The organism is Chryseobacterium oryctis (assembly GCF_025971925.1).
GTDB lineage: Bacteria > Bacteroidota > Bacteroidia > Flavobacteriales > Weeksellaceae > Chryseobacterium > Chryseobacterium oryctis.
In genome coordinates this window covers 115,344-321,457 of the sequence record NZ_JAPDHV010000003.1, presented here as the reverse complement: position 1 = coordinate 321,457, position 206,114 = coordinate 115,344, and the positions used below count along the sequence as shown (strand labels likewise).

General features: G+C 32.7%; 171 protein-coding genes, 2 tRNA genes and 1 pseudogene (1 of these 174 only partly in view). 103 read left to right on the top strand and 71 right to left on the bottom strand.

Annotated features, from left to right (window positions below):
- Positions 1–28: 28 nt before the first annotated feature.
- Positions 29–102: transfer RNA gene (locus tag OH806_RS08470), tRNA-Asp, on the top strand.
- A gap of 110 nt (positions 103–212) precedes the next feature.
- Here the strand turns inward: OH806_RS08470 and OH806_RS08465 are convergent.
- Positions 213–1,979, bottom strand: coding sequence for a transcriptional regulator (locus OH806_RS08465; RefSeq protein WP_264743243.1), 1,767 nt, complete (start codon positions 1,977–1,979; stop codon positions 213–215).
- Between the two features lie 272 nt (positions 1,980–2,251).
- On the opposite strand from OH806_RS08465, the gene OH806_RS08460 reads away from it, so the two are divergent.
- The 4 genes from OH806_RS08460 (at position 2,252) to OH806_RS08445 (ending at position 7,275) form a co-directional block, all read left to right on the top strand.
- The gene (locus OH806_RS08460; RefSeq protein WP_264743242.1) at positions 2,252–2,596 is read left to right on the top strand and encodes a hypothetical protein; all 345 of its coding nucleotides are present in this window, start codon (positions 2,252–2,254) and stop codon (positions 2,594–2,596) included.
- Positions 2,596–4,554 (top strand): hypothetical protein, encoded by a 1,959-nt coding sequence (locus tag OH806_RS08455; protein WP_264743241.1) that lies wholly within the window; start codon positions 2,596–2,598, stop codon positions 4,552–4,554. Before OH806_RS08460 ends, OH806_RS08455 begins: the two co-directional genes overlap by 1 nt.
- A 657-nt stretch (positions 4,555–5,211) precedes the next feature.
- Positions 5,212–6,006 (top strand): hypothetical protein, encoded by a 795-nt coding sequence (locus OH806_RS08450; protein WP_264743240.1) that lies wholly within the window; start codon positions 5,212–5,214, stop codon positions 6,004–6,006.
- 228 nt (positions 6,007–6,234) lie between these two features.
- Positions 6,235–7,275 (top strand): L,D-transpeptidase, encoded by a 1,041-nt coding sequence (locus OH806_RS08445; protein WP_264743239.1) that lies wholly within the window; start codon positions 6,235–6,237, stop codon positions 7,273–7,275.
- Here OH806_RS08445 and OH806_RS08440 read toward each other — a convergent pair.
- The 3 genes from OH806_RS08440 to OH806_RS08430 all read right to left on the bottom strand — a co-directional run bounded on the left by OH806_RS08440 (position 7,272) and on the right by OH806_RS08430 (position 9,869).
- The gene (locus OH806_RS08440) at positions 7,272–7,796 is read right to left on the bottom strand and encodes a hypothetical protein (protein ID WP_264743238.1); all 525 of its coding nucleotides are present in this window, start codon (positions 7,794–7,796) and stop codon (positions 7,272–7,274) included. The genes OH806_RS08445 and OH806_RS08440 overlap by 4 nt on opposite strands.
- Positions 7,797–7,800: 4 nt before the next feature.
- Positions 7,801–9,120 (bottom strand): PDZ domain-containing protein, encoded by a 1,320-nt coding sequence (locus OH806_RS08435; RefSeq protein ID WP_264743237.1) that lies wholly within the window; start codon positions 9,118–9,120, stop codon positions 7,801–7,803.
- A gap of 110 nt (positions 9,121–9,230) precedes the next feature.
- The gene (locus OH806_RS08430) at positions 9,231–9,869 is read right to left on the bottom strand and encodes an alpha/beta hydrolase (RefSeq protein ID WP_264743236.1); all 639 of its coding nucleotides are present in this window, start codon (positions 9,867–9,869) and stop codon (positions 9,231–9,233) included.
- Between the two features lie 181 nt (positions 9,870–10,050).
- Between OH806_RS08430 and OH806_RS08425 the strand changes: the two genes are divergently transcribed.
- Positions 10,051–10,503 carry a hypothetical protein gene (locus OH806_RS08425; protein WP_264743235.1) on the top strand — a complete coding sequence of 151 codons (453 nt, stop codon included), beginning with the start codon at positions 10,051–10,053 and terminating at the stop codon, positions 10,501–10,503.
- A 133-nt stretch (positions 10,504–10,636) separates the two neighbouring features.
- Here OH806_RS08425 and tyrS read toward each other — a convergent pair whose 3' ends face one another.
- Entirely contained in the window at positions 10,637–11,932 is a 1,296-nt protein-coding gene (gene tyrS / locus OH806_RS08420; RefSeq protein WP_264743234.1) for a tyrosine--tRNA ligase, read from the bottom strand.
- Positions 11,933–12,061: 129 nt separating this feature from the next.
- Here tyrS and OH806_RS08415 point away from each other — a divergent pair, with 129 nt between their 5' ends.
- Together OH806_RS08415 and lipA are read left to right on the top strand one after the other, a co-directional pair.
- Positions 12,062–12,622 carry an RNA polymerase sigma factor gene (locus OH806_RS08415; protein WP_264743233.1) on the top strand — a complete coding sequence of 187 codons (561 nt, stop codon included), beginning with the start codon at positions 12,062–12,064 and terminating at the stop codon, positions 12,620–12,622.
- A gap of 190 nt (positions 12,623–12,812) precedes the next feature.
- Positions 12,813–13,679 carry a lipoyl synthase gene (gene lipA, locus OH806_RS08410; RefSeq protein WP_264743232.1) on the top strand — a complete coding sequence of 289 codons (867 nt, stop codon included), beginning with the start codon at positions 12,813–12,815 and terminating at the stop codon, positions 13,677–13,679.
- Positions 13,680–13,709: 30 nt separating this feature from the next.
- Here the strand turns inward: lipA and OH806_RS08405 are convergent, their stop codons facing one another.
- Entirely contained in the window at positions 13,710–14,567 is an 858-nt protein-coding gene (locus OH806_RS08405) for an AraC family transcriptional regulator (protein ID WP_264743231.1), read from the bottom strand.
- Positions 14,568–14,736: 169 nt separating this feature from the next.
- Here OH806_RS08405 and OH806_RS08400 point away from each other — a divergent pair, with 169 nt between their 5' ends.
- Complete coding sequence (locus OH806_RS08400; protein WP_264743230.1) at positions 14,737–15,939, top strand: MFS transporter; 1,203 nt, start codon at positions 14,737–14,739, stop codon at positions 15,937–15,939.
- A gap of 106 nt (positions 15,940–16,045) precedes the next feature.
- Positions 16,046–17,251 (top strand): NAD(P)/FAD-dependent oxidoreductase, encoded by a 1,206-nt coding sequence (locus OH806_RS08395; protein WP_264743229.1) that lies wholly within the window; start codon positions 16,046–16,048, stop codon positions 17,249–17,251.
- 69 nt (positions 17,252–17,320) lie between these two features.
- Here the strand turns inward: OH806_RS08395 and OH806_RS08390 are convergent, their stop codons facing one another.
- Together OH806_RS08390 and OH806_RS08385 are read right to left on the bottom strand one after the other, a co-directional pair.
- Entirely contained in the window at positions 17,321–18,499 is a 1,179-nt protein-coding gene (locus tag OH806_RS08390; protein ID WP_264743228.1) for a vWA domain-containing protein, read from the bottom strand.
- 11 nt (positions 18,500–18,510) lie between these two features.
- A complete protein-coding gene (locus OH806_RS08385; protein ID WP_264743227.1) occupies positions 18,511–19,188 on the bottom strand; it encodes an SIMPL domain-containing protein in 678 nt (225 codons plus the stop codon).
- Positions 19,189–19,325: 137 nt separating this feature from the next.
- On the opposite strand from OH806_RS08385, the gene OH806_RS08380 reads away from it, so the two are divergent.
- From OH806_RS08380 to OH806_RS08315, 14 genes are all read left to right on the top strand, one after another.
- A complete protein-coding gene (locus tag OH806_RS08380; protein WP_264743226.1) occupies positions 19,326–21,110 on the top strand; it encodes a tetratricopeptide repeat-containing sensor histidine kinase in 1,785 nt (594 codons plus the stop codon).
- A 63-nt stretch (positions 21,111–21,173) separates the two neighbouring features.
- Positions 21,174–21,908 (top strand): LytR/AlgR family response regulator transcription factor, encoded by a 735-nt coding sequence (locus OH806_RS08375; protein WP_264743225.1) that lies wholly within the window; start codon positions 21,174–21,176, stop codon positions 21,906–21,908.
- Positions 21,909–21,970: 62 nt separating this feature from the next.
- Entirely contained in the window at positions 21,971–23,221 is a 1,251-nt protein-coding gene (locus OH806_RS08370; protein ID WP_264743224.1) for a CinA family nicotinamide mononucleotide deamidase-related protein, read from the top strand.
- Between the two features lie 71 nt (positions 23,222–23,292).
- Positions 23,293–25,347 carry a M13 family metallopeptidase gene (locus OH806_RS08365; protein ID WP_264743223.1) on the top strand — a complete coding sequence of 685 codons (2,055 nt, stop codon included), beginning with the start codon at positions 23,293–23,295 and terminating at the stop codon, positions 25,345–25,347.
- 133 nt (positions 25,348–25,480) lie between these two features.
- Positions 25,481–27,574: a M13 family metallopeptidase gene (locus OH806_RS08360; protein WP_264743222.1), complete on the top strand. Its 2,094-nt coding sequence runs from the start codon at positions 25,481–25,483 to the stop codon at positions 27,572–27,574.
- A gap of 260 nt (positions 27,575–27,834) precedes the next feature.
- Positions 27,835–28,284 (top strand): type VI secretion system contractile sheath small subunit, encoded by a 450-nt coding sequence (locus OH806_RS08355; RefSeq protein ID WP_264743221.1) that lies wholly within the window; start codon positions 27,835–27,837, stop codon positions 28,282–28,284.
- A 22-nt stretch (positions 28,285–28,306) separates the two neighbouring features.
- Positions 28,307–29,668 (top strand): DUF5458 family protein, encoded by a 1,362-nt coding sequence (locus tag OH806_RS08350; protein WP_264743220.1) that lies wholly within the window; start codon positions 28,307–28,309, stop codon positions 29,666–29,668.
- A 127-nt stretch (positions 29,669–29,795) separates the two neighbouring features.
- On the top strand, positions 29,796–30,206 hold the full coding sequence (locus OH806_RS08345) for a hypothetical protein (protein ID WP_264743219.1): 411 nt from the start codon (positions 29,796–29,798) through the stop codon (positions 30,204–30,206).
- A gap of 33 nt (positions 30,207–30,239) precedes the next feature.
- Complete coding sequence (mutY, locus tag OH806_RS08340; RefSeq protein WP_264743218.1) at positions 30,240–31,274, top strand: A/G-specific adenine glycosylase; 1,035 nt, start codon at positions 30,240–30,242, stop codon at positions 31,272–31,274.
- Positions 31,275–31,318: 44 nt separating this feature from the next.
- On the top strand, positions 31,319–31,876 hold the full coding sequence (gldD, locus tag OH806_RS08335; protein ID WP_264743217.1) for a gliding motility lipoprotein GldD: 558 nt from the start codon (positions 31,319–31,321) through the stop codon (positions 31,874–31,876).
- Positions 31,877–31,904: 28 nt separating this feature from the next.
- Positions 31,905–32,828, top strand: coding sequence for a PfkB family carbohydrate kinase (locus tag OH806_RS08330; RefSeq protein ID WP_264743216.1), 924 nt, complete (start codon positions 31,905–31,907; stop codon positions 32,826–32,828).
- An 87-nt stretch (positions 32,829–32,915) separates the two neighbouring features.
- Positions 32,916–34,286 (top strand): peptidylprolyl isomerase, encoded by a 1,371-nt coding sequence (locus OH806_RS08325; RefSeq protein ID WP_264743215.1) that lies wholly within the window; start codon positions 32,916–32,918, stop codon positions 34,284–34,286.
- A 134-nt stretch (positions 34,287–34,420) separates the two neighbouring features.
- Positions 34,421–35,365 carry an NAD(P)H-dependent flavin oxidoreductase gene (locus OH806_RS08320; protein WP_264743474.1) on the top strand — a complete coding sequence of 315 codons (945 nt, stop codon included), beginning with the start codon at positions 34,421–34,423 and terminating at the stop codon, positions 35,363–35,365.
- A 15-nt stretch (positions 35,366–35,380) separates the two neighbouring features.
- Positions 35,381–36,151 carry an alpha/beta fold hydrolase gene (locus tag OH806_RS08315; RefSeq protein ID WP_264743214.1) on the top strand — a complete coding sequence of 257 codons (771 nt, stop codon included), beginning with the start codon at positions 35,381–35,383 and terminating at the stop codon, positions 36,149–36,151.
- A gap of 51 nt (positions 36,152–36,202) precedes the next feature.
- Here OH806_RS08315 and OH806_RS08310 read toward each other — a convergent pair whose 3' ends face one another.
- The gene (locus tag OH806_RS08310) at positions 36,203–36,820 is read right to left on the bottom strand and encodes an HD domain-containing protein (protein ID WP_264743213.1); all 618 of its coding nucleotides are present in this window, start codon (positions 36,818–36,820) and stop codon (positions 36,203–36,205) included.
- A 31-nt stretch (positions 36,821–36,851) separates the two neighbouring features.
- Positions 36,852–37,151 (bottom strand): rhodanese-like domain-containing protein, encoded by a 300-nt coding sequence (locus tag OH806_RS08305; protein WP_264743212.1) that lies wholly within the window; start codon positions 37,149–37,151, stop codon positions 36,852–36,854.
- A 110-nt stretch (positions 37,152–37,261) separates the two neighbouring features.
- Between OH806_RS08305 and queG the strand changes: the two genes are divergently transcribed.
- Both queG and OH806_RS08295 read left to right on the top strand, forming a co-directional pair.
- A complete protein-coding gene (gene queG / locus OH806_RS08300; RefSeq protein WP_264743211.1) occupies positions 37,262–38,221 on the top strand; it encodes a tRNA epoxyqueuosine(34) reductase QueG in 960 nt (319 codons plus the stop codon).
- A 346-nt stretch (positions 38,222–38,567) separates the two neighbouring features.
- Positions 38,568–39,245 (top strand): TIGR02117 family protein, encoded by a 678-nt coding sequence (locus OH806_RS08295; RefSeq protein ID WP_406567617.1) that lies wholly within the window; start codon positions 38,568–38,570, stop codon positions 39,243–39,245.
- A gap of 64 nt (positions 39,246–39,309) precedes the next feature.
- Here the strand turns inward: OH806_RS08295 and OH806_RS08290 are convergent.
- Positions 39,310–39,389, bottom strand: a tRNA-Leu gene (locus OH806_RS08290).
- A gap of 79 nt (positions 39,390–39,468) precedes the next feature.
- Entirely contained in the window at positions 39,469–40,236 is a 768-nt protein-coding gene (locus OH806_RS08285) for an MBL fold metallo-hydrolase (RefSeq protein WP_264743209.1), read from the bottom strand.
- Between the two features lie 54 nt (positions 40,237–40,290).
- Between OH806_RS08285 and OH806_RS08280 the strand changes: the two genes are divergently transcribed.
- Positions 40,291–41,718, top strand: coding sequence for a TonB-dependent receptor (locus OH806_RS08280; RefSeq protein ID WP_264743208.1), 1,428 nt, complete (start codon positions 40,291–40,293; stop codon positions 41,716–41,718).
- Positions 41,719–41,732: 14 nt separating this feature from the next.
- On the top strand, positions 41,733–42,182 hold the full coding sequence (locus OH806_RS08275) for a GAF domain-containing protein (protein WP_264743207.1): 450 nt from the start codon (positions 41,733–41,735) through the stop codon (positions 42,180–42,182).
- A 30-nt stretch (positions 42,183–42,212) separates the two neighbouring features.
- Here the strand turns inward: OH806_RS08275 and OH806_RS08270 are convergent, their stop codons facing one another.
- The 4 genes from OH806_RS08270 to OH806_RS08255 all read right to left on the bottom strand — a co-directional run bounded on the left by OH806_RS08270 (position 42,213) and on the right by OH806_RS08255 (position 46,349).
- On the bottom strand, positions 42,213–42,947 hold the full coding sequence (locus OH806_RS08270) for an ABC transporter substrate-binding protein (protein ID WP_264743206.1): 735 nt from the start codon (positions 42,945–42,947) through the stop codon (positions 42,213–42,215).
- Positions 42,947–44,338 (bottom strand): hypothetical protein, encoded by a 1,392-nt coding sequence (locus OH806_RS08265; RefSeq protein WP_264743205.1) that lies wholly within the window; start codon positions 44,336–44,338, stop codon positions 42,947–42,949. Before OH806_RS08265 ends, OH806_RS08270 begins: the two co-directional genes overlap by 1 nt.
- 11 nt (positions 44,339–44,349) lie before the next feature.
- A complete protein-coding gene (gene mgtE, locus OH806_RS08260) occupies positions 44,350–45,690 on the bottom strand; it encodes a magnesium transporter (protein WP_264743473.1) in 1,341 nt (446 codons plus the stop codon).
- A 110-nt stretch (positions 45,691–45,800) separates the two neighbouring features.
- Positions 45,801–46,349, bottom strand: coding sequence for a pyruvate decarboxylase (locus OH806_RS08255; RefSeq protein WP_264743204.1), 549 nt, complete (start codon positions 46,347–46,349; stop codon positions 45,801–45,803).
- A 173-nt stretch (positions 46,350–46,522) separates the two neighbouring features.
- Here OH806_RS08255 and rpsO point away from each other — a divergent pair, with 173 nt between their 5' ends.
- Positions 46,523–46,792 (top strand): 30S ribosomal protein S15, encoded by a 270-nt coding sequence (rpsO, locus tag OH806_RS08250; RefSeq protein ID WP_264743203.1) that lies wholly within the window; start codon positions 46,523–46,525, stop codon positions 46,790–46,792.
- Positions 46,793–46,853: 61 nt separating this feature from the next.
- Here the strand turns inward: rpsO and OH806_RS08245 are convergent, their stop codons facing one another.
- Complete coding sequence (locus tag OH806_RS08245; protein WP_264743202.1) at positions 46,854–47,213, bottom strand: DUF4260 domain-containing protein; 360 nt, start codon at positions 47,211–47,213, stop codon at positions 46,854–46,856.
- A gap of 273 nt (positions 47,214–47,486) precedes the next feature.
- Between OH806_RS08245 and OH806_RS08240 the strand changes: the two genes are divergently transcribed.
- Together OH806_RS08240 and OH806_RS08235 are read left to right on the top strand one after the other, a co-directional pair.
- Positions 47,487–49,730: a polyribonucleotide nucleotidyltransferase gene (locus OH806_RS08240; protein ID WP_264743201.1), complete on the top strand. Its 2,244-nt coding sequence runs from the start codon at positions 47,487–47,489 to the stop codon at positions 49,728–49,730.
- Between the two features lie 71 nt (positions 49,731–49,801).
- Positions 49,802–50,152 (top strand): hypothetical protein, encoded by a 351-nt coding sequence (locus OH806_RS08235; protein WP_264743200.1) that lies wholly within the window; start codon positions 49,802–49,804, stop codon positions 50,150–50,152.
- Positions 50,153–50,205: 53 nt separating this feature from the next.
- Here OH806_RS08235 and OH806_RS08230 read toward each other — a convergent pair whose 3' ends face one another.
- Together OH806_RS08230 and OH806_RS08225 are read right to left on the bottom strand one after the other, a co-directional pair.
- Complete coding sequence (locus OH806_RS08230; protein ID WP_264743199.1) at positions 50,206–52,644, bottom strand: TonB-dependent receptor; 2,439 nt, start codon at positions 52,642–52,644, stop codon at positions 50,206–50,208.
- Between the two features lie 6 nt (positions 52,645–52,650).
- Complete coding sequence (locus OH806_RS08225) at positions 52,651–53,091, bottom strand: MarR family winged helix-turn-helix transcriptional regulator (RefSeq protein WP_264743198.1); 441 nt, start codon at positions 53,089–53,091, stop codon at positions 52,651–52,653.
- A gap of 400 nt (positions 53,092–53,491) precedes the next feature.
- Here OH806_RS08225 and OH806_RS08220 point away from each other — a divergent pair, with 400 nt between their 5' ends.
- The gene (locus OH806_RS08220) at positions 53,492–53,926 is read left to right on the top strand and encodes a cold shock domain-containing protein (RefSeq protein ID WP_264743197.1); all 435 of its coding nucleotides are present in this window, start codon (positions 53,492–53,494) and stop codon (positions 53,924–53,926) included.
- 53 nt (positions 53,927–53,979) lie between these two features.
- On the opposite strand, the gene OH806_RS08215 is transcribed toward OH806_RS08220, so the two are convergent.
- Genes OH806_RS08215 through OH806_RS08195 form a run of 5 tightly spaced genes read right to left on the bottom strand, consistent with a single transcriptional unit; the run spans position 53,980 to position 58,478 of the window.
- A complete protein-coding gene (locus OH806_RS08215) occupies positions 53,980–55,071 on the bottom strand; it encodes a nucleotidyltransferase domain-containing protein (RefSeq protein ID WP_264743196.1) in 1,092 nt (363 codons plus the stop codon).
- Positions 55,072–55,104: 33 nt separating this feature from the next.
- On the bottom strand, positions 55,105–55,587 hold the full coding sequence (locus tag OH806_RS08210; protein ID WP_264743195.1) for a hypothetical protein: 483 nt from the start codon (positions 55,585–55,587) through the stop codon (positions 55,105–55,107).
- Positions 55,584–56,324 carry an ATP-grasp domain-containing protein gene (locus tag OH806_RS08205; RefSeq protein WP_264743194.1) on the bottom strand — a complete coding sequence of 247 codons (741 nt, stop codon included), beginning with the start codon at positions 56,322–56,324 and terminating at the stop codon, positions 55,584–55,586. Before OH806_RS08205 ends, OH806_RS08210 begins: the two co-directional genes overlap by 4 nt.
- Before the next feature lie 11 nt (positions 56,325–56,335).
- Positions 56,336–57,085: a nucleotidyltransferase domain-containing protein gene (locus OH806_RS08200; protein ID WP_264743193.1), complete on the bottom strand. Its 750-nt coding sequence runs from the start codon at positions 57,083–57,085 to the stop codon at positions 56,336–56,338.
- A gap of 10 nt (positions 57,086–57,095) precedes the next feature.
- Positions 57,096–58,478 (bottom strand): RtcB family protein, encoded by a 1,383-nt coding sequence (locus OH806_RS08195; RefSeq protein WP_264743472.1) that lies wholly within the window; start codon positions 58,476–58,478, stop codon positions 57,096–57,098.
- A 98-nt stretch (positions 58,479–58,576) separates the two neighbouring features.
- Between OH806_RS08195 and OH806_RS08190 the strand changes: the two genes are divergently transcribed.
- The 11 genes from OH806_RS08190 to OH806_RS08140 all read left to right on the top strand — a co-directional run bounded on the left by OH806_RS08190 (position 58,577) and on the right by OH806_RS08140 (position 68,127).
- Positions 58,577–58,909, top strand: a complete 333-nt coding sequence (locus tag OH806_RS08190; protein WP_264743192.1) for a HopJ type III effector protein — start codon at positions 58,577–58,579, stop codon at positions 58,907–58,909.
- Between the two features lie 137 nt (positions 58,910–59,046).
- Complete coding sequence (locus tag OH806_RS08185) at positions 59,047–60,066, top strand: helix-turn-helix transcriptional regulator (protein WP_264743191.1); 1,020 nt, start codon at positions 59,047–59,049, stop codon at positions 60,064–60,066.
- Between the two features lie 51 nt (positions 60,067–60,117).
- Positions 60,118–60,249 (top strand): hypothetical protein, encoded by a 132-nt coding sequence (locus OH806_RS08180; RefSeq protein ID WP_264743190.1) that lies wholly within the window; start codon positions 60,118–60,120, stop codon positions 60,247–60,249.
- Positions 60,250–60,528: 279 nt separating this feature from the next.
- Complete coding sequence (locus OH806_RS08175) at positions 60,529–61,092, top strand: hypothetical protein (protein WP_264743189.1); 564 nt, start codon at positions 60,529–60,531, stop codon at positions 61,090–61,092.
- Positions 61,093–61,208: 116 nt separating this feature from the next.
- Positions 61,209–62,258, top strand: a complete 1,050-nt coding sequence (locus tag OH806_RS08170; protein WP_264743188.1) for a glucokinase — start codon at positions 61,209–61,211, stop codon at positions 62,256–62,258.
- A 143-nt stretch (positions 62,259–62,401) separates the two neighbouring features.
- Positions 62,402–62,968, top strand: a complete 567-nt coding sequence (locus OH806_RS08165) for a YceI family protein (RefSeq protein ID WP_264743187.1) — start codon at positions 62,402–62,404, stop codon at positions 62,966–62,968.
- A gap of 78 nt (positions 62,969–63,046) precedes the next feature.
- Positions 63,047–63,673, top strand: a complete 627-nt coding sequence (locus OH806_RS08160; protein WP_264743186.1) for a YceI family protein — start codon at positions 63,047–63,049, stop codon at positions 63,671–63,673.
- Between the two features lie 125 nt (positions 63,674–63,798).
- Positions 63,799–64,440 carry an alpha/beta hydrolase gene (locus OH806_RS08155; protein ID WP_264743185.1) on the top strand — a complete coding sequence of 214 codons (642 nt, stop codon included), beginning with the start codon at positions 63,799–63,801 and terminating at the stop codon, positions 64,438–64,440.
- 105 nt (positions 64,441–64,545) lie between these two features.
- Positions 64,546–65,892, top strand: coding sequence for an ammonium transporter (locus tag OH806_RS08150; RefSeq protein WP_264743184.1), 1,347 nt, complete (start codon positions 64,546–64,548; stop codon positions 65,890–65,892).
- Between the two features lie 99 nt (positions 65,893–65,991).
- On the top strand, positions 65,992–67,410 hold the full coding sequence (locus OH806_RS08145) for an L-serine ammonia-lyase (RefSeq protein ID WP_264743183.1): 1,419 nt from the start codon (positions 65,992–65,994) through the stop codon (positions 67,408–67,410).
- Between the two features lie 60 nt (positions 67,411–67,470).
- Positions 67,471–68,127: a hypothetical protein gene (locus OH806_RS08140; RefSeq protein WP_264743182.1), complete on the top strand. Its 657-nt coding sequence runs from the start codon at positions 67,471–67,473 to the stop codon at positions 68,125–68,127.
- A 42-nt stretch (positions 68,128–68,169) separates the two neighbouring features.
- Here the strand turns inward: OH806_RS08140 and OH806_RS08135 are convergent, their stop codons facing one another.
- The 8 genes from OH806_RS08135 to OH806_RS08100 all read right to left on the bottom strand — a co-directional run bounded on the left by OH806_RS08135 (position 68,170) and on the right by OH806_RS08100 (position 75,768).
- Positions 68,170–69,015 (bottom strand): prephenate dehydrogenase, encoded by an 846-nt coding sequence (locus OH806_RS08135; protein WP_264743181.1) that lies wholly within the window; start codon positions 69,013–69,015, stop codon positions 68,170–68,172.
- A 210-nt stretch (positions 69,016–69,225) separates the two neighbouring features.
- Positions 69,226–71,502: a cation:proton antiporter gene (locus tag OH806_RS08130; RefSeq protein WP_264743471.1), complete on the bottom strand. Its 2,277-nt coding sequence runs from the start codon at positions 71,500–71,502 to the stop codon at positions 69,226–69,228.
- Positions 71,503–71,653: 151 nt separating this feature from the next.
- Positions 71,654–72,364: a LytR/AlgR family response regulator transcription factor gene (locus OH806_RS08125; RefSeq protein ID WP_264743180.1), complete on the bottom strand. Its 711-nt coding sequence runs from the start codon at positions 72,362–72,364 to the stop codon at positions 71,654–71,656.
- A complete protein-coding gene (locus tag OH806_RS08120; protein WP_264743179.1) occupies positions 72,342–73,112 on the bottom strand; it encodes a histidine kinase in 771 nt (256 codons plus the stop codon). The genes OH806_RS08125 and OH806_RS08120 overlap by 23 nt, the downstream gene beginning before the upstream one ends.
- 8 nt (positions 73,113–73,120) lie before the next feature.
- Positions 73,121–73,492, bottom strand: a complete 372-nt coding sequence (locus OH806_RS08115) for a hypothetical protein (protein WP_264743178.1) — start codon at positions 73,490–73,492, stop codon at positions 73,121–73,123.
- Positions 73,492–74,685: an alanine dehydrogenase gene (locus OH806_RS08110; RefSeq protein WP_264743177.1), complete on the bottom strand. Its 1,194-nt coding sequence runs from the start codon at positions 74,683–74,685 to the stop codon at positions 73,492–73,494. The genes OH806_RS08115 and OH806_RS08110 overlap by 1 nt, the downstream gene beginning before the upstream one ends.
- Positions 74,686–74,755: 70 nt before the next feature.
- Positions 74,756–75,163 carry a tRNA (adenosine(37)-N6)-threonylcarbamoyltransferase complex ATPase subunit type 1 TsaE gene (gene tsaE, locus OH806_RS08105; RefSeq protein WP_264743176.1) on the bottom strand — a complete coding sequence of 136 codons (408 nt, stop codon included), beginning with the start codon at positions 75,161–75,163 and terminating at the stop codon, positions 74,756–74,758.
- The gene (locus OH806_RS08100; RefSeq protein WP_264743175.1) at positions 75,163–75,768 is read right to left on the bottom strand and encodes a transglycosylase domain-containing protein; all 606 of its coding nucleotides are present in this window, start codon (positions 75,766–75,768) and stop codon (positions 75,163–75,165) included. Before OH806_RS08100 ends, tsaE begins: the two co-directional genes overlap by 1 nt.
- Positions 75,769–75,910: 142 nt before the next feature.
- On the opposite strand from OH806_RS08100, the gene dnaG reads away from it, so the two are divergent.
- Both dnaG and clpP read left to right on the top strand, forming a co-directional pair.
- Entirely contained in the window at positions 75,911–77,884 is a 1,974-nt protein-coding gene (gene dnaG, locus OH806_RS08095) for a DNA primase (RefSeq protein WP_264743174.1), read from the top strand.
- A gap of 108 nt (positions 77,885–77,992) precedes the next feature.
- Positions 77,993–78,676 (top strand): ATP-dependent Clp endopeptidase proteolytic subunit ClpP, encoded by a 684-nt coding sequence (gene clpP / locus OH806_RS08090; RefSeq protein WP_264743173.1) that lies wholly within the window; start codon positions 77,993–77,995, stop codon positions 78,674–78,676.
- Between the two features lie 372 nt (positions 78,677–79,048).
- Here clpP and tpiA read toward each other — a convergent pair whose 3' ends face one another.
- From tpiA to OH806_RS08060, 6 genes are all read right to left on the bottom strand, one after another.
- Entirely contained in the window at positions 79,049–79,807 is a 759-nt protein-coding gene (tpiA, locus tag OH806_RS08085; protein ID WP_264743172.1) for a triose-phosphate isomerase, read from the bottom strand.
- Positions 79,808–79,878: 71 nt separating this feature from the next.
- Positions 79,879–80,226 (bottom strand): GxxExxY protein, encoded by a 348-nt coding sequence (locus OH806_RS08080; RefSeq protein ID WP_319804092.1) that lies wholly within the window; start codon positions 80,224–80,226, stop codon positions 79,879–79,881.
- A gap of 72 nt (positions 80,227–80,298) precedes the next feature.
- On the bottom strand, positions 80,299–82,425 hold the full coding sequence (locus OH806_RS08075; protein ID WP_264743171.1) for a S9 family peptidase: 2,127 nt from the start codon (positions 82,423–82,425) through the stop codon (positions 80,299–80,301).
- Positions 82,426–82,446: 21 nt separating this feature from the next.
- Positions 82,447–82,797 carry a tellurite resistance TerB family protein gene (locus OH806_RS08070; protein ID WP_264743170.1) on the bottom strand — a complete coding sequence of 117 codons (351 nt, stop codon included), beginning with the start codon at positions 82,795–82,797 and terminating at the stop codon, positions 82,447–82,449.
- Between the two features lie 36 nt (positions 82,798–82,833).
- Complete coding sequence (locus OH806_RS08065; protein ID WP_264743169.1) at positions 82,834–83,940, bottom strand: BT_3928 family protein; 1,107 nt, start codon at positions 83,938–83,940, stop codon at positions 82,834–82,836.
- A 1-nt stretch (position 83,941) separates the two neighbouring features.
- The gene (locus OH806_RS08060) at positions 83,942–84,508 is read right to left on the bottom strand and encodes a DUF1599 domain-containing protein (RefSeq protein WP_264743168.1); all 567 of its coding nucleotides are present in this window, start codon (positions 84,506–84,508) and stop codon (positions 83,942–83,944) included.
- Between the two features lie 112 nt (positions 84,509–84,620).
- Between OH806_RS08060 and folP the strand changes: the two genes are divergently transcribed.
- A complete protein-coding gene (gene folP, locus OH806_RS08055) occupies positions 84,621–85,466 on the top strand; it encodes a dihydropteroate synthase (RefSeq protein WP_264743167.1) in 846 nt (281 codons plus the stop codon).
- A 97-nt stretch (positions 85,467–85,563) separates the two neighbouring features.
- Here the strand turns inward: folP and OH806_RS08050 are convergent, their stop codons facing one another.
- The 3 genes from OH806_RS08050 to alaS form a co-directional block, all read right to left on the bottom strand.
- Complete coding sequence (locus OH806_RS08050; protein ID WP_264743166.1) at positions 85,564–85,800, bottom strand: hypothetical protein; 237 nt, start codon at positions 85,798–85,800, stop codon at positions 85,564–85,566.
- A 2-nt stretch (positions 85,801–85,802) separates the two neighbouring features.
- The gene (locus tag OH806_RS08045) at positions 85,803–88,007 is read right to left on the bottom strand and encodes a hypothetical protein (protein ID WP_264743165.1); all 2,205 of its coding nucleotides are present in this window, start codon (positions 88,005–88,007) and stop codon (positions 85,803–85,805) included.
- Between the two features lie 190 nt (positions 88,008–88,197).
- Positions 88,198–90,801: an alanine--tRNA ligase gene (gene alaS, locus OH806_RS08040; RefSeq protein WP_264743164.1), complete on the bottom strand. Its 2,604-nt coding sequence runs from the start codon at positions 90,799–90,801 to the stop codon at positions 88,198–88,200.
- A gap of 304 nt (positions 90,802–91,105) precedes the next feature.
- Between alaS and msrB the strand changes: the two genes are divergently transcribed.
- A complete protein-coding gene (gene msrB / locus OH806_RS08035; RefSeq protein ID WP_264743163.1) occupies positions 91,106–92,203 on the top strand; it encodes a peptide-methionine (R)-S-oxide reductase MsrB in 1,098 nt (365 codons plus the stop codon).
- 41 nt (positions 92,204–92,244) lie between these two features.
- Here the strand turns inward: msrB and OH806_RS08030 are convergent, their stop codons facing one another.
- A complete protein-coding gene (locus OH806_RS08030) occupies positions 92,245–93,090 on the bottom strand; it encodes an ABC transporter permease (protein WP_264743162.1) in 846 nt (281 codons plus the stop codon).
- Between the two features lie 2 nt (positions 93,091–93,092).
- Entirely contained in the window at positions 93,093–93,995 is a 903-nt protein-coding gene (locus OH806_RS08025) for an ABC transporter ATP-binding protein (RefSeq protein WP_264743161.1), read from the bottom strand.
- A gap of 115 nt (positions 93,996–94,110) precedes the next feature.
- On the opposite strand from OH806_RS08025, the gene OH806_RS08020 reads away from it, so the two are divergent.
- The 4 genes from OH806_RS08020 (at position 94,111) to OH806_RS08005 (ending at position 98,638) form a co-directional block, all read left to right on the top strand.
- Complete coding sequence (locus OH806_RS08020) at positions 94,111–95,472, top strand: ATP-binding protein (RefSeq protein WP_264743160.1); 1,362 nt, start codon at positions 94,111–94,113, stop codon at positions 95,470–95,472.
- Between the two features lie 41 nt (positions 95,473–95,513).
- Positions 95,514–96,626, top strand: coding sequence for an NAD(P)/FAD-dependent oxidoreductase (locus OH806_RS08015; RefSeq protein ID WP_264743159.1), 1,113 nt, complete (start codon positions 95,514–95,516; stop codon positions 96,624–96,626).
- Between the two features lie 117 nt (positions 96,627–96,743).
- A complete protein-coding gene (gene prfB / locus OH806_RS08010) occupies positions 96,744–97,856 on the top strand; it encodes a peptide chain release factor 2 (RefSeq protein WP_264743158.1) in 1,113 nt (370 codons plus the stop codon).
- A gap of 86 nt (positions 97,857–97,942) precedes the next feature.
- Positions 97,943–98,638 carry a DedA family protein gene (locus tag OH806_RS08005; protein ID WP_264743157.1) on the top strand — a complete coding sequence of 232 codons (696 nt, stop codon included), beginning with the start codon at positions 97,943–97,945 and terminating at the stop codon, positions 98,636–98,638.
- A gap of 34 nt (positions 98,639–98,672) precedes the next feature.
- On the opposite strand, the gene OH806_RS08000 is transcribed toward OH806_RS08005, so the two are convergent.
- Entirely contained in the window at positions 98,673–99,548 is an 876-nt protein-coding gene (locus OH806_RS08000; RefSeq protein WP_264743156.1) for an alpha/beta hydrolase, read from the bottom strand.
- A 189-nt stretch (positions 99,549–99,737) separates the two neighbouring features.
- Here OH806_RS08000 and OH806_RS07995 point away from each other — a divergent pair, with 189 nt between their 5' ends.
- Positions 99,738–100,619: a DUF808 domain-containing protein gene (locus OH806_RS07995; protein ID WP_264743155.1), complete on the top strand. Its 882-nt coding sequence runs from the start codon at positions 99,738–99,740 to the stop codon at positions 100,617–100,619.
- A 76-nt stretch (positions 100,620–100,695) separates the two neighbouring features.
- Positions 100,696–101,613, top strand: a complete 918-nt coding sequence (locus OH806_RS07990) for an acyltransferase family protein (protein ID WP_264743154.1) — start codon at positions 100,696–100,698, stop codon at positions 101,611–101,613.
- Positions 101,614–101,660: 47 nt separating this feature from the next.
- Here OH806_RS07990 and dnaJ read toward each other — a convergent pair whose 3' ends face one another.
- The 5 genes from dnaJ to proS form a co-directional block, all read right to left on the bottom strand.
- Complete coding sequence (dnaJ, locus tag OH806_RS07985; protein ID WP_264743153.1) at positions 101,661–102,779, bottom strand: molecular chaperone DnaJ; 1,119 nt, start codon at positions 102,777–102,779, stop codon at positions 101,661–101,663.
- Between the two features lie 76 nt (positions 102,780–102,855).
- Entirely contained in the window at positions 102,856–103,395 is a 540-nt protein-coding gene (locus tag OH806_RS07980; protein WP_406567616.1) for a nucleotide exchange factor GrpE, read from the bottom strand.
- 73 nt (positions 103,396–103,468) lie between these two features.
- The gene (locus OH806_RS07975; RefSeq protein ID WP_264743151.1) at positions 103,469–104,803 is read right to left on the bottom strand and encodes an Nramp family divalent metal transporter; all 1,335 of its coding nucleotides are present in this window, start codon (positions 104,801–104,803) and stop codon (positions 103,469–103,471) included.
- A gap of 116 nt (positions 104,804–104,919) precedes the next feature.
- On the bottom strand, positions 104,920–106,218 hold the full coding sequence (locus OH806_RS07970) for an OmpA family protein (protein WP_264743150.1): 1,299 nt from the start codon (positions 106,216–106,218) through the stop codon (positions 104,920–104,922).
- 116 nt (positions 106,219–106,334) lie between these two features.
- Entirely contained in the window at positions 106,335–107,810 is a 1,476-nt protein-coding gene (gene proS, locus OH806_RS07965; protein ID WP_264743149.1) for a proline--tRNA ligase, read from the bottom strand.
- A gap of 144 nt (positions 107,811–107,954) precedes the next feature.
- Between proS and OH806_RS07960 the strand changes: the two genes are divergently transcribed.
- Entirely contained in the window at positions 107,955–108,989 is a 1,035-nt protein-coding gene (locus OH806_RS07960) for a prolyl-tRNA synthetase (protein WP_264743148.1), read from the top strand.
- A gap of 35 nt (positions 108,990–109,024) precedes the next feature.
- Positions 109,025–110,437: an OmpP1/FadL family transporter gene (locus OH806_RS07955; protein WP_264743147.1), complete on the top strand. Its 1,413-nt coding sequence runs from the start codon at positions 109,025–109,027 to the stop codon at positions 110,435–110,437.
- 74 nt (positions 110,438–110,511) lie between these two features.
- On the opposite strand, the gene OH806_RS07950 is transcribed toward OH806_RS07955, so the two are convergent.
- Both OH806_RS07950 and OH806_RS07945 read right to left on the bottom strand, forming a co-directional pair.
- Positions 110,512–111,237 (bottom strand): ZIP family metal transporter, encoded by a 726-nt coding sequence (locus OH806_RS07950; RefSeq protein ID WP_264743470.1) that lies wholly within the window; start codon positions 111,235–111,237, stop codon positions 110,512–110,514.
- Positions 111,237–111,965 carry a class I SAM-dependent DNA methyltransferase gene (locus OH806_RS07945; RefSeq protein WP_264743146.1) on the bottom strand — a complete coding sequence of 243 codons (729 nt, stop codon included), beginning with the start codon at positions 111,963–111,965 and terminating at the stop codon, positions 111,237–111,239. The genes OH806_RS07950 and OH806_RS07945 overlap by 1 nt, the downstream gene beginning before the upstream one ends.
- 136 nt (positions 111,966–112,101) lie before the next feature.
- Between OH806_RS07945 and OH806_RS07940 the strand changes: the two genes are divergently transcribed.
- The 3 genes from OH806_RS07940 (at position 112,102) to OH806_RS07930 (ending at position 114,795) form a co-directional block, all read left to right on the top strand.
- Positions 112,102–113,262: a THUMP domain-containing class I SAM-dependent RNA methyltransferase gene (locus OH806_RS07940; protein WP_264743145.1), complete on the top strand. Its 1,161-nt coding sequence runs from the start codon at positions 112,102–112,104 to the stop codon at positions 113,260–113,262.
- Positions 113,263–113,319: 57 nt separating this feature from the next.
- A complete protein-coding gene (locus OH806_RS07935) occupies positions 113,320–113,721 on the top strand; it encodes a branched-chain amino acid ABC transporter substrate-binding protein (RefSeq protein ID WP_264743144.1) in 402 nt (133 codons plus the stop codon).
- Positions 113,722–113,787: 66 nt separating this feature from the next.
- On the top strand, positions 113,788–114,795 hold the full coding sequence (locus tag OH806_RS07930; RefSeq protein WP_264743143.1) for a glycosyltransferase family 2 protein: 1,008 nt from the start codon (positions 113,788–113,790) through the stop codon (positions 114,793–114,795).
- A 45-nt stretch (positions 114,796–114,840) separates the two neighbouring features.
- Here the strand turns inward: OH806_RS07930 and OH806_RS07925 are convergent, their stop codons facing one another.
- Positions 114,841–116,067, bottom strand: coding sequence for an aminotransferase class I/II-fold pyridoxal phosphate-dependent enzyme (locus OH806_RS07925; RefSeq protein ID WP_264743142.1), 1,227 nt, complete (start codon positions 116,065–116,067; stop codon positions 114,841–114,843).
- 145 nt (positions 116,068–116,212) lie between these two features.
- Between OH806_RS07925 and OH806_RS07920 the strand changes: the two genes are divergently transcribed.
- Complete coding sequence (locus tag OH806_RS07920) at positions 116,213–116,671, top strand: Lrp/AsnC family transcriptional regulator (RefSeq protein ID WP_264743141.1); 459 nt, start codon at positions 116,213–116,215, stop codon at positions 116,669–116,671.
- Between the two features lie 3 nt (positions 116,672–116,674).
- On the opposite strand, the pseudogene OH806_RS07915 reads toward OH806_RS07920, so the two are convergent.
- The 3 genes and pseudogenes from OH806_RS07915 to OH806_RS07905 form a co-directional block, all read right to left on the bottom strand.
- Positions 116,675–117,607 (bottom strand): annotated as a pseudogene (locus OH806_RS07915) (bestrophin family protein); the annotation flags it as partial.
- 236 nt (positions 117,608–117,843) lie between these two features.
- A complete protein-coding gene (locus tag OH806_RS07910; protein ID WP_264743139.1) occupies positions 117,844–119,916 on the bottom strand; it encodes an alpha-ketoacid dehydrogenase subunit alpha/beta in 2,073 nt (690 codons plus the stop codon).
- 76 nt (positions 119,917–119,992) lie between these two features.
- Positions 119,993–122,119: a S8 family peptidase gene (locus OH806_RS07905; protein ID WP_264743138.1), complete on the bottom strand. Its 2,127-nt coding sequence runs from the start codon at positions 122,117–122,119 to the stop codon at positions 119,993–119,995.
- A 249-nt stretch (positions 122,120–122,368) separates the two neighbouring features.
- Here OH806_RS07905 and dnaE point away from each other — a divergent pair, with 249 nt between their 5' ends.
- The 5 genes from dnaE to OH806_RS07880 all read left to right on the top strand — a co-directional run bounded on the left by dnaE (position 122,369) and on the right by OH806_RS07880 (position 139,550).
- Positions 122,369–127,039, top strand: coding sequence for a DNA polymerase III subunit alpha (dnaE, locus tag OH806_RS07900; protein ID WP_264743137.1), 4,671 nt, complete (start codon positions 122,369–122,371; stop codon positions 127,037–127,039).
- Positions 127,040–127,322: 283 nt separating this feature from the next.
- Positions 127,323–130,220, top strand: a complete 2,898-nt coding sequence (locus OH806_RS07895; RefSeq protein WP_264743136.1) for a T9SS type A sorting domain-containing protein — start codon at positions 127,323–127,325, stop codon at positions 130,218–130,220.
- A 352-nt stretch (positions 130,221–130,572) separates the two neighbouring features.
- Complete coding sequence (locus tag OH806_RS07890) at positions 130,573–133,002, top strand: fibronectin type III domain-containing protein (protein WP_264743135.1); 2,430 nt, start codon at positions 130,573–130,575, stop codon at positions 133,000–133,002.
- Between the two features lie 503 nt (positions 133,003–133,505).
- Positions 133,506–137,480 (top strand): T9SS type A sorting domain-containing protein, encoded by a 3,975-nt coding sequence (locus tag OH806_RS07885; protein ID WP_264743134.1) that lies wholly within the window; start codon positions 133,506–133,508, stop codon positions 137,478–137,480.
- A gap of 120 nt (positions 137,481–137,600) precedes the next feature.
- Positions 137,601–139,550, top strand: a complete 1,950-nt coding sequence (locus OH806_RS07880; protein WP_264743133.1) for a T9SS type A sorting domain-containing protein — start codon at positions 137,601–137,603, stop codon at positions 139,548–139,550.
- A 341-nt stretch (positions 139,551–139,891) separates the two neighbouring features.
- Here OH806_RS07880 and OH806_RS07875 read toward each other — a convergent pair whose 3' ends face one another.
- Positions 139,892–140,719, bottom strand: a complete 828-nt coding sequence (locus tag OH806_RS07875; RefSeq protein WP_264743132.1) for an ion transporter — start codon at positions 140,717–140,719, stop codon at positions 139,892–139,894.
- Positions 140,720–140,968: 249 nt separating this feature from the next.
- Here OH806_RS07875 and OH806_RS07870 point away from each other — a divergent pair, with 249 nt between their 5' ends.
- From OH806_RS07870 to OH806_RS07860, 3 genes are all read left to right on the top strand, one after another.
- Positions 140,969–141,817, top strand: coding sequence for a hypothetical protein (locus OH806_RS07870; RefSeq protein WP_264743131.1), 849 nt, complete (start codon positions 140,969–140,971; stop codon positions 141,815–141,817).
- A gap of 124 nt (positions 141,818–141,941) precedes the next feature.
- Complete coding sequence (locus OH806_RS07865; protein WP_264743130.1) at positions 141,942–143,039, top strand: Nif3-like dinuclear metal center hexameric protein; 1,098 nt, start codon at positions 141,942–141,944, stop codon at positions 143,037–143,039.
- A 2-nt stretch (positions 143,040–143,041) separates the two neighbouring features.
- Positions 143,042–143,818: a zinc ribbon domain-containing protein gene (locus OH806_RS07860; protein ID WP_264743129.1), complete on the top strand. Its 777-nt coding sequence runs from the start codon at positions 143,042–143,044 to the stop codon at positions 143,816–143,818.
- Positions 143,819–143,944: 126 nt separating this feature from the next.
- Here OH806_RS07860 and OH806_RS07855 read toward each other — a convergent pair whose 3' ends face one another.
- Positions 143,945–145,723, bottom strand: a complete 1,779-nt coding sequence (locus OH806_RS07855; RefSeq protein WP_264743128.1) for an AMP-dependent synthetase/ligase — start codon at positions 145,721–145,723, stop codon at positions 143,945–143,947.
- 251 nt (positions 145,724–145,974) lie between these two features.
- On the opposite strand from OH806_RS07855, the gene OH806_RS07850 reads away from it, so the two are divergent.
- Both OH806_RS07850 and OH806_RS07845 read left to right on the top strand, forming a co-directional pair.
- Complete coding sequence (locus OH806_RS07850; protein ID WP_264743127.1) at positions 145,975–147,114, top strand: acyl-CoA dehydrogenase; 1,140 nt, start codon at positions 145,975–145,977, stop codon at positions 147,112–147,114.
- Positions 147,115–147,134: 20 nt separating this feature from the next.
- Entirely contained in the window at positions 147,135–147,497 is a 363-nt protein-coding gene (locus OH806_RS07845; RefSeq protein WP_264743126.1) for a hypothetical protein, read from the top strand.
- A gap of 182 nt (positions 147,498–147,679) precedes the next feature.
- Here the strand turns inward: OH806_RS07845 and OH806_RS07840 are convergent, their stop codons facing one another.
- On the bottom strand, positions 147,680–148,612 hold the full coding sequence (locus OH806_RS07840) for a DUF4349 domain-containing protein (protein WP_264743125.1): 933 nt from the start codon (positions 148,610–148,612) through the stop codon (positions 147,680–147,682).
- 274 nt (positions 148,613–148,886) lie between these two features.
- Here OH806_RS07840 and OH806_RS07835 point away from each other — a divergent pair, with 274 nt between their 5' ends.
- Both OH806_RS07835 and OH806_RS07830 read left to right on the top strand, forming a co-directional pair.
- Positions 148,887–149,309: a hypothetical protein gene (locus OH806_RS07835; RefSeq protein ID WP_264743124.1), complete on the top strand. Its 423-nt coding sequence runs from the start codon at positions 148,887–148,889 to the stop codon at positions 149,307–149,309.
- Positions 149,310–149,330: 21 nt separating this feature from the next.
- Positions 149,331–151,637 carry a reprolysin-like metallopeptidase gene (locus tag OH806_RS07830; RefSeq protein WP_264743123.1) on the top strand — a complete coding sequence of 769 codons (2,307 nt, stop codon included), beginning with the start codon at positions 149,331–149,333 and terminating at the stop codon, positions 151,635–151,637.
- A gap of 80 nt (positions 151,638–151,717) precedes the next feature.
- Here OH806_RS07830 and OH806_RS07825 read toward each other — a convergent pair whose 3' ends face one another.
- Positions 151,718–153,313: a peptide chain release factor 3 gene (locus tag OH806_RS07825; protein WP_264743122.1), complete on the bottom strand. Its 1,596-nt coding sequence runs from the start codon at positions 153,311–153,313 to the stop codon at positions 151,718–151,720.
- A 359-nt stretch (positions 153,314–153,672) separates the two neighbouring features.
- Between OH806_RS07825 and OH806_RS07820 the strand changes: the two genes are divergently transcribed.
- The 8 genes from OH806_RS07820 (at position 153,673) to OH806_RS07785 (ending at position 166,339) form a co-directional block, all read left to right on the top strand.
- Positions 153,673–154,503, top strand: a complete 831-nt coding sequence (locus OH806_RS07820) for a CPBP family intramembrane glutamic endopeptidase (protein WP_264743121.1) — start codon at positions 153,673–153,675, stop codon at positions 154,501–154,503.
- A 13-nt stretch (positions 154,504–154,516) separates the two neighbouring features.
- Positions 154,517–155,098: an RdgB/HAM1 family non-canonical purine NTP pyrophosphatase gene (gene rdgB, locus OH806_RS07815; protein ID WP_264743120.1), complete on the top strand. Its 582-nt coding sequence runs from the start codon at positions 154,517–154,519 to the stop codon at positions 155,096–155,098.
- 97 nt (positions 155,099–155,195) lie between these two features.
- A complete protein-coding gene (locus tag OH806_RS07810) occupies positions 155,196–156,110 on the top strand; it encodes a ribonuclease Z (protein WP_264743119.1) in 915 nt (304 codons plus the stop codon).
- A 10-nt stretch (positions 156,111–156,120) separates the two neighbouring features.
- A complete protein-coding gene (locus tag OH806_RS07805; RefSeq protein ID WP_264743469.1) occupies positions 156,121–156,885 on the top strand; it encodes a TIGR02757 family protein in 765 nt (254 codons plus the stop codon).
- 6 nt (positions 156,886–156,891) lie between these two features.
- Positions 156,892–157,452: a DUF1003 domain-containing protein gene (locus tag OH806_RS07800; RefSeq protein WP_264743118.1), complete on the top strand. Its 561-nt coding sequence runs from the start codon at positions 156,892–156,894 to the stop codon at positions 157,450–157,452.
- Between the two features lie 244 nt (positions 157,453–157,696).
- A complete protein-coding gene (locus tag OH806_RS07795) occupies positions 157,697–160,072 on the top strand; it encodes a choice-of-anchor L domain-containing protein (RefSeq protein WP_264743117.1) in 2,376 nt (791 codons plus the stop codon).
- A gap of 174 nt (positions 160,073–160,246) precedes the next feature.
- Positions 160,247–163,849, top strand: a complete 3,603-nt coding sequence (locus tag OH806_RS07790) for a choice-of-anchor L domain-containing protein (protein WP_264743116.1) — start codon at positions 160,247–160,249, stop codon at positions 163,847–163,849.
- Positions 163,850–163,969: 120 nt separating this feature from the next.
- Positions 163,970–166,339: a choice-of-anchor L domain-containing protein gene (locus tag OH806_RS07785; RefSeq protein ID WP_264743115.1), complete on the top strand. Its 2,370-nt coding sequence runs from the start codon at positions 163,970–163,972 to the stop codon at positions 166,337–166,339.
- Between the two features lie 66 nt (positions 166,340–166,405).
- Here the strand turns inward: OH806_RS07785 and rsmA are convergent, their stop codons facing one another.
- The gene (gene rsmA / locus OH806_RS07780) at positions 166,406–167,176 is read right to left on the bottom strand and encodes a 16S rRNA (adenine(1518)-N(6)/adenine(1519)-N(6))-dimethyltransferase RsmA (RefSeq protein ID WP_264743114.1); all 771 of its coding nucleotides are present in this window, start codon (positions 167,174–167,176) and stop codon (positions 166,406–166,408) included.
- A gap of 92 nt (positions 167,177–167,268) precedes the next feature.
- On the opposite strand from rsmA, the gene OH806_RS07775 reads away from it, so the two are divergent.
- From OH806_RS07775 to rluF, 5 genes are all read left to right on the top strand, one after another.
- A complete protein-coding gene (locus OH806_RS07775; protein WP_264743113.1) occupies positions 167,269–168,168 on the top strand; it encodes a cell division protein FtsX in 900 nt (299 codons plus the stop codon).
- A 2-nt stretch (positions 168,169–168,170) separates the two neighbouring features.
- Positions 168,171–168,470 carry a DUF3098 domain-containing protein gene (locus OH806_RS07770; protein WP_264743112.1) on the top strand — a complete coding sequence of 100 codons (300 nt, stop codon included), beginning with the start codon at positions 168,171–168,173 and terminating at the stop codon, positions 168,468–168,470.
- A gap of 99 nt (positions 168,471–168,569) precedes the next feature.
- The gene (locus tag OH806_RS07765; protein ID WP_264743111.1) at positions 168,570–169,388 is read left to right on the top strand and encodes an undecaprenyl-diphosphate phosphatase; all 819 of its coding nucleotides are present in this window, start codon (positions 168,570–168,572) and stop codon (positions 169,386–169,388) included.
- Between the two features lie 39 nt (positions 169,389–169,427).
- Positions 169,428–170,126: a tRNA pseudouridine(55) synthase TruB gene (truB, locus tag OH806_RS07760; protein ID WP_264743110.1), complete on the top strand. Its 699-nt coding sequence runs from the start codon at positions 169,428–169,430 to the stop codon at positions 170,124–170,126.
- Positions 170,127–170,173: 47 nt separating this feature from the next.
- On the top strand, positions 170,174–170,896 hold the full coding sequence (rluF, locus tag OH806_RS07755) for a 23S rRNA pseudouridine(2604) synthase RluF (protein ID WP_264743109.1): 723 nt from the start codon (positions 170,174–170,176) through the stop codon (positions 170,894–170,896).
- 2 nt (positions 170,897–170,898) lie between these two features.
- Here the strand turns inward: rluF and OH806_RS07750 are convergent, their stop codons facing one another.
- Positions 170,899–172,200, bottom strand: coding sequence for a helix-hairpin-helix domain-containing protein (locus tag OH806_RS07750; RefSeq protein ID WP_264743108.1), 1,302 nt, complete (start codon positions 172,198–172,200; stop codon positions 170,899–170,901).
- Between the two features lie 132 nt (positions 172,201–172,332).
- Entirely contained in the window at positions 172,333–172,677 is a 345-nt protein-coding gene (locus tag OH806_RS07745; protein WP_264743107.1) for a MerR family transcriptional regulator, read from the bottom strand.
- A gap of 146 nt (positions 172,678–172,823) precedes the next feature.
- Here OH806_RS07745 and OH806_RS16600 point away from each other — a divergent pair, with 146 nt between their 5' ends.
- From OH806_RS16600 to OH806_RS07720, 5 genes are all read left to right on the top strand, one after another.
- Positions 172,824–173,063 carry a DsbA family protein gene (locus OH806_RS16600; RefSeq protein ID WP_406567605.1) on the top strand — a complete coding sequence of 80 codons (240 nt, stop codon included), beginning with the start codon at positions 172,824–172,826 and terminating at the stop codon, positions 173,061–173,063.
- Between the two features lie 955 nt (positions 173,064–174,018).
- Positions 174,019–175,806 (top strand): 30S ribosomal protein S1, encoded by a 1,788-nt coding sequence (gene rpsA, locus OH806_RS07735; RefSeq protein ID WP_264743106.1) that lies wholly within the window; start codon positions 174,019–174,021, stop codon positions 175,804–175,806.
- Between the two features lie 266 nt (positions 175,807–176,072).
- The gene (locus tag OH806_RS07730; RefSeq protein ID WP_264743105.1) at positions 176,073–178,670 is read left to right on the top strand and encodes a T9SS-dependent M36 family metallopeptidase; all 2,598 of its coding nucleotides are present in this window, start codon (positions 176,073–176,075) and stop codon (positions 178,668–178,670) included.
- A gap of 121 nt (positions 178,671–178,791) precedes the next feature.
- Positions 178,792–179,775 carry an EamA family transporter gene (locus tag OH806_RS07725; protein ID WP_264743104.1) on the top strand — a complete coding sequence of 328 codons (984 nt, stop codon included), beginning with the start codon at positions 178,792–178,794 and terminating at the stop codon, positions 179,773–179,775.
- 76 nt (positions 179,776–179,851) lie between these two features.
- Positions 179,852–180,844: an alpha/beta fold hydrolase gene (locus OH806_RS07720; RefSeq protein WP_264743103.1), complete on the top strand. Its 993-nt coding sequence runs from the start codon at positions 179,852–179,854 to the stop codon at positions 180,842–180,844.
- 68 nt (positions 180,845–180,912) lie between these two features.
- Here the strand turns inward: OH806_RS07720 and rplS are convergent, their stop codons facing one another.
- Positions 180,913–181,269, bottom strand: coding sequence for a 50S ribosomal protein L19 (rplS, locus tag OH806_RS07715; RefSeq protein ID WP_264743102.1), 357 nt, complete (start codon positions 181,267–181,269; stop codon positions 180,913–180,915).
- Between the two features lie 330 nt (positions 181,270–181,599).
- Between rplS and OH806_RS07710 the strand changes: the two genes are divergently transcribed.
- The 5 genes from OH806_RS07710 (at position 181,600) to gcvP (ending at position 187,310) form a co-directional block, all read left to right on the top strand.
- Positions 181,600–182,178, top strand: a complete 579-nt coding sequence (locus OH806_RS07710) for an RNA polymerase sigma factor (protein ID WP_264743101.1) — start codon at positions 181,600–181,602, stop codon at positions 182,176–182,178.
- 13 nt (positions 182,179–182,191) lie between these two features.
- On the top strand, positions 182,192–182,533 hold the full coding sequence (locus tag OH806_RS07705; protein ID WP_264743100.1) for a hypothetical protein: 342 nt from the start codon (positions 182,192–182,194) through the stop codon (positions 182,531–182,533).
- A gap of 85 nt (positions 182,534–182,618) precedes the next feature.
- Entirely contained in the window at positions 182,619–182,876 is a 258-nt protein-coding gene (locus OH806_RS07700; RefSeq protein ID WP_264743099.1) for a hypothetical protein, read from the top strand.
- Between the two features lie 395 nt (positions 182,877–183,271).
- Positions 183,272–183,916 (top strand): DnaJ domain-containing protein, encoded by a 645-nt coding sequence (locus OH806_RS07695; protein WP_264743098.1) that lies wholly within the window; start codon positions 183,272–183,274, stop codon positions 183,914–183,916.
- A 535-nt stretch (positions 183,917–184,451) separates the two neighbouring features.
- Positions 184,452–187,310 (top strand): aminomethyl-transferring glycine dehydrogenase, encoded by a 2,859-nt coding sequence (gene gcvP / locus OH806_RS07690; RefSeq protein ID WP_264743097.1) that lies wholly within the window; start codon positions 184,452–184,454, stop codon positions 187,308–187,310.
- 110 nt (positions 187,311–187,420) lie between these two features.
- On the opposite strand, the gene OH806_RS07685 is transcribed toward gcvP, so the two are convergent.
- The 5 genes from OH806_RS07685 to OH806_RS07665 form a co-directional block, all read right to left on the bottom strand.
- Entirely contained in the window at positions 187,421–187,864 is a 444-nt protein-coding gene (locus OH806_RS07685) for a hypothetical protein (RefSeq protein WP_264743096.1), read from the bottom strand.
- Between the two features lie 226 nt (positions 187,865–188,090).
- Positions 188,091–188,906 carry a hypothetical protein gene (locus OH806_RS07680; RefSeq protein ID WP_264743095.1) on the bottom strand — a complete coding sequence of 272 codons (816 nt, stop codon included), beginning with the start codon at positions 188,904–188,906 and terminating at the stop codon, positions 188,091–188,093.
- 213 nt (positions 188,907–189,119) lie between these two features.
- A complete protein-coding gene (locus OH806_RS07675) occupies positions 189,120–190,223 on the bottom strand; it encodes a hypothetical protein (RefSeq protein ID WP_264743094.1) in 1,104 nt (367 codons plus the stop codon).
- A gap of 180 nt (positions 190,224–190,403) precedes the next feature.
- Complete coding sequence (locus OH806_RS07670) at positions 190,404–191,138, bottom strand: AAA family ATPase (protein ID WP_264743093.1); 735 nt, start codon at positions 191,136–191,138, stop codon at positions 190,404–190,406.
- Positions 191,139–191,178: 40 nt separating this feature from the next.
- Entirely contained in the window at positions 191,179–191,679 is a 501-nt protein-coding gene (locus OH806_RS07665) for a MepB family protein (RefSeq protein WP_264743092.1), read from the bottom strand.
- A gap of 775 nt (positions 191,680–192,454) precedes the next feature.
- Between OH806_RS07665 and OH806_RS07660 the strand changes: the two genes are divergently transcribed.
- The 3 genes from OH806_RS07660 to OH806_RS07650 all read left to right on the top strand — a co-directional run bounded on the left by OH806_RS07660 (position 192,455) and on the right by OH806_RS07650 (position 195,389).
- Positions 192,455–192,790, top strand: coding sequence for a DMT family transporter (locus tag OH806_RS07660; protein WP_264743091.1), 336 nt, complete (start codon positions 192,455–192,457; stop codon positions 192,788–192,790).
- Between the two features lie 87 nt (positions 192,791–192,877).
- On the top strand, positions 192,878–194,233 hold the full coding sequence (locus tag OH806_RS07655; protein ID WP_264743468.1) for a deoxyguanosinetriphosphate triphosphohydrolase: 1,356 nt from the start codon (positions 192,878–192,880) through the stop codon (positions 194,231–194,233).
- A 220-nt stretch (positions 194,234–194,453) separates the two neighbouring features.
- Positions 194,454–195,389, top strand: coding sequence for an SPFH domain-containing protein (locus tag OH806_RS07650; protein ID WP_264743090.1), 936 nt, complete (start codon positions 194,454–194,456; stop codon positions 195,387–195,389).
- 37 nt (positions 195,390–195,426) lie between these two features.
- Here the strand turns inward: OH806_RS07650 and OH806_RS07645 are convergent, their stop codons facing one another.
- Positions 195,427–195,765 carry a DUF4377 domain-containing protein gene (locus OH806_RS07645; protein WP_264743089.1) on the bottom strand — a complete coding sequence of 113 codons (339 nt, stop codon included), beginning with the start codon at positions 195,763–195,765 and terminating at the stop codon, positions 195,427–195,429.
- Positions 195,766–195,903: 138 nt separating this feature from the next.
- On the opposite strand from OH806_RS07645, the gene OH806_RS07640 reads away from it, so the two are divergent.
- The 3 genes from OH806_RS07640 (at position 195,904) to OH806_RS07630 (ending at position 198,972) form a co-directional block, all read left to right on the top strand.
- Positions 195,904–197,925, top strand: coding sequence for a hypothetical protein (locus OH806_RS07640; protein WP_264743088.1), 2,022 nt, complete (start codon positions 195,904–195,906; stop codon positions 197,923–197,925).
- Between the two features lie 104 nt (positions 197,926–198,029).
- On the top strand, positions 198,030–198,482 hold the full coding sequence (locus OH806_RS07635; protein ID WP_264743087.1) for a lipocalin-like domain-containing protein: 453 nt from the start codon (positions 198,030–198,032) through the stop codon (positions 198,480–198,482).
- Between the two features lie 19 nt (positions 198,483–198,501).
- Positions 198,502–198,972 (top strand): hypothetical protein, encoded by a 471-nt coding sequence (locus tag OH806_RS07630; RefSeq protein ID WP_264743086.1) that lies wholly within the window; start codon positions 198,502–198,504, stop codon positions 198,970–198,972.
- A gap of 28 nt (positions 198,973–199,000) precedes the next feature.
- Here OH806_RS07630 and OH806_RS07625 read toward each other — a convergent pair whose 3' ends face one another.
- Positions 199,001–199,330 carry a DUF962 domain-containing protein gene (locus tag OH806_RS07625; protein WP_264743085.1) on the bottom strand — a complete coding sequence of 110 codons (330 nt, stop codon included), beginning with the start codon at positions 199,328–199,330 and terminating at the stop codon, positions 199,001–199,003.
- Between the two features lie 114 nt (positions 199,331–199,444).
- Entirely contained in the window at positions 199,445–201,121 is a 1,677-nt protein-coding gene (locus tag OH806_RS07620) for an APC family permease (RefSeq protein WP_264743084.1), read from the bottom strand.
- A 252-nt stretch (positions 201,122–201,373) separates the two neighbouring features.
- On the opposite strand from OH806_RS07620, the gene OH806_RS07615 reads away from it, so the two are divergent.
- The 3 genes in view from OH806_RS07615 to OH806_RS07605 are tightly spaced (at most 31 nt apart) and all read left to right on the top strand, a layout consistent with a single transcriptional unit that may run on beyond the window.
- Complete coding sequence (locus tag OH806_RS07615; protein WP_264743083.1) at positions 201,374–204,337, top strand: tetratricopeptide repeat protein; 2,964 nt, start codon at positions 201,374–201,376, stop codon at positions 204,335–204,337.
- Between the two features lie 6 nt (positions 204,338–204,343).
- On the top strand, positions 204,344–204,832 hold the full coding sequence (locus tag OH806_RS07610) for a hypothetical protein (RefSeq protein ID WP_264743082.1): 489 nt from the start codon (positions 204,344–204,346) through the stop codon (positions 204,830–204,832).
- A 31-nt stretch (positions 204,833–204,863) separates the two neighbouring features.
- On the top strand, positions 204,864–206,114 hold the 5' portion of the coding sequence (locus tag OH806_RS07605; RefSeq protein WP_264743081.1) for a TonB-dependent receptor. The gene runs 516 nt beyond the window's last position; the window shows 1,251 of its 1,767 coding nt (coding positions 1–1,251); the start codon lies at positions 204,864–204,866; its stop codon lies off the right edge, out of view.

The following is a 206,114-nucleotide window of genomic DNA, read 5'->3' as shown; positions in this document are numbered from 1 at the left end:
GAAGTTTTCTCAATTTCTTTAAAAAATTGATCCGGTAGTTCAGCTGGTTAGAATGCCGCCCTGTCACGGCGGAGGTCGCGGGTTCGAGTCCCGTCCGGATCGCAACTGATAAATCAGAATAATAAAAGCAGTAAAATATTAGTTTTACTGCTTTTTGCTTTATGTATTTCTATTATATCTTCTCAAGAATACTATTTTTGATAGATTGAAAATTATACATCCAAACTTCGAATAAAGTCATATAGGTCATCTTCTTTTTTTAAACCAAGTTTTTGCTTTAATCTGTATTTTGTTACTCTTACAGTTTTAGGGTCTACTTTTAAAATATTTGAAATCTGAAAATTATTCATATTGAGATTGATGTATGCACAATACTTTAAATCTTGATTAGTAAGCTTACTTTTGGATAACTCCTGGAGTCGTTTAAAAAAATTAGGATGAATTTGCTGTATTATATTTTGAAGGTCGTTGAAATCGTTATCTGCTAACTGATCTTCCTTTAGTATTTTTTTTAGATTAGGGTCATCGTTTTCTATAACTTCTTTCAGTTCATTCAAAATAGCACTTTTATAATTGAGTTGAAGTGATGTAGCAAGTGCTTGTTTTTGTAATTGTTCCTGCTGTAAAGCTAATAGTTCTTGTTCAGTTTTTAGACGTGATTTTTCTTCTTTTTCTAATTGTAAGATAAGTTCTGTTTCTTTTTTTTCAGCCTCAAGTAAACTTGTTCTTTGTTTACTTAATTTATGTTTATATTGTAAAATAAAAAACATACAAATAATCCCCAAAAAAGCTATCAGGCTAATCATCAGGTAAATAATTTTTTGTTTTATGTGTACCTCATTCTTTTCTTTCAACTCTTTTATATGCTTATCTTTTTGTTCAGTTTTATAAAATATTTCTAAGGCTTTAGTGTTATTGCTGAATCTTTTTTCAGTGTCTTCTTTGATTAGATTTTTTGCTTCTCTTTCAAACTCTAATGCTTTCTCATACTGATTCAAGTTTTGATATATTTTTGATAAATTATCGAGAAGTATAAGTTTATGAGTTGTAAAAATATCCTTATTGTTCTTTATTAAATGATATGCTTTGCTGTAATATTTTTCCGCTATAAGTGTTTGACCTGCTTTTTCATAGGCAGAACCGATATTGATATAAATGAGAGCATTCATATCTTTAAAGCTATTGTCTTTTCCACTTATGCTTAAGCATTTGTTGTAAAGTTCCAGACATTTTTTATAACTATAGGGAATTTTGTTTTCTAATAAATGTCCGTAATTCATATAATATGCAGCCAACGTCCTTTTTTGTGCTTCTGTATCTTTTATGTTTAAAGCATATTTATAAGAGTTCTGGTAGTTGATATTGGCAGAATCTAAATACTTTTTATCGTTTGTTATAGTAAATTTTTTTTTATAAAAAATTCCGATATTGTTGTAAGTAATGCTGATGAGAAGGTTGTTTTTAGATTTTATTGCATGGTAATTCGCTTTAAAATAACTATTTCGAGTATCCTTTTCTAAAGGATTTTTAACCAGATACCTATTCAAATGATAATAGAGTTGTGAAAGAACAAAATTTTCGTTATTGTACTTACTAAATGTATTGATGCTATTATTGATTGACTTTATAAACAAATCATTTTTATTTAAATTCAGATAATATTTGGCATATCCAAACTGTACATAAGCTTCGTCTAATGGTTCTTTAGTCAACATCGAAAGTTTTTTTGCATTCTCTAGAGCTTTAGCTTTTTTTATTTCATTATCTGAGTATGCCTCTGTTAAATATACATAACCGATAATTTTTTTTGAAAGATTGCTTGATGTGAGGAAGTTTGAATTAATAATAGATATTGCTTTTTCAGGATTCTTATTATACAGATAGGTGTATACAGATTGCTGGTCGAAATCTAAATCACTTTGTGAAAAACAAATTTTTGAAAGGAGAAGTAAAACCAAAAAATAAATTTTCTTTTTCATAATCTTGTCAAACAGCTAAAAATTGATTTTAATTCTCTAATTTATGAATTATATTTAAAGTTGCTTCTTAAAATATAATGGTTGACATAGTTTAGGGTTTGTTTAAATACCTGATAATCAAATTGTTGTTTTTTTGTATATAGATTGTATACTCTTTGAAAACCACCTGTATATTCATTGTAATTTCATTTTTTTTTTTGTGTTCCTTATTTTAAGAATGTTTGTAGACCAAAGATTACAACTCATTAAATTTTAAACAAATGAAAAAAAAAATGATTGCGAATTGCTTTGCGTCCGGTTTTAATCATTCCCGGTGGGGAAGGAAGACTGGAATAAACAAAGCACCCTGTTACACATCAGATGCAAAAGAAGCATTGGATGTAAGATTTAAAAATGTAGGTGTATCTCCCGGATTTACGACTCTACAGAACAATGCGATTGCCGTTTTCTCTGAGAAATACGGTTTGTTGACATTTCACACAAATGAATGGCTTTTTAATAATTACAGAACTTCAGGCAATAGCTTCAAACAAAAGCATCGCAGTATTGGTTCTTTAGCCTTGATTACTAGCGAAATATTTGTTGATTCAGCTTATGATTTTAAAAGAAACAAATGATGAAAAAGATTTTATTTTTATTTTTATTACAAATTGGTGCTATTTGTTTAGCACAGGTTGGTGTAGGTACGCCTAATCCGAATTCTAAATCGATATTAGATGTAATGTCTACAACAAAAGGCGTACTTATGCCAAGAATGTCCCAAGTTCAAAGAGATTCCATTGTTTTAGATAAAAGTGATGTAAATGTTGATGGACTTTTGGTTTATAATACAGATACAGGATGCTATAATTATTGGAATAATGCACAAGGTAAATGGAAAGGACTAGGACCTGCAGAGTGTGAACCATTAATTTTTGCAGACTTTACAATAGATTGTAATCAGTTCCCTGCAGCAGATACCAATACTTACTCAGCAGGAAGTTCAGTGGCAGGGAATACTATTAATGTCAGCGTAAATGTATACGAAGCAGGGCCATATTATATTACTATTACGTCTAATAATGGAGTTTCTTATTCCGCAACAGGAACTTTTACTACCACTGGTTTACAAACCGTAACGGTGGCAAATGCAACGGGTGCACCTTCTTCTTTGCCCATTAATTTTGCAGTAAAAATTAATGGTATTACTTTATGTCGCTATACTAAAGATGGAACAGGAGGGTTCTCTTATAATTATAATTGTTCTGCAGCGAAAGTTTCTCCAGCTATGGTACAGGGAATTTATGGCTCAGGTACTGTAAGAGTTCCGATAACGATAACAGGAACAGGAAATATTCCGCCAATTTATCAAACAATTAATGGGGTGACTTATAGTTTTGCTGGTCTTACAGGTGCTACATCTGCAGTTCAGGAAATTGTTATTGCTTATAGTGGTACGCCTGGAACTAGTAGTTCTACATTACCTATCAATAATTCTAATGGTACTGTATGTAATATAGAAATATCTACTAATCGTGTTAATGCTACATATACCTGCACCAGAAGTGCTACTGTATTTGGTGATTATGTGGCGTTAACAAAATTAGATCCAAGTAAAAACTATATTGAAGCAGAACTAAATGTTACTACTCCGGGTTATGTTAATATTAGTACAGAAGATAAGAACGGAATGGTATTTACATTCAATGATAATGTTACCAATACAGGTGTGGTAAAGGTTAAACTATTACCGGGAAATTCAACTACTAAATTATTGGGAGTAGGAATAGATGCTACAGGAAGTACGCCAAATACATCAGAGGAAGTGTCGAAAGGAGCGAAAGGAGATAATGATCAGGTGGGAGAGTATAGTATCAGAAATGAAATTACAAAAGAGAATTTATGTACAGCAACTATAGGTGTTACGCCTCTTTGGGTGGCGGGAAAACCATTGGAAATGCAGTCTAGTGGAGATAATGCTAGTAGTTTTTATTGGTTAAAGAATGGAGCTAAGTTTGCTACCGATGGAAAAATGAAGGATAGAATGCCTACTGATGGAAGAATAGTCGTTGACTTTGTTAATTTAAGGAACTTTGGATTGAGTTTGACTGCGACATTCTGGGGAGCATACATTAAGAATGTTTCAGGAGCAAATATTGATCAGTATAAATTCAAAGCGAATGGTACAGCTGACGCAAATGTATATGATTATGCAGGTCTCAATTTAGCGAATGGTGCAAGACTGGGTTCAATGGATCCTTATTTGAAAAGTTTCAATGACGATCCTACTCCTAATTCTCTAGGAAGTGGTGCTCACGGAGCTGGTTTTGAAGGTCTTATTCCGCCGTTTAACTTTGAAGAGTCAACTAATACCGGTTTGAATATAAGAATAGGTAATTATTGGTACAAATATAGACTAATGTGGATTTCTGTTCCTGAAAGTAGTCAGCATCTTGGTGTGCAGACAACTACACATCTTGTGCTATATGGTATTTATGAAAATGAGCCTATAGATATTTATGATGAAGGGATTCATTATTGGCCGACAGGAGGAGCATCAGCTGAAATAAAAAATCCTAAATCTTATTGGCCATAAGTAAGTAGGTGTAACCTAATAAGTGTTAGATTTTTAAGTAGGAAGAGGTTGTCTTTTTTTGAGACAGCCTCTTTTCTTTTATTCATAATCAAATATTGAATGGTTATTAGAAGGTCTTTACTGAAAGTGGGAACTTTAAATTATCTTGAATTTAATATGTGAAATACAACTTTTAGATAAATTAAAATTTAATTAAAATTATAGAATTGTAGTGATATTGATTTTTTTTCTAATAATAATGATTTATCTTTGAAAAAATATTTAATTAGTGAGTCGGAAGGATTATTTTATTTCTTTTTCTTCAACTTTATTTACAATAACTCACTGAACGCTTTTCGGAAGTCTTGCAACTATTTAGATAATTTATGTAAAAAGCATAATTGAAAATAATTATTGCTTATTCGAGCTTTAATCTGGAGTTTGTTATTGCATTACCTATAATTGAATAGGAAGGGATATAGGTCTGTTTTAAAATTTATTCTAAATAAGGGATTTTTTTAAAATTTTACTTTGAATAATTTCTTTTCCAAAAAAAGGATTGGGCTATTGATAGTAAAAATAATAATGATGTATGAGTATGTGTTTGTTTGTTAGGCTTTTGTATTTTGGATTGTTTTTTATGAATTAAAATATTATAAACTTAAAATTTATGTTATTATGAAAATGAAATTTTTATTGGGAAGTACATTATTTTTTTCTAATTTATTTTATTCGCAAAGTGTTGGAATAAATACTAAAGTTCCAATCGTCACTTTAGATGTTGAAGGAAGCCCATCCGATATAACTAAAACAGATGGTTTTATTGCACCAAGACTAACTGGCGATCAACTTAAAGCTAAAAAAGGAAATTATAATGCTTCACATGAAGGGGTTATTTTATATATTACAAGTCCTGTGACAACACCGGATGCATCAACAAGTTATGTGAACAATCCCGGATATTATGTTTTTAATGGTTCATTGTGGACTCCACTATCACATACAAGTCTTACTTCAGATGCTTCAAGATATATAGGAGGAGTTGTTGGTGTGGTTTATAATTCTAATACTGAAGGTATTCTGGGTGTATCAAAGCTTATAGGAGAAGCATTAGATACTCCTTATACAATAGGTACCATTCCTGTTACCAATATGACTTCTAAGATTGGGGGGATTTCTTTTGCTGAAGGAGGAGGATACAAGGTGTCAAATCCGGCTCCGGGTTTATTTGATATTAAACTTGATACGCCATTTTCGGAAATTTATGGAGTGACAGTTAATATTATAGATACGTACGGGCCTTCAGTGGGTAATAAGCAGCAGCCTACAACCACAACTCCTGGGTCGGCGCTTAAAACAAATGATAATGCACAAATATCTTATTTTGATAAATCAACTATTAGGATTAAAACTGGAGATAGTTTTGGAGCACTTTCAAATAGATCTTTTTCTTTTATAATCCTTGGTAAGTAATTTAATCAAGCAAATAATATTATACTAAATCAACTTTTTTCAATTAAAAATTATGATGTATTTTAGGAGCTATTATTTGAAAATTAGAATGTAAAAATGTTCTTTTTTGTAGTAAAATTTACTTTAGGATTACCGTTTTTTTACGGTATTTTTCAATGAAGTTTTGCATATTCAATTTTAGGTCTGATATTTGTATTGCGTAGCAAAACTAATCGTCCGAATTTATTTATGAAAAACACTTTTGCAAAAAGAATATTTTTATATACTTTTTTTACTGCTTTCTTTTTAGTGTCATGCAAAAAAGAGATTGAAAAAATAGGAGACACCATAAAAGATACAGCGGCTTCAATATCAGAAGAACCTATTGCGGAAAAAGATACAATCATCAAAAAAGATTCTATAGTAGAAAAAGAATCTCTGCCTCCTGCAATGCAGGAAACAGGTTTTTACAATGCATTTATACTACCAAAAGATAAAAAGCTTAGAGATTCTATATATGCTGAATTTAGCAAGAAATATAATGAAAAAGAACGCTATGCAATTTTAGCTTTAAATAGATTAGACTCCAAAAGTAGATGGAATGCGGATACGTTAGTCGTTCCGGCAAAAATAGATACTACATTGATGTCTTATTCACCATTTCCTTTGCAGGTTGATATTTTGAGCGGAGTAAAAAAGTTTGTGATTTTTTCATATCCTATTCAGGCGTATGGAGTATATTCAAACGGAAGTTTGGTGAAATGGGGACCAACAAGTATGGGTAAAAAAACAGCACAGACAACCAGAGGACTTACTTTTGCTAATTGGAAGAAAAAATTGGCCATTTCTACTGTAAGTACAGAATGGAAGTTACCATATAATGTTAATATTCATAATTTAGGCGGAATAGGATGGCATCAATATGATCTTCCGGGGTATCCTGCATCACATTCTTGTTTGAGATTATTAATGAAAGATGCCCAATGGTTATATTCTTATGCAGATACTTGGATTTTGAATCCCGGAGGTGCAACTACAAAAGCAAAAGGGACACCTGTAATGGTTTTTGGTGATTATAAGTGGGGTAAAAGGAAGCCGTGGAGAAATCTATTAGAAGATCCTAATGCGAATAATATTTCTCTTGAAGAAATGAATAAATTACTTGAACCTAATATTGATAAAATGTTGAAGGAACAGGCAAACAGAGAAAGGGTAGTAGATTCTATTCAGGCAGCAAAAGCAAATTCTGCAGCGATTCTGGCAGAAAAATCAGATGTACCGGCCAATTAAACTTTCTTTTCAAATTGTAAGGTAGATTCTTCTGCAAATTTTCTTAGTTTTTGCATTTCCTCTTTGCTTTTATATTGTCCAAATCTGGCTGCTGCATATGTTAAAGTGATACAAATCAGCATACCAAAAGAAGCAGATAAAGACCAAGGAAATTCTTGGCTGTTGATTTGTTTTTCTACATAATACATCGTAAAGAAAGTCATCCACAAAATTGAAAATAAGAAATAAAGGAACATAAAAAACGTCCAGACAGCAGAGCTGGGACCAAAAACACCTCGTATTGCTGTATGCCCATCTTCTGTTTCTATTCTTAATGATAATCTTGGTTTCCAATAATTATCATATTGTGATTCTACCTGAATTGTTGCCATTTCTTTATTGATGTTTCCTGAGAACTCATTTTGATGTTCCGCAAGGTATTTTTTTAGATTTTCGGCATATTCGTCTTTCGAAAGATGAGTAAACATTTTAAATCTGGGTCTACTTCTTATTTTGTCTAAAGTTGTTTCTTCCGTATTCATAATTTTATTCTTGATAAGGAATAGGATCTTCTAATATAAACCTGAACGTAAGTTTTTCAGTTTTTCTTTGTATAACCATTTCGATTGTTCTGCCTTCAGAGGACTTCATCATTTCCATTATTTTTTCTAAAGTCATATCTGCAGTATTGTTTCCATTAATTGAAAGTAGTCTGTCATTTTGCTTCAAACCTGCAAAATAAGCCGGTGAATCTTTTCTTACTCCAGCGATTGCAAAAATGGGCTTTAAAACAAATTTATATTGAAGGTTGCTGTTATAAGCCTCGATACCGTTTGTTGGTTTAGTGCTTATATTTACTTTGTCCTGAGACCATTCCATCCCGTCTTGTTTGAAATCAAGACCACTCATGTTAAAGTGAAAAGGGTCATCAAAGTTTTTGTTTTTCTTTAAATAAAGTTTTTGATTTTTATAATCAAAAACAGTGGTGAAACGACGCATAATTTCTCCTCCAATTGAACCTTTTCTATTTTCCACCAAATTTACATGCTGAATGGAAAATTCGTCAGGCATAGCTGTAAGCGGTTTTTCGAATTTAAAATCACCTAAATAAAAATTGTGAATTCTGCTTCTTTTTCCAAAAATATCACCATTGAATCCTCTTCCGAGAAAGTCTTCAATATTTGGACGATTGTAAACGAAATCTTTGATTAAAGCAGGAAATAGCCAAATTGGGTCACTGTTTCCTAAATCTATTAATAATTTAGAGCTTTTCTTCTCATTTGTCATTTCAACATCACCATAAATATAAGGCTTATTTTTTTCAATAGTGATAGAGAATTCATTAAATTTTCTGATCTTCTTTTTAAAAAAGTCCTCATCATTGTAGATTGTTATTTTTTTAGCGGCATAATCAACAGAAATAGGATGGTTTTTAAAAAAATGATAGCCAATTACTCCATTTACAGGAATTCCGACATGAGAAGATATGTTAAATTGTTGATCTACGATGATGAAAACCGTCATCGAGTAATTGGTAAAGTTATTCCCGGCTTTTCCAATATTATTGTCAGATCTATATCCGTCAATACTTAAATCTCCTCCTAAACCTGAAAATTTTATCTTTTCAACATTGTCGAGCTTTATCTCTTTATTTTCTAAGCTGAAAAGTAATGTCTCTGCGACGCCTGTATCAAGTAAAAATGTTAAATCAACTCCATTGATATTAATTGGAATGAAAATAAGATTATTAATGAGCTTAAAGGGAATCGTTGTTTTTTTTGCCTCTTTTATTTCAAAAGAATTTTGAGCATTAATTGAAATGCTGAAAAACAAGATTATTAGAGATATTAAGTATTTGGTTTTCATTTACTGAATTTACATAAATAATCTTATTTGAAATAAAAAAAACATTCTCAAATTTGAGAATGTTTGTATTTTTTTAAGTGTTTTTTATAAAACGGTGTGTTTTCCTTAATTTATTTTGAGAAAAAGTCCATTAAGTCAATGTAATTTTTTTGATTTACACCATGACCGCTCATATATTCTCTGAATGTGAAAAAACATCCTAAATCATATAATAAATCTGCTGCTTTTCGTCCCCAATCCAACGGAATAATGGCATCGTCAGTTCCATGAGAAACAAAAAATCTAAGATGTTCAAGTTTTTTCTTTTCTTTTACAATTCCGTCTAAAATTTTTTCTTCAGGATATGAGCTTAAACAAGCTACAAGATTGAACATTTCAGGATACTTTAAAGCTAAAGAATAGCATAAGATTCCTCCTTGGCTAAAACCGCAAAGATGGGTTTTACCGTCTGTAAGTCCATAATGATTCACAATCTTTAAAATATTTTCTAAAACAGCATTTAAAGATTCTTTTGCCTGTGGAATATCTATGAAATTTTCAGGACTGTTAAAATCTATATCATACCAGGAAAAACCTTCAAACTGTGTGGTTCTGGGTGCTCTGAAACTTACTATAATCCAATCATTAGGAAGTGTTTCCCTGAAACTGAAAAGGTCTTGTTCATTACTTCCGTATCCGTGAAGCATAAAAAGAATAGGTGTGCTTGATGTAATATTTTCGGGTTCTCGAACGATGTAGTCTAAATTCATAGAGCAAAGATAATTAATAAATTAAATCTAAAAACAGAATCTTGAATATGTCTGACTAAGCATATTTTCTTTTTGATGATTTGATATTGCTTGGAAATCTTTGTTGGAAAATTTTCAAGAAAGTTATTTTTATATTGATAAAAAACCTATATTTGAAACATAAAAAAATCTATTTGGAGAAATGAAGCAATTTTACAACTTAAAAAGTTTACTTAGACTTTCCTCTTTATTTGTCGTATTATTTTCTGTAATAACTGTTGTTAATTCTTGTAAAAAAGATGATGATGAGGAGGATCTGCAACATCTTGTGCAATTTGAAGCAAAAATAATTGATGGCGGACCGGCATCTCCTCCTCCAACGGAATTTAGTGCTTTCAAAACTGTTGTTACTCAGGTAGGAACTGCTCAGCAGAATATTTTTAATCCGACAGGTTTTAATTGGAAAAGCGATGAGTTTTTTGTAAATGAAAGTCAGTCTCAGTTAAATTTTTCAGCTAATGCTAATCTTTTGCATTCTGATTCAAAATTAATGGTGACTATTTGGATTGATGGTGAAGTTGCAAAATCTGATACAATTGTAGGTGCAGGAGCTAATCAGGTTGCAAGTGTTTATCACAGTTTCTTAGAATTATAGAAAACTAAAGAAAATTAAATATAAACCTTCTCGTTTTTGAGAAGGTTTTTTATTTTTACAAAATTGTAAATTAAAAAGTAAAAAAGGCAACGAGATATATCCCGTTGCTTTTTTATATGTGGTATTTTGAATATTATATTGCTTTTACAATAAAGTAATTTTTCTTTCCTTTTTGTAGTAATAAGAATTTACCATCGATAAGATCGTTCTCACTAGCTGTATAAGTGTCATTTACTTTTTGTTTGTTTATAGAGATTGAATTTCCTTTCAATTCTCTTGTCGCTTCACTTTTAGACTTTAAAAATCCAGATTTTTCTGAAAGTAAATCAACGATATTAACGCCTAAAACATCAGCTTTAGTTAGTTCTTTTTGCGGAACACCTTCAAAAACCTCTAAGAATGTTTCTTCGTTCAGACTTACCAAATCTTCTGCGGTAGAACGACCGAAAAGAATTTCAGAAGCCTTCAAGGCTTTTTCGTATTCTTCCTTACCATGAACCCAAACTGTAACCTCTTCAGCTAATTTTTTCTGGAGTTTTCTTTCGTGTGGAGCTGTTTTATGCTCTTCAATTAAAGTTTCAATTTCCTCTTTTGGTAAGAAAGTATAGAATTTAATGAATCTTTCTGCGTCTTCGTCAGTTGCGTTCAGCCAAAATTGGTAGAATTTATATGGTGAAGTTTTCTTTTTATCCAGCCAATAGTTTTCTCCGCTTTCTGATTTTCCAAATTTTGAACCGTCAGCTTTGGTAATCAAAGGAACAGTTAAAGCAAATGCTTCTCCCTGAGCTTTTCTACGAATCAATTCTGTACCTGTTGTGATATTCCCCCATTGGTCAGAGCCTCCCATTTGAAGCTTAACATTATTATTCAGGTATAAATGCAAAAAGTCATAACCTTGAATTAATTGATAAGTGAATTCCGTAAAACTCATTCCATCTGCCCCAGATTCTCCTGAGAATCTCTTTTTTACAGAGTCTTTTGCCATCATGTAGTTTACAGTAATGTTTTTCCCAACATTTTTAGCAAAATCAAGGAAAGATATGTTCTTCATCCAATCATAATTGTTAACCAATTCTGCTTTGTTGGTTTCATCGCCTTCAAAATTTAAAAATCTTGAAAGTTGATTTTTTAAACAATCAACATAGTGCAGAAGAGTTTCTTCATCTAAAAGATTTCTTTCTGTAGACTTTCCTGAAGGGTCGCCAATCATTCCTGTAGCTCCACCTACCAAAGCAATTGGCTTATGACCATGTTGCTGAAAGTGAGCTAAAATCTTTATCTGAATAAGACTTCCGATATGTAAAGAATCTGCAGTTGGATCAAAACCGATATAGGCAGTTGTCATTTCCTTATTCAGTTGTTCATCCGTTCCAGGCATCATATCGGCAAATAGACCGCGCCATTTCAGTTCTTCAATAAAAGAGTTCATTATTTTTTGCTTTAATTTAATGTGCAAAGATAGTAAATTCGTGATTATAAAGACGGAAAACAGAATAATCGGGGTTTTATTATCAGATAGCTTTTTAATTTTGATCTAAATCAGTTATATTTGTTCATGATGGATGACAAACAATTATTTCTTCTTATCGGTAAAGCAAAAGATAAAGATCAAAAAGCGCAGACAAAGCTTATTAATATCTTTTGGGTAGACGTGTTTTCGTTTGTAATGAAAAAAGTAGGAAATGAAAATGATGCAGATGAAATTACGGTGAATGTTTTTTCCAAAGTTTTGTCTAAGTTGGATATGTATGACCCGCACTTTCAGTTTAAAACCTGGATTCTCACCATTGCTCAGAATACCATAATTGATTTTTGGAGAAAAAAAACTCGTGAAAGTCAAGATCCTACCGAAAATTTAGATGAAGTTAAAAATCAATATGCAAAATCTCCAGAAGAACTGATGATTTCTGAAGAAGAGCAGAAGAAAATCATCAAAACAATCGAATCTTTGGATGCTAATTATCAGGATATTATCAAATTACGTTTCTTCGAAGAAAAAAGTATCAAAGAGATTGCTGAGGAATTGGGGATTTCTGTAGCCAATACCAAAGTTCGTGTGATGAGGGCAAAAAAAGTTTTAGCAGAATTACTGAAAAATAATGAATTTGACGATAATTGATACAGTGTTTTTTGATATCGTATTTGTTTGGATGTAAGTTGGTGCTAAATTTTATCATGTGTTATGAATTATGTAATTTAACATAAGATTTAATATATAACGATTTCGGAATTATGTGTTTTATCAATCAAAACTCTTTGATTGTTTCGATAAAAAAATCCTTAACTTTGGAACTCAATTTGAGAAATAAATGGAAAATTTAGTTCAGGATACTACCGTTCAGAAACCTAAATGGATTCGTGTAAAACTTCCTACAGGAAAGAATTACAGAGAATTAAGAACATTGGTAGATAAATATAAATTAAATACAATTTGCCAAAGTGGGAGTTGCCCGAATATGGGCGAATGTTGGGGAGAAGGAACGGCAACATTCATGATTTTGGGTAATATTTGTACGAGAAGTTGTGGATTTTGCGGGGTAAAAACAGGAAAACCACTTGATGTAAATTGGGATGAGCCTGAAAAAGTAGCGCGTTCTATTAAATTAATGAAAATAAAACATGCTGTTCTTACTTCTGTTGACCGTGATGATTTGAAGGATATGGGGTCTATTCTTTGGGCTGAAACCGTAAATGCGGTAAGAAGAATTTCGCCAGGAACTACGATGGAAACTTTGATTCCTGATTTTCAGGGGATAACAAAACATATTGATAGATTGGTAGATGTTGCTCCCGAAGTAATCTCTCACAATATGGAAACGGTAAAACGTTTGACAAGAGAAGTGAGAATTCAGGCTAAATATGAAAGAAGTCTTGAGGTTTTAAGATATTTGAAAGAAGCCGGACAAAGAAGAACAAAAACTGGAGTTATGCTTGGTTTAGGCGAAACTAAAGATGAGGTTTTCCAAACTATTGAAGATATCAGAAATGCAAACGTAGATGTTATCACACTTGGGCAATATTTACAACCAACCAAAAAGCATCTTCCTGTAAAAAGATTCATTACACCTGAAGAGTTTGAAGAATTAGGAGATTTCGCAAGAAGTTTAGGATTCAGACACGTTGAAAGCTCACCTTTGGTAAGGAGTTCTTATCATGCAGAAAAACACATTCATTAATACAATCGCTCCATTTTGGAGCGATTTTTTTTATATCAATTCTTCTCTTTTAAAATACCTTTTTTTAAACTCTGAAGGAGTTTGCCCTAGATGTTGTTTGAATAATTTATTAAAATAAGAAAGGCTTTCAAAACCCACCTGAAAACAGACGTCAGTTACCGAATAATCTTTCAATAAAAATATTTGTGCCTGATTGATTCGGTAATTGTTTACAAAATCAGTGAAAGTCATATTCGTTTGTTTTTTGAAATATCTGCAAAAAGCCGGAGTACTTAGGTTTACAATTTTTGCAATTTCATTTACATTCGGTTTTTTATCATAGTTTTCGTTGATGTAATCGTATATAGTTCCCATTCTGATTTTATCGTTCAGGAACCATTTTATTCGTGTATCTTCATCATTTAGCTCTTTCACTTCAACCGAATTGGCAAGAATTTGCAAAATTTCAATTAAACCAATCAAAGAATCGAAAGAGTTTTTATCCTTAATAAAATTGAGTTTTTCTACCGCCAGTTTTTTTGTTTCTCCTGAAAATGATAGCCCTAAATATGAACGTTCTAAAAGCTTTTTAATATCATTAAATTCAGGAGTCGAAAGAATTAGGTCTTGAAGAAAATCCTCTTTCATCTGAAGAACAAGTTGTTTACATTCGGTTTGAATACCATAATCAAAATTGAGATGAGGTACATTTGAACCAATTAGCAGTAAGTCACTATCTGTAAATCCTGAGATATTTTTTCCGACATGGCGGATTCCTTTTGAAGTTTTTACATATACCAATTCTATTTCAGGGTGATAATGCCAGAAAAAACAATTTTTTAATGAAGGAGAAAAAAGTTTGAAAGACTTTTCTTTTTCAAATTCAATGATTTCTTTCTGGATTTTCATTTGGTGCTATTTTGATTATTTAATGATTTAAAATTACATAAAAATGTTAATATAGAGCAATTTTTTATCATTCACGTTGAAGTATAAGTGACTATTTCTATCGAATTTTGCAAACTCAAGTGAAATAGTTGATTAGTCTTCTTAAAAAATAATTTAAAAAAGACGTAAAATGGGAATGATAGATAAAAGAATAATACCTTTAGCGATAGGTGGATTGGGAATTGGTACTACAGAATTTACAGTAATGGGGCTGCTTCCAGATATAGCAAAAACTTTACAAATTACCATTCCGGAAGCAGGACATTTGATTTCTGCCTATGCTTTAGGAGTAGTGGTCGGAGCTCCAATTTTAATAGGATATTCCGTTAAATTTCCGCCCAAAAAAGTCTTAATGGTGTTGATGATGATTTTTACTTTGTTTAACGGGTTATCGGCTATTGCACCAGATTATACAACGATGTTAATCATAAGGTTTTTGTCGGGTTTACCTCATGGTGCCTTTTTCGGTGTGGGAACGGTGGTTGCATCACGAATGGCAGGAAAAGGTAAGGAGGCGCTTTATATTTCCTTAATGTTTACGGGGCTTACGGTTGCCAATCTTGCAATGGTTCCTTTGGTGACTTATATTGGACACACTTTCCATTGGCGATGGTATTTTGCCATTGTTGCAGCGATTGGTTTATTGGCGTTATTATTTCTGAAAATTTGGCTTCCGAAAATGGAAACCAATCAGGAAGCCCACTTTTTGGAAGAACTAAAATTTCTCAAAAAAAGACAATCTTGGTTGGTATTAATGATTACAGCAATAGGATTTGGAGGGCTTTTCACATGGTTCAGTTATATAACACCATTAATGACTGTTATTGCAGGAGTAAAAGAAAGCCAAATGGCTTATGTAATGATTCTTGCAGGAGCAGGAATGGTTGTTGGGAATTTAGGCGGAGGTATTTTATCTGATAAATTAGGGCCCGAGAAAACTTGTGCTTTGCTACTTTTCTTAATGATGAGTTCATTAGGATGTGTTTTTTTTCTATCTGAATATCAAAGTGTGGCTTTTGTTTTGACGTTTATTTGCGGAGCTTTATCAATGTCTGTTGCAGCACCGATTAATATCATGATGATGAAAGCCGCTCCTAAAAGTGAAATGATGGCAGCAGCATTTATGCAGGCGGCTTTTAATATAGCTAATGCAATGGGGGCTTTTTTAGGGGGAATTCCTTTAGAATATGGGTATTCATTCAATTATCCGTCTTTAGTTGGAGTAGGAATGACTTTTATAGGTCTTATTATCGCTTTGAGGTATAAATACTTATACAGTTTACAAACAGAAGAAGAGGAACTACCGATAGACTGTGTTTCATGTGATAAATAATATAAAAGAGAAATTATTTCTCATTTCTTTTTATTTGGTATTATAATATTAACTAAAAAATGTTGTATGGTTCGTATTTTTTTCTATTTTAGTTTAAAATATTAATATGAATCTTAAATCTAATGAACCTTTTTGGCTTTTGAAAAATGGTCTTATTGAATCTTATCCATCACTGAAATCAAATGAAGAATGTGATGTTTTAGTAATTGGAGCCGGAATTACTGGTAGTTTAATTGCTCATCAAATGATTGAGGATGGCTATAAAACGATTGTAATAGATAAAAGAGAACTTTGTAACGGAAGTACCTCAGCAACAACCTCAATGTTACAATATGAAATAGATGTTCCGCTTTTTGAGTTAATTGATAAAATTGGAGAAAAGGGAGCTGTAGAAAGCTATAAAGCCTGTTCGGATTCTATTGATGTTCTTGAAAAACTTACTAAAAAGACCAAATCTAAAGCAGGTTTTAAAAGGAAAAAATCACTGTATTTTGCTTCTAAAAAGAAAGATGTTAACTGGCTGAAAAACGAATTTAAGGCAAGGAAGAAGGCCGGATTTCCTGTTTCTTGGTTAGAGCCTGAGGATATTAAGCAGAAATTTGAATTCGAGAATACATTTGGAGCAATTCTGTCAGATCAGGGAGCGAGTATTGATGCTTTTCAGTTTGCACATGAGTTGTTTACTCTCAACGTAAAGAAAGGTCTACGAATTTTTGATAAAACTGAAATGGTGAAGGTGGAATATTTCAAAGGCTTTAATATTGCGACTTTAGAAAGTGGCCATACAATTAAGACTAAAAAAATAATTTATTGTATTGGATACGAAAGTAAGGAATTAATTAAAGAAGATTTTGTTGATTTAAAAAGTACTTATGCTGTTGTATCTGAAATTGATGATGAAAAATTTAAAAATATTACCAATACTTTAGTATGGAATACGGATGAACCTTACATCTACATGAGAACTACAGATGATGGAAGGTTACTCATTGGTGGAGGTGATGAAGATTTTTCAGATCCTAAGAAAAGAGATCAGCTTTTAGATAAAAAAGAGAAAGAAATTTTAAAAGTTTTAAAGAAAATTAAACCTGATTATCATTTTTACACAGATTTTGTTTGGGCTGGTGTTTTTGGAGAAACTAAAGATGGGCTTCCATATATTGGGGAGCATGAAAAATTTAAAAACTCTTATTTTGTATTAGGTTTTGGCGGAAACGGAATTACATTTTCTGTAGTTGGGATGGAAATGGCTTCTCAATTTATGAAAGGAAAAAAGCATTTACTATCAAAATATTTTAAGTTTGGAAGATAAATTTCGGGGGTTCGGCTTTGCCGAACCCCCGAAAGCTAAAAAACGCCTCAATTTGGAGGCGTTTTTTTATTATGAACTATATCCATTTTTCTTTGCCAGTTCTAGGACAGATTTTTCAATGGCTTTTCCAAGATCATCAGAGTCAGAACTTCCTTTTTTTCTCATTTCGGAGTCGATATAATCCTGACGTTTTTTAGATAATTCTTCAATTTCTTTTTGAATTTTTTCTCGTTCAGAGGCTTTTTGTGCTATGATTTTTTGTATTTCAACATTGGTTTTTCCTTTTAATTCAGAAGGCAACTCTTCCTGTTTTATGTTTGAAATATAGCTTTTGTCTTTTTCTGCTTTATCTACCAAATCCCAATGGTCATTTTTATAAGCGTTCTTTTTAGATTTTGCTACTGTTCTTTCAACCGCATTTGATACGGATTGGATTTCCGCATTTTTATCCTGTGCTGTTTGTTTGTTTTTGTATTCTGCACCTCGATTTCCGTAATAAATATAAGTGTCATTAAGTTTGGCATTGCATTCGGAAATTTTGATATCGTACGGAGTTTCAATGTACATCACTTTTCTGTTGCTGTCTATGTTGAAATATTTTCCGTCACCAATTGTTGCTCCGTTTTGCCAATATGTTTCGATGCCCTCTCTTCTGTCACCACAAAAAATAGTATTGGTATAAATATTTTTACTTTTTGCTTTAGAAATAACTTCTTTGTAATTGATTTTTCCTTGGTCGAAAGATTCGTTTCCTGCGATATAAATCAGCTTCATGCTTTTTTCATTATCATCCCAATTCAGATTCATCGATGCATCTCGGATGACTGCTCCACAATATTCGCTACCTCCGTTTGTTCTTAAAGCAAACAATTTCTCGGAAACTAAATCCAAATCCTGTGTGAGAGGAGTGACCTGGCGAATGTAGTTTTCATCTTTAATTCCGTCATTTCCGTATTCATAAAGAGCAATTTCTATTTGAGGTACTTTTCCGTTGTACTTCAAAGTGGTTAATGTATTTACGATATTCCAAAGTCTGGATTTTGCTTGGTCAATTAACCCGTCCATACTGTTGGAAGTATCTAAAAGAAGAGCAACCTGAATTTTATTTTCTTTGCTTACACTTCCGGAAGGTTCGTTCTGAACGATATTTTTTTCGATTGAGGATTGGGTGCAACCAATTGATGTACCTTGTACATTTAAAAAAGCTGTAACTCCTAATGTTAATGCTAAAATTTTAATAGTTGTCATGATTGTTGTGTTTAAAGGATTTCGTATTTTGTTTTGATGCTGTATTTCAACTTAATATTTTCAATGTTTTCGAAAGAATAATCTACTGTAGAATCTGCCGCTTCTAGCTGAATATTGCTCATTTGTGCTGTTTTATAAGCAACAGGAATGATAGAGTCACTCATATAATCTTCAACTTCAATAATTTCCATCGGATTTCCTGTTTTCTTGCCAATACTTTCTAATAGATAATCTGCCTTTTCTTTCGCCGCTTTCAATGCATTAATTTTTACGGTTTTTCTAAAATCTGCGATTTTTGTGTTTTTTACTTCCGAAATGTTCAGATTGGTAACCCATTTTTGGTTGAGGTCTTCAAATAGTTTACTGACATTGGTTTTTGCACTTACTTTAAATTCAAAACTTTTTGTGAATCTTGTCGTTTTTGAATATAAATTCTGATACATAGATTTGAATTTAATGTCTTCATTTTTTACTCCACCATTTTTAAGTGTTTCAAATAATTTTTTCTCGTTGTTGGCCAAATCGTTTTTATTGTCTGCTTTTATTCCGATACTAAAGATGATTTCATCGGGTTCTACTTCCATTTCAGCAACTCCTGTTACTTCAATTGCATTTTTCTTGATTTCCTGAGCATTCATAAAACTTCCAATACTCAATAATCCTACTAATAAAAAGTGTTTCAATCTCATAATTTCCTGTTTTTAATTTTAAATTTCTACAGTAAAATTATTGAGATTCAGTATTGGAATTTTGAAGACTTGGTGAAATGGAGGTTTCACTTGGTGAATAGTTTTTTGTAATTTATATATATGTATATCTTTGTTTTATGAAAATGTTTCAGCTTTTTATCGTCTTTCTATTTTTTGTTTTGGGAAATCATCTGTATTCTCAGGAAAATGATGTTGTGAAAGAAGTGAAAGTTCAGAGCAAGAAGCTAAAGAAGGCGGTTGATACAAGAAATATTTCGGCACAGGCAGATTCTTATTATAATATTGGTGAAACTTTTTTCAACGATGGAAATTTTGCAAAAAGTGAAGAATATTTCATAAGGGCAAAAAATATCTATGAAAAACTGAATGACAAACCTAATATTGAAAAAACGACCAGAAGGTTAGCACAATCGCAGGAAAAGCAAAATAAAATAACACCTGCAATCAGTAATTATAACAGAGCGGCAGAAGTTAGCTATTCAAAAAGTAAGGCTGTAAATTCTAATGATGCAACAAGACTTTCTACCAATTCTCAAGACGTGAAAGCTGAGGCTATTCAGAGTAATATCCAAATAAGCGAAAAAGAAAATGACAAAGCGGAATTAGCGGAAAATTATAGCCAAATGGCAGAAGTGAATATTCAGCAGAATAATATTCCGAAAGCAGAAGAAAATTTGACTAATGCCTATAAAATCTCCAAAAAAGAAGCTCCTCAACAGGCTTTAGAAATCAACAAGAAACTGACAGATTTTTATGTTGAAAATAAGAAATTTGATAAAGCCATTGAAGCTAAAAAAACGGTTTTAGAAGAAGAATTTGTAAAGAAAAATTCGCAAAAACAAGTTGAGCAGATTCAGGAGCTTGCAGATATTTATATTCGAAAAAATGATACGGAAGAAGCTATTGATTTATTGAAAAAATCATACAAGATAGCTCTTGAAAAAGGACATACACTAGAAGCTCAGAAAAGCGTAAAAAAATTAGACAGTCTTTACAATGTTTCTGAAAATACGAATGCTTCGGTGCAGTTGTATCGTGATTTTTTGGGAAAATTACCCGATTTGGTTTCAAAAGACAGAAGTTTGGTAGATAACAAGATTCTTGAAGAAACAGAACAAAGAATTGCCCAATTAGAAAAAGAAAGAGAGCTGAAAGATGAGCTTATCAGAAAGAAAAATATCTTTAATTATGGCTTAATTGGAGCTTTACTTTTGTTGATTGTGTTCATTTATATCATTTTCAGGACATTGAAAAAGGTTCAGGTTAAGAATAAAAAAATTGCGTTGCAGTCACTTCGTCGCGAGATGAATCCGCATTTTATTTTTAATAGTTTGAATAGTGTCAATCATTTTATTGCAACCAATAATGAACTCGAAGCCAATCAGTACCTTACTAAATTTTCAAAATTAATGCGCGGCGTCATGGAAAACTCTACAGAAGATTTTATTCCTTTTCAGCAGGAACTAGATTTGCTTCAGAATTATTTGGCGTTGGAGAAAACACGTTTTGCAGATAAATTCGATTTTAATATTGAGGTTGATGAAAGTTTAAATACGCAAAATTTGAAAGTTCCCGGAATGTTGGTACAGCCATTTTTGGAAAATGCGATTTGGCATGGTCTACGGTATAGAACCGAAAAAGGATTTTTGAAATTGAGTTTTGAGAAAGAAAATCAGAATTTAAAAATCATCATCGAAGATAACGGGATCGGTATTGAAGAAAGTAAAAAACAAAAAACCGAGTATCAAAAAGCACGTGAAGGTCGCGGAATGAAAAATACGTTGGAAAGAATTGAGCTTTTGAACGATTTATACAACCAGAATATTCAATGTAAAATCACAGATAAAAAAGATAAACAGGGAGTTTCTGTTAAAATTATATACAAACTGATTGATAAATAAAAGATTAATAGCAAATTTTAACGACCTGCAAACTAAAAGCTGTTATCTAACACCTGAAAAAATATGAAATTAAAAGCTGTAATTGTAGACGATGAGGTGATTGCAAGAGATGTTTTAAGAAATTATCTCACAAAATATTGTCCACAAGTTGAGATTCTTGGAGAAGCGGAAAATATAAAAGAAGCGGTTCCGTTAATTGCCGAAAAGCAACCACAATTAGTATTTTTAGATGTTGAAATGCCTTTCGGGAATGCCTTTGATGTGCTGGAAGCTACAAAAGATTTTTCTTATGAAACCATTTTTATTACGGCATTTTCACAATATTCTTTACAGGCTTTAAATAAATCTGCTAGTTATTATATTTTAAAACCTATTGATATACAGGAGCTTATTTTGGCGGTGAACAAAGTTGCAGAAAGTTTAGAAAGAAAAGAAGAACTTAATAGAAATAAAATTCTTCTTGAAAATCTGAAATTAAAGCCGGAAAAACAACAACTTATCCTTCCTACTTTGCAGGGTTTTGATGTAGTGAAAACCGAAGATATTGTAAGGCTTCAGGCTGATGGAAACTTTACTCAGGTTTATCTTACGGATGGCTCAAAGAAAATGGTTTGCAGGTTTTTAAAGCATTTCGACGATTTGTTAGAAAATCCTTTTGTAAGAGTTCATCGTTCACATATTATCAATACCACTTTTGTTAAATCTTATCATAAAAGTGGTACAGTCACCCTTTCAGACACTACAGAAATTGAGGTTTCGGGTAGTTTTAAAGATGGTTTTCTTAATGTTTTTTCGTAAAACGATTTTTATTGATGAAAATTTTCCGTCATTTGTAGAAGATTTTTTTCTCAAAAATTAATATGAAAAATGCTGTTCTTATCACCATTGGTGACGAAATCCTTTCAGGTAATACTATTGATACCAATTCTAATTTTATTGCGACTGAACTTAAAAATATCGGAATAAAAGTTTCTCAGATTTTTACTATTTCAGATGAAATTGATACCATAAAAGAAGCTATTCAATCAGCTTTTGAAATTGGAGATTTAATTATCACAACAGGAGGTTTAGGTCCTACAAGAGATGATAAAACTAAGAAAGCGATTGCAGAGTTTTTTGATGATGAAATTGCTTTGGATGAGGCTACGTTCAATCATCTTAAAACGTATATGGAGAAACGAGGTCGTTTGGAAATTCTTGAAAGAAACCGAGAACAGGCTTTTGTTCCTACAAAATCGAAAGTTTTTCAAAATTTTTTCGGAACAGCTCCTTGTATGATGATGGAGCAGAGTGGGAAATTGTTATTCAGTCTTCCTGGAGTTCCGTATGAGGTAAAACCGTTGATAAAAGACCAGATTATTCCTTATTTACAGGAGAGATTTAGTTTAAGCTATATTTCTACAAGAATAGTTTCTGTTGTTGGGATTCCTGAAAGTATTTTAGCAGACACTATTGAAAATTGGGAACTCTCTTTACCAAAAAATTTAACTTTATCTTATCTTCCGATAGGAACTCGTGTGAAATTGAGAATCACTGCAACTGGTGATAATGAGGAGGTTTTGCAACAACAGCTTGAAGATGAAATTCAGAAATTGCTTCCGTTGATAAAAGATAATGTGATAGCAACTTCAGAAGATAAAATTGAAAAAATTCTAGCAGAAATTCTTACGGAAAGAAAATTGACGATTTCTACAGCAGAAAGCTGTACAGGAGGAGAATTAGCAAAAATGATTACTTCAGTTTCCGGAAGTTCAAAATACTTTTTAGGAGGAGTTGTAACGTATGCTACAGAAAAAAAGATTGATATTTTAAAGGTTAAAAAAGAAACTATTGATGAATTTACTGTTGTAAGCGAACAAGTTGCATCTGAAATGGCTGAAGGATGTCAGAAATTATTTGGTACAAATATTTCCTTATCGACAACCGGTGTTGCTGGTCCCGGAAAAGGAGAGGATGGAAAAGATGTGGGAACTGTTTTCTATAGTATAAGAGTTAATGATGAAACGGTAACATCCAAATTGTATATGCCACATCTTGATAGACTCGATTTCATGAACTTTGTTTCTCAAAAAATTCTTCAGGATCTTGTAAGTATTTTAGTCTCGAGATAAATTTTTAATTTTTGTAGTTTAGCGTAACATATTGCGAAAATAATAGACATATAGTATAAATTTTTAGTATAATGAAAAAATTAACACTTTCCTTATTTTTATTAGCAGGAGTTTGTTCACAAACGATAAATGCTCAGGCTAATGCAACAAAAACGGCTGTTGCTGGAACGGATAAAGGTCTTGACCTTAGCTTGATGGACAAATCTGTGCGTCCGCAAGATGATTTTTATAACTATGTGAGTGGAACTTGGATGAAGACGGCTAAAATCCCTTCTGATAAACCTACTTGGGGAAGTTTTAATAAATTGGCTGAGGATACGGATAACAACTCTATGACGATTTTAAACTCTCTTCTGAAAGATAAGTTTGCTGAAGGAAGCGAGGGTAAAAAAATTCAGGATTTGTATGTTTCATACATGAATATGAAGAAGAGAAATGTAGATGGAATTAAGCCTATTCAAGCCAATATCAATAAAATTGATGCGATAAAAAATCTTGCAGATCTTCAGGATTATTTTGTTTCTGTAACTAAAGATGGAGAAAATGCTTTCTATGGATGGGGTATTGATGCAGATTTAAAAGATTCTAAGATGAATGCAGTTTATTTAGGTAATGCAACATTAGGTCTTGGAAGAGATTATTACCAAAAAGTAAACGAAAAAAATACGGAGGCTATTGCCGAATATACAAAGTATGTAGCTTCAATGTTAAAAGAATTAGGTTATAAAAATGCTGATGCCACAGCAAAAGCTATTGTTGATTATGAAAAAAGCATAGCAAATACATACCTGACAAACGAGCAGATTCGTGATGCGACGCTTCAATATAATCCTCAAACGATGGCAGAGCTTTCTGCTTTGGTTAAAAATGTAGATATTCCTGTTTATCTTAAAAAAGTTGGGGTAAATACAGATAAGGTAATTATAGGAGAACTAGAATATTATAAAAACTTTGATAAGTTAGTAAGTGCTAAAAATCTTCCTGTAATTAAAGATTATTTGAAGTTTCACATGATCAGTGGAAGTGCATCTTATCTAAGTGAAAAATTAGGCGACATGAAATTTGCTTTTTATGGCAAATATCTGAAAGGTCAACAAGAGCAAAGAGCACTTAATAAAAGAGGTTTTGAGCTTATTAACGGAACTTTGGGTGAAGCATTCGGAAAATTATATGTTGAAAAATATTTCCCTGCAGAATCAAAAGCTCAGATGGTTGAGTTGATTGATTATTTGAAGAAAAGTTTTGCAGTTCATATCAATGGTCTGACTTGGATGTCATCTACTACAAAGGAAAAAGCAATGGAAAAGTTAAATAAATTTGCTGTAAAAGTTGCTTATCCTGATACTTGGAAAGATTATTCTAAATTAGAAATTGTTCCTGAAGCTAAAGGAGGAGATTTATATTCTAATCTTAGAAATATTACAGAATGGCAATACAATAAAGATTTAGATAAAGTAGGAAAGCCTGTTGATAAGTCTGAATGGTTGATGACACCACAAATGGTAAATGCATATTATAATCCTGTAAACAACGAAATCGTTTTCCCTGCCGCAATTCTTCAACCACCTTTCTTCAATCCACAAGCTGATGCAGCTGTAAATTTTGGAGGAATTGGTGCTGTTATCGGTCACGAAATGAGCCACGGGTTTGATGATTCTGGTTCTCAATTTGATGCAGACGGAAACTTGGTAGACTGGTGGACTGCAGAAGATAAAGAAAACTTTGAAAAAGCAACAAAAGCTCTTGCTGCTCAATATGATAAATATGAACCGGTAAAAGGAACTTTTGTAAACGGGACTTTCACAAACGGAGAAAATATTGCAGATTTGGGAGGTGTAAGCATTGCTTATGATGCACTTCAAATGTATTTGAAAGATAAAGGAAATCCAGGGTCAATCAGCGGTTATACGCAGGATCAGAGATTTTTCATGAGCTGGGCTACAGTTTGGAGAACTTTGTCAAGTGAGAAATATATGATTAATCAGGTGAAAACAGACCCTCACTCTCCGGGGTATTTTAGAAGTTTTGGTCCGCTTATTAATGTTGATGCATTTTACAAAGCATTTGATGTAAAACAAGGGGATAAATTGTACAAAGCTCCTAAAGACAGAATCAAAATTTGGTAATAATATTTTAAATCGTTCAGAAATGAACGGTTTTTTTATTGAAAAACCTAGAAACTGATTTAGTTAAGTTGAAATTGATTTAACATAAATTCGTATATTTGGTAAGTTTGTATACAATCAAAAATAATCTTTAATGAAAAAGCTGAATATTGGGATACTTGCCTTTTCTGGTTTAGTATTTTTAAACTCTTGTGGAGCAACAAAAACTGCGGACACTACTCAAAAACCGGAACCTACAATTGCTGTAGATCCAGTAAAAAAAGAAGTAAAAGAAGAGGGAATCAATTTATCTTATATGGATAAAAGTGTTCGTCCTCAAGATGATTTTTTTAGCTATGTTAACGGAAATTGGGTAAAAACAACTCAGATTCCTTCTGATAAAGCAAGTTGGGGTTCTTTCAATGCTTTGAGAGAAAATGTAGATGATGCATCTTTGGATATTTTAAACAAAATTTTATCCGAAACTTATCCTGCAGGTTCTGAAGGACAGAAAATTCAGAATTTGTATGCATCTTTTATGGATACAGCAAAGAGAAATGCTGAAGGTTTGGCTCCTATAAAGGCTGATTTAGCAAAAATTGATGGCATTAAAAATATTGGTGAACTTCAAAAATATCTTTTAGAGGCAACAAAATTAGGAGACAATTCTTTCTATGGATGGAGAGTAGGAGCCGATTTGAAGAACTCTAAAATGAATGCTGTATATCTTGGCGGTCCCGACCTTGGTTTAGGAAGAGATTATTACCAGAAAGTAAACGAAGCCAATACTAAAACATTAGCTGAATATCAGGCTTATGTTGGAAAATTATTTGGTGTTTTAGGATATAAAAACTCTGATGCTGCTGCAAAAAATGTAGTTGATTTTGAAAAGCAATTGGCAAACTATTTATTAACTCTTGAGCAAAATAGAGATGCTAATTTAAGATATAATCCTAAAACAGTAGCAGAACTGCCGACTTTGGTTAAAAATGTAGATCTTGCAAAATACCTCAAAGATGCAGGTGTAACTACAGATAGGGTGATTATTGGAGAACTGAAGTATTATCAAAATATGGATTCTTTCCTTACTCAGAAAAATCTTCCTTTATTGAAAGACTATCTGAAATATCATTTAATCAATGGTAATGCGAGTAATTTAGATGAAAATTTAGAGCAAATCAGATTCGATTTCTATTCTAAATATCTTCAAGGTCAAAAAGAGCAACGTCCTATGAATAAAAGAGGGCTTTCACTTGTAAATAGTGTTCTTGGCGAGGCTTTCGGGAAATTATATGTTGAAAAATATTTCACTCCTGAATCAAAAGCTCAGATGGAGATGTATATTGACTACATTTTAAAATCATTCAAACAGCATATTAATGATATGGATTGGATGTCTCCTGAAACAAAAGTGAAAGCTCAGGAAAAATTATCGAAATTCTCTGTAAAAATTGCTTATCCGGATAAATGGAAAGATTATAGTAATTTAAAAGTTGAATCTCCAAAAGCTGGTGCGACTTTATATTCAAACCTTCAAAATGTTTCAGCTTGGCATTATCAAAGAAGTTTAGACAAAGTAGGAAAGCCTGTTGATAAGACAGAGTGGGGAATGACTCCACAAACTGTAAACGCTTATTACAGTGGTTCTAATAATGAAATTGTTTTCCCTGCTGCAATTCTCCAGCCACCTTTCTATAATCCGAAAGCAGATGCTGCGGTTAATTTTGGAGGGATTGGTGCAGTTATCGGACACGAGATTTCTCACGGATTTGATGACAGTGGTTCAAGATTCGATGGAGATGGGAATTTAAATAATTGGTGGACAGACGCGGATCGCAAAAACTTTGATGCTAAAGTTGCTCAGTTGGCAGCTCAATACAGTGCTTATGAACCGGTAAAAGGTAGTTTCGTAAACGGAAAGTTCACAAGTGGTGAAAATATTGGAGATCTTGGTGGTGTAGCCGTTGCTTATGATGCACTTCAAATGTACTTAAAAGATAAAGGAAATCCGGGATTGATTAGTGGATTTACACAAGATCAGAGATTCTTTATGAGCTGGGCAACAGTATGGAGAACAAAATCTACGGATCAGTATATGATTAATCAGGTGAAAACAGACCCACACTCTCCAGGTGTTTTTAGAGCATTCGGGCCATTGGTAAATCAGGATTCTTTCATTAAAGCATTTGATATTAAACCGGGAGATAAAATGTATAAAGCTCCTCAGGACAGAATAAAAATTTGGTAAAATAATACCAAAAAATTGTTAGAAAAGAAAAGCGTATCAGAAATGATGCGCTTTTTTATTTGTTTTTCCAATGTTGGTGATATTTTTTAATAACGGTTTTTGATTGATGTTTAGTATGTTAAATTAAATATTTCAAGAAAAATCTTAACAAAATTTTGTATGTGGCAGTTTTTTTTTAAATTTAAACACTGGATTGGGAATTTTTTTGATTCAGACAAACCCAGTTCGCACCAAAACAAAAATCTCAAAATAATAATAATATGGCAATGTTTAATTATGGTGTTGGCGGAAACGAAGTGAAAGTAGACGCTAATGAAGCTATTCAGGACATACAGGAAAACAAGTCACTGATTGTGAGCCAACTTACAACAGAGGAATCTTACACACCTGAAATTGTAACAGGATTAAAGACTGTGGATGATGTTTTCAAACATTTTCAACCTTCTGTAGCTGTACAGCATGAAACAGAAGATGGTAATGTAGTAGAAGAAGAATTCCGTTTTCAGAATCTTGCAGACTTCACTCCCAAAAATCTTACTCAGAAATCAGATTATTTGCAACAGCTTAGCATGGAACAGGAGCAATACAACAAAATTGTCCGTCAGCTAAAAACAAATAAAATTCTGCGTAATATGCTGGAAAATGAGCAGTCCAGAGCTGCTTTCGTAGAAGTATTGAAAGAAGTGGCACAAGAACTTGAAAAAAAATAATCTTAAGACTTTACATTAAATCATGGATAGTAAATTACAGGCAGCTGAAAATCAGCAGCAAGGGCAACAGCAGCATACAGGGAAGCCAAAAGGTAATCCGCTTGCTGAGCTTAATAAAATAGGTGGTTTTGGTTTTGTTGAATCTGTTGTAGATGGCATTGCCAATATGAACCCGACAAGAAAAGCAAGAAAAGAAATCTTCCTCAACGATAATAACAAATCAGACGAAAGAAAAGAACTTCTTCAAAAAATAAACCTTTGGGTAAGCCTTTTAGAGCAAAATGAATCTGCTGATAAAATGGCTGACATATGCAAAAATAAAGCACAACAGGCAGAACAGAATCTTAAAAGCAATCTTAAAAATACATTAGACGCAGTTCGTCAGTTAGAAACTAACTATAGAACGGTAGCGCAGTTTTACAAAAATACAGAGCTTGACAAAGTAGATAATGTAAGCATTGTAAATGCAAGTTTGGAGCAGGTTTCTGACTTAGATAATCCACTTTTTATTGATGCAATTGCAGAGGAATTCAAAAGTTATTATGATAGATTAGATCTTAGAGATAACTATTCTATTCTTGCAATTCCGGGGTATTTAGGTTCAAATAAAGTTATTGAAAAATGGGCGAAAATCTGTAACGAAAACAAAGTAATGATGGTTACAGACTTTGCAAACCTTGATAAACCGGATGATGTTGTAGATTTATTCCACTCAGCGAATCTTACAGGTGGTGAACTTCATAGAAGTAACGTAATCATGACGTGTAATTGGCTTGTAGGTCGTGGAAAAGCAGAAGAAGTAGGAGAAGAAGAAAACGTAGAACTTCCACCTTCAACTTCATTGGCAGGTAAAATTCATAAAACTTTGATGTCTCAGGTTGCTGCAGGTAAAAAACACGGTAATATTAACGAGGTAGATGCCGTAAAATTCGAATTAAAGAAAAGCGAAATCTCTCAGCTGGAAAAAATGGGATTGGTTCCTATGGTTAATGAATATGGAAAAATCATGGCCTTCTCTGCTAAAACATTATTTACGGGAGATAATATAGGGCTTCAGACGTATTCCGTTGTTCGTGTATTCGATTACGTAACTAAAGTTTTATTAGATTTCTTAAACAGAAGAGCTTTTGAAAACTGGAACGCCAAGAATGAAGATGATTTGAGAAGACAAATCGTAACTTTCCTTGACGGAATTAAAGGTCCGGATAAATTGATTGAGAAATTCAAAATTGTTCGTTTTGAACAGGATAAAGTGAATAAAGACAGAGTTTGGTTAGATATTCGTTTAACTCCATATTTCCCTACAAAAAGTTTCGTTATTAAATTGGATGGACATAAAGGTGATGATGGTAATGAATGGGATGCTGAATATCTTCAAGATTAATCTAATACAAATTATAAAACTAAAAACCGATGCACTTTACATCGGTTTTTTTATACATAGTCTTATGAAATTAAAAGTTAATGCTAGTTTTTGTTGTTTTTTGTATGTTTTTTATGCACTTTTTTTATTGAGTTGTGAAAAAAGATATCAGAGACCGGATGAATATAAAGTTGACCTTTTTGAGGATGAAAAATCAGAAAATCAGGCTTATGTAATGAGTGAAGATGAGGCTTTTGACAATAGTGATATGGTTTTTTCAACTTCAGAGATAAAACTTATTGATAGCTCTTCGGGGCGTGGAAAATCTATTTTTATTTATAAAATTAATTCAGGCAATATTCTAAAAACAACACGTGATTCAATAGTTCATTTCCCGATTGAAATTCTTTCAACTCAAAAGTTAAAAATTGATAAAGATTCTTCGTACGTTTTTCTTGAAAAACTGAAAGGGTTTCGCTTTATAGCCGAGGAGAAGAAAATAAAATATCAGTGGTTGAAAGGAGCACCAGTATATTCTGTGAAGAAGAAAAAAAAATAAATATATATTTGTACCATAAAATGAAACGGATTTTTGAAAAAGAATAAAATAAACACAGATTTTCTTCATGTCGGGAATAAGCTCCTGATTTGGTATAAGAATAATGGAAGAGATTTACCTTTTCGACAAACAAAAGACCCATATAAAATTTGGATTTGTGAAATAGTTTTTCAGCAAACGAGAATTAATCAGGGATTGAATCATTATAATAATTTCATTAAAAGATTTCCCGATGTAAAAACGTTGGCGGAAGCTAAGGAAGATGAGGTTTTGCTGTATTGGAAGGGTTTGGGATATTATTCCAGAGCTATCAATGTACATAAAGCTGCTAAACAAATCATGGACGATTATCATGGTGTTTTTCCTAATCAATATGATGAAATTCTAAAATTGAGAGGAGTAGGGAAGTATACAGCAGCTGCGGTTTCAAGTATTTGTTTTGATGGTAAGATTCCGGCAATCGATGGTAATTTTTATCGAGTTTTGAGTAGACTTTTTGCTGATGATTTTGATATTTCAAGCACAAAAGCGTTTAGCTATTTTTCAGAATTGGCTCATTTGATTTTGCCTGAAAATGTAGGTGATTTTAATCAGGCGATGATGGATTTGGGCTCAGAAATTTGTAAACCTAAAAATCCTGTTTGCGGAGAGTGTCCAATCAATGAAGAATGTTTGGCTTTTTCTTCAAATAAAACTTCCGAATTACCTGTCAAAACAAAAAAAGTAAAAGCTGAAGATTTGCATTTGAAGTATTATTTTGTTCATAGGAATGGTCAGTTTTTGATTCAGCAGAGAAAAGATGATTTTATCTGGAAAAAATTATTTGAATTTTTACCTTCTATTACAGCAGATTTAGAACCTTTCATAAAGAATATTAAAACTGTAAATCATAAACTTACACATAAAAATCTGAATATAGAAATAGCAAATGTTGAGGTGACTTCCAGATCGGTTTGGAGTGATTTTATAGCTAAAAATGAATGTTTCATTACTGATTTTGATGCTTCTCAGGAAAAATCTTTTCCGAAACCTTTAGAAAACTATATTCAAAACTCGTTGAAAGACTGAAATTTGTCTCCCGAAATCTGAAATCTAATTTGTACTTTTGCAAAATGATTAAAAAAGTCATTTTTATTTTTGTTACACTCATGCTTTTGTCTTGTGGAAAAGAAGCTATTCCCAAGCCTTATGGAGAATTGCGTTTAGAATATCCGTCTCCGAAATATCAGAAGTTTGAAAACAATTGTGCCTATACATTTGAATATTCAGATTTTGCTAAAATTACAGATGCAAAAAAGCCTTGTTGGTATTATCTGAATTATCCTAAAATGAAGGCCAAAGTTTTTGTAACATATTATCCGATACAGAATGACTTTAAAGATCACATCAAAGAGGCTGAAAAAATGGTTTATGAACATACCATTAAAGCAAGTTCAATAGATACAAAATCATTTGAATATCCTGAGAAAAAAGTTTATGGGAATTTTTATGAGCTGAAAGGTCAGAGTGCTTCTAATCTGCAATTTTATATTACAGATAGTACGAAACATTTTGTGACAGCTTATTTATATTTCAACACTCGACCAAAACCCGATTCTTTGGCTCCGGCGGTAAATTATATCAAAAACGATATGAAGCATTTGCTAGACACTTTTGAATGGAAAAATTAATTACTTTTAAATATACTTTGAAAAAAATATGAAACTTTTAGTTGTTGGAAGCGTTGCATTTGATGCAATCGAAACACCATTTGGTAAAACAGATAAGATTTTAGGAGGAGCTGCTACTTACATAGGTATTACTTCATCTATTTTGGGAGTAAAATCTGGAATTGTTTCCGTTGTAGGAGGAGATTTCCCACAAGAGCATCTTGATATGTTGACAAACAGAGATGTAAATATCGAAGGTATTGAGATTGTAAAAGACGGGAAAACTTTCTTTTGGTCTGGGAAATATCACAACGATCTAAACTCAAGAGATACTTTAGTTACAGAAGTAAACGTTTTAGAAAATTTTGATCCTAAAATTCCTGATTCTATGCAGGATGCTGAAATTTTATTACTGGGAAATCTTCATCCTGGAGTACAATTATCAGTTCTTGAAAAAATGAATGAGCGTCCAAAATTAGTTATTTTGGATACTATGAATTTCTGGATGGATTCTGCTTGGGATATTTTGATGGATATGATTGCTAAAACAGATGTGATTACCATTAACGATGAAGAAGCAAGACAGCTTTCAGGAGAGTATTCTTTAGTAAAAGCTGCTAAAAAGATTCATACAATGGGGCCTAAATATGTTATCATTAAAAAAGGAGAGCACGGAGCTTTACTTTTCCATGATAATAAAGTATTTGCACTTCCTGCATTGCCTTTGGAAGAAGTTTTTGATCCAACAGGAGCCGGTGATACATTTGCAGGTGGTTTTGCTGCTTATTTGGCTAAAAAAGGTAAATTTGACTTCGAAACCATGAAGTCTGCTTTAATAGTAGGTTCTGCAATGGCTTCTTATACGGTTGAGAAATTCGGTACTGAAAGAATTCAGGAGGTTACCGAATCTGATATGTTCCGTAGATTGAGACAATTTAAAGAATTAACAACATTTGATGTTGAACTGCAATAAATAAGTCTTTTTAAGAAATATTTATAATAAAAAATTTAGTGAAATTCGTTAAGAATTCTAAATTTGCAACTTGTTTAAAATAGTAAAATGATAAATAAACTAAAAGTCACTTTTCTTTTTGGAATTTTCGTAATGTTATTTGCTACAAATAGCATGAAAGCTCAGCTAAAACCAGGGGAGTTAGTGGATGGTATTGCTGCTGTAATTGGTGATGAGATTGTTTTGGAATCTGATGTTAATGAACAGATGAATTATGCAAAACAGCAGGGAGCTTCTAATATGGGTAAGTGTGATTTCCTTGAAAATCTTCTTAGCAATAAACTTCTTGTATACGAGGCAAAAAAAGATACGCTGATAGAAAACCGTTCTGCCGCAATTAAAGAACAGGCTAATGCTAAATATAAGCAGTTACTTTCTCAGTTTCCTGATGAAAAAACGATGTTAACGGCATATAAATTCAGAACTGGTTATGAAATGAAGAATGCTATTGAGAAAATTGATACTGATACTTATTACGGGCAGGCAAAATATCAAAGAATTACAGAGAAAGCAGACGTTACACCGAATGAAGTAACCGATTTTTATAATCAATATAAAACTCAACTTCCGGAAATTAAAGACGAAATTTCTTTGGCTCAGATTGAAATGACTCCTAAGCTTACAGAAGCTCATAAACAGGAACTTATTAATAGATTAAATAAAATAAAGCAGGATATTCAGGGAGGTGAAACTTTTGAAAGCCAGGCAAGAATTTATTCGGAAGATGAAGGTTCCACAGCAAATGGAGGACTTTATAAGAATATTTCTAAAGGTCAGATGGTAAAATCATTTGAGGCGACAGCTCTCAATCTTCAGGAAGGAGAAATCTCTGAACCTGTTGAATCTGAATTCGGATATCACCTAATTCAATTAGTGAAAAAATCAGGAAAGCAGTATGATGCAAGGCATATCCTCTTAAAGGCTACACCTACAGAAGATGAAATTAAAACGGCTAAAGCAAAATTAGATAGCATCAGAGGTCTTATTATTGAAGGTAAAATGACATTTAAAGATGCTGCGTTTAAATTCTCAGACGATAAAAGAACAAAGTTTAACGGAGGTGTGATTACAGGTTCTGATGGTTCAAGTAAAATTGAAAGAGAAACTGTTCCGGGAACAATCAGTTACGAATTAGCAGGTTTAAACAAAGGGGATATTACAACAGCTTTTGATGATGTAGATGAAAGACAAAGAAAAGTGGTGAAAATCATTAAGATTGAAGATGTGATTCCTGCACACCAGATTACGCTTGAAACAGATTATGACAGAATCAAGCAAATGGCTCTTAATAAGAAGAAAGGAGAAATGGTTGATAAGTTTGTAAATTCAAAATTACCGACAACCTTTATTTCAATTGACGGACGCTACGATTCATGTAACCTGAAAGGAAGCTGGAAGAAAGACGCAATCAAAAAATAAAATAAAAAACCTTCAGAATTCTGAAGGTTTTTTATGTAAAAAGGTTTCGAAAAATATTATAAAATCTATGTTTTTAGTATTTTTACAGTATGGGCAACTTTATAGATTTTAATTCAGCTAAAAAACTTCATGAGATGCAGGAAAATCAAAATAGAATAACGCAACTTTTCAATATACAATATCCCATTATTCAGGGAGGAATGATTTGGCATTCCGGATGGAGACTGGCTTCGGCGGTGTCGAATTGTGGTGGATTGGGTTTAATTGGGGCAGGAAGTATGTATCCTGATATTTTAAGAGAAAATATTCAAAAATGTAAGCAGGCTACAGATAAACCTTTTGGAGTAAACGTTCCAATGCTTTATCCTAATCTGGATGAAGTTATTCAAATTATTTTAGAAGAAGGGGTGAAAATTGTTTTTACTTCTGCAGGAAATCCGAAAACATATACAGAAATTCTACAAAAAGAAGGTTTGAAAGTTGCTCATGTGGTTTCTTCCACCAAATTTGCAATGAAATGTGAAGATGCAGGTGTAGATGCGGTTGTGGCGGAAGGTTTTGAAGCTGGAGGCCATAACGGAAGAGACGAAACGACAACTTTGTGCCTTATTCCTAATGTGAGAAAACATATCTCTAAACCTTTAATTGCAGCAGGAGGAATTGGCTTGGGTTCTCAGATAAAGGCAGCAATGGTTTTGGGAGCAGATGGAGTTCAGATTGGTTCTCGCTTTGCGGCAACTCTAGAAGCTAGTTCACACGATAATTGGAAAAATAAAATCAAAGAACTTCAGGAAGGGGATACTCATTTAACCTTGAAAGAACTGGCTCCTGTGAGATTGGTGAAAAATAAGTTTTTTAATGAATTAGAAGAAATTTATAATACGGGAAGAAATAAAGAAACTTTAATTCAAACTTTGGGAAGAGCAAGAGCTAAAAAAGGGATGTTTGAAGGAGATTTGGAAGAAGGCGAATTAGAAATTGGTCAGGTTTCTGCTCTAATTGATGAAATTTTACCTGTAGAAACTGTTTTTAATAATTTATTGAGAGAATTTAGAGAAGCAAATAATCCTAGTTTATAGTTAAAGTTAATTTAAATGGAAGGAAGGCTCATTGATGTTAAAGGAAAGAAACTTTATATTGAATACCAAAACTCTTTTGCCAATAAACCCACAATTGTTTTTTTGCACGATTCTTTAGGTTGTACACAGCTTTGGAGAGATTTTCCTGTAAAATTATCTCAGGCTACAGAATGTAATGTTCTTGTATATGACAGGTTAGGATATGGCAAGTCTCATCCTATGCTTACTCATGAGCGAGAAAACGATTACATGGAAAAAGAAGCTGATGTTTTAAACGAGTTATTAATTGAATTAAATCTCAATGAAGTAATTCTCTTCGGTCACAGTGACGGAGGAACAATAGCTTTAATAGCAGCTTCAAAATATCCTGAGAAAGTACAAGCTTTGATATGTGAAGCGGGACATATTTTTGTGGAAGACATTACGGTAAAAGGGGTAAAAGATGCTTTAACAGCTTATCAAACAACTAATCTTCCTGAGAGATTGCAAAAATATCATGGAGATAAAGTCGAAATGATGGTAAAAGCTTGGACGGAAATATGGCTGAGCGAACGTTTCAAAACATGGAATATTGAATATCTGTTGAAAAATATCACGCCTCCTTTATTGTTTATTCAGGGTGAAAATGATGAATATGGAACCTTAGAACAAGTAGAAAAAACAGTAGCTCAGGTAAGCGGAAATGCTGAGAAATTTATTATTCCTGATATCGGGCATACACCTCATAAAGAAATTCCAAATATAGTTTTAGGAAAATCAGTTGAGTTCATCAAAAATCAATTATAGAATATCTGAAATTTTTAAATAAAAGAAAGTGGGCATTCGCTCACTTTTTTGTTATAAAATCTTTAATTCAAAACGCAGGTTTTCTTTTGCTTGTTTTTCGTATTTTTCTTTAAAATAATCTGTTTTGAAAATACTTTCTAGTTCCAAAAAGTGTTTCAAAACTTTTTTTCTTCCGGGTTTATAAAGAATATCGGGATAAATAGAATATTCTTTTCTGATTTTTTGAGTATAATCATAATAGATGGCTTTATCTTGCCCTAAAACAGATAAGTCAGCATCCAAAAGATAATTTACATCATTATCCTCAGATTTTTGATGAGCTTTTGTTGCTAAGATTTGATAGTAAACGTTTTCAATGTCGGATGGATTTACATTCAGTTTTTGAAGCCTTTCTGTAGCAAAATCAGCGCTTTTCTCTTCATTGGATTTTGATGAAACATTATAAATGATATCATGATAAAATATAGAAAAGGAAATGTTTGTAGAGTTTACAATATTGGATTTCACATTCTCCAATTCTAAAGACATATTTTCCAGATGCTGCAAATTGTGATAATGTCTTCCTTTTTCAGAATATTTTGCTTCAATTTCAAGCCATAAACTTTCAACAAGGTTTTTGTCCTGAGTAAAAGGGTTACAATTCTGAAAAAATCTTTCTTTTAAATTCATCATTATGAATTTTCAGATAAAAAAAGGAACTTTAAAAAGTTCCTTGATTTGCGTCTAAGTTTGCTTTTAATTCAGCCCAGCCACCACCGTTGTAGCCGTCTTTTAAGCCTTGAGAATTTAAAAATTCCAATGCTTTTCCGCTTCTGTTTCCGCTTCTGCAGAATAGGATTACAGGTTTTTCTACAGATAAAATCTCGTCTTTTCTATCTTCTACTTCACCTAGCGGAATATTTTTAGCTCCTTCTATATTTCCGTCCATTTCCAATTCCATTGGTTCACGAACGTCGATTAATTCATAATTTCCTGATTTTATTACTTCTACTAAAGACATAATTGTTAAATATTTTAGAGTTAAAAAATGCAATGGATTTTTAAAAAGATATATTAAAACCAAAGCCTAAACAAATTTATAAAATAATCTTAGTTTTGCAAGGCGAAATTATGAATTCAAGTTCTGAAAAATATTCACAGTTAATTAAAGCCAAGGCTAAAAGTTTTGGATTCCAGAATTGTGGCATTTCCAAGGCAGACTTTTTGGAAGAAGATGCTCTGAATCTTGAAAAATGGCTTAGAAATAATTTTCATGGAGAAATGAAATACATGGAAAATTATTTTGATAAAAGGCTAGACCCAAGATTGTTGGTTGAGGGGGCTAAATCGGTCATTTCGCTTTCTTACAATTATTTTCCTGAAGAACAGATTTCATCATTAGATAATTTTAAAATTTCAAAATACGCTTATGCAGAAGATTATCATGAAGTGATTAAAGATATTCTTCGTGAAATGATTGCTGAATTGCAGCAAGAAATCGGAGAATTTGGTTTTAGGGTTTTCGTAGATTCTGCGCCAGTTTTGGAAAGAAGCTGGGCTAGAAAGTCGGGAATTGGCTGGGTCGGTAAAAATGCTAATTTAATTACCAAACAAAGTGGTTCGTTTTATTTTTTAGCGGAAATTATATGCGATTTAGATTTAATTTCAGACCATGAAACGACTGACCATTGCGGAACCTGCCGAAAATGCATTGATGCGTGTCCTACAAATGCAATTGTTTCTGAAAAAATAGTGGATGGAAGCAAATGTATTTCTTACGCAACCATTGAATTGAAAAACGAAATTCCTGATTATTTTAAAGATAAGATGGATGATTGGATGTTTGGTTGTGATGTTTGCCAGGATGTTTGCCCTTGGAATAGGTTTTCCCTTCCGCATCAGCAAAGTAAGTTTAAACCTAACGATACGCTTAAAAACTTCAGAAAAGGAGAATGGAAAGGCCTTACTCAGGAAATGTTTTCAGAAATATTTAGAAAATCTCCTGTGAAAAGAACAAAATTTGCAGGTCTGAAAAGGAATATTGAATTTTTAGATAAGAATTGGGACGACAAAGACTTAGATAATGGGTGATAAATTCTTATTTGGAATTTTCAGTTTCCAAAATTAATGGAGAAGTATAACCATGCCTTAATTTATTTGCATTAAGGAAGTTGGGCTTTATCTAAATAAAAACTGTAAAAGTTTTTTCCTAAAAAGAAAAATTGATTTTCATGATAAATGTATCACCGAAAATCAACGTCTTTTTTGTACTCTTTTGGGAGCTACTTTTACTCTTATTTTAAATCTTTTTTGTGATTTACTATTTTTATTCATATTTCTGAATATTTCATAACTAAATATAGCGAATTTTCCGATTAAAACAAATATTTTTACAATGAATAGTTGGTTAAATTTTATTAATATAAAAAACAGAACGGTGAAAAAAATGATTATTCTCTTATTGAAAACAATAGGAATTATATTGGGAATTATAATCTTATACGCAGCTTTGGGATATTTATTACCTTTTATTGAGGTTTCAGCAAAAGATGATGGTCAGAATAAAGAAATCCCGATTTATATTTATACAAACGGTGTTCATACGGATATTGTGATGCCGGTAAAAAATAATTTGCAGGATTGGAGCGCAAAAATTCCGTTTGAAAATACCCTTTCGAAAAAGACTGATTATAATTATGTTGGAATTGGTTGGGGTGATAAAGGCTTTTACTTAGACACTCCGACTTGGGCAGACCTGAAATTTTCAACAGCCGTGAAAGCTGCTTTTTGGATGAGTGAGTCTGCTATGCACTGTACTTATTATAAGGAGATGAAGGAAGGAGTGGATTGTAAAAAAATGATGATTAGTAAAAATCAGTATCAGAAATTGATAAGATTTGTAGATGCTAAATTTGATAAAGATAAAAACGGAAACTATATTTTAATTCCTACAAATGCTGTGTATAGTGATAACGATGCTTTTTATGATGCAAAAGGGAAGTATAGTTTTTTGAATACCTGTAATACATGGGCAAATGATGCGTTAAAAGCTGCTGAACAAAAAGCTGCTCTTTGGACTCCTTCTGATTACGGAATATTTCTACATTATAAATAGAGAATAAATATTAAGGGATAAAAAGAAAAACCTCTGAAAATTAAATGATTTCAGAGGTTTTTTGTACCCAGGACCGGGATCGAACCGGTACTCCTAAGAACTGGTGTTTGAGACCAGCGCGTCTACCAATTCCGCCACCTGGGCTGATGTATTACCTTGCTTTGAATCGGTGTGCAAATATAGAAACTTTCTTTTATATTCAAAAATTTTTTGAAAGAAAAATTTAGAAAAAAATCTCCAAACTATCGTAAGCAAGGTGAATTCCGTTTGGAAGTTGTTTATCTTCAATGTCATGCACTCCAAAATGATGACTGATATGAGTTAAAAATAATTGTTTAGGTTTTAGCTCTTCAAATAATTTTATTACGTCTGATAATATAAAATGAGCAGGATGTGGGTCAAACTTCCTAATGCAGTTCAAAATTAATACATCCAAACCACACAATTTTTCTTTTTCAGTATCCGAAATGGAGTTTGCATCTGTAATGTATGCTAAATTTTTAAACTTATATCCAAGGATATTAATTTTATAATGAGTTACTTCAATAGGAGTAATTTCTGTATTTAAAATTGTGAATGGTTTATTTTCAATTTCATGCAAATCAAAAGAAGGTGCTCCTGGATATCTTTCATCAGCAAAAGCGTATGGAAATCTGTTTTTTATTTCTTCACCAACTCTTTTTTGACAATATATGGGTATGTTTTTTCCTGTTTTAAAAATTAAAGGTCGCATATCGTCAAGACCAATTACATGATCGTTGTGCTCATGAGTAAGAAGCAAAATATCTACATTGCTTTCTTTATTGATGAGCATTTGTTGTCTAAAATCAGGACCACAATCTATAAGTATTTTTTTATCTTCATCTGTTGTAATCATTACAGAAGCACGAAAACGACTGTCTTTGGGATTGTTTGAAGTACATACTTCGCATGTGCAGCCAATTACGGGGATTCCTTGGGATGTCCCCGTTCCAAAAAATTTCAACTTCATTTTCTTTTGAGGTTGGTTTAATTTTGGTAAATTTACGAAAAATTTAATGTCCTAATGTATCAGAAACTAACTCCTAAACAAAAAGCATTAACAATTAATCTAGATCCTACTATTTATGGTACTTTCGCGGAAATTGGAGCAGGACAGGAGACTGTTCGACACTTTTTTAGAGCAGGAGGAGCTTCGGGTACAATTGCTAAGGCAATGTCTGCTTACGACAAAGATTTTAGTGATGCGATCTACGGAAAAGAGGTAAAAAACAGATATGTTACCCAAAACAGACTTCGAAAAATGCTTCGTTATGAAGTCGCTTTAATTGAAGAAAGAATTTCGAGAGAAAATAATCCGAACAGAAAGTTTTTTTCGTACGCAAATACGGTTACCACAATTAATTTTGATAAAACAGTTAAAGGTCACGGTTGGGTAGGAATTCGTTTTCAGGTAAAGGAAAATGAGGATTACAACGAGATTGTAATTCATGTGAAATTTAAAGAAAATGATGCTACTTTGCAACAGGAAACTTTAGGGAATCTAGGGGTGAATCTTATTTTTGGAGCATTTAATTATTACGATAATCCAAGAAGGCTAATCGAATCTCTTTACGATGATGTTGCAACAGATAACCTTGAAATTGATATGATCGATTTCAGTGGACCTGCTTTCGCGTATGTTGATAATAGGTTGATGTCTTTGCAGTTGGTAAAAAACGGAATGACCGATGCTGTGATTTTTAATTCGGAAGGGAATAATATGCTTCCTGCGGATATTTTATACAAGAAGAATATTTTTGCGGTAAGGGGGAGTTTCAGACCTGTGACGAAGGTAAACATTGATATGCTTAAAAATGGTATGGATATGTTTTTGAAAGATGCCCTTTGTACACATGAAGAAACGGAGCTTTTAATTGAAATTACAATCTCAAATCTTCGTGCAGACGGTGATATTGATGAAAGGGATTTCTTAGATAGGGTAGATGTTCTTGGTAAGTTGGGATATACGGTTATTATATCCAATTTCTCAGAATATTATCGACTGATTGATTATTTTGCCTCATATACCAACGGAAATATTGGTGTAGCAATGGGTGTAAATAATTTATTGATGGTGTTTGATGAGAAATATTATAAAAACTTATCAGGTGGGATTTTGGAAGCTTTCGGGAAGTTTTTCAGAAACGGAATGAGAGTTTATCTATATCCTTATAAAGACCCTGAAACTCATCAGTTATTAGATTCTTCTACATTGAAAGTGGAGGAAAATTTGAAAGAGCTATATAAATATTTCAAATTAAATAATCGTATCGTAGATATTGCAAGTTACAACCCTGAGTTTTTGGAGATTTATTCAAGAGATATTTTGAGAAAAATTGCCAGTAATATTAAAGGATGGGAAAATCAGCTTCCTGAAGGTGTTGCAGAAATGATAAAAGAACGAGGAATGTTTGGTTATAAAGAAGAATTTTCGCTAAAACAATTCTCTTAAAAAATACACATAATATGTCAGAACTAAAGAGAAGGCTTTCATCAATTCTTGAAAGTCCTAAACATAATACTGAAGAAAAGCTTGAAAAAGTTTGCCATTTGTTAGATCAGGAAATTTCTTATTTCAACTGGACGGGTTTTTATTTTAAAAATGGAGATAAAGATGAATTGAAACTAGGTCCGTACGTAGGAGCTCCCACAGATCATACAATTATTCCTTATGGGAAAGGTATTTGCGGTCAGGTTGCTGTTTCTAATGAAACTTTTGTTGTTCCTGATGTGAATGAAGAAAGCAATTATTTAAGCTGCTCAATCGATACAAAGGCAGAAATTGTTGTTCCGATTTTCAAAGACGGAAAAAATGTTGGCCAGATTGATATAGATTCTCACACAATTAATCCTTTTACGGATGAAGATAGAGAATTACTAGAATGGCTTTGTAATGAAGTATCTAAGATTATATAATAAAAAAAACTCCGGTATTTGCCGGAGTTTTTACTTATAAGAATTTATTTCAGTTAATAGGTTTTTATAATAGTTTTCACATTTTGCAATATGCGTTCCGTACCAGGAAAACGCTTCACCATCCACAAGCATAATCTTTTTTTCGGGGTAAATTTGGTTTAATTCCTTAAAGTGTTCTTCTTTAAAAGGATAGGGTTCCGAAGAAAGCATAATGATGTCCGCTTCGTTTAAATCTTCAACTTGAATTTCAGGATATCGAGTTTTATCTTTAAAAATATTTACAAAGCCTATTTCTTCCAGTATTTTATGAATAAAAGTATCGTGGCCAATAGTCATATAAGGTTTTTTCCAAATAAGATAAGCCACTTTTATTTTGGAATCGGTTTTTATTTGATTAAAAATATCATAAATTTTGATGTTGAATAATTGGGCTTTTTCCTCTTTGTTGAAAATATTGCCTAAATTCTTGAGAAGGTAATAATTGTCTTCAATAGTTTCAATATTGGTGACGATTACTTTGAAATTCTTCATTAAACTTTCAACCTGCTCTTTGATATTTTCTTCTTTGTTGGCAATAATCAAATCAGGCTGTAACGATTTAATTTTATCAATATTAATGTTTTTAGTACCACCAATGGTTGTAATATTTTTTACCTTTTCATTAGGATGAATACAAAATTTTGTTCTCCCAATGATTTCATTTTCAGTAAGTCCTAAATCGAATAAAGTCTCTGTAATAGACGGAACAAGAGATATAATTTTCATTATTTCGTTTTATATACAAATAAATGGAATCCTAAATCCATTGGATAAATATACAAAATCTCTCTTTTTTCTAAAGCTAAAGTTTTATAAATGAACTGTTCAGTTGGGCTTCTTGCAATGAATTTTTTAGGATTTGTTGATGCCAAAGCTATTTGATTAATATTTTTTTTCTCAAAGTATTTTTTATAGGAAATGCTGTCTCTGTTTTTTATGGTAAGTAAGAATTTTGCATCATTCAATCCATAACCATCATAGGTCGTTGAAGGAGCATAATAAGCAATGTAACCAGCATCCATAATTGATACTTTATCAGATTTTGTAAGGTGTTTTGCCCATTCTTTATAACTGGTTTTAAAGCCGTTTTTTACAATCTCAACGCCTTTCATGCTTTCATATAAATTGCTGAATAAGTCAAACATCCTCAAAACAGACAAAATAAGAATGACTTTTTTTATAAATATCCATTTTTGCTGAAAAGCATTTGAATTAAAGAAGAAAAAATAAGCAGTTAATGGAAATAAATATCTGATGTAAATCGAAGAGGAATAACTACTTACATGAAATGTATAATAGTAAAGTAATATCAATAAAGGTAAAAGTATAAGATGTTTTTTCTCTTCAAAAAGTTGGAGAATTACAGGTGAAAAAACAATTAAATATCCAATAAAAACTTTAGTTATAGTAAATGAGTAGTTGCTGAAATGAGATTTTAATAAAAAAGGGAGAGGTATATAAAAATCAAAGAACGCTAAATAAAACCCGCTAAAAACAATAACTCCAATTGCTGATATTGCTATTCTCTTGAAAAAATCTTTACTGAAAAGTTTAGGGTTTAGAACATAAAATATCTGAAATAAAGCAAATTCAGGTCTGACTAAAGGTAATAGTATTGTGTAATAGTTTTTATTGGAATCAAAATTTAATAAAAATTGATAGAGTACTAAAATTGTAAGTACTGATTCAAGTCCATGGGTTGAGTTTAAATAAAGCCAGATCGTGAAAAAAACTCCAAATGAAATATTAAAGATTTTAGAGAATATATTTCCTTTAAAACTAAAATTATTAATCAGTTTGTGTAATAAGAAGAGACCCATTAATGCATTTATAACAATAAAAGAGTCTTCTGGTTTTATATGTAGAAATGCAAAAAAAGCTAAAACCCACATCCATAATAAACTGGTCTGTCCATTTCCTTGATATTCAGGATCTAAATTATACCAAGGTTTAAAATGTTCTTCAAAGTTGATAGAGTATTTAAAAGTGATGAATGCATCATCAATGATCAGGTCATGTTTAATAATTAATAAAGAAATAAATGTTACGCTTAGAAATAAGATCAAAGCCTTTTTCCATAAAATATCTTTATTGTAAAGTGGTTGCAAATCCGCCATGTTGTGATGTATTACAAAAGTTTTCCTGTTAAGAAAAGTCCGGCAACAGAGAAGTAAATGATAAGCCCAGTCACGTCTACTAATGTCGCAACGAAAGGAGCAGAAGATGTTGCTGGGTCAAGATTTAATTTTTTCAAAATAAAAGGAACCATTGAACCGGATAAAGTTCCCCAAAGTACAATCATTACTAAGGAAACACCAACGCTTAAACCAACAAAAGGCCAATATACTCCGTAATTGAAAAGTCCGGATTCATGCCAAATCATAATTCTCAAGAAACCTATAATTCCTAAAATTCCTCCGAGAAGCAATCCGGTAAAGATTTCTTTTTTCATGACATACCACCAATCTTTTAAACCAATTTCCTGAAGAGCCATTGCCCTGATTATCAGGGTTGCAGCTTGTGAACCAGAATTTCCTCCACTGGAAATGATTAACGGAACGAATAAGGCAAGAACAACTGCTTTTTGAATTTCATCTTCAAAATATCCCATTGCTGAAGCAGTAAGCATTTCTGAAAAGAAAAGAATAACCAGCCACATTCCTCTTTTTTTTATCATTTCTGCAAGAGAAGTTTGGGTGTATGGTAAATCTAAGGCTTCCAATCCCCCGAATTTTTGGATATCTTCGGTGTTTTGCTGTTCAATTTGGTCTAAGATATCATCAATTGTTACAATTCCTACCAAAACTCCTGCTTCGGTAACGATAGGGAGTGCGGTTCTGTCATATTTTTCAAAATAGGTAACAGCATCTTCTTTAGAAGTGGTTGTTGTGATTGCAACAAAATGATTATCAGTGATTTCTGAAATTAAAGTATCTTCTTCTGCTAATAATAAACTCCCTAATGCGATGTCATCAATCAATCGGTTTCTTTCATCTACAACATAGAGGTGGTTCATTGTTTCCACTCTTTTTCCGACTTTTTTTATTTGTTGAAGACATCTTTTTACAGACCATTCTTTACGAATTTGGATGTAATAGGGAGTCATCAATCGGGCAATGGAATCGGAATCATAGCCCAAAAGTTTTAGAGCAATTCTTCTTTCCTGCGGATTAAGGTGATTGATGGAATATTTTATAAGTTCATCCGGAAAGTCTTCAAATAGAGCAGTCCTGTCATCGGGAGTCATTGCATTCAGAATTTCTGAAACTTCGTCACTTCCTATACTTCTGATTGTTTCTTCTTGAAAATCTGGCGCTAAATGAGAAAAAACTTCTGCCTTGTATTCTTTTGGAACTTTCAGGAATGCCAAAAGCCTCTCGTCAGCGTGAAGTTCGCTAAGAGTTTCGGCAATATCGGCAGGGTTGAAGATAAGTTCGTCTTTAGAATTCAAAACGTCAATTTTTTGGATATGCAAAAATAACTCAAAAAATTAAAACTGAGTAATAATGAGCCAAAATTAAGATTTAATTAAAGCTAAACTGTAAAAATTAAAGAGATAAAAAAACTTGCTACCGTGAATTAAAACCTTTTCTCAGTAGAAGAACTTAGTTTTTTTAATTTTTTAACGATATCTTTTATAGCACCGTTTGTTCCGATTTTTACGGAGTTTACTGTGGTGCCCAAAAGACGCATATTTTTACGATAAGTATCATAATCGGTTTCTGTAAGCAGATTTCCTTCTGCATCAAAAAGCTTCATGCTGACAACTACCTGATTAGAGAAAACATATTTTCCAATACCGACTTTGAAATATTTTACTTTAGGAACTACGGCAAAATCAGCGTCATTATTTATGCAGTAATCAATGATGGTTTGTTTGTCGATGCTGTCAAAAGAAATGTAAGTTTCGGTTTTTATTAGTCTATTTTTTCTTTCACTAAGATTATCAGAAACGGCACTGAAAAAAGCGGTGTTAGTAGGTTCTTTTATTTCATCAATATCAGGCTCTACCTCAGGATTAAAGTAAAGAATTTTTTTTACTTTATCAGAGGTATTTTGGGCTTTTACAAGGTTTATTCCTAAAAATAAAAAGCTAACAAGAGCAGTGAAAGTTATAATTTTTCTCATCAGTAATTCCAAGTGCAAAATTACTTTCTTTTGGTGGGATATTATAGTTTTTTTAAGAATTTTTTAACTCTTTTTTCTATCAAATTTAATAAATGAAATCAATAATGTTGGTGGAATAGAAAAATAGTTGTATTTTTGCACCCGTTACATAATAATCATTAAACAATATTGGAATGTACTTAACAACAGAAAAAAAAGCAGAAATTTTCGCAAAACACGGAAAATCTGCACAAGACACAGGAAGTGCTGAAGGACAAGTTGCACTTTTCACTTACAGAATTAACCACCTTTCAGCTCACTTGAAGCAAAATCACAAAGACTTCAATACAGAAAGATCTTTGGTGAAATTGGTAGGTAAAAGAAAAAGCTTATTAGATTATCTTAAGAAAAAAGATATCAATAGATATAGAGCAATTATTGCTGAACTAGGTTTAAGAAAATAATCTACAAAGATTTTCAAAAAAAAGCAATCTCGAAAGAGGTTGCTTTTTTGTTTTATAAAAATTAATTTTTATTCTTTCCAATTTTTCCTAAATGTGTATGTTGAAAGCTATCAGGGTATTTCAATCCGTATCCTAAAATTCTGTCAAATGCTGAATGGGCTAAAAGTATAGCTCCAATCATATTTAGATAAGGGATGGAAAATAAAGCTCCTGCTATATAGATGGTAATTGCGATTCCTAAGTTGTGAAAAAGGTTGTAATAAAAAGCTCCAATTTTATTATTGAAAATATATCCGAGCATGGAAATGTCCAGTGCTAAGAATAATCCTGCAAACCACCACCAGGAAAATTCAGTTTCCCTGAAAGCTAAAATTCCTAAAACTAAAAGAGCTACGTATTCAAACTTTAATTGGGCTTTCATGTGTTTTAAATTTTAATTTTTGATTTTTGATATTGTAATTACTTTCTATGTTTAGACGGAGAGTAATGTGGAAATACTTTATAATAAATATACAAAAACAACCAGCTGCTTTATTTGTTGAACTGATTTAATTGATAAAATTTACGACAGATTTTGATATTTTGGAGGCAAAAATTTAAAAAATCATTATAAAATCTTACCTTTGCAAACGAAAATTTAAAGAGTTTAAATATTAATCGTACTCAATACGGAGTACATGAAGACAATTTTTTTATGAGTATACCTCAAGCGTTTACAGAAACGATTACTCTTGCAGACGGCAGAGAAATCACAATTGAAACGGGGAAGCTGGCTAAACAAGCCGATGGATCTGTAGTTGTAAAATGTGGCGGAACAATGCTTTTAGCAACTGTTGTAGCTAATAAAGAAGCAAACCCAGGTGTAGATTTTTTACCATTAACAGTTGATTATAGAGAAAAATTCTATGCTGGAGGTAGAATCCCTGGTAACTTTTTCCGTAGAGAAGCAAAACCTTCTGATGATGAAGTTTTGACAATGAGATTGGTGGACAGAGTTTTACGTCCGCTTTTTCCTGAAGATTTCCATGCGGAAGTACAAGTAATGATTTCGTTAATTTCTTATGATAAAGAAATAATGCCTGAAGCTCTTGCTGGTTTGGCAGCTTCAGCAGCAATTGCTATTACAGATATTCCTTTTGATGGGCCAATGTCAGAAGCAAGAGTTGTAAGAATTGACGGAGAATTATCAATCAACCCAAGCTATGAAAATTTATTAAAAGCTGATATCGACATTATGGTTGGAGCTACAAAAGACTCAATCGTAATGGTAGAAGGGGAGATGAAAGAAATTACAGAGCAGGAAATGATTGAAGCAATCAACTTTGCTCATGTTGAAATCAAAAAACAAATTGAAGCTCAGGAAAGACTTGCCGAAAAAGTAGGTAAAGCTTTTCCCAAAAGAGAATATTCTCACGAAGTTCACGACGAAGAAATTCGTGAAAAAGTATGGAAAGAATGCTACAATAAAGTATACGAAGTAGCAAGAACTCCATCGAACAAAGAAGAAAGAGGAGAAAAATTCAAGGCAGTTCTTGAAGAATTCCTTGCTCAATATGCGGATAATGAAGAAGAATTAGAAAGAGTAACGCCTTTCGCAAAAGTATATTATCACGATGTAGAGAAAGAAGCAATGCGTCAGATGATTTTGGAAGACAATATCCGTCTTGATGGTCGTGATCCTCAAACTATCCGTCCGATTTGGTCTGAAATTGATTATCTTCCGGGAGCGCATGGTTCAGCTATCTTTACAAGAGGAGAAACTCAATCTTTAACGGCTGTAACTTTAGGTTCTATCAAAGATGCCAACATGATTGACAGTGTAATCACTCAACATGATGAGAAATTTTTCTTACATTATAACTTCCCTCCATTCTCAACTGGTGAAGCAAGACCTTTAAGAGGTACTTCAAGAAGAGAAGTAGGACATGGAAACTTAGCTCAAAGAGCTTTAACAGCAGTAATTCCTGCAGAAAATCCATATACAATCAGAATCGTTTCCGATATTTTAGAATCAAACGGTTCGTCTTCAATGGCAACAGTTTGTGCAGGAACATTAGCGTTAATGGATGCAGGGGTACAAATTACAAAACCTGTTTCCGGTATTGCAATGGGACTTATTACAGATAAAAAATCTGGAAAATGGACTGTTCTTTCTGATATTTTAGGAGATGAAGATCATCTAGGTGATATGGACTTCAAAGTAACAGGTACTGCAGATGGTATTACAGCTTGTCAGATGGATATCAAAATCCAAGGTCTTTCTATGGATATTATGGAAAAGGCTTTAATGCAGGCTAAAGACGGAAGATTACATATTTTAAATAAAATCACAGAAACGATTGCTCAACCAAGAGAAGATGTGAAACCACATGCTCCGAAGATGGTCGTAATGGAGATTCCGAAAGATTTTATTGGTGCTGTAATCGGACCTGGAGGAAAAATTATCCAACAATTACAAAAAGATACAGATACTGTGATTGCAATTGAAGAGCAAGGAGAAATCGGACGTATTGAGATTGCAGGAACTGACAGAGCTAAAATTAATGAAGCGGTTGCTAAAATCAACGAAATTACTTTCGTACCAGTTGTAGGTGAAGTTTACAAAGGAAAAGTGGTTAAAGTAATGGATTTTGGAGCTTTCGTTGCAATTGCTAAAGGAACAGAAGGTTTACTTCATATTTCTGAAATTGAATGGTCTCGTTTAGACAAGGTTCCTTATGCAGAAGGTGATGAAGTAGAAGTGAAATTTATGGGATATGATGACCGTAAGAAAATGAAACTTTCAAGAAAAGTTCTTTTACCAAGACCTCCAAGACCGGAAGGAAAACCAAGACCAGAAGGTCAAAGTAGACCTGAGAGACCAAACAGACCGGAAGGTCAGGGAAAACCTCAAGCTGAAAAGCCTGTTGAAAATCAAAATCCTTCAACTGAAGCTTAAGATTATTCTTAAATATAACAGAATCCCTCAATTTGAGGGATTTTTTATTTATCTTTAAAAGCAAAAATTATATGAAAAAATTATTAACTTTTTCTCTTATTGCGTTTGCTTCTTTTGCGTTTTCTCAAACTGTAAATGACGTTCCAATTAAGGATATTGATGTAGAATATGTTCAGATTATTGGGACGGGACGCTCTTTAAGTACCAAAGTAAATGTAGAAATTGATTTCGGACAAGAAACAAAATCTATTTCATTTAAAAACGGAACAAGCATAAAAGACGAAAAAGGTAGAAATATGAAGTTTAATTCTATGATGGATGCACTTAACTTCATGTCAGCGAACGGATATTCTTTTCAATTCGCTTATACAATGAATGATGAAAAAGATAAGGCTATTTATTATATTTTAAAGAAAAAATAAGTAAAGAACCACCTGATTAAAAGGTGGTTTTTACTTTAATTCTATTGGTTTGTTTATCCGTTCCCTGCTCTTTGTTTCAGGTCATCTGCACCACCCGTTTTTCTAGGCTGCCCATTTTTTCCTGAACCAAAATTGTAGGTATATGAAAGTGTAATTACTCGAGAATCTCTTTCTACAACAAAGTTTTCGATATAGTTGGTAAAGTTTGTACGAGCTTTTGGATTACTTGTAAAGAAAATATCATTAAATGAGAACTTCAAAGTACTATTGTTTTTGAATTTCTTCTGAGCACCAATATTCAGGTACCAGTTGGGTTTTACGTCCATAAAAGCATAGATTTCTCTCGCTCTGTAATTTCCTGTAACCTCTGCTGTAAACCCGTTTCCAAGTTTAAAAGAGTTTATACTGTTAATATTGAAAGTGAAATTTCCCTGATTATTAATCTGTGTATTAGAAACATTTCCTGTGTAAGAACCATAGTAAAAGTTCGCACTGTTGTTCATATCCCACCATTTTGTAACTTTTACGGGAGCTATAAGGTTTAGATTGTAATAAGAAACAGAACTTAAGTTTTCAATGGTTTGAACGGTAATATTTTTTCCATTTTCAACTACAGGTTTTATTACGTCTGTAATATTGTTAGATGTTTTACTGTAGCCTAAAGTTGCAAAATATTTATTACTGATGCTGTAAGTCAGTTCATAATTCATTGTTGTTTGAGGGTTTAAGTCCGGGTTTCCTGCCTTAGATGTAGTGGGGTCAAGGTAAAACTTAAACGGATTTAGCTGATTATAGCTTGGTCTTGTAATTCTTCTGCTAAAGTTGATTTCCAGATTGCTTTTATCCGTCAAATCGTAAGCGAAAACTGCGCTTGGGAAAAGCTGTGTGTAATTTTTTGTATTAACCTGATTAGTTGTAATCTGATTTCCTTTTACATTGGTATTTTCAACTCTCAAGCCAAAGTTTGTACTGAATTTTTCCCATTTTTTAGAAACATTTGCATAAATAGCATTGATGTTTTCTTGATAAATATAATGGTTGGTTTTTGAGGCATCAAGTTGCGGATTTCCTGAACTTGCATCATAAAACTTCATGTCATTATCTGCTTTTACGAAACTTGTTTTAACTCCAGTTTCCAGCTTCCAGTCGTTTTTAAGTTTTTTGAGTAAATCTGATTTTAATGAATAGATATTTAAACCTCCGTCGATATCTCCTTTCAAAATATACGGATTCGGACCGTCTGGAAGAGTCATTAGATTTCCATTCAGGTCATAAGTTCTGGTATTAAAGTTTTGCAATGAGGTATTTGCATAATTAATATAATCGAAATCGGTTGTGATTTCCGAACCTAATGAATCAAGCGTGTATTTATGATTCAAGTTAAAGGATACATTTTTCCAATGGTCTCTTGAACGATTTTGTGTATTGAAAGTGTTTTTTGGCTGATAATCGTTTCCTAAAACAATGCTGGAGTTATCACCTTTCGGGTCAAATCTGTTGCTGGTGAAACCCATTGAAAAACCCAGAATGTTTTTGTCATTCAGGTAATAATCCATACCAACTTTTGCAATGTGGTTTCTGAAGTTTAATTTCAAAAAATTATCCTGAACATATGCTTTTTCAAACACATTATCCTGATAAAAATTTCTGTCGAGCATCAAATGATTAAAAAATTCTCTGTAAGCAAAACTATAGTTACCGAAAATATTGATTTTTTTATTTTTATGGTTAAGGCTTAAACTGTTGTTGTTTTTGATATATTTTCCTGTTCCTAAAGAGGTTGAAATGCTTCCGTTTGTTCCTTTTCTTTGGTCTTTTTTTAATTTGATATTAATAATGGCTGTTCCTGCTGCATCATATTTTGAGGAAGGATTGGTTATAAATTCAATTTTTTCAACGGTAGAAGAAGGGATTCCTCTAAGATAATTGGCAAGGTCAGCCCCCGTCATCGGAGTGTTTTTTCCGTCAATTTGTACCAAAAGGTTTCCTTTACCACGAAGGCTGATATTATCATTACTGTCAATGTTTACACCCGGTGCTTTTTCCAAAACTTCAAAAGCCGAATTTCCTGTACTTACAATGCTGTTTTCTACATTCAGAATCATTTTTCCTTCTTGTCTTTCGATGTAAGGTTTGGTTTTGGTGATGGTAACACCTTCAATTACTTTTTCATTCAGCTGAATAGGAGGGAAGGTAGTATTTCCTGTAACTGTGATGATGTCGGATTTATAAAGTTCAGAACCGTTTTTATTGATTTTGATATAATAATTGCCTCCTTGAAGATTACCGAAACTGAAATTTCCTTCTGAATCTGCAATTTCTGTTTTGATAGATTTATTTTCAGAATTAAAAAGATTGATATCCATCTGACTTGCTTTGTCAGCTGTAATTTTACCAGTTAAAGAGTAGTTTTGTATCGTCTGAGCAGATAGGGATAGAGTACTTATCAGCATGAGTATCCAGAGATAAATGAATATAAATATTCTTGCCATAGTGTTTTATTTTTTAGAATTAATACAATTTTCTGATATTTTAATTAAGGCATTGTTCATGATTTCCATTTCCTCTTCGGAAATATTTTCCAATGCTATCTTTCTGTTATTTTCAACAAGATTTTGGACTTTTTTAATAATTTCTTTTCCTGAATCTGTCACTTTTAGATTGGTTTTTCTTCGATCTTCTGAGTGAATTTCCCGAATGATATATCCCGATTTTGCTAATAAATTTATAATTCGGGTGATTGATGCATTGTCTTTGAAAACCAAATCGCCTATTTCGTTTTGAGTAATTCCGGGGTTTTCCAAAACAGCTTTTATCGTAAGCCATTGATCTATTGTAATTTCAAAGCCGTTTTCTTTCAACTGTCTCTGCGCATAATTTCTATAGGTTCTTATTGCTTTGTCGATGTTGTAGAATATTATTGTATTTAGCTTTTCCATAAATTTAATGTTGATAAATTAATTGATATATCAATAATTGTGATGTCAACTAATTTGTTGATGTAATTTTATTTTTGTTACAATTGATTAAAAAAAAAATTCAAAAGCTATTTAAGAAGTAAAATAAATTGAATTTCAATTGTTTAAAATGTAAAATGTCATTATTATTCCGTATATTTGCATGATAATTAATAAAAAGGTCTCTGCCTTGCTTTCTCTGTAGCAATTTAGAATTTCTATTTTTCTCTATCAGTTTTTGCCATTTCAGCTGACAAATTTTAATTAAACTTTCGGTTTATCCTCTGGGAAATTCTGGGAAACATTAAATTACTTTTTATTCCTTTTCGAAAATCGAAGAGTTATTATTTTTCAGAATAACATTTAAATTTTATAAAAATATATGGCGGATTCTTTCTCTAAAAAAGAAAATTTCAAGAAAAAAGTTCAAAAAGCAAAAGAAAAAGCTCTGAAACGAGAAGAGCGTAAAACAAGCAACAATAAAGGTAAGAGCCTTGATGATATGTTGATGTATGTAGATGAAAACGGGCAATTAACTTCAACTCCACCAAACAGGGATGCTAAAACAGAAATTGACCTTAATGATATTCAGCTAGGTGCAGCTCCTATCGTTGAAGAGGAAACTATAAATATGGGAATTGTAACATTCTTTAGTGAAAAAGGATATGGTTTCATTACTGAAGATAAAACGAAGGAAAACATTTTCTTTCATTCCAATAACTGTACTGAACCTGTGAAAAAAGGGAATAAAGTTTCTTACGAAAAAGAGAAATCACCAAAAGGTTTTTCTGCTATAGATATTAAAATTGTTAAATAAACAGTATTAAAATATAAAACAAAAAGAGCTTTAATTTTGAAGCTCTTTTTGTTTTATTTGTATAGGTTTTCTCTTATTTCGACCAGAGTTTTAGTGGTTTTTATCAAATCAGGATATTCCGGAAGTTGAGATTTTGAGTGATATTTTTCTATTGATTGGATTAGATTTTCAGCTTTTTTCATTACTTGTTCGTAACTCCATTTTCCTGCTTTTATTTCTAACAATTCGTCTCTGTTTTCTACCCGAACATTAAGAGAATTTGTTTTAAAAATCTGTTCACAAGATTGCAACAAACGAATGGTATGCATCATGTTTTTGCTGTCATAGTTTTGTCCATGATTTTGATTTACGTTGTAACGTTCGTCATTTCGCTCTTCTACCCATTTCCAGTATTCTCGATAATCTTTGCAATACGTAGAGTAGGCATCAAGATTACAGAACATATAAGAAAGTGGTTTCTCTCCTTTCGGAACAGAAGAAAGTGATACTTGATTTGCCTCCTCGTTTTGAATGATTCCTTTATAACGCAAATCTCCTGTTTCGTCATAAAATAGGGCAAACATACCTTTGGTATTGTCGATATTAACCAATCCGCATTTTTCCTGTAAGAGACCACCCCGTCCTTCGGACACCCCTCCAAAGGAGGGGAATTCACGAAGCCATTTTTTTAATGGTATAGAACCACTTTCCTTCAAAATATAACAAAAATCAAGGATAGATTTTCTTTCCTTATCTATGGGATTCAGGATTTTTTTGTTGAGTCCTTTTGCTTTTTTTATTTGTGAAATGGCATAACCAGCAAATGTATCTTTGCATAATTTGGAAAGAAAATCTTCAGGTTTCAACAAATCCATCAATGGATTTTTTTGTAAAATACAATCTTTTGGACTTACCAAAACTTCCAAAATATTCGGATTGTTTTTCTGTAATAGTTCTACAAATCTTCCGATTTCATAATAGGTGATATCGTTGGTTTCGTTAGAAATTTGAGGAATGTAATTCAGTCCGTAAAAATCTTCTTTAGGTAAATAGGATATCCCTCGAATATCTGTATCTGAAGTTTCTGTTGCCAAACCAAATGCCCTACTTCCCGAAATGGCTTCGAAAAGGATGAGGTTTTGGGATTTTATGGATTCTAGTGTCATTCCGTAATTTTTTAATTAAATAAAATATTGGATTTATTTATTACCTTTTGATATTAATAATTTTCTTTCTTGTAAGGCTATTTTTAGTAGCTTTTTTTGGAGTTTGAAAAGTTTTGTTTTCCATTCCGAAGTATCATTATCGAGAAAAAATGTTCCAGTTCCCTCAATAAAGAAATAATAAGATTTGTCATTCCAATTAATGAAAATTTGTTGAGAACCAATATCTGTCATACCTATGTCGTAATTAAAACTGTAATTCTCAAAAGGAAAAGGGTTTTCATCTAAATAAAATAAAAAGTTTTCTATAAAATTTGGAGTTTTTTCTATAACTTCATGTTTACCCTCTAACATAAAACCCTTAGAAGTTAAATGAGCCTTACCAGAATTCTCAATTAATAAATCAAATCCAAAAAGATGCATTGTAAACCCATCGCTAAAAGAATAAGCAAATAAATAATCGGGATGTAATTTTAATTGTTCATTTTCAATAATTCTATATTGTGGTAAATTATTCATAGTTTTATATTTTTCGCACAGCTTTTCACTACAACTTCCAGAGCTTTTTCCGCGTCACAAGCATACAAACCCGAACACCAAGCCGGATTCGCTTCAATGAGAGCCCAACCTTTTTCTTTGATGATTCCAAAATCAAGGACAATAGCTTTTGGAAGTGTTTCAGAATATTGTTTGATGAAATTGTTGAAAAACTCAAACATATCTTTTTCTTCCATTTCAGAAAGAGGATTGGTGTCGAAAGCATCATTCCGCCAATAAGAAGAATAGGTTTCTATTTTACTATTTAATACAAAGCATCTTACTTCAAGTTCCCATTCTACGACTTCGGAAATGAAAACGGCACTCTCTAAATCAAGGGTATCAAAACCTTTGATATTTGTCACTTTATCGAAAACTCCAGCTTTGAAGCTTTTAAAATCAGAACATTTGATGAAAATATTTTCTTTATGTACAAAATCCTTAAGCTTTCCGTAGGAAATTTTACGTTTTGTAAATTCTTCAGAAATCTTTGAAAGCCAATCGTCATCAGGTTTGGCTAAGGTTAGATTACATTGTTCAGCCACAATTTCAGCGTAAATATCTTCACCATACACTCCAATTACATCTGCACGAAATTCTTCAGGAACATTCCATTTCGCATTGAAACGGCTCAGTTCGTAAGGTGAATTGAGGGATGCTTTTTTCAAATTGTTGCTGTCCTCCGTATACATGGGAGAAAGAGCTATTATATTTTTCATGTTTTTGTTCCTTAATTTATTAATATTTCCCTAAAAACACTTTCCATTTCATTTTTATCGGCATTTCCACCTTTCAGACTCTTTGCTCTTTCCTCATTCTCCAATATCATTTTTTCTAGCCATCCAAAAAGTTCCCAATCATTTGGATGCTCATAAGATTCTCCTTTTGTAGCTTTTAAGGTTATCAGATTTTCTATTTTCCTTTTTGTTATATCCTCAACTAAAACCAATAATTCACTGAATAAAACAGGAGGAACGGTTCCTTTTTCTAATATCCATTTCACTGTTAATGTGGTTCTAAGACAATAAAAATAAGATTTTAGTTTTACTTCATCGTTTCTACAAGCATCAAGATATTTTTTGCTCATGCTTAAATAATGGTAAGAAACTGCTATTGGAGAAAAACAAGAATCAGCTAAAGGTCTGAACAATTCAAAGAATTTCTCATTTTTCACATATACGATAGGTGAGTAAAACCAACTTAGTAAAGCAGCGTTAGATTTCAGTAATAGATGAAACGTTTTTCTTAAATCCCATCCGGAACCGTCTAAGTTATCTTCTGTCATAAATTCTATGGTTTCATCCTTGTCCCACGGCGAAAGATACCAGTCTTTTTCATGTCGGTATATAAAACGTATATCATAATCGCTGTCAGGTGAAGCAAAACCCCAGGCTCTGCTTCCTGACTCTACAGCGAGAAGTATTTCTACTCCGCGCTTTTCTTCTGTTTCTTTTAATTTATGTAATATTTTTGGTGTCATTTTTTTAGTTTTATGTTTTTCTGAATTTTTTCTTTTTCTTCCAAGGTGCATTTTTTCCAATATCTCCCGCCATGATGCATCCATAAGGCATCACTTCATCTAGGATTTCGCAAAGTCCGTATTCTTCAATTTGTGCTCTTACGTTTTGAGCATTTTTATAAGCTGTCGGAAGTTCAGAAATATCAATCTCGTTGGAATAGAAACGAACATCAATTCCTTTTGTTTCTTCTTCAAAAACTTCTTCAATAGTTTTATGAGCCAATGATTTTCTATGCTGACTTCTGCTGAAATTTCTTCCTGCACCATGAGGTGCAAACCCAAGGTTTCTTTCATTAGTTTTTCCTTGTACAATTAAAACCGGTTCAGCCATATTCAGAGGAATCAATCTAGGTCCTGTAATGTCGGGCATGAATTTATCATCCAATGGAGTAGCTCCTTTAGCATGATAGAATAAGTCTCCATCTTTGAATACGAAATTATGTTCGTTCCAATATCTGTCTTCTTTTTCGATTCCGATGGAGTTTAAAACCGCATCATGAATAGAAGTGTGGTTTTCTTTTGTCCATTTTCTTATTAATTGCAATGCTTCCCAATACGATTGTCCTTCCTCGGTTTCAAAAGGAATCCAGGCATTTTCTTTTAACGTTTCTGGTGAAATTTCCATTCTGAAACGGTTGGCAACTTTCATCCCTTTATCATATAAAGCTGCACCTGGAGCTCTGGAACCGTGATGAGTTACCAACATTGTATTTCCAGTATTTTTTGAAATTCCAACAAACAGAAAATGATTTCCATCTCCTTGGGTTCCCATATGAGAACGGGCAATACTGATTAATTTTTCATCATTTAAGAAATCATTTTCTCTGAAAGCATCCATTAATTCCTGAGACATTGGCATTTGTTCTCCTCTTGGTCTGCCTCCGTATCCGAAATGAGTGATAGAATTTGCAACATCCAAAACTTCTTTAGGATTAGCTTTTCCAAAATCTGTCAACATCACAGAACAACAGATATCTGCGCTATGAAATCCTGGATGGATTGCATTTTTTGCAACAACAACTCCACCAACAGGAATATGACCTTCAGGACCTGTAGGACAGGCATCTGGCATAATAGCTCCTTTTACTAGAGTAGGAGTTTTCATCAAAACATTCATTGTGTTGATTACTTTTTCTACATTGTCGTTTTCACTTTCATGTTCTGCTCTGATGTTGATGACAAAATCTTTTGCTGTTTCATGAAGCGGAATTAATTCAGGTTGCTTGAATTGTTCCAAATATTCTTTGATTTGATTTTCATCTAATTCATTTTCATTGATATATTGAATGGCTTCTTTGAACCATTTTGCAGGTCTATATCCCAATTCAATTAAGTGATTTCCGTTAAATTCCATTGTATTTTTATTTTGATACTGCAAAGTAATAATACAAGTACGCATTATTTTTGCGTAGATAAATTTATTTTAATTATTTTTGATTAAAATTTAGAAAAATGATAGTAGAACAATTAAAAACTTCACCAGAAACAATTCAATTTAAAGAGGTAATTGCTTATATAGATGAAAATTTTGATTTTAAACCGACTAAATTTAGTAACGGAAACACTGTAAATGAAGAAAATCAGAATAATGGTTCTTGTAAGGTTTTCAGTTTTGCTAAAATCAATAATTTATCAAAAGAAGATACATTGAATCTTTTCGGAGAGTTTTACAAAGAAGATGTTCTTAAAAATCCGGAAGGAACAGACCATCAGAATATCAGAAATTTTATTGAATTTGGCTGGGAAGGAATTTCTTTTGAAGGTGAAGCGCTGACTAAAAAATAGTTTTCAGTCTGTAAAAACAATTTATTTGTCATTCTGAATGAAACAAAGTGTAATGAAGAATCTGATTGAAAAAAAAGGATTCTTCATTTCGTCGGAATGACAAGTTTGCTATCACTAATAATAAAAACACAAACACCATGTCATCTAATAAAAATGCACTTATCCGTTATAAAACATTAGATAAATGTCTGAAAAACAAATATCGAAAATATACTTTAGAAGATTTAATAGATGCTTGTTCTGAGGCTTTATTTGAGTTTGAAGGCAAAGAATCCTTTGTAAGTAAAAGAACCGTTCAGCTCGATTTGCAGAATATGCGTAGCGAAAAGTTCGGATATGAAGCACCGATTGAGGTGTATGAAAGAAGATATTACAGATACAGTGACCCAGATTATAGTATTCATAATATTTCTGTGAATGAAAGTGATTTGAAAGCAATGAACAATGCGGTTCAGATTCTTAAACAATTTAAAGATTTTTCGATGTTTAAAGAAATGAATGGGGTTATTCAGAAGTTGGAAGATTCTATTCATTCAACCAGCCAAAAGTCAATTATTCATTTGGATAAAAATGAACAATTAAAAGGGCTGGAGCATATTGATACGCTGTATGATGCTATTTTGAATAAGAAGGTTTTAAGAATTAGCTATAAAAGTTTTAAAGCCAGAGCATCAGATTTGTATACGGTTCATCCTCAATTGTTGAAAGAATATAATAACCGATGGTTTTTGATTTGTCTTTATAAAGGAAAAATGTACAATCTGGCTTTAGATAGAATGGAAACCATTGAGTTGGATGAAAAAACTGAATATATTGACAAAAATCTTGATGGGGATGAATATTTTAAAGATGTTGTAGGAGTTACGGTTTCCGAGAGCATGGCTCCGAGAAATGTAGTTTTCTTTGTTGATTCTTCAAATGCGCCTTACGTAAAAACGAAGCCTTTTCATGCAAGTCAGGAAATTGTGAATGAGTCAAATGACGGAACAATTTTTAAAATTTGTGTTCAGTTGAATTTTGAATTAGAAAGACTTCTTTTGGGTTTCGGAGAATCCTTAATTGTTCATAAACCAAGAAAATTGAGGATTCGACTGCAGGAAAAATTCAAGACGGCTAAGAAAAATTACGAGAATCTTATTTTGGAGGATGAAAATTGATTTATTTTTTTATGGCTTAGAAATTGTATTAATCACAAAAAAATAAACATTATGAAATCCAGAATATTAAAAGCTGTACTTGCAATTGTTGCACCTATGGTAATTGAATTTGTAATTAAAAAAGTATCTGAAAAGTTAGAGAAAAAAGGAGAAGGAAAAAAACAACTTCCAGCTTCAAACTAAAAGAATTTTAAATTTTAGAATTATATAAAAGAGACTGTTCATTAAATGATAGTCTCTTTTTAGTTTATGAAATTTTGTAGTTTGGGGACTTTGCAAATTACTATAGATACTTGTTATTAATTTTATTTGTTAATTAATTAAACGTTTATTTGATTTTAATTAAATGTAATTATTTGTCAATCATTATTTTATGTATTGCATAAATGTTAAAATGGATTAAAAAGCCTTTCTTGGCACGATTTTTACACTTTTTGGGGAGTAAAACTTAAAATTGGAGTTATGAAAATGTTTAAACAGGCAATCTTACTAGCCGGAATTTTGACGGCAGGTGTAGTGAGCGCACAGAGTGCACAGATGAATAATATGATTAAAGTTGGTGCGAATGTTGGTTTAGCAGTTCCTGCGGATAATGCTTCTGCTGCTGTAGGAGTAGATGTGGCGTATCAAAACTTAATCACGCCCGGTTTTGGATTAGGTATTGCAACAGGTTATACACACTATTTTGGTAAAGATAATAACGGATATAAAAATAATGATGTTGGAGTAATACCTGTAGGTGCTTTAATCAGAATTTATCCAAAACAAACAGGATTCTATTTCGGGACAGATTTAGGATACGGTTTTCTTGTCGGTGATGACAAAGTAGCTTCTAATACTACGGTTGACAGACCAGACGGAGGATTTTACATTAAACCGGAAATCGGATACCACAACAGAGATTGGAATTTCTTCTTACAATATCAGAAGGTATTTACAGGAAGTAAGGGAGATTTGGTGGATCAAGACTACAATGTGGGGAACATTGGGGTAGGATTTTCGTATAATATTCCATTAGGAAAGTAGTTAGATTTAAATATAAGCAATTATTAACCAAACCTTTTCATTTTTTTTGAAAAGGTTTTTTATTTACCGAAAAGATTTTACGAAAACTATTATTATATTTGATAAAATTTGAGATTATGAATTTGAATCCAAAATTTCCGCTTTATTTACCAGGTGTAGAGAGTACTAATAATGATAATGTTTCTATTATTGGGGCAAATCTTCGTGAAGATTTTTCCACTTTAGGCTATTTTATTTCTGCTAATGGAGGAATTGAAACCAAAATTCAAAAGACCTATACAACCACAGAGTTTTCTTCACTTTCAGATATCTTGAAAAGCTTTATTCAGGAAAATAATCTTGAAAATATAAAACGTTTGGGAATTGCTGTTCCAGGGCCGGTTCTTGAAGGTAAAAGTAATCCTGCAAGATTGGGATGGGAGCTTGATGTGGAAGAATTCAAAAAAGATTTTGGGTTTGAAAAAGTAGAAATGCTTAATGACCTTGAAGCTTCGGCATACGGAATGAGCCTTGTTGAGGATAATGATCTTGAACCTATCTATACAAGTGGTCACCTTGAGAAAGGAAATGTGGCTATTTTAGCGCCAGGAAATGGTCTGGGAGAAGCAGGATATTTCTTTGATGGAAAATTTTTAAGACCATTTGCTACAGAAGGAGGACATTCGGAATTTTCGCCTAGAACAAATGTAGAGGTTGAATTTTATCAGTTTTTAAATAATATTTACGGAATTGTAAGCTGGGAAAATGTGCTTTCTAAAACGGGATTATTCAATATTTATAGGTTTTTGAGAGATGTAAAAAGACATCCTGAGCCAGAATGGTTATCAGAACGCTTTTCAAACGGGAATTTTGTGGAAGAATTGTATAAAGCAGCAGTTGAAGATGATGTTTTGGTTTGTAAAATAGCATTGGATACTTTCATAGAATTTTTGGCAAGGGAGGCGAATAACCTTACATTAAAATTAAAAGCAACGGGAGGATTGCTTATTTCAGGTGATATCCCACAGATGATAAAAGATTATATTAATAAAGATAAATTCTACGAGAAATTTAAAATAAGTGATAAGATGGAAAATATGTTGAGAAACACTCCAATTTATCTTATTAAAACAAATCAGACAGGATTGAATGGTATAGCACTCTATACGGTTTATTATCAAGAATAAAACAGACTCCGAAGAAATTCGGAGTTTTTTTATGAAATGATATTATTCATAAAAATAATTGACTTTATTGATGTACATCAATGAAATCTATCAAATAAGTATATTACATTTGCACCATTAAACAAGGTAAATAACTTATTCAAATGAAAAAAATATTATTATTAGCGGTTTTAGCTAGTGGTTTAGCTTTTGGTCAGTCAAAAAAAGTAGTAGCATCTGATGTTCATTGGTGGGGATACAAAATTGCAAAATCTGAGGCTAGTTCACACGACGGAACAGTAGGGGTGAAGTCTGGAGATTTGGTTATGAAAGGAAATCAATTAGTAGGAGGTAGTTTTGTTTTAGACATGACTTCTATTAATGCAACTGACCTTTCGGGAGAATACCAACAAAAATTAAATGGACACCTTAAAAATGGAGATTTCTTTGAAGTTGATAAATTCCCAACTGCAACTTTTAAAATTACAAGTGTAAAGAAAAATAAAGATAAAATTTACAGCTCTTTGGTAACCGGAGATTTAACGGTAAAAGGAAAAACGAATAAGGTTTCTTTCCCTGCTAAAATTTCTTACAGCAAAGGAGTGGTGAATTTGGTTTCAAATAAATTCTCTTTTGACAGACAAAAATTTGATGTTGCTTACAAGTCTTCAATGCAAGATGTTTTTATTAAAGATGACATCGATATGCTTGTAAAGGTAACTGCTAAATAAATTAATCAAAAAAAGATTGTTAAAAGTGTAGAAGTTCTACACTTTTTTTTATTTTTGTTGAATTGTAAATAAAAAAGAATGAAAAGATTACTATTGTTTGCTATGATGTGTACCTGCATATCATTTGTTTTTGCTCAAAAGAAAGGTGATAAGGTGGTAAAAGTTACCTCATCGGAGATTAGATGGTGGGGATATAAAGTTGTGAAAACTGAGGCTTCTTCACATTCAGGTACGGTGAAACTTAAAAGTGGTAAATTCAACTTTGATAAAACGGTAATGATTGATGGTGAATTTATTATTGATATGAGAAGTTTGATGGCCGGAGATGTTTCAGATGAAGATCAGGTAAAGCTTACTAATGATTTGAAAAGCACAAACTTTTTTGAAGTTAAAAAATTCCCGACTGCAAAATTTCACTTGACTAAAATTATACCATTAGCAAACAGTGAGTACAATTCTACAGTATATGGAGATGTAACAATTAAAGGAGTAAGAAAAACGATTTCTTTCCCTGCGAATGTTTATATCACGCAGTTTACAGTAGTGATTGAATCTGCTAAATTCTCATTAAACAGAAGAGATTTCAAAGTATTCTATCAGTCTTCTTTGAAAGATTATTTCATCAAAAATGAAATGGATATTCAGTTCAAAATTTCAACAGAAAAATTGGACAACGAAAACAGAGTTCCTGTAAAAAAGAAATAGGAAAGATATCTTTACAAATATTCAATGAGCAGTTTTTTAATTGCTCATTTTTTGTTTATTTTGTTTAAAAGTTGAGAGATAATCTTATTTAAAAATATCCTCAAAATGCTTTTTATTTTATTAATATGAAGATTTATATAGTAAGTGGATTAGGGGCAGATTTTAAAGTTTTAGAAAAGTTAAAATTCCCTGAAAAACATGAAATTGTATTTATAGATTGGTTGATTCCACAGAAAGATGAAGAATTTTCGTCATATGTAGAAAGAATGGCTTCAAAAATTGATACAAGTGAACCTTTCTGTTTGTTGGGATATTCTTTTGGAGGAATTATTGTTCAGGAGATTAATAAAATAAAACCTGCTGAAAAAGTAGTGATTTTAGGAAGTATTAAATCTGATAAAGAAAAATCTAAATTGATAAAAGCCGGAGAGATTACAAAAATCCCCAAAATACTTCCTGTTACTTTCTTTAATGATAAAACAACTCGTATTTATGGAGTGTTAAGAAAGTTTTTTGACTCTAAAAATCCTAAAGTTTTACAATATTTCAGAGTAAAAGACCCATATTATTTAAAATGGTCAATCGAGAAAATATCAGAATGGAAATTTGAAGAAACTCCTGGTGTTATTCAGATTTTGGCGGATAGAGATATTGTTTTTCCGATTAAAAACTCAAAACCTGATTATGTAATAAAAGGGGGTACTCATCTTTTTCCTGCTACAAAATACAATGAAGTGTCTAAAATTATAGGGGAGGTGTTTGTTTAAAAATTAATTTTATATTTTTTTGTTGAAAAAATATGGGGTTGATTGTAAATTTTTGGTTTTTTATAAAATTTATGTTTAATTTTAAGGGGTTAAATTGATAATTTTATGAAAATAGGACTAAAATGGATTGTTTCTTTTGCAATCATTACGTTAATTTCAATAGGAGGGTTGTTTTTTGATGCGTTTTTTCCTCAAGTTGTAGAATCCGATGATTTTTTATCAGAAGATAATATTGTGGGTGCGGATGTTGCATGGATCTTGGCTGCTGCAGGATTGGTACTTTTAATGACTCCCGGATTGTCTTTCTTTTATGGAGGAATGGTAGGGAAAAAGAATATTATTTCTACTATGCTTCAAAGTTTTATAGCTTTGGGTGTGATATCTATTTTATGGATAATCGTGGGCTTTTCACTGTCATTTGGAGATTCTATGGGATTTACAATAAATGGAGAACATTACGGGATAATCGGGAATCCTTTAAGCTATCCTTTTTTTCATGGAGTAGGTGTTTTGCCTCATAAAATGATGGCTTCTACCATTCCTTTTGTTCTTTTTGCTTTATTTCAAATGAAATTTGCCGTTATTACTCCAGCTTTGATTACAGGTTCGTTTGCTGAAAGAGTACGTTTTATATCTTATCTTTTATTCATGGTGCTTTTCAGTATTTTTATTTATACACCACTTTGTCATATGGTTTGGCATCCTGACGGGCTTTTAAATAAATATTTTGGAGTGAAAGATTTCGCAGGCGGAACAGTTGTACATATGAGTGCAGGTTTTGCTGCTTTGGCGGGAGCTTTAGTTCTTGGAAAAAGAAAAAAGCCTCACCATGAACCCTCCAATATTCCTTTTGTACTTCTTGGAACAGGAATGTTGTGGTTTGGATGGTTTGGGTTTAATGCAGGTTCTGCTCTGGCTGCAAATGCAACGGCTGCATCTGCTTTCGGAACTACTACAATAGCTTCAGCTTCTGCAATGATGACATGGATATTTTTCGATAGAATTAATAACAGGAAAATTTCGGCTATGGGAGCTTGTATTGGTGCAGTTGTAGGTTTGGTTGCTATTACTCCGGGATGTGGTTTTGTTACAATTTCAGAAAGTCTTTTTATAGGTTTTATTTCTGCAATTGTCTCTAATACAATGATGAATTGGAAGGCTTTAAAAACAATTGATGATACATTAGATGTTTTTGCTTGTCATGGTGTTGGCGGAATTATGGGTATGATTCTCACTGCTATTTTTGCTCATGGGGAAAATGCGAGTCTCCTTCATGGTGGGTTAGAAGTGTTTTCTCATCATATGATAGCTTTATTTTTAGTGTCTTTTTTTACTTTTTTTGGCTCTTTACTTTTATATAAAATCACAAATGCTATAATCACTTTAAGAGTTTCTGAAGAGTCCGAAGAATTAGGGCTTGATATTTCTCAGCATGAGGAAAGTTTAAGTTAAAAATTATTAATTCAATCTCTTACTTTTTACTTCTTTAGAAAAGATTTTTATTCAATTTATCATGTATCTTTGTCTTGAAGAAAATGGTTAATTGTTTATATGGAATCAATATCGGTTTTTGAGATTATTAAAGTAGGGATAGGTCCGTCGAGTTCACATACGATGGGACCATGGAATGCCGCTGCAGCATTTATAAGAATTATAAAAAGAGAGCGATCAATAGATGAGGTAAAAGAAGTTTTTCTTGAATTTTTTGGTTCTTTGGCTAAAACAGGAATTGGACACGGAACCGATATTGCCGGAATGTTAGGTCTAAACGGAGAAGATTTTAAAACTATTGATACAACCAAGATTGATGAGAAAGTTGAAAAAATAAAAACGTCTCAAATTCTTAATCTGGGAGGTGAAAAAGAAATACCATTTATTTATGGACATCATCTGGTTTTGAATATGGAAAAATCTCTCGATTACCATCCTAACGGAATGATTTTCAAAGCTATTTTTGAAGATGGAACCGAGCTTGTTCAGGATTTTTATTCTGTGGGAGGAGGTTTTATTATGAGTCAGGAAAAGAAATCTATCCAAAAACATTGTGTTCGCACATTATATCCTTGTCATAAATCGTCAGATATTGTAAAATATTGTGATAAACTTGGTTTTAATAGAGTTTCAGATTTAATTTTAATAAATGAAGAGAGTTGGAGAACTCAAGAAGAAACAAGACAGGAAGCGCTTTATATCTGGCAACAAATCAAAGAATGTATTTATAAAGGTGTAAATAAAGAAGGAATTCTTCCGGGAGGTTTGAATGTTACAAGAAGAGCGGCTGGAATGAACAGAAAACTTTTAGGAGACAAAATTTATAAAAATAAAGAGGAATGGTTTCAGCTTGTGGTTGATGCAGAGGAAAATTTCACCAATATTAATAAATGGATTGCATGTTTTGCATTGGCTGTGAATGAAGAGAATGCAAGTTTCGGAAGAATTATTACAGCACCTACAAATGGGGCGAGCGGAGTTATTCCGGCTGTGCTAATGTATTCTCAGGCTTTTACTCCTTTTACAAGTGAAGATGATATTGTGAGGTTTTTATTGGTTGCCGGAGAAATTGGAACTTTATTTAAGAAAAATGCTACAATTTCTGCTGCAATGGGAGGTTGTCAGGCGGAAGTCGGAGTTTCTTCAGCAATGGCAGCAGCAGGTCTTACTGAGATTTTAGGAGGAAGTGTAGGTCAGGTTCTTATGGCGGCTGAAATTGCAATGGAACATCATTTGGGTCTTACTTGTGATCCCATTAAAGGTTTGGTGCAGATTCCGTGTATTGAAAGAAATACGATGGGGGCTATAAAAGCTATTACTGCTGCAAATATTGCATTAGAAAGTGATCCTACAAAAGCAAAAGTAACTTTGGACGAGGTTATTCAGACAATGTGGGAAACGGCTTTGTCTATGAGTGACAGATTCAAAGAAACATCAGAAGGAGGTTTAGCAATTGCTGTAAATGTTCCTGAATGTTAAAAAATAATTTGTGATATTAATAAAAACAGATATTTTTGCCGCAGACATTTTATTAATAATATGAAAAAAACTTTTACACTATTTTTTGCGGTAGCTTCTATGGCTGTTTATTCTCAGATTCAGATTCCTGCAACATCATCAAAAGGAATAATTGTTACACAGAATAATACAAAAATTGTTTATAAAGATTTGAAATACGAAAAAGGTAAGGTCACATACAAAAATGCTCAAACAGACTCAGAGGAATTTTTATATGATAATTCTATCAAAAGTATTGAAGAAAATGAGAATGCTACAGTTGTTCAGAATTCAAATTCAGGAATTTTAAACACTCAAAAGTCCGAGAAATTGACTTCAATGAGAGATATCAAAAATTATCTTAAAGAAAATGATTTAAAGTATAAAAGAGGGAAAGGTTTGAGTGATGTTGGTACTGTTTTTATTATAGGAGGTGGTGCTACTTTCCTGATTGGCGGAATTTCAAATTTATCTAGTGCTAATGAAGTGAAATCAAGCGGTGAATCGAAAAAAGGTTCATCAGTACCTTTGATTATTGGGTTGGGCGTAGCTGGAGCAGGGCTTATAATGAAAATTGCAGGCAATTCTCAAATGAAAAATTCAATTAGAAATTATCAAAATTCTGATGCAAGAAAGTTTAGTCCAAATTACTATGTAGTTAATGATGGAAACGGAGTTGGAATGATGATGAAGTTTTAATTTTTAAATAAAATAAGTAAATTGCTTTTACACTAAAGCAATTTACTTATCTAAAATTCCTCTTATTTTATTGGCATTAGAAATCAATTCTTCCAAATATTCAAAATTTTCTTTTTCTAAAGCAGATTTGAATTTTCTAAGCTGAGAAATATGTTCATTCAATACATCCAGTACATTTTCTTTATTTTGTTTGAAGATAGGAACCCACATTTCAGGGTGTGATTTTGCTAAACGAACTGTACTCGAAAAACCCGAACTTGCCAACTGAAAAATAGTTTCTTCTTCTCTTTCCTTTTCTAAAACGGTATTGGCTAAAGCATACGAAGTAATATGTGAAATATGCGAAATATAGGCGGTATGAACATCATGGTCTTCCGCATTCATATAAATTAAATGCATATCAAGACTTTCAACAATTTTTTCAACCAATTGTAAAGCGTCTTCAGCAGATTCTTCTTTATTGCAAATAACTCCGGCTTTTCCGGAAAAACTATCTGAAATGGCAGATTTAGGACCACTGTTTTCGGTTCCCCACATTGGATGGAAAGCTACAAATCTTGAACGTTTAGGGTGATTTTTTACTCCTGCTACAATTCCTGCTTTTGTAGAACCAGCGTCCATAACGATTTGGCTTTCTGAAATTAAATCTAAAACTGTTGGAAGCAGTTTTCTTGCAGAATCTACGGGTATCGCAAGGATAATTAAATCCGAATTTTTGATCCCGTATTCTAAGTCTACTTTTGCATCAATTATTTTTAAGTCTAAAGCTTCGTCAAGGTGCTTATTACTGTTATCAATTCCATAAATGAAATCTACGATTCCTTTTTCTTTTAACTTCAAACCAATTGAACCTCCGATTAATCCTACACCAATAATACTTATTTTCATTTTTTTAAATTTAAAATAAAAAAACCCCGTCCTAGGACGAGGTTTTGATTTATATACATAAGAATCCTTATCCCAGATTTGAGTTAAAAATTCTATAATAATATGTTGCACTATTTGTAATCACCATGCGAAGGTAATAATTTTTTTCTAATTGAAATTGAAAAAGATAGAAACTTAGTTTTAATTATTCAAATTAACTGTTAAATAAAATCAAGGATTACTAATGATTAAAGTTGACGGGATGTCTGATAACCAAAGGCTTTTCTTATCAATCAGACCTTTCCAGCTTTTACTGCTGATCAACATTAAATCTTGTGAATTCAAAAACTCCTTTTCAATCTTTTTCTCATTATATAATGTAATATGGTTTGGGGCAACTTGTTCGATGCTTCTGATGAGTTCCTTTATTTCAACATTGTTTCTTATCTGTCCTGCAGCGTCTAAAATAATGATTTGAGAATTGTTGTTATTAATCAGTCTTTTCGCATATTCAAGCAAATAAAAATCACTTAGATTGAAAATAGGAACAAAAACTTTATCAGCAGATTTGAATCCTTTTTCTACCAATACACCTACGGGAATATGAGTTTTGTCTAAAATCTGTAAGGTAAAATCGTCAAAAGGAGAACTGTTGAAAATATAGCTTTTGCCTTTTACGGTATTTAAAAGTTTTTCAGGATTAATAATTTTCGTTGTAAAACCGAGTAGTCTTCCCAATAAACTGCCTTCGTACATAGATTTCCCAAGCATGATTAGAAGTAAATCATAATTACCTTTGTTGGATATACTTGTCAAGTCATTTTCTATATCATTCGAAGCTTTGAAAAGGGTAGTAATTTTCAAATTAAGCTCATGCGAAGTGTCTATTACATTTTTGAATTGTTCATTTTCGTATTCGTTAATATCATAAGCATGAATTTCGTTTACAGGAGCAATATTCATAGCTGTAATGCTTTTGTTTCCATTCATTTTATTGGTGAAATCATGGGCAAGTTTCAATAGAGTACTTCCTGATTCAGGATTGTCGAATGAAAGTAGAACCCTGTATTTAGAATCATTTTCATACTGAGACTGGTCAAGTCCGCTTTTATTTGATTTGAAAATATAATTAATAATATCTAAAGCAGGTCCTGTCATAAAAGTGGTGAAAAGAGCCATAATGACAAGCATTGCAAATATTTCCGGACCTAAAACTCCTAAATCATAGCCAATATTTAATACAATCAGTTCCATTAAACCTCTTGTGTTCATTAAAGCTCCGATTGTTAAGCTATCTTTCCAGTTGGTTCCTAAGAATTTGGCGGCTAAAGCACTTCCTACAAATTTTCCCACAACTGCAGTTAGAATAATAAACCCTGCCGTCATCCATAAATGACTGTCATTCAATAACCCGATTTGGGTACGAAGTCCTGTAAAAACAAAAAATAGCGGAAGTAAAAGTACTAATGCAACATCTTCAACTTTATCAATGAAAAGTGTACGGAATTTTGCATTTTCAGGCATAATAGCCCCTGCCATAAATGCTCCGAATAATGCGTGAATACCAATGACTTCTGTTACATAAGCCGAAAGAATTAATGTTAGGAAGAAAATGGCAACCATTGGTTTGCTGATGGTATTTTTTCCTGCCTGTAAATCTCCGATTCTTTTTAAAAAAGGTCTTACAATCTTAATCATGAAAAAAACATAAGCTATTGCCATGATAATCACAAAAATAGAACTCTCAAAAGAACCAGCTTTTACTATGGCAATTACTGCGGCTAAAATACACCAGGCTGTAATATCATCTGCTGCTGCACAAGTAATAACAACGGTTCCGAGTTTGGTTTTTTGAAGATTCCTTTCCTGAACTATCCTTGCAAGCACCGGGAATGCAGTGATACTCATTGAAATTGCAATAAACAGAGCGAAAGAAGTAAATTGAACTCCATCAGGTGAAAACTCCTGATAAATAAAGTAAGAAAGCCCAATTCCTAAAGCAAAAGGAATAATAATACTTGCATGACTGATTACAACAGCATCGTGAGCTTTTTTTCTTAAAACACTCAAATCCAATTCCATACCAACGATGTACATGAATAAAATAAGGCCTATTTGACTAAGAAACTGTAAGTTACCTAAAGATTCTTTAGGAAAGAGAAATGCCGAAAATTCAGGAAAATACATTCCTACTAATGATGGCCCTAAAACAATACCTGCAATCATTTCTCCGATTACAGCGGGCTGTTTTATTTTTACACAAATCCATCCGAAAAATCTTGCGACCAAAATAATGGTTACAATTTGTGCCAATAATAACGCTAATGGATGATGAAGATTTATCTTGAAAGATTCAAGGAAGTTTTCCCAACTAGATTCATTGTTGGTTTTTGCCACTATGTTTTCTTTGATTTCAAGAGTTTGCCCTTCTATGATGAAAAAATACATCAAACAAGAAAAAACAACTATTGTGACAATGTAAAAAATAATATTTCTATATTTCCCCAAATTCATAATTCCGTTATTGTGATACAAAGTTGGTGAGAATATAGTTATGATAAGTATGGTTTTTTCTAAAATGTAATGAATCTCATAAATAATGTAATGAAAACTATTTCATAAAAAGCTCATTGCCAAAATAAGGCGAAAATGAAATAAGTTATTTTCCAAACATTTCAATTAATGAATGTTTATAAGCTTCACCAATTTGTAGTCTTAAAAAATGTTCTCCATCCACTGAAATGGTTGAAATAATTTCATTGTTTGAAAAGGCTTTGATATAAGACAGGGCAATAATTTCTTTTTTATTAACCTGAGCAAAATCTTTAGCAGGAAGCATTTCAAGAAGGGATTTTAAGCTAAGATTTTTTAAAACAAAGCTTGTTCCGTCTCCTAAAATGACATCTTTATCCCGACTGTCAATTTCTGAGGTTGTGATATAAGCAATTTGTTCTGTGAAAATAATGGTTTTACCGATATTGGTATTCCATTCTATAAAATCTTTTTTCTGAGAGTTTTGAATTAGTTCTTTTGCTTTCTCAAATGCCTGAATCAACCTTTCTTTTTTGATAGGTTTTCTTACGTAATCTACTACATTCAAGTCAAAAGCATCAGCAGCATATTCTTTATAAGCAGTTGTAAAAATGATTTTTTTTGAATCAGAAATCAACTTTGCAACCTGTAAACCATTCATTCCGGGCATTTCTATATCTAAAATACAAAGGTTACAATCAATATTTTCAATTTCGTTTAAAAATATTTTAGGGTCATTGAATGCTTTTACAACTTCTACGTCTTCAATTTGTTCACATAGAAGTTTCAGGTAGCTTATTGCTAATAATTCGTCGTCAAGAATAACGCATTTTATCATAGAATTTGCCCAAGTCGATTTTTAATTCAGCCGTGAAGATACCGTTTTTTGAACTTTTTTGAAGTGAATAATAAGTATTATAAATCATTTTTAGCCTTTGGTCGAGCGATTCACTGCCAAAACCGCTGTGCTCTTTTTCAAGAACATGTTTTAGTGAGGCTTTATTGCTCACTTTCATTACAAAAATTCTGTTTTCAAGTTCTAAATGAATTGAAATGAATGAATCCTGAGCTAAAAAATCGGTGTGTTTAAAGGCATTTTCGATAAGGTCAACAGAAATTAAAGGTGCGAAGACTTTTTCTTCGTAAATAGAATCAGATTTATCAATTTTTGATTTAATTCTAAAATCAAAAAGTGGATTTATCTTAATTTTATTGATTTCGATAAGGCTTAAGGCAAAATTTAATTCATCTTTCGGGCTTACAAATTTATTATTGCTTTCGTACAGAATATAATCCAGAACATTTGCCAGTTTATCTAATGACATATACGTCTGATAGGCATGTGACTGAACAGAATTCAAGATATTTTTAAACAAATGAGGATTGAGCTTTGTGCCAATATGCTCAAGCTGAACTTCATTTAATCTTTGTTCAATTATTTTGTTAGTTTCTAAAAGATTAGAATTTCTTTTTTTAAATTTCTGATTTTGATTGAATAAATAAATACTTACCGTTAAAAACAAAAAAATAGCAAATACTCCAATGAATATCATATAATCTTGAATCATGTAGTAATTGCCTTCCATCAAAATGGCTATTTAAGCTTTTTTAGAGTTTTTAGAGTTGCATTTTCCTCGCATTTTTCAAATGTGATTTCGTAGGTTGGATTTTTCTCTGGATAGGTCAAAACATAGTCAGGACACGGCTTTTTCTGTGCATTACTTCTTTCAAAATCTACTTTTCCGTTGGTAATGATGCTGTCTTTTAAAAATTTTTCATTTATTTTCAGCGTATTCATTTCCGTTTGAAAAGATTCGGAATATTTGAATTCTTTTGAAAGGGTTTCTGCAATTACTCGACTGTTGGGAAGATAACCGCTGCAGCTAGCCCCTTTTTTGTTTAATATAAAAAATACGATAAGTAATCCCGGAACGAGACCAATTAAGTAAAATTTCAGTTTTTTCATTAGAAAATTAAAAGATTGATATCATGATAAGTAAGTCCGAAGCGGTCGCAGATTATTTTCTTGGTATGTCTTCCTTTGTACATATAAAGGCTCTGTTTCATCTCGTTTTTGCGAACCAGCATATTTTCGAAACCACCTTCTTCATCATAATTTAAAATATAGGAAAGAAAGAAGTTAGAAATTGCTTTTGTTGTAGTTCTTGGCATCCTGGATGTAAGATTTGGAAGCCCACAATGAATGACCCCATGTTTTATGATGTAAGGGTCTTCCATGGTTGTCAATTCTGATGTCTCTATTACTTTTCCGTTATCAATAGTAATATCGATAATTACGCTTCCTTTTTTCATTTTCATGACCATGTCTTCGGTCACAATCGGTGTCATATTTAATCTTGGAAGTGCTCCGATAACAACGTCTGCGCGTCTCAGAGCTTTCTTTAATTCTTTAGGGTCGATAATTGATGTCGGAACTCTGCTGTCAACAAGGGTGTGAAGTCTTCTTAGTTTTGAAAGAGAGTTGTCAAAAACTCTTACACTTGCTCCTAAACCGATTGCTGCTTTTGTTGCAAATTCGCCAACGATTCCGGCTCCTAAAATGACAACTTCGGCAGGTCTTACTCCTGTAATTCCTCCAAGCATTAAACCATTGGATAAGGCTAATAATTCGGAAGCGTACAAAATGGAAACCGTTCCTGCGATTTCTCCGACAAGTCTTACCAAAGACAATTGCTTGTATTCATCAACTATAAATTCAAAAGCAATGGCATTGATTTTTTTCTCTGCAAGTTTTAAAAAATAGTCTTTATCTCTAAGATTTATTTGAAGTGCTGAAACCAAATAGGTATTGGGTTTCATATAGTCTATTTCGTCTTCAGTAGGAGGGTTTATTTTAAGGATTAAGTCTTGTCCGAAAGCCTCTTTTGGGTCGTTTGTAATTTTTGCTCCTGATTCAGAATACTGTAAATCTGTAAAAAATGAGCCTTGTCCTGCTCCAGATTCTATAATAATTTCGTGACCATGTTCTACCAAAACCTGTACAGCATCCGGAGTGATACAAGTTCTTCTTTCGTTTAGACAGGTTTCTTTCGGAATTCCTATACTGAATTGTTTGCCTTTCTTGATAACCTCCAATTTTTCTTCCTTCGGCATCAGTTCCTCTTCAGTGAAAGGAGTAAAAATATTAGTAGTGCTCATCCTTAATTAAAAATTATGTCTTAGAGATAATTATTTTACAATCGAATTCTATAGCAAAGATACATAATATTTAATCGAAAGTAATTTCTCTGCTATCTCCTGTGTTTACAATGTTCATTTCATGATACTTAAGTCCGTAAAGCTCATCCTCGTAAACCTCTGGCCATTCGATAATACAAAGAAAAGCATTGTCTAGGTATTCCTCAATTCCGATATCATAAACTTCTTCAATATTTTTTAAACGGTATAAATCAAAATGATAAATCTTTCCTTTTGGTGTATTGTATTCATTTACAATTGAGTAAGTTGGAGAGTTTACTTCATCTTCGCTTCCTAAATTTTTAAGCAAAAATTGAGTGAAAGTTGTTTTTCCCGCACCCAAATTCCCTTTTAATAGGAGAATATTATGGTTAAGCTGAGGAAGTATTTGTTCAACAATTGATTGCCAGTCTTCGATTTTATGTATTGAATAATTCATTATTTATTTGAATTTTGTATATATAAATTATAAAAATATTTTGCTCTTGTTTTTGCTCTTTCTGGGTTTCTGTTTCTATTATTTTTCACAGGATTTTCATACAGAGCAAGTATTTCTCCCATTTCTAACGGTCGTAAATCTTTAGCTTCTTTATTGAAGAATGATTGGGAGATATTTTTTATCCCTTTTCTGTTTTCCAGAAAGTCAAAGTTGCTAAAATTAAAATTCAGACAATCTTTTTGGCTGTATCTATGCTCTATATATCTTGCAATTAGAAAGTAGTCTATTGCCGATTTATTTTTGGTATTTAAAGTAAGAAACAGTCTATATGCCAACTGATTGCATGGGCAACTCTTTCTTTGAGTATTTGGATTTAGTAAAGTGTTAAAAATTAAATTCCAAGAATTATCAGATAAGGAATTGGGATAGACAATATCATAGAAGTTATAGAAGTTTGTTGGCAGTTGTTCACTGCTTCTTATATGCCAAGTAATTATACGTTTATCAGTTGTATTTAAAATATATCTTCCCCCAAATTCAATATATAAAATCAAAAGAACTAAGATAGAAAAGAATGCAATTGAAATTATTTTTAAATACTTCATAAAACTTTAAAAATAGAAGGCTTAAATATTTTTTTCAAAAATAATTAAACAAAGTGATTTATAATCAAAATTTTAATATAATTAAAGATTTAAACGTAGGCATTTACAGTTAAAATTTCTATAAATTGCCTATTTTTACAGCATGATTTCCAAGCAGACCATAGATAAAATATTCTCAACAATCCGTGTAGAAGAGATTGTGGGAGAATATGTGCAGTTGAAGAGAGCCGGGTCTAATTTTAAGGGACTCAGTCCGTTTCATGATGAAAAGTCTCCGAGTTTTATAGTTTCACCAAGCAAACAGATTTGGAAAGATTTCTCAACAGGGAAAGGAGGTACAGCGATTTCTTTTTTAATGGAAATCGAAAATTTCACTTATCCTGAAGCACTTCGTCATGCTGCAAAGAAATATGGGATTGAAATAGAAGAAGATCAGCGTGAGTTTTCAGAAGAAGCTAAAAATGCCCAGTCTGAAAGGGATTTGCTTTATAAAATACATGAGGTTGCTAATAATTACTACCAAAGTTTCTTATGGGAAAATGAAGAAGGTAAAGCAATTGGTCTTTCGTACTTTAAAGAGCGTGAACTTAAAGATGATATCATCAAAAAGTTCCAGCTTGGATATTCTCCTGAAAAGAAAAATGCTTTTACGGAATTTGCTTTAGAAAAGGGATACTCAAAGGAGATTTTAGAAAAATCGGGTCTTTCAATTTTCCCTGAAAACGCTCCTAATGGAATTGACCGTTTTCGAGAAAGGGTAATTTTTCCGATTCATAGTTTCTCGGGGAGAGTGCTTGGTTTTGGAGCGAGAATTTTAAAGAATAACGTAAAAACTGCAAAATATCTCAATTCTCCGGAGACGGAAATTTATCATAAATCGAATGTTCTTTATGGCTTAAACCAAAGTAAACAAGCGATTTCGAGAAAGAATGCCTGTCTTTTGGTAGAAGGCTATATGGATGTGATTTCACTCCATATGTCCGGAATTGAAAATGTTGTAGCAAGTTCGGGAACTTCTTTAACGACAGAGCAAATTAAACTTATCAAAAGGCTTACAGAAAATGTAACGATACTTTTTGATGGAGATAATGCAGGAATTAAAGCCAGTTTCCGAAGTATTGATATGCTTTTGTCGGAAGGAATGAATATTCGTGTTCTTCTTTTTCCGGATGGTGATGACCCGGATTCTTTTGCCCGAAAACATCCACAGGAATATGTGGAAAAATTCATCGAAAATCAGGCGATGGATTTTATTGATTTTAAAGCTGAAATTTTACTTAAAGAGGTTGGAAACGACCCGATTAAAAAAGCTGAAGCCATCAGAGATATCGTTAAATCTGTTGGGTTTGTAAAGAATGCTTTAAAAAGAGAGGTTTATTTAAAGGAAGTTTCAAATAAATTCGGATTGTCTGAACAAAGTTTGTTTAATGAATTGGATGTTCAGAAACAAATAATACAAAATCAGAATCAGCATAGTCAGCAACAGAAGGAAAGTACTCCTGTGAAAATGGAGGTCGTTCCTTTAGATGAGGAAAAAAGTGACCCTTTTTTATATGATGTGTTATTTATGGAGAATAAGCTTGTCGATCATATGTTGATGTTTGGAGATGTTGTTTTGAAAAGATTTGATGAGAAAAATGGTGACTATCAAATTACAGTGATTGAAGAAATTCTTAATCATTTTGAAGAGGAACAGTATCAGTTCCTTGTAGAAAGTAACGAAATTATCATTAATCAGATAAAAGAAGGTATTCAAAAAGAAGAACTCAGAAGTGGTAAGTTTTTTGTGACTTTTATGGATGAGGAAATTACCTCAAAAGTAGTAGATGCATTAATCCCTCTTGATGATCTTGAAAACTGGGCTTCTAGAAATATTTATCCTCCAAATTATGGAGATAAAGTGGCTGAACAAATAAAAGGTGATGTTTTGTTGCATAAATATCGATATATTGATTATTTGATTAAAGAAACGGCTAAGGAATTGGGGAATGTAGATGAGGTGAAATATTATGAGCTTATTCAAAAAATCAGTTTACTAAAACAGGCTTCGATTCGTCTAAGTAATATTATTGAATATTCGCCAATTAAAGGAATTTATGGGGATAGAATGAGATAGAATAGGGACAAGCAATTTATTTTTCTGTGACAAAAAGTCTTATAAAATTTTAGGAATAAAAGTTGTAATTTACATTTTGTAAAAATTTAAAATAATACCAATAGAAATATGGACATTAAAAAAGAATTCAGAGATTTTTCTGTAAAGCATTTAGGAAATAACGGGTTGGTAACCGATCAGTATATGGGAATGTATGGACCTACAAATTTAACTCCGTACATCATGGAAGAAAGAAGATTAAACGTAGCGCAAATGGACGTTTTTTCTCGTTTGATGATGGACAGAATTATTTTCTTAGGAACAGGAATTGATGATCAGGTGGCTAATATCGTAACAGCACAGTTGTTATTTTTAGAAAGTGCAGATCCTTCAAAAGATATTCAGATTTACATCAATTCTCCTGGAGGAAGTGTTTACGCAGGTTTAGGAATTTATGATACAATGCAGATTATTAAACCTGATGTAGCAACAATTTGTACAGGTATTGCCGCTTCAATGGGAGCTGTTTTACTTGTTGCAGGGGAAAAAGGAAAGCGTTCTGCTCTTAAACATTCAAGAGTGATGATTCACCAGCCTTCAGGAGGTGCTCAAGGTGTAGCTTCTGATATGGAAATCAACTTAAGAGAGATGTTGAAATTAAAGCAAGAGCTTTATGACATTATTTCTGAACATTCAGGACAGACTTATGACTGGGTGGAGAAATCTTCTGATAGAGATTATTGGATGACCTCTACCGAAGCTAAGGAATATGGAATGGTAGATGAAGTTTTACAGAGATCTAAAGAAAAATAATAGTTTTAAAACTTGAAATAAAATTCGGCGGCATCTTCGATGCCGCCGAATTTTATTTCAAGTTTTATTGGCTTTTTCTCTTCTTAAAGAAAATTGTATAGATCAAAAAAGTCTGTAGAAAAACGTTTCCAATTAATGCTAATATTGATTGATAAAATGGAATTGGGGCATAGAACGGTAATAACTGATTGAAGAAAATTACCGGAGAACTTGCTAGATATTTTATTAAAAATAAAGGATATCTCAAGTAATCTGGCTTTATATCAATTAAAAACTGATCATATACAAAAACGTAGATAATATCAAACAAAAGTATTCCAAAAAATAGAAAAATAAATTTCTTCATATTTTTGATCTAACAAAATATTTTTTTTAATTAAAAGCCTCAATGATTTTAGAAAAATCTTCTAGTTTCAGAGCTGCTCCACCGATTAATCCTCCATCAATATCAGGCTGAGAGAAAATTTCTTTTGCGTTATCAGGTTTCACAGAACCTCCATAAAGGATAGAAATTTCATCCGCAACTTCCTGACCATATTTTGCAGCGATAATATTTCTGATATGTGCATGGATTTCCTGAGCTTGTTCCGGGGTAGCTGTTTCTCCTGTTCCGATTGCCCAAACCGGTTCGTAAGCGATTACTACTTTTTTAATTTCTTCTGCAGAAAGAGTGAAAAGAGCAACTTCTGTTTGATTTTTAACAACTTCAAGATGCTGTCCTGCTTTTCTCTGTTCAAGAGTCTCTCCGTTACAATAAACAGGAGTAAGACCTTTGTCTAAAGCTAATTTAATTTTTCTGTTGCAGTGAGAATCTGTTTCACCATGATATTGTCTTCTTTCAGAATGTCCTATTAAAGAACCGTTTACATCGATAGATTCTAACATATCTGCTGAAAGTTCTCCTGTATAAGCTCCACTTTCATGTTCGCTCATATCCTGAGAAAATACTCCGATTTCATCTTTTTCGAAGATGTCTTTTGCCATCATCAAATACAAAGAAGGAGGAGCAATCCAAACTTCACAGTTAGTAGCATTATTATTTTTATAACTAAGTAATTGAATCATTAATTGTTGTGCATCAATTACATTTTTGTTCATTTTCCAGTTTCCTGCAACGATTTTTTTTCTCATAGTTTTACTAATTATCTAAATTTATTTTTTATTTCTTTTTTCTCTCGCAGATTTTTTTGATTTAGCAGATTTTAAAGATTGTTTACGACTCTCTTTATATTATTCAGAATATTTGTAGTATTAAAATTAATAAGTAGTCCTAACTTCTTGTCAGACAATTTTAAATAGGTATAAAGTTGTTTATAGTGAATTGCTTCTAATTCTTTTATGGATTTTAATTCTAAAACTACTTTGTCCTCTACCAATATATCAATCTTAAAGTTTAAATCAAATTTTTTATTGTCATAATAAACAGGTAATATGACCTCAGATTTTACATTTAATCCATTCTCTTCTAGTTCATAGATTAAAATTCTATGGTAAATAGATTCGAGTAAGCCTGGTCCTAATTGGTTATAAACATTGAATTGAATATACATTTTCGGACGATATAAGAAATTTCATTTTCTGTCATTGGCTAATCTGCAAAATTTGTAAAATCTGCGTGATGTTTACTGATTAATTCCTTCCAATTTAAACATGAATGCATACACTAAAGCAACATCTTTCAGATAATCAAATCTTCCGGATGCTCCACCGTGACCATAATCCATGTCTGTTTTTAGTAATAATACATTTTTGTCAGTTTTCATATCCCTCAGTTTTGCAACCCATTTCGCAGGTTCGAAATATTGCACCTGAGAATCGTGTAAACCTGTGGTTACTAATATATTTGGATAGTTTTTCTTCTCGATATTTTCATAAGGAGAATAAGATTTCATATAGAAATATGCATCTTTGTTATTAGGATTTCCCCATTCGTCATATTCGTTGGTAGTTAACGGAATGCTTTCATCAAGCATTGTATTAACAACATCTACAAACGGAACTTGGGAAATAACACCATTCCAAAGATTGGGACTCATATTGGCAACAGCTCCCATCAAAAGGCCTCCTGCACTTCCTCCTTGTGCGTATAAATGTTTAGGTGAAGTGTATTTTTCTTTAACTAAATATTCTCCACAATCAATGAAATCGGTAAAAGTATTTTTCTTTTTCATCATTTTACCGTCTTCATACCATTGTCTTCCCATTTCCTGTCCGCCACGAATATGAGCAATCGCATAAGCAAAACCTCTATCTAAAAGGCTTAATCTTCCGCTACTAAATGTTGCATCCATAGAATTTCCGTAAGAACCATAAGCATAGAGTAGAAGAGGGTTGTTTCCGTCTTTTTTATATCCTTTTTTATAAACAATGGAAATCGGAATTTTAGTTCCGTCTTTTGCTATAGCAAATAGTCTTTCGGTTACATAATTTTCTTTATTGTAACCTCCTAAAACTTCCTGTTGCTTTAGCAAGGTTCTTTTTCCTGTTTTTAAATCCTGTTCGTATTGAGAACTAGGAGTAATCATGGAAGTATATCCGAATCTGAAATTATCGGTATTGTATTCAGGATTTCCTGATGGATAAACGGTGTAAGCCGCTTCATCGAATTTTAAAAACTCTTTTTTACCTGTTTTTCTGTCAAAAATGACTAATTGAGAAAGTCCGTTTTGTCTTTCGCTGAAAACAAGATAATTTTTAAACTCACTGATTCCTTCCATTAAGACATCTTTTCTATGTGGAATGAAATCTTTCCAGTTTTCAACACCGGTTTTATCCAAAGGACATTCCATTACCTTAAAGTTAAGAGCATCTTTGTTGGTTGTAATTAAAAATTTATCTTCCAAAGGAGTTACATCATACAAAACATCTTTCATTCTTGGCTGAAAAACTTTGAATGTTCCATTGGGGTCATCAGCACTTATATATCTTGTTTCTGAGGAAGTTGTAGCACCGGAATAAATCATAATGAATTTGTCATTCTTAGACTTTCCAACTCCTATGTAATTGGTTTTGTCTTTTTCTTCATACACCAAGACATCTTTAGAAGAGTCAGTTCCCAGAGTATGTCTGAAAATTTTCTCTGTTAAAAGTGTTTCAGGGTTTTTTCCTGTATAGAAAATAGTTTTGTTATCATTTGCCCAAGTTGCAGAACCTGTAGTGTTTTTAATACCTAAGTCAGTGGTTTTCCCTGTTGAAAAATCTTTTAAAAATAATTTATATTGTCTTCTTGATACATCATCCACTCCATAAATCATTTTGGTATTATCAGGACTTATGCTGAAACCTGAAGCAGAGTAATAAGCATGACCTTCAGCAAGTTGGTCTACATCCAAAAGAATTTCCTCGGGAGTTGTAAGATTACCTTTTTTTCGGCAATATTTGAAATATTGTTTTCCTGTTTCTGTACGGGTATAATAATAGTAACCGTTTTTGAAAACCGGAACAGATTCATCTTTTTCCTTAATTCTGGCTTTCATTTCCTGAAAAAGCTTATCTCTGAAAGGTTCTGTATCTTTCATCATACCTTGCCAATAGGTATTTTCTGCTTTCAGATAATCCACAACTTTGGTAGAATCTTTTCCTTTTTTGAAATAATCAATCATCCAGTAGTAGGGATCGTTTACTTTATCTCCGTGTATGTCTCTTATATGTTCCTGCTTTTCGGCTACCGGAGCTTTAAGGTCTGGAAATTTTTGAGACTGAAATGTTGCTGAACTCATTATTAAAAGTGATAAATAAAACTTTTTCATATGTATATTGTTCTTGGTATCTTAATCTAGCTTCCAAAGATTTTTCAAAAGTTTATAGAATGTATGCTCTTCATCGGTTACTGTGTTATCAGCTTTTATCAGAGATTTAGCAAATTGTACAAACTTTACACGTTCTTCTTCTATAGAATCATCAAGAAAACAACGTGCATGAAATTCAAAGTGATCTTTCCATTCTTCGGGTTTTAATAAAGCTAAAGTTTCCAGTTCGTTATCAAGATTCATTCTGAAAGGAAATTCATCTGCTAAATATTGCTGAATAAGCATTCCTTCTTCAGGTGCAAATTCTCCGTCTACGGAAGAAAGAATCATTAATAAGTGATATCCGGCAATTGGTTTATTTGATTTTTGCATTAATGTTAGTTTAAAAGTTGAGTTTTACTATTAGATTTATTTAATATAATTTTTTGCAGGTTGTTTATCTACAATTTTTCCGTTTTGTATCGTTAAAACGAACGGATTGCTTCTTGCAATAGTTTTGATGGCTGTTCCGTCCATCATTGCATTTTTGATTGTCTTAAAAGTGTTAGGATCTGTTGAAACTCCGTAAACAACAGCTTTTTCTGTTTTTATTTTATTTTCAATCTTCTGAATCATTTCAGCAGAAACCTCTTTTGGATGATAAGAGAAAACCAAAACAGCTTTTGGGGCATTGATGATTTCGTTGGTAAGTTCAAGTCCGGATGGATCTTCAATTTTAAACTTCACAATTTCAGATTGATAACCTTCTTTTACCATAACAGATTCGTTTTTTCCTTCCTCAATTTTCCAAGGTGAACCTTCTTCCCAATATTTTGTTTCATTGATGTAATCATCTTGGTTTACTTTTAAAATTTCGCCTGTTTTCTGATTTTTAAGGGAGTAAAAAGTTTTATATTCAGAAGGATTTTTAGCAATTTTTTCTTTTTCAGCCTTCAAATCTGTCCCGATTTTATAATCACGGAAATCAATGATGGGTTCCTGAGCAATTCCGTAGCTCATAATGCCAATCATTACTAAAGAAAAAATACCGAAAAGGATATATTTGAATTTACTTGAAGATTCTTTTTGGTCGACAGAATAATCATCTTTTTTCTTGAACTCGTTTTTATAAAGAAGAAATAAGATAATTAAACCAAATAAAAGGACGATATCTTTGATAAAACTTTGCCAAGGTGTGAATTTAATAGCATCTCCGAAACATCCGCAATCTGTAACTACATTGAAATAGGCAGAATAAAAAGTAAGAAATCCAAAGAAAATACAAAGCACAATTAATGCTGAAATTGAGAACTTTAGTTTGAGTTTTAATAAAAGCATAAAGCCCAGTAAAAGCTCTAAAACCACTACAATTATTGAAAAAAGCAGTGCAAATTTTTCAAAAAACGGCATATTGAAAACGGTAGGAGAGAAGTATTCTTCCATTTTGAAAGAAAAACCGACCAAATCTACGGCTTTTACAAACCCCGAAAGGATGAAAATAACAGCAATAATAAAGCGTAATAATCCTTTAAGCATATTAAATATTTTTTGGTTCGAAATTGTTTATTTTTTCTGAAAATTTTATTAAGCAAAAAACAGCATAGTTCAGCATATCGAAATAATTAGCATCTAAACCTTCAGATATAATAGTAACTCCTTGATTATCTTCAATTTGTTTTGTTCTTAAAACTTTTTGGTAAATCAAATCTGTAATTGAAGAAATTCTCATATCTCTCCACGCTTCACCGTAATCATGGTTTTTTCTTTCCATTAAAGCTTGTGCTTCTTTGGCGTATTTGTCATAAAGTTTCAAGATTTCTTCAGTATTTTCATTGAAGTCGTTTGAAAGACCTTTTTCAAGCTGAATAAGCCCGATAATAGAGTAGTTGACGATAGCGATGAACTCTTCTTCTTCGCTTTCATCCACCATTTTTTTATCAGTCATTTGTAAGGTACGGATTCTGTTGACTTTTATGTAAATCTGATCCGTGATTGAACTTGGTCTCAAAACCCTCCAAGCTGCGCCGTAATCTTTTAATTTTTTACTGAATAAATCACGACATTCATTGATAACTTTCTCGAACTGTACTGATGTTTTTAGCATAAATTCTCTTAATCTTTCAAATATACGAAATAGCTTTTAGGTAGTAGGAATCAGTGCTTAGTTTTTTGAGCAGAAATAGAGATGAGAAGCTAGAAGTTAGTATTTTTGTAATATGCAAAATCATTTATCATCTATTAATTTTCATTCAATAAACTGCAACGGAAGACTTGTGGATTTATCTTCTCCGAAGATTATGGGTATTCTCAATCTTACCCCTGATTCTTTTTCGGATGGAGGTAAATTTAATAATGAAAAACAGGCACTTCAACATGCTGAAAAATTAATTGCTGAAGGAGCAGAAATTATTGACATTGGTCCTCAATCAACACGTCCTAATGCCGAATTTTTAAGTTGTGAAGAAGAAATCAAGAGAATTGGAAATATAATTTCTCAAATCAAAAAAGAATTTCCTCAAACACTTATTTCATTAGATACATTTTACTCGGAAACTGTAAAGTTCGGGTTTAATGAAGGTATTGATATTATTAATGATATTTCCGGAGGTTATTATGATGATAAAATGTTTGACACAGCGGCAGAAACTAAACTTCCTTATATTCTGATGCATATAAACCCTTCCTATGAAACGATGCATGAAAAGATAGAATATGAAGATATTATACTTTCAATTAATCAATATTTTTCTGAAAAAACCAATGAACTTTTAGAGAAAGGAGTTACAGATATTATTTTAGACCCGGGTTTTGGTTTTGGAAAAACAATTGAAGACCAAATGAAAATGATTGATGAGGTGAAGTATTTGGGATTAGGGAAATTTCCTTTATTAATTGGGATTTCAAGAAAATCTTTTATATACAAACCTCTTGGAAAATCACCTTTGGAAATTAATGCAGAAACTCAGAAACTTCATCTAAAAGTTTTACAGCAAGGAGCGAAAATTTTGAGAGTACACGACGTCGCTGAAACAAAGAAAACAATTGACGATTTTTTGAGATAAGTATAAGGAATATCCTTCTGACGAAGGAAGAATCTCAGAAATTTGTAGATTCTTCACTTCATTTTTGTTCAGAATGATGTTCTTTTATGTTCTCTTTTTAATTCAAGTTTGTCAGTTTTTCTGAAAATTGTTTAGAAAATTCTTTTCTATCCTCTTCTAGCTTTTCTTGTGTTGATGGCAAAATGTAATTGAAAAGTATCTTGTCTTCATTATCTAAAAAGATGATTTCTTTTTCGTTTCCATCAAGCATTTGCGAGAAAATTTCCCACATTGAGGTATCTTTTAATTTTAATAATTCGAAAAACTGGTCTGCTTTTATCTCTATTCTCTGCATGATTAAAAATCTAGTAATTTTAATTTAAACTGTATTGCAAAATTTTGCTTAAAATTCGGAGTTGTATAATATCCAACTCTGTAAAATAATCCCAAATTGAAATAGGTTGAAAGGAAATTGTTCCATTCCAGACCCACTTCTTGATATAAACGGTCAAGTTTTTTGAACTTGAATTCATGGTATTCAGGATGTTTCATATTTCCGATTGTTCCTCTCAGTACAAAATCAAAACTCGAAACGTTTTTTCCAAAGCTTTTAAAATACCAAGGAATTTTATGGGTTAAATAGTAAGCAACAAATCTGTCATTGTAATATTTTCCTCCTTCCAATGTCGCAAATCCTAAATATGAAGTAAGGTTGAAATTGAAATCCTTTCTTGGAGAGGCTAAACCGTTCATAGTGAAGTTTTTCCAAATAGGTGCGCTTCCCAAAACAATTCCTCCATATAATCTAAAACCAGTAGTTCCGAATCTTGTTTTGAAATTATGCAGGAAAAGCAGGTCGAATCGGGAGTAGTCGAAATCTCCTCCTAAAAGTTTATAGCTCTGCTCATAATTCAGATATATTTCCGGATATCTTTGGTCTATCAAAGATTTTCCTTGCGGAGTCATGATATTAGTAGAAAACGGAGAATATTTTAGCGTAAATAATGTGCTGAAGTTATCAAAATCTGCACCTTTGTTTCTGAATCCGTAATCAAACATGGCTTCTTCACGATTTCTTCGTATGGCTGAAACTAAAGTGAGAGCGTTACTTACATCATTATTGTAAGACAATGATACTCCTCTGAAACGAAAATAACGGTCGTTGTTCAGGTTGTTTCCATAATTCATTGTACGCATTTTGAAGCTCCAGAGTTTTCGGTAAAATTCTCCGGAAGAAGTCACATCATTATAATGTTCAATCCTGAAATAAGAGTTTTTTTCTAAAGTTGTTTTAATGTCAATTCCAAGTCCGTATTTCCATCGGTCATCTTTGAAACCGTACGCAAAATAATAGTCAGGTGAAACATAAGAATTGAAATTTTCGTTCAGTTTAGTTTTTAAACCTACTCTGAAGCCTTCGTAAAGGTTATAATTCACAATTTCATCTAAGGCGAAATCTACATTTCCAACTCTGATTTGTCCGTTTAGTAAACCGGATAAAATTTGGGCTTTACTGTCGATATTGTATTTTCTTCCAAGACTGTCAATAGTTTTGTACGTATTTCTTTCACGTTCCGTTAATGCGTCGGTTCTATATAAATCTAAACTTTTTCCGTCTGTACTTTTTACTGAAAAAGTATATCCTTTGAAGTCATTTTTATGTTCATCGATAGGAGATAGAAAGTCAAAATACCTTGAGGTAAGAAAAGCATAAGTTCCGAAGGTTTTTTTATCCTTTTTCTTGGTTTTTTCTTCAGAATTTTCCTGGTTGCTTCCTTCTAAAGACATATTGCTCATCTTTAGTTTTACGGTTTCAAGAGCGAGAAACCATTTGTTGTTGTAATAAGTCCAGGTGCTTGTAATAATTCCGTCGTTTTTATTCTTACTGAAATTTTCAATTTTTTTAACACCGTAAGTTTTTGTATCAATATAGATTACACCGTTGTATTTCCTCTTTTTGTCAGGATTTTTATAATTAACTTCACGAAATCGGATGACGAAATTTTTTCTTCCGTCAAGCTCAAGAGTATCTGTCAGGAAAAACCTGTAAAGACCTCTGTTTTCTTGTTTTAACTGATTGGGAAGCTTGTCTCGGTTGCTTTGTTGAAGAGCCATCATTTCATAGATAGGCTGCCTCAATCCTGAAATTCTGTTGTCGAGAATATTTATCTTTTCACCATATTTTTTGGAATACAAAAATTCCTGAGCTCTTTCCCAAAGGAAAAGTTTGCTTTTTGAAAATATCTCTCTTGCCGAAATATTATTTAGTGAATCTTTTTCTCTTTTCTTTTTGAAAAGATTAGCATCATTGAAAAATTTATTAAACTGAGAAATACTGTCTTCATTAATGTCTAATGAAATTTTTTCATATGATTTGTAGGCGTAAGAATCAAGACTTTGCGGAGAATTTTCCTTAAAAAGTTTATTTACCTTTTTTAAAATTTCTAATGCTCTGGGGTCGCTTTTATCCTCAATAATTACTGTTTCAATGGTTGTAGTTTTTGATTGCGAATAACCAAAAACAAAAACCAAACAAAAAATGAGTGATAAAAACCTTTCCATGAGATAAATCTGAATCAAAATTAGTCATAATTCTTATTTTGAGAAAATTTTTAATTAATCCTTAACATTATTGGTTTCTTTAGTTTTATAAAAAGAAGGAATACCAACCAAACAGTTTAGAAATAACCAACAAAAAAAGCGTACAAATTATCTATGTACGCTTTTCTATATTTTGAAAATATTATCTTGATTAGAGTGTTAACGCTTTTTGATAGGCATTTTCAAGACCATCAAGATTTTTTCCTCCAGCTGTTGCGAAACCTGGGTTTCCACCACCACCACCTTGGATTTCTTTTGCCAAATCTTTTACAATAGCTCCCGCTTGATAAGAAGCCGCTAAATCATCAGAAACACCCACGGTAATCATTGGTTTCCCATCTGCATCAGAAAGAATTACCGTTACAGAAGTTGGGATTTCTTTTTTCAATTGGAAAACAAGGTCTTTTACAGAACCTGCGTCTAAAGACGTTCTCTTTACCAAAAGTTGTTTGTTACCTTTTTGTTCATAAGAGTTTTTCCAATCTCCGATTTCTCCTTTTGCTTTTTCTTTTTTCAGAGATTCAACTTCAGATTTTAAAGAAGCGTTTTCATCTAATAATTTTTCGATAGATTTTACAACATCTTTAGATTTCAACAACTGAGAAAGTTCAACAATTTGTTTTTCTAAATTTTTGAAATATTCCTCAGATTTATCACCTGAAATAGCTTCAATTCTTCTGATTCCTGCAGCAGCAGAACTTTCAGAAACTATTTTGAAATGTCCGATTTCGCTGGTGTTTTTAACGTGAGTACCTCCACAAAGTTCTTTGGAACTTCCAAACTGAATCATTCGTACATTATCACCATATTTTTCCCCAAACAAAGCCATTGCACCTTTATCCAGTGCTTCCTGAATCGGGATGCTTCTGAATTCCTGTAATGCAATACTTTCTTTGATTTTTGCATTTACTTTTTCTTCTACCAAAGCTAATTCTTCTTCAGTCATTTTTGAGAAATGAGAGAAGTCGAATCTCAGATAATCAGGTCCTACATAAGAACCTTTTTGCTCAACATGAGTTCCTAAAACGTCTCTTAACGCCTCATGTAAAAGGTGAGTTACAGAGTGGTTTGCCTGTGAGTTTTTTCTTTCTACAGCATTTACTTTAGCGTAAAAAACAGCACTTGCGTCTTTCGGAAGTCCGTTGATTAAAGAAATAATTAATCCGTTTTCTTTTTTCGTTTCTAAAACTTCAAAACTTTCAGTAGCGTTTTCAAGAGTACCTTTGTCACCAACTTGTCCACCACCTTCAGGGTAGAAAGGGGAGTTGCTCAATACGACCTGATAAAATTCTCCATCTTTGTTTTCTACTTTTCTGTATTTACTAATCGTAGTTTCAGCTTCTATTTGGTCGTAACCTACAAAGTTTACATCTTTATCTTCTAAAACTACCCAGTCATACACTTTTTGAGCAGAATCTGCTTTTGAACGAAGTTTTTGTTTCTCCATTTCAGCTTCAAAGCCTTTCTCATCAATGGTTAAGCCTTTTTCTTCAGCGATGATTCTTGTTAAATCGTCAGGGAAACCATAAGTATCATATAATTCAAATACTTCTTCGCTTGGTAAAACTTTGGCATTATTTGCAATAGTCTGCTGAATGAGCTTTTCAACTCTTATTAATCCTGTTTCAATGGTTTTTAAGAAAGATTCTTCTTCACTTTTAATAACTTCTGAAACCAGTTTTCCTTGTTTTTCAAGTTCAGGGAAGAATTTACCCATTTGTTCCTGTAAAACAGCCACTAACTTGTAAAGGAAAGGTTCCTGCATTCCTAAGAATCTGTAAGAATAAGAAATACCTCTTCTTAAAATTCTTCTGATTACATATCCTGCTCCTCCGTTTGATGGTAGTTGTCCGTCTGCAATGGCAAAAGAAACCGCTCTGATATGGTCAACAACCACACGAATAGCAATATCTTTTTCATCTTCTAAAATTCCTGAATATTTTTTACCTGAAAGTTCCTCAACTTTAGCAATAATAGGTGTGAAAACATCTGTGTCATAGTTTGAAGATTTTCCTTGAAGTGCCATACAAAGACGCTCAAACCCCATTCCTGTATCAATATGCTTTGCAGGAAGGTTTTCTAATGTTCCGTCTGCTTTACGGTTGTATTGCATGAAAACGAGATTCCAGATTTCAACAACTTGTGGGTGATCGTTGTTCACTAAATCTAATCCCGAAACTTTCGCTTTTTCTTCTTCACTTCTCAAGTCAACATGAATTTCAGAACAAGGTCCGCAAGGTCCGCTTGCTCCCATTTCCCAGAAGTTATCTTTTTTGTTTCCGTTGATGATTCTGTCCTCAGAAATTAAAGCTTTCCAATAATCATATGCGTCTTGGTCTCTTTCTAAATTTTCCGAAGCATCTCCTTCGAAAATAGTAACATAAAGATTTTCTTTAGGAATTCCGTAAACTTCGGTCAATAATTCCCAGGCAAAAGCAATAGCATCTTTTTTAAAATAATCACCAAAAGACCAGTTTCCTAACATTTCAAACATTGTGTGATGATAAGTATCTCTACCTACATCATCCAAATCATTATGTTTCCCTGAAACTCTCAAACATTTTTGAGTGTCAGCAATTCTCGGTGCAGTAGGTGTTTTGTAGCCTAAGAAAAAATCTTTAAACTGCGTCATCCCCGAATTGGAAAACATTAATGTTGGATCGTCTTTCAACACGATAGGTGCAGAAGGAACGATAAGGTGGTCTTTACTTTTAAAATAATCTAAAAATTTTTGACGTATCTCTTGTGATGTCATAAGTATATGTATTGCTTTGCTTTTTACAAATTTTCGATAAGATGCAAATTTAAGATTTTTAGCTGATTTGATTATAATTTATGTTATGTTTTGAATTACGTCGAAAATTCACACAGCATTTTTTGAGGAATGATTTGTTTTATTTAGCTTAAACTGGAGTTTCTTTACTATTCTAAGAATTTAATGAAGGTAAAATTATGCTATTGTCCTGATAGAAATTATCTTTGACTATGTAAAATAGTTAGTCTGAAATTTGCATTCTGAAAAAGACCGAATTTTTATTACAATGAATAATAAAATCAAAATGAAGAATCTATTGATATTAATAGCTACTATTTTTGGGATAGCAGTATTCGTAAGAAGTTGTGGTAATTCTTCAACAGTAAAGTCAGCAGATATAAAAAAAGAAAATAAGAATATTATGAATGATAAAAACCTAAAAGAAGTTTATTTTGCAGGTGGATGTTTTTGGGGAACTGAACATTTTTTTCAACAGATTCGGGGTGTTATTGCGACTGAGGTAGGTTATGCCAATGGAAATAAAGAAAATCCCACTTATGAAGAGGTATTAAGCCATACAACAGGTTTTGCAGAAACGGTAAAAGTTCAATATGCTCCAGAACAAGTTGATTTAAAGCTTTTAATAGATTTATATTTTAAAACAATTGACCCAACCAGTATTGATAAACAAGGAAATGATAAAGGAAATCAGTACAGGACAGGGATTTATTCTACAGATAAAGAAACAGAAGGAATAGTAAAAGCTGAAGTTGAAAAACTTTCCAAAAATTATTCGAAACCAGTTGTGGTAGAAACAATTCCTCTGAAAAATTTCTATAAAGCAGAGGATTATCATCAGGATTATTTGGATAAAAATCCTGGAGGATATTGCCATATTGACCCTAGTTTGTTTGAAATGGCTAGAAAAGCAAATTCGCTTCCTGCAAAAGAAAACAAATATCAAAAGCAGGATAAAAATACTCTGAAAGAAAAATTAACTCCGGAACAATACTACGTAACTCAGGAAAACGGTACAGAAAGGCCTTTTCAAAATGAATACTGGGATGAAACAAGAGAAGGAATTTATGTAGATATTACAACAGGAGAGCCATTGTTTATTTCTACCGATAAGTTTGAATCTGGATGCGGATGGCCAAGCTTTACAAAACCGATTACTAAAAAATTGATTGATGAAAAACTAGACAAATCTCACGGAATGACCAGGGTAGAGGTGAGAAGTAAAACAGGAGATGCTCATTTAGGACATGTTTTTAATGACGGACCTATTGATAAAGGAGGACTTCGTTATTGTATCAATTCTGCTTCTTTAAAATTTATTCCGAAGGCGGAAATGGATAAAAAAGGTTATGGAGATTATATTTCTTTGCTAGATAAAAAGTAAAACAAACGGCTGTCAAAGGACAGCCGTTTTAATTTATAAATTTACCAGTCTCTTTTTCTCAAAATCCAGTAAGAACCGAAGATGAAAATTCCGCACCAAACGATACAAGCAATCATACTTTCGGTAGGGTAGGTGAATTCATATTTTAAACCGAGCATTTTTGCCATATTCAGTCTCATCATCGGATTTGGAATAAGACTAGACATACTTTCCAAGGGTAAAAGATGACTAAAGAAAAAATCTTCTTTCATTATTTTCAGTCTTTCAACTTCTTGAGTTCCTCTTACTTTCTGAAAAGTTTCAACTCCCACTAAAATCCCTTCTATAACCCAATAAACAAAGAAACCAAGAAATACAAACATTGATTTTCTCAATAAAATGGAAAGAAACATTAAGAAACAGAAAAATGTAAAGAGTTTTACAAAATAATTTCCGATGAAGAAAATTTCTTCAAAAACTTTTGCGGAGTCAGTAACTTTTGAATATTTGTAGCCTAAAAATAGGGTGATTCCTAAAACAATTAATGTTGAAACAATCGTGAAAATAGAAATTGTTAATAATTTTGAACCTATAAATTCTTTTCTGCTTAATCCGTCAATGGTATTTTGCTTAAACATTCGGTTGCTGAATTCCTGGCTAATCGAAAAAACGATAATCAGCCCAAGGAAAATCTTTAAAAGTGCCACTGTCCATGTTGTGAAATTCCATATTTCAGGGAAGTTGTACATCCCTTGTTCTTTCAGATTAATAGGATTTCCAAACAGGTTTATATCAACTAAACCAATGAAAAGCAAAGCAATTAAAATAGCAAAATAAAGTAGTGTGAAAATCTTGAAAGGTTTGTAGTTCAGATTTTTATAATATTCTAATTTTAATAATTTCAGCATGATTATTTGGTGTTTTTTACAAGTTCTAAGAATTGAGACTCAAGAGAAAGTTTTTTCTTCGTAAGGTGTGATAAGAAAATACCTTTTTCAGCCAGTTTTTGGTTTAAAGCGGAAGCCGAAATTGATGCATCATCACGAATTTGTGCTTTAATAATTTCACCATCCTGTTTAATGGATGTAAACCATTGAAGATCTTCCAAAGTACTTAAAAGGAATGTGTTGTTATCAGCTTTTAGTTCAAAATAACCATTGTTGGCGGTCATTTCGTCTACTCTTCCACAATAGATAGAATTTCCTTCCTTTAGTACAATCACATGACTACATATTTTTTCTATTTCATCTAAAAGGTGACTTGCAATAATAATTGTAATGCCTTGCTTTGCAATATTGCTTATTATTTCACGAATCTGAATAATTCCCTCAGGGTCAAGTCCGTTTGTTGGCTCATCAAGAATCAAAACTTCTGGGTTGTTTAACATTGCAGATGCAATTGACAGACGTTGCTTCATTCCTAACGAAAAAGTTTTGAAAGCATCTTTTTTTCTTTCAAGAAGGCCTACAGTCGCTAAAACTTCATCAATTCTTTGATGAGGAGTTCCTTTGATTTCTGCAACTATTTTTAGGTTGGTTTCGGCACTTAGATAAGGGTAAAAATTAGGCTGTTCAATGATTGCTCCGATTTTTTTTAATGTTTCAGAGTCTGTTCCTTTTTTACCAAACCAAAACCAGTCACCACTTGTAGGATTGATGGTTGATAATAACATTCCGAATGTTGTTGATTTTCCGCTTCCGTTGGGTCCCAGAAGCCCATACACATTTCCTTTTTCTACATCAAAAGAAATATTGTTGACAACAACTCTTTTGAATTTTTTTGTAAGATTTTTTACTGATAAAACTTTTTCCATGTAATTTGTTTTACATAGTAGTAGTCTATATAAATTACAAAATGTTACAGAATTATCATAAGTTAATTGAATTTCAATAGTAAAATATTAAATTTGAATGAACTAAAAGGGAATTATGAAGTTAATTGAATTAGCCAAAGAGTTACAGGTTTCGGTGGAAGCTATAAAACGGTTTATCCAGGATTTTGATATAGAATTAGTAGAATGTATCAGTACTAATTTTGAGGTAAAGGAAGATTTTGAAAAATTTGCGCGTGAAAATGTAGATTTTTTAAGACTGTATGAAAAAGACCTTGACAAAAATAAAACAGTAGAGCAAATTGCAGAAACAATTAATAAACCAAAAGAAAAAGTAGAAGAAGCAATCAAGGAATCCAATCCTAATATTTTCGATAATGGTTTTTTCCGTTCCTCAATTTCAAGTTATGGAATTGATAATAAATTAGGCGGAAATTACCAGTTTGTTTATGATTATTTCGGAAACAAAACCAGCCTCCAATACAGAGATTTCATAGGTTATAGAGATTTGTTTTTTTATACTTCAAGTGTTTTAGAACCGTTTTTAAATCCGCAACAGATTAAAGATTGGGGAATCAATAAACCTGCAGGAATTATTCTATATGGTCCTCCGGGAAGTGGTAAGATTTTTTGGGCAAATAAAATTGCTGAAATCATCGGTTATCAGTTCAAAGAAGTTAAGAAACATTACTTGGGAGTTTCTTATATAGACGGAAATAAGACCGATTTCAATGATTTCTTGATAACGATGATGAAAAGCGATGAGGTTTTGCTCTTCCTTGATGATTTTGATGAAATAATGAAGGAAAGAAATCCTGAAGCAGAGCTGGTTTCCCGTAATATTGAAACTAAGGAACTTATTCTTCATCATATCGGGAAATTTGAACAGGAAGATGTTCTGATGGTAGGTTCTGCGAATTCGGTTTCGGAAATTGATGAGGAAGTTTTGGCGCCCGGAAGATTTGATGTGATGATTCCTATTTTCCCACCAAATGCAGCTGAACGTTCTGAAATTATTTTGTTTGCTATGACCAGAAATCTTGAAAAAGATTCCTTACTCTATAAAATTCTAAAAAATAATAAAGCTGATAAAGTTCCTTTCTGGCATGAAGTGTCTTCACAAATGAAGGTGTTCAGTAATACCATGTTGATAGATTTTACTCAAAGCTTGAAAAAGAGAATTAAAAATCTGTATCAGAAAACAAGAAATGAAAACCTTAAAATAGACCAAAGTTTGCTGAATGGGGCTTTGAGAGATGCTTCATCAAAACTTACAGAAGAATATTTAGACCAGATTGCCCGATTTTTAAATGATGTTATCATCAATAACTTGGATGAGTTTAGATTTAGAGTTCAAGCCCTAAAAAAGGAGCTTGATAGCTACAGAATTGAAGAAGAACCACAAAGAGTGATTGGTTTTCAGCATAATGGTGATGAGGATGATAAAGATAAAAACTAATAGATTTTAAACATTTATCGTTATTCACTTAATGATTATTTATGAATAGCATTTGGGAGCTTGAAACATTTTACAGAAAAAGAAATGTTATTATCGTTGGAGCTGGTTTTACAGGGCTTTGGACGGCTATTTCCATTAAAGAAAAATTTCCTGAAAAGACGGTTTTAATTATAGAAAAAAATTCAATTCCGTTAGGTGCTTCCACCCGAAATGCGGGCTTTGCGTGTTTTGGGAGTTTGACTGAAATTATTGCCGATTCTAAAAAAATGGGTTGGGAAAAAACATTAGAATTGGTAAAGATGAGGTTTGATGGACTTCAGAAAATTCAGAATTATTTCAAGAACTCAGAAATCGATTTTGAATTATGCGGAGGTTTTGAAATTCTTAATAATGATGAACCTTTACATAAAATTGATGAGGTAAATGAAAAATTGAAATTGATTACGGGAATTGATAAAACCTATTTTTTAAGTCAAAATAAAATTAAAGAATTTGGATTAGAAAAATCTAAATTTTTGATTGAGAATCCATTTGAAGGAAGTTTACATTCAGGAAAGTTGCTTCAAAAACTTTTACAGAAATGCCAAGAACTAAAAGTTGAGTTTCTTTTCGGAACAGAAGTGCAGCAAGTCGTTGAAAACGCCCATGATGTTAAAGTTCAATTATCAGAAGAACTTTCAATCAAAACAGATAAACTGATTCATTGTACGAATGCTTTTGCTTCAAAATTTTTAACAGAAGAAGAAATAATTCCTGCTCGTGGACAAATTATTTTAACAGAACCAATTGAAAATTTGAAACTTAAAGGAACTTTCCATTATGATGAAGGATTTTACTATTTTAGAAACTTAGGAAACAGAATTTTATTAGGAGGCGGGAGAAATCAGGATTTTAAAACAGAAGAAACAACTGCTTTTGAAACCACAGATTTTTTGCAGAATCATTTAGAAAACTTTCTCAGAGAAATCATTTTACCTAATCAGAATATTGAGATATCCTTGCGTTGGTCCGGAATCATGGCAATGGGAATAGAAAAAAATCCAATTGTAAAACAAGTTTCAGAAAGACAATTTTGTGCAGTAAGACTTTCTGGAATGGGTGTTGCTTTGGCTCCGAAAATAGGTGAAGTAATAACGGAAATGGTTTTTGTTTAAAAGTTGAAGATTTTCAATTTTTATTTTGTTGATAATAATAAGTTAATTACTGTGATTTCTTCTAAATCAGAAAGACATCAATTAAAATATCATTATTTTTGCAAAAAATAAAAAATCGTGATTAGTAACGACCAGATAAAAGAAATTCAATCAAGAATAGAAGACCTTTATAAATATCTTCAGATTGAGAAAAAGAAGATAGAAATTGCCAATGATGATGAAAAAACTGCAGCTCCTGAATTTTGGGATAATCCGAAAGAAGCTGAAAGTTTTTTGAAACAACTTCGTTCAAAAAAGAAGTGGGTGGAAGATTATGAAGAAATCAGCACTCAGTTTGAAGATTTGCAGGTTTTAGCAGATTTTGCCAAAGAAGATCCTGATTCTGAAAAAGAACTGGATGAAACTTTTCCTCAGCTTGTTGAGAAGATCGAAGATTTAGAGTTTAAAAATATGCTTTCCAATGAAGGAGATGAACTTTCTGCGGTATTGCAAATCACAGCAGGTGCAGGAGGAACGGAAAGTTGTGACTGGGCTTCAATGTTGATGAGAATGTATACAATGTGGGCAGAAAAGCAAGGATATAAAATTCGAGAGCTTAATTTTCAGGAAGGTGACGTTGCTGGTGTAAAAACTGTGACTTTAGAAATTGATGGAGAGTTTGCTTTCGGTTATTTGAGGGGAGAAAACGGAGTTCACAGATTGGTAAGAATTTCGCCTTTTGATTCTAATGCAAAACGTCATACAAGTTTTGTTTCCGTATATGTTTATCCGCTAGTAGATGATACGATAGAGATCAATATCAATCCGGCTGATATTTCCTTTGAAACAATGAGATCTTCCGGAGCGGGAGGTCAGAACGTAAATAAGGTTGAAACAGCTGTTCGTCTTCGTCACGCACCAACAGGAATTATTATTGAAAACTCTGAGTCTCGTTCACAGCTCCAAAATAAAGAAAAAGCTATGCAGTTGCTTCGTTCAAGATTATATGAAATCGAGTTGGAAGAACGTATGAAAGCCAGAAATGAAATTGAAGCCAACAAAATGAAAATAGAGTGGGGAAGTCAGATTAGAAACTATGTGATGCATCCTTATAAATTGGTAAAAGATGTTCGTTCAGGTTATGAAACTTCAGATGTAGATTCTGTAATGAACGGAAATCTTACACCATTCTTAAAAGCATTTTTGATGGCCGATGGAACGGCAGTTTCAGATGATGATATGGAACTATAAAAATCATGTTCAAATTTTTGTTAAAAAATTATAATTAATTTTCTTTTCAGGTTTTTTAAACTTATTTTTGCTGTTAATCGATAAATATGGAAGATTTTAATAGTTGGAGGGATTTACTGAACCCTGAGTTTTATATTAAAATGGGTGGGTTTTGGCTTATTTTATTTATTATTTTTGCTGAAACAGGTCTTTTTGTGGGCTTTTTCTTACCTGGAGATTCATTACTGTTCGTTTCGGGGATTTATGCCGTAGAAATTATCAAGGAAACTTTCGGCTCAACCGGAAGCGATTTTTTAGATACCACTCTTTTAGCAAGTGCAGTAGCAACTGCAGCTATTATAGGTAACGAAGTAGGTTATTTTTTCGGTTTAAAAACAGGACCGGCTTTGTACAAAAGACCGGATTCTATGCTGTTTAAGAAAAAATATTTGTATCAGGCTCATGATTTTTTTGAAAAACATGGCGCATTAGCGGTAATTATGGCAAGATTCTTACCTGTTGTAAGAACTTTTACGCCGATTGTTGCAGGTATTGTAAAGATGGATAAAAAAGAATTCTTGAGAGATAATATCATTGGAGCTGTTCTTTGGTCGTTTTCTTTAATTTATGCGGGGCATTATTTGGATAAATTATTCAGAGATGAATTTGGAATTGAATTGAAGTCAAAACTGGAATACATTATCATTGTTATTGTTTTAGTAACTACTCTTCCTGTAATTATTAAATTTTTATTTGGTAAAAAAGAAGATTTTTCTAAATATGAAAATAAAGATTTTGAATAATCCGTTTTAAAATATATAAAAAAGACCTGTAATTCTATTGCAGGTCTTTTTTTATCCAGTTAAGTATATTGGGGTAAATTATACTGTCTCTTTTCTTTTTATTGAAGAATCGTGGTGCGTGACCTGTATTTTCCATGAAGACCAATTTATGAGGAATATTATTTGCCGTTAAAACAGAATCTAAAGCTAACCCTTGTTTATAGTTAACTAAAAAATCTTTATTCCCTTGAAATAATAATGTAGGGACATTCGATACATTAGCGATTGGACTGGCTTTCCTGAATTCTTCTGAAAGATTTTCTCTATTAAATTTCGTTCCAACAACTGTTTGTATGGTAGGTGAAGTATATTTTGAATAAAATGAGTCTAAAAATTCTTTTGAATAAAAATCTGTCGGTCCGCTCAAAGAAATTATTTTTTTGATTTGTTCCGGATTTTGATAACCATAAAGAAGTGCTAAATGTGCACCTGCACTTTCCCCCAAAAGAATATAATTATTGGGTAATAATTCTGCTTTTTGAGCCAGAGAATTAATTTTTTCGATGGCAAGACCAATATCTTCAAGTTGATTTTTATAAGTAATATTTTTTGAAACCAATCTGTAATTCATGTTAACACTCGGAATGTTGTTTTCGAAAAGCATTTTCTGAATCTGAATCATGTGTTCTTTTCTTCCGTATTTCCAGCCACCTCCGTGAACAATTAAAACGACAGGTGAATTTTCAGAATATTCAGAAGGAAGAAAAACATCCATTTTCTGCTTTTTGTGTTCACCATATTTTAGATTATAAATCTTTTGTTCATTATTGGTACCTACCCAAACCCGAAACTTTCTGGAACTGCATGAGTGGAATATAAAGCTAATACAGCCTAAAACAAAAAAATGATACCTGAGAATTAGCTTTTTCATTGATTAAAATTACATAAAAAATGAGATTAAAACCAACTTGAAATCGGAATTTTGTCTGATTAAGGTTTAAGCATACATTTTCTTAAAAAAAAGTAATAATTATACAAAGTCTAAAAGAATAATCTCAAAAATCGAATTAAATAATTATTTTTGCGGAACTTAACAAATATTAAAAAAACATTAAAAAATATGGCATCAGGTTTTTTTGCAATCTTAGATGATATTGCAGCTTTGATGGATGATGTGGCAGTTACAACTAAAATGGCTACTCAAAAAACAGCAGGAATTTTAGGTGATGATTTGGCTGTAAATGCAGAAAAAGCAACAGGATTTCTTTCTTCTCGCGAAATCCCGGTTTTATGGGCAATTACGAAAGGTTCTTTTATTAATAAATTGATTATCTTGCCAATAGCATTTTTATTGAATTGGCTTTATAAACCTGCTATTGAGATTATTTTGATTTTAGGAGGGTTTTATCTAGCCTTTGAAGGTATTGAAAAAATTATTGAATTTTTGTTTCATCGAGCAAAAAAAGGGCATGAAGTCGTAGCAGAAAGTAATGAGAATGAAGATTCTGAGGTATCTGAAAAATCAAAAATAAAATCAGCGATTACAACAGATTTTATCCTTTCCATTGAGATTGTAATTATTGCTTTAGGAACTGTTATTCAGGAGAATCATCCGCTTATTACTCAGATTGTTACGGTGACTCTTGTCTCGTTTTTGGCAACTGTAGGCGTTTACGGAATCGTCGCACTTATTGTAAGAATGGATGATGCAGGTTTTAAACTAATCAAAAAAAGTAATGACAACGGTTTCTTCGGAAAATTAGGGCATTTGTTAGTAAAAGCTCTCCCAATTGTTATTAGAATTTTAGGAGTTGTGGGTACTATTGCGCTAATATTGGTTTCAGGAGGTATTTTTTCTCATAACATCCATTATCTGCATGATTTATTACCAGCTTGGCCGGATATTTTGAAGGAATTTACATTTGGGATTGTTGGAGGTTTATTAGCTGTGGCACTTTTTACAATTGGTAAAAAGGTTTATAATTTAGCTATGCGTAAATAAATTAATCTAAAAATTGAAATAAATACAAACTTATGAAACGCTTTGATAAAGCCTGTTCATAAGTTTTTTTTATTGTATGAGAAGTTTATCTGTTGATATTTTGAAGATTGTACTTGCGTTTTTTGTAGTGTTTCTTCATATGCATGTTCTGAGGGACTCTTATCCGTTTTTGAGCTATGTATTGGTGAACGGACTTTTCAGAATTGGTGTGCCTGTTTTTTTAATTATTTCCGGATATTATTTTTACTATATCAATGATTTTCAGAAGCTGAAAAAATGGCTTGTAAGAATATTTATACTCTATGCAGTTTGGTCTGTTGTATACATTCCGTTTTGGAAAGAGAAAGATGATTATACATTAAACATTTTATTTGGATATCATCATTTGTGGTATTTGATTGGGACTTTTTTTTCAGGGATTATTTTATTTGCTTTGAAAAAGACTTCTACGAGGTTATTATTGCTGTTTATCCTGCTTTTGTTTTGTTGTGGATATATCATCCAGTTTTTAGCAAATTCTCATTATTTTACCGGTGATTTAGATTCTGCTTTAAATTTATTTCCAACGTACAGAAACTTTCTGTTTGTGTGTTTTCCTTTTTTAGGAATTGGTTTTTTAATTAGAAAATTAGAATTGGATGTAAAGTATAAACCTTCATTATTATTTGTTTTAGCATCAGTTGGGTTAGTGATTTTTGAAGCCTTTCTGAATTATAAGGTTTTTGATTTGAATAAAAGAGAAAGCGTTGATTTATTATTTTCTTTATTGATTGCTTGTCCGATTTTGTTTGTGTATTGTAAAAATTTGCCATGGAAAACCGATTCTAAAATTCTCGCGAGTATTTCGACAGCAATATATCTCATTCATCCTTTATTAATGGAAGGCATTTATAAATCGGAAATAAAGTATCAAAATCTTGCCTTTACAATGGCTTTAATTGGTGCAAGTTTAATGCTGGTTTTTATCAATAAGAAACTGAAATATCTGCTTTAAAAGTATATAAAAACAAAAAAGGACTCTGTAAGAATCCTTTTTATATGTTAGTTGAATAAGTCTTTCACTTTATCGAAGAATGTTTTTTCTTTTCCGGATGGTTCTGCAACCATTTCTCCGCTAGACATTTGTTTTTCGAAGAAATCTTTTTGTTCTTTCGTTAATTTTTGTGGTGTCCAAACGTTGATATGAATAAACATATCACCTTTTCCGTAGCTATCGATACTCGGAAGACCTTTTCCTGCTAATCTTAAAATTTTTCCGGATTGGGTACCTGCATCTACAGTGATTTTTACTTTTCCACCAACCGTAGGGACTTCTTTTTTAGTTCCTAAAGCAGCTTCTGCAAAAGAAATATACAATTCTTGGTGGAGGTTATCACCTTCTCTTTTTATTGTATTATCTACTTCTTCCTCTACAATAACCAATAAATCTCCCGGAGTTCCTCCGAAAGGAGCGTCATTACCTTTTCCTCTTACATTTAGCTGAATTCCGTCTCTTGCTCCTGCTGGAATATTGATAGTAATTTCTTCCTCATCCTTTATCAAACCTTGAGCATTCGCACCCGCCGGAATTTTATCAGCAACTTTCCCGATTCCCTGACATGTTCCACAGGTTGTTTGTGTCTGCATTTGACCAAACATGGTGTTCATGATTTTTACCTGAACTCCGGAACCATTACAAGTAGGACAGGTTTTTGAAGTGGCACCTTCTGCCATCTTCATTTTTTTTACTTTGATGGTTTTTTGGGTTCCATTTACCATTTCTTCAAGGTTCAGCTTGATTCTGATTCTTAAATTAGAACCTTTTACTTGCTGACGACCTCCGCCGCCACCTCCGAATCCACCGAAACCTCCACCGAAAATATCTCCAAACTGACTGAAAATATCTTCCATGTTCATTCCGCCACCGAAACCACCACCGCCAAAGCCACCGTTTCCGCCAACTCCAGCGTGACCAAACTGGTCGTATCTTGCTCTCTTTTGTTCATCACTTAGAACTTCATAGGCTTCAGCAGCTTCTTTGAATTTTTCTTCAGCAGCTTTATCACCCGGATTTTTATCTGGGTGGTATTTGATAGCCATTTTTCGGTATGCTTTCTTTATTTCGTCGGCTGATGCAGATTTGCTTATCTCAAGAACCTCGTAATAATCTCTTTTTGACATGTTTTTATAATTGTTATTGATAAATGAATGCTTGGGCTTGAAGCTGACGGCTTATAGCATTTATCATTTATTAATATTAATTACCTGTTACTACTTTCGCAAAACGGATTACTTTTTCATTTAAAGTATAACCAGTTTCGATTACATCTACAATTTTACCCTTCAATTCTTCTGATGGAGCAGGAATTTGAGTAATAGCTTCATGGAAGTCTACGTTGAAGCTGTCTCCAGCATTTACTTCCATTGCTTTTAATCCTTTTTCAGTTAATTTCCCTTTGAATTTCTGATAAATTAATTCAACACCTTGTAGGTCGGCAGGATTTCCGTTTTTAGCAATTTCTTTTAAAGCTCTTTCAAAATCATCTAAAACAGCAAGCATAGAAATCATCATATCCTGATTAGCATACTGGAAAAACTCCATTTTTTCTTTTGAAGTTCTCTTTTTATAGTTTTCAAATTCGGCGTATAATCTGATGTAACGATCTTTTTCTTCTGCCAAAAGTTCCTCTGCAGTTGGCTTTGCTGTCACATTTTCTTCAGTTATTGCTTCATTCTGAACAGTTGTATCTTCTTGATTATTGATGCTTTCTTCGTTTATATCCTGATTTTCCATAATTCAATATTTATTTTCATAATTGTTTGACAAAGATTCTGCCAAAGAATAAATCAGGACATTTCGTCAGATATTTCTATTCTCCAAAGAATGTTTGGTATAAAAGATAGAGATTCAAAATAATAATAATAAATGAGATTACCCAAGCACATGTCTTTAAAAATGGTTTATTTACAAATTCACCCATTTTAGCTTTGTCACTTGTAAACATTACTAATGGAACAACGGCGAAGCTCAGTTGCATAGATAAAATTACCTGACTTAGAACTAATAATTCGGTTGTTCCTTTTTCACCGTAAAGAATGGCTACAATTAAAGCTGGAATTACGGCAATTAATCTTGTAATTAAACGTCTTAACCAGGGTTTTAATTTTATGTTTAAAAAACCTTCCATTACGATTTGTCCGGCAAGAGTACCTGTTAACGTCGAGTTTTGTCCCGATGCCAATAAAGCAATTGCAAAAGCTACACTTGCCATAGAAGCTCCTAAAATAGGGGTTAACATTTTGTGAGCTTCGTGAATGTCTGCAATATCTTTGTTTCCTGTCGTATGGAAAGTAGCGGCTGCCAAAATTAAAATTGCCCCGTTAATGAAAAATGCTAACATTAAAGAAGTTGTGCTGTCTAACGTTGCAAATTTAATGGCTTCTTTTTTACCTTCTTTATTACGAGGATAATCTCTTGTTTGAACAATACTACTGTGTAAATATAGATTGTGAGGCATTACAGTTGCTCCCAAAATTCCGATGGCAATATAAAGCATTGCGGGATTTTGAATGATTTCCTTTTGGGGAACCAATCCTCCAAGAATTTCATTAAAAGCAGGTTTCGAAATTATAATTTCATATCCGAAACATGCAACAATGATAAACATTAAACCTGCTACAATACTTTCTATCCAGCGAAAACCTTTGGCTTGTAATAAAAGAATAATTAACACATCAATAGTTGTAATAACAATTCCCCAAGTCAATGGAATATGGAAAAGTAAATTCAAGGCAATGGCAGAACCTATAACTTCTGCAAGATCACAGGCTGCGATTGCAATTTCACAAAAAATCCAAAGAATAAAATTGGTTGTAGGATGAAAATGGTCTCTACAGGCTTGTGCAAGATCTCTTTCTGCAACAACCCCCAGTTTCACAGATAAATGCTGTAAAACCATTGCGAAAATATTCGAAATTAAAATTACAGACAGTAGAGTATAGCCAAATTGAGCACCTCCGGCAATATCTGTTGCCCAGTTTCCGGGATCTATATAGCCTACGGCAATCATGAGTCCAGGACCTGCGAATGCAAGATATTTCCTCCAAAAACTTCCATTTTTCGGAACTTTTACAGATGAATAAACTTCAGATAATGAGTGCGATGTTTTGTTTTTTCGCCAAGCGTTTTTTATATTTAAATTCATTAATTGTTAGAATTGACTAACAAATTTAATTAAATAAATGTAAATACAAAATCAGAAGGCACGAAAAATCCCGAAAAATAATTTTCGGGATTCAATTTTTATTTATTCTAAAGAATTTATTTTGCGAATCTTACAGACATTTTTCTGTCAACAGCTCTTTCTTCATTAGAAGCACTAGCGTCTACAGTTGCAAATTTACTTCCGTATCCTTCTGCTTCTAGAACTTGAGCTCCTACTCCTTGTTTCTCTAGCCAGTTTTTGATAAATGTTGCTCTATCACCAGAAAGTTTTACGTTTTTCGCTTCATCACCAGTTTTGTCAGTATATCCACCGATTTTAATTTTTGCATCTGGATAAGCTTTTAAAATAGCAACTAAATTTTGTAGCTGACCTTCAGATCCTGCCTCTAATTCACTTGCACTTCCTATTTTAAAGTTTACATGGTCAAAGTCGTACCATTTATCTTTTAAAGCACTGTCGTCTGCTGCGTTTTTGTAAGCATCAGATTTTAAGAATGTAATCATTTGATCTTCCATTCCTCCTTTGTAACCTTTAAGAGCAGTACCGTTTAAATCAATATCTTCATCAACTTTTGATGTTGTTACAGGTGCTGTATCTGTAGAAACTGTCGCTGAATCACTTGAAACTGCCGTAGAATCTGCTGTAGTTGTTGTAGTGGTAGTGTCTTTATTTTTTTCACATTGTTTCCAAAGGAAATATCCTGCTGCAAGCAATAGTAAAAGTGGCAGAAGCCATTTCCAGATGGAACCGCCACCGCCTTCATTGTTATTTCCGTTTGAATAAGTTTCAGTAGGTGTTGCTCTTCTTGTAGTTTCAACTTTTGGTGCTTCATGAACTGTTTCTTTTACAGTGTCATTGTCATTGCCAAAACCAAATCCTTTTGCCCAATCCCCAAAGTTTAATGAAGCTAAAGACAATCCAGCAGGTAATAAAGAAGAAATAATCCCTTTTTGTTCACCTAATAAGCTAGAAATACCTGACTTGTCTAAGTTATTATCAGCTGCATATTTGCCGATAGAACCTAATGTAGCTCCTGTAACTAAATTTAGTAAAGAACTAGATGAGTTGTTACTAATTCCTGAAAAAGTAGCAATTGTATTTACTAACCCACTTAATTTGTCGCCGAAAATTGAGGACAAAAGAGTAGAAATTATAGAATTATTAGAAGAACTTCCTAATAAGTTGCCTAAAATTCCGCTAGAAGAAGCGTTTGTAATAGCATCCAAAACTCCAGGATTATCAGAGTTATTTGCTAATCCTCCCAAAACAGCAGGAAGTAAACCTCCTATTGCTTTTGAAATACCTGATTCACTTTCTCCAAACTGAGACGCAGCTTGAGATACCAATGCGGGACCTAGTTGTCCTTTAATTAAATCAATAACATTTAAAGACATAATAAATTATTTTAAGATTAATGTTGATATAAATTTAAACAAAAAACAGTCCAAATATCATTTTCAAAAAAAAATCTTTAAAAATTACAAAGATTTTTAAAGATTTTTTAAATTTATTAGTAAGCTTTTGCGAATAAAACTCGTCTCTTAGAAGGCTTTCCTGAGACTAAAGAAATACCTTCTTCAATGTCATCATCTAATGGTATACATCTAATTGTTGCCTTAGTTTCTTCTTTGATTTGCTCTTCTTCTTCGGCTGTTCCATCCCAATGTGCATAGATAAAGCCTCCTTTCTCTTCCAAAACTTTTTTAAATTCTTCATAGGTGTCAACCTTGGTGATATGATCTTTTCTGAAGTTGAAAGCTTTATTATAAATATCTTTTTGGATGGTTTTTAATAATTCTTCAATATAAACGTCAATGTTTTCAATTGGCTGAACTTCTTTAGTTAAATTATCTCTTCTTGCTATTTCTACTGTTCCGTTTTCTAAGTCTCTTGGTCCCATTGCGATTCTTACAGGAACTCCTTTCAACTCGTATTCAGCAAATTTCCAGCCTGGTTTGTTCTGTGTATCGTTATCAAATTTAACAGAAATACCTTTCGCTTTTAATTTAGCCTGAATATCCAATGCAACTTCACTGATTTGTTCCAATTGTTCTTCACCCTTAAATATAGGAACAATAACAACCTGAATCGGAGCTAAAGTTGGAGGTAATACCAATCCCAAATCGTCAGAATGGGTCATAATTAAAGCTCCCATCAAACGAGTTGAAGTTCCCCATGATGTAGCCCAAGCGTGTTCTATTTTCCCTTCTTTATTGGTGAACTTTACGTCGAATGCTTTCGCAAAATTCTGACCCAAGAAATGAGAAGTTCCTGCCTGAAGAGCTTTTCCGTCTTGCATTAATGCTTCGATACAGTATGTTTCATCTGCTCCGGCAAACCTTTCAGATGGAGTTTTTAATCCTTGAATTACAGGAATTGCCATGAAATTTTCTGCAAAATCAGCATATACCTTATTCATTTTTTCAGCTTCTTCCACAGCTTCTTCTCTTGTAGCATGTGCAGTGTGCCCTTCCTGCCATAAGAATTCAGCTGTTCTAAGGAAAAGACGTGTTCTCATTTCCCAACGAACGACATTTGCCCATTGGTTGATTAATATAGGTAAGTCTCTATATGATTGAATCCAGCTTTTATAAGTATTCCAAATGATAGCTTCTGAAGTTGGACGAACGATTAATTCTTCTTCTAATTTAGCATCCGGATCCACAATAAGTTTTGAAGGGTTATTAGGATCGGTTTTTAATCTGTAGTGAGTGACAACTGCACATTCTTTAGCAAAACCTTCTGCGTTTTTTTCTTCTGCCTCAAACAAGCTTTTGGGTACAAAAAGCGGGAAATAAGCATTAACGTGACCTGTTTCTTTGAATTTTTTATCCATTTCGTCACGCATTTTCTCCCAGATTGCATAGCCATAAGGTTTTATAACCATACATCCTCTTACTCCTGAGTTTTCAGCTAAGTCGGCTTTTACCACCAACTCATTATACCATTTGCTGTAGTCTTCGCTTCTTGAGGTTAATTTTGCCATTATTTTTTTTAATTTTTTTAACTTTTGCTTATTATTGTTATCTAAAAATAAAAATCTATTTTTGATAGATATTTTTACGAGTGTTTTGGTACATTTTTGGTACAGATTGCAAATATAAATTAAATTAAAAATCTTTACGTTATCATGAAAAGAAATATACATAAAAATTTGCTTGGTATGTTAAAATCAAAAGGTATTTTAGCAGTGTCAAGCGGATTACTTTTAGTTTCTTGCGGTGCTCAAATGGGGGGGTACAGTGAGACAGACGGGGTATATTACGACCCTAATAAAGATACCCTACCTGAAGGTGTAATTATAAATGATGGCGGAAACAGAGTAGGAGAATACTATGATTATAGTCAAAACGATAATACTCTTATTCAAAATGCAGAGGTGAATTCCAGAGAAAATAAATATAACTCTTGGAATGACTATAATGTGAATACTGCTGCAACAGATTCTGATTGGGGAGCTTATGTCGGCTCTCAAACCAATTACTATAACAATTCTTGGGGATGGGGATATCCTTGGGGTTTGGGAGGATGGTATAGCCCATATTGGGGGATGAATAGAGGATGGAACTTTGGTCTTTCTTGGGGCTGGGGTTGGAATAGCTGGAATATGGGTTGGGGTTACTCACCATATTGGGGAGGCTATTATGATCCGTTTTGGGGTGGTTATTATGGCTACGGATATCCTTATTATGGAGGATGGTATGGTGGAGGATACTGGGGTAATGGATATTACAACGGATATTATAATAGACCAATCTATAGAAGAAGCGGTATGAATGGAAATAGCTATAATGGAGGTTTTACAAACAGTAATGGTAATAAAAATTCGATAATTAGAAATAGTGGAGGTTTCAGAAACTCTAACTCTAATACAGGAAGTTTTAGAAATTCTGGTTCTCTAAATAGCAATAGTGGAGGCTTTAGACAAGGAAACGTAAATGGAACTAGAAATCAGTCTTCTGGAGGTTTCCGTCAAACAAGACCTAATTATAATTATCAACAGCAGTCACAACCACAACAATCTCAACCTAGATATGATAATGGAGGATTTAGAAACAGTAATAGTGGAGGTTTTAATGGAGGATCAAACGGAGGTTTCAGAAGTGGAGGTTCTTCAGGTGGAGGAATGAGATCCAGTGGTGGAGGCGGAGGCTTCAGAAGATAGTCTGTATTTTTAAACGTAATAACTATTAAAATATAATGTTAAAAAAATCTTTAGTATTAATGAGTATTTCTGCTGCATTTTTTGCACAGGCTCAGGATGTATCTATAATAAGGAATTCAATCGAAATGTATTCTGGCTCACCTATGGTTGGTTCTTCAAAGTTTAATGCGATGGGAGGTGCGAACGGAGCTTTGGGTGGTGATGCCAGTTCTTTATTGACAAACCCTGCAGGTTTAGGTGTTGCTATTTCGGGCGAGGTTTCAGGGACTTTATCTATTTCAAATTATAAAAATACTTCAACTTTAGGAAACTCGTCATTAGGGTATAATAAAACTCAGGGAGATATTGGTAATATTGGAGCAGTAATGACTTTTCAATTATTATCTGAAAGTGCTTGGAAATTTGTGAATATAGGGGTTAATTTCTCTAATCAGTCACTAGATAATTATATCGAAACTCCTGGAAATACTAATATAATTTACGATTTTGATATTGCTAATAATGATAGCTCAAGTTTTGGAGGACACGCTTACAACAGAACGGGATACCTTTCTAAAACAAGTGTTGGAGTAGGAGCAAATTATAATAACAGTCTTTATATTGGTGCCGGATTGAACTTTTTAAATGCTAGTATTGATCAGTATGATACAGCTAGGTTTAACTCTACAGCAAATGGTGCATCAGAATTATTCGATAAAAATGAAACACCTTTTTCTGAAAGATCAAATGGTTTTTCAGCGTCATTAGGTGTAATTGGTAAAGTCGGACCAATGTTCAGATTAGGTGCATCTATTGAAACTCCTACTTTCTGGAATATTGACAGAGGTTATAATTTTTATAATGATTCTGTTTACGGAGATGGTTCGGCTGTTGAAGACAGAAGGTTAACTTCACCACTTAAAGCAAGTGTAAGTGCAGCATTTGTTCCTAATAAAAACTTCTCATTAGATGTTGATTATACTTTAGGATTAACAAAGCCTAAGTATAAAGAATATAGTGGAGCAGATGTAGAAATTAATAATTTCTTCAAAGATAATTACAAAAATCTTTCAGAATTAAGAATTGGTGCTGAATATAGATTGAAACAATTGAGATTAAGAGGTGGTTATGCTTATGCTTCAAGCCCAATTGATGCATTGACAGTTAGTAAGTTTAACAATGATGGAACAGCTTCTGACCAATCATACAGCAATCTTATTTTAAGTGATAGAAATGCATTGTCTTTTGGTTTAGGATATGATTTCAAATCATTCTATATTGACGCTACTTATCAGAATATATCATCTAAGTATACCAACCCTTTTATGTATGGTATTCTTGATACAAACAACGGAATCAATTCAGCTTATTATTCTTCAACAAGAACAATAGAAAGTGGTTCATATATTGTATCTGATGTGAAAAGCAACAGAAATAATTTCTTCATAACTTTTGGTTGGAAATTCTAATCAACTTTGAAAATAAAAACAAAAACTCCGGACTGTAAAAGTTCGGAGTTTTTTATGGTATATTATTTTGTTCTTTAGTGAATATGACCTGCGTGAGGGTGTTCATGGAAAAGATGCAGTACTAAAGCTAGAGCAACACCTAAAATTACAAGTCCTATTTTTACCCAATCAATATTGTGGTTTTTATTGCTTTCGAAAATAATTACGGAAGAAATATGTAAAAATATTCCGCCTACAATAGCCAAGAAATAAGGCTGTAAATCAGGATTGAAATAATTTCCTAATAACATACCCATTGGTGAAGCTAAAGCAAATAAAGCAATAATTAATAAAGCAGGAAAAGAAGAAGACCTCGATTTTTCTTTTCCGTTAAATAAAAAAGCTCCTAAAATAAATGAAATAGGAAGGTTGTGGAAAACAATTCCTAAAAGATAGGGTGAAAATTCATGCTCTTCATTTGCTAATGGTATTCCTTCAATAAATGCATGCACGAAAAGCCCAACCATTAAAGCAACAGGAAGAATACTATGATCGTTATGATGATGAAAATGCCCATGCTCGAAACCTTTTGTTAAGGCTTCAAGAATCATCTGCAATAAAACACCTGCAATTACAAAAATTCCCAGGTTATAACTTCCTTCATAAGCGTAAACTTGAGGAAAAACTTCATTCAGACAGATGGTAATCAAAAATCCGGCACTTAAAATCAGGAGATTTTTTGCCAGTTTTTCTTTCTTTCCAAAATGTTTTCCAAGAAATACACCTACAACGACACTTAGAATCAGTAAAAGTACTGTTATCATGAGTTTTTCTTAAATAAATTGATGCAACGAGGAGACGTTTCTTTATTAAATTCATTCAATTGATAATCTCCCCAGATTTTTATTCTTTCAAAACCACATTCTGTGGCATAAGAATTAATGGCTTCCAATGTATGAAGTTTTACTTTTTCAAAGAAATGAAAAGGCTTTCCTTCTGCTTCAAAATATATATCTTTTACGATATGTCTGCCCTCAATTTTCTTTACAATTTTAAACTCGATATCACCACGAATAACGGTAGATTCAGGAACGATGCTTCTTCTTACAAATTCTTCATTTAAATAATCCAAAACAAAATATCCTCTCGGCTTCAAAGCATTGTAAACTGATTGAAAAACTTTTTTGTCGTCATTTTCATTATCAAAATACCCAAAACTTGTAAATAAATTGAAAACAGCATCCATAGGATCTGCATCAATTGGGTTTCTCATATCATGAACATCGAAAATTAAGGTTTGATTTTCAAATTGTTTATCGAATTCTATACTTTGTCTGGAAAGATCTAATCCTAAAACATCATATCCCAATTTATTAAGAAAAACAGAGTGTCTTCCCTTTCCACATGCGAGATCAATGATTTTAGAATTTTTAGGTAATTCTAAATCTGCAGTAAGTTTCGTGATAAAATTTTCTGCTTCTGTATAGTCTCTGTTACTGTAAAGTAAATGATAATAAGGGGTATCAAACCAAGATTCAAACCATTCCATAATGCAAAAATAACTAAATTTGTGCGGTAAAAGGTAAAGTATTTTAAACATTAAAGGATTGAAAGATTCAATTAATTAGAAAATTAAATGTGTAAACTTTTAGCCTTTAGATATATAGCCTTTTTATTTATTATTTATGGATACAGAAAATTTACAAATTCAGATAAAAACATTCTTCGGGCTGGAACAAATTTTGGCAGAAGAAATTAAAAAATTGGGTGGACGAAAAGTTGAAGTTAAAAATCGTGCGGTAAATTGCGAAGGAGACCTTGGTTTTCTTTATAAAATCAATTATTCGGCGAGAACGGCTTTGAAAATTCTGGTTCCGATTCATGAGTTTAAAGCTTTTAATCAGCACCAGTTTTATGATAGGCTTTTCAAATTCAATTGGGAAAAATTTTTGGATGTTGATCAGACTTTTGCAATTGATGCAACGGTAAACTCGGAAACCTTCAAACATTCTCAATTTGTAACGTTGAAAATGAAGGATGCTATTGTAGATTATTTTCAGGAAAAGTTTAAAAAACGTCCTAGTATTGAGACTAAAAGTCCTGATATAAAATTTCATTTGCATATTGACAGAGAATTGATAACCATTTCTTTGGATTCTTCGGGTGCTCCTTTGTTTAAAAGAGGGTATAGAAGAGAACAAGGTGAAGCTCCGATTAATGAGGTTTTGGCCAGTGGAATGCTACAATTGGCGGGTTGGGACGGAAAAGGAAATTTTCTAGACCCAATGTGTGGATCCGGAACACTTTTGATAGAAGCTGCAATGATTGCGATGGATCTTCCGGCTCAGATTTTCAGAAAAAGATTTGCTTTCCAAAATTGGAAAAATTATGATGCTGACTTATTTACAAAAATCAAAGAATTCAGAATTGGTAGAATCAAAGAATTTACAGGGAAAATTGTAGGTTATGATATCGATGCCAGAATGATAAATGCAGCAAGAATAAACATCGAAGCCGCTGAAATGGAGGATGTAATAGAAGTGAAAAAACAAAACTTCTTTGATTCTAAAAAAGAACTTTTCCCATTATTGATGGTGTTTAATCCACCTTATGATGAGAGAATTTCTATTAATGATGATGATTTTTACAAGAAAATAGGGGATACATTCAAAACACATTATCCCAACACATTGGCTTGGCTTATTTCTTCTGATTTGGAAGCTGTGAAAAAAATAGGACTTCGCCCTTCAAGAAAAATCAAACTTTTCAATGGTAAATTGGAAACCAGATTTTTACAATATGAAATGTACGAAGGAACTAAAAAAGTACATAAATTAGAGAATTAATTATAATTAAATCTTCCTTTTTAAGGGAGATTTTTTATTTTTATCGAAACTCAAATTATGAACTGGGATTTTTTTGATTTTTTTGGATTCATCGGTGATGTACTTAATGTATTAAGCGGTTCTTCTTCCTCTTCCAAGGTAAGCTATGATGATAAACATACAAAAAGGAAGACAAAATATCTTACCGAAAAAATAAGTGTAATATCTCTTCTTATTTCTACCGTTTTATTATTTTTTGTTTTTAAAACCCCTTTGCCTTCTGAAAATTATGTTCAAACCATTGTTGTTGCTTCATTGATTGGTTTGGCGACTTCAATGTTGGTATTTTTCATTTTGTACGTTTTAGGAAAGTATTATTTTAAAAGTATTTTTCAATGGTTGTTTTTCAGTTTTTCTATGATATTGTTTTTTGTCTCGTTGATTTTTTACATCTATTTTAAATCGGGAATATTCATATAAGATATAATTATTGTTAAGGATTTGCGCATTGTTTCTTGAATAAGTAATTTTGAAAAATTTTCAGATTTGAATCCTACAATTTCCATTATCGTTGCTATTTTTAATCGAAAAGATGAACTTTTTGAATTATTAAATTCTCTTACCTTTCAAACGGATAAAGAATTTGAAATCATTATTGTAGATGACGGTTCAGTAATAGATTTAAAGCCAACCATAAAAAACTTTGAATCAATTTTAAATATCAAATATTTCCGTAAAGACAATTCAGGTCCGGGATTAACGAGGAATTACGGAGCCAGAAGAGCGGAAAATGATTGGTTGGTTTTTGTGGATAGCGATGTGATTGTAGAAAAAGATTATATCGAGAATATTAAAAAAGATATCCTTGAAATCCCGTGTGATGCTTTTGGTGGAGCAGATAAAGCGCATAAAGGCTTTAATTTGATGCAAAAAGCCATTTCTTATTCTATGACTTCGGTTTTTACGACGGGAGGAATTAGAGGTAATAAAAAAGCGGTTTCAAAGTTTCAGCCCAGAAGTTTCAATATGGGAGTAAAGAAAGATGTTTTCAATAAAGTTGGAGGTTTTTCTGAGATGAGAATAGGAGAGGATCCGGATTTGTCGATGACACTTTGGGAAAATGGATATAAGACTGCTTTTTTTGATGACATCGCTGTATACCACAAAAGAAGAGTAGATTTTGGAAAGTTTTCGAAACAAGTGTATCAGTTTGGTTGTGCAAGGCCGATTCTTAATCAAAGGCATCCTAATTATGTGAAAATTTCGTTTGCTTTTCCTACGCTGTTTCTGTTGGGATATATTTTAGGTTTTTTGGAATATTTTATTTTAGGAAAAGGAATTATTCTTGCATTTTATGGTTTGTATACGTTTTTAGTTTTACTACACGCAACTATTGTGACTAAAAATATCAGTATTGCAGGAATGGCGGTAATTTCTACTTATATCCAAATGTTTTCTTACGGATATGGCTTCTTAAAGTCTTGGATTTTATTGAATATTTTTAGAATGAAACCTGAAGATGCTTTTCCAAAGCACTTTCATATAAATAATTAAAAAATAAAAGCTGTTGAAATTCAACAGCTTTTATAACAAAAAAAATTAGAATATGGAGATGGTTTCATGGTTAAGAACGCCTACTTTTAACATACATTCCTTCATTTTTTGATAAGTTCTTTCTATATCGTGGTCTAGTCCGATTGAAAATCTGATTAATCCATCGGAAATTCCCATTGCTGCACGTTCTTCTTCAGGAATTTCAGATGAAGTTGAGCTTCCTGAACAAGAGAATAATGTTTTGTAGAACCCTAAACTCACAGCTAAGTAACCAAGATTTTCTTTCTGCATCATTTCCATTAATTCATTAGCCTTTTCTGTAGTTCCTGCGTCTACAGTTAAAAGTCCGCCAAAACCATATTCTTCATGCATCATGCTTTTCATTAACTCATGGTTTTTGTGAGATTTTAGTCCTGGATAAGATACTTTTAAGCCATCTTTCTCAAATCTTTCAGCAAGATACATTGCATTATAGCTATGCTGTTTCAGTCTGATGTGCAGCGTTCTAAGATTTTTTAGAATACTTGCAGAACGAAGGCTGTCCATTGTAGGACCCAAAAGCATACACGCTCCTGTGTTTACATTTTTGGTATCATTAATAAATTCTTGATTAGAGCAATAAACTCCACCAACTGTATCGCTACTTCCGTTGATGAATTTAGTTAAAGAATGAATAACGATATCTGCTCCTAATAATGTAGGTGAAATAGAAAGAGGTGAAAAAGTATTATCTACAATTAATTTTAAATTATGTTTCTTACAGAGTTCTGATAATTTTCTTAAATCTGCTACTTCCAAAAGTGGGTTGCTTACGCTTTCGCAATAGATAACTTTTGTATTGGGTTTGATAGACTTTTCAATTGCATCAAAATTATTGATATCCAAGAAAGTAGTTTCAATATTAAAAGGAGGCAAGAAGTTTTTCATAAAAGCATACGTTCCTCCATAAATAGTTCTGCTTGAGATAATATGGTCTCCACTTTTACAAACCTGCATTAATACTGAGGTGATTGCTCCCATTCCTGATGCAGTAACGTTTGCAGCTTCTGTATTTTCCATTTTAGCTAATGCTTCAGAAAGATACAGATTCATTGGAGATGAATGTCTTGAATACAAATAACATCCGTCTGCATTTCCTTCAAATGTATCAAACATTGTTTTTGCAGAAAGGAATGTGTAAGTTGAACTATCAGAAATTGAAGGATTTACTCCTCCAAACTCACCAAAATATTGTAAGTCTTGTATTTCGTTGGCTGCATTGAATTCTTGCATGATTTTTTTATTTAAAAATGAGCCAATTTCAGAATTATAACAATGATAATATTATTTTTTAGAATATAAATCTATATTATTCGATATTTGCAGAAAAAAAGTTTATTATATTTGTTTTTTGTAAAAATTTGCCAAAAAAATATCTATGAACTTTGATGAAACGGATAAAAATTTGCTTCTTTTTTTGCAAGAAGATGCAAAACAAACCACCAAAGAATTGTCTTATAAGCTAGGATTGTCGGTTACGGCGGTTTATGAGCGAATCAAAAAACTTGAAAACTCAGGAGTAATTTCAAAATATGTGGCTCTTTTGGATAAACATAAAATTGAGAGGAACTTTGTGGTTTTATGTCATGTAAAACTTAGTCAGCATAAGAAAGAATATGTTCTTCAGTTTGAAAAAGAAATTATGACTTTACCGGAGGTCACAGAATGTTTTCATGTAAGTGGAGACTATGATTACATCTTAAAAATCTGCTTGAAAGATATCGCAGATTATAGAAACTTTATGGTGACAAAGCTGACGACTTTACAGCATATTGCAAGTACCCATAGTTCGTTTATGATTTCTGAGGTGAAAAATACAACAGCAATTGTTTTGTAGTATTTAAACTAGAACTCCATTTTTAGAAACAATAGGTTCGGGTAATTCTGTTTCACCAACCATTTGTAGAAGATCTATTTCAATAGTTCTACAGATGGAAAGCATAGGTACATCAAACATTAATCCGGCAAATGGGTTTTCGGAATAATCTCCTACAAGCTCCATAATAATGTAAATCCAGCCAACGATAATACAAAATGGAACGCTCACCCAAATTCCCCAATCTCCCAATTTATAAAATTCATTTACCAAGCCTAATGGAAGGAGCATTATAAAAAGAACATTAAAAATAAAAGCGGTACTTGCAAATTGTCTTGGTGACGGAAATTTTTTAATTCTTTCCGCCTGTCCCTGAAAATTATAAAATTCATTTAAGCAATTTTGTAATTGCATCTGATTAAAATCTGAGATGGCAGCAATATTTTTTAATTCATTAATATCCTTAGCTTGTTGTGAAATCAAATATGTAGCAAAATTTTTATAATTTGATTGAGCCTCAAACTCTTCTTCTGAAAGATATTTTCTCAAGAATATCGAGGTTCTGCTATAATCGGGAAATCCTGCTTTTATTAATCTGTTTCTTCTTTGATTAATAAGGTAAGACTTTTCATTTTTCGTTCCGATGTGTTCCCACTCTGTTGGTACCAACAATTGTTCACGAAAAGCGTAAAGCCAGGCTAAATGACGATAGATAATTTTTTTTCTTCTATCCTCTAAGTCAAAAACTCCTATTTCTTCGTTTTTTGTATCAAAAGCATATATCATTGAACCCAAAGAACGGCTGGAATTTACAATTCCTCCCCAAATTTTTCTTGCTTCCCAAAGTCTATCATATGCCTGATTATTCTTAAAACCGACTAAAAATGCTTCTGCTGTACCAATCAATGCAACGGGAACCCAAGGAATAACCATCCATTTCCAGTCGAAGAAATAAAAAAGGGAGGCAACTACTGTACACTAAACACTCACCCAAATTAAATGGATTCCTGAAAGATGCAAAACCTGCCTGTAATTGAAATACTTTGTTGTAATCATGATTTGGTGAAAATCTGAGAATAACTGTATCAAAAAAAATACCAAGACGAAACGGTATTTTTATAATTAAATTTAAACTAAAATGAATGAAATAAGCATAAAAAAACCTCTAAATAGTTAGAGGTTTAAGTTTTTATTTAGTAGTTAAGCATTTCTTCGATTTTCTTGCTTAATTTTTCTGCGTTAGGAAGCATTTCTTTTTCTAATACCAAATTAATTGGAACGGCTGGTGTATCTAAAGAACCCATAGTTTCTATCGGTGCATCCAAATATTTAAAGCAATTTTTGGAAATACGGTGAGCAAAGGCTTCTGCGAATGAATTGTTGAGTTGCTCTTCTGTCAAAACAATACATTTACCGTGTTTTTTCACTCTTTCGAATACCAATTTTTCATCAAGAGGAATCAGTGTTCTCAAATCAATGACTTCAACTCTTCCATTAAAGTTTTTAGCAGCTTCTTTAGCCCAATAAACACCCATTCCGTATGTTACAACCAATAAAGTTCTACCTTTTTCGGTTTCGGTTTTGTCTGCTTCAATGATGATATTTCCTTTTCCGAAAGGTAAGATGTAATCTTCAGCAGGTTCAATGGTTTTCGCATCTTCGGTTCCTGGAACTTTGCTCCAATATAAGCCTTTGTGTTCAAGCATTACAACAGGGTTTGGGTCGTAATATGCGGCTTTTAGAAGTCCTTTAAAATCTGCTGCGTTACTTGGATAAGCGATTTTAATACCTTTGATGTTGGCTAAAATACTTTCAACACTTCCACTGTGATAAGGTCCGCCACCTCCGTAAGCTCCGATTGGAACTCTAATAATATTGCTTACAGGGAATTTTCCCTGACTTAAATAGCTGGATTTTGAAATTTCTGTAATTAATTGATTGATTCCCGGATAAATATAATCTGCAAACTGTACTTCAACAATCGGTTTTAAACCAACTGCGCTCATACCTGTTGTAGAACCAATAATATAAGCTTCTTGAATCGCAGTGTTGAAAACTCTTTTGCTTCCGAATTTTTTGCCTAAAGTTACTGTTTCACGGAAAACTCCTCCAATTCTCTCTCCAACGTCTTGTCCGTACAATAAAGCTTCAGGGTGCTTCCACATTAATTCCTGAATGGCGTGAATGGCTGCGTCTACCATCACAATTTTTTCTCCACCTTCTGGTTCTCTGGTTCCAACTTCTTCTGTAATTGGAGTAGGGGCGAAAATATGTTGCATTACCGTTTCAGGCTTAGGATCTTCGGCGTTTTTAGCTTTTTCAAAAGCTTCTTCTGCTTCTAATCTTGCTTTTTTGGTAATTTGTTTTAATAGCTCTTCATCAGTTCCTGCCTCGATAAGTTGTCTTCTTAAAATTTCTCCCGGATCCTTTGCTCTATGCTTTGTTAAATCTTCTTCATCTCTATAGAACTCTCTTCTTACACCAGAAGTATGGTGACCGATAAGAACAGTTTTAGCACAAACAACTAAAGGTTTTCTTTCTGTTCTTACAAAGTCGACAGCTTTTTTCATTACTTCAAAGCTTTCAATGAAGTCAGTTCCGTCAACTCTCATTCTGTTTAGTCCTTCAAATCCTGCTACAAAATCATATGCATCACAAGTTCTGGCTTCTTCTTTTGTAACGGAAATTCCCCATTCGTTATCTTGAACTAAAAATATAATTGGAAGTTGGTGTAAAGCCGCAAACTGTAATGCTTCACTTACTTCACCTTCTGTCACGGAATTATCTCCAAGACTACAAACAACAACTGGATTATTTTCAAATTGTTGTAGTTCAAAATCCTGAATATATTTTAGACCTTGTGCAACTCCTGTTGTTGGAATTGTCTGCATCCCAGTTGCTGAACTTTGATGAATAATTTTAGGTTTATTTTCATCTCTGCTAGAAGGGTGGGAATAATAAGATCTACCTCCGGAAAAAGGATCTTCAGCTTTAGCAAGTAACTGAAGCATTAATTGATAAGGTTCAAAACCAATACCTAATAAAATACTTTCATCTCTGTAATATGGAGAAACCCAGTCTTCTTTTTTTAATTGATATGCTGTAGCTAATTGTATCGCTTCATGACCTCTTGAGGTACTATGAACATATTTACAAATATTTCTGTTTTCCTCATAAATATCTGCCATAGCCTTTGCAAGCATCATATGGTTATAAGCCTTTAATAGAATGTCCTGAGAAACTTTTTCGTGAAGTGTATTTTCCATAGAAAGCAAATATACATAAAAAAACAAAATACTAACAAGTGTTAGTATTTTGTGTGAATTTATATGTTATAAAGTTTTATTCTTTGATGATTTTTTTAGTAATCACATCATTAGCCGTTTTTACTTCAATAATATAAATGCCTTTAGTGTAAGAAGATAAATCGATATCTGTATCATTACTAATTACACCGCTTTGTAACTTTTTACCTGAAAGCTCATAAACATTAAATGTAGATTTAGCAGGTGCTTTTAGTACTTTAACGATATCTTTTGTAATAGTTGGTGCAATAACGATGTCATTGTTTTTGGTGTTAACTTCTCCGGTTCCTAAAATTGAACTATATCCAGTTGCTATAATAGAATAATTTTGAGGTGTAGTTACTGGGGATGTTGCATTATTTACTAGAGTACCTTTATGCGTTACTTCAATTCTGTATGTTCTTCCTGCAACTGGGTTATCAACTACCACTTGTTCTACATTATCTACAGTATTATCTCCTTTTACTGCTACATTTGGATTCGTTGCATTTAATTTCCATGGTAGATAAACGGTTCCGGTTTCATTATCTATTACTCTTAGATCTAAGTCATTTACCAATCGTGAGTTCCTATTATTATAAAGGTTTGACCAAAGATTTGATGTTACTTTGTATTCAGGATCGATCCAAGAAATAGTTACTTTAATTGGTTCAGTACCTGAAGCTACAATAGTTTTTTTGTTGTTTGCACCATTGTTAAGGGTTTCATCACTGAAGATAAGAGTGTTATTGGACTTTCCTACTAGAATTTCTGCTCCTTTTTTAGCGTCAATGAACCCCCAGCCGAATAATGGATCTGGACCGACGTTTCCTGCTTCCGCTGCTGAATGAATCATTAACGTTTTTGCAGAAGCTGCATTCAATTCTGCATTATTAAATAATTGCTTGTTTATTTGAGTCCAAAGACCAATAACACCTGTAACAACAGGAGCGGAATATGATGTGCCATCACCTACTGTTAAGGATTGACTACCCACTAGATCTTCAGCGGTAGAAGCACTTCCGACACTTGTTCCTACAGCTGTGATGTCAGGTTTGATACCTCCGTCATCTCTAGGTCCTGCACTACTATAATCAGAGTGTACTACATCACTTACTGTAGTGTACCTTCCGTCATTTGTGGTAATTCTATCTGTTGCTCCAACTACAATAATATTCTTTGCTAAAGAACCAGGTCCAATACAGTCATATCCCAAACTACAGTTTGTAGTAGGTAGGGTATCTGTAGCAGCGAATTGAACTTGAGCGCCTGTAGAGTTATCTGTATAGTATTTAGGAAATGTAGAAGTCCCTGGGTAATCTGGACCATAACCAAAATAATTTCCGGATGATTTTACAATAATGTAAGAAGGATTAGTGTAGACAATTCGGTCATAATTTTGATCGTTTGTATAATATGTTCCTTGTAAGTCATATGATGTATTTGGACTACCAAATGCTCCGTTCCATACCCAAGCATTAACTCCATTTACGGTTTTTACATCCCATCCTTGGTTTGTACCATAGGAATGATTAGAAATTTTAGGCTGTGCAATTACGATTTTTTCAAAAACTGTACTTGTTGATGTGTTTCCGGGTAATGTTGTTGTTGCAAAAGCATAAGAATCTATTAGAGAGTTTTTTGCAATGCCCTGAAAATTAATAGTTCTAGTGGTTCCGTTAGTGAATGTTACTGTTTGTGTGTAGGCTTTAGATCCAATAAATCCAGCTACTGATGTAGCATGAGCACTATAATTCATTGTACTGGCCTCTTTATTGGTTATTCTGTTAGGGATATTATTAAAGAATACGTGTCCAGCAAACGCTCTGCCTCCATCAAAAACGGTGAATTTAATATTTTCACCGTTGAATGATCCGGTTAAGCCAGTAATTGTGCCATTTTGTAAGTGATCAGAATTGGAATTTTTTATCTGATCCATGTCTTCTGCTTGTAGAAAAATAGGCCTCCCATCAGGATTAAAGCCAACTAAATTAGCTCTCTGTTCCTCAATTTCTTTTAATGCTTCTGGGGATTTGTTTACTCCATATACTTTCGCAACATATGAATCAAACTTTTCATTGTTCTCCCTGTTTTGCTTAGCGAATTCTCTTTCTAAAACTTCATTATTTTGTGCACTTACTATTGCTAAGGTTAAAGTGCTAACCAAAAGTAAACATTTCTTCATAATTTTTAAATAGCTTAAAATGATATAAGCTACAAATATATATAAAATATATAATTTATATGTTGTTTGTTTTAATTAATAGTAAAGAAATGGCTTTTTTTATGATTGTTTTATTGTGTTTGTTTTAATTCGTTGATTGGGGAGTTGTTTTGTTTGTTGGGTTAAAAATGAAAAATGTACAATGGGTTTAAGTTTGTTATAAATTAAGTAACTTTACATTCTCTTTTTAATAAAACTAGAAGAAATTACATGTATTTAGTTTTTGACACAGAAACCACAGGATTACCAAAGAATTTCAATGCTCCTCTTTCGGATTCGGAAAACTGGCCAAGAATGGTTCAGATTGCTTGGCAATTACACGATGATGATGGGAGACTTATTGAGAATCAGGATTATATAATAAAACCTGAGGGATATGATATTCCCTTTAATGCAGCGAGAATTCACGGGATTACTACAAAAATTGCTAATGAAGAAGGTCGAGATTTACAAGAAATCTTAGAAGAGTTTTCTAAGGTTTTGGATAGGGTAAGAGTCGTTTCGGGGCATAATGTAGAGTTTGATTATAATATTGTTGGAGCTGAGTTTTACAGAAAAAATATCAAAGACAATCTTCAGGAAAAACCTAAAGCAGATACCATGATTTTAGGTACAGATTTTTGTCAACTAGGAGGAGGTCGTGGAGGAAAATTTAAACCTCCAAAATTGGAGGAGCTTTATGAAAAACTTTACGGACATAAGTTTGATGAAGCTCACAATGCAGCTGCTGACGTAAATGCGACAGCTCAGGTTTTCTTTGAAATGATGAGGATTGGAGTAATTCCTGCTGAGATTCTAAAAATTTCGGAAGATCAATTAACTTACTTCAAAACACTTTATCCTGATCCGATTAAACCTTTTGATATCATAATCAGAAGGCAGGTTGCGGATTTTAATAATAAGAAAAAACAACAGGATTTTGGAAGTATAGATGATATTGATTTAGGAAAATACTTCAATTTTAATAATCATAGTGTTTTTTCTACGCTTACTGCTACTTCGAGTATTTCGGATTTAATTAAAAGAGCAACTGAAGATAATTTCCCTGCTGTCGGAATGGTTGATTTGGGGAATATGATGGGGGCTTTCAAGTTTGTTTCAGCGGTTGAAGGAGCTAATGGAGATAGGGCTAAAAAACATAAAGAATATCTAGCAAAAAAACAGGAAGCTGAGGAGAATGGAGAGGATTTTAAAGAGCCGGAACCTGTTTCAGAACCTTTAATTCCTGTTGTGGGATGTGAGTTCTATATTTCTGATAGGTATGAACAAAAGCAATTTACCAAAGATGATCCAGATAGAAGAACTCAGGTTGTTCTTTTAGCAAAGGATTTTAATGGATACAAAAACTTAGCAAAACTTTCAAGTATAGGTTTCTTAAAAGGATTTTATTTTGGTGTTCCAAGGGTGAGTAGAGAACTGATTGCGGAATATAAAGAAGGGGTAATTGCTTTAACTTCGGGTATTCATGGGGATATTCCTGATGCAATTTTGAATACCGGTGAACAAAAAGGAGAGGAGCTTTTCAGATGGTGGAAAGATACTTTTGGAGATGATTTTTATGTTCAGATCCAAAATCATAAGTTGCCTGAAGAAGAACATTTAAATGATGTTTTGCTACATTTTGCAGATAAATACAATGTTAAAATTTTAGCTCAAAATGAAACTTTTTATACCAATAAAGATGATTCTAACATTCAGGATATTGTAAGCTGTATTAAAGATGGTGAAAAGCTGTCAACTCCTGTTGGTAAAGGTTTTGGGAAAAGAAAAGGACTTGCTACAGGAGAATATTATATCAAGAATTCTGATGAGATAAAAGAGGCTTTTTTAGCATATCCAGATGCTTTTGATGCATATGAAGAATTTACTGCGAAATTTAAACCATATACTCTAAAAAGAGACGTTCTTCTTCCTAAATTTGATATTCCAGAGGAGTTTATTAACCCTGAAGATGAGGTTGATGGAGGGAAGCGAGGTGAAATGGCATATTTAACACACTTAACTTATGAGGGTGCGAAAAGAAGATATGTAGAAACAGGGATTACTGATGAAATTAAAGAACGCCTGGATTTTGAACTTGAAGTAATCGCAAATACAGGTTATCCGGGGTACTTCCTGATTGTTCAGGATTTTTGTAATGAAGCTCGAAAAATGGGAGTTTGGGTCGGTCCGGGAAGGGGTTCGGCGGCGGGTTCGGCTGTGGCGTACTGTATTGGGATTACGAATGTTGATCCAATTAAGTATGACCTCCTTTTTGAGAGATTCTTGAATCCTGAAAGGGTTTCTATGCCCGATATTGATATCGATTTTGATGATGAAGGAAGAGATAAAATTATCAAATGGGTGATTGATAAATATGGTCAGAATCAGGTTGCACAGATTATTACATATTCTGTTTTAGGAGGTAAATCAGCAATTAAAGATGCAGGAAGGGTGCTAGATGTTCCGATTCCTGATACGAATAATATTGCAAAACTTATTCCTTCTACACCCGGAATGAATATTGCGAAAGCTTTATCTAAATATGATAAGCTGAAACCTGAAGAGCAAATGCTTGTTGATGAAATGAAGATGGTCTTGGATAGTCCCTCAGATCCGCGTCATGATGTGTTGGCGAGTGCAAAAAAGATGGAAGGTTGTATCAGGAATACGGGGATTCATGCCTGTGGAGTAATTATTACGCCTGAAGATGTGAGTAATCTTGTTCCTGTTACGATTGCTGCAAAAGATGCAGATATTTTGGTTTCACAGTTTGATAACTCGGTGGCTGAAAGTGCAGGTCTTTTGAAGATGGATTTCCTTGGTCTTCGTACTTTGACAATTATTAAAGATGCTTTAAAATTGGTTAAAGAAAGACATGGAGTTGATATCAATCCAGATGAAATTCCGCTAGATGATACCAAGACCTATCAGTTATTTAAGGAAGGGAGGACAGTAGGGATTTTCCAATATGAAAGTCCGGGAATGCAAAAATATATGAGAGAACTGAAACCAACGGTTTTTGCTGACCTTATTGCGATGAATGCATTGTATCGCCCGGGTCCGATTAAATATATCCCGAACTTTATTAACAGAAAACACGGAATTGAAGAAATTGTCTATGATTTACCTGAAACAGAGGAATATTTAAAGGAAACTTACGGAATTACCGTTTATCAGGAGCAAGTAATGCTTTTGTCTCAGAAACTAGCCAATTTTACGAAAGGTGAGGCAGATACATTGAGAAAGGCGATGGGTAAAAAGCAGATTGATGTTCTTAATAAAATGTACCCTAAATTTATTGAGGGAGGAAGAAAAAATAATCTGGATGAGGGTCGTTTAGAAAAAATCTGGAATGACTGGAAAGCGTTTGCGGAATATGCCTTCAATAAATCTCACTCTACTTGTTATGCGTTTGTAGCCTATCAAACGGCATATTTAAAAGCAAATTATCCTGCTGAATATATGGCGAGTGTGATGAGTAATAACATTAACAATACCGATTCAATCACAATGTTCATGGAGGATTGTAAAGCAATGGGTGTTGATGTTTTAGGGCCGGATGTGAATGAATCTCAATATAAATTTTCAGTAAACGAAAAAGGGCAGATTCGTTTTGGTTTGGGGGCAATTAAAGGTATTGGGGAAGGGCCAAGTGAAGCGATTACCAGAGAAAGACAAAATGGTAGATTTAAAAATATTTATGATTTCTTTGAAAGAATTCTTCCTTCTCAAATGAACAAGAGGGTAGCGGAAAGTTTGGTTTTGGCAGGAGCCTTTGATGAATTAGATTCTTTCCATAGAGGTCAGTATTTTGATATTGATATGGCTGGGAGAACCAATCTGGAAAGGTTAATCAGGTACGGGCAGAGTTTCCAGGAAAGTAAAAATGAGATGGAAAACTCTCTTTTCGCAGACTTTGCAGAAGAGGTTCAGATAGAGCAACCAAAATTAGCACCTTGTCCTGAATGGCCAAATATGCATAAATTGAATAAAGAAAAAGAAATCATAGGGTTTTATCTTTCTGCGCATCCGTTGGATGAGTTTAAGTATCAGTTCCAGTTTATGCAGGGACAGCTCTCTAAAAAAGCTGTTTTAGAGAAGGATGATGAAGTGAAAATGGTTGTGGATGAGGCTCCGATTCTTGAGAAAGATTCTATTGATGAACCGGCAGATTTGGCGGAAATTGTTTCTGATGATATTGTTGCAGGTGAAGAAGAGGAGATTATAGAGGAGGTAACTAAAAAAGCAGAGCCAAAAGGCAATTTTCTGTTCTTGAATCTAGATGAGGTAGATACATATAAAGAAATTGCTTTTGCTAATAAGCAGGAAGAGTTGTTTGAAGAGAAGAAAAAAGACTGGAAAACGATACAGAAAGAAAGAGAAAACGGTGGCGGCGGAAAAGAATACACTGTAGCCGGGTTGATTACGGAATATGTAGTAAAAGATGGTTTTCGAAGTGGTGAAAAGGTGGCTTTTGTTACGTTGGAAGATTATTCTGGGTCGTATTCTTTCAGATTGGGGGATAGGGATTATATGAGATTAAAAGAGAAATTAGAAGTTCAGCGATTTGTTATTTTTAAAATTAAATTTGCTCAGGTGAAAGATGGGCGTGTTTTCGTTAACGTAAACGATGTGATTGAACTTCAGGAGGCATTTGAAAGATTTGCTAAAAGTATTTCCCTTGTAATGGATGTAATGGATGTAAGGCCGGAAGATTTGAACTTTTTCAGAAGTGTACTTGAGCGAAATCAGGGAAATCAGAAACTGAAATTCTTTATAAAGAATATTGAGGATGATTCTCATATAGAAGTACAGTCCATGAAACATTCTGTGAATCTTAGTGGGGAGCTAATCCGGGATATACAGTTATTAAATAAGTATGAGTTTTACTTAAATTAGTTTGAAATATTTTTTTATTGAAAAGCAACTTTCGGGTTGCTTTTTTATTTTTAATAATATATTAAAATAGGAGTTGTTTTTTTATTTATTTGATTATCAGGTATTTACTAATAATTCATTTATTGTTGAATTTTCAATAAATTAAATATATGTTTATTTTATATTTAATTTTAGATTATTTTTATTGGTTATTTAATGGTTAATTGATTAAATCAATGTAATTTATTTAATTAGTGTTATTTATTTTGTATTTTTATACATTGAATTTTAAATGAAACTAAGTATGAAAAAATTACATTTACTCTTTCTGTTATTGATGAGTATACTGGCTTGTCAATTGTATTGGGGACAAAGTTACACAGTTCCTGTCTGTAATGGAACTATTGGAACGAATAGTTATGGGGTGCCCAATAGTAATGCAACTGTAAACTCTAAAGGTCGCGGAGCTTTTATTATTCCTGCTTCACAACTAACAGCTATTGCTAATAGCTCAATTACTGCAACATATCTGAAAAGATACACCGCTTCTGGAACCTTAAATGCAGATGCTAATTTTAAGATTTATTTAATGAATACGACTGCTACGGATTTTGGTTCGGGAGCATTGGATTGGGCGACTGCTATTGCCGGAGCTACATTGGTGTATGATGCTAATCCTCAAGCAGCTGTTGGGAATTCCGCAGGATTTAAGCAATTTGTTCACTCTGTTAATTTCCCATATACTGCGGGAAGTAATCTTGCTGTATTTACAGAATATACCCAAACTACAGCGCAAACATCAACGATCAACTGGGAATATGAATATTCTTCTCCTTGTATCAGTACGGGTAACAGCAATACAACAAAGTATGTAACGACAACTTCTGCATTTGGTGCAACTCTTACATCTTCTGATTACAGAAGACCACATATAGCATTTGATGTGCCTCCAACATTAGTACCAACTTGTACTACTTTAACTTTTCCTGCTGCCGGAGCGACAAATACTCCTTACTCTCCAGTATTAACGTGGAATGCTGTAGGTGGGACTGCGGCGGCTTCAAGCTATAAATTAAGAGTAGGAACAACTCCGGGTGGAACTGACGTGCTAGCTAATATTAATGTAGGGAACGTAACTTCTTATGCTCTTTCCAATCTTACAGCTTCTACCACTTATTATGTAACTGTTACTCCGATTAACTCACTTGGAGAAGCTACAGGATGTACTGAAACTTCGTTCACGGTGGCTGGGCCTCCAGCTAATGACGACTGTGCGAATGCAATATCGTTAACTGTAAATTCGGATTTGAATTGTGGGGTAACAACGGCAGGAAATACTTTGGGGGCAACCAATTCAGGAATTACGATGGTGTCGCCGTGTAGTACAACAGCGGTTGGTGATGATGATGTTTGGTATTCATTTGTAGCCACTGCAACATCCCATCAGGTTTCTTTGAATAATGTTGTTTCTACCGGACCAACAAGTGCTACAGATGCATATTTCCAAGTATTAAGTGGTGCGTGTGGTTCACAGGCTAGTGTACTTTGTTCAGATCCTAATTCTGCTTTGGTAACGGGATTAACGGCTGGGCAGACTTATTATATAAGAGTGTTTACTTTTGGTGAATCTACTACAGCGGGAAGAAATATTAGCTTTGATATCTGTGTGGGGACACCTCCGCCTCCGCCTTCTAATGATGATTGTGTTAATACAATTCCTTTAACGGTAAGTTCAGGATCTTTGTGTGTAAACTCGGTATCAGGAACTACTTTATCTGCTACAGATTCTGGTGTTGCTATTTCTCCATGTACGGGAACAGCAGATGATGATGTTTGGTATTCGTTTGTGGCTACTTCTGCGACTCATACAGTTGCCTTAACAAACGTTGTGTCTGTTGGTACTACCTCTTCTACATCACTTTATCTTCAGGTGTTGAGTGGTTCTTGTGGAGCGTTAACAAGTGTTATTTGTGATACAACTTATGCCACGCCGACTCAACTTACTGGCTTAACAGTAGGTAATACATATTATGTAAGGGTTTATAATTCTAATTCAGGAACTGGATATGCTAATACATTTAATATTTGTGTTACTACGCCGGTGGCACCACCAAATGATGAATGTGCGGCTGCGATACCTTTAACAGTGAGTTCAACTACAACCTGTGCAAGTTCAACAGCTGGAACTACTGCCTCTGCAACTAATTCGGGTCTTGCTGTATCTCCATGTACGGGAACAGCAGATGATGATGTTTGGTATTCGTTTGTAGCATCAGCTTCAACTCATACTATTACATTATCAAATTTGGTTTCTACAGGAACTACATCATCTACAAGTTTATATACTCAGGTATTCAGTGGGGTGTGTGGAGGATTGACTAGTATTGTTTGTGGTACAGCTAATACTACAACTGTTACTGGACTTACTTCAGGACAGACTTATTATATAAGAGTTTATAATAGTAACGGGGCGGGGTATAGCAATAGCTTTAATATCTGTGTAACTACGCCACCTCCACCTCCTGCAAATGATGTTTGTTCAGGTGCGGTAACTTTGACGGTGGGAAATAATTTTAATACCAATGCTATTATTACAAGTAATGATGGTGCTACAACGGATGGAACGACGACTTGTCAAACTAGTAGAGGAGATAATGTGTGGTATTCTGTGGTGGTGCCGGCAAGCGGAACAATTACAATTGAAACGCAAGGTGTTGCTGGATCGGGATTCGTAGATACAGTCCTTTCCGTATATAGCGGAACTTGTGGATCGTTAACGAATGTTGCGTGTGATGATGACAGTGGGGTAGATAATTTCTCATTATTATCATTGACGGGACAAACACCAGGAGCTACTTTGTATATAAGTGTTTGGAGATATACAGGAACCGTGGGTGGTGGAAGTACTACAGGTCAATTTAAGCTTTCTGCCTATGATGCTTCAATATTGGCAACAAATGAAGTTTCTGCTGCTAAAGATAATATTAAAGTTTATCCGAATCCTTTTGCGGATGATTTAAATATTTCGGATGTTACTAATGTGAAGTCTGTTTCTATAATAGATATTTCTGGTAGATTATTGAAAACCATTGATAAGCCATCATCTGTACTTCGTTTAGGAGATTTGAAATCTGGAATGTATTTGATTTCTTTACAAATGAAAGATGGTTCTAGACAGGTTATTAAGGCTATTAAAAAATAGTTTTAAAAGTAAGTATTAAATAATGAGCGGCTATTTTTGGCCGCTTTTTTATTTTAAATAATGTATTCAGGTAAATTTATTAGTTTTATCGTGTGGGGAAAATGTAATTTATTAATTATTTTATTATGTTAAGTGTAATAATATGGATGTATTGTGCATTTTTTTTTACTTTTTTACTTGTTTGATTATCAGTGTTTTGTTTGTGTGTTTGTTATTGTTGTTTTATTAATGGAATTAAATGTTTGTTTGATTTTCTTTATTTAAAGTCGTGTTTTTTAATTAATTATTAATTGGATTGTGTGTTTTTGTGATTTAATTATTAGTTTTGAATACTAATTTTAAATTTTACTGTATGAAAAAAAAATTACTAGCGTGTTTTTTAGCTTTTTCTGCTTTGGCAGGGATTTCTGCTCAAACGAATATCGCTAACTATTCTTTCGCTAAGAGTACTGGTGCTGTATATGTGCCAATTACTGGTGGGACAAAGTTATTCCCAACAGGGACTAACACGACTTATGATAATGAGGTTTCGTCTGAGATTACACTATCTGCTCCTTTCACTTTTGGAGGGGTTGCGGTTACTAGTGTTTATGTAAGTGCAAACGGCTTCATAACTTTTGGAGCGGCACCTTCAGGAACAAATTATACTCCTCTTTCGACTTTGGGTTCTACTACGGGGGCTATTTCTGCATTTGGGCAAGATGGAGGCTTTTCATCTTCAGATGCTACACAACCATCGGGTAACCATGAGGTTAGATATGAGGATTTAGGAACTGAATTTGTTGTTCAGTGGCAAGATCATGCTAACTATTTTAATAGAGCAACAGAAAGGTTGAATTTCCAGATTCGATTAGTTTATGCAACGGGCGAAATAAAGATAATTTATGGAGATTGCACAGATCCGGGAACTACCAGTACTTCAGGGACAACACCTCAAGTAGGAATAAGAGGAAATAGTGTAAATTATGCTACTAATGTAAGTCCTTTAATGATTGGGAATATTCCTTCGGGAACAATGTGTGATTGGTCTAAAGCAGTTACTGGGAACAGTAATGGAAGTACCATGCTTTTTTCAGGAACTACTAATGTGAATGTTAAGATTCCAAATGGGCTACAATATTCTTGGACTCCCGGAACTCAGTTACCTGTGAGAACTTTTGCTGCTACAACCGCTGTAACCAATATGGGTGCAACTGTAAGTTGGACGGCGCCAACTGGGGCAACCGCTTATAATGTACAGTATAGAGCTTTAGGAAGCTGTGATTGGACTGATTTTGTAGGTAATCCTGTTTCGACGACTACTGCTTCTCTTACAGGTTTAACTCAGAATACTACTTACCAAGTTCGGGTACAAGCGTTGAATGGTGGTGTACAGGCAATGTATTCTCATATTCCTAATTTAGCGGGAACTGGTAACGGATATGCAGCCGCTGGATCTTTTACTACTCTTGCTAATTGTTCTAGTACCGTTACAGGTCTTACTTCATCTGCAGTAACTCCTGATACTGCAACTATAAGTTGGACAGCGTCTGCTACCCCTCCAAGTGAAGGATATGAATATTATTATAGTACTTCATCTACAGCTCCGACGTCTACAACAACGCCTCTAGGCTCGACGGCAACGGGTGTTATTACTGCGAATTTAACAGGGTTGATTCCTGCTACACAGTATTATTATTGGGTGAGGGCAAAATGTAATAGTGTTGATAAAGGAGTTTGGTCTAGTTCTGCAAACTTTACAACTTTAAGTCTTTGTGCTACGGTTACTGCTCCTGCAGCTAATGCAGGTGGAATGAGTACAACACCTACGATAACTTGGAATGCAATCAATAGCGCAACAGGTTATAAATTAAAAGTAGGAACAACTTCTGGAGGAAATGATGTGTTGGATACTGATTTGGTTGGTAATATAACAAGTTATACGTTTACTACGCCATTAGCTAATTCTACATCTTATTATTATTCTGTAACAGGATATACTGCAACAACTGCTGCTCCGGCTACGCCTTGCTCTGTAAGAATGTTCCAAACGGTTTGTAGCTCAACCAATTTACCTTATTCTTTAAATTTTGAAGATGTAACAATACCAGCTTTACCTCTTTGTACATCAGCAATTAATGCTGGAACTGGAAATGTCTGGACAACAGAAGCAGGATACGCACCTTTTAGTACAAGTACAAAAGTATTAAGATATAAATGGAATTCATCTTCTGCTGCAAATACTTGGTTTTTTACTCAGGGCATTAATTTAACGGGAGGTACTGCCTATACAATTTCATTTAAGTATGCAAATGCTGGTAGTACTTTTGCGGAGAGATTGAAAGTTGCTTATGGAACTTCAGCTAATGTTGCAGGAATGACTAATGTTCTTGCAGATTATCCTAATATTGTAAATGTTACTGTGAATTCAGAATCTATTACGTTTACGCCTGATGTTTCAGGAGTTTATTATTTTGGATTCCAGGCTTATTCAATAGCTGATAGATTCTATTTAATGGTGGATGATATTAATATTGATACGGCAATGTTGGCTACTTCTGAAGTATCTGATATGAAAAATAATATTCAGGCTTACCCAAATCCGTTTGTGGATGATTTGAATATATCTGATATCACTAATGTAAAATCTATTTCTGTGACAGATATTTCAGGTAGATTGGTTAAAACTATTGATAAACCATCTTCTATGCTACATTTAGGAGATTTAAAATCAGGAATGTACTTGATTTCTTTAGAAATGAAGGATGGTTCTAGACAGGTTATTAAGACTATTAAAAAATAGTTTTAAAAATAAGTATTAAATAATGAGCGGCTATTTTTAGCCGCTTTTTTTATGAAGTAAATAGTAGAAACGGAGGGGTAGTATGAAATATTGAATTAAATAATGATTGAGAATATGTTATTTTTAGGTAAAATGTAGGTCGGTGTGTTGGTTAATGTTTATATTTTGATGTAAAATATTTGAAATTTTTGTTTTTTTATGTGTCATACGTATGATATTGTTAATATTTTGCCTGTTTTTTTTATTTAGGTGAAATGTTCTTTCTTAATAGGTTGTTTAAATTTTAATGGGTGTGTTTTTTTAATATAATTCTTTGAATTTTAACAATTAATGAATAAATCAATAATTGTTGAGTTTGTTGTTTATTTTAATTGTTTGATTGCTTATGGTTATTGTTTTTTTAATTATTTGTGTTTTAATGATAATGATTTTTCGTTTTTGTTGATATTGATTGAATTTATTTTTTATTTTTACCCCTATTAATTTTTTAAATTTTACTACTTATGAAGAAACTTTTATTAACGTGGCTGTTTTTTTTAATAGCCACCTTTATCAATGCCCAGGTAGTTATGGGTTCTGGTGTCGCCCAAGGGGGAACTTTACCCTTGGATGTAAATTACAATTACAACTACACCCAACAGATTTTTACCAAAGCTGAAATAAATGCTGCAAGTGCCGGAAATATTACCGGGATGAAATTTTATCTTCCATCAGGCTCTTCTATAACTAATTCTAAAGATTGGACAGTTTATGTAGGGCATACTACTAAAACATCATTCAGTAGTACTTCTGATTGGGTTGCGGTAGCAGATCTTACTCAGGTTTTTAGTGGAAGTTTATCAGTTGTAGGAGGAGAGGTTACTGTCAATTTTTCGACACCTTTCAATTACAATAATACCAATAACTTAGTTATTGCTATTTATGAGAATACACCTGATAAGGATGTCGCTGCAAATAGGTTTTATACTTATACAGGGGCGTCTAATACTTCGCTTTATTACAGAAGTGATGCCGTGGTTCCAGATGTGGCGACTCCTCCTACAGGAACAAGGTCTACAACAAAGTCTATTGTTTCTTTATTAGGATTAACGCCTCTTGCAGTACCTGCTTGTCCTGTGATTTCAGCACCAACAGTGGGGGCAACGGGAGTTTCTACTTTTCCTACCATCACTTGGGGGCTTACTACAGGTGCAGCCTCTTATACAATTAGTTTAGGAACTACAGCCGGTGGTACGGATATTTTGAATAATGTGAATGTAGGAAATGTCTTAAGTTACACACTTACTACTTCATTAAATTTTGGAACTCAGTATTATCTTACAGTTAAAGGAGCGAATAGTGTAGGAGAATCAGTTTCTTGTACAGAAAGGATATTTACAACGACTGCTACTTTAGGTTGTCCTTCTGTTTCAAATCCTACATCCGCTTTGACTGGAGTTTCCGTAAGACCTACTTTTTCTTGGTCTGCAGCTACGGGGGGAGCTTTAGGATATAGAATTAGTCTGGGAACAACTGCTGGAGGAACAGATATTTTGAATAATCATGATGTGGGCAATGTTCTTACTTATACTTTACCGGTATCAAATACATTATCTCCTAATACCAAATATTATTATACAATAAATGCGTATAATGGAGCTGTATCTTCTACTTCTTGTACAGAAAGAAATTTTACGACAACTACAGCACCGCTTCCATCTAATGATGAATGTTCAGGAGCTATTACATTAACTGTGAATCCAGATATGAGTTGTGCAGTAAAAACTTCAGGAACGACTTTGGGTGCAAGTAAATCTTCTGATGATGCTTCATGTAACGGCAATGCAGATGATGATGTTTGGTATAAGTTTACAGCAACCAATTCAACTCATATCTTTACTTTCTCTAATCCTGTAAGCTTAGGTTCTACATCAAGTACAGATATTTTCACACAAATTTTAAGTGGAACATGTGGTTCTTTGGTTAGCGTTAATTGCTCTGATAATGATGGAATTACTATTGTGAATAATCTTGTTCCTGGTCAAGAATACTATGTAAGAATTTATACTTATTATGCTTCTGGGTACAGCATGAGTTTTGACTTATGTGTGGGAACTTTACCTGCAGCGCCTTCTAATGATGAATGTGCCAATGCGATTACATTGCCTGTAAATCCGGATCTTAATTGCGGAAGTACTGTATCGGGAACGACTTTATCAGCTACTGACTCAAATATTGCTGTTTCGCCATGTACAGGAACGGCAGATGATGATGTTTGGTATAAATTTACGGCTACAAGTACTGTTCATACTTTATGGTTGAAGAATATTACTGCGGTAGGAACTTCTACTTCTACAAGTCTATATACTCAAGTGTTTAGTGGTGATTGTGGTACTTTAGTAAGTAAACAGTGTATTACTTCAAATACTAATTTTACCACTCTGGCTGGTTTAACAGCAGGAGAAACTTATTATGTAAGAGTTTATAATAGTAATACAAACTCTGCAACAACTATCTATGGAAATACATTTGATATTTGTATTGGTACGCCACCACCACCACCGGCAAACGATGAATGTGCTAACGCTATAACTGTTTCTGTAAATCCTGATACGAGTTGTACATCTGTAGTTTCCGGTACGACTTATTATGCTACTAACTCTGGTTTGGCAGTGAGTCCGTGTTCAGGAACGGCGGATGATGATGTTTGGTATAAATTTGTGGCTACAAATGCGACTCATACAATTCAATTAAAAAATGTTGTATCTGTAGGTTCTTCATCATCTACAAGTCTTTATACTCAGGTGTTTAGTGGCGCTTGTGGAGGGTTAATAAGTATTAAATGTATTACAAGTAATACTAATTTTACCTTGTTGTCTGGTCTTACACCAGGAGATACTTACTATATAAGAGTGTATAATTCTAATACTAATACTACAACAAGTACCTATGCGAATACTTTTGATTTGTGTATTGGTACTTTACCTTCTGCTCCGGTTAATGATGAATGTTCAGATGCAATTAATGTACCTGTAAACTCAGATTTAAATTGTGGTTCTATGGTATCAGGAACTACATTGTCTGCTACTAACTCTGGTTTGGCAGTAAGTCCATGTTCAGGAACTGCAGATGATGATGTTTGGTTTAAGTTTACTGCGGTAGGTACTGTTCATACTTTATGGTTGAAGAATATCGTTTCTGTTGGTACAGCTTCTTCAACTTCATTATATGCACAAGTTTTTGATGGTTCTTGTGGAGCATTGACTAGCAAATTATGTATTACAAGTAATACTAATTATACATCAATGACTGGTCTTACTCCAGGTGCAACTTATTATGTAAGGGTATACAACTCAAATTCTAATAGTGCGACAGCTATCAATGCAAATACATTTGATATCTGTATTGGTACGCCGCCGCCGCCGCCATCAAATGATGACTGTGTTAATGCTATTACTTTAATAGCAAACTCTACTGATGTTTGTACAAACTCTGTGACAATGTCTACAGCTAGTGCTACAGCAAGTACAGAAACAGCACCTACGTGTTCTGCTACAGGTATAAATGATGATGTTTGGTTTAAATTTGTAGCAACTAATACTAAACATTTAGTATCTACTATTTATTCAGATAACGCAACAACTACACAAGTGTATTCTGGGACTTGTGGTTCATTAGTAGCAATGTCTTGTTTTGCTGGTGCATATACAAATTCTAATGTATTGTTGGATAACTTAACGGTGGGAGAAACATATTATGTAAGAGTGTTCTCTACTGTATCCACTGTTACTACAAATTCAACATTTACAATTTGTATTTCAACTCCTCAATCAATTAATAATACATCATGTAGTTCAGCAATAGATATTCCTTGTGGAGGAACTGTTACAGGGTATAATACTGGTGCTCCGGATGTAACTTTACCTGGTGTTACTTGTGGTTCAACAACATATGCTCTTAATAAAGGTGTATGGTATGCTATAACTGCAGCAGTAGATGGAGATATCACTGTTTCTACATGTGGAAGTGAGTTTGATACTTATCTTAGAGTGTATGAAGGATGTGGAGGTACATTAACATGTAAAGGAAGTGCAGATTCTGGTTGCTCAGGAACTAATACAAGTAATGCAGCTTCTGTAACATTTGCAGCTACTTCGGGTACAACATATTATGCGTTAGTTACAGGGTATAATGCCAATCAATTAGGTAAGTTTAATATTTCTGTTACGCAGCAATGTACTGCACTTGGTGTAAATGAAAATGTTAAACGTGATGAAGCTGTAAAGGCGTATCCAAATCCTTTTGCGGATGTTCTTAATATTTCAGATATTAAAAACGTAAAATCTATTGCTATTGTTGATATGGCTGGTAGGGTTGCTAAAACTTTTGAAAAACCTGAATCTTCGCTTCAATTAGCTGATTTGAAATCAGGTATGTATTTAGTGGTTCTTACCATGAAAGATGGTTCTAGACAAACTATTAAAGCAATAAAAAAATAAGTATTATTAATTAAATACTTTGAATTTGAGGCTATCTTTTAAGATAGTCTCATTTTTTTTGTTGTAAAAATTAACTTATATCTATGTTATTTGTTTAAATATTACTAAATTGGTAATTTAATGATGATTCTGGGTGTTGTATTGCATGCTCAGATAACGTTGGGAGCAGGGAGTACTAATATTGGTGCGGCACCAATAAGTACATATTACGGATATTCGTATGTTCAGCAGATTTACACAAAACAAGAAATTAATGCCAATGCAGCAGGTAGTATTACGGGACTCAAGTTTTATTTAGATCCCTCAATGTCCATCAGCAATTCTTCAGAATGGGTTGTTTATTTAGGCCATACTAATAAAACTGAGTTTTCATCAAGTTCAGATTGGGTTCCAACTTCTCAAATGACTCAGGTGTTTTCTGGTACAGTGAGTGCTGTTAACGGTGTGGTATCAATAACTTTCCCTACACCTTTTTCTTATGATAATGTTTCAAACTTGATCATAGCTGCAGACGAAAATGCTCCAGGATATGATTTTAATGATTCTGACGAAGCGATGTATGTTTACAGTGGTTCTCAAAATTCAACGATTTATTATAAAAATGATAATACAAATCCAGAGCCTAATAATCCTCCTACATCCTCAGTAAATTTAGTAGATTATAAATCTGTTATTACTTTTGAAGGCTTGGTACCAAGTACAATTCCTGCTTGTCCTACGATATTATCTCCGGCAAATAATGCGAATTTTGTACCTTTAAATACAAGTATTTCCTGGCCGAATATTTCTGGTGCCTCAAGTTATAAAATTTCTATAGGTACTACTTCGGGAGGAACTGATGTGGCTAATCAGGTTTCTGTTACTACGAATAGTTATACGCCTTCTGCAACGCTTTCTCCTAATACAACTTATTATGTTAAAGTTGTTTCAGTGGGTTCAGGAGGAGAGTCTACAGGATGTAATGAATCAATATTTACAACTGTTCCTCCGGCACCTGCAAATGACGAATGTTCAAACGCTATTACACTTACGGTAAATCCTGATTTAAACTGTGGTTTTGTATATTCTTCTTATACTTTGGGAGCGACAGATTCTGGTATTGCTCCTGCCCCGTGTTATGGTAATTCTGATGATGATGTTTGGTTTAAATTTGTTGCTACAGCAACTTCTCATAGAATTTCTTTATTGAATGTTCAGGCAGTGGGAACAGATACATACGATGATGATATCTATTTCCAGGTTTTAGAAGGAGGTTGTAGTTCTTTATCAAGTGTTTTATGTTCTGATGATAATTCTGCAACAGTTTCAGGGCTTACTGTTGGACAGACTTATTATGTAAGAGTATATAGCTATTATAGTTCAGGAAGTAATCAGAGTTTTGATATTTGTATAGGTACAATTCCGCCGCCGCCGGCTAATGATGAATGTATTAATGCAATTACAGCAACAAGTTTCCCTTATATTTATGTACAGAATGATGGAGGAGGTGCTACTAATAATTCAGGAATGTTATTGGCTTGTAATAATGGGATGAATGATGGTACTTGGTTTAAATTTATAGGAGATGGTGATACATTTAATATTTCGATAACTATGCCGGCTGGAAGCGATTTTGATCCTCAAATTGGAGTATTTAGCGGAACGTGTTCTGCGTTATCTTGTGAAGATACTGTTGACAATGAAGGAGAGGGAGGTAGTGAATCTATTTCTATCCCTACACTGAACGGAAATACATATTATGTAAACGTGGGACATTATAGCTCTTGGGATGATCAAATGGAGGGTTCATTTACAATTAATATTTCAAAAGGAACATTGGGTACTTCTGATGTGAAAGTTGAAAAAAATGATATTAAAGCTTATCCGAATCCTTTCGAAGATGTTTTACATATTTCAGATGTTAAAAATGTAAAATCTATATCTGTTGTTGATATGGTTGGTAGAGTGGTTAAGGCAATTGAAAAGCCTGAGTCATCTCTTCAGTTAGGAAGCCTGAAATCAGGCATGTATTTGGTTGTTTTGAATATGACAGATGGCTCTAAACAAACTATTAAAGCAATAAAAAAATAAATGATTTTTAAATAAACAACAAAGATGGCTAATTAGCCATCTTTGTTTGTTTATAATTTGTTGTTATTAAATTACCACGAATTGTTTTTAATTCATTGAGCGAAGTTAAAATATCAAGAAGTTTGTTTTTTTTAAACTCTATTTTTCAGGAATAGGTTGTATATCTCCCGTATTCATAAGATCAAAAACGGTTGGGAAAAATAACACCAATATGAAATAAATAATGATCATTAATATAATTAATGAAAATAAAATAATAACTAAGCTGTTGGGTTTGTTCTTCTTTTTTGGTTCCATGATTTTGTGGTGTTTGGGTTAATATTTTATATTAATATAAAATATTAAGCTAATTTCTTGCCACATTGTTTACAATATCTTGCGTCATCGTCAATATCTTCATTTCCGCATCGATCGCAGACTTTTTCTAAATTTTGTCTTTTATTACGCATTTCGGCAGTTACAATACCTGTCGGAACAGCAATAATTGAATAACCAGCCAACATCAAAACAACAGCAAAAAATTTACCTGTAGGGGTAATTGGTGAAACATCTCCGTAGCCAACCGTTGTTACGGTCACCACAGCCCAGTAAATTGCTTGTGGAATTGTTTCAAAGCCTTCTCTTCCTCCTTCAACCATGAACATTAGTGAACCAACAATCACTGAGAATATAATTAAAAATAAAAGAAAAATATAAATTTTTCGAGAACTGTTTTTCAATGCCCTTACAAGAAGATAGCCATCATTCATGAAGTCTAAAAGATTGAAAATTCTAAAGATTCTCAACATTCTTAACATTCTGAATATCAAAAAGTATTTTGTTATCGGAAAAAACAAACTTAAATAAAAAGGAATTAATGCTAAAAAATCAATAATACCAAAAAAACTGAATATATAATGTCTTTTATTTTTTACAACTGCTATTCTTGAAAAATATTCTGCTGTAAAAAACAGTGAAATAATCCATTCTAAAACAAAGAATGTGATATGGAATCTTTTGTCAAGCTTAGGAACACTTTCCATCATAATAATGAAAGTACTCATAAGAATGAGCGATAAAAGAATGATATCGAATAATTTTCCGAGCTTGGTATCTGAACGGTAAATAATTCTGTATAAATATTTTTTCCAAAATGAGTCTTCGGGGATAAGGTTGTGTTCTCTTTCCATTTGAGCTTATTTTGGCCACTAAGGTATGTTTTTTTTTGTACATGATTTTAAATGAATATAATGTGTATGCACTTTTGTGAAATAAATGTAATTTTATTAATCACTAATGTTGGACTTGTTTTATATAATTATCTACTAATCAAATGTTTGTGATTTATGTTGAAATGATAAAAAAGTAGAAAAAAAACACATTTTTCTACTTTTTTATTAAAAAAAGTTGTACTTTTATAATGAAAAACTAATATTACCATGAGAAAAGCTATTTACTTGATTTTCTCAACTGCCTTAATTTGTCTCTGTTATGGTCAAGTTGGGATAAATACTGTTACGCCAAATAAAGCGACAGTACTCGATATTAATTCTAATCAGAAAGGAATTCTGATTCCACGTCTTACAGATGCTGAAAGAGATATGTATCTGGCAGATAATGATGAATCTACAGTACCACCTGCAGGGGTTGTGAACCCTAATCTTGTTACTGGAACACTTTTTTTCAATACAACATCTAATAATTTCCAGTATTGGGATGGCTCTCTTTGGAGGCAGCTGTTTGTTCCCACATCTTCTCAGGCTGGTAATGACGGTGTTGTCAAAGTGAATTCTGGAAACGCAAATGTGAAACCTAGCTTAAATTTAAATTCAGCAGGAAATACTTACGGACCAAGGCAGCAGGTTCTCTATTCTACGCCATTGGTTTTTGCTAGTAACCCTACTACGAGTTGGCCTGAAACAACAGTGCCTTTTCCTGGGGTAACAAGTAATATCTATGATGAAGCAACAGGAAAGTGGAAGGAAAATTTAATTTTAGGACAGGTGCATTTATGGAGGTTAATAACAAATGTTTTACCTAGTTCTAACTCTTCAGGTTCTGTAAAGGCGACGCTTAGAAATCCGGATTCAGGTTTTGAAATTAGTGCTGTTCAGCTATTGCCGAGTGGTTCGAGTGGTGTAGGGAATGTTCTGACATTCTATTTCTATACTATTGCAGATAATGAAAGTATACCTGCGGGAAGGGGGTATCAATTGTTTTTGCAAGCTGATGTTGCATGTAACGTAACTGTGGATTCTTTCACCAGAGTTTCCTTATTTAAAGATTAAAAAAAAACTTTAATTACATTTTCATGAGAATCAGCCCCTATACGGACTGGTTCTTTTTTATGGAGAAATTTTTCATCATTTTTATTAAAAGTAATATCTTCGTTAAGCAGATAAAAATTATTGAATGGAGCTAAGAAAAGTAATTGCAAAAATTGAAGAAAGAATAAAGATAAATCAGGCAGAAGATTTTGATAATGTTGGTTTATTGTGCGGAGTTCCGACTCGGGATGTAAGCGGGATTTTGGTCTGTCATGACGCATTGGAAAATGTTGTAGATGAGGCTGTTGAAAAGAATTGCAATTTAATAGTTTGTTTTCATCCTATTATTTTTTCTGGGTTAAAATCTTTAACGGGGAAAAACTATGTAGAAAGAGCTATTTTAAAAGCAATTGAAAATAAAATCGCTATTTATGCTATTCATACAGCTTGGGATAATGATTTTTTTGGTGTAAATCAAGGTATTTGCAATCAGTTAGGATTGAAAAATCTGAAAATTCTTCAGCCTAAAAAAAATAATTTAAAGCAATTGACGGTTTTCGTCCCCAAAGATTACTCTGAAAAGGTAAAAAATGCATTGTTTGAGGCTGGGGCGGGAAATATCGGATTTTATGATGAGTGTAGTTTTACAATTAACGGAAACGGAAGTTTTAGACCGATTGAGGGTTCTAATCCCTTTTCAGGGCAGCAAAATATCAGAGAAAATGCAGATGAAGATATGATTTCTGTGATTTTTGAAGATTTTAAACAAGGTAAGATAATTTCTGCAATGAAGTCTGCGCATCCTTATGAAGAGGTTGCTTATCAGATTTACAGTTTAGACAATGAGAATCATCATTCAGGTTTGGGAATGTATGGTGAATTTGAAGAAGAAATGGATGAGAAAGATTTTTTACATTTTGTAAAAGAAAAATTTAATCTTGAAATTATTAAACATTCTGATTTTACAGGTAAAAAAATAAAAAGAGTAGGGGTTTTAGGAGGCTCTGGAGCGACCGGAATAAAATCTGCTTTAGCTAAAAAATGTGATGCTTACCTTACGGGAGATATTAAATATCACGATTATTTTTTAGCAGAATCTAAAATGTTGATTTGTGATATCGGACATTATGAATCGGAACAATTTGTAACTCAACAATTATTTGAAATTTTATCACAAAAATTTAGTACATTTGCAATCTCAAAATCTATTGAGAAAACCAACCCCGTAAATTATTTCATTTAAATATGGCAAAAACCACCGATATTTCAGTTGAAGAGAAATTAAGAGCTTTATACGATTTACAGATCATTGATTCTAGATTGGATGAAATCCGAAATACAAGAGGAGAGTTGCCAATCGAAGTTGAAGATCTTGAAATTGAGATTGAAGGGCTTGAAAAGAGAGCTGAAAAGTTTCATGCTGATATTAAAGATCAGGACGATCAAATAAAAACAAAGCATGAAGTAATAAACCATGCAAAGTCTTTAATTGAAAAATACAAGTCTCAACAGGATAATGTAAGAAACAATAAAGAGTTTGAAGCTTTAGGGAAAGAAATTGAATATCAGGATCTTGAAATTCAGCTTGCTGAAAAAAGAATTAAGGAGTTTGGAGCTAAAATCGCTCATAAAAATGAAACTTTAGCAGAGCTTAATACTAAGATTGATGATCTTAAGAAACATTTAAAATTCAAGAAAGAAGAATTGGATGGTCTTATTTCTGAAACTCAGAAAGAAGAAGAGTATTTACTAGGTCAATCTGCGCAATATGCAGCTAAAATTGATGAGAGATTATTGGCTTCTTATAACAGAATCAGAACAAACTCACCAAATGGTCTTGCTGTAGTAGGATTAGAAAGAGGTGCACCAAAAGGTTCGTTCTTTACAATTCCGCCTCAAAAGCAAATGGAAATTGCCCAGAGAAAGAAAATTATTATTGATGAGCATTCAGGAAAAATTCTTGTTGATGATGAATTGGTAATGGAAGAAAATGAAAGAATGAAAACTGTAATTAAGTTTTAATAATTCATTTTAGATAATACAAAAGCTGTTTCAAATTTGAAACAGCTTTTTTTGTTTTGAGAGAATAAATTTAGTGACTCAAACAATAAAAAAAACCGCTCCTTTTTATTGGGAACGGTTTGATTTTTATTGGTTATGTTCGTACATTTTATTGTACAAATTGATAAATTTCTCTTTTATTATTTTTCTTTTCAACTTTAAAGTAGGTGTCAAAAGACCAGAATCAATACTCCATACTTCAGGGGTTAATTCAATTTTTTTGATTTTTTCCCAGTTTCCAAGATTTTCGTTGATTTTATTGATTTCTTTCTCAATTCTTTCCTTCAGTTCTTTGCTGTTGGCAATTTCTGCAGGTGTAGAACCAATGTTTAGATTGTTTCTCGCTGCCCAATTCTTTGCAAATTCAAAATCAGGTTGTACCAAGGCGCAAGGCATTTTTTCTCCGTCACCTACTACCATTATTTGTTCAATGAATTTTGAGGCTTTTGCTAAATTTTCAATAGTCTGAGGAGCAACATACTTTCCTCCGGAAGTTTTAAACATTTCCTTCTTACGGTCAGTAATTTGTAAAAAGCCGTCGCTGTCGATATGTCCTATATCTCCTGTTCTGAAATATCCGTCTTCTGTAAAGGCTTCTTTAGTCATTTCATCATTTTTAAAATAACCTTTGAAAATAGAAGGCCCTTTTACGGTAATTTCTCCGTCTTCCTGTATTTTTACATGAAGATTATCCAGTGGATGACCAACTGTTCCGACTCTCATTTTCTCAAAACTGTTTACTGAAATAACCGGGGAAGTTTCTGTTAAACCATAACCTTCCAAAATAGGAATTCCTGCATTTTGGAAAATTAAATTTAATCTTGGAGATAATGCAGCAGAACCAGAAACTAAAGTGATAATTTCTCCTCCTAAACCTTCTCTCCATTTTCTGAAAACCAGTTTGTCCGCAAGAATTTCTTGTAACCCTGATGGTTTTGAAACTTTTGTCTTTTTGGTAATAAGATTCAGAGCCCAGAAGAATATTTTTGATTTTAAACCGCCTGCAGAAGCTCCTGTATTGTAGATTTTATCATAAACTTTTTCTACTAATCTAGGAACAACAGTCATGTAATGAGGCTTTACTTCCTTTATATTTTCTCCCATTTTATCTATGCTTTCGGCAAAATAAATTGAGAAACCATTATACTGATAAAGATAGAATAACATTCTTTCAAAAATATGACATATAGGAAGGAAACTTAGTGCCTTAGAATCTTTATAATCCAAACTTTTTACTTTAGGAATTCTTGGCATAGAACCCAATACATTAGAAACAATGTTATTATGACTTAGCATAACACCTTTAGGTTTTCCGGTAGTTCCTGATGTATAAATAATTGTTGCTAAATCTTCAGTATTGATAGCTTTAGATAAATCTTCAACCTCAATTTGGGTAGAATCATCTTCACCTAAATCAAGAATTTCTTTCCAGTTTGCAGCTCCGCTTACATTATCAAAAGTAAAGATTCCTTGCAGAGAAGGGATATTATGCTTTACTTTCATTACTTTGTCTAAAAGTTCTTTATCTGAAACAAAACAATACTGGATTTCTGCATTATTAAATATAAATTCATAATCTTCAGAAGAAATAGTAGGATAAACAGGTACTGAAACTACGCCTATTTGAGATAATCCCAAGTCCATAATTGCCCATTCGGTACGGGAATTACTAGTGATTAAAGCAATTTTGTCACCTGGTTTTATTCCAAGTTTTAATAAACCTCTTGATATTTTATTTCCTTGATTTATAAATTCTTGTGTGGAGGTTTTTTTCCATTCACCCTGATATTTGGTCACAAACATATCCGCTTTTGGATACTTTTCTAAAGCATAGTGAGGTATATCAAATAATCTTTTGATTGTCATGATTTTTATTAAATAGTTAAAGGATTCTAAATATAAGCATTTTTTTTAATTGAAAAAATAATCATTAAATACTAAAATGCACGACATAGTATATTAGCCGTAATGGTATTCTATATATAGTTTAGAATTTAATATGATAATTGAAATTTGTTTAATAATATGATTTTAATTTCTGATTGTGAAGTTGTAATTCAATTTTTCAGATTTGCTCAAAAAGTGTAAATTAGCGACTATCTAATTATTAAATTTTTATGGACTTTAACTTATCAGAAGAACAGCTGATGATTCAGCAGGCAGCAAGAGATTTTGCACAAAACGAACTATTACCTGGAGTAATTGAAAGAGATCGTGATCAGAAGTTTCCTGCAGAACAGGTGAAAAAAATGGGGGAAATGGGACTTTTAGGAATGATGGTAGATCCTAAATACGGTGGAGCAGGAATGGACAGCGTTTCTTACGTTTTGGCAATGGAAGAAATTGCAAAAATAGATGCTTCTGCAGCTGTTGTAATGTCTGTAAACAATTCATTGGTTTGTGCAGGACTTGAAAAATTTGCTTCTGAAGAGCAAAAAGTAAAATATCTTACACCTCTTGCAAGCGGACAGGTAATCGGTGCTTTTGCTTTATCTGAGCCGGAAGCAGGATCTGACGCTACTTCTCAGAAAACAACTGCTGAAGATAAAGGTGATTATTATCTTTTAAATGGTATCAAAAACTGGATTACAAACGGAGGAAATGCAACTTATTATATTGTAATTGCACAGACAGATCCTGAGAAAAAACACAAAGGAATTAATGCGTTCATCGTTGAAAGAGGATGGGAAGGTTTTGAAATCGGACCAAAAGAAGATAAATTAGGAATCAGAGGAAGTGATACTCACTCTTTGATTTTCAATAACGTAAAAGTACCAAAAGAAAACAGAATCGGGGAAGATGGTTTTGGATTCAATTTTGCGATGGCTGTTTTGAACGGTGGTAGAATTGGTATTGCTTCTCAGGCTTTAGGTATTGCTTCCGGAGCTTATGAATTGGCATTAAAATATGCTAAAACAAGAAAAGCTTTCAAAACTGAAATTATCAATCATCAGGCTATTGCTTTCAAATTGGCAGATATGGCAACTCAGATTACTGCTGCGAGAATGCTTTGCTTTAAGGCAGCATGTGAAAAAGATGCAGGTAAAGATATTTCTGAAAGTGGAGCTATGGCAAAACTATATGCTTCTCAGGTTGCAATGGATACTACAATTGAAGCGGTACAAATTCATGGTGGATACGGATATGTAAAAGAATATCACGTTGAAAGATTAATGAGAGATGCGAAAATCACTCAAATTTATGAAGGTACTTCTGAAATTCAGAAAATTGTAATTTCTAGAAGTATTGCGAAATAATTTGCTCTAAAGCTACTGCTATGAAATACTTGTGGATTACTCTTGGTGTTGTTTTCTTACTTTTAGGAGTATTTGTCTGGTATAAATATTTCTTTGTTTTCGGAGAAGGAGTAAAATCCGGCTATCTGAATTATGCTATTAAAAAAGGATATGTTTTTAAAACATATGAAGGCAAACTGATTCAGGAAGGCTTCGGAAAGGGAAAAACAGGAACTATTACAAGTTATGAGTTTGAATTTTCTGTAGAAGATCCTGAAGTTTTCAAGCAATTGGAAATGAACAGTGGTAAAACTTTTGACCTTCATTATAAAGAGTACAATGGGGCTTTACCATGGAGAGGAAATACAAAGTATGTAGTAGATAAAGTAGTTAACATGAAATAAAATCAAATAAGGCTCTCGATTCGAGAGCCTTATTCTTTACCAAATCACAACTTTAATATGTTTAAAAAAAAGATTGTTTCTTTTACTTATTAATGACGGAGCAAATTTAGATATAAGTAAATGCTTAGCTATCTAAATATGATTAAAAAAATCCATCACAAGGATGGATATAATCATTTAATTTAATTAGAATCGTTATTGGGGTTGTTTTTATTTCTTTTTTTGTAGAAGTGATAGCCAATTCCGGCAATTAAGAATAATGGCCATAAAGGGAGAATGAACAGAAAGATAGAGGTAATCACATTCCAGCCTGATTCAATGGCAGCGAAAGACTTTTCACCGAAAGTTTTGGGTTCATCATCTTTTATGTAAGTGTTTTCTCCTCCATATAGGGTAATTTCTAAATCACACATCGTATTTTCTACATAATCCTGTCCGGAAACTTCAATACCTTTATTTTCAATTTCTCCAATGTTGCTAATGTCACTCATCAGATACTCAAATTTCTGAATAGGGACTTTTACTTTTATATAAGCAGTCTTGTTATTGTCGTTGGTTGTTGAAATGTTTTCACTTTTAATAAAACCATCATATTTTCTGACTTCTTCTTTTACGATTTCTTTTGCTGTTTCAGCATTATTAACTTTTAATTCTAAAGTTCCAACTTTTACGATTTTGTTTTTGGGAACATTCAATTCGTAATTTTCATTTTTAGGTTTGTCCTTGTAGACAATTTTAGTTTCCTTAATGACTTTAGGAGCTGGAACATTTACTACGATTTTCTCCTCTTTTTTGTTGGCTGAATCTTTCTTTTCAATTTTAGATTCAAATTTTGTGGATGCAATTTTGTCTGATAGAGAGTCTATGGTTTTTGAAGTTGACTCTATTTTTTCTTTGATGTTGTTTTTAGCCTCATCAAATTCCTTGATTTTAATATTTGTAGAATCTAAAACTTCATTAGCTGTTTTGTTTACAGAATTTACTGTTTCGGTTGCAATTGTAGCTATGCTGTCTGCGGATTTTATAACATCTTCAATTTTAGATTGTGTTGTTTCAGGTTTTTTACACATTATAAAAGTGCTTGATACAGCAATCAGTAATATGAACTTTTTCATGAGTTTATTTTTTTAATGAAGTAAAATTACTGTTGAAACTTCTGTAATGATTGTAAAAGAAATGTATGATTTTAGTAAAGTTTTATTTAATTGAAAATCAGATTTTTGTAAAATAAATTCGATTGTTTTACAAAAAAACAAAAAAAAACAAACAAAATGCTAATTATGAATACTTTAATGTTTACATTTGTATATCAATATTTTACTAATGAAAATAGTGTCTTTGTTAATGTTTTTATCATTTCTATTTGGAAGTGGGTTAAATTGTACAAATATGCCTGTGACAAAGAATGTCATTGAATTAAAACCAGTAATGAGAGAAAAGGATGAAGAAATGAAATTTTCAGAAGTAAGAAGATTAAATAAAGATATACATTTGGAAGAGTATATGGTTTTGCAATCTTTTGAAGAAATAGTAAAATTGTATAGTTTACTGGAAGATAAAAGGTTTTCACGTTCAGAACCAATTCCTGTACTTGCTGAGAATGAGTTTTTACTGCTGTTGAAACCCAAACTTAAAACACAATTATATGCAGATATTGAAGTAATGAGAGTTGAAGAAGAAAAATCTGTTTTAAATGTTTATTACAAAGAAATTAATAACGAAGAATATAAATTGAATAAAGAAAAAGATCCTATACTTATTCTTAAAATAGAGGGGGTAATTCCTTCAAAAGTTAAACTAATAGCTTTATGATTTTAAAAAAATAACGATTCCATGAAGAAAAAATTACTTATTGTGAGTACTTTGCTTGTATTTTATGCGGTAGGGTTTGCTCAGCAAAATAATTGGAAAAAAATTGATTCTAAAATCAATAGCGAAATTCGAGATAGTAATGTAAGAGTTACAGATTTCGCTCTTTTTACACTTAATATTAATGAAATTCAAGGTCAACTCAAAAATTTACCAGACAGTGACTTTCATTTATCCCAAAAGGGGGTGTTGCTAAAATTTCCAAATCTTAATGGAGATTATGATACCTATGAAGTTTTTGAATCGTCAACCATGCACCCAGATCTACAGAATAGATATTCTGAGATAAGATCTTATACAGGATTTAAAAAAGGTGATAAATCAACAATCTTGAAATTTACTATTGATCCGTATTTCGGTTTTAATGGTATGATTAGAAATCATAGTGGAATTTATTATATAGATTCCTATACAAAAGATAATCAGGTTTACAGAATTTATGAGAGAAAGAATGCTTCATCTCCGAATCAGTTTGAATGTCTTTTTAATGGAGAAGAAAATGAATTGAAAGAGTCTGCTGTAAATACTCAAAAAACTGTTGTTGACGGATTAAATAGAAAGTATAGATTATCTATTACAACTACAACAGAATATACTGCTTATATTGCAGGGCAGGCTGGTGTAGGTTCTGGAACAGATGCACAGAAAAAAGCGGCAGTTCTTGCGGCTGTTAACCTTGCTGTAACAAGATTAAATGAAGTTTTTGAAAGAGATATTTCCGTAAGATTGCAACTTATTGCCAATGCAGATGCTTTATTCTTTATCAGTACTGATACTTTTGATACGATGAATGCAAGTCAGATGCTTAATGAAAATATCTCGGTTACCAACAGTGTCATTGGTGCAGCCAATTATGATATTGGACATTTATTTTTTAGAGCAACTGCAGGAAATGACAATGGTTTAGCAGCAACACCTTCAATCTGTGGCAATAGTAAAGCTGGTGGAGTTACAGGTTCGGCAGTTCCTGTAGGAGATCCTTTTGTGATAGATTATGTTGCCCATGAAATGGGACATCAATTTGGGGCAAACCATACACAAAATAATGGATGTAACAGAAATACACCTACGTCTGTAGAACCAGGAAGTGCAAGTTCAATCATGGGATATGCAGGAATTTGTCCACCAAACGTACAATCGAATAGTGATGCTTATTTTCACGCAGTGAGTATAGCTGAAATGTATAACAGATTGACCTCTGGCTCAACTTCTACTTGTGGTGTTAAAACTCCAATCACTAATGCAGAACCAGTTGTGAATGCCGGGGTAGATAGAAGTATACCCAAAAGTACACCATTTGTGTTAACGGCAACAGCAACAGATGCTAATAATGATGCACTTACATATACTTGGGAGCAGACTGATACAGGAGCAGCAGCTATGCCTCCTCAACCGACTAATGCCGTAGGACCTCTTTTCAGATCTGTAATGCCTACAACCTCTCCATCAAGATATTTTCCTAGATTGTCTACTGTTCTTTCAGGATATGACCCTACCATTGTAGCTCCTGGAGATGTAAGAGCATGGGAGAAGCTTTCTTCTATAGCAAGAGATCTAAACTTTTCAGTTCTTGTGAGAGATAATAATCCGGTGGGAGGTCAGACAGGACGTGATGATATAAAACTTACCGTTGTAAATACTGCCGGTCCTTTCGTAGTTACTTCACAAAATACTGCAGGGGTTGTTTGGAATGAAGGTCAGTCATACGCAATTACCTGGGATGTTGCTAATACAACAGCTCCGCCAGTTAGTACTTCAAATGTTACAATTCTTTTATCAAAAGATGGAGGACTTACGTGGCCAACTGTTTTGGCGGCAAGCGTTCCTAACAATGGTTTGTACAATTATACGGTTCCGGGAGGACTTGGGAATATACCTAATGCAAGAATAATGGTGAAATCATTAAACAATGTATTTTACAATGTTAATCAGAAAGATTTTACTATTACGTCTTCTAGCGTTGTCGTTCCACCTGTAATAACGCCGGTAAGAGTTTATCAGGGTGTAATGATTTATCCAATACCATCATATGATGGATATGTTTACATCAAACTTGATTATCCAAGACTTAATCCTGTTGCTCCATACTCGTTCACATATACTGTTTATGCTATGGACGGAAAATTGGTGATACCTAAAAGAACGCGTCTTTTCTTTTCAGATCATTTGGAGAAAATTGATTTAACAAATTTACCTACAGAAACGTATATAATTGAAGTTGAATTATTAGGTGAAAAAATTGTTAAGAAATTATTGATGCTAAATAAATAGAACTTTAATAATTCTAAAATAGAAAACCGTTAAGCTTATATTGCTTAACGGTTTCTTTATTTTTTAATAATCTTTATGTATTAAGAATTTTGAAATTCGCTAATGAAATGTAACTTCACATTCGGGAATTTTTCTTGTGTCATATGAATGGTGAAAGATGAATCTGCTAAGAAAACAAGTTGATTATATTTATCTCTTGCTAAGAATCTTTGTTTTAATTTTGCAAATTCTTTGAATTCTTCAGATTTCTCATCTGCTTCTACCCAACAAGCTTTATGCATAGAAAGAGGCTCGTAAGAGCACTTTGCGCCGTATTCGTGCTCCAAACGATATTGGATAACTTCATACTGAAGTGCACCTACTGTTCCGATGATTTTTCTGCCGTTCATTTCAAGGGTAAATAGCTGAGCTACACCTTCGTCCATTAATTGGTCGATACCTTTTGCCAGTTGTTTTGCTTTTAAAGGATCGGTATTGTTGATATATCTGAAATGTTCAGGAGAGAAATTAGGAATTCCTTTGAAACTTAGTTTTTCACCTGCTGTCAAAGTATCACCAATTCTGAAACTTCCTGTATCATGAAGACCTACAATATCTCCAGGGAAACTCTCGTCTACAACTTCTTTTTTGTCTGCAAAGAAAGCATTCGGAGAGGAGAATTTCATTTTTTTACCTTCTCTTACCAATAGATAGTTTTCGTTTCTTTTGAAAGTTCCGGAGACTATTTTTACGAAAGCTAATCTGTCTCTGTGTTTAGGATCCATATTCGCGTGAATCTTGAAAACAAATCCTGTAAACTGAGTTTCTTCAGGTTTTACCAAGCGTGTATCACTTTCTTTTGGTTGTGGCATTGGAGCGATGTCTATGAATGCATCTAATAATTCTCTAACTCCAAAATTATTTAAAGCTGAACCAAAGAAGACAGGCTGTAAATTACCTTTCATATAATCTTCACGACTAAATTCAGGATAAACAGATTGTACCAAATCAAGCTCTTCTCTTAGAGTAATTGCTGCTTTTTCACCAATCACCTCGTCAATGGAAGAGTCGTTGATGTCATCAAACTTAATAGTATCGCCAACTTTTTGTTTTTTCTCTTCTAAGAATAACTGAATATTGTTTTCCCAGATATTATAAATTCCCTGAAAGTCACTACCCATACCGATTGGTAAAGAAAGAGGACAAACGGTTAATCCCAGTTTTTGTTCAACTTCATCCAACAAATCAAAGGCATCTTTACCTTCACGGTCAAGTTTATTAATGAAAACCAACATTGGGATATTTCTCATTCTACAAACCTGAACCAATTTTTCGGTTTGTTCCTCAACCCCTTTTGCGACATCGATTACAACGATTACGGAATCTACGGCAGTTAATGTTCTGTACGTATCTTCCGCGAAATCCTTGTGACCTGGTGTATCAAGAATATTGATTTTGTGGTTTCTGTATTCAAAAGCTAATACGGAAGTTGCCACGGAGATACCTCTTTGTCTTTCAATTTCCATGAAATCGGAAGTAGCCCCTTTTTTTATTTTATTAGATTTTACAGCTCCCGCTTCCTGAATTGCCCCTCCGAAAAGTAATAATTTTTCTGTAAGAGTGGTTTTTCCGGCATCGGGGTGAGAAATAATCCCGAAAGTTTTTCTTTTCTCTATTTCTTTGATTAAGTCTGACATATCTTATTTTGAAGTTGCAAAAATCGTGATTTTTAATGAAATCTGAAAATCTATTTAAAAGGGTTTGACGTTTTAATTTGAATGTTTAAGATTTAAAGTTTATATAACGAACCTGTTTAAACTTTTATATTTTTACCATTAAGTGTAATAAGTTGTTAAGAATATTAAGAAATTTTATGTAAAAACACTTTAAAGAATAACAAGAATGATCTTAATTACCTTAACCTCTTAATGGTTTATAAATTTTTAATAAGTTTAAACAAACTCAACTTTAGAAATTCGCAATTCTAAATTGATTTGTTCATTATTCGTAATTCAAAATAATTATCTTTGTTTCCAATAAAAAATAAAAAAGGAACATGGAAAACAGCAAATATCCGAAGTTTACATTTACATGGCTTGGTGGCTTGACTTTATTTGTAGGGTTGCTTGTCGGAACAATGATTGTTTCATTTTTTAATGTATTTTGGATGTTTACTTTCAAACAAAATCTGCAATACAAAGATTGGTTTTTCATGCTTTCCAATGCGGCAGGATTCCTTTCTGCTATTGCTTTTTTTGATTTTTTTATTGTAAGAAGAACTACAGGAAGAAAGCTTAATTTTAATTTTTCTACTACAAATTTTTATACTTATATATTAGTTTTCCCTTTAATGCTTGGGATGATGTTTATTGCTGAGTTCATTACATCTCAGATTCCTATTACAGGTCCTTTCTTTGGGGAATTTTATGAATTTTTTTCTAAGCTGATGGAGCAGTTGACGGATGATCCTGCTGTGATGATTATTACAGCAGTAATTATGGCTCCTATTTTCGAAGAAATTATTTTCAGAGGAATTATTCAGAAAGGATTGATAAATAAAGGTATAAAGCCTTGGAAGGCGATTTTATTTGCTTCCCTTATTTTTGGGCTGGTTCACGGAAATCCTTGGCAATTTGTAGGTGCGGTTTTATTGGGTTGTGTATTAGGTTTGGTATATTTTAAGACAAAATCTTTATTGTTACCAATATTATTGCATGGTTTTAATAATCTGTGTTCTACATTATTAATTACTTATACTAAAAATGAAAGTTTTGCAGAGGCTTTTAAGGTTTCTGAATGGATTATATTAGCAATCGGAATAGTGATTTTCTCTTTATTCTATTATCTTTTTACGAAGAAATATAAAGTGCATTATTCTGAAATTTAAAATAAAAGTGAAAATGAAAATGGAGTTATTGGTTGCCACGCACAATGAACACAAAAAAGAAGAAATACAGCAGATTTTAGGTGATGATTTTCTTGTGAAAAGTCTTACTGATTACAATATTCATGATGAAATTGTTGAAGATGGGGATTCTTTCAATGCTAATGCTTTAATTAAAGCTAAATATTGTTTTGAAAAAACGGGGATTCCGAGTTTGGGAGATGATAGTGGCTTGGTTGTGGAGTCTTTAGATGGAAGACCCGGCATTTTTTCGGCTCGTTATGCAGGAGATCACGATTTTGCTAAAAATATTTCAAAAGTTTTAAGTGAAATGGAGGGCATTGAAAATAGAAAGGCATATTTTATCACAGTTTTATGTTACTATGATGAGAATGGAGCAAAATATTTTGATGGCAGAGTTCACGGAAACTTATTGACGGAAAATAAAGGTTTTAAAGGGTTTGGGTATGATCCTATTTTTGTTCCGGAAGGTCATGAAATCACTTTTGCAGAAATGGAGCCTCAGGATAAAAATAAAATCAGCCATAGAAAACAGGCTCTTGACTTATTCTTAGATTTTTTAAAGGTTATTGATTAATTTAAAAAGCAAATCAACACTATTTATATAAATTTTGAAGCTTTTTGTTTTTAAAATTAAATGTGTTGTACATTTGCCATCATTATAAATTATTGATTTGAGTACTTATTTAACGATATTAGGCTTTAATTCAGCAATTCCTACGATTAATTCTTCGCCGACATCTCAGTTGTTGGAGATGGAAGAGCGACATTTTTTGATTGATTGTGGGGAAGGAACTCAGGTTCAGCTAAGAAAAGCAAAAGCGAAATTTTCCAAAATAAATCATATATTCATTTCTCATTTACATGGTGATCATTGTTTTGGTTTGCCGGGCTTGATTGCATCTTTCAGATTACTGGGAAGAGAAACGCCTTTGCATGTTTATGGTCCGAAAGGTATTAAACAAATGCTGGAAACTATTTTTACCATTACGGAAACACATCGTGGCTTTGAAGTGGTTTATCATGAGCTGGATAAAAAATACTCGGAGAAAATATATGAAGACAACAGGGTAGAAGTTTATACTATTCCGTTAGATCACAGGATTTACTGTAACGGTTATCTTTTCAAAGAAAAACCGAAAGACAGGCATTTGAATATGAAGGAAATTGCCAAATACAGCGAAATAGAAACCTGCGATTATCATAATATCAAAGCTGGAAAAGATTTTGTTTTAAGTGATGGTTATGTTCTTGAAAATAAAAAACTAACAGTTGATCCTGCTCCTTCAGTCTCTTATGCGTTTTGTAGTGATACGAGATATTTGGAAAGCGTAATTCCTATTGTGAAAAATGCTACTGTGATGTATCATGAATCTACATTTTTGCATGATTTGAAAGAAATGGCAGATTATACAGGTCATACAACAGCTTTGGAGGCTGCAACAATTGCTCAAAAAGCGCAGGTCGGAAAATTAATTTTAGGACATTTTTCTAATAGATATGCAGATTTAACAGTATTTACGGATGAGGCAAGAAGTATTTTCCCGAATACGTTTTTGCCAAAAGCACTGGAAGCTGTAAAAATTTAGATTTCTTATGTTGGAGTTTGAAGATTTAAGAAGTTTTCTGGATGAAAAAGCAGAGCAGTATAATCATCCTGAGTTTATAGAAAATGATCCTATACAGATTCCGCATCGTTTTTCTTTACAACAAGATATAGAAATTTCAGGTTTTTTGACGGCAACGATTTCATGGGGAAATAGAAAATCAATCATAAAATCTGCCGAAAAAATGCTTGATATTATGGGGAATTCACCTTATGATTTTGTTTTAAATCATTCTGAAAAAGATGTAAAGGAAATTCAGAATAAAAGCATTCACAGAACTTTTAACGGAGAAGATTTTACTTATTTTATTAAACAATTTAATAGGATATATAATGAAAATAAAAGTCTGGAAGATTTATTCAAAGTAAATGATTCAGAGACCAATTTTCAACATGCGATTGAACGTTTTAGAAATAATTTTCTACAAACAGAAAAACACAGAAGTCATAAACATGTAAGTTCTCCTTACAAAAATTCTTCCGCGAAAAGAATTATTATGTTTCTTCGATGGATGGTTCGTAAAGATAAGCATGGGGTAGATTTTGGGATATGGAAAAATATTGATCAGAAATATTTGTCGATTCCTTTAGATGTGCATACGGGAAATATTTCGAGAAAATTAGAACTTATTTCAAGAACACAAAACGATTGGAAAACTGTTGAAGAGTTGGATGTTGCAATAAGAAAATTTGATGATAGAGATCCCGCAAAATACGATTTTGCATTATTTGGATTAGGTGTGACTAAAGAATTTTAAAAAACTATGGCAAGAGATAAAAACAAAGTAGAAAAAATAAAGCATTTAGAAAAAATTGCAGATAAGATTACTTGGTGGATTGGTTCTATACCATCACTTATTGCTCATAGTTTGATATTTATGATATCATTTCTGCTACCAGTTGCAGGTATTGTAGAATTTGATAAAATGCTGCTCATTCTTACAACAGTTTTATCATTAGAAGCTATTTACTTGGCTATTTTTATTCAAATGGCTGTTAATAGAAGTCACGAAAAAATTGAAGATATTCAGGAAGATATTGAAGAAATTAGTGAAGATATCGAAGACATCCAAGAAGATATTGAGGAGATTAGTGAGGATATTGAAGAAATCAGTGAAGATATCGAGGAAATTAATGAGGACATTGAGGATATTCAAGAAGATATTGAGGAAATTAATGATGAAGATGATGATGAAGACCACAGTGAGAGAGCCAAGAACGTTATGTTAAAGAGCAATGTAAGCTCTAATAAAAATGAAATCAAAGTTTTGAAAGACAAAATTAGTGAACTTCAAAATATGATAGATAATCTTAAAAAGGAATAATATTTTAAATCCCTTCTTAATCAAAAAAAAATCTAAAGATGAATAGACTGTATTTTTTGAAAAACATAGAATAATTTATCTGATATAAAAAAAAGACTGGTTATTAATTAGTCTTTTTTTTATTGACATAGATCAAATTTGTATATATGTTGATGTTGTAAATTGTATTATTGTTAATAATAATGTGATTTGCTAATGATTTGATTAAAAAAAATAGTATTTTTGGATAAATAACAATTACAAAATGTTAAATTATAGACTAAAAAACTACTTTTTATCCTTATTGACTTTGGCTGTTTCTACATCAGCTTTTTCTCAAAGGAAAGCACCTAAAAACATTGTAACTTCTATAAATAACAAAGCTGGAGTTTTTATAGATGTAAACGCCACGGGCTATACTCCATCTACTTATAGTGCAGAACAACTTGTAAAAGATATCCTTATTAATGGAGGTTCAGCCTGTTCGGTACCGAATGTAACGAATGTAACGGTAACTCCTACTCAAGCGGTTAGTGACAATAATAGATTTTGGGGCTATTTTCATAAAGGAACTACAAACTTTCCTTTTACGGACGGTATTGTCCTGACTACAGGATATGCCAGACAGGCAGGAAATGTTGCTTCTGCTGTGAGTACTGCAGTTACAGGTGCCGGAATTAATGATCCTGATTTACTTGCTGCCGTTCCTAACCCCGACCCTAATTATGATTACAAAGATAATGTAATGCTGGAGTTTGATTTTGTGCCGAATTCCAATCAGGTGAAATTTAATTATCTCTTTGCTTCTGAAGAATATACAGGAAATTATCCGTGTCAATATTCAGATGCATTTGCTTTATTAATTAGACCTGTAAGTGGAGGTCCTTATGTAAATGTAGCTGTTTTACCGGGAGGAGCTGGGCCTGTAAGTATGACTAATATTCATGGAAGTACACAAGCAAATGGTTCAACATTATCTTGTCCTGCTATAAATGAAACTTATTTTGCAGGATATAATTCTTCTTCTAATATTGTTACAAACTATGAAGGTAGAACAATTCCTCTGACTGCAATTGCTGATGTCACTCCTGGTGTTGCTTATCATTTCAAGATGGTTTTATCAGACTACAGAGATACTGGTTATGATTCTGCTGTATTTATTGAAGGAGGCTCTTTCGATATAGGTATCAAAATTGTTGATGGTAGTGGAGCTGTTCTGCCTAATGAAGTGAAGATGTGTGATAATACACCACAGACATTGGTCGCTCAGGTTAGTACTGTTGCTGGGATGACTTTTCAATGGTATAAAAATGATGTATTGATTAATGGAGCTACTACTGGAACTTATGTTGCAACCTCTCCAGGAGTTTATGAAGTAAAAGTTTCTGTGCCGGGAAATAATTGCCCAGGTTCTGCTGTAATTACTATAGTAGGTGGTACAACGCCTACTGCACAAAATGCAACAATGAAACTTTGTGCTACTCCAACTAATAATACATTTAATTTAAACGATGCTAAACCACAAATTAGTACAACTCAAGGTGCGGTATTTCGTTTTTATCCGACTCAGGCAGGAGCACAGGCTCAGGATAATACCTTTATTCCTGAAGCTAACTTAGCAAATTACAACGGAACTGACGGACAGGTTTTATATGTAGTAGTCACAGATGGTGCGTTTTGTAGTAAAATGGTTACTTTAACTTTAAATAAAGAAGATCTTCCGATAGCACAGGTAAGTGCTCCGAGATTAAGAATTTGTTCTGGTGAATCTGTTGTGTTAACAGCTTCGGGTGGTGTGACTTACCAATGGGGGGATACATCCAATACAGGTGCTGTAAGAACAGTTAGTCCTACTCAAACTACTACATATACTGTTTATGCAATTGGTGCTCAAAACTGTAAATCTGCTCAACCTGCAACCATTACGATTGAAGTTGTTCCGGCTCTTGTTTCTAATTTAAAAGGAGGAATGATTTGTGAAGGTGATCAGATTACTTTAGATGCAGGTCAGGGTCCAAATTATACTTACATCTGGAATACAGGAGATACATCTCAGACAATAAGTGTAAATACTCCGGGTACATATACTGTTACTATTACTAATGGTGTTTGTACAAAAGATTATACAACTAAAGTAGTAAGAGCTATCATTCCAGAAATTATTAATGTTGATTATAAAGATAATGGTGTGATGACGATTACAGCTAGTAATCCAAGTAACGGACCCCTTGAATATTCTATTGATAATGGGTTAACATGGCATAATTCTAACGTATTTACAAACGTTCCAAAGAATACTGTCATTTCTATCAGGGTGAGAGTGAAATTTACCAGCTGTGTCAGCTTTGTTGAATATTTCACCTTTGTGATGCAAAATGTTATTACTCCAAATGGAGATAATGTAAATGATATTATTGATTTCAGAGGAGTGAGTGATTATAAAGATTTTAAAGGAGTGATTTTTGATCGTTACGGAAAAGAAGTTTTCAAGGCTAGTTCATTGACCCCTTATTGGGATGGATATTTCCAAGGAAAACGTCTTCCTACAGCTTCTTATTGGTATCAGGTTACTTTTGAAGATCCTGCGAGTAAACAACTGGTTGTAAAAACAGGCTGGATTTTATTAAAAAATATTGAATAATTAAATAAATTCAAATATTAAAAAAGACTGACGATTTGTTGGTCTTTTTTTGTTTAGTATTTAAAAACGAAATTGATATTTAAATGTAAATAAATAAATATTGCAAATAATGCATTTTGTTTAAAATTGAATTTCAATCAAAAAAAATAGTATTTTTGTTTAAAATAATATAAAATGTTAAATAGGAGGACAGGAAGTTTATTTTTGGCTTTATTTCTGGCTTTTATAAGTAATTTTGTTTTTTCTCAAAACAGAAAGAACGGTAGTCTTAATAGAGCTACACCATCTACAATGAAAGCGGGAGCCTTTATAGATGTTAATACTGCGGCTTATCCGGAATCTGGATACAATATTACTCAATTGATAAAAGACGTTCTCATTACGGGAGGTTCTACATGTACAAGTGCTAATGTAAGTAATGTTGCTGTTTCTCCTAATTTATCAGCAAGTGACCAGGGAAGAAGTTGGGGTTTTTTTAATAAAGGAACAACTGCTTTTCCGTTTGAAAAAGGGATTGTTCTTACTACAGGACATGCCAGAAAATCGGGAAATGCTTTTCAGGCTGGCCAATTAAATGACGGACTTACAACAAGTGGTGATACAGATCTTGCCACAGCTCTTGGAGTTCCTAATAGTGAATTGCACGATGCTACTTATATCGAGTTTGATTTTATACCGACTTCTACAGAGGTTACTTTCAGATATATTTTTGCTTCAGAAGAGTACGAAGGAAACTTTCCTTGTACAATAGGGGATGGTTTTGCGTTATTGTTACGACCTGCTTCTGGAGGACCTTATACAAACCTCGCGGTTTTACCTGGGGGAGCAGGTCCTGTAAGTGTTACCAATATTCACCCTTCTACAAAATTTGATGGCGGTCCGCTTAACTGTGCTGCGGCAAACCCTACCTATTTCGGAGGTTATAATACAACAAATATTCAGACAAATTTTAGTGGTCGTACAATTCCGCTAACTGCGAAAGCTACTGTTGTGCCGGGACAGACGTATCATTTCAAAATGGTTTTGGCTGATTATCAGGATTCAAACTATGATTCAGGTGTTTTCTTGGAGGCGGGATCATTTAATATTGGAGTTAAAATTTTAGATCCTGCTGGAGTTGAGCTTCCCCCATCGATTAATGTTTGTGATAATGCACCACAGACTTTTACAGCTTCTGTACAGGGTTCAGGGGCAACTTATCAGTGGTTTCAGGGTACAACTCCTATTCCGGGAGCAACAGGAGCGAGTTATACAGCTACAGCACCGGGATTATATACTGTTCAAGTTCTTTTACCTGGAAATACTTGTCCCGGAACGGCAAGCGTAACCATTGTAGGAGGGACTTCTCCAACTGTACAAAATGCTACATTAACGGCTTGTTATAATGCAGGAAATACTGTTTTTGATTTAACTTCGGCTCAAGCGTCAATAAGTACAACACCAGGAGCTGCATTTTCATATTATGTCAATCAGGCAGATGCTTTAGCAGGAAATGGAAACACAATTGCTACTCCTACTGCATATTCAAGTGCTGGTAATCAAACAATTTATGTATTAGTTAAAAATGGATTTTGTTCAAAAGTAGCACAGCTTCAACTTGTAAAAGCTCCTCAAATGACAGCTTCTATTGTTCAGCCAACAGTGTTGACTTGTGCAAACTCACAGATAACTTTAGATGCAACTGCTTCAACTTATCCTGCAGGTTCTACATTTAACTGGACGACAACTGGTGGAAATATTGTTTCGGGAGCCAATACTTTGAACCCTGTAGTGAATGCAGCAGGGACTTATACTTTGACGATATCAAATACATATCAACCTGGAAATGTAACATGTACAACTTCAGGAACTGTAACTGTAACAGGAGATAGTGCTCCACCAACAACGGGCTTGACTGCGAGTAAAATACTAATTTGTGCTGGAGAATCTGTTGTGCTAACAGCTTCAGGAGGTACGACTTATAATTGGGTAGGGTTACCGGGAACAGGAAGTACTCAAACTGTAACACCTACAACTACGACGACTTATACAGTGACGGCTGTAGGCGCAAATGGATGCGTTTCTCAAACCCCTGCAACTATCACAATTGAAGTTTCTCAACCTATAACAGTACAAAATGCTTCAATACTAAAATGTTATCAACAAGGCGGAAATTCATATGATTTGACATCTGCAGAACCACAAATTACAACACCGGCACCTGGGATTACTTTTGCTTATTACGTAAATCAGGCAGATGCTTTGGCAGGAAATGCAAATACAATTGGAACTCCTTTGGCGTATGTGAGTCCTGGAAATCAAACAATTTATGTTTTAGTAAAAAACGGAGGCTGTAGCTATGTTGTGAACCTACAGTTATTAAAAACAGAGGAAACGACTTTAACGATTGCTAATCCACAAACGATTACTTGTACAACAGCTCAGGTTACATTAAATGCTTCTGCTTCTGTGATTCCTGCTGGTTCTACAATTCAATGGACTACAACAGGAGGGAACATTGTTTCAGGTGCTAATACTCTCAATCCGGTAGTAAATGCGGGCGGAACATATACATTAACAGTTACAAATGTAACTCAACCACAAAACTTAACTTGTACCTATACAGCAAATGTAACTGTGATTGAAGATAAAGTAAATCCTGTAACTACATTGACTGCTTCTCATGCTCAAATTTGTCCTGGAGAATCTGTTACATTAACAGCTTCTGGCGGTGCTACATATACTTGGGTTGGTTTGCCTGGGACAGGAAATACTCAGACAGTATCACCGGCTACAACAACAACTTATACAGTAACAGCAATTGGTGCAAATGGTTGTGTTTCTACTACTCCTGCAACAGTAACTGTGGTCGTTGGTCCTCCGGTTGCAATACTAGCGGCCTCAAAAACAAAAATTTGTGCTGGAGAATCTGTTACTTTAACGGCGAGTGGTGGTATTACTTATGAATGGGTTGGAATGACAGGTAATGGAAGTACACAAGTTGTAACACCTGCAACTACTACCACTTATTCTGTTTTTGCTCTGGGTGGAAACGGCTGTAAAGTAAACACTCCAACATCAATTACCATTGAGGTTGTTCCTGCAATTGAATCTACGCTACAAGATGTTTATGTTTGTGTTGGTGATTTTGGGATTTTAGATGCAGGAGCAGGTCCTAATTATACTTATGTTTGGAGTAATGGAGCTACAACACAGACAATTTCTACAAATATTCCTGGAACTTATTCTGTGACAATCAGTAATGGAGTTTGCTCAAAAGTATTTTCAGCTCAGCTTTTAAATCCGGATTTACCTCAATTTACGAATGTTACATATGAAAATCATGTCCTTACAATCACCGCTTCTAACCCTACAGGTGGAGCTTTAGAGTATTCTATTGATGGAGGTGTTACCTGGCAGGTATCTAACGTGTTTTATAATGTTTTAGATAATACAAATTACAATTTAGTGGTAAGGGTAGTGGGGGCAAAATGTAGTACGTCTATAGATTATTTTACATTTGTTGTGAAGAATGTTATCACACCTAATTTTGATGGTGTTAATGACGAAATAGATTTTACAGGAATCAGTACTTATAATAATTTTGCAGCTTCTATTTTTGATAGGTATGGAGCGGAAGTATTTAAAGCTTCAAAAGGGAATACTGTTTGGAGAGGTTCTTTAAAAGGTCTTAATCTTCCTACGGCAACGTATTGGTATAAGGTTCAGTGGGAAAACCCTGCAAGTAAAAAATTAGAACTTCGTTCTAGTTGGATATTGCTTAAGAATAGAGATTAATAATCAATAAAACGAAAACCTTCCTGAATTTGGAAGGTTTTTTGTTTTTTTGATATAAAAAAGTGAAATATATATATGATATATTCAAAAAAAAATTAAATTTGTTGAAACAAAAGTATTATGAGAAGACTTATATTTTTTTTCTTTTTTCTAGTAGTTTATTCTACTAGCTTATTTTCACAAAATGTCTCCCCACGAAAGCCTCAAATAGAAAAAGCCTCTGCTTTATCTAAAAAGGCAGGAGCATTTATTGATATTAATGCTCCTGGTTATAATGAATCAAATTTTAACATTACACAATTAGTAAAAGATGTTTTAATTTCTTCAGGAACGAATTCATGTATAACTCCAAATGTGTCAAATGTTCAGGTAAGTCCTAATCTTCCAGCTTCTGATGCTAATAGATCATGGGGATATTTTCATAAAGGAACTACCAATTTCCCTTTTAAAGATGGGATCGTATTGTCCACAGGTTATGCTGTAAAAGGCGGAAATTCTTTAAATACCTCTACGCTTGGAGATAACTTGCCAACTGGAAGTGATCCTGATTTAGTGGCAGCTACAAACCCAAGTGGATCACTAAATGATGCTGTAATTTTAGAATTTGATTTTGTACCAACTTCAAGCCAGGTAAAATTTAATTATTTATTTGCATCAGAAGAATATACTGGAAGTTTTCCATGTAGTTTTTCAGATGCTTTTGCATTGTTGCTAAAACCTGTTGCAGGAGGACCTTATATTAATATGGCAGTATTACCTGGAGGTGCAGGTCCTGTAAGTGTTACCAATATTCATCCGGCTACTCAGTTCAATGGATCTACACTTAGTTGTGGTGCTGCGAATGCCAACTTTTTTGGTGGATACAATAATGCTAATATTGAAACAAATTTCAATGGAAGAACAATTCCTCTTACGGCTACTGCAACAGTGGTTCCAGGACAGGCGTATCATTTCAAAATGGTATTAGCAGATGCTATAGATAGCTCTTATGACTCTGCTGTATTTTTAGAAGGAGGCTCTTTTAATATTGGTGTAGAGCTATTGGATCCAAATGGTGCTACTTTACCAGAATCAATTAATGTTTGTGATAATGTTCCTCAGGTATTAACGGCTTCAGTTAATGATCCTATTATGACATTTCAATGGTTTTATAATGGTGTTGCAATTCCTGGAGCAACAACAAATACTATTACCGCTGTTCAACCTGGGATATATACAATTGAGGTGAGTGTTCCAGGTAATCCTTGTCCAGGGAAAGCGTCAATTGAAATTCATGGAGGTACAACTCCTTTAGCCCAAGATGCAACATTTTTACTCTGTACTACGCCAGATATTACTACTTTTGATTTAAGCGACGCGATGCCTCTAATTAGTCCGACAACCGGAGCAGTATTCCATTTTTATGAAAATCAGGCAGATGCACAGGCTCAAAATAATAATTATATAACTAATATTTTAAATTATAACGGAAGTGACGGTCAGATTTTATATGTAGTAGTTTCGAATGGTGGTTTCTGTAGTAAATTAGTTGAATTAAAATTATTAAAAGAAGTTACTCCTACGGCTCATGTTAGTTCTTCAAGAGTGAAAATTTGTCCGGGAGAATCTGTTACATTAAAAGCTACAGGGGGAAATACCTATTTATGGAGTAATTTCTCTGGAACAGGAGATACCCAGACTGTTACTTTACATCAAACAACAACGTTTAATGTATATGCAATTGGTGTAAAAGGGTGTAAATCTTTACAGCCAGCAACAGTTACGGTGGAAGTGACGGATGAAATTATAAGTACATTGAAAGATGTAGAATTCTGTATGGGAGATAGAGTAACTCTTGATGCAGGAACAGGAACAAATTATAAATATTTGTGGAGTACAGGAGCATCTACCCAAACAATTGAGGTAAATCAACCGGGAATATATTCGGTAGAAATAGATAACGGATATTGTAAAAAAACTTTTACAGCAAAAGTAATGGTTGCTGCGCTTCCTTACTTTACAAACATTACTTATAGTGATGATCACAAGTTAACAGTAATTGCTGAAAATCCACCTATTAATAATATACAAGGAGTTTTAGAATATTCTATTGATAACGGAATTTCTTGGCAGGAATCAAATGTATTTACAAATTTACTTGACAATACTAACTATACAATTTTTGTAAGAATTAAAGGAACATCTTGTGTAGGAACAATAGACTTCTTTACTCTGAAAATTGTAAATATTATAACACCTAACGAGGATGGTGTTAATGATAAGCTGGATCTTACTGCCTTAGGAAATTTCAAAAACTTTGAAGGTTCTATTTATGATAGATATGGTGTAGAATTGTTTAAATTTTCAAAAGAAAGACCTGTTTGGGACGGAACGATTGGAGGTAAGAGAGTTTCAACAGGTACATACTGGTATAAATTCAGCTTTAATTATGAAAAGTCAAAAGTTAGAATGGAAAGATCAGGATGGATTTTATTAAAGAATAGAGAATAATCTTAATTGATAATGTAAGATAAAAGCCTTTCAAATTTTTGAAAGGCTTTTACTTTTTTTAGAATTTTATTGATTTTCTTTCCAGAGAATGGTGAAACTTATAAAATCTGCAACGCTCAGTTCCTCAGCTCTTTTGTCCATAAACTCATGAGTTTTTAATGCTTCAGGAATATTTAAAATTTTTAAAGCATTTGAAAGTTTTTTTCTTCTTTGATTAAAACCTGCTTTTACAATTTGCTTAAAAAGAACTTCATTGCCTTTCAATCCTTCTTTCGGGTTTCTGGTTAGTCTTATTACTCCAGATTTTACCTTTGGTGGTGGGTTGAATACATTTTCATGAACTGTGAATAAATATGAAGTGTCATAATATGCCTGAACCAAAACAGAAAGAATTCCATAGTCTTTTGTTCTCGGAACTGCTGCCGTTCTTTCAGCTACTTCTTTTTGGAACATCCCGACCATTTCTGGGATTAATTCGTAGTGCTCAATGATTTGAAATAATATTTGTGAAGAAATATTATAAGGAAAATTACCAATGATGGCAATCTGTTCTTCATTAATAAAATCAAAATTTTGTTTTAGAAAATCACCTACAAAAGTATTTTCTGTAATTTTAGAATAGTTGTTTTTTAGATATTCTATTGACTCTGTATCAATTTCTGCAAGGTATATATTTTGGTCTTTTTCCAAAAGATATTTAGTAAGAACTCCCATTCCGGGACCTACTTCCATTACGTTTTTATAGCCTTCAAAACTAAGACCTTCCACGATTTTTCTCGCGATGTTTTCATCTGTCAAAAAGTGTTGACCAAGATGCTTTTTTGCTTTTACACTCAATGTTTTTTATGATTTTATTAACAGTGATTTTCTCTTTTTCGTTCCCAAATTTCGGAAGATTTTTTCTATTTTAGCCAAAAATTTTAATATTAATGGCTAAATCTGTAGATGAGTTTAATAAGAAAAGGCTTAGGTCTAGCAATATTACAGTAGTAATAAGTATTGCCTTAGTGTTATTTTTGTTAGGATTGATGGGGCTTATTTTAATTAATGCTCAAAAATATTCTGACTATATCAAAGAACAGCTTGTAGTAAATGCTTACTTCGATGAAAACTATGATGCTAAAGATTCTGTAAAAATTGCAAAAATGGAAGCTGAAGTATTGAAAGAAATGCAGACTTTAGCTCCGGTAAAAAAAGCGACTTACATTTCAAGAGATATGGCAGCGAAAGAAGCTAAAAAGAGTATGGGAATTGATAGTGATGCGCTTTTTGAAGAAAATATTTTCCCATCATCTATAGAAGTTGCTCTGAAACCGGAATATGTAGATCCTGCAAAAATTGATGAAGCTATAAAAGCAATCAAGGCTGTTCCGGGAATTATAGATGTGAAGAATGATAGTACTTTGATGGTTGATGTCTATAATAACTTAAGTAGAATTTTAAAATGGATTCTTGGTTTTTCTATTCTATTTTTAGTTTTGGCTGTTGTCTTAATTAATAATTCAATCCGTCTGAAGATATTCTCTAAAAGATTTATTATCAAAACCATGCAGTTGGTAGGTGCTAAGAGAAGATTTATTTTGAAGCCTTTCATCATAGAAGCAGTCGTTTTAGGAGCAATTGGTTCGGTAATTGGGCTATTGGTTTTATTTGGGGTTTGGTATTATTTCACAAGTCAGATTGGTTCTGCATTCGTACAGGATAATCAGCAATATTTTTGGTTGGTTTTATTGGTATTTGGTGTAGGTATTTTTATTACGGTTTTAAGTACAGTTATTGCGACTTGGAGATTCTTAAGATCAAACGTTGACGACTTATATTACTCTTAAAAATGAGCAAAAAAACAAATAAATTTTCCGCAGAAAGTTTTGGAAAAGAAACATCTGAAACTTCACAGGAAAACACTTTCTATTTCGGGCAGCAAAACTTCAAATGGATGTTGATTGGCTTGGCTTTCATTGTTGTGGGCTTTCTTTTAATGATGGGGCCGGATGCAAACACCGTTGATGGAAAGTTTGACCCAAATTCTTGGAATGACGGCATTTTTTCAATCCGTAGAATCAGAATTGCACCTTTGTTTGTTGTCATTGGTTTTGCAATTGAAGTGTATGCGATTTTAAAAAGAAAATAATTTACAAACTTTTATTTTAGAGATTAAAAGATTCGGAAATTTAGAACGTAATGTCTAAATCTCTTAATTTCTTAATCTCTATGTTTTTATAAATATAATATGGATTTAATCAAAGCAATAATTATTGCTATCATTGAAGGACTTACGGAATATCTTCCGATTTCTTCAACTGCACATATGGGGTTTACGGCTAGTCTATTAGGTTTGCCGGAAGATGAGTTTTTGAAAATGTTTCAGGTTTCCATTCAGTTTGGAGCAATTTTATCGGTTGTTGTAGCGTATTGGAAAAAGTTCTTTGATTTAAAAAACCTACAATTTTATTTTAAATTGGGTTTTGCAGTAATTCCGGCATTGGCTTTAGGATATTTATTGGATGATAAAATTGAAGCTGTTTTAGGAAACCAAATTGCTATCTCTTCTGTTTTGGTTTTAGGTGGAGTGGTTTTGTTGTTTGCAGACAAATGGTTCAAGAATCCTAAAATTGATGATGAAAAAGGAATTACAATCAAAAATGCGGTTATAATCGGGTTTTGGCAATGTTTAGCGATGATGCCCGGAACGAGTAGAAGTGCAGCATCAATTATAGGAGGTATGGCTCAAGGACTAACGAGAAAAGCGGCTGCCGAATTCTCTTTCTTTTTGGCTGTTCCTACAATGTTGGCGGTAACAGTTTATTCGGTTTTTGTGAAAACTTGGGGAAAAGAAACGGGAAACCCTCAGAAAGGATATGAAATGATCTTGGCATCGCAGGAGCATATTACAATTTTCATTGTCGGAAATATAGTTGCTTTCATTGTTGCGTTAATCGCTATCAAAGCATTTATTGGTGTTTTAAATAAATATGGTTTCAAACCTTGGGGTTGGTATCGTATTTTTGTGGGAATTGCTTTGTTGATTTATTTTTATTTCTTTAAATAAGCATAAAAAACGTACTAAATTATTTATTATTCAAACTAAATGACCGCAGAAGATTTACAATCAGGACATATATTTTTATTGGACAAACCTTTGGATTGGACTTCTTTTCAGGCAGTCAATAAAATGAAATATAAACTCAAAAGAGAGTTTAATTTACCTAAAAAATTTAAGATCGGTCATGCGGGAACGCTAGATCCTAGAGCTACAGGACTTTTAATTGTTTGTTGCGGAAAATTTACGAAAAAGATTCCCGAAATTCAGGATGCTCCTAAAGAATATTGGACTGAGATAAAAATAGGAGTTCAAACAGAATCTTACGATACCGAAAAACCGGAAATTCTTCATCAGGATATTTCAAATATTACAGAAGAGCTGGTTTATCAAGTATTGGAAAAATTTGTTGGTGAAATTGAACAAAAACCACCCGTGTTCTCAGCAATTAAAATTGATGGAGAAAGAGCTTACAATTTGGCGAGAGCAGGTGAGGAGGTTGAGATGAAATCGAGAAAGACAACCATTTTCTATATAAAAGAAGTTAAGATTAATTTTCCTTTGGTGAGTTTTACAGTTGGTTGTTCAAAAGGCACTTATATTCGTAGTTTGGCTCATGATATAGGTCAAGAATTGGGTGTCGGAGCTTATCTTACTCAATTGAGAAGAACGAAAATCGGAGATTATAAGATTGAAGATGCAACTGATGAATTTTTGAATAATGATTTCAGATTTGAAAGTTTATAATTAAAAAACGCCTTTATTTAATTACCTACTGGTTAAGGAAAATTTTAATGGAAAAAACACGTATCAATAAATATTTATCAGAAGTTGGTTATTGCTCCAGAAGAGCTGCTGATAAACTTTTGGAAGAAGGAAGAATAAAAATCAATGGTAAAATTCCGGAACTTGGAACTAAAGTTTCTGATGAAGATGTAATTGAGGTCGACGGAAAACCAATTCGTGAGCCGGAAGAAAAGCATGTTTATATCGCATTTAATAAACCTGTAGGAATCGTTTGTACAACAGATACAAAACGAGAGAAAAACAATATTATTGATTACATTAATTATCCAAAAAGAATTTTCCCAATCGGAAGACTTGATAAACCGAGTGAAGGTTTGATACTTTTGACCAGTGACGGAGATATTGTTAACAAAATTCTGAGATCTAAAAACAATCATGGAAAAGAATATTTGGTAAGAGTTGACAAGCCAATTACTCCCAGATTTTTGGATAGAATGCGAAATGGAGTCCCGATTTTAGATACTGTTACAAAGAAATGTGAGGTTGAAAAAATTGATGAAATGAACTTTCGAATTGTTCTTACCCAAGGTTTGAACAGACAAATTCGTAGAATGTGCGAATATCTTGGTTATGAAGTGAAAAAGTTGAAAAGAATCCGAATTATGAACATAAAATTAGATCTCCCTATCGGAAAATGGAGAGATTTAACAGAGGAAGAACTTTCTGCTTTAAATAGAACTCTTGAAAGTTCAAGTAAAACATTCGATTAATTTTATTTCATATAAAGTTTCATTCTGGTTTCGTATTCTGGTTTTAGCTTTAAAAATTTCAAAATCTTTTTGTCATCAGGATTGCTTAGACGATAGAAAATAATTTTATCTGCAGAATATTTGAAGTATGGATGATTTTTAAGCCATTCTTCAGGTGCATCAACCAGAGTATATTTTTGAACTTCATTCGTGTTCAATGGGCAAATTGAGATAAGTTTTTCAACTAAATCTTTATCAATGTTGTATGTGTCTAAAATTTGCTGCTTATTGACAAACCCACCTAATTTTTTTCTAAAACCAATCATAGAACCAGCACTTTTCTCATCTAATCCGAATTCTAAAAGTTGTTTGAAAGTAATTGCATTCAGATCAATTTTTGAAAAGTCTGTTTTTTCCTGTTTTGTAACAGTTTTTTCAGATTCAGGATTCTTGGCAATTGTTGCAGAATTTAATTTTATATAAGGTTTTAGTTCTTCAAATTTTTCTGAAGAAATAACAAAACAATTTTGAATATCTTCTAAACTTTTAAAACTTCCTTTTAAATTTTTGTCCCGATAATTAACAATCACTTTGGCTTGATTTTCTGAAAAACCTAAGTTTTGCCAACCTTCGATATTAGTGGAGTTTGGGTCAAAAGGCTGATATTTTATTTGTGATTTTTCTTGAATTATATTTTTAGTGAAATTTTTAAAATTTGCAGGAGTTTTTTCAGGAAGTATCAAATAAGGTGCTAGTTTTTGGTAGTTTTCATTACTGATGATAAAGCATTCTTTGAACTTTTCTTTGCTAACAAAGCTTCCTCCAAGGTAATTTTTATATTTCAAAATGGCTTCAGATTGTTTTTCGCTAAATCCCATTTTTATCCAATCATTGATTGGTAAATTATCAGGATTGAATTTTCTTGAAACTAGAATTGTTTTCTTTTCAAAACTTTTAAAAAAAGTAGAATTGGCATTTTCATTTGATTCCGGAAGTAAAATGTACTTATCAAGCTCAAAAAATTTTTCGGCAGAAATGGCAAAACATTTTTTGAGTTGTTCTTTGGATGTAAATTTTCCTCCAACAACATTTTTATAATTTAAAATAGTTGCAGTCTGTTTTTCTGAAAATCCTAAATCTTTCCATTGTTTTTCATCTAAATCATTCGGGTCAAAGTCAGATAAATTTTGAACGGACGTATTTTTTGTAATAAATTTTACATCAGAAAAATCTTCCTTGCTCTTGCTTATGAGTTTTTGGAAGGTAAATAAAATAATTAGTAGCATTCCTGTGAATGCCATCTTTTGGTAATAATTTTTTCTCATCACGGTAAACTTAATAAATATATCAAGTCACAGCAATGGTAAAATTAGAAATTGAAAGTTTTTAAATATAAAACTGATTATCAGGTTGTTAAAATAAACCTGGTTTAATGATTATGTAAATTATTTTAAGAATTATTCCGAATCTTTTTCTGTTAAAGAGTCTTTTAATTTCAAAAGTTCGGCTTTTACAAACTCCAATCTGTCAATTAAAGTTATTGTTTCAGAAATCTTACTGTTTGTGGTTAAAGCAACTTTAGCTCCATCTAGAGTGTAGCCTTTTTCTTTAACCAAATGATAAATCATTTGTAAATTTTTGATGTCTTCAGGAGTGAAATACCTGTTGCCTTTTTTATTTTTTTTAGGTTTAATGATAGGGAATTCCTGCTCCCAATATCTTATTAATGAAGTGTTTACATCGAATGCTTTAGCAACTTCTCCTATAGAATAATACAACTTATCGGGTAAATTTATCTTCATTTTTCAAATCCTAGGTTTCAAAGATAAAATTTTTTGAGATTTGTGGCAAATACATGGTTGTCATTAATGAAATTCAATTGTTAAAAACATTCAAGAGGAGATTATTTCTCATAAAAGACAAACTTTGAAAAAGTAAATTTTAGTAAATGAAAATAGAAATCTGGTTGGATATGATGAGTCCGTTTTGTTATATTGGAAAGCGTAATTTTGAACAAGCTCTTGACAAATTGCCATTTAAAGATAATGTAGAGGTGGAGTGGAAGAGCTTTCAGTTTGATTTAACTTTAGATTTATCAAAAACTTTTACTACAATCGAATATTGTAATCAAAAGAAAGGATTTTCTGATATTAAGACAAAAACAGGTCTGGGGAAATGTAGGTTTTAATTTTTTAAAGTTCTGTCCGTTTTAAAATAATTTTTATTTATGAAAATTCAAGAATCTCTAAAAAGAGAAAAACTATTAATTTATCCTAAAAAGAAATACATAAAACTAAGTTTTCTAAACATTGGCTAAGAAAGTATCCTAATTTATTGAAAGATTTAAAAAACAGATTCCCACCAAACAGGTTTTGTAAGCGATATTATCTATCTGGAAACTCAGACTTCAGTTTGTTATTTATCATTGATAATGGCTCATTACAGCAGAAGAATTATAGGGTTTTCTGTAAGTGAAAGGAGGTGCTGAAAATGTTTTGATAGCTTTAAAAATAGAATAATAAAGCACAGCCTTATTTATCACTTGGATAGAGGATTACAATATTGTTCTGATTATTATCAAAATACTCTCAAAAACAATATTAAATCTCTTAAGACAAGGGGGGGGGTGATTGTTACCCAAACGCTTTAGCAGAAAGGATTAACGGGATATTGAAACAAGAATTCCTATTTCATAAAACTCAAAACATTCAACAACTCAATATACCACTATTAAAAGAAAGCATTTATCTTTACAACAACAAAAAGTCAGCATTTAAGTCTTAATATAAAAACTCCGGAAACTGTACACAAAAAATCCGAATAAAAAACATTCCTCTGGATTTAAATAATATTGATAATTAATAGAAAACTATTTTAGGGTGACTCATTATTTTGAAGAATTGAGAAAGTAGAAGATCTTTTGATTTCTGCACTTAATGGCAAAAATATTGTTAGCCAATGATTTATAATTGTTTTTTTATGACAGGAATAATTGGTAGTATCAAATGAATTTAGTATCTTTGCACCCACTTTTGTGGCGCGAAGGTTTGAAAAGTAAATTACTAAAAATTAATTACTTCCGTATTTTTTAATCCGCATTTATTCAGACCGTTAAAAAAGAAGGAATACAAATTTTATAGAAAATGTCAAAAGAGACAAATTCAGCAGAGGTTTTATTAAACCAAAACGTAGCACCAGAACAATTTGATTGGGATTCATTCGAATCAGGTCTTGATGCAGATGCGAGAAAAGAAAAAAGCGATTTAGAAGAAATCTACAACGGATCTCTTAACAATTTAGACGATAACGACGTTCTAATAGGTAAAGTTGTAAGATTAACTGACAAAGAAGCTATCGTAGACATCAACTTCAAATCAGAAGGTGTTATTTCTCTTAACGAATTCCGTTACAACCAAGGATTGAAAGTTGGTGATGAGGTAGAAGTAATGGTTGACAAAAGAGAAGACAAAACTGGTCAATTACAATTATCTCACAGAAAAGCTAGAACGCTTAAAGCTTGGGATAAAGTAAACGAACTTCATGAAACAGGTGAAATCGTTAACGGTTTTGTGAAATCAAGAACTAAAGGAGGTATGATCGTTGACGTACACGGCATCGAAGCATTCTTACCAGGTTCTCAAATTGACGTTAAGCCAATTAAAGATTACGATCAGTTCGTAGGTAAAACTATGGAGTTCAAAGTTGTGAAAATCAACCCTGAGTTCAAAAACGTAGTAGTATCTCACAAAGCATTGATCGAAGCAGATATTGAAGGTCAGAAAAAAGAAATCATCTCTCAATTAGAAAAAGGACAAGTTCTTGAAGGTACTGTTAAGAATATTACTTCTTACGGTGTATTCATCGACTTAGGTGGTGTAGACGGATTAATCCACATTACAGACCTTTCTTGGTCTAGAGTGAACCACCCATCTGAAATCCTTGAGGACGGACAAACTGTAAAAGTTGTTATCCTTGATTTTGATGATGAGAAAACAAGAATCCAATTAGGTATGAAGCAATTAGAAGCTCATCCTTGGGATGCTCTTTCTGCTGACTTAAAAGTTGGAGACAAAGTAAAAGGAAAAGTAGTTGTTCTTGCTGACTATGGTGCATTCGTAGAAATCGCTCCAGGTGTGGAAGGATTAATCCATGTTTCTGAAATGTCTTGGTCTACTCATTTAAGATCTGCTGGTGATTTTGTAAAAGTAGGTGATGAGGTAGAAGCTGAAGTACTTACTTTAGATAGAGAAGATAGAAAAATTTCTCTTGGTATCAAGCAATTAAGCAAAGATCCATGGGAAAATATCGAAGCTAAATATCCTGTAGGATCTAAGCATGTAGGAACTGTAAGAAACTTCACTAACTTTGGTGTATTCGTAGAGTTAGAAGAAGGTATCGACGGATTAATCTATATCTCTGATCTTTCTTGGACTAAGAAAATCAAGCATCCATCTGAGTTCTGTGCAGTTGGTGATAAATTAGATGTTGTGGTTCTTGAATTAGATATCCAAGCTAGAAGATTATCTCTAGGTCATAAGCAATTGACTGATAACCCTTGGGATGCTTTCGAATCTAAATATGCTGAAGGAACTATCCACGCTGGTAAAGCTGTAGAAGTTCACGATAAAGGGGCTTCTGTTCAGTTTGAAGATGCTGAAGTTGAAGCATTCTGTCCTTCAAGATTATTAGAGAAAGAAGATGGATCTAAAATCAAGAAAGGTGAAGAGGCTCAGTTTAAAGTAATCGAATTCAACAAAGAGTTCAAGAGAGTAGTAGTTTCTCACACAGGTATCTTCAGAGATGAAGAGAAGAAAAATGTGAAAGAATCTTCTTCTAGAAATGTAGCTTCTTCAAACAATGAAGAAAGATCTACTCTTGGAGATATCGATGCTTTAGCAGAATTGAAAAGAAAAATGGAAGAAGGTAAATAATCTTTTTGACCATTAAAATATTGAAGCCACTCATTTGAGTGGCTTTTTTTGTGAATATTAATATGATATTATTTTAATCATTAACATAATTAATTATTACTGTTGTTTTTTTTGATGAAATTGAAAATATGATGTATAGTATGAATATTTATTAAAAATAAATTTAATATATAAACTTTACTTTTAATAATAAAATTGTTGAAAAATTAATTAAATTCACTTTTTATTGATAATTATTTGTAGATTAGTGGTTTTAATGGTTAAAAATGAAAAAGAAAATTCTACCTATTTTGTTTGCTGCTGTTTCAGTAATTCCAACTTATCTATATGCGCAAGATAATGAAGTGTTGATTAAAAATTATATTTCTCAAAATAAAATTAGAGAATATAAAAAATCCGATCTTACAAATTTTATTATTGACAATGTAGATAATTCAAAATCATTAAATGGTAATGTTGTAAAAATTCAACAAACCTATAATGGACTTCCTGTTTATAATGCAGCAGCAACTGCATTGATAAGGGATAATAAAATTATTTATTATTCCGATACGTTTTTGAAAGATTATAATTCTGTAACTTCTAATAACCCTGCTATAAATAAGACTATAGCTTTACAGAAAATATCAGAAGTTCTTGAAAAGCAAAAGATAGAAAAATATCCTATTTTAAATTTTTTTGAAGCTGAAAATGGTGTTGAACCAGTTGCCAAACAGCGTTTGGTTTATGTGGAAGATAAAGGGATGTTAAAGTTAGCTTATCAATTCTCGCTTCCTGAACCAGATTCTCCAAGTTTCTGGGATATTTTAATAGATGCTACGAATGGCGAAATTATTAGCAAGCTTGATCTGAATCTTTCATGTAACTTCCATGATGAGGCCTATTCTCATGATTATAGTCATGAAAATAGTTTTATAGGTCCATTAAATAAACAAACTTCTCAACAAAGTTCTTTATTTTTAGTTCCTGATAATGCTTCTTATAATGTTTTTCCTTTGCCTGTTGAAGCGCCTACTTTTGGTTCAAGATCCGTTATTACTAATCCTTGGATTCTTTCTGCTTCGCCAGAGGGTTGGCATTATGATGGAACTACTCATTATACAATAACAAGGGGGAATAATGTATACGCTTATGCTGATACTTCAGGAGTTAATACTATAGGGCATACACCTGATGGAGGGGCTTCTGGAAACTTTGACTTTCCATTTAATATTAATGCAACACCAAGTAATAATATAAGTGCATCTGTAACAAATTTATTTTATCTTAATAATAGAATTCATGATATTTTCTATACGTTTGGATTTACTCCAACAGCTAGAAATTTTCAACAGACTAATTTTGGATTAGGTGGAGTAGGTAACGATTATGTACAGGCTGAAGCTCAGGATGGTGGGGGTACCAACAATGCAAACTTTTCCAGTCCTGCAGATGGAACCAAACCAAGAATGCAAATGTATCTTTGGTCAACGGTGAATAGATTATTTTTCTATAATGCACCAACTTTAGCTGTATCTCGTCAACCTTCAGCTGGTACAGCTTTATTTGGTAGTGCTTTAAGTGCGACAGGGATTACTGGAAACGTACAGTTGTCATCAGTTTTAGATGGTTGTACTGCAATACCTGTAGGTACTCTTGCTGGAAAAATAGGACTGATAGAAAGGGGAACTTGTAATTTTACAGTTAAAGTAAAAAATGCACAAGACGCTGGTGCGACGGCTGTAATAATTTATAATAATACAGCAAATGGTAATACTATTGGAAATATGTCAGGAACTGACGCTACAATTACAATTCCATCTGTTTTGATAAGTAATGATGAAGGTGAATATATTAAAGACCAACTTTCAGCTAATACAATAGTAAATGTTACTTTAAAAAATGATCCTGCAACGAGTATAACTCCTGACGGAAGTTTTGATAATGGAATTGTTATTCATGAATATGGACATGGAATTTCCAATAGAATGACAGGAACGGGTTCAGGATGTTTAAGTTCAAGTGCTGATAAAGAACAGATGGGAGAAGGCTGGTCTGATTTCTTTGCTTTAATGTTGACAAATAAACCGGGAGATAATGCTTCTGTTGCAAGAGGAATAGGAACCTATGCACAGGGGCAGCCTATTGCTGGAGGAGGAATTAGACCGGCTAAATATTCTCCGGATTTTACAATAAATAATTTTACGTATGGAGATACCAATGGAATGGAGTATAATAATGGTTCTGCTATAGTCCCAGACGTACACTCTATTGGGTTTATTTGGGCAACAATGCTTTGGGATTTGCATTGGCAATATGTTGCTAAATATGGCTATGCTTCTGATGTAACGGCAAATACAACAAATGGTAGTTCAAGAGTTTTGCAACTGGTAACAGATGCCTTAAAGCTTCAGATTTGTAACCCAACTTTTGTTGATGGTAGAAATGCCATTTTGGCGGCAGAATTAGCAACAACTGGAGGAGCAGATAAATGTATGATTTGGAGAACTTTTGCAAAAAGAGGTTTAGGGGTTAATGCTTCTGCTGGCTCAAAAACTAACATTAATGATCAAGTAGAGGATTTCTCAGTACCTGAAGAGTGTGTATTGGCTACCGATGAAGTAAAATCTATTAAAAATGGTTCAATTTCTATTTATCCTAATCCTGCTAAAAATGAGTTCTTTATCAATTTTCCAAGTAATGTTTTAGGTAAAGTAAGTGTTGAAATTTATGATATGTCTGGAAAATTAGTTTCTTCTGAAGATAAAATTTCTCCTGATTCTAAAAAAGCAATATCAACGGATAAATTAATAAACGGAACGTATATGGTACGAGTAAAAGGACTGGGATTTGATACTTCCTCAAAAGTTATTGTGAAAAAGTAACTTAAATTTAATAAAAGAAATATTATAAATCGCTGTGAGTAAGGCTTGCGGCGATTTTTTTATTCATTATCTTACTTCCGGGAATAAGTTGTAACTTTGCAGGCTGTTTTTAAAAAAGATTATGAAGAAGAAAAATATATTTAAGGGAGTTTTATTTGTAGGATTAGGAGCCAGTATATATGGTATGTTGGCTACGTTTGTGAAGTTGGCTTATAAGGATGGTTATACAACTTCGGAAGTGACGACTTCACAATTTGTATTAGGATTGATAGGTCTTTTGATATTAAATTTAATTCAAACTGCAACTTCAAAACAAAAACTTTCGACCCCTACTTCAAAAGAAGTTAAAATGCTGATGTTGGCAGGAACGTCTCTTGGTTGTACAAGTTTGTTTTATTATATAGCAGTTCAGCATATCAATGTATCCATTGCAATTGTATTGCTGATGCAGTCTGTTTGGTTTAGTGTTGTGGTAGAAAGTTTTCTGACAAAAAAACTACCGAATGTAAGAAAAATTGTTTCAGTTGTCATTGTTTTGGTTGGGACAATTTTAGCTACAAATCTTGTTAATACAGAGATAAAACTTGATTTCAAAGGTGTTTTTTGGGGATTGATGGCGGCAGCTTCTTTTACGATGACAATGTTTAGTTCCAACACATTGGGTACTCATCTACCTGCTTTCAGGAAAAGCATTATTATGCTTTCAGGGGGCTCAATCGTGGTTTTTGCTTTCTTGTTTTTTGCTCAAATCGGGCCATCTCATTTTGAAAGTTTAAAATCTTTATATTTAAATTTTACTGAGAATACAGAACATATTCGTTCATTCGATTATTCAATCTTTTGGAAATATGGGTTGGTTTTATCATTGTTTGGAACAATCATTCCTCCGATTTTATTTAATATTGGTTTCCCAAATGCGGGATTGGGATTGGGGAGTATTGTGTCTTCTTTAGAACTTCCGGTCTCGGTAATGATGGCGTTTGTTTTGTTGGGAGAGAAGGTTGTTTTTATACAATGGATAGGGATTGCTTTAATACTTTTTGCTATTGTTTTGATGAATTTACCCTCAAAAAAAGAGGAAATATTAATAGAAGAAATATCATAAATAAATTATAATTAGTGATTACAAACCGTTTCATTCGAGGCGTTTTTTTTATTTTTATGTATTAAATTAAATTTTCATGAAAAACTTTAAAAATGTTGCTGTTATAATGACGGCTGCTTTATCAATTAATGTATTTTCTCAGATAGAGCCATTGGATGCCGAGCTTACTAATTATAAATATCCGTTTGATGTTCATTTTATTAATTTAAAGTCTCAAAATAATGATTTGAAGATGGCTTATATGGATATAAAACCTCGAAATGAAAATGGAAAAACAGTGATGCTTCTTCATGGTAAGAATTTTAATGGTGCATATTGGGAAAGAACAGCAAAAGATCTTTCAAATAAAGGGTTTCGGGTGATTATTCCGGATCAGATGGGATTTGGCAAGTCTTCGAAACCTCAGAGTTATCAATTTTCTTTTTCTCAACTGGCGGAAAATACAAAAGCTATTTTGGATGAACTTAAAATTGATAAGGCGATAGTTTTAGGGCATTCAATGGGCGGAATGTTGGCTACTAGATTTACTTTGCTTTATCCTGAAAGAGTACAGAAATTGATTTTAGAAAACCCGATTGGGCTTGAAGATTATAAAACTTTTGCATCTTATCAAACAATTGATCAGGCTTATCAATCGGAGCTAAAAAATTCTGTGGAAACTTATAAAAATTATCAATTGAAATTTTATTACGATAATAAATGGAAAGATGAATATCAGCCCTGGTTGGATTTAATTGCGGGTTGGACCTTACATTCCGATTATCCTAAAGTAGCTTGGAATGCGGCTTTAACATCGGATATGATTTATAATCAACCGGTTTGTTATGAATTTAAGAATATTAAAACTCCAACTTTACTGATTATAGGAACTAGGGACAGAACGGCAATAGGAAAGGATAGAGCGCCGAAAGAATTGCAGCCAAAAATGGGACAGTATCAGGAATTGGGTAAAAAAACTCAACAAGAAATTCCAGGTTCTTTGTTGGTTGAGTTTGAAAATGTTGGGCATCTTCCTCATATTGAGGTGTATGATAAATTCTGGAATGTTTTGTATGATTTTATCAAATAAGTGATATCTAAATAAAAAGAGACTGTTTAAATTTAAACAGTCTCTTTTTGTATGTATTGTTGTCTGAATTATTTCTTCTTGTAAGCAGCGTCTTTGATTCTTGCTTTTTTACCTTTAAGGTCTCTGAAGTAGTAAATTCTAGATCTTCTAACTTTACCTCTTCTCTCAACTTCAATCTTTTGAAGAGCTGGCATGTTGATAGGGAAAACTCTTTCTACACCTACATCACCACTCATTTTTCTGATTGTGAAAGTTTTTGTAGCACCAGTACCTCTTAATTGGATAACTGTTCCTTTGAAGAACTGAGTTCTGGTTTTTTGACCTTCTTTAATTTCGTAATACACTGTAATTGTATCACCTGCTTTGAATTCTGGGAATTCTTTCTTAGTAATGTACTGATCTTGTACGTACTTAATTAAATCCATTATTAATAAATAAAATGTTAAAGCTAAGCAACTTACACGGTTCTCGTCAGAGGTTGAATAACAGGTTGCAAATTTAAAAAATAATTTTCAAATACACCAAACAAATTTTATCTAATTGAAGTATTTTTTTACTAATATTAATTTCTGAAGTTTAAGCTTGTGTATTTGTCCTTTTCAGTATACAAAAATATTGCTTTTTTATATAATAATTTAAAAAGTACAATTAAATAGTTCTGTATAAAGTATGATGAATAAAGGGAAATTTGAATTTAATGAAAAATACTTTATATTTAATTAAAGTAAAATGAAAATTTCAATCGTCATAGCAATATGGAGGTTGCTGAAAAATTACCAATGCCACAAAAGGATAAAGAAAATATCATTTCTCAGACTGTTTCAAAGTACGGAGGGAAGCTGATGTCATATATTCGTCCGAAAGTCAAAAATACAGAAGATGCAGAAGATATTCTGCAGGAAGTTTGGTATCAATTCAGTAGTCTAACTAATCTTTCTGAAATCGTAAATGTTGGAGGTTGGCTATACAGAGTAACCGCTAATAAAATAACAGATAAATACAGAAAAAAGAAAACAGAAAACCTTGAAGATTTCGTATACGAAGATGAAGACGGGGATTTTTCTATCAAAGATATTTTATTGATGGATGAAAGTGCAGGCCCCGAAATAAAAATGTTTCAGGATGAAATCTGGAAAAAACTTTTTGAGGCGTTGGATGAACTACCGGAAAAACAAAGATTTGTTTATGTAGAAAACGAATTGAATGATAAAACCCTCCAGCAAATTGCTGATGAACAGGGTGAAAATATAAAAACAATCATCAGTCGTAAAAACTATGCAGTAAAGCATTTGAGGAATAGATTGAGAAAATTATATGAAGATTTAAACAGTTAGTAAAGAAGAAAATATGAATCATAAACACAAAAAAGGCTGGATTTTTCTAATACTATGTCCGCCGTTAATTTTTCTGGGAGTCACTTGGATTGTGATGGCTTTATGGAATGGTCTTCTTCCTGAGATTTTAGGTGTGAAATCAATAACATATTGGCAGGCTATGGGAATTTTGGTTTTATCTAAAATTCTTTTCGGAGGAATTCACTTTGGAAAAGGTATGAAAGGGTTTAGGGAAAGAAAAATGAGAGAAAAAATGATGGATTTATCTCCCGAAGAAAGAGAAAAATTCAAAGAAGCCTGGAGAAGTAGATGCGCAAGTGGTTTCTTCAATAGGGGTAATAAAAATAACGAATAATTAAAATTTTAGAAGTAGTAAAGTAAAATTAAAATTGATTCGTCTATATAAAAAACAAAGTAGTAAAATTTAAAATTTTGAAAAAATGAAAAATTCAGCATTAAAAGGAGCTCTGGGAGCTTTGGCAGTAGTAGGTGTAGCATTAGTTGCAAAAAAGGCAGTGCAAAGAAAGAGATTTGTAAAAGGTATTTTTGAAGAATACGGAATCAAAGAAAAATCTCCTTTCGGATTGGCAGATAAAATCAGAGAGATGGATGAAGAGCAATATCAGGAACTGAAAGGAAAGTTAAAGAAAGAGTTTGCATCTGGATGTTGTAAAAAGAATAGTGTTTGCGAAGCATAAATTAAAAGTAACTAAATTGAAATTGTTTGGTTCGGGTCGGAAAACAAAGTTTTCCGACCCGAACTTTTTATAATGTATTCTCATTATGCCATTCCGAATACAACGCAGTGAAATGAAGAATCTAATTTGAAATTATTTAGGGTTTTTCCTTTATTAAAAGTAATTTTTTTGCAGATAAAGCAAATTGAGCTAATAACATCATCCGCAAAATCTGCTTTATCTGTGCGAAATATGATCTCGGTTTTGGTTAGTTGTAAATAAGGAACTAATGCCCAGTCAAATCAATTTATTATTTTTTCAAAATTAAAAAACATAAGAATCTAACTTTGCATAAAAAATCAATACAAAATTTTATCAAACATAAAAAATAAAAATTCCTACTTTTGCATAGTTCAATGAAAGATTACTACTATTTTCTCGGGATTTCTCAGGATGCTTCAGAAGAAGACATCAAGAAAGTTTATAGAAAATTGTCCTTAAAATATCATCCGGATAAAAATGAGAATGACGATTTTTTTGCGGAGCGTTTTCGTGAAATTCAGGAGGCTTACGAAATTTTGAGTGATAAAAGTAAGAGAAGAACTTATGACCAAAATCTGGAAAGTCACCAGAAAAGTTTCAGATACAATATTCCGCCTTCTATAAAAACTTTTACGGCAAATAAAATCCACGCGAAAAAAGGAGAGGAGATAATCATCAATTGGCAAACTCAAAATGCCGATGTTGTGAAAGTTTTGCCTTTCGGATTGGAAAAGCCTTATGGAGAAAGGATTTTTAAAATAACAGAGTTTAAGGACGGGAAATTCCAAATTTTACTTCATGCAACCAACTCATTATTGCATAAAACAGCAGTTCAGGGAATTACAATTACGGAAGTTTTTGAATCTGAAGGCGAGAAATTCAGAGAAAAAGCGGAAGAAATGTTTAAGTCACAGCCTAGAACAGCAATGAATCCGCATGGTCAGCCAAAGATTTTCAGAATAATAATGGCCGTACTGCTATTAATATTAGCAATTTATTTTTTAGTAAAAAATTTGTAAAAACTAAGCCATTTTTTTTCTTCCTGGACACTTTTTACATCTTTTTCCTTTTTTAAATTTCTTACAGCAAGACTTCTTTTCACAAAACAATTCCTCATTATTAAAAGAAAATGCAGGAGCCAAAGGTGGTACTTTGAAAGGGACGATCATATTCATGATGCAAATATATTAATTTAGAATAAATATAGATAATGTTTTTTTGAAAATTTTTCTTCCTCTTTTTTAAGCATTTAAAGTTTAAAATGTAAAACCATTTATTGAAAGGGTGGGCAGAATGGTTTAGAGAATAATCAGTGAGATTTTTAATTAAAATCTTTTCTTTCTGTCAAATTTGAACTTTTGGGTTTTGTTTCTAATTTGATTTGTTTATGCTTTTTTAGATGTTTTTATTGTGAAAGTAGTAATTAAAGTGGGTTAATTTTAAATAAGATAGATTAAAATTGTTGATTTTATTGTTGATTTTAACTTAGTTGTGAAATCCTGTAAAAAATTGTAATTTTACCCATCTTTTTACAAACAAAATCTAATAAAAAAAATGAATACAGAACAGTTTGTGAGCCGTCACATTTCTCTAAATGAAGCCGATAAACAGGCTATGTTGGAAAAAATTGGCGTTTCAAGTGTCGAAGAGTTAATTTCTCAAACCATTCCTTCTTCTATCCGTTTAGAAAAAGACCTTGAGATCTCAGAACCGTTGTCAGAGTATGAAATGCTTAATCATTCTAAAGAATTGGCATCAAAAAATACTGATTATACGAGTTATATTGGTTTTGGATATCATAATACGTTATTACCATCGGCGATTCAAAGAAATATTTTTGAAAACCCAAGCTGGTATACTGCTTATACACCTTATCAGGCAGAAATTGCACAAGGAAGATTAGAAGCTCTTCTTAATTTCCAGACTGTTGTGTGTGACCTTACAGGTTTTGCTTTGGCAAATGCTTCGTTATTGGATGAATCTACGGCTGCTGCAGAAGCAATGCATATGTTCTTTAATAACAGAACTAAAGATCAGAAGAAAAATAATGCTAATAAATTCTTCATCTCGGATCTTGTTTTACCACAAACAATATCTGTATTAAAGACAAAAGCTGAAGGATTAGGAATTGAAGTTGTAGAGGGAGATCACAAAACTCACAATTTTGATGAAACTTATTATGGAGTTTTATTGCAATATCCAGGTAAAAATGGTATTGTATTAGATTATACAGAAAATATTGTAGACTATAAAAAATTAGATTTACAGGTTGTTGTAGCTTGTGATCCAATGGCTTTGGTTAAGCTGAAGTCTCCGGCTTCGATGGGAGCAGATTGTGCTGTTGGAACGACACAAAGATTTGGTATTCCTTTAGGATACGGAGGTCCTCACGCTGCGTTTTTCTCTTGTAGAGAAGATTATAAGAGAGATATTCCGGGTAGAATCATCGGTATTTCTCAGGATATGTACGGAAGACGTGCATTAAGAATGGCTTTACAGACGAGAGAACAGCATATCAAAAGAGAAAAAGCAACTTCAAACATTTGTACAGCTCAGGTTCTTTTGGCGGTAATGGCAGGTATGTATGCTGTTTATCATGGTCCGAAAGGATTAGCTTATATTGCTGATCAAATTCATTTTAAAGCTAATGCTTTGAAAGGAGGTCTTCAGGCTTTAGGATATCAGACTGTTGAAGAGCCAATTTTTGATACTGTGAAGATTGCGATGAGTGAAGATGAAAAAGCAAGATTGACGAGATTGATGCTTGATCATAGATTAAATCTAAACTATTTCACAGAAGGAGTTGTAAGTATTTCTATCAATGAAAGTACTACATTAGATAAACTTAATTATTTATTCGCATCTTTTGCTCAGTTTAAAGATAAGCAGTCTTTCAAATTAGAGATTAAAGAAGGATACAGTATTCCTGAAGAAAACCTGAGAAAAGACGAAATTCTTACAGAAGAAGTATTCAACAAATATCACACAGAAACGGAATTGATGCGTTACATCAAGCGTTTGGAAAGAAAAGATTTATCATTAACACATTCGATGATTTCTCTTGGTTCTTGTACGATGAAATTGAATGCTGCAACTGAGATGTTACCTCTTTCTTGGGCAGATTGGGGTAGTGTTCATCCATTTGTACCAGTAAATCAGGCGGGAGGATATCAGGAAATGATTCGCGAACTGGAGAGTGATTTGGCTAAAATCACAGGTTTTGCGGGAACTTCTCTTCAGCCAAATTCCGGAGCTCAAGGTGAGTATGCAGGATTGATGGTTATCAGAGAATATCATATTTCAAGAGGTGAAGGTCACAGAAATGTAGTATTGATTCCTCAGTCTGCGCACGGTACCAACCCAGCTTCTGCTGCAATGGCAGGTATGAAGATTGTAGTGGTGAAAAATCTTGAAAATGGAGAAATCGATTTTGAAGACTTAAAAGCTAAAGCTGAGCAACATTCTGAAAACCTATCTTGTGTAATGATTACTTATCCGTCAACTTACGGATTCTTTGATGCTAATATTAAAGAAATTACAAGTTTGATTCACGAACATGGAGGTCAGGTTTATATGGATGGGGCAAACATGAACGCTCAGGTAGGATATACAAGTCCAGGAAACATCGGAGCAGACGTTTGTCACCTGAATTTACATAAAACATTTGCAATTCCTCACGGTGGAGGAGGTCCTGGAGTTGGCCCGATTTGTGTGGCTAAACATTTAGTGCCTTTCCTTCCTACAAATGCCAATATTAAAGTAGGAGCTAAAGAAGCGATTGAAGGTATTTCTGCAGCACCTTACGGTTCTGGATTAATCTTAAATATTTCTTACGCTTACATCAAGATGTTAGGAACTGCAGGATTGAAAAAATCTACAGAACATGCTATTTTGAATGCTAATTATCTGAAAGAAGTTTTAGCTGAGCATTTCCCGATTTTATATTCAAACGGAAATGGAAGAGTTGCTCACGAATGTATAGTAGATTTCCGTCAGTTCAAATCTTTAGGAATTGAAGTTGCTGATGTAGCAAAGAGATTGATGGATTATGGTTTCCATGCTCCAACGGTTTCTTTCCCTGTTGCCGGAACATTGATGATTGAGCCTACAGAATCTGAAAGTAAAGCAGAAATCGATCGTTTTGCAGAAGCTTTAATTGCTATCAAACATGAAATTGATGAGATTGCAAACGGACAAGCTGATCCAGCAAACAACGTGTTGAAAAATGCTCCTCATACAGAACAGGTGGTAATCTCAGATTCTTGGGATAAACCTTACAGTAGAGAAAAAGCAGCTTATCCGTTGGAGTGGGTGAGAGACCACAAGTTTTTTGCTACTGTTTCAAGAATTGATGAAGCGTACGGAGACAGAAACTTAGTTTGTACTTGTGAGCCTATTGAAGCTTATATGTAATTAAAAAAGTTTATTGATATATAACAAAACCCTCTCAAAGCTGAGAGGGTTTTGTTTGTATTTTGCATTTCAGCCCACATTTTGCTAATACAATGTTAGCTGTAGTTTCTTTAATTATATGAATGATAATATTCATTTTTCAAAAAAGATACTTTTTTTATATCACATCCAAAAACGAAGGTTCTAAAAATTGGTTCGTCTGTAAATGGAATTTGGTCTTGAAAATAATCAATCTTCATATTTTTTAGAATTTCGGTTAATTTGATACTTTCGTTTTTGTCAGTTCCAAATCCAATACAATTTGCTTTTGCCCATTTATCTGCTTTTATGTGATTGAATGCATATTCGATTATCTCACTTTCTAATTTGAAATATTTTAAATTCTCCTTTTTCCCGTATTCAGTGTAATACCAAATATATGAGGATTCATTTTCTTCAATCCCGAATCCTTCTGAAATAGAATTTCCAGCTATTGAATATCCACGAAAATCATAACAATTGCTTTCCATCCAATTTTTCAACTCAATTTTTGTTTTTGGTACACTTTCTTTCATTAAACGTATTATTGTTTGAAATTACGGCTAACGGAAAAAGGCTTTGCGAAGTGTGGGAATTCGAAGAACAAGAAGTTTAAGAATTCAGAAACGAAGCAAATGCTTTTTCAGATTGTCTAATTTAGAGAAAAAAACAATATGAAAAGCAGTTGCGGATTATTTTGACAAGATTTCAATCAATGACTTAACCCCGCATTTTGCAAAACCTATGTTATACGATGTTTTTTTAAAATGGTAAATCATCATCTTCATCATAAACTTTTTTCTTAATGCTCATTCCGAGAAGATATCGTTTCCAAAAATATTTACCTTTTTCAGTGAAATCAAAGTAGCTTCTTTGATTTTCATCATCTCTTGTTTCCAAAATTATATCTAATATTTTGAATTTTTCAACGACCAAAATATCAATATTGTCTGGTAAATATCTCCTTGAACTTATTTCTTTTCCAATATCTTTAAAATATACAAATTCGTAGGTTTCTTTAAATTTACGATATTCATTTTCTAACAAATCATTTTGCTCTAAAGATTCATTTTTGTTAGTAGATATATTTGTTAAATTCTCAATTTCTTTATTTAATATATCAATTAAATTTTCTCTTTCATCAAGTTGTGTTGTCAATATTTCTATTTTCTTGTTTAAATCTTTCTTTTCTCTGAAAGAAGCTTTTATGTTTTCTAATTCACTTTCTTCTTCCGCCAATTTTTGTTTATTCTTAACATCTAAAATTGTTAAATTTAAAGCTTCATTCTTTCTTCCTTCAGTTGCTTTTTTCGTTAATTTATCTATAAACATTAATAAATAAGGAAATACTATAATATACAGAAAGGAAAATAATAATGGTAGAATTAATATATTGAAAATATTATTATACTCAAGAGTTATAAATTTAATTTTATCTTCAATATTCTTGCTTGAAAATATTAAAATTAATATAGGTTTCCAATTAATTAAAATCCAAGATGTTAAAAAAGATCCAATAATTGGATTCTTTAACCTTTCTTTATTTGTTTCGAAAATTGACGATAGGATGTCTTTCATAAAATATCGTATAACGGAAAAAGTATTGGCGATAATGGCGGATTAGAAAGCCTAAACTTTCAATTTTGCACTAAGCTAAGCAACAGCCTTTTATTATTTTCTAAATTTATGAAAAAAGGAAATAATAAAAGGCTGTTGCGATAAAAAAAGGAGAAACTTTCAATATCTCTCTTAAACCGCCATTTTGCCAATACAATGTTATGTGTAGTACCTTTATTTTTTGTTTTTTACCTTTGCGTTTTTAGTGATATTTTCTCCTAATGCTTGTTCAATAATATTTTCATCTGGTAAGTTTTTCCAGGCATTAAAATTTGGAGAAAAATCAATCTTTTTATATGAAAAATCGAAATCTCGTAGGATTGATTCTTTTTTGAGTTTAATTTTTTTAGATGATTTTTTCAATAAGTAAAAAACGATATCAATAATCTTTTCAGCTGTCTCTTTTTCTACTTTTTTGCCATCGTGAACAAGTTTATTTCTAACTTTTCTACAATCCGTTAATTTGGAATAGATTTCTTCATTCAATATTCTTTTTTGAAAAAGTAATTCAAGTTTAACACTCATAGACCAAGTTCTATTATCTTCTTTTAGAGACTTGAGTCTATTACTAATAGGGGTATTAGGATTATTTTTTTCAATATTTATAAATTTATTTTCCCACAACGAATCAATTAATTGTTCTATTGTTATCCATAGATTAGAAAGAACTAAATCCCAATTCTTATATTGATATTCAGTAAAACCTCTTAAAAGAAAAATAGGAGAAAGATTTTTTATTTTAGATAAGATTTGCTCACCTATATTAAGTTTTGCATTTAATTCGCTAACTTTTAGAATTCTTGGGCTGCTTAAGAGTATAGTATCAATGTTACTTGTTTCCTTCATTCTAATTTTGGAATGTAAACTTGAAATATAACTTGATCCTAGACTAGTTGGCCATATTGCCCAATTGTTATCTAAGTTGCCAGAAACAATATCTTTCTGGTCTAATCCTTCAATGTAAAAATCTGCGAGAATAAGCTTAGTGAAAAATTCACTAAAGTAAATAATAGCATTTTCTTTTAATTTAAAATTTTTATTTTTAGGAATAGCAATAGCACCATCATAACACACTAAACAAGGTAATTCTGAGTTTGGAATTGTTATTTTACAAACTATACGAATTAAATTTCCATTATTATAAGTTAGATTATTTATTTGCTCTAGGCTAATTTCCCAAGGTTTTTCATCATCAGGAATAATAAAAGTATATGGATGAAGAAATGCAACCCAACAAGGATTGTTTTGAATATCTTTATAATTTTCTATTTCACTCACTTGAATTATTGAGTATCTCTCGAGGTATTACACATAACGTCACGATTAACGCAATGCGTCAATCCAAACTATAAACATAAAATTAATAAATCCATAATTAAAAACCAACTTTAATTCGAATTTCTGTGAAATTTTATAAATGAGTTTGTATGTAGAGAATGATTTGTGAGAATTGATAGATTAAATTAGTTGCTTATTTGTGTTTTTAACAGCCTTTGCTTCTAAATTTTTAATTAGTTCAGCTTTTACAACTGTAAAAGCATAATCCTTGGCTTCTGCAAAGGAAACATCATATTTTCTCTCAATATTTTGTAATTCTTCAGGAAATTTTGATAAAAGATTGTCATAAAAACTACCCAGAAATTTTTTGGAAGGCATTTCGTAATTAATTTTTAGCTGGAAACGTCTTATCAAAGCGGTGTCTATAATTTCGGGATGATTGGTTGCACAAAGTAAAAGAGCATTTTCAGGATAATAATCTATCAACTGAATCAGGGTGTTGACAAGCCTTCTCATTTCGCCCACATCTTTGTCGTCGCTTCCTCTCGCTTTCCCGATTTGGTCGAGTTCATCAAGGAAAAGAACAGATCTTTCTCTTGCTGCTTTGTCAAAAATCATTTTTATGTTTTGTGAGGTTTCTCCAATTCTCGATGAAACAATATTGCTGAGATTTAAAATAATAATATTTTTACCTAAAGCATTGGCAATTGCCTTTGCTGTCATCGTTTTTCCGCATCCTGAACTTCCTTGAAGCAGGATTTTGTTGTTTACGGGAAGTCCGTATTCCTGAATTTCTTTGATGTAGGTATGTTCTTTTATGAGTTGTACAAATTGCTCCTTATTGTGCGGTGTGAGAAAAACGTCATTAAGTGTTACTTCTTCTTTGTCTTGAATGATAAGGTTGTACAGATTCATGTTTTGAGGCAATTATATGCAAAGATAAGGCTTTAATCTTTCAGGTAGATGTTTCTACAATAGCTTTAATTTTTTCCGAATGGTCTCTGTCAGAAAGGTTGATGAATGATTTTATCTGCCAGTTTTTTGTTTTCTGTGCTTGTTTGTTTTTAGGGATATTCCATTCAGGGTAAACTCTGAATCCTCGCTTTCCTTCTTTTGATGGTGTTGTAAGGATTTGATTTTGAATTAAAGTTTTTTTATCAAAAAAGAAAAAGCCCTGATTGTTTAGAGACTCTGTAAATATCAGATAAAAATCAAAATTATCTGTTGAGTCAAAAGGTTCAGTTTCGTTACTTTCGGGATTTCTTTTCCATAAAGTTACAAATTGCCCCGTTTTTTTAGGAGTAATTTTAGCTTTCCTGAATTTTATATTGAATTGATTAAGCTTAAAATTGTATCCGAAATATTCTTCACACTCTAAATCTTTATGTAGTTCAGCGATATTTAATTGTAATGCGCTGAAAACTAAGTTTTGAAGATGTTCTAGTTCTTTAATCATTGATGAAAGCTTACGGTAAGAGTATAAATTTATGAATTAAATAACCGGAAATATATAAAATAAAAAAAGCCGAACTTTCGTTCGACCCTATCGGCTATTATAAAAATTAAAATTTGTTAATGATGAAGGTTCTTACGTTATGTTTTTCTGCCCTTTTACTCAGCTGAGTAAAAGAGCGAACAATCTGAATTTAGATTGTAAACATAAGACAATACGAATTAGTAAATTTTCTCAATAAGCTAATATTCTTTAAATATTACTTAATTAATTTCTTTCTCTTCTAACAGTAGTGAAATAAGAAGCGAAAACTAATAAACATGTTGCAATTCCGATGTAAGTTACCATTTTGTTGATTTTTTAATTATTTGATTTTTTATTATCAATTTTACATTTGCAATATTACGACTTTCAAATGGCGTGCCAAAGTTAATTCTTATGATGTTTATCAGTTAGTTATGGAGTGTTTTTGTGATGTTTTCGTTAAATTTAGTTTACATTTATTTAATTTATTTTTGAAAATTTATATGTATTATTTTTAATTTATTTGAAAATTTTTATGAATTTAATAATATTTGTTTGTTTTGTGTTTCGGACTTAATAAATCAAAATGAATTAAATGCTTTGCATAATATCACGGTTTGGTGATTAGGTGAAATGTTTTTAGTTTGCTTTTTTGTATATTTCAAGTTAGAAAGATTTGTTTTTTTTTTTATAAGATGTAAGAAATATAACAATTGAGTTACTTTGGTTGTTTTTATAGAGTAAAATACGGAATATGGGACGGAGTTATTTGTTTTTGGCGTTGGCGATTGTTTTTGAAATTATAGCAACAACTTTTCTGAAAAAATCTGAACAGTTTACAAAGTTTTTTCCTTCAATACTTACAATATTAGGATATGTGGTGTCGTTTTATTGTCTGAGCATTGCATTGCGTCAGATTCCAATAGGTATTGCGTATGCGATTTGGTCAGGAGTGGGGATTGTATCTATTACTATTATAGGAGTTTTTGTTTTTAAGCAAATCCCCGATTGGCCAGCAATTATTGGTATTTCCTTAATTGTAATCGGAGTAATTGTGATTAACCTGTTTTCAAAAATGAGTGGACATTAATTTTAGCATAATCAATTCTTTTGGACTTTTAATAAAAACCAGAATAATATTCCATAAAAGTAAAAATTGGAGTAATTTTGAAGCATGATGAATTTAAACCAGATTTTCACCAATCAGCGTACAGGAAACAATCCACATACAAAGGCTTCAAGAACAGATTTTCAGAGAGATTTTGACAGAATTATTTTTTCATCGGCATTCAGGAGACTGCAAAATAAAACGCAGGTTTTTCCGCTTCCGGGAAGTGTTTTTGTGCATAATCGTTTAACACATTCACTTGAAGTTTCGTCTGTTGGAAGAAGTTTGGGTAGTATTATCGGAGAATTTATTCATGATAATTTTAAAAATGATTTAACTGAAGATTCAAGAAATTTTTATCTTCATAATTTAGGAAATGTAATTGCAGCAGGATGTCTTTGTCATGATATAGGAAATCCGGCGTTCGGACATTCTGGAGAAGATGCCATTGCGAGTTATTTTGACCGAAATGAAAGTGCTTTAAAATCAAAATTCAATGAAAAAGAATGGGCAGATTTGGTGAATTTTGAAGGAAATGCAAATGCAATCAGAGTTTTGGCTCAGCAACAGCAAGGAAAAGATGCTGGAGGAATTCAGTTGACTTATACTACTTTGGCGAGTATTGCAAAATATCCTTGCGAAGCAGTTGCTAAGAAAAAAGGGACTGTTCACAGAAAAAAATTCGGATTTTTTCAGAACGAAAAAGATATTTTTCTTGAAATAGCAAAAGGTACCAACCTGATTTCTGAAAGTGAAGAACCTTATATTTTCAAAAGACATCCGTTCGTTTGGCTTGTAGAAGCTGCTGATGATATCTGTTACAATATTATAGATATGGAAGATGCTCATAGATTGGGTATTGTCTCTACGGCTGATTGTAAAAATTTATTTTTTGAATTGGTAAAGTCTGAAACGGATGATGTAGAAAGAGTAGAGAGAAAGCTAAATTCTATTTCTAATGAAAACGAGCAAATTTCTTATTTAAGAGCGAAAGTTATCAATGCATTAATTAATAAATCTGTTGAACTTTATACAAATAACTTTAATGCAATTCTTGAAGGGAATTTAGATAAAGGACTTCTTGATATTTATAAATCTGAAAATAGTATTTTGCAGGATATAGAATCTTTCTCTAAAGAAAAAATATATAATCATAAAGCTGTTGTAGAGATTGAAAATGCGGGTTATAATGTAATGTATGAATTATTAGACCATTTTATTCCTTCAATTTTAAAATCTGAAGATCAGGTAAAATCGTATGATAAAAAAGCATTAAAGCTGATTCCTAAACAATTTATCTATGAAAACGGAACCGATTATCAGAAAGTTTTGGGCGTGATAGATTTTGTTTCAGGAATGACGGATAATTATGCAACTGACCTTTATCGTAAAATTAAAGGAATAGATATCGGGATGACAATGTGATATTTTATTTTTAATATATTGATAAACTTCTTCAACTATTGGAGAAGTTTTTTTGTTTTTAAATCTTATTGTTTCTGCGGATTTTTTTTTGATTTGAATTTTTTGTATGTGTTTGATATATAATGATGTATTTTAAATTTATTTTTGTTATATTTAAACAAGCACATAGAGAGGTGTTTTCGAGAAATAAAACTATTAAGATACATTAAAAATTAAAGCTATGAGTTTTGTATTAGCTCCCATTTTAGTCTTCGGACTTATTATTTTATTTGCTTCATTTTTTGTCGTGAAGCAAGAGACTGCTGTCATTATTGAACGTTTCGGAAAATTACAGGCTGTAAGACATTCCGGACTTCATTTAAAGCTTCCGATTATTGATCAGATTGCGAAAAGATTAAATCTGAGAATTCAACAATTAGATGTAATTATTGATACTAAAACCTTAGATAATGTTTTCATAAGAATGAAAGTTTCGGTTCAGTATCAGGTAATTAGAAACCAAGTTGCAGATGCGTATTACCGTTTGGAAAATCCTGAAAACCAGATTACATCATTTGTTTTTGATGTAGTTAGAGCTGAAGTTCCAAAATTAAAACTTGATGATGTCTTCGTAAGAAAAGATGATGTTGCAAATGCTGTAAAGAGTGAGCTTCAGGAAGCCATGAACAGCTACGGTTACGATATTATTAAAGCTTTGGTTACAGATATTGATCCAGATGAGCAGGTAAAACACGCCATGAACAGGATTAATGCAGCTGAAAGAGAAAAAACTGCAGCAGAATATGAATCAGAAGCTCAAAGAATTAGAATTGTTGCGGTTGCAAAAGCTGAAGCAGAATCAAAAAAGCTTCAGGGGCAGGGTATTGCAGACCAAAGAAGGGAAATTGCAAAAGGTCTGGAAGAATCTGTAAGAATGCTGAATAATGTAGATATCAATTCTCACGAAGCATCTGCCTTAATTGTGGTTACGCAACATTATGATACCTTACATTCGGTAGGAGCGAATAATAGAAGTAATTTGGTTTTATTACCCAATTCACCAACTGCAGCCAGCGGAATGTTAAACGATTTGGTTGTTGCAATGACGACTGCAAATACTGTAGGAGAGGCAAATAAAGGCAAATATCCACCTCCTCCAAAAGAACATGAACATTAAAATTGAAAATAATAACTCTCAAATTTTTGGGAGTTTTTTATTTCTTGGTTTTTGAAATCTGTTTTATTAAGATGTATTTTATGGAAGAACCATCTGCGGGAGGATTAGGAATATTTTCGGTCTTAACCTTTAAAACATATTCATAACCAGGTTCATAACTGAATCCCTCTATATTACTGTAAAAATTTGACCAGTTTTCTGATGCATTTTCTTTGATTTGCAGACATTTCATTCTTACAATACCTGTACAATCTGCTGTTTCAGCACCTACAATAAACGTCTTTTCATTAGAATTAGAAGGATTAGCAGAAGAAGGTGCACACTGTGTAATCGTAAATAATGCTAAAATAGGAAGTATGATTTTTAAGTTACTCATAATAATTTTAATTGTAAATGTTAAAAACAATAGCTATGCCGAAATCTTTAGCGAAATTTATTTGTTAATTAGTTAAAATTAATTAATTTGAACCTTATTAAGCACAAAATATCACAAAAACAAATCGTAAAATATAATATGGAAAATGAAATTCATGTTGAAAATTATAAAATTCAGCAGCCGGACGTTTGGGCTGGAAATATTGGAGACCAGGAACTTATAAATCGAATAAAAGATTCTGATTTTTCACAGAAACAAATTGAAGAAGGTAGAGATTACTGTTATTTTTTAGATAAAAAATATTACACCAGCAATACAGAAAATAGCGAGTATGCCTGTATGGCTTATACACTGAATGAACCTGCTAATCTTGAAAGGGCGTCTGTTTCCGATATTATTGTTGAGGAAAATGAAGTATATTATATACATCGAATAAGTGTTTTAAGAGATGGTGTTTTGGTAAACAAAATTCCTGATACGAAGATAAAGGTTCTTGATAGTGAAGGGCAAAGTGGAGGGGGAATTTTGAGCAGTAATAAAAAGATAAATATTACTATTAAAGATTTAAGACTTTATGATGTACTTATTCTGGAGGATTCTCGTGTGAAAATTTTTACTGAGCGTGATTTTTTAAGAAAGGAATTTTCAAAATATGTTTGGGTAAGCCCAGATAATTATTGGGCTTATGGAAGCTATAAATTTACTTTTATTAATGAAAGAGATAAGGTAATTGCTTATAAAAAAACGTTTTTCAGAGATGATCAGGGGAATGTTTTGGAACCTGAAATTAATTATTTGAAAAAAGGAGAAAAATTTTCTGTTGAAGAAGAAGAATATATAAACCCTGTAGATACCGGGCGCGAAATTTTCCCTTATATAGATTTCGCAACAGATAATAATTGGAACAATTTATCAAATTATATATCACCAATTTATCAGGAGATTTTTAATACATCATCTTTGCCTGATTTTGCTCCTAATTTGGTTGAAAAGTTAGATGCTATTCCTGATTTAGAGGATAAAATACAGTTTGCAATAGAATTTGTTCAGAATAATATTTACTATATATTCAATGCGGATGAAATGAATGGTCACAAACCTCAGGAGCCCGCGATTACATATGAAACCAAGCAAGGGGATTGCAAGGCAAAATCGGTTTTATTAAAGGTAATTCTTGATTATATCGGTGTTGATTCTTCTGTGGTTTTGGTTAATTTTCATACCGATTTTTACATTAAGTATTATCTTCCTTCATTGTTGACTTTCAATCATGTGATTGTTAAAATTAATCATAATGGAGAGGAATACTTTATTGATGCGACGGTTCGTGATGAATTTGGATTGCTTGAAAACCGTGGGTTTATTTACTTTATGCATTATTTGGAAATAAAACCCAATCAGGAACTGCAAACAAGAAAAGCTTACAAATACCCTTATTATTGTATTGATGAGAAGGTTGAATTTAAAGCTCAAAATACAACTGGGAAATTGAAGCTGACAACTACTTATCGAGGAAATCGAGCCAATGCAATGAGAAGGTATTTTAAAAATACAAATAGAAGGGAAATTGTAGATAATTGGAATAGTTTTTTGTTTTATAGTCTTAATTACGCAAATGATAGAAACGGAACAGATCTCAGAAATGTTTTTAAAGAAGCTTCGATTGATATCGTAAGTGATGATAAAAAACTGAACGAATTTAAAATTCAGTATCACTCAACAATTGAGAGTCCTTATTTTGTAGATCCTCAGAAAAATCGTTTTCTGATGTATTTTGACCGAAATGTAGTAAAAGAAAATGCAAGGAATTTCGTGCATAAAGATTTACCGTTTTGGCATAATTTCGATAGTGAAAAGTATGAAATTACTCTTCAAACTGATCAAAAAATTGATGTTGAAGAGAAATATACCATTCAGGAAAGTGCAATCTCAAATCCTTACTTTGATTATAAAAGCCGTAAAAAAATCAATAAAAATGGAGGAACGGTATATATAGAATACAATCCGTTAGTGAATTTGGAAATTGAGGAAAAAGATTTTGAACAATTCAGAAAAGATCATCATACAATTGCAGATAGTAATTTCGGATTAGGGATTGATATCATTGAGCCGGGATTGATGAACAGACTGAAATTTAGTTTTAAAAAGAAGTTTAAATAAAAAAATATTGATGGGTTCGGCGGGGTTGCAAAGCAACCCCGCCGATTCGTTACAAGTTTGATGTGAAATTCAATTATTGTATCTTCGTTTAAAATATTGTTTCAATGGTGTATAAGGTCTTATCCCTTACCTTCGTTGTAATACTTTCATCATTAGTAGGTGCTCAAAAGTTAACAAAGGAAGAGGTGGCAGGTTTTTGGACTTTACAAGAATCTGGTTTTTATGAAAATGGAAAGAAAATTGTCAAAGATTTCGATAATTGTCGTTTGATGAGAAATTATGCGCTAAGAGAAGATGGTTTTGCGATTTATAATTATATAGAAGGAAGTATAGGAAATTGTATAGCAACGGAGCCTAGACTTTCTTTTTGGCGAGTTGTAGAAAACAGAATTCAGTTTTATATTGATGATAAAATTCTAGAAGAAGTGGAAGTAACTTTGAATGATGATAAAACTATTACTTTTTCCAGCTATATTCCAAAGCCTATTAATGATAGCGATCATATGATAGAAAAATTGATGAATACAATTCATTATAATATTCTAAAAAGGTATTAATAATACAAATGATTTAATAATGAATAATGTTACTATTGCTCATCTCATAAATCTGTTTATATATTCTTTGTATTTTTTTTCGAGAGCAGGTAGTGGAGTAGATATTTCTAGTTTAGACTATATTATTTCATGTGTAATGTCTTTTTTTATTATTGGTGCTGGATATTTAAATGCAAGAAAAGGAATGTCTTACAGGTCTGTTTTGTGGGTGTTTTTCGTTAATGTATTTTTATTTATTCTTTCTGGGATGTTTGATCAGTTTGGAAGTAATTTTAACATTTTATCAACAGGTAATAGCGATACATTTCTTTTTACTCTAGCATTGATTGTTTATAATGGTTACTTTTTCCCATTCATTCATTCTTTGGAAGGTTCAGGATTTTCATTAGTTGTTCCTGTATTGTTGACTTTTTTTCCATATTTAGGGTTTTGGATAGGAATTAAGACTGTTAATCAAACGAAAAATGAGAAGAAGTCAACAGAAATCTAAATTTTTAGATTAAATTATATTCTTTATTTTAATTTTGAGAATGAGATTTGATTTTAAATTTCTGTATTCCAAATAGTAATTCAAAAAATAATCTAAAATCTGAAATCAAAGACCAAATAGGATATTTGAAGGTTGCAGGTTTATTTCTTTCAATTACGGCATGACTAAACCAGGCAAAGCTATATCCAAAAATTGGTGCATACCATAAAAACCGCTCTTTTCCTGAGCTGATAACATATCCAATAACGAAAAAGACCAAAAGAGTTCCAATGAAATGAAAAATTCTTGTTCCTGTTTTAATGTGTTCGGTAAGGTAAAACTGATAAAACTCTTTGAATGTTATTATTCTTTCAGACATGGTGTTTTTAGTTTAAAGTTACTGAGAAATAAAGCAATAAGTTCGCCAAAACAAAAAAGACAAAATTGCTTATAACAATTTTGTCTTTTTATGATTTTATCTTTTATATATAGTTTAGTTTAAATTTTTATTCAATTTACTGTTCTTGTAACCATAGCAGAAATAGATAACCAAACCTATCGCAAACCACAATCCGAACCAAAACCAGTTATCATGGCTCATTCCCGTAAGAAGGTATAAACATGAACTTAATCCGATTAATGGAATCAAAGAAAGGTTTTTAATGAATGTTAATACGCATAAAACCAAGTTGATAAGAATGAAAAAGAAAATAGATGCTCTGAATTCCCCTTCTTTAGGATCTTTCCAATCCAATATATGTTCAAAAAACTCTGGTTGCCAATAATGAAATGCTACTAATCCGCCAATAAAAATAACGGGGAAAATTACTTTTCCATTGATATAAGGTAAATGAAAACGCCCTTTTATTTTTTCTTTCGTCGGAAGTACCAAAACTCCCGCACAAACTAATACGAAGGCAAAGATGGTTCCGATACTTGTAAAGTCTAGGATGAATGTTTTATCTGTAAATAAAATAGGAATACCCACTACAATACCTGTAATAATGGTTGCGAATGAAGGAGTTTTGTATTTTGGATGTATGTTTTGAAATTTTTGAGGCATCAATCCGTCACGGCTCATTGCGTACCAAATTCTAGGTTGTCCCATCTGGAAAACCAACAAAACGGTTGTGATGGCAACGATTGCGATGAATGAAACAGTAAGTTCCATCCAGGCAACATTGGCATTCGTTTTTTCAAAAATGAAAGAAAGTGGATCACCAACTCCGTCGAACTTTCTGTAGTCAACCATTCCGGTCAATACCAATGTAAGAGCGATGTATATAAATGTGCAGAGTACCAAAGAAATAATCATTCCTTTTGGTAATGTTTTTTGAGGATTTTTTGTTTCTTCTGAAAGTACGCTTAATGCATCAAACCCGATATAGGCAAAGAAAACACCTGAAACGGCACTCATGACTCCTACAAAACCATTAGGCATAAAAGATGGTGAACCTGTTTCTGGACTGATTGGTGTCCAGTTCTCAGTGTTGATGTATGAAAAACCAACCAATACAACGAGAACAATAACTGCCAGTTTTAAAATTACCAAAGAGTTGTTGAAGTTTTTACTTTCTTTTACTCCAACATAACATAGCCAAGTAATTAATCCGTTAATAACCAAAGCAGGAATATCAACAATAAACTTTAAACTTCCTAATAAAGGAGCTGTATTCCATGCATTAAGTAGTTCTTTATTCTCAGAACCGTTTAAAAAAGCCTTTTTGGCTTCTGTGTAACTGCAGGTTAGATAATCAGGGATATGCATACCCAAACGTTCAAGAAAACTTGTGAAATAGTCGGACCATGAAAAAGCAACATAAATATTTCCGAAAGAATATTCCATGATGAGAGCCCAGCCAATTATCCAGGCTATTAATTCTCCAAAACTAGCGTAAGCATAAGTGTATGCTGAACCTGCTGTAGGTATTCTACTAGCAAACTCTGCATAACAAAGGGCTGTAAAACCACAGGCAAAACCGCATATCAAATATAATAAAATTACACCGGGACCTCCTCTGAAAACAGCTTCTCCCAAACTACTAAAACTTCCTGCACCAATAATTGCCGCAATACCAAAAAATACAATGTCCCAAACACCTAAAACTCGTAATAAACCAGTAGATGTATCTGATCCTGAATAGATTTTTCTTCTAAAAAGTTGACTCATTCAATTCCTATATTTGATTTGAAAAAAACAAATGTAATTATTTCTCTGATATAATTTAGATTTTCTTAAGATTTCTTAGTGAAAAGTTAAGAAGTATTAAAAAATAATCCACATATTAACAATATGTTAAAACGCTTGTATATACAATATCTTTTCAATATTTTCGTTGATAAATTGTGGATAACTTTTTCCCTTAAATTTAAAATATTTGGCTCTTTATTTGTGGCTTACACATTTTAAAATTTGATATTAATGAAATCAAAAAAGATACTTCTGGCGACTGCGGTGATGTATTTCGGTATTTCCGAAGCTCAACAGTCTCAATACTTTACACAGAAAGAAAACTACAGATTCAATCTGGCTGAAAATCTTTATCAGACTAAAATATATAATGCTTCTCAATTTGAATATGCAAGACAATATTTCTATAATGAGAATTTGTCACGCTCAAAAAAGGAGGCAGCTCAATTTTTTGATAATGTAATAGGTGTAATTCTTCAAAAAAATCATGCTGAAGAAGGATTGACTGCTTTTATGAAAGAATATCCAAAATCAGCATATTTTGCACAGGCTAATCTTCCTTTGGCAGACTATTATTTAGCAAAAAAAGATTTTGAAAAGGCTTTAGAGACTTTGAAAAAAGTTAATCAGTATCAGCTTTCAAAAGAAGAAAATACGCAGTATATCCTGAAGTTGGGGTATGCTAAATTCATGATGGGAGATTCTAAAGGTGCAACAGATGCCTTAGAAGAAGCTTATAAAACAGCCGATGAATCTCAAAAAGGAGATATAGCTTATATGTTGGGACATCTTTATTACTCGAATAGACAGAATGATAAAGCATTTCAGTATTTTGATTCTGTAAAAGACCAGCCTAAATACTCAAAACTAGTTCGTCCTTATTATGTACAGATGTATTACAATGATAAGGACTATGATAGAGCAATTTCTGAAGGAAATGCTTTATTAAATGAAGATATTTCTGAATCTTACAAAGCTGAAGTTCACAAAATCATTGGTGAAAGTTACTTCATGAAGAATGATTATACTTCGGCTTATCCACATTTGAAAGATTATTTGAGTGTTCAGCAAAATCCGTCTGAAAATGACCTTTATGAAATGGGATTTGTTGCAGCTCAGCTTAAAAAATATGATGAAGCGGTTTCTTATTACAACCAATTGATTAACAGTAATTCAGCTTTGGCTCAAAATGCTTATTATCAATTGGGGAACGCGTATTTGGCTGTAGATAAAAAACAGGAAGCTTTATCCGCATTCCGCTCTTCTTATCAGATGGATTATGATGCAAAAGTTAAAAAACTAGCGCATGAACAGTATGCAAAACTAAGTTATGATATAGGTAACCCGTTTGAAAGTGCTTCGAATGTTATCCAAAAATATATCAATGAAAATCCGAATGATACAAACGGAGCCGAAATGAGGTCACTTTTGGTAAAATCTTACTTATATTCAGGAAACTATAAAGAAACATTAAATGCGATAGACAGACTTCAAAGTTCTTCTCCTGATATTGATAAAGTTGACCAGGAAGTTTCTTATTTGTTGGGAACAGAAGAATTTAACAAAGGAAATTATGATGAGGCAGAACAATATTTTCTGAGAAGTCTGGCTTTTAATATTAATAAAGAGTTCAACAACAGAGCTTTATATTGGTTAGGGCAGGTTTATTATCAAAAAGGAAATTACCCTTCTGCGATTGTTCGTTATGAAAAACTATTAAATGAAAATTTCCCTGAAAAGCAACAATTGCCTTATGATTTAGGATATGCTTATTTTAAATCTAAAAAATTTGACCAAGCAGAAAAATATTTCAAACAATATCTTAATAATCCGAAATCGGAGTTTAAAAATGATGCAGAACTTCGTTTGGCAGATATTCATTATGCAAATAATAATTTGAACGAGGCTATCGCAATTTATGATAAAACCGATGATGCCACAGATTATACATTGTATCAAAAAGCAATGGCTTTAGGATTTAAAGGTGATACTCAGGCAAAAATTAACAATCTTAAAAATTTATTGTCAAAATATCCAAATTCGGAATATTATGATGATGCTCAATACGAAATTGGTACAGCTTATGCGGCTCAGGATGATTTTGCCAATTCAAATGATTTCTTCGGAAAAGTAATTAAAACTTCTTCTGATAAAGACTTAATTGCGAACGCTTCTATTTACAGAGCTCAAAATTATATCGACCAAAATCAGAATGAGAAAGCTCTATCCGAATTGAAATCTCTTGGTGAACAATACAAGAATACAGCGTATGCAGAGAAGATTGTTCAGGCTGCAAAACCTATTTTCACTAAAAACGGGGATGTTTCAGGATATGAAAATTTTGCAAGAAATATTGGCATAAATGTAGATGCATCTGAAATTGATGAAATCAACCTTTCCACAGGAAAACAATACTTCTCTAAAAAGGATTATAAAAATGCAATTTCTTATTATGAGAAATACTTAACTCAAAATCCAACAGGAGAAGGGCTTTATCAGGCAAAATACGAGCTTGGGGAAAGTTATTATCAAACAAAAAATACAACAAAAGCATTGTTGGTATTGCAAGAGATTGCAAATGTTCAGAACGATTATCAAGACGATGCTCAGACTCGTTTAGCTCAAATTTACATTGCTCAAGGCGATAATAATGAAGCTAAAAAATATCTGGAAAACATTAAAAATTCATCAAATGTAAATGTGAAGAACTATGCAAATGTTGAGTTGATGAAGATGTATGCGGAGGAAAAGAACTTCTCTCAGGCTGAAAAATTGGCTGATGCGGTAATTGCAAATAATAAAAACTCATCGGCTGTAATTGAAACTGCGAAAGTTATTAAAGCAAGAAGTTTGATGAATTCAGGTAAAGATAAAGATGCTCAAACAGCTTATGCTTCCCTTGAAAAGTCATCGAATACAGAAGTTGCAGCGGAAGCTCTTTATGCCAAAGCATATTATCAAAATAAAGGTAAGGCTTTCAAATCTTCAAACGAAACTATCTTCAAATTAGCCAATAACTATGCTTCAGAAGAATATTGGGGAGCAAAAGCTTTGGTTTTAATGGCTAAAAACTATGTTGGGTTAAAAGACAATTATCAGGCAAGTTATACATGCGATCAGATTATCGAAAATTATAAAGATTTCCCTGAAATTGTTGCAGAAGCGAAGGAAGTTAAGAAATCAATTAAGAAATAAGGGTTAATGGGTTATAAAGTTTTCATATACTTTTTTATAGTTTCTATTTCTTTGGGAAGCTGTTTTCCTGCTTACAATGTTTCATCAAAAGAATACAGAAACGTAAAAGCAGATTTTCTTAAGAAAAAGGTCTTTGTGACGAATAAAGAACTGAAAAAAGAATATGAAATTTTAAGACATTCAAAAATTTACGAAATTACTAATGATACAGCTTATGTAACCAGAATAAAGTTGTATCATATGAAAATTTCTACACCTTATTGTGGTAATCCGATCATTGGAACTGTAATTACGGCAGGGCTTTTACCGAGTTATTTTCCGTATAATAGTTCCTATAGCTATGATTTAATTGAAAACAATACAACAACACATCATCAATATCATATAGGAGTTAACCAAAGTTTTTGGTTGTTTAATATATTTAGGTTGGGAAAAACTTTTAAAAGACAATCAGGGAAGGCTTTATTAGGCAGTTATGTTGCTTCAAATAAATAGCCTATAGTGTACTTTTTCAAATAAAGAAAATATGAACAGAAGAATTCAATTATTATCCATTATATTTTTAGGGTTTTCGTCGGTGGCGTTTTCCCAAATCAAAGAAGAAAAACTGATTCTTAATAAAAAAAGAGAACCGGAAGTAAAGAAAATCGAAAAGAAAAAAACTTCTGTGGAAACAATTAAGAATTATCCACCGGAAGAGAAATCTCAGAATCCTGTAAAATATACAATTACAGATGTTCCTGCGGTTTCAGACTTCAAGACATCTACAATTCAGGGTGAAGATGTGGCTCCGAAATTTGACGGAACTGCTCAGAACAATTACGTTCAGTTCGGAATGGGAAATTTTGGCAAAATTTTAGCAGATGCCAATATCTCCACAACTCTTGAAAACAAAATTGAAGTTGGAGCAGATGTTCATGTTCTTTCAACTCAAGGATTGAAGAAAGACTACGCTTGGGATTCTAAGCAAAGCAATGCAACAATCGGAGCTTTTCTCAATTCTTACGGAGACAAAGGAAAATTCAATGTAAATGCTGAATATGGCTTAAATAACTATAATTATTATGGTATTTATGCTTTAGAACCTGCTTCAGATGTTGATTTAAAGCAAAAAGTTAATCAGTTTAAAGTAAATGGGTATTATGATTTTTATTCTAATGAAATTTTAAATGATGTTAGGGTAAAATCATCGTTTTTAAAAGACCATTTTGATGCTCAGGAAAATCAGGTTTCAATTTTGGCTAATTTTTCAAAACATGGAGTAGAAGTAGGAAAATCCGGGATTAATTTGAATGCAGATTTAGGGGTAGGTTTAGAAAGCGTAAAAACTGATTTTGCAATCAGAGATAAAAATTTGGCTAGTTTTTTTAATACCAATTTAGCACCTAAAGTTACTTTTAGAAAAGGAGATTCTTATTTGATGTTAGGTTCTTCATTTTCGTTCCTAAATGCTAAAAATTCTAATGATTTTTTTGCTGAACAATTAAAAAGTAATAAAACATATTGGTTTCCACAGGCTGAGTTTCAATTTGCGGCAGCCAACGAATTCAAATTTTATGGAGGAGTTGATGGTGGTTTAAAACTGAATACTTACAGTGATTTGCTTCAGCAAAATCCGTTCATTGTTTCTGACCAATATTTAAAACCTACTGAAACTAAATATCATTTTTATGTTGGTTTGAGAGGGGATATTGACGAAACTTTCAAGTATGATATTTCTGCGGGATACGGAAAAATGAGAGACATCGTGTTCTTTAAGGCGAATGACTTGTTCGGA

Coding starts and splice junctions, on each gene's coding strand:
- OH806_RS07935 (WP_264743144.1), top strand. CDS start 113,320: ATGAACTGGGATTTTTTTGATTTTTTTGGATTCATCGGTGATGTACTT.
- OH806_RS07615 (WP_264743083.1), top strand. CDS start 201,374: ATGAAATCAAAAAAGATACTTCTGGCGACTGCGGTGATGTATTTCGGT.
- gldD (WP_264743217.1), top strand. CDS start 31,319: ATGATTAAAAAAGTCATTTTTATTTTTGTTACACTCATGCTTTTGTCT.
- OH806_RS07775 (WP_264743113.1), top strand. CDS start 167,269: ATGGCTAAATCTGTAGATGAGTTTAATAAGAAAAGGCTTAGGTCTAGC.
- OH806_RS07745 (WP_264743107.1), bottom strand. CDS start 172,677: ATGAAGATAAATTTACCCGATAAGTTGTATTATTCTATAGGAGAAGTT.
- dnaJ (WP_264743153.1), bottom strand. CDS start 102,779: ATGTCAAAAAGAGATTATTACGAGGTTCTTGAGATAAGCAAATCTGCA.
- OH806_RS08045 (WP_264743165.1), bottom strand. CDS start 88,007: ATGGAAAGGTTTTTATCACTCATTTTTTGTTTGGTTTTTGTTTTTGGT.
- OH806_RS08185 (WP_264743191.1), top strand. CDS start 59,047: ATGTCATCTAATAAAAATGCACTTATCCGTTATAAAACATTAGATAAA.
- OH806_RS08310 (WP_264743213.1), bottom strand. CDS start 36,820: ATGAATTTAAAAGAAAGATTTTTTCAGAATTGTAACCCTTTTACTCAG.
- OH806_RS07720 (WP_264743103.1), top strand. CDS start 179,852: ATGAAAAACTTTAAAAATGTTGCTGTTATAATGACGGCTGCTTTATCA.
- tpiA (WP_264743172.1), bottom strand. CDS start 79,807: ATGAGAAAAAAAATCGTTGCAGGAAACTGGAAAATGAACAAAAATGTA.
- OH806_RS07990 (WP_264743154.1), top strand. CDS start 100,696: ATGAGAAGTTTATCTGTTGATATTTTGAAGATTGTACTTGCGTTTTTT.
- OH806_RS07845 (WP_264743126.1), top strand. CDS start 147,135: ATGAAATACTTGTGGATTACTCTTGGTGTTGTTTTCTTACTTTTAGGA.
- rpsA (WP_264743106.1), top strand. CDS start 174,019: ATGTCAAAAGAGACAAATTCAGCAGAGGTTTTATTAAACCAAAACGTA.
- OH806_RS07655 (WP_264743468.1), top strand. CDS start 192,878: ATGAATTTAAACCAGATTTTCACCAATCAGCGTACAGGAAACAATCCA.
- OH806_RS08320 (WP_264743474.1), top strand. CDS start 34,421: ATGCAGGAAAATCAAAATAGAATAACGCAACTTTTCAATATACAATAT.
- alaS (WP_264743164.1), bottom strand. CDS start 90,801: ATGACATCACAAGAGATACGTCAAAAATTTTTAGATTATTTTAAAAGT.
- OH806_RS08015 (WP_264743159.1), top strand. CDS start 95,514: ATGAATAGCATTTGGGAGCTTGAAACATTTTACAGAAAAAGAAATGTT.
- OH806_RS07750 (WP_264743108.1), bottom strand. CDS start 172,200: ATGAGAAAAAATTATTACCAAAAGATGGCATTCACAGGAATGCTACTA.
- dnaG (WP_264743174.1), top strand. CDS start 75,911: ATGATTTCCAAGCAGACCATAGATAAAATATTCTCAACAATCCGTGTA.
- OH806_RS07785 (WP_264743115.1), top strand. CDS start 163,970: ATGAGAAGACTTATATTTTTTTTCTTTTTTCTAGTAGTTTATTCTACT.
- OH806_RS08405 (WP_264743231.1), bottom strand. CDS start 14,567: ATGAAAATCCAGAAAGAAATCATTGAATTTGAAAAAGAAAAGTCTTTC.
- OH806_RS08450 (WP_264743240.1), top strand. CDS start 5,212: ATGAAAATGAAATTTTTATTGGGAAGTACATTATTTTTTTCTAATTTA.
- OH806_RS08100 (WP_264743175.1), bottom strand. CDS start 75,768: ATGAAGTATTTAAAAATAATTTCAATTGCATTCTTTTCTATCTTAGTT.
- OH806_RS08245 (WP_264743202.1), bottom strand. CDS start 47,213: ATGAAAGCCCAATTAAAGTTTGAATACGTAGCTCTTTTAGTTTTAGGA.
- OH806_RS07800 (WP_264743118.1), top strand. CDS start 156,892: ATGGCAAGAGATAAAAACAAAGTAGAAAAAATAAAGCATTTAGAAAAA.
- OH806_RS08355 (WP_264743221.1), top strand. CDS start 27,835: ATGGCAATGTTTAATTATGGTGTTGGCGGAAACGAAGTGAAAGTAGAC.
- clpP (WP_264743173.1), top strand. CDS start 77,993: ATGGACATTAAAAAAGAATTCAGAGATTTTTCTGTAAAGCATTTAGGA.
- OH806_RS08125 (WP_264743180.1), bottom strand. CDS start 72,364: ATGATAAAATGCGTTATTCTTGACGACGAATTATTAGCAATAAGCTAC.
- OH806_RS07765 (WP_264743111.1), top strand. CDS start 168,570: ATGGATTTAATCAAAGCAATAATTATTGCTATCATTGAAGGACTTACG.
- OH806_RS07725 (WP_264743104.1), top strand. CDS start 178,792: ATGAAGAAGAAAAATATATTTAAGGGAGTTTTATTTGTAGGATTAGGA.
- OH806_RS08325 (WP_264743215.1), top strand. CDS start 32,916: ATGATAAATAAACTAAAAGTCACTTTTCTTTTTGGAATTTTCGTAATG.
- OH806_RS08235 (WP_264743200.1), top strand. CDS start 49,802: ATGAAAAAATTATTAACTTTTTCTCTTATTGCGTTTGCTTCTTTTGCG.
- rluF (WP_264743109.1), top strand. CDS start 170,174: ATGGAAAAAACACGTATCAATAAATATTTATCAGAAGTTGGTTATTGC.
- OH806_RS08075 (WP_264743171.1), bottom strand. CDS start 82,425: ATGAAAAAGTTTTATTTATCACTTTTAATAATGAGTTCAGCAACATTT.
- OH806_RS07680 (WP_264743095.1), bottom strand. CDS start 188,906: ATGAAAGACATCCTATCGTCAATTTTCGAAACAAATAAAGAAAGGTTA.
- OH806_RS08025 (WP_264743161.1), bottom strand. CDS start 93,995: ATGGAAAAAGTTTTATCAGTAAAAAATCTTACAAAAAAATTCAAAAGA.
- OH806_RS08350 (WP_264743220.1), top strand. CDS start 28,307: ATGGATAGTAAATTACAGGCAGCTGAAAATCAGCAGCAAGGGCAACAG.
- OH806_RS07940 (WP_264743145.1), top strand. CDS start 112,102: ATGGATACAGAAAATTTACAAATTCAGATAAAAACATTCTTCGGGCTG.
- OH806_RS07670 (WP_264743093.1), bottom strand. CDS start 191,138: ATGAATCTGTACAACCTTATCATTCAAGACAAAGAAGAAGTAACACTT.
- folP (WP_264743167.1), top strand. CDS start 84,621: ATGCAAAATCATTTATCATCTATTAATTTTCATTCAATAAACTGCAAC.
- OH806_RS08280 (WP_264743208.1), top strand. CDS start 40,291: ATGTATCAGAAACTAACTCCTAAACAAAAAGCATTAACAATTAATCTA.
- OH806_RS08215 (WP_264743196.1), bottom strand. CDS start 55,071: ATGACACTAGAATCCATAAAATCCCAAAACCTCATCCTTTTCGAAGCC.
- OH806_RS07685 (WP_264743096.1), bottom strand. CDS start 187,864: ATGAAAGAAAGTGTACCAAAAACAAAAATTGAGTTGAAAAATTGGATG.
- OH806_RS08120 (WP_264743179.1), bottom strand. CDS start 73,112: ATGGAAGGCAATTACTACATGATTCAAGATTATATGATATTCATTGGA.
- proS (WP_264743149.1), bottom strand. CDS start 107,810: ATGGCAAAATTAACCTCAAGAAGCGAAGACTACAGCAAATGGTATAAT.
- OH806_RS08180 (WP_264743190.1), top strand. CDS start 60,118: ATGAAATCCAGAATATTAAAAGCTGTACTTGCAATTGTTGCACCTATG.
- OH806_RS08265 (WP_264743205.1), bottom strand. CDS start 44,338: ATGGCGGATTTGCAACCACTTTACAATAAAGATATTTTATGGAAAAAG.
- OH806_RS08460 (WP_264743242.1), top strand. CDS start 2,252: ATGATTGCGAATTGCTTTGCGTCCGGTTTTAATCATTCCCGGTGGGGA.
- OH806_RS08060 (WP_264743168.1), bottom strand. CDS start 84,508: ATGCTAAAAACATCAGTACAGTTCGAGAAAGTTATCAATGAATGTCGT.
- OH806_RS07870 (WP_264743131.1), top strand. CDS start 140,969: ATGAGAAAAGCTATTTACTTGATTTTCTCAACTGCCTTAATTTGTCTC.
- OH806_RS08070 (WP_264743170.1), bottom strand. CDS start 82,797: ATGCAAAAATCAAATAAACCAATTGCCGGATATCACTTATTAATGATT.
- OH806_RS08375 (WP_264743225.1), top strand. CDS start 21,174: ATGAAATTAAAAGCTGTAATTGTAGACGATGAGGTGATTGCAAGAGAT.
- OH806_RS07875 (WP_264743132.1), bottom strand. CDS start 140,719: ATGGAAAGAGAACACAACCTTATCCCCGAAGACTCATTTTGGAAAAAA.
- OH806_RS08195 (WP_264743472.1), bottom strand. CDS start 58,478: ATGGAATTTAACGGAAATCACTTAATTGAATTGGGATATAGACCTGCA.
- truB (WP_264743110.1), top strand. CDS start 169,428: ATGACCGCAGAAGATTTACAATCAGGACATATATTTTTATTGGACAAA.
- OH806_RS08145 (WP_264743183.1), top strand. CDS start 65,992: ATGGAATCAATATCGGTTTTTGAGATTATTAAAGTAGGGATAGGTCCG.
- OH806_RS08225 (WP_264743198.1), bottom strand. CDS start 53,091: ATGGAAAAGCTAAATACAATAATATTCTACAACATCGACAAAGCAATA.
- OH806_RS08030 (WP_264743162.1), bottom strand. CDS start 93,090: ATGCTGAAATTATTAAAATTAGAATATTATAAAAATCTGAACTACAAA.
- OH806_RS07620 (WP_264743084.1), bottom strand. CDS start 201,121: ATGAGTCAACTTTTTAGAAGAAAAATCTATTCAGGATCAGATACATCT.
- OH806_RS08305 (WP_264743212.1), bottom strand. CDS start 37,151: ATGTCTTTAGTAGAAGTAATAAAATCAGGAAATTATGAATTAATCGAC.
- OH806_RS08380 (WP_264743226.1), top strand. CDS start 19,326: ATGAAAATGTTTCAGCTTTTTATCGTCTTTCTATTTTTTGTTTTGGGA.
- OH806_RS07920 (WP_264743141.1), top strand. CDS start 116,213: ATGAACTTTGATGAAACGGATAAAAATTTGCTTCTTTTTTTGCAAGAA.
- queG (WP_264743211.1), top strand. CDS start 37,262: ATGAATTCAAGTTCTGAAAAATATTCACAGTTAATTAAAGCCAAGGCT.
- OH806_RS08240 (WP_264743201.1), top strand. CDS start 47,487: ATGAGTATACCTCAAGCGTTTACAGAAACGATTACTCTTGCAGACGGC.
- OH806_RS08440 (WP_264743238.1), bottom strand. CDS start 7,796: ATGAATACGGAAGAAACAACTTTAGACAAAATAAGAAGTAGACCCAGA.
- OH806_RS08210 (WP_264743195.1), bottom strand. CDS start 55,587: ATGAATAATTTACCACAATATAGAATTATTGAAAATGAACAATTAAAA.
- OH806_RS07795 (WP_264743117.1), top strand. CDS start 157,697: ATGTTAAATTATAGACTAAAAAACTACTTTTTATCCTTATTGACTTTG.
- rplS (WP_264743102.1), bottom strand. CDS start 181,269: ATGGATTTAATTAAGTACGTACAAGATCAGTACATTACTAAGAAAGAA.
- dnaE (WP_264743137.1), top strand. CDS start 122,369: ATGTATTTAGTTTTTGACACAGAAACCACAGGATTACCAAAGAATTTC.
- OH806_RS07625 (WP_264743085.1), bottom strand. CDS start 199,330: ATGTCTGAAAGAATAATAACATTCAAAGAGTTTTATCAGTTTTACCTT.
- OH806_RS08425 (WP_264743235.1), top strand. CDS start 10,051: ATGAAGCAATTTTACAACTTAAAAAGTTTACTTAGACTTTCCTCTTTA.
- OH806_RS07790 (WP_264743116.1), top strand. CDS start 160,247: ATGTTAAATAGGAGGACAGGAAGTTTATTTTTGGCTTTATTTCTGGCT.
- rpsO (WP_264743203.1), top strand. CDS start 46,523: ATGTACTTAACAACAGAAAAAAAAGCAGAAATTTTCGCAAAACACGGA.
- OH806_RS08435 (WP_264743237.1), bottom strand. CDS start 9,120: ATGAAAACCAAATACTTAATATCTCTAATAATCTTGTTTTTCAGCATT.
- tyrS (WP_264743234.1), bottom strand. CDS start 11,932: ATGAACTCTTTTATTGAAGAACTGAAATGGCGCGGTCTATTTGCCGAT.
- OH806_RS07825 (WP_264743122.1), bottom strand. CDS start 153,313: ATGTCAGACTTAATCAAAGAAATAGAGAAAAGAAAAACTTTCGGGATT.
- OH806_RS08005 (WP_264743157.1), top strand. CDS start 97,943: ATGGAAGATTTTAATAGTTGGAGGGATTTACTGAACCCTGAGTTTTAT.
- OH806_RS07855 (WP_264743128.1), bottom strand. CDS start 145,723: ATGACAATCAAAAGATTATTTGATATACCTCACTATGCTTTAGAAAAG.
- OH806_RS08080 (WP_319804092.1), bottom strand. CDS start 80,226: ATGTATATTCAATTCAATGTTTATAACCAATTAGGACCAGGCTTACTC.
- OH806_RS08415 (WP_264743233.1), top strand. CDS start 12,062: ATGGATGACAAACAATTATTTCTTCTTATCGGTAAAGCAAAAGATAAA.
- OH806_RS08255 (WP_264743204.1), bottom strand. CDS start 46,349: ATGAGAAAAATTATAACTTTCACTGCTCTTGTTAGCTTTTTATTTTTA.
- OH806_RS07630 (WP_264743086.1), top strand. CDS start 198,502: ATGAATAATGTTACTATTGCTCATCTCATAAATCTGTTTATATATTCT.
- OH806_RS07835 (WP_264743124.1), top strand. CDS start 148,887: ATGCCTGTGACAAAGAATGTCATTGAATTAAAACCAGTAATGAGAGAA.
- OH806_RS07865 (WP_264743130.1), top strand. CDS start 141,942: ATGGAGCTAAGAAAAGTAATTGCAAAAATTGAAGAAAGAATAAAGATA.
- OH806_RS07850 (WP_264743127.1), top strand. CDS start 145,975: ATGGACTTTAACTTATCAGAAGAACAGCTGATGATTCAGCAGGCAGCA.
- OH806_RS08390 (WP_264743228.1), bottom strand. CDS start 18,499: ATGACAACTATTAAAATTTTAGCATTAACATTAGGAGTTACAGCTTTT.
- OH806_RS07710 (WP_264743101.1), top strand. CDS start 181,600: ATGGAGGTTGCTGAAAAATTACCAATGCCACAAAAGGATAAAGAAAAT.
- OH806_RS07650 (WP_264743090.1), top strand. CDS start 194,454: ATGAGTTTTGTATTAGCTCCCATTTTAGTCTTCGGACTTATTATTTTA.
- OH806_RS07730 (WP_264743105.1), top strand. CDS start 176,073: ATGAAAAAGAAAATTCTACCTATTTTGTTTGCTGCTGTTTCAGTAATT.
- OH806_RS08000 (WP_264743156.1), bottom strand. CDS start 99,548: ATGAAAAAGCTAATTCTCAGGTATCATTTTTTTGTTTTAGGCTGTATT.
- OH806_RS08275 (WP_264743207.1), top strand. CDS start 41,733: ATGTCAGAACTAAAGAGAAGGCTTTCATCAATTCTTGAAAGTCCTAAA.
- OH806_RS08190 (WP_264743192.1), top strand. CDS start 58,577: ATGATAGTAGAACAATTAAAAACTTCACCAGAAACAATTCAATTTAAA.
- OH806_RS07955 (WP_264743147.1), top strand. CDS start 109,025: ATGTTAAAAAAATCTTTAGTATTAATGAGTATTTCTGCTGCATTTTTT.
- OH806_RS08115 (WP_264743178.1), bottom strand. CDS start 73,492: ATGAAAAAACTGAAATTTTACTTAATTGGTCTCGTTCCGGGATTACTT.
- OH806_RS07695 (WP_264743098.1), top strand. CDS start 183,272: ATGAAAGATTACTACTATTTTCTCGGGATTTCTCAGGATGCTTCAGAA.
- OH806_RS07880 (WP_264743133.1), top strand. CDS start 137,601: ATGATGATTCTGGGTGTTGTATTGCATGCTCAGATAACGTTGGGAGCA.
- OH806_RS07640 (WP_264743088.1), top strand. CDS start 195,904: ATGGAAAATGAAATTCATGTTGAAAATTATAAAATTCAGCAGCCGGAC.
- OH806_RS08365 (WP_264743223.1), top strand. CDS start 23,293: ATGAAAAAATTAACACTTTCCTTATTTTTATTAGCAGGAGTTTGTTCA.
- OH806_RS07960 (WP_264743148.1), top strand. CDS start 107,955: ATGAAAAGAAATATACATAAAAATTTGCTTGGTATGTTAAAATCAAAA.
- OH806_RS08330 (WP_264743216.1), top strand. CDS start 31,905: ATGAAACTTTTAGTTGTTGGAAGCGTTGCATTTGATGCAATCGAAACA.
- OH806_RS08385 (WP_264743227.1), bottom strand. CDS start 19,188: ATGAGATTGAAACACTTTTTATTAGTAGGATTATTGAGTATTGGAAGT.
- OH806_RS08160 (WP_264743186.1), top strand. CDS start 63,047: ATGAAAAGATTACTATTGTTTGCTATGATGTGTACCTGCATATCATTT.
- OH806_RS07995 (WP_264743155.1), top strand. CDS start 99,738: ATGGCATCAGGTTTTTTTGCAATCTTAGATGATATTGCAGCTTTGATG.
- OH806_RS08175 (WP_264743189.1), top strand. CDS start 60,529: ATGAAAATGTTTAAACAGGCAATCTTACTAGCCGGAATTTTGACGGCA.
- OH806_RS07635 (WP_264743087.1), top strand. CDS start 198,030: ATGGTGTATAAGGTCTTATCCCTTACCTTCGTTGTAATACTTTCATCA.
- OH806_RS07970 (WP_264743150.1), bottom strand. CDS start 106,218: ATGTCTTTAAATGTTATTGATTTAATTAAAGGACAACTAGGTCCCGCA.
- OH806_RS07910 (WP_264743139.1), bottom strand. CDS start 119,916: ATGGAAAATACACTTCACGAAAAAGTTTCTCAGGACATTCTATTAAAG.
- OH806_RS08370 (WP_264743224.1), top strand. CDS start 21,971: ATGAAAAATGCTGTTCTTATCACCATTGGTGACGAAATCCTTTCAGGT.
- OH806_RS07660 (WP_264743091.1), top strand. CDS start 192,455: ATGGGACGGAGTTATTTGTTTTTGGCGTTGGCGATTGTTTTTGAAATT.
- OH806_RS07885 (WP_264743134.1), top strand. CDS start 133,506: ATGAAGAAACTTTTATTAACGTGGCTGTTTTTTTTAATAGCCACCTTT.
- msrB (WP_264743163.1), top strand. CDS start 91,106: ATGAAGAATCTATTGATATTAATAGCTACTATTTTTGGGATAGCAGTA.
- OH806_RS08465 (WP_264743243.1), bottom strand. CDS start 1,979: ATGAAAAAGAAAATTTATTTTTTGGTTTTACTTCTCCTTTCAAAAATT.
- OH806_RS07830 (WP_264743123.1), top strand. CDS start 149,331: ATGAAGAAAAAATTACTTATTGTGAGTACTTTGCTTGTATTTTATGCG.
- OH806_RS07905 (WP_264743138.1), bottom strand. CDS start 122,119: ATGAAGAAATGTTTACTTTTGGTTAGCACTTTAACCTTAGCAATAGTA.
- OH806_RS08065 (WP_264743169.1), bottom strand. CDS start 83,940: ATGCTTAAAGGATTATTACGCTTTATTATTGCTGTTATTTTCATCCTT.
- OH806_RS07645 (WP_264743089.1), bottom strand. CDS start 195,765: ATGAGTAACTTAAAAATCATACTTCCTATTTTAGCATTATTTACGATT.
- tsaE (WP_264743176.1), bottom strand. CDS start 75,163: ATGAATTATTCAATACATAAAATCGAAGACTGGCAATCAATTGTTGAA.
- OH806_RS08400 (WP_264743230.1), top strand. CDS start 14,737: ATGGGAATGATAGATAAAAGAATAATACCTTTAGCGATAGGTGGATTG.
- OH806_RS08155 (WP_264743185.1), top strand. CDS start 63,799: ATGAAGATTTATATAGTAAGTGGATTAGGGGCAGATTTTAAAGTTTTA.
- OH806_RS08430 (WP_264743236.1), bottom strand. CDS start 9,869: ATGAATTTAGACTACATCGTTCGAGAACCCGAAAATATTACATCAAGC.
- OH806_RS07770 (WP_264743112.1), top strand. CDS start 168,171: ATGAGCAAAAAAACAAATAAATTTTCCGCAGAAAGTTTTGGAAAAGAA.
- OH806_RS08285 (WP_264743209.1), bottom strand. CDS start 40,236: ATGAAGTTGAAATTTTTTGGAACGGGGACATCCCAAGGAATCCCCGTA.
- OH806_RS08140 (WP_264743182.1), top strand. CDS start 67,471: ATGAAAAAAACTTTTACACTATTTTTTGCGGTAGCTTCTATGGCTGTT.
- OH806_RS07895 (WP_264743136.1), top strand. CDS start 127,323: ATGAAAAAATTACATTTACTCTTTCTGTTATTGATGAGTATACTGGCT.
- OH806_RS07860 (WP_264743129.1), top strand. CDS start 143,042: ATGGCAAAAACCACCGATATTTCAGTTGAAGAGAAATTAAGAGCTTTA.
- OH806_RS08020 (WP_264743160.1), top strand. CDS start 94,111: ATGAAGTTAATTGAATTAGCCAAAGAGTTACAGGTTTCGGTGGAAGCT.
- OH806_RS08165 (WP_264743187.1), top strand. CDS start 62,402: ATGAAAAAAATATTATTATTAGCGGTTTTAGCTAGTGGTTTAGCTTTT.
- OH806_RS08170 (WP_264743188.1), top strand. CDS start 61,209: ATGAATTTGAATCCAAAATTTCCGCTTTATTTACCAGGTGTAGAGAGT.
- OH806_RS08395 (WP_264743229.1), top strand. CDS start 16,046: ATGAATCTTAAATCTAATGAACCTTTTTGGCTTTTGAAAAATGGTCTT.
- OH806_RS08110 (WP_264743177.1), bottom strand. CDS start 74,685: ATGAGCACTACTAATATTTTTACTCCTTTCACTGAAGAGGAACTGATG.
- OH806_RS08270 (WP_264743206.1), bottom strand. CDS start 42,947: ATGAAAATTATATCTCTTGTTCCGTCTATTACAGAGACTTTATTCGAT.
- OH806_RS08200 (WP_264743193.1), bottom strand. CDS start 57,085: ATGACACCAAAAATATTACATAAATTAAAAGAAACAGAAGAAAAGCGC.
- OH806_RS08230 (WP_264743199.1), bottom strand. CDS start 52,644: ATGGCAAGAATATTTATATTCATTTATCTCTGGATACTCATGCTGATA.
- OH806_RS07925 (WP_264743142.1), bottom strand. CDS start 116,067: ATGCAAGAATTCAATGCAGCCAACGAAATACAAGACTTACAATATTTT.
- OH806_RS08445 (WP_264743239.1), top strand. CDS start 6,235: ATGAAAAACACTTTTGCAAAAAGAATATTTTTATATACTTTTTTTACT.
- OH806_RS07700 (WP_264743099.1), top strand. CDS start 182,619: ATGAAAAATTCAGCATTAAAAGGAGCTCTGGGAGCTTTGGCAGTAGTA.
- OH806_RS08220 (WP_264743197.1), top strand. CDS start 53,492: ATGGCGGATTCTTTCTCTAAAAAAGAAAATTTCAAGAAAAAAGTTCAA.
- OH806_RS07890 (WP_264743135.1), top strand. CDS start 130,573: ATGAAAAAAAAATTACTAGCGTGTTTTTTAGCTTTTTCTGCTTTGGCA.
- OH806_RS07610 (WP_264743082.1), top strand. CDS start 204,344: ATGGGTTATAAAGTTTTCATATACTTTTTTATAGTTTCTATTTCTTTG.
- OH806_RS07820 (WP_264743121.1), top strand. CDS start 153,673: ATGGAAAACAGCAAATATCCGAAGTTTACATTTACATGGCTTGGTGGC.
- OH806_RS16600 (WP_406567605.1), top strand. CDS start 172,824: ATGAAAATAGAAATCTGGTTGGATATGATGAGTCCGTTTTGTTATATT.
- OH806_RS07840 (WP_264743125.1), bottom strand. CDS start 148,612: ATGAAAAAGTTCATATTACTGATTGCTGTATCAAGCACTTTTATAATG.
- OH806_RS07945 (WP_264743146.1), bottom strand. CDS start 111,965: ATGGAATGGTTTGAATCTTGGTTTGATACCCCTTATTATCATTTACTT.
- OH806_RS08205 (WP_264743194.1), bottom strand. CDS start 56,324: ATGAAAAATATAATAGCTCTTTCTCCCATGTATACGGAGGACAGCAAC.
- OH806_RS08135 (WP_264743181.1), bottom strand. CDS start 69,015: ATGAAAATAAGTATTATTGGTGTAGGATTAATCGGAGGTTCAATTGGT.
- OH806_RS08455 (WP_264743241.1), top strand. CDS start 2,596: ATGAAAAAGATTTTATTTTTATTTTTATTACAAATTGGTGCTATTTGT.
- OH806_RS08150 (WP_264743184.1), top strand. CDS start 64,546: ATGAAAATAGGACTAAAATGGATTGTTTCTTTTGCAATCATTACGTTA.
- OH806_RS08050 (WP_264743166.1), bottom strand. CDS start 85,800: ATGCAGAGAATAGAGATAAAAGCAGACCAGTTTTTCGAATTATTAAAA.
- rdgB (WP_264743120.1), top strand. CDS start 154,517: ATGAAAATGGAGTTATTGGTTGCCACGCACAATGAACACAAAAAAGAA.
- OH806_RS08360 (WP_264743222.1), top strand. CDS start 25,481: ATGAAAAAGCTGAATATTGGGATACTTGCCTTTTCTGGTTTAGTATTT.
- gcvP (WP_264743097.1), top strand. CDS start 184,452: ATGAATACAGAACAGTTTGTGAGCCGTCACATTTCTCTAAATGAAGCC.
- lipA (WP_264743232.1), top strand. CDS start 12,813: ATGGAAAATTTAGTTCAGGATACTACCGTTCAGAAACCTAAATGGATT.
- OH806_RS07665 (WP_264743092.1), bottom strand. CDS start 191,679: ATGATTAAAGAACTAGAACATCTTCAAAACTTAGTTTTCAGCGCATTA.
- OH806_RS07975 (WP_264743151.1), bottom strand. CDS start 104,803: ATGAATTTAAATATAAAAAACGCTTGGCGAAAAAACAAAACATCGCAC.
- OH806_RS07705 (WP_264743100.1), top strand. CDS start 182,192: ATGAATCATAAACACAAAAAAGGCTGGATTTTTCTAATACTATGTCCG.
- OH806_RS08315 (WP_264743214.1), top strand. CDS start 35,381: ATGGAAGGAAGGCTCATTGATGTTAAAGGAAAGAAACTTTATATTGAA.